Source organism: Actinomadura hibisca NBRC 15177, from assembly GCF_001552635.1.
Classification (GTDB): domain Bacteria; phylum Actinomycetota; class Actinomycetes; order Streptosporangiales; family Streptosporangiaceae; genus Spirillospora; species Spirillospora hibisca.
In genome coordinates this window covers 1-221,765 of sequence record NZ_BCRO01000027.1, presented here as the reverse complement: position 1 = coordinate 221,765, position 221,765 = coordinate 1, and the positions used below count along the sequence as shown (strand labels likewise).

Sequence of the window (221,765 nt, the reverse complement as noted above, 5' to 3'; positions counted from 1 at the left end):
CATCACGTCGTAGACGCGTGCCGCGGTCGGAACACCGGTGGGAATCTGCGGGGAGGACTCGGCCATGTGCACCTCAAGGCTCAGGGAGGTTTTACCGTCCGCATCGTAGCTTCACAGAGCCGCTCAAAACGCGAAAAACCCTTACGCCACAGGGCTTTTGGTGAAACAGAGACCTACGTCAGAGCGAAGGCCGGGGCGACGTCCACCAGGCCACGGCTCGCGCCCCACAGGCGTCCGCGAGGAGGTCGGCGCGGTCTGCCGCACAGGCCGAAGACGCACGGGCCCCACAACCGGCCTCCCGAGACGTCCAGATCGAGAACGGCCGACCCGCGCCTCTGCGCCGCCATCGTCGACCGCCTCACCTTCAGCGGCACCATCATCGAGACCGGCACCGACTCCTACCGGCTCGCCCAGATCCGAGCCCGGGAGCACGCTACCGGCTGACCTCACCACAGCTCACCCAAGGGGGCACGGACGAAAGTCGTAGCCCTACGGTGGCGAAACGACCCCGGAGCTGGCGGGCTCCGGGGTCTTTGTCGTTGTGGAGGTCAGTCTTCTGTGACTGCTGGGACCGAGGGGAAAGGCGCCAGGAGGGCGCCTCGGCCCTTGGGTCTGGTTTGTGGTGGTGTTTCAGCGTCGTGAGCGCCGGTGGTTCAGGCTGCGGGGCGGGTGATGTGCCCGGTCGATCCGACGTCACCAGTCGGTGATCACGCCCAGGCGGGATCACGGCCGGTCAGGCCGAGGATGCGGTCCAAGGTGGGTGCGTCGGCGGGCACCGTGACCCGCGGTCCGTACATGCCCATCTCCCGTCCCTGCTCCACGCTGGCGAACACCGTGTCGTGCAGATGCGTCAGCAGGCCGGTGGGTAGTTCCAGTCGCTGCCCGGTCGCGACTGCCAGGTCCCAGGCGTGCATGGCCAGCTCGCCGGTGATCATGTCGCCCAGGACGGGCGCGGGCAGCGTCTGCGGCGTGCCCATGCTCGTCTCGCCCTCCCAGGCGCTCGGTGGCGCCCACGACGAGGTGATGTCGTCCAGCAGCGCGAGCAGGCGGCCGCGCCAGTCGCCGGCCGCCAGGTCCACATCGGACTCGGCAGCCGCCGGCTGCGGAACGGACTCCTTGCGGCCGCCGCCGGCGAGTGACGGGCCCCAGAACAGGAGGTGGTTGACCAGTGCCCGCACGTCGTACTCCGTGCACGGAGTCTTGTTGGCGAGCTGGTCGTCGTTGATGGTGCGGGCGACCGCGGCCATGGCCTCGGCAGCGTTGGACAGATGTGACATGGCAGCGACGCTAGGTGGTCCGCGCCGGAGGGGTATTGGACAAAGGCGACATATGCTTTGCCGTGTGGAGCGGGACGTTCGTGAGCTGCGTGGTGGGTGGACCAGGTATCAGCGCCACACGTTCCACGACCCGTCGCCAGCGCTCGCGCCGTGGGTGGAGCGGTACTGGGAGGCTCGCTGGGACTACGCCGAGCCCTACCGGCAGAAGATCGTGCCGTACCCGAACGTGCACCTGTCGTTCGGCGGCGGCCGTGCGGACGTCAACGGCGTGTGCAGCGGCTACCAGATCAAGGTCCTCGAGGGCCGCGACCACGTCTTCGGCGTCGCGTTCCGGCCCGGCTGCTTCCGCCTGTTCCTCGACGCCTCCGTCTCGACGATCACCGACCGCGTCGTCCCGGCGACCGAGGTGTTCGGCCCGGACCTGCCCACGACGCTCGACGTGCCGACCGTGGACGCGTTCCTGCTGGAACACCTGCCGGACGACGATCCCCGGGTGAGCCAGGCGGTGGCCGCGGTCGAGCTGATCGCCAAGGACAGGACCGTGACCAGGGTCGAACACCTCGCCGGCGAGCTCGGGCTGAGCATGCGGGGGCTGCAACGGCTGTTCGCTGAGTACGTCGGCATCGGGCCCAAGTGGGTGATCCGCCGCTACCGCCTGCACGAGGTGACCGCACGCATGGCCGTCGGCGGGGCGATCGACTGGGCCGCGCTGGCAGCCGACCTCGGCTACGCCGACCAGGGCCACTTCATCCGCGACTTCAAAGGCATGTTCGGCGAGCAACCGACCTGGTACGCACAGCGGTATTAGTCCGACTCCCCGGATTCGACGTCCCGGCGAGGGAACAGGAGCCTCCGATGTACGAGGGCGCCGGGCCAGCAACCGCGTTCAGATCGGCCCAGGCGGGGTCTCGCGCAGGTCGGTGGAATCCGGCGGACCGAAGACTTCACGTTGCCGCTGATCAAAGAGTTTCCTCAGTACCCCCAAGGGCGGGACCGCACCGCGGCCCGCCCTTCACCTATCCATCGCCACGTCACCGTCGCTGAATCTCATCAACATCACCGCCCCCGCAGACCCCTGACCGTCGCTCAAGCCGACGCACAAACGTTCCTGCTTCTCGCGGCCGCAACCAGTCTGACGGGTGTTCATCCGGTGTCCTCCGAGCTGGGTTAGAGCTGGCGGGAGCGAGGGGCGGCTGGGCGGGTGGCGCCGACGTATTGGCGTTCGCGGTAGGCGTTGCCGGTGAACTGGGCGATGCGGACGACGTCGCCGGTCTGTGGGGCGTGGAGCATGCGGCCGCCGCCCAGGTAGAGGGCGACGTGGTGGATGCCTGCGGGGTTGCGCGGGTTGTGGGAGAAGAACAGCAGGTCGCCGGGCTGGAGTTGGGCGCGTGGGATGTGCGGGCCGTCGTCGTACTGGTCGGCGGCGACGCGGTCGATGCGGACGCCCGCTTGCGCCCAGGCGTATTGGGTCAGGCCCGAGCAGTCGAAGCCTTTGATGTGGGCGCCGTGGGCGATGCCGTAGCTGGGACCGGACGGGCGACCGCCACCCCAGGAGTAGGGCGTGCCGCGCCAGCGCAGTGCGGCCCGGATGGCGAGCGCGCCGCGTCCGCTCGCTTGGACGACGGGTGTGGGAGCGGCGTAGCGGGCGGCTTGGGCCAGGACTTTGCGGACGTACCAGTCGGCGTGGTTGTAGTGCCAGATCGCCCGGTAGAGCTGCTTGCCGCCTTTGCCCGCACCGTTGGCGCACAGGTAGCGGGCGGCACCGTGGATGGCGTCGGCGGGGTGGTAACGGTCGGCGCGGCCGTCACGGTTGGCGTCGGCACCGTAGGACGCCCAGGTGGCGGCGATGAACTGCATCGGGCCGCCGGCTCCGGCGCTGTTCTGGCCCGAGTGCACGCCGGGCAGTTGGGAGCGGCCGTGATCGGTCTCCACGTTGCCGATCGCCGCCAGCACGCTCCACGACAGGCCAGGGCAGGTCTGTGCGGCGTCCTGGTACCAGCGCAGATAGGTGGACGGGATGTCGCGAAGGGCGTAGGCCGTTGGTGCGTCGCCGGTTGAGGAACCGGGCAGCGCGGGGTTCTGGCTGCTGGTCGCCACGGCGATCAGCACTAGGGGCAAGGTCAGGGTGGCGGCGCTCAGGCAGGCGGCGGCTTTCAGCACACCGCCCGCCGTGGGTCGGGGTGGTTACTCCTGGTCGGTCGGCTGGTCGGTTTGGCCGGCGGCGGTGCGGGCGCGGCGTTGGGCTTGGTAGCCCGCGCCCTTGGTGGGCTGGTCGGACTGGTCATCGGCAGGTGTCCCCATGTGGCGGTGGGGCTGCCGCAGCGTCTCGCGCACCGCTTCCCAGGAGTAGCGGAAGTCCTTGCCGGTCTTGAGCGCCGGGAGTTCTCCGGCGTTGGCCATCCGGCGCACCGTCTGGGGCGACAGTCCCAGCTTGGCCGCCACTTCGGCGGTGGTGAGCACGTCGGGATCGCGGCCGGGCTGCTCGGACATCGTGCTGACTCCTGGAGTCGGGTTCATGGTCGCCTCTCAGTGTGCTGGACGGACGCTGCGGAAGCACGTTCTTCGCTGACTTGACGTTCTGTGAATCTGTTTGACGCTACTTGCGCTCTGTAATGATGCCACGTACGGTGACGACTACACCACCTAGAGGCAAGAAATCGGGGGTAGTGAGTTGCTTTCAGTACGCAAGCCGTCCGTGACCGCCGCCGTCCGGACCGTTCCGGATCGGGAGGCGTTCGAACGGGGTCTCGTCATCGTGGGCGCGCACGCAGGAGCCGGAGCCAGCACGCTGACCTCCCTGGTCGGCCGAGACCGCAACATCCCCGTCTGGAACATGGGGACGATCGACCGACTGGTGGAGGGCTCCTTGCCTCCGGTCCAGGCGCGAGGACGGCCGGTCGTGGTCGTCGCCCGGAACACCGTGATGGCCGCGCAGCACGCCATCCGCGCCGTCACCGCCCTGGACGCCGCCAGCGGTCCGCGCATCGCCGCGCTGGTGATCGTCAGCGACGGGGCCGGGCGTGAACCGCGCGACGCCACCACCCGGTTCGCGCTTCTCCAGGACCGCGTCGGCGGCCTGGTCCGGCTGCCGTTCATCAACGCGCTGCGCCTGGTGAACAGCCCGGACGAAGTCGAGATCCCCGCAAGAACGCGTGAGGCGATCGGCCAGGTCTGGGACCTGGCCTTCCCCCAGAGCCGCTACTGATCCTTTCCGGAGGTGCCATGCCGTTCAACGCCACCCTGACCGTGCTCAGCCGCCTGGGGCTGCTGGATATGCCGCACATGCCGTGGCTGGTCCCCCGAGAACGCGTGCCGGTCACAGCCCCCTCAACGACCCCGACGGCCAAGGTCCCCAATCCGCCGCCCGTCGCCCCACCGGGTTTGCAGGCGAAGACGGACCTGCTCATCTCCTGGGGCAAGTGGGGCGTCATGATCTGCGGCTTCGCAGGGCTCCTGTACTGCTGCGGGCAGATGGCCATCGGACGCAAGAACCGCTCCGCCCTCGCCGCCGACGGCGCCACCGGCATCCCCTGGGCGCTCGGCGGCCTGAGCCTGAGCGCGGCGCTGGCCCCGATCGTGGAGGTGTTCTTCGCGTGAAGAGTCTGCGCAACCGGCGGAGGCTGGTGTTCGCCGTCGTGGTCGTCATCGGTGGCGGCTGGCTCGCCTACACCGCGATTCCAGATCGTTTCGGTGAGCCTGCGGCATCGGGCTCGACCTCAGCTTCAAAGCCAGCTCTGCAGAGCAGTCCACCCACGACGTTGAAGGGCTTGAGCTGGCAGGACTTCCACGGCATCCAGCTCCCGCACGCGCCCGACGACGGACCTCGGCTGCTACGGAACGACCTGGCCGAAGGGTTCACCCGCACGCCACGCGGCGCTCTGCTCGCGGCGGTCCACATCGTCGTCCGGGCCAACGCGCAGTGGGGGCCGAAGGTGTTCGAGCCCACCATCGCCCACCAGGTCACCGGCCCCGACGCCAAGGCGCTGCTGAAGCTGGTCGGCGAGACCTACAACGACCAGCAGGAGCGGGCGCGTCTCTCCTATGGCGCGCCACTCGGACGCGGTCACGTGGTGATCGAGGGTTTCCGCTGGTTGGGCTACACGCCGGAGGCAGCGAGCTTGGATCTGGTGTCAGCCGGGCCCGGCGAAAGCGATGTGACCGTGCGCGCCGCCACGCGGATACAGGTGCAGTGGCACGACGGCGACTGGCGCGTGCTGGCCCCCATCGACGGCACCTGGGGCGGCTCGGCGGCACCGATCAAATCGCCGGACGGCTACACCGCCCTCCAAGGAGGTTCTTGATGCGGCCTCCTCCCTGTACGGCAGTGCTGGACCCCCAATGCGTCCAGACCGTCGACAACAACGACGAGGATCATCCCTTCGGTCCGCCGTTGCCCGACTTCGCCGCCGAGGTCGGCGGTGGCGTGCTGGACGACATGGCCAAGGCGTTCCAGTCGGCGGTCGGCTGGTTGGTGTCCAACACCGCCTCCTGGTGGGTGAAGACGCCCTCGCCCGATCTGGAGAACGAGCCGGTCGTCGGCTACCTGCAGGCCCTGACCCAGCCGCTGACGATCGCGACGGCGATGGTCGCCCTGCTGGTCGTCTGCGCGAAGATCGCGCTGACCCGCAAGGGGAACCCGCTGATCGACGCCACCGGCGGCCTGGCCATCCTGGCGGCGGTGACCGCGATCGGCGCGATCCTGCCCACCAAGCTGTTGCAGTGGGGGGACGAGTGGGTCGGCTGGGTGCTGACGGCCTCCTCGCAGGGCAACTTCGCCGCCCGGATGACCACGATCGTCACGCTGCCCGGCACCGTGCCCACCGCGCTGGTCGTCATCCTGTGCCTGGTGGCGCTGTTCCTCGGCATCATCCAGGCGCTGTTGTTGCTGTTCCGGGGCGCGGCACTGGTGATCCTGGCCGGGCTGCTGCCGCTGGCGGCCGCCGGAATGATCACTCCGGCGACCCAGCCCTGGTTCAAGCGCGTTGCGGGCTGGATGCTCGCGCTGATCTTCTACAAACCAGCGGCGGCCGCGGTGTACGCGACCGCGTTCACGCTGGTCGGCGACGGCAAGAACCTGCACTCGGTACTGATGGGCTTCGCGATGATGCTGATCAGCCTCATCGCCTTCCCGGTGTTGCTGAAGTTCTTCACCTGGACCACCGGCGGCGGTGAGTCGGGCGGCGGCGGAGGCTTTCTCGGCGCGGTGCTGGGCGGCGCCACCGCCATGGGGACCTTGCGCCCCTATGGCACCTTCTCCGGCGCGGATCAGAGCACCTCGGCCGGCGAGCACGCCTCCTTCATGCGCCAGCAGATCGACCAGCCTCCGGAAAAGCCGACCGACAGAGGCGATCAACAGCCGACACCGGACGGGGCAACGGAGAAGGGCCAGTCCCCCGATCAGCCCGTTGCTCCCGCCGACAAGGGCAACCCCGCCACCACCCAGCAGCCCGACCTGACAACGACCGCCCCCGAGCAACACGGCGGCGGCCAAAGCAGCCCGAACGGCCAAGCCCACCAAGGGGATCAAGCCTGGTCGCCCGCCGCCGAACCGAGCAGCGAACCGGTCGGACCGCTGACCGCCGAGACCTGGAGCAAGGAGCGCCGCAGAGGCCGCGACACGATCCGCTGGCTGGGAAATCCCGTCGAGTCCCCCGGAGCGCCCTCCGGTGCCGATCTCGGAGGTGACGGCGGTGAAGCATGAGGTCCGCACCTATGGCGGCTGGCGACGCCAGCACGGCATCGGCCTGCTGGGCATGGACACCACGGCCACCTTCGCGGCACTCGGTACAGCGATGGCGCTGGTGTTGACCGCCGCTCTCGTTCCCGGCGCGCTGCTCTACCTCGCGCCGCCCGCGCTGATCGGCGGCGGGCTGTGCCTGGTCCGGGTGGGCGGCGTCTCGCTGGCACGGCTCGGTCTGGCGCGCTGGCGCTGGTGGTGGGGTGTCAGGCGCGGCCACACCCGTTACCGGGCCGGTGTCGTGGTGGATCATCCGCGCGCGTTCCAGCTTCCGGGTGTGCTGGCGCCGTTGACGCTGCTCAGCGCTGAGGACGGTTACGGCGGCCGGTACGGAATCGTGTGGGATCGCCGCAGCGGGCTGCTGACCGCGACGTTGCGCGTCGTCCCGGCGTCGACCTGGCTGGCCGACCGCGGCGACGCCGACGCATGGGTGGCGTCCTGGGGAGGCTGGCTCGCCACGTTGGGGCGGCTGCCGTCCGTCCGCTGGGTCACCGTGACGGTGGAGACCGCGCCCGAGCCCGGTTCGACGCTCGCCGACGCCGTGGGCAAGTCCGTTGTGCCGACCGCGCCGGTTCCGGCTCGCGCCATCATGAACGAGCTGGTCAAGGCGGCGCCTGCGGCCGCCGCCGACGTCGACACCCGCGTCTCGGTCACCTTCGATCCCAAGGCGTCGACATCTTCCCCCAAGGACTTGGCCGAAGCGGTCGGTGAACTCGGTCGCTTGCTAGACGGGCTGGCGTCGGCGCTGGGCGGCTGCGGCGTCACCGTGCTGGGCCGCGCCACCGCCGCCGAGATCGCAGGCGTCGTCCGCACCGCCTTCGATCCTGACGCGCGCGGAGAGGTGAACCGGCTGCTGGCCAAGCCCAACGCGGAGGAGATCCTCGGCTGGTGCGATGCCGGGCCAGTCCACGCCCGCGAGCACTCCGACCGCTATGAGCACGACGGTGGTGTCTCGGTGAGCTGGGCCTGGCACGAGCCGCCACGTCAGAACGTGCGCTCTGACGTCCTGGCCCGCCTTGTCGCACCCGGCCCCTATCCCAAGCGCATCACCTTGCAGTACCGGGCGCTGCCCGCGTCGGTGGCGAGCCGGACGTTGCAGGCGGAGGTGAACGCCGCCGCGTTCCGCGCGCAGTTCCGGCGGCGGACCGGCCGCGACGAGACCGCGCGCGACAGTTGGGACGCCGCCCGCGCCCGCCAGGCCGCCGCCGAAGAAGCGATGGGTGCGGGCGTGTGCCTCGTCTCCCTGTACGCGACCGTCACCGCCACCGACGCCGAACATCTCCCGCGTGCGGTCGCCCAGGTCGAGGCGTCCGCCGAAGCCTCCAAGATCCGGCTGCGCCGCCTGTGGGGCGGCCAGGCCGCCGGTTTCGCCACCACGCTGCCGTGCGGAATCTGCCCGTCTGAACTGTCCCGCCGCTTCCCGCACTGACCTCGGAGGTTCTTCGTTGCCTGCAAGTCACCCGCCGGACTCGGTCGAAGCCGCGGCCATGGCCGAGCCGATCGCTCCTGCCTGGGGATGGCGCTCGCCCTGGGGTGGGCGCGCCGCTCATATCGAGCCCGCGCCTGAGTACCAGGGCACCACCAGCCAGGTCTGCGGCCTGTACCCGTTCACCGCCGGTTCCGGCACGCCGACGGTGGGGACGCCGGTCGGCCGCCACCAGCTCTGGAACGAGGTCGTCTGCCTCGATCCCCTAGCCTGGATGCGCGCCGGCCTGGTCACCAACCCGGGGATGTTCGTGCTCGGTCAGCCCGGCACCGGCAAGTCCACCCTGGTCAAGCGGCTGGTGACCGGCGCGGTCGCGACCGGTACCACCCCGATCGTGCTGGGCGACACCAAGCCCGACTACACGATGCTGGTCGAGCACCTGGGCGGCCAGGTCATCCGGGTCGGCCGCGGCTGCGACCGTCTCAACCCGCTGGACGCCGGACCGCTCGCGGCCGCGCTGCGCCGGCTGACCGGCGCGGACGCCGAGACGTTGCGCTGGGAGGTGCGCTCTCGGCGGCTCTCCCTGCTGATGGCGTTGGCCACCCTGGTCCGCGAGGCCCGCATCACCAACGCCGAGGAGGTCGTGCTCGGCCGCGCCATCGACCTGCTGGACGACCGCCTGGACGGCGAGCCGACCGTCGTGGACGTCCTGCGAATCGTCGAAGACGGCCCGGACGAACTGCGGTCGGCGGCCCGCACCGACTCCGCCGACTCCTACCGGAGCCAGACCCGCGAGCTGGTCTTCACCCTCGACCTGCTGATCTCCGGATCGCTGGCCGGGGTGTTCGACGCGCCGACCACCCGCCCGATCGACCTGGACGCCCCGGCGATCAGCGTGGACATCTCCCGCGTGCGCGCCGCCGGCGACAAGCTGCTCACCGCGGCGATGTTGTGCACCTGGGCGTACGCGTTCGGGATGATCGACGCCGCCACCGCCCTGGCCGACCTCGGAGCCGGTCCCCGCCGCTCCCACCTCGGCGTGATGGACGAGCTGTGGCGCGCCCTGCGCGGCGCGCCGGGCCTGGTCGAGCACGCCGACGCCCTCACCCGCCTCAACCGGGCCAAGGGCATGGCCTCCATCATGATCACCCACTCGCTCGCCGACCTCGACGCGCTACCCACCGAAGAGGACCGCGCCAAGGCCAAGGGCTTCGCCGACCAATCGGCGATCACCGTGCTGGCCGGGCTGCCGCCGCGCGAACTGGCCCGCGTCCACGAGATCACCCCGCTCACCGGACCCGAGCAGCAACTCGTCACCTCCTGGTCGGCCCCCGACTCCTGGCAACCCGACGCCCGCCACCCCGGACGCGGCAAGTACCTGATCAAGACCGGCGAACGCCTCGGCATCCCCGTCGAGCTGTCACTGGTCGGAGCCGAGGCCGAGCTGTACGACACCGACCAGGCCATCCGGGGCGGCGCATGACCCGTGCGCTGGGGCCTCGCCCTTCGATCTGGGACTCCCATGCCGCCGGCGGGTGGATGGTGCTCGTCGGCTGCTGGGCGCCGTTCGGCGCGCTCTGGGTCGTCTGGGCCGCCGCCAAGTGCGCCGCCATGATGACAGGCGGACGCGTCATGAGGTTCGGCGTCGATTTCGCGGTCACCGCCGTCCGCCGCCGAACCGACGAACTATGGCCCGGAACGCCGACGCCTCTGGTACTGCTGCTCCTCGGCGCTTTCATCTTCACTACAACCGCATTGACCTGGAAGATTTGGCGGCACATCGCCAACCGCCGTCCAGCGCCCGATGACCCGATCGCCGCATTGGCCGACAACCCCGGCCTGACCGCGCTCAAGCCCGACGCCGCAGCCAAGAAGGCCGTCGCACTGCGCCGCTCCCTCAGCGGCACCACTCCGGCGCGGCTTTCCCCGGACGAGGTCGGCCTGGTGCTCGGCGAGGAGATGCTCCCCGGCAAAAGCAGCGGCGCAACGTTGTTCACCTCGTGGGAGGACACCGTGGTGGCGTTCATGGCACCACGCTCCGGCAAGACCACCACCCAGAGCATCCCGCACGTGCTGTCGGCGCCCGGTCCGGTCATCGCCACCAGCAACAAGGCCGACCTGTGGTCGGCCATCGCCACCGTCCGCGCCGAACGCACCCGCGGCAAGATCTGGCTGTTCGACCCCCAGCACATCACCTACCAACTCCAGGACTGGTGGTGCGACCTGCTCTCCGGTCTGAACACCGTCGAAGAGGCACACCGCCTGGCCGGACATTTCGTCCTCACCGTCGCCGACGACCAGAAGAAAGATCTGTGGGGACCGGCCGCCCAAGACCTCCTCTGCGCGCTGTTCCTGGCCGCCGCCACCTCCGGCCGCACCCTGCACCACGTCGCGCAATGGCTGGACGAACCCGCCGTCCCCACCCCCATCGAACTGCTGCACACCGCCGGGTTCCAGCTCATGGCGTCCTCGCTCAAAGGCACCCAGAACGGCGCGGTCGAGACCCGCGACGGCATCTACCAGACCGCCCGCACCGCCACCAAAGCCCTCCGCGACCAGGAAATCCTCGCCTGGGTCACCCCGCACGACGATCTGCCGGTTTTCGCTCCCGACGACTTCGCCGCCTCCTGCGACACCCTCTACCTACTGTCGAAGTCACTGTCGGCGGCGGCCCCGCTGATCGCCGCGCTCACCGACCTCACGATGCGCGCCGCCGAACGCCGCGCCGAACAGTCCGGCGGCCGCCTGGACCCGCCCCTGGTAGTCGCCCTGGACGAGGCCGCCAACATCTGCCGCATCGCCGACCTGCCCCAGCTCTACTCCCACCTCGGATCACGCGGCATCATTCCGGTGACCATCCTGCAGTCCTACGAGCAGGGCGTCACCGTCTGGGGCGAGCCCGGCATGGCCGCCCTGTGGGGCGCGGCCACCCGCAAACTCATCGGCGCAGGCATCGACTCCCCACGCCTCACCAAAGACCTGGCCACCCTGACCGGCCAACACGACGTCCCCGTCCGCTCCATCACCTACAGCGACGGCCGCGCTTCCCAGCAGATCTCCCTGCGCCGCCAAGAAATCCTCGAAGCGGCAGACATCCGTGCCCTGCCCACCGGCACCGCCCTCCTGCTGGCCACGGGCACCAAACCCGCGCTGATCCGGCTGCGCCCCTGGTACACCGGTCCCCACGCCAACCCGATCAACCAGGCCATCCAAACGGCCGACACCGCCATCGCCGCAGCCGCCCGCCGCCACTACAGCACCGAAAGCCCCGTCGACCTGAGCAAGGAGCCGCCCCTGCACTGACCAGCTCCACCAGCCAGTAACACCCACCGCACGGAAGGAAGCACCCGCCCATGAAGCAACACATCACGGAGACCGCGTGGCCACGACCCAAGAGAAGCCCCAGCCCACCGACAACGACGTAGCCGACCCTCCCCAGCCGCTCTTCCCCGACCTCGAAACCTGGGTGACGAACCACTTCGTCCCCATGTACCGGCGCACCCTCGGCGGCGAGTTCCGCTGGTGCGCGCGATGGTGGGAGCACTCCGAAGCGATCTCGCGCCTCACCGCCCTCTGGTACGCCTGGGAGGCCATGCGGATCCAGGGAGCCACCGGCATGGCCCTGTGGTACCGCGACCACCTGGACCACCAACTCCCCGTCCTGCTCGGTGCGCGAGGTCCCTTCTACCAGTGCACCGAGAGCGAGCACCTCGACCCGCACCAGGCCGCCCTCATCCCAGCCCCGCCCGGCTGGTGGGCCACCCCCGAGGAGCCGGAGCGGTGACCAACCCCGACCACGACCCGACCAAGTCCGCCGAGATCGCGCTGGACGCGTACGAACAGCGCGCGATCGGCCTCCAAACGATCACCTATCGCGGCAGCCCGATGCTGGCCGGCATGCTCATCCGGTCACTGCTGGCCGACCTGGCGGCCTACGCCGAGCATGCAGGCATCGACCTGGACGTCAACACCCTCCGCGAGGTGGCCAGGTACCAGCAGCGGCCGTCCTCCGCCCGCACTTACCCGATCAACGCCGAAGTGCAGGTGCGGACGGACGTAACCGGAACCGGACCGGTCACGGCGATGCGCGGCAAACGCGGTTACGTCTCGGCGATCCGCCCCGTCGGCAGCAGCAGCGTCGAATGCACCGTGCGCTTTCCCGGCGTCCCTGCTGGCGAATTCCTCCTCGCTCCTTCTGACCTGTTTCCGGCTCAGCCGCGCTTCCCCCACATCACCACTCAGGCAGGCATCGTCACCGGTGCGGCTGAGGCGGAGAAGGCCCTGGTAGCCGTCGGTGCCCGCGTCCTGCATGCGCAGCGGACCGGAAAGGAGATCTCCCCCGACGACGCGCTCGGGCAACAGCAGCTCGCCGAAGCGTTGGCCGCCTGGACCGGCACCAGTCCCAGGCGCGTGCTGTTCGGCCTCGCGCGCGAGATCGCCCAGGCCGCGTTCGCGACCGGTTCTACCTCTGACCATGCGGCGCAGGTCGCGGCCAAGGACTTCCCGCCTACGCCCAACATCGACGCCCCACAGCCCGAACGACGCACCAACAGCCCTGGCCAGCGCAATTCCCCTCGCGCCACCCATCGCCCCTGACCTCACCGGAGAACCTCATGCCTGACCACGGTTCCAAGGCCGTCCAGGGTGCCGACCTGGCGTCCAGCGCGCTGGACGCCTACCTAGCCCGCTTCGGACAGACCTACGGCTTGACCGGCCTCGACGCCTCGGCCGCCAAGGACGTGCTGCTGTCCGGCCTCCTCGCCGATCTCATGCGTTACAGCCGCCTGAATAGCCTGAACTTCGAGAAATGCCTGCACGAGGCGACGGTCTACTACGACAGCGACCGCGCCGAACAACTCAACGTCGGCACCGCCGCCCGGCTCACTGGCGTCGCCGCAGACCAAGCCCGTGAAGCCGAACTCCCGCTCGTCGGAACGGTCACCGAAGTCTCCAGCGCCCAGTCCGGTGAGCCCTCCTACAAGATCCGCTGTCCCTGCGACGCCCGTGGCCACTGGTTCACCGCCGACGAGGTCATACCCGCGCGCTCGTTCCCTCCCGTCCGCACCTACCAGGGGATCGTGGTCGATCCTCTGCAAGCGGAGGAGACGTTGATCCAGGCGGTGGCCCGCATCGGCCTGGCCGACAGCCACGACGACCACCCCCGGTACGAGGACTGCGAGGACTACCGCCTCCTCAGCGAGACTCTCGCCGACTGGTGCGGTCTGAGCACCGAACGTCTCGGCGCCCTGCTGCTGCCCCAGTGCACCACCGCCGTGAGCGAGCTCATCGAAGCGGACGCCAGGCACACAGGGCCGGACGCGGCGCGACTCGCCGCACGGGACTTTCCCGGCCGTGCCGGCACCGGCATCGACGCCACCGAACCGCCGCCCCGTCCCGCCCCATCCCCGTCGCTCCGCTCGAACGGCATCCATCCCTGAGGAGGCTCCGTGTCCGTCCCGCTGATCCGCCGCGCCATCGCCTCGCTATTGCCAGAGCAGGAGCTGCCCCAGCGCCTGGCCGCCTCCTACTACGCCCTGGAGCTCATCGAGAACACGATCCAGGAGCTGGCGTTCCTCGACCCGCTCGATCCTCCGCCCCGCTGGGCCGCCGCCCAAGAACACGCCGCCCGTGCTCGTGGCGCGCTCGCGGAAGCCCACTCGATCCGCTGGCCGCTCACGACGCCACCACCGACCGTCGCGTTCGCGGTCAACGACATCGCCACCGTGACCGACCTGCTCATCGAGTTGGCCGAGGACCTGCTGACGTTCCTGCTCGAAGCCGCCGAGCAGGCCGACCGCTGCGACGACGAGGCGTGTTGCCTGCGCGCCGCCCTCCACGGCAACGACCTCACCGCGGCCCTGCACTCTTCGCGGAACGCCCGACCCACCGACGCCCCATCCTGACCGACGCCAACTTACAGCCAGTAACAAGAAACTCATCAACAGTAATTGACGAAGTTCATCTCGCCAGGCACTCTCGAACTGCCAGCAACTTCAGTGGATCAAAACAGCTGAGGATGCTTTAGATACTCAACCCTGCCATGCCCTCTGGAGTCCCCATGCGCGACCACCTCACCTTCGTCACCAAGCAGCTCACCGCCGCCGACTCCCTGCCCGCCCTGCTCACCGCCACGTTCGCCGGCCTGGAGACGGCCGAGCGCGCCACCACCCTGCTCACCGAGATCGCCCCCGAGGAGTACCACGCCACCTACTCCACCGCCCTGGCCCAGGCCACCGCCGGCTGGTGGGCGCTCACCGAGGCGCCGGCACTGATCTGGCCTTCCAACAACAGGCCGGTCGCCGACTCCGAGCACCGTGAACTCGCCCAGGCCATCGCCCAGCTCGCCGGCGGTGTGGCCCAGTCGCTGCTGGGCGCCGCCAAGGTCACCGGGGCCGCCGACCACGCCGCCTGCCTGCAGGCGGCGCACCACGCGGGCCGCGTCCACCACATCCTGCGGTAAGGCGGCCCATGACCGACAGCGACGCCAACGCCCAGCGCATCACCGACGCGAGCCGCGCGCTCAGCGCCTACGAGGAAAGCACGTTCGACTCCCCTTCCGCCCTGCCCAGCGACCCGATCTACACCCAAGCCCTGATGGCGGCCATGCTCTGCGACCTAGAGCACTACGCGACCGCGCACGGCGTCGACTTCGTCGAAGCGGTGTCGGCCGGACGCGAGACCTACGCCGACGAGATTGCCGCGCAGAAGCAGTACGAGATCGGCGACGAGGTGCAGTTCCGTCTCCAGCCCCGCCTGCGCGGCACCGTCATCGACACCAGCCACGCTCCCAACGGCGACCAGACCTACCTGGTCAAAGTGTCCGGCCTGCCCTACATCCGCGAAGAACCCGCCGTGGCCCTGGACAACGCGCCACCGTTCCCACCGACTCCGACGGGACCGCTCACCATCACCCGCGCCGACCAGGCCGAGCAGGTGCTGGTCGACCAGGCCGCGCGCCTGCGCGGTCCGCACACCGACGCCGACCGCCGCACCTACGAACTGCTGCTGGACGCCTTGGCCGACTGGAGCGGCACCACCACCCACGAACTGCTCACCGACCTCGCACCCCGCATCAGGCAAACGACGTCCCGCCCGTCCGCCACCTCCGCCGAACTGGCCTCACACGACTTCCCCACCGACATCACCGATGGCGTCCCGCCAGCCGAAACTCTCCGTCCCAGGCAAACCCCACCCTCATCACCCACCAACGGCGACCGCCGCACGGCCTGACCAAAGGAGAAGGACATGAGCTACACCCCTGCCGAGCAGGCCATCACCTTGCTGATGAACACCCGCCGCGCGATGAACGAGGCGAAGGCGATCATCACCGCCCACATCGACCGGGACCCCGACGGCTTCCTGAAATGGAGCGCCGCCGAGAACGAGGTCGTCGAGCTCCTGGCCTCGCTGGAGCGCGCCCCGGCACTCGAACTCGCACCTCCCCAGCCCCCGGTTCGCATCTCCGACCTCACCGCCCGTACCGCGCCGGAGTTCCTTCTCAAGGCGGCCGACGCCGCCCTGGCGAACCTGCTCAAGGCCGCCGAGCGGGCCGAAGGTCCGGCCGACATGGTCGCCTGCCTGCGAGCGTCGCTGCACGCGGGCCGGCTCCTGCACATCCTCCGGTAGCCGCCATGGTCACCTTCGGAGACATGATCGAGGTAGCCGACGGACACCTGGCCGAAGTCCGCCGGACACTCAACCACCCGACCACCACCGCCCAGGCCCGCCACCCCGCGACAACCTACGAACTGGCCCGCTTCACCCACGTCCTCATCCGCTACACCGACCAGATAGCCGCGGGCTTCGGCACGCCCTACGAGCACGACACCGGCATCCAAGACGCCGCGCGCCGAGCAGGCGCACTCCTCCGCCAAGCGCAAGAACTTCTCGGACCACCAGGCTGGAACGAGACCGACGGCCCTCAACTCGCCAAGCACCTGCGCGGAACGTCCCTGGCCCTGGGATGCGGCCTGGACCTGCTCGACACCCACATCACCAAAACACCGGACCAAGGACAGGTCCTGTCGGCCAACGCCGCCGTCATCGCGGCGACCGACACCGCCCGCTCCCTACTGCACACCCTCAGCCAACACGCCGCAGCAGCAGGACACGTGGCCTTACGCGCCGGACCAGAAGCACACACGGCCGGAAGTCCCCTGCTCAATGCCGCCCTGCTGACCAGCGTGTTCGGTCACGAGCATCCATCCGGCGTCACCGCCATCCCGTTCCGGCACGCACCCGAACGTCTCCCGCCCTCCCACAACGAAGAACGCTCCCAACTCTTGGCGGGAATCGAGCTCAGCCTCCAGCGACTGAACGCCGACACCACTCCCAGCTCCGTCGCGACTTGGCGCTACGTCGCCCGCGCCGCCGCCATCGCCTCCGACATCAACTGCCGTCTCCTCAATCAGCTCAGCCGACGAGCCGAAGAGCTCGAAACCAAGACGACCGCCGAGGCACTGCTCGCGACGAAAAGAGCCATGGGCCACAACGCGAACAAATGGAGAGCGGTGGCCCGCAAACTGCACGATCTCACCGATCAGCACAGCCTGCCCGTGGCGGGCTCCGCCCTGGACGCGGGCGACCTCGTACTACGCCTGGGGCGGCTCACCTTCACCGATCCCGCCTGGCGCCCCCACCACACGGCGACCACCCGACTCACCCCACCCGAACAGATCGCCCCCGGCCCCTCCGACATCAGAACCGTGGCACTGACCGCCCTGAAAGTCACCGACACCTGCAAAGAGATCGCCCGACGCCACCACGCCGCCACCACTGATCTAGCAACGCTCGCCGACCGAACGAGGGGACCAGACAGCCGGCCCGCGATCCCCGAACTGAACCAGTTGTACGAAAACCTTCAAGCCGCAGGCGAAAGAACGCTCACCGAACTCGGCGAAGCCATCCAGCACATGGCCCCCGGCCCACCTGAGCAAGCCGCGGACCTGGCCCTCGTCCAACAGCGCCTCACCGCGACCCGCGCCCTGGCCACCCCACAGCCGACCCCAGCCGCGCTAGCCAGCTCCAGCTTCCCCACCCCGATCACCAAAGCCATCACCCCCGTCCCCACTAAAGAAGGGACCACCAATCAGCCCCCAAGATCCGCCGCCCCGAAGGGACGCTCCCCCAGATGACATCCACCGGAGGCCGCCATCAACACCCGTAAGAGCCTCGGAATGTCCGCCGAGCTCCGCCGCGACCTTGACGAACTCACCGAGATCCACACGAACATGCGCTGGCTGGAGTTCAGCCACGAAATCGCCCCCGCCCCACGCGACGCGAACGACTACCAGATGCTCGTGAAAGACCTCACCACCCTCGTCGACCGCCTGTCATCCCGCCTGACCAGCACAACTTCCAGCACCCCCACGCCAGCTCTGGACTTCCCGACCCCCATCAACCAGGCCCTCGACCAAACCCCGGACAGACCCCAACAGCCGTCCCCGGACGACCGTCCGTTCCGCCTCATCACCTGAACAAGCACACAGGACTGGCTCCAGCACGAGAACCGCGCTGGAGCCGATCCACGCGGGCAAACACAGCGATCAGTGTCCATTCCAGACGAAGGCTTCCTAAGCGCAGCACGGTGATCCACACGATGAAAAAGTTCATCTGAATAGTGATGGTCAAGCTCGTTCGCGCAAGAGGACAACAGCGCTGACGTACTGGTGGTCATTGGCGAGCCCACCGTTGCGGCTGGCTTGCGTCCATGCGTCGCCCTGGCGGTCGGAGCGGGGCTAGGCGAGGTCGAAACCAGCGCAGGTCAGCGGCAGTGAGGAATGGCGCCGCGCGGGCCGAACAGCGGTGGGCTCCGGACATTACTTCGAATCGACCGTCACACTCCGCGCACCGGCAGCCGATGACACATTGATCCATAACACTTGTTTAGGGCACCCGAAATTCTCACCTCGACTTTCACCCTCGAACATAGGATCGACGTTCAGGCCGCTCTCAGGTTTACCTGACTGACGACTTTTCTCAGTTTGCACTGATCATCAGGATGCAAAGGTTCCTTTGCCCTGACTCGTCTGGAGTTGCACGAGAAGTCCAATTAGCTGCTGGCAACGGAGATCATCTCCCCGCCCATGCAGGGCGGACACCCCCTGCCAGAGGAGAAAAGTGCAGCTCAACCAGGTCATGCGAAGCGTGCTCATCACCACCGTCGGTACCGGAAGCGCCCTCGCGCTGTTGGCCGGCGCCGCCAGCGCTTCGCCCGCGCCGAGTGTCCAGGAGCAGATCGACGTCCAGCTCCGCAACTATCCCGGCGGTGTCCAGACCGCTCCCAACGAGGTCTCCTACCGGGGAGGCCAGGTGGTGGTCACCATCCCGGCCAACGCGACGGCGGGCGTGGCCGCCGACCCCTGCGCGGCCAACGCCTACTGCTTCTACGACGGCCGGGATTTCACCGGCCGCAAGCTCACCTTCCGCGACTGCGGCGGGACGCAGTACCTGACCAACTACGGGTTCGGCGACAAGACCTCGTCCTGGCAGAACAAGTCCCTGCACGCCGTGTACGTGTACGACAACGCCACCACTCCGCCGACGCACATGTGGACCGAGGAGAGCGGGGCGGCCACGGCGGTCGTCAGCACCGCGCACTACAACAAGGCCGACTCCTTCTTCACTCGGTGCGGCTGATACGCGGTGAGGACTCCCCAGATGCGAAAACTCATCGCCGCCTTCGGCCTGGCCCTCGCGCTCGGTGCGACCGGTGCCCCGGCGGCCACCGCAGCACCCACGCCCCCGGCCAACCCCTCGCCCTCCGCGTCCACGCCTGCGACCTCGCCGGTCAGCCACTCGCCCTCCGTCACGCCGTCCTCGACCCCGCAGCCCAGTAGTTCGTCCCGCGCCGAGGTGCCGGTGTCGCCGGGCCCCTCGCGGCCGTCCAAGCGTCTGGCGCCGACCAAGCGCCAGGAACTGAAGCGGCTCCTGGAGCAGCGGTCGGGGGCGGACTGCGAGATCCCAGAGAACATCAGCGGCAACATCGTCGGATGCTTCCGCGACGCTCCCTATGAGCGGGTGGCATCCCGGGCACCGGGCGCCACGATGCCCAACTGCCCGGCTCCGGAAGCCTCCGACGCTATTCACTGGACGCGGACGTACTCCTGTTCGCACGTGAAGAAGATCGGCACCTTCGCCCAGGTGCAGCCGACGAAGTTCCTGGGGACGGCGTCCTCGAACTACGCGTGGGAAGAGTGGCTGGACCCCAAGTCGGCCCGCGCATGGAAGCGGACCGTCTACTACCAGAACCTCTACGTCACCGGGGAACTGGTTCCCGACCTCCTCACCACGACGCTCTCGATCGGCTGCACCACCGGCGGCTGCGGAACTCCGGCGCCGGTGACCTTCGCCGCCAAGAAGGGCATTGTCCAGACGCACACGCACTTCATGGAATCGCCCGGGTCCGGAGTCGCCTACCCCAACCCGCAGACCAAGATCGAGATCGCTTATCCCGGCGCCAAGATCACCGGACTGGACAAGTACCTCGGCCCGCCCACCGGAGTCCGCTGCGACAGCCTCACCGACGTCACCCGCTCCAAGAAGCCGGGCTGCGTCTACCACTGGTACACGCCGGTCTACGAGGTCGACTACAACGGGCCCATGCCGACCATCGCCCAGAACATCCTGTTCGGCCAGCTCGGGCTACGTAGCCACGCCGGCTTTCCCGGCAACAGCACCACGCCGGGCGGACAGCCCCTGGTGCGCGGCCCGGCGAGGTACACCTACAAGGGTGTGGACAAGGAGTTCAGCAGGTGGAGTCGTGAAGTCTCCTGTCCCGGCAGTCTCATCAAGCCGCCGGGACAGAGCTGCGACGAATACCCCTTCGCGTCGACCTGGAACGGTGCCCACTGGGTGGGAGCGGACGAGTGGACCTGCCGGTTCGTCCCCATCCCCGAACAGGACTACCAGGCGATCGACATTCAGGACTTCACCGACAACAACCGAGTGTGGCGCAACCCCGACGGCAAGACCGTCGAAACCACCGGGGCCGGTCTGCAAGGCTCATTCTGGGTGGCGGTGAAGAACGCTCCCAGCACCCCGCCGTCCTTCAATCAGTGCCAAAAGCATATGTAACCTCACCATGACTGCCAGCCGCCCCACCGTTCCAGGTCGGGCGGCTGGCCCATATCCCCGAGCGATACGGAGCCACCATGACCCCCCAACTCCTCGACAGCCACACTGAAATCGCCACCACCGGCCACGGCATGTTCGGCTTCTACGACGAAGAAGGCACCTACCCCGAACCTCCACCCCGGCACGGCGACGAGTGGCACACCACTTCCAGCGGTGCCGTCCACATCTACCCGGCATGCCAGCACACCGCGCCCGTCATCCGCTTCGAACACTGGGACCGGCTACCGCCGCATGACGTCTACGACAAACTCGACCTTCCCGAAGTCGCAGCCACACTCCCATTTGAAATCAACGGAGAAGGATCCCTGGGTTTGATGGCGGTGGCCGCCGGAGCCGATCCCGGCGTGTTCGAAATCCCTCCAGGCCGCTACCACCTCCAACTGCTCGGATACCGGCGCTCGCTCGCAGTCGCCAAGGAACACGACCTCCAAGCGCGCAACGCCGACGATGAGGAATGGGAGCAGGCCCAAGGCATCGAACTGTACGTCGCCCGCTTCTGGTCGGCCCCAGCAGAACCCATCACCGAGCCGCAGACGCCCACCGACACCGCAACCGACCGGCACATCGACATCGTCCACGCCTGGGCAAGAAACCAAGGCATCCCCATCGACGACAACACCAACGACGCATGGGAGGCGGCACACGCGACCGACATCCGGGCCTGGTACGAAGGCCAGGGAATCCCGATCAACGAGTTCGGCCGCATCCCCGGGCACATGGTTGACAAGTACGTGACGGAGGTATACCTAGCCGGGGGACAGGAATGAGCGGCGACCTCAATGGCCGGTCAACGGCTGCCATGGCAGCGCCAACGTCACCGCGATGAAGTACCTGCCCACTGCCCATCTCAGCCGATTTGTCCTAAAGGCTGTCCCGTAACGGTGGACGATTTTGGTCGTTGATCTTGGCGTGGAGCAGGTGATCAGGGCCGATCAGGATGAGTGGGTGCCGGTGTTCACCGGCCTGTCGGTGCGGCAGTTCCGTCGCCTGGTGCGGATCGTGGCAGGTCGGGGTGGTGAGCAGACCGGGACCGGGCGGCGGTGGAGTCTGCCGCTGGCCGACCGGGTGCTGCTGATCGCGGTGTACTACCGCACCAACCTCACGCTGCGGCAGGTCGCGCTGCTGTTCGGAGTGTCCAAGTCCGCTGCGCACCGCGTCGTCGACCACCTAGCGCCGCTGCTCGCACTGGCGCCGGTCACCCGCCGGCACAGCCCCGACACGGTACTGATCGTGGACGGCACGCTGGTTCCCGTCCACGATCGGACGGTCACCGCCTCGTCCAAGAACTACCGGTACTCGGTGAACATGCAGGTGGTCATCGACGCCAACACCCGGCTGGTGGTACCGGTCGGACGTCTGGTGCCGGGCAACCACAATGACTGCACCGCCTTCCGCGATTCAGGTGCCGATGCCGCGTGCCGGGGTGCGTACGTGATGGCCGACGGCGGCTACCAAGGAAACCGGCAGGTCATCATGCCCTACCGGCGGCCCCGCGACGGCAGCGAACTGCCGACCTGGAAACATGAACTCAACACCGTTCACAAACGGGTGCGCGCCCGCGTCGAGCACGCCTTCGCGCACATGAAGTGGTGGAACACCCTGCGCAACTGCCGTCGTAAACGCGACGGCGTCCACCATGCCACCCGCGGCATCGCCCTCATGCGCATCCTGACGATGGCCGGCTGACCCCAACCTGGAGCGGCAGGTCACCGACAGCACGCCCAGCCCACCTTCTCCATCATTACGGGACATCCCTTAGCCACTCAGCAATTCGGCTGTTCGGAGAACGCCGATAGCCGTTGCAATAAGCTCCACGACCACGGCCAGGGTAACGGCCTGGACCACGAGGTCAGTCCAGAGGACGTCGCGATCATCGGACCGAAACAGGGACCAGATCTTGATGACGGAGAACACCACCAGACCGACACCGGCGAGCAGCGCTCCCGCCCCCCAGAGGACATCCGACAAATCGTCTCCTGCTGCGCCGCCGACACCTGAGTCACCACCCATGATGATCGTCTTTCGGAGCCGGGACAAGGATTCCTGAAAGAGTTGGAGCAGAAGACCACTAAGGACCGCCTCACAGGACGCACAGAGAGATATACCCTACAGAAAACGCATTCTGTCTATAGCACCTCTTCTTTGGGTGCCCTAGTGCAGCAGGCCGTCGGCTACGGGGCGGAGGCAAGAGCACGGGACTCGGAAACTGGACCAGGTGCTGGACCGGTTGGACTGGAGGCTGCTGGAACTCCTGCAGGTTGACTTCCGCGCCAACTACGTCGCGCTGGCTACTCGAATCGGCCTATCCCGAGCGGCCACCCGTGCGCGGTGGCGCTGTTGCGGACCGGCGCGGTTTGCGCTCTGGTGATCTCTGGCCCGATCTGCATCGGACTGCCAGCACGCGCAGTGTTCGTGACCACCACCTCCGCTGGCCGCGCTGGTGGTTCAGAGCCTGGCGGACTCCCCGCCCTTCCCCCCAGCCCGGGGCTGCCCGCACATCCCCCGCCGACGTACTTCTGCTCATGAGGCCACCGTGGAGATCGCCATGAGCAGTGCCACCCTTGGCCGACGCCCCGCTTTGTAGGAAGTGATCCATCTGACTCTCGAGCAGAGTCACCTGGCGGCCATGGACGGTCAGGCCGACATCGACGACGAGGCACTGCCAGTAAATTCGAGAGCCGAGCCGCCTATTCCCGCAAGGGCTGTCCCTTTCGGGAAGGTGTCACTATGATCAAAAGGTATTCTCTGTTCTGGGAGTGCTCATGGCTTGGCGGATCAAGGTCACTCTTACGGCTCTCGCTGTGGTACTCGGCGGTGTGACTGCAGGATGCGGGGGTGAGCGCTCCTTCGCTGAGGACCCAAAAAAGCCGGGCCCTCCAGCCGGTTTTTGCAGTGGCTTCGCAGACGTCCAATCCTTGACCGTCGAAAGAAGTTCACCCGCTAGACAGCGAAAGTTCATCTTCCCTTCCACTGCAACGGGGGGAGATGTCGGGACCATCAAAGCCCTGGCTGCCATAATCTGCTCGCTGCCCGTCGTGAAGGAGGCCCCACGCTCCTGCCCGATTGACTATGGGATTCAATATCTTCTTCATTTTCGGACCAAAGATAGAGGTGTATTTAAGGTCGAAATCGACGGAGGTGGATGCCAGGATGTCTTGAGCAGCGGAGTGGTGCGCACGGCCATTGCATCGGCGGATTTCTGGCCAGCGCTCGGAAGGGCGATAGGCATCCAGCGCGCCGACGTAAGGGTTTTTATGGGGACACAATAGAGAACTCTCTGGAGCCTGGGCCGGAACTGGCCACTTTCGGACACCGCTGGGGATCTTGACAATACAGGAACATGATTCATATTGTCCCTTCCGTCATCGCCAGTAAGGAGGCTGTCAGATGGTGTTTATGAAAGTACGCAGGGTGGGCATGACGGCCGGGGTGAGCTCTTTGTTTGCGAGCATGCTGGTTCCGCCGGCATCCGCTGAAGTCCACACCTGGATCTCATCGATCAACAATCCCGGCTGCGCCCTGGGAACCAGTGTCAAGGCCCCTCGCAATGACCTCATATCCGCGAGCGACACCCCCGAAAAGCTACGCGAAGAGGGAGTTCATCTCTCGAAAGAGGCCATCAGGCTGATGGCCTCAAAGAAGCCGCGTTGGCTCCGATCGATCCAGTGTTCCCAAGGCCCCAAGCGCGAACTGCCCACGCTAAAGCCCTCTCGCCAGCACACCGAGGGCGCCCTCGCCGATATGTCAACCAACTGGGCGGGGTACAAGGCCGAGGGAGGCAAGCAGTATACCGACGTATCCGCCCGCTGGAAGGTTCCGGCGGTAACGCTGCAAAACCAGAACGGCATGTCAGCGATCTGGCCTGGGATTGGAACTGGTATAGCGAGCGACGACCCCTTGATCCAAGCTGGAACAACCCAGGAGGGCACGTACTCCTCCGGCAAAATGAGTTACAAGTACCGCTTTTGGTACGAGGCAGTACCCTACGACCCGGCCATGGTGTTCGTGAATCTTGCGGTTAAGCCCGGGGACGAGGTCTACGTCGCGATCTCCCGAACGACCACCTACGCCTACTTCACGATATACAACCTAACCGCCAATGTGGCCACCAACATTCAGCGCAACTTCAATCAAACGATTCCCGAGACGAGCGGCGTCGTGGAGTGGGTGAACGAACGCGTCCGATGGTCAAATCGCAAGCTTTCGCTACAGCCCAAGTACAGCATCATGCATATGACGAACGCAACCGCCTCATATCTGAATACGGACGGCGTATTTCACGATCCAGCGTCTCCAATTGCCCTAAATGCCCAACCCGTAACCATGACGGGATGTGACCTGAAGACCATCCTGGCGACAGCGGGGCCACTTTACGTGGAGGGCGAACCATACGCAGGACTCGATACAACCTGGAAGGGATACGGGAAAGAAGAGGTGTGCCAGTAGGACTTTGCTGGGTGGTGTCGTAGGGCAGCTAGATGGCCGGGGGGACGCTGACCACCGCGCCGGTGACCGTACCAGCGACCTTCCGCCCTCCCGCCCACCGTCCGCGCGGCGGAAAATTCACCATGAAGCTCACCATCACCACGCGCTCAGTCCCCACACTGACCACGACCTTCACCCTGCCGGTCGTCGCGCCGCCGCCCCGCCCCAAGCCCGAACGCCCTGTCAAACCGGCCCTGCGCCTCTCTTCCAGGAACCTCTGCAGGTGCGCGAGGATGAGCCTGGCGAGGTGGATGGGCTGGAGTTTGGACGGCGGGCGGACAAAGTGGGCCGAATCCCGTCACAGTAGGCGCATGGGAAGGTCTTCACAGCGGGCTGCGGGCGGTCATCGGCTCTGGATGCAGGGCGGAGCCAGTGTGAAGGGGGCCAGGCCGGTGCGGCGGCTGGCCGCCGACATCACCGGCCACGCCGCCCGGCGCGGCCTGGAGTGGGCGGGGTGGGAGTTCGCCACCGGCACGGCGGTGCCCGGCGACTGCGAGGGAATGTCGGCGCGGTCGCCGGTGGAGGTGGAGGTCGCCGGCGCCAGGTTCGGGTGGCAGGACCGGCAGACCGGCGCGGTGCGGGCCGCGGTGGTGCTGCGCGAGGTGGTGACGCCCCGCAAAGGATGGCACGGCGAGCAGCTCAGGTGTGCGTGGGCGCTGGTCGCCGAGGCCGACCAGCCGTGGACCCATCAGGCTCCGTGCCCGTCATGGGCGCTGGGGCTGGCCGGGGTCCGGCTCCCCGACAAGCGCTCACCGATACCCGATGCGCCAGGGCTGCCGCCCGGCGATGAGACGCTGGACCACCAGCCGCCTCCGGTGGCGGTCCTGGCCCTGGAGACCTACCCGCCCCAGCAGGTGGACCAGATGCTGGCGCGCATCACCGACCCCGCCCGGGACGAGGGCCTGCTGGTGGTCACCATCGACCGCGGTTTCGAGGGCGCGTCTGTGATGAACGGGGCGACATGGCCGGGGCTCATCACGATGCTGCTGCTGACCGAGGAAGGCCGCCAGATCCTCAGCAACCGCCTGCCTGAGCGTCAGGTACCCGCCGGCGGCGGCCGCTGGTACTCCCCCGCCGTCGACCGGCCCGACGACCAGATCCTGGGGCCCGGCCAGGTAGTACGCGACAGTGTGTGCCACCGCCTGACCGACCAGGTCCTCACCGCACGGTCCAGAACCGCCCCGGCGGGGTTGGCCGCCGACGCCGCGGTACTGCTGACCGACCCCGCCGCGCCACTCCCCGCCGCCTGCGCTCCTCCCCCGCCCGACCCCGACACGGTAATCAACGACCTGGCCCGGCAACTGGCCCAGGCCCGCGACGGCCGCGCCACCGCTGAGGCCCACGCCGCAGACCTGGGCGCCGAGCTGGACAAGGCCACCGCGCTGCTGCGCGACCGCGAACAGGAGCTCCAGCAACTGGCCGCTCGGCTGCAGGAACAGCACGCGGCCACCGACGCCTACGCCGCCGCGGCGGCCGCGGCCGAGGAGGAACGCGACCTGGCGGTGCGCCACCGCGGCATCGCCGAACTGCGCCTGGCCCACGCCCACTCTGCCAACCGCCCCGCCGACCGCCCCGCCGACCGCCCCGCAGGTCGACCCGCCCGGCCCGAAGACCCCGAGCTGCAGGACCCCGGTCTGCAGGACCTCCAAGCGCCGGACGACTTCGCCACCCTCCTCCAGGAGGCCGCCGACCGGTTTCCCCTGCTGGTGTTCGACGCCCTGGAGATCTAGGCCGCCACCGCCCTGGACGCGCACCCTCTCGCGGCGGCCTGGCGCCGCAAGACCATGGACGCCCTGGCCACGCTGCACGCCTACGCCCAAGCGCAGCGGAACGGCCGCGCTGCCGGGGACCTGCGGACCTTAGTGCGCACCGGCGGGCCGGGCGTCCTGATCAGCGCCAGCATCCTGGCCTCGGGCGAGCACGAGGGCGTGCAGGCCGGCGAGCGGTTCCGCCGGGCGCGGACCTTCCCCGTCCGGCCCGCGACCCGCCCTTCCGGGAGGGCGTTCTTCGGCGCCCACATCCGGCTCGGCTCAGGCCAACCCCCCCGCACCCCGCCTGCACCTGCTCGACGACACCGCCCGCACCGGCGTCATCTACATCGGATACATCGGCGCGCACCTGCCCAACAAGCGCACCAACTGACCCGAGCCGATAGCCCGAGCGGGTGCTTCGATGCCGGTCGCCAGTGTCGCTGGTGGTGACCGGATTCCGTGGTGGAAGCGAGAAGCCGCTGCGCCTAGCGGCCCTGGCGGCGAGGCTGTACCCCCGCCCGCCCACCACGTGAGAAGCCCGCCGCAGATGCGCCGGGACCACCATCCCCGTCGGGCGTGCGGCCTCGCCCGCCCCGCTCCCGAGCCGTGCGCCGACGCCTGGAGCGATGTGCGCGACCGGCCACGGGTCCCGCTGCGGGTGTGGAGCCCCGGGCAGGGCTGGCAGGTGACCGCCTGGGTGCACGACCGGCAGAGCGCGGTGGTGCTGGCCGCAGACCTGCAGATCGGCGTGCCCTGCTCGCACTGGCCATGGGGCGATGCCCACAACGCCGACCGGGTCCGGGTGGATGTGTTCCCCGGCTACTCGGCCGCCGAGTGCTACGCCGCCCCGGACGCCTGGTGAAGCAAGCTGTACCACCCCGACCAGCAGCCCGACCGCGACGCGGCGACCGCCGACCGCGCCCGGCGGGCCCGCACCACCTCCAGCCGGCGCGGGCAATGCCACAGGGCCAGCGAGCTGGTGTGGAGCTGGGACCTGTGCCAGAACTGCTACCAGGCGTCGCAGTTCGACCCGCCCGAGACCAAGTTCTGGCCCGACCCGCCCGAGACCGACCGCGACCCCGACCTGGACGACGACCAGACCGAGGTGCGGAAGTCGACGCTGCACGGAGAGTAAGATCATGATCCGGCCTCAGACCGCCGACACCACCGCCGTCCGCGCGATGATTAAGCCCTACCGCGCCGAACGCGCCGCCGGCACCCCCAACGAGAGGCGCGCGGCCGCGCTGGCGGTCGAACAGCTGCGCGCCATGGTCGCCGCCGCGGGCGGCCCGGTGCGCCCCGGCTCCCCGCGGCCGGTGCCGCGCTCGGGCGCGCTGGTGCTGCGCGACCGGGTAATGCTGGTGCTGGGCTGGGCGATGATGGCCCGCCGCTTCGAGCTGGCCGCGCTCGACCTGCCGGATGTGCGCGAGGTCGCGCACGGCTTGGAGGTCACCGTGCGCACCTCCAAGACCGACCCGCTCGCCCAGGGCCGCATCGCGGCCATCCCCTACGGACCGGACCCCACCACCTGCCCGGTCCGCCTCACCCTGGCCTGGATCGCGCTGCTGGCCGAGCACCAGATCACCGCCGGGCCGCTGCTGCGCCGCATCGACCGGCACGGCCGCATCGCCGGAACCCCCGACGTCGTGCTGTCGGGCAGCGGCCCGGCCGACGGGCGGCTGACCGGCCGCAGCATCGGCGCCCTCGTCACCGGCGCCGTCCGCCGCGCGGGCCTGGACGCCGAGGCGGTCAGCGGGCACTCGCTGCGCGCCGGCGGCGCCACCGGCGGCAACCTGGTGGCCATCGGCCGCCACGGCGGCTGGGCCGACAGCTCGACCGCCGTACTCCGCTACATCCGCGACGTCGACCGGTGGAAGACGAACCCCCTGCACGGGGCGGGGCTGTAGAACCCGCTCACACCGCCTGCGGCGGCAACCGCAACCCCGCCGGCGGCGCCGACGGATCCACCCCGCCGAAGGACAGCGGCATTGACCAGTCGCGAGGTGCCGAGAGATCGACCGTGCCGCCGGAGAAGGCCGCGTCATAGAAGCTGACTATGCCACCGTCGAAGACCACGCCAGAGAAGTCGAAGTTGCAACTGGGCAGCCGTTGCTCACGGTCGCTGGGCAGCCAACACGTGCCGAAGCGCGGCGATCCCGTCGTGCCAGGGCCGATCCTCTGGCGACTCGGCCCACAACTCTTTCACCTGGGAGTCGGGCGCCACGATGCGATCCAGTGCCCTGACAGCCAGCAGCGCCAGCTCGTGAGGCAGCGGAGGCAAAGGTTTCTCCGGACCGTAGATCGAGTCGGTTGGCGATCCGCCCGGAAGCTGGGCTGCGATCACAGCGGCCGCGGCGACTGCCGGATCGGCCAAATGGCTGCTGGTGTTGTTGCCCGGCGCCACCACCGTCTCCAGAACCTGGGTGATCACCTCAACGTGCTGCCCAGCGGGAAGCGTGTCCAGTGTCCCGGCAAAGTCTGCGGCATGATCGTTATCGAAGGCTCCGGGGCCCCAGGTACCCATCTGATGCTCGCCTCCTGAGATCCGTTCGCGACTGCAAGCAAGCTGCCAGGATCATCCCAGATGGACGCAAGACACATACAGCATGCCCTGGGAATTTCAGATCCCAGCTCCCTGAGAATGTACTGCTCCCAACCGGGTATTCCGCAGCCGGTGTAGCGGCCCACTCTATCCTTAGGTCGAGTGGCTTAATAGCAGTACAGGTGTGCGGCACGGAGGCAGGCAGCCCGCCACTGTCGAGATGAGGCAGATCCTCCTCCAGCAGACAGGTCCCGAAATCTGTCGGCGAGACACACCAGTCGCGCCAGGCAAAAGGCCAGTGTCTCCAGGTGGGTGAATGGCGCGATGATCGGCAAACGCCGAGGAAATGGCATAGCCTTCATCGCGTTCTTCGCCCGGCCAGTCATAGAATTGCTCCTAGAGCAGCCGTCCCGCCTAGGGCGCACTGCTGCGCCTAGTGAGCCGTGACTCGGATGCTCCTGTCATCCCCTGTCTCCTTTCTCAAACAGCCTTTTTCCTTGCTGCCGCCCGGTCACAGCCGGATACGGGCTAGTGAACATCCACCGGTTCACCCGGTTATTCAACAACCTGAGCACTAGAGAGCGGCTACCTGATGTCGCCATGGCCGCTTTCTGAAGGGCCCTGTCACCTAGAAATCGGAACGATTTCTACCACTTCGCCCCTTTTGCAAGAAGCAACGATGACACGTTCCATTGATTTTGATTGACAGGCGCGAATCGGTGGGGCATGGTCGATCCCAGTGACTTTAGTTGATGAGTGAGGCTCTCGTCAGCTACTCAAACCGGGGAGGCCGCATGGGCACAACGAGACCGCTGACCGGTGCCGTCGCGCGCGTTGAGCAGCGTCGACGCCAGGAGTCCCTGCTTCGGCTCCGCTGGGAGCTGGCACGCATCGGGATGCGCGTCTACCTGCGCAAGCCGCGCAACGGCCGGTGGAAGTTGACCGTCCGCGTCCCCGGCTGGACCGAGACCGTCCTGTGCGCCGGGGCCGAGGACACCTACGCCTACGTCACCACGCACGGTCGTCTGCTCGGTCCGGTCAGCGACGTCCGGCGCATCGCCCAGGTCCTGTCCTGGATGGTCGAAAGGAGGCGACGGTGAACCCCGGCGCCTATCGACCTGCAAGTCCTGAAGACGCCGCGTTACTTGCGCCGGGGCCGAAGCGGGAACTGCAGATGACGGTGGTCAAGGCCGTCGCGGGTGTGCTGGCCCCGCTGATCGTGGCGCTCGCCGCACTGGGCGGCATCGGATCGTTCGCGACGGTGCGGGCCATGGCGCAGCCGTGGTTCGGGGAGCTGGCCTGGATCGTGCCGATCGGCATGGACGTCGGCGTCCTGGTCCTGCTGGCCTGGGACCTGCTGATGGAGTACCTCGATCTCCCATGGCCGGTGCTGCGCTGGGTGGCGTGGGCCTATATCGCCGGCACGGTGGTGGTGAACGTCGTTGCGGCGGGTGGGGACCTGGCGGGCAGCGTGCTGCACGCGGCGATGCCCGTCTTGTTCGTCACCGTCATGGAAGGCGTGCGGCACCTGATCCGGCGGCATGTCGGTCTGGCGACCGGCACCCGGCTGGAGCGCATTCCGGCAGCGCGCTGGATGCTCGCGCCGATCTCCACCGCCTTGCTGTGGCGCCGCATGGTCCTGTGGCACATCACCACCTACCGCCAAGGTCTGGAACTGGAGCAACGGCATCTGCTCGCCGTCGCCCGGCTCCAGCAGCAGTACGGGCGGCTGGCCTGGCGGTGGCGCGCTCCGCTGGTGGAACGGCTCGCGTTGCAGCGCCTTCCGGCCGAAGCGGCCACTATCGCCCTGCCTGCGGGCAGCGGTGATGAGCACCCTGATCACTGTTTGCCTGAGTGGCTGGACAAGGACTTGCTCGACGCCGCTCAGCACGTGCTGGCGGAAGCGCGCAGGCAGGGCGTCCGGCTCAACCGGACCGACTTCGGCGGGCGGCTGCGCGAACGCGGGTTCAGCATCGCCAACGAACGGCTCGCCGAGCTGCGGACGATCGCGGAGACCAAGCCGCTGCGCGAACTGGTGCAGCGTGATCCCGGACGCTCCGTCGCCCGCAAGGAGGTGGAGGAGTGACCGGTACGAGCGGCCAAGTCCAGCAGCTCGTCGCTCTCCAGGAGGCCGAGCTGGTCCGGCTGGCCAGGGAAGATCTGCCTTGGGTCCACTGGCTGGATGCAGCGGCCCGCTATGGAAGGTATGGGTTCGGCAACACCTTGCTCATCCGCGCTCAGCTCCCCGAAGCCACCGATGTGCGTTCCTTCGGGAGCTGGAAGGCGGCGGGGCGCCGAGTCCGCAAGGACGAGACCGCGCTCAAGGCCGTCGTGAAGAACGAGATGCGCTCGCTCTTCGACATCAGCCAGACCGAGGGCTCACCCCTCCACCAGGCACAGCGGTGTTCCCCGACGGAGGCGTGGGAGGCGCTTCGCGACGCCGCCAAAGCCTTGAACCTGTACGTGGATCGCGATACTCGCTGGCGCTACACCGGCCGCCCCGACCGTGTGATCAGCGTCGACTCTGAACTCCGCGACGCCGAAGCCGCTCGGATCCTGGCTCACCAGCTCGCGCACGTGCTGCGACGGGGCGACCGGATGGACCGGGCCGCTGATCTGGTCGGTTGCCATGGCCAGCGACGTGTTGAGGCCGACTCGGTGGCTTATCTGCTGTTGAGCCATCTGACCGGTGCCCCACCTGAGATCGAGTTCCCCCGAATGACCGTCTGGGCCGGGACCGATGCTCGGGCACGGCCCGTCGCCTCGATCCGCATGGCCTGTGATCGGCTGCTCCGGACCGCGTCGCAGGTGCGACGACGTCTGCCGGACCGGCCTGTCTCCGTCGCGTCGTCTCCCTCGGCGCCACGGGCGGTGGCGCCTTCACCCCGTGGTGCTTCGGAGGTGTCCCGAGAAGAACTGTTCGCGATCAACGCTGCCGCGCACACCTTCTACCGCGATCTGCTGCGGAGCGACGACGCGCACCACTACCTGAAGGCGCGCGGCTTCCCCCTCGCTGTCCAGGAAAAGTGGCAGATCGGCTACTCGCCGCCGCAGACGCCCAGCCCGCTGGTCGCGTACCTGCGCACCCTTCGGCATTCCGACCAGGCCATCGTCGCGTCCGGACTGGTGGTGCGCACCCACGACGGGCGGTTGCGCGACAGGTTCCGCAACCGGATCACCTTCGCCATCCGTGACGCCGAGGGACTGGTCCGCGGCTTCATCGGCAGACGCTACAAGGGCTCTCTGGGGCCGAAGTACCTCAACAGTCCCGACAGCGCCCTGTTCCACAAGGGCGAACTGCTGCTCGGGCTGCACGAGACGCGTTCCCGGCTCGCCGTCGGCGCCCGCCCGGTCATCGTCGAAGGACCGCTGGACGCCATCGCGATCAACACAGCCTCGACCGGCCATGCGGCGGTCGCACTGTGCGGGACGGCGCTCACCACCGCGCACGTCCAGGCGCTCGCGGCGGTCGGCGATCTCGACAGGAGCGGGGTGGTGCTGGCCCTGGACGGAGACAAGGCGGGACGGTCGGCCACGACGACCGCCTGGCCGCTGCTCGCGCAGGTCAAAGGGCCTACCGGAGCGTTACTTCTTCCCGAAGGCCAAGACCCCGCCGACATCCTGCGTTACCAAGGGTGCATGGCCGTATGCGATTCGCTACAGTCCGAGGTCGCCTTGGCGGACGTGGTCGTCGATGCCGCCATCGAGCGGTTCGGAAGCGATCTCAAGACCACCGAACACCGGTTGGCGGCCGCCCGTGCCGCCGTCTCCCAAGCGGTCCTGGCCCCCGCGGACCAAGCCGCCCAGCAGGCGGCCCGCATCGTCGCACGGACCGGCGTCCCTCCAGCGGTCATCACCGACCTGCTCGTCTCGGCCGTCAGCCCGGAAGCTCCCCCGCCCGCACGGTTAGCAGCCGACGGCTTCCCGGGACCGCCGCTCAGCGGTTCGTCCTCGCCGGCCGACTCCCCTTCCCCGCCGTCACGTGGATCGGGGAAGCCCCGCTCCTTGTGACCCCCTCGCTTTGGAGGCTCCGATCACTGCCAATCACCCCGACCCAATCGCCGAAGGGTTCAATGCGAGCGGGCAACGACTCGTCCAGCTCCTGTACGTCGCCGCCGTAGTGCAACAGAAGGTGGCGCAACAGATCACCCGCAAGCAGGCCGCCAAAGAAGCCCAGGCCAGGGAGCAAGAGGAGCTGGCCGACCGGGAACTCAAGGCGTTGCTGGACGAAGCCCGCGCCAAATGGACACCCGCGCATGATCGCAAATGGTTGAAACAGGCGGACCTGCTCCAGGTCGGCGAAGCGTGGGCGGCTGCGATTCCCTACGCCGGCCAGCGACCCGATGCCGCCTCGGCCGTCCACAAGTGCGAAGAACGACTGCGAAATCTGCATCCCTACGCCATGCGCCACTACGACCAAGCCCGTGCCGAAGGACACGGTCCGCTGGAAGCCATGCGGGAGGCCGCCCCCTTCTTCGCGCGTGATCCCCGCACGCACGAGGGAGCCTCGGCAGCCAAACCCACGCTTTCCGAGGGAACCGGGCTTCGCTGGGCGGCCGCTGAACACGGACCGGGCCGCGCCGAGTTCGAGCAGGCCCGGCAGGAGCGGCGGGCCGGTCAGATCATCCAGCGGTTGCAGGAGGACCTGCGCTCCAATGGCTGCAACGAGATGGACGCCGTCGAGCTGCGTACCGTCCTAGGCGCCGCTACGAACCTGCCCGAGCACGTCATCACCGCAGCCGTTCAGCCTTACGCCGGGCCTGGACCAACCGCCGTACACACGCCCACCGGTTCCCGGAGCCCCGCTGACGTCTCAGCCGATGGCTTCCCATTCGATGCCCGCCAGGTCCTGCGCATGAACGCTGGCCAGCCATTCGAACAGCCGCGCCAGCACAGGCAGGAGCCGACGATCGACCGCGACCGACACCTCGACCTGTGAGGACCTCGCTCATGGACATGAGAAGCCCTCTCTTCTGGCTGATGCTGCTGGCGATCCTGGCCACGGCGTACGCCGGCCCCACCTTCGTCGCGATCTGCCGCCAGGTGGACGGCATCGGCATCGTGATCATCATCAGCATCTGGGCCATGCTGACCCTGGTCGCGCTTCCCCTTGCCTGGTGGATGGCCTTCACACTTCCACGTCGAAGGCCCTCCCTCCCGCACCCTAGACCCCGAGACGCCCCATACCGGTACCCGCCGCATCCCGGCTGGCGCGACGACCCACACAGTGGACGTCGGTGAAGGGAGCTCGCTCTTGATCACTCAACGGCCCCAGCCCACCGGTCTGTTGCTCCCGTCCGCCGTCGTGGTGTTGATGGTTCTGCTCCCACAACCCGCCGCTGGCGAAGCTCGTGCGCAGACGGTTGTCTCCTGCGCCGAACTCGGGCCGGTAGCCAGCCAGTACGTCAACGGGCCGAAGCTCTGCCGGGACGCCCGGCAAGAGGCGCTGAACAGCCTGAAAAGCGGTAGGAAGCCCAACTGGTCCGAGGTGTTGCGCGGCTCGCTCCGCACCCGCGCCAAGTCTGCTCGGAGAACACCAGCGTGGTCCCAGCGGAAGAGCCAGAAACGCGGTTCTTTCCGAAAGCGAGTCGTCACGTCTCGCCCGCCAGCCAAGCGGCAGACCAAAGCACCCCGCGCCGCTGCACCTACCTCCAACGAACGTCCAGCACGAACGAGGCCGAGACCGACGCCACCTGCGACCAGCGCGCCGCCAGCATCTCCCAAAGCCGCTACTTCTGCCACACCCACCTGGAGCGCCATTCCTCAAGTGCCTCGCCACGCGACCAGTTCCGACGGTCCTCCGGTTTCCGGCTTCTTCCGCCTGGCGCTGCTGCTGCCCACGCTGTTCGGAATCAGCTACATCATCCGACGAGCCCGCCGTCGTATTCCTCATGAATCATCACCGGCAGCACCAGCGTTGGTGCCGTCACTTCAACCGGACCCGTTCGCGTGGCCTCGGCTCGCCTTCACCGGATCCGGCGGCTCCGCGGCCGTTCGTGCGCTCGTTCTGGCCATACTGACCGAACGCTCCGGCGAGCCGACTGAGATCGTCATCCAGCGCCCTGACGCCGAAGAGCTGCTCGGTATCGGCCCGGAAGACCTCGTTAACGAGCAGGTTCCCGGCCTGACCTTGGTGGAGGACTTCTCCAACGCCGTCAACCGCCTGCGGTTGCCGGGCCCTCGGCGGATCTGCCTCTCCTGCCGTGATGACGTTGGTCTGCTGAACGATGTCCTCGCCCAGCAACCCGGCCGGGCAGCCGTGATCAGCTTCTCGCCCTGGCGCTATGAGAGTGCCGAAGTCGATTCGAGTGGTGCGGTCACCGCTGTGTCCCTTCCTGAACTTCTTGCCTACCTGCCCGAAACGATGGCACTCCTGGACCGAGCAGAGTGCTTCGGTCGTCTGATGGAGCTGCCTACCGTCGCCAAATCCGAGGCCGATTGCTCTCCTTGAGGGACCGTCCATCAGCCCGTCACGGAGAAACAACCGGGCCAGTGTGCTCTAGAGATCCAAGCGTCCATCCTTGACGCCCGCCATGATGAGCGTCCAAGTGGAGTGTGAAAGGACCAGCGCGCCGCCGTCCGGGTTCTTCGAGTCGCGCACGCCCACCGTCCCAGGAAGCGGCGCGACCTCAACGCATCCCTGCCCGGCGTCGCTGCGGACGCTCTTGCGCCATGCCGCACGCTGGTAGGCCATGTGAGCCATTCAGTCCGTCCTTAGTAAGCCTCTGCGAGCTCTGCGAGCATATCCAGCGATTCATCCGGGCTTAGGGCTTCGGCTCTCAGGTGGTTGAACGCCGTCGCATAGATGTGCACCTGCGAGGGGTCCTCGATGTACAGGGCGCTGGTCATGGTCTCGATGTAGACGATGTCGGGCACGTGCAACTCGGGAAGTTGCAGGATCGAGAAGGTGCCCGCCCCGGCGGGGTGCGCGCCGAGCCCATGCGGCAGAACCTGCAACGTCACGCTGGGCGACTCTGCCAGCTCCATCAGATGAGCGAGTTGCGCCTTCATCACCGTCGGACCGCCCACGACGCGACGCAGGCAGTTCTCGTCGATCACCGAGCAGATCCGCAGGGACGGTTCCCGCTTGGCCAAGGCCGCCTTCCGCGCCATCCGCACCTCGACCCTGTTGTCGATCTCAGCCGGAGGCGAGAACCGCATGAGCGCCGACCTGATCACCTCGCGGGCGTACTCCTCGGTCTGCAGCAGGCCGTGCAGCACGACCGCGCTGTAACCGCGCAGCAAGGTCGCGGCGGACTCCAGCTCAAGGTAGGCCGCGTAGTCGGTATGGATCTGGTCCGCATAGGCATCCCACCATCCACGCTGCCGGGCGTTCCGCGCCAACGAGGTCAGGCTCTCGCGCCGTCTCTCGGGAACCTCGTAGAGATCGAGGAGACGGACGAGGTCAGCGGCCTTGAGGCCGATGCGCGCGGTCTCGATCCGACTCAGCTTGGCCTTGCTCCACCCGAGGCTCCCGCTGGCCTGGTCAAGGTTGAAACTCGCCAGTTCCCGCAGGTGGCGCAGCTCCGCCGCCAGTCGGCGCTGTCTGATCGTCGGCGGACGCTCAGCCATCGTTCGCCCTCCCCAAGTCGATGTCGTCCTCATGGTCGCGCACCACACGCTTGAGCATCCCCAGAATCGACCATGCAACATTTTAAGCAACGTTGCAGTTTTGGTTGCATGGCACGTCCATCGATAGGACACTTCGTGGTGATGGAGCTACTCCATGTGAAGACCGATCCCCCGACATCAAGCAGGGCTCCTCAAGGAGGCGATGATGATCAACGGAAAGCCCGCAGACCTTCCCTTTGGTGGAAGTTGTACCTGGCAGCTCCCACCCGATGGCTGCTGTAGCTCCTACGCCCGGACCGTGCTGGCCTCGACGATGAAGTCCCTCGCCCTCTCCGAGGAGGCGATCGACGACGGCGCTCTGGCTGTCAGCGAGCTGGTCACCAACGCCTTCCTGCACGCCGGGGTGCCCGCGCGTTTCGAGCCGATCCGCGTGCCCGAGCTGTGGTTGTGGGCGCGGACCCATCCCCGCAAGGAGCTGGTGGTCACGGTCTTCGACACCCATCGCGACAAGCTCCCCCGACTCGGAACCGGAGATCTGCTGGACAGCCATGGCAAGGGCTTGGGCATCGTCGCCGCGCTGTCCTCGGCTTGGGGCTGCCACCCTTCGCGCTCCCAGCTCGGCGAACCACCGATCCCGGGCAAGGCGACCTGGTTCGCGTTGCCGTTGCCACCCTCGTGGCCCTGCTCTGGTCGTTCCCTTCACTCAGTGGTCGCCGCGCAACGGCTCTTGATGCTCTTGGCGGTGCGCGGCTTCGAGGGCAAACGCCACAGCGACCTCACCGGCACATCGGTTGTCATGGCCGGCGGCCTGAAAGTTCACATCGACCAGGACGCGTTCGCCTGGCACAACGACGACGGCACGCCGTGCCGCCACCCGCTGCTCGACCTTCAAGAGACGGCCGAGCACATCATCTGCTCCTTGGAAGCGGCCGGCATGGCACGTTCCTGAAGCAGACGGACGCCGCGAGCAATCGCAGAGCGTCAACACCCATCCGCTGACCGCTTGGGAGACCAGCACCATGTCCGGTCATTGTGTCCCTGACGTTCGCCAGTCCCTCGCTCATGACGACCTGCAGCCCGCTGTGCAGGTGCGGTCCCCCAGTGTCGCGTCCCGCCCACAGCCTCCGACCCCTTGGGCTCAGAAAGAACCGGACCCCGAGCACGTACTCGCCGAACTCCGCAAGCGCTTCCCCAACGCCATGATGTGGTGGGGCGAGTTCACCGGCTCCTATTGGAGCCTGGCCTGCACAAGCGCTGGTGATCGTCTTCTCGAAGCCGCCACCGCGGAGCAGTTCGCCCAACAGCTCACCCGGCTCCACGCTCCCGAATCAGTAACCAACCTGGCACCAGTCCCACAGGCCGCGTCTGACGACCCGGTCACGCAACTGGCCATCGCGGCGACCACTCCGATCCACGTCACTCCTGCTCAGCCCGGCCACTACCCGCCCGGCGCCATTGATGTCCGAGGCGATCGTCATGCCGACGCGCCCTGGGCACTGCACGTACCAGCCCTGCCCGTCAACACGGCTCGAGACCGGTCATAACCAGCCGTAACCAGGCTGCGTTCTAGCTGAATCCGCCGGTCAGTCCTGATAGCCCGCTGCGGCTGGTGCCTGGACCGCCATCCCCCACCAGGCCTCGGCCACCCGCGCCGCCGCCTCGGCCTGCGCGACCGCAGGCTCCCCCCACCCCAGCACCTGCGGCGCCAGCGCCAGCGACGTCATCAACCGTCGGTAGACGCGCCCCCCATCAGGATCAGGAGCCCGCTCCTCAAACGACCCGATCACCCCCACCATCCGCACCTGCGCATACGGAGCACGACCAGGCCGGTACACCTGCTGATACCCCAGGTAGACCGCCTCGGTGACCACGACCTGGTTCTCCTCGAACGCCTCCCGGACCAACGTCCGCACCAGATCACCCCCGTCCACCGGCTCAGGCTTGCCACCCGGCAGGTTGAACACCCCGCCATCATCTTGGACCAGCACCCGCGCCGTACGCCGACACAGCAGATACCCATACACCTGCGTGACCGGCAGGCCGTCCGGCACCGGCGCCTCATGCCAGAAGTAACGCACACCCTCCATCCCCATCGGGCCGACGGTAGCGGTCCGCCCCGGCTCGCACCCGCAAACCCGCAACCTGCGGCCCTGTAAGCGTCGCGAACATCGGTACGCGGCCAGAGTCTCGCGCGACGCTCCTGGTTGACGCCGACAACGAAACGGCCTACCGCGCGTACACCCGTTGGGGTTGGGCGAAGAGGAGCCAGCTACAACCGAGCTGGCCAGGCGCTCCACTATTCGACGTGCTCATCCTGCCCCTCCCGTTGCCCCGCCCTTCCTGAAGCCTTCGTCATCCTCAGGTTGGACGCAGGGCTTGCTTTTCAGGCGCTGATCATGAAGACGATGTCTGCATGACCGATCAGGGGATGGACCAAGCAGACCGCCGCGTGCTCTACCTCGTCTGCTGCGGCTCGCCGGTGGCGAAGTACGTGCACACCATGGTCGAGCTGGCCCAGGCAGACGGGTGGACCGTGTGCGTGATGACCACTCCATATGGCCGGCGGTTCGTAGACGTCCCGAAACTGGAGACGCTGACCGGGTTCCCCGTGCGCAGCGACTACAAGCAGCCCGACGAGCCAGATGTCCTGCCCTTGCCCTCGGCCTTCGTCGTCGCACCCGCCACGGTCAACACCGTGAACAAGTGGGCCGCCGGGATCTGTGACAACGTTGCGCTCGGTTACCTCGTCGAGGGCTACGGGCTGGGCATCCCCACCATCGTGGCCCCTTACAGCAATCGCGCCCACACCGCCCACCCCACGTTCCAGGAGAGCTTGCAGCGCCTTCGCGCATGGGGAGTCACCGTTCTGTGGGATGGTGACTCGGCAGCCGATCACGCTCCCCGAGAAGGCAACGCCGAACTCTTTCCCTGGCACCTGGTCCTAGCAGCTCTCCGTGATTGCTTCAGAGTCTCCGACACTTGATCGAGTAGCCGCATCAAGCGCTACTGCCCGCCGCGCCTACGCCTCCCAGCCGACCGCCATCACCGGCTTTCTCGTTCATCGCCGCCAACCTGGCTTCGACACCAGTGTGGTCGAAAAGGAGTCCCCGCCATGCGTGACCTCATCTTGACCTCACACACCGGAGAGCACGCCCATCGCATCGCTCCCGCTGTACTAGACCTCTACAACGAGGTCTATGACGTCCCGCCCTACCAGAGCGACCCCTTCTTTTCTCCGGAGATCGCTGCCATCCGGCTGGACAAGGCGTTGGGCATGAAGGGCTTCCAGGTCATCACCGCCCACCACGGCCAAGAACTCGCGGGATTCGTCTACGGCGTCACGCTGCTGGCCGATGCTCCCTGGTGGGACAGCCTCCAAGTCGACGCCGACCTCCGCGCCCGCGTGGACGAAGAAGAGATCGCGTGGCTCCGCGAGCTGGCCGTACGCGCACCATGGCGATCAGCAGGCATCGGCCGCGCTCTCCACGATCGTTTCGTCAGCGACCGCACCACCGTCTACAACCAACCCTGGACGGCGTTGACGTGCATCATCGATAACGAACCAGCTCATTCGGCCTATCGGAAATGGGGCTACCAGATCATCGGGAAGATCAAGCACGCCCCTGAATCTCCGGTATACGACGCCATGCTCCTCCCGCCATCGGCAGCCACTCGCCTCTAACCAATTCCGGCTCTCGGCTTCCAAATCGGGATGGGCGATGGAGCGCTCATTTATGAACAGACTCCCGGAATGCCGCACTTGTCGACCAGGAGCCCATCAGCGGACCGCTGCTGCGATGTGCGCTATGACCTTGCCGAGACACCGCGGGAAGCGCGTGGTCGGCGACCGCGCAGGACGGTCAGCGGGTCCACCAGCGTCGCGCTCGTTGCCCCCAGCGCAGTGGTGTGGGTGCGGGTGGCAGGGCGTAGCGCAGTAGGCGTGCGTGAGCTGTGGTTCCGTTGTCGCGCAGTTCTGTTCCGACTGCGATCCAGTCGCGGCGGCAGGTCGTCCAGTCGAGCATGACCGCCGCTACGGCCAGCAGCGTGGAAAGAGCCGCCAGACCAAGAGCAGGAAGGGCGGGGGCCACGGCCCGGAACATCATCAACCCGACGATGAACACCAGATAGGCCGCGTTGAGCGCCCATAGCCCCATCACCGCCAGTTGCCGGCGACGCCTGCGCCGTACCCAGTCGAGCAGGGTGAAGCCCTCGGCACGATCGAGCAGACGCTGCCCGGTCTGGGCCAGCAGACGAGCCTGACGGAGCGCATGGGCGTGCTGGTCGTGGGTCAAAGGCGTCGCCGAAGTGATCGCCAGCACGGCCCGCATCCGGTGCCGCGCGCAGGACAGGCCATCACTGGAGCCGCCGACCGTTTTCACCAGTTTGCTGCCGCTCCAGGCGATCAGCAGCATTCCTGCCGCGATGTAGACAGTGCCGGAAGCGCTCTGCAGCAGCGGGCTGGACTGGTCGGTCACGATGTTGACGCCGATCCCGGCCACGATCGCGGCGAGGGCCGACACCATCGGCGCGTAGAAGATCGCCACGGCTACATCAGGCGGGTGCTCGCTGACCTGTCGGCTCCACCGCCGCATGGGGGTCCTCACGATGCACCGCAAGGCCGCCCGCACGAAGTACGACAGCGACCCCAGACCGACGGCTGCGAACCCGAATTCCAGAGCAGTGGCGATGGGGATTGATTGAACACTGGTCATCAGATGTTGGACGCCGTCCTGGAAGGACAGGTTCTTCCGAGCCCATCCTGTACCGCCGGCACGACACAGGTCCGGGCTGGCCCGGGTTGATCAGGTGGCGGGCAGGTAGAGGGTGTGGTGGTCGAGGCGGGCTTGGCGGGCGGCCGGGATGCGGCGTGCGGTGTGGTCGGGGAAGCGTGCGGTGGCGGTGTCCCAGGTCAGGAACGCGTATTCGTCGAGTTCGTCGTACTGGAGGGTGATCTGGGAGGGGTCGGTGATGGTGCCACCGTCGAACAGGAAGTTCATCATCGGACGGTTCCGGTCACCGGCAGGCGGAGCCCAGTCCACTACCAGCAGCGTGTGCAAGGTGATGCGCAGCCCGGTCTCTTCGGCTGCTTCCCGGGCCGCGCACAGGTGCGGGGGCTCGCCGTCTTCGGCGATGCCGCCGGGGAAGGCCCAGTAGGGACGGTAGTTGGGTTTGACCAGCAGGACCCGGTCGGCGGGGTCGGTGAACAACACGCTGGCGGAGATGTGCACGGCCGGCATCTGGGCGTACCACTGCGCGGGCGGCACGTAGTGGTCGGAGGTCACGGTTGCACGCTACTCCGGTCGGTGCTGTTGACGTTCCAGGAACGCGGCGACCAGGGGGGTGGTGCGGTGGCGGCGCAGGGCATCGGCCAGCAGCCTCAGGCGGCCGGTGACGCGCTGGGACTGGAGGGGCCCAGCGAGGGCGCAGGCGTGTTCACCCAGGTGGACGGCTTGGTCGAGGTTTCCGACGTGGGCGTGTGCGGTGGCCAGCAGGGCGGTGTGCAAGGCACGGGTGCGCTGGTTGGTGGCGGGGGCGTCGAGGGCTTGGTCGGCGTAGGCCAGTGCGAGGTCTGAGCGGCCGAGTTGGACCAGGGAACGCATGCCGGTGCCGGCCAGATGGGCGTGGGTGAAGTAGGACACCCACACCGGTCCTGTGCGGTCGGCGCGTTCGAGTGCGGTGCGGGCACGGTTGTAGCTGGAGGTGAAGGCGTTCAGGTCTCCGGTCAGGGCGTAGGCGTTGGCTTCGGTGGCCAGTAGCCGTGCTGCGACCAGGGGGTGGGGACGGCGGCCTGCGGCGCTGACTGCGGCGCGTGCGAGACGGACGGCCTCATTGGCCATTTCCAGGTAGATCGCCTGGGTGGCGAGGTTGGCCAGGATGTGAGCGCCCAGGGTCTGGTCTCCGGCGGCCTTGGCCAGCCGCAACGCTTGTATCCATGCCCGTTGCGCTGTCCCATGCTCACCGTTGTCGTAGCCGCCGAACGCCAGGCGCGCGGTGAGGTCAGCGGAGAGCTGAAGCAGGTCGCGTCCGACGGCGGCGGTATAGGTGCCGCGCAGCAGGGGCGCGACTTGGGTGGTGAGGAACAGCGACAGGTAGGGGCGGCTGTAGTCGCCGCCGTAGCGGCGGTCCATGGCGTCGAACTCCTGGCCGCGGGCGTGGACGGCGGCGATGTGGGAGGCCTCGACGCGTGGTCCGCCGCGATGGGCCAGAGCAGTGTCGTGGGGGTCGAAGGCATAGCGCCAGCCTGCTTCGGCGACGGCGGCTCGCACGAACGGTTCGGACTGGCCGCGATCAGTGGTCTGGTGGATGCTGTGCCACAGGCGGGTAGCGGTCCTGATGGCCGCCGGTACGGTCGCGGGGAATGCCAGGGCACCGTCGCCAGGATCGAGTTGGTCAAAGCCCAGTTCGTCCAGGTGCACCGGGCGGTGCAGCTGGGCGCTGAATATCTCGACCAGCAGTTCGGGTGCGGGTTGTTCGGGGCAGCGACCGCGCAGCCACCAGTACACGCTGGAGCTGTCGTAGCGCAGCTTCAGGCCGTCTCGTCGCCGTCCGCCTTCGTTCACCAGTCGGGCCAGCGCAGCGTGGCGGCGCCCGAATGACGCCTCGGTGATCAGTGCTTGAAGGCGGGTGTTGGTGACCGGCTTGGACACGTTCACCATCCTTGGCGCACGGCCGGTCCCGGGAGACGGACCGGTGTTTCTACCGTAGCCGCGTTCGGCCGCAGACACCGGAAACGCGCAACATCGCGCAAGGCCGGATCCACCGCGCAAGCACGCACCCGGACACGCAACTCCCTAGCGGGCGCGGGCTCGCGCAGTATGGCGGTGGCCACCTACCGGCTGCTTCTTCGGGAGGCTCTCAATGCTTCACGGTGTGATGGGTCAGCATCGGCGCGACAAGCCGACCGACGATCCGCTGAACGCATCGGCTGCGGGGACGGTGGGCCGTCTGGAGCCCCGTTCGCCGACGACCCGATCCAGGCCTTGGGACAGCTGAGGCTGGAGCTGGGGCAGCAGACCCCCACGGTGTTCGCCCGGCTGGTCCTGTATCACGCGCCCGCCGGCGGCCCGGCGCTGCTGGTCGGGACGGCGGGGCGAAGTATCACCGTCTTCGATCCGCTTGCCGACGGGGACCTGCCCGGTTTCCGGTGGGGTCAGTGGGGAGCACCGATCGCGCTGGCCCCGACGCCGCAGACGGCCGCGGTCATCGTGGTGGCCGACCTGGCGGCGGACCGCCTCGCGCGGCCGACCGGCGCGGGAGGCCACTGATAGCTGGGGGCGGTCGGCTGGAGAGCACCGTTGCCACCATCGCTTCGCCCGCCTGCACCACCTCGATCGAAAGGACCCTGGCTCATGCTCGACAGCCTGCGCCACGCCGACCAGCTGGCTCGCGACTGGAAGATCAACTCCGAGGACATCCTACTGATCGCCCTCAACAGCTGCGGTGCCCGGTCGTCGCTGGGCAAGCCGCGGATGCGGTTCCGGTTGCGGCTGGACTCCCGGCCCGACCAGCCGCTCTACCTGATCCTGTCGCTGGGCAACCGGCAGTCGCCGTTCGAGGTCGACCAGCACCAGCTACGACTGAACGGCGTCCAGGTCGGCACCGTCGAGGGGATCGAGGACGACGACGCGGTGCTGGGGTACTGGCGGGGCGGTCGCCGGGTCCTGACCTTGAACTCCAACACCCGCTCCCAGTGCACGGGGTGTGTGTTTTGTCCCAACACCTTGGAGGATGCCTCCGACCCGCGGCTGAGGGCTCCGGACCTGCACGCCTACTTCTCGACGCTGGCCTGCGAGTCCGGACTACCTGACCTGGGCGGGGTCGAGGCGGTGACGGTGTGCACCGGGTGCTTCTTGTACGAAGACCTGGCCTTGGAGCACCTGCGTCTGGTGCGGGAGGCGATGAGCGCCAACGACTGCAACGGCACCTTGCAGTTCCTGTCCAGCGTCTTGACCACCCCGCAGGGGCTGGATGCCGCGGCGGCGATCGGGCCGTTCCATCTCACGCTGACCGCCGAGTGCTTCACCCGCCGGGATCTGGTCCTCAAGGAGTCCAAGGCCCGGCTCACCCCGCCGCAGATGATCGCCACGCTGGCCGCGGCCAAGGACCGCGGCATCGCCACCAACTTCACCTACATCGTCGGGATGGACGACGCCAACGCCTCGATCGAGGGCCTGGCCGCGTTCGTCCCGGTCACCACCGCCTTCCCCGGCTTTCAGATCTACCAGGCCCACACCCCGCTGATGGAGCTGCAGCGTGCCACAGGCTCGGACCAGATCCAGTGGCATCTGGCGATGCGCACGCGGATCGAGGAGTTGTTCGCCGACACCGGACTGCGCCCGGCCTGGTTCCGTAACTACCGCAGCCTGTGGTGCTTCACCTTCGCGGGCCAGGAGCTGGAAGGACCGTGGATCTGATGAGCATGACCACCCCACACCGCCCTGACCACCGCACCGAGGATCGCCCCGGCCAGCGTCCCGGCCCTGACCGGGGTGGTCGGCGGCTGTCTGGTGGGGACGGGCCGACGGTGATCCACACTGTCCGTGCCCACCGGCTGGTGCCGCAGCCGCCCGGCCTGCCCTCCGGCCTGCCCGCTGAGGTGGCGGCGTGTGCGGTGGCCCCGGCCGGGTCCGCCTGGCCTGAACACCGGACTCGGTTCGTGGTGGAGGTGGCCGCCGGTGGCGGATCGGGCTGGCACGGTCCGGTCAGCGACCCGATCCTGGCGTTGATCGGCGATGTCCACGCCGACGGGCTGATCGGCCATGACGCGCTCTTCCCGCGTGGCCTCACCTACCGGCGGCGTGCCGGTCGGCATCTGTCGGGTTCGCACGCGGCGATGGCGGCCGCCGCACTGGAGCTGGCGTGCTGGGACCTGGCCTCCCGTGTCACCGGCGTCGCGGTGAGCGGCCTGCTGGGCGGCACGGTCCGCGCGCACGTCCCCGCCTACGCCTCGGCGCTGGGTCTGGACCCCACCGGTGCCGGCGCGGCCGAGGCCGCACAGTGGATCGTCGGTGCGGGGTTTTGGGGACAGAAGTGGCCCCTGCCCAAGACGCTGCTGGCCCAAGGGCTCCCAGCGATCACCAGATGCCTGGAGCGGTTGCGCGCCGCCGTGCCCGAGTCCCGCGTGATGGTGGACGCACACCGCCAGGTCCGCGCCGACCAGCTCCCCGCGCTTGTGGCGGTGCTGTCGGAGCTGGACATCACCTGGCTGGAGGAACCCGCCCTCGCGCCCGGCCCACCCGGCTGTCCGGGGTCTGCGTTCCATCGCACGGTGGCGGTGGCCGGTGGCGAGCACGCCGTCGAGGGGACCGATCAGATTCGCCTGCTCACCAGCGGCGAGGTGGTGGTGTGGCAGCCCGACCCGTCGTGGATCGGCTTGTCGCGGGCGCTGTTCACCACCGACCTGGCGACCGGGGTGGGGGCGGCGACCTTCCCGCACGGCGGACACCTGCCCGCCGCGCTACACCTGGCCGCCGCGTGCTGCCGCGACATGATCCCCGCCGTCGAGTACCACCTGACCCTGGAACCGCTGCGCCAGGCGATCCTGACCGACCCGATCATCCCCGACCAGGGGGTGCTGGCGGTCCGGGCCGACCCCGGCCTGGCTGACTACCGGCTGTCGGCCGGCGCGCCGGTCGTCCTGGCCCAGGCAGCTGCGCGATGAACGCGCGGGCGACCGGCGACTCGATCGCGGCACAGCTGGCGGGGGTCCGAGGGGTGTGCTTCGATCTGGGCGGCACCCTGGTGCCGCTGGACGGCGGCGAGGCGACCACCGCCACGCTCGCTGAGGCTCTCGGCCTCACCCTGGAGGACGCGCGGGCGTGGACGATGAGCGCCCCCAAACGCCGCCGCGTCCACCCGCGTGAGCTGGCCGCCCAGATCTGCGCCGCCCACCACCAGCCCCAGGCCATCGCCGAGGTCGAGCAGATCCTGACACGCGCCCAGCAGTACGCCTGCGACCCTGCCCTGTTCGGCGACGTCGAGCCGACCCTGCGCCTGCTGCGGGCGCGCGGCTACCGGCTGCTGGCGCTGTCCAACGCGTTGGGCTCCAGTGCCCCTGACCGGCCGCCGCCCTTCTACCGGCTGCTGGATGCGGTGCTGGTCTCCTACGACATCGGGTACTGCAAACCCGAACCGCAAGCCTTCGCGGCGCTCCAGCAGGCATCGGGCCTCCCCGGCCCGGCCCTGCTGCACGTGGGGGACTCTGTGCACGCTGACGCCGACGGCGCCCGCGCCGCCGGACTGCACGCGCTCCTGCTCACCCGGCCCCTCGTCCCGCCGCGCACCGGCATCGGCGTCCCGCAGATCCGGGCGCTGACCGATCTGCTGCCGCTGCTGCCCGCCCTGACCTGACCTGCTGTTGGATCTCTTTCGTGAACCTCTGCATGGAGGCCCTCGCCCATGGACCCGACCCACGCCACCGACCCTCAGATCGCGTACGCGCTGGCCCCCTCGGTCCCGCTGGTGGACCCCTCCACCCTGCCGGTGCGCACGTGGTGCCTGGGGTCCAGGGAGGACCCGGTCACCGGCCTGGTCGCCTTCCCTGACTTCCACGCCTACCTGCCCGCCCACCTGATCGCCGCGCTGCGCGAGGGCCGACCGGTCGGGTTGACGATCGGTGACGTTGACGACCTGAAAAAGCACGTGGAGGCCGTCGGCAACGATCCCGCCCACTACGGTCACCTGGCCGGAAACAAGGTCATCGCCGCCTTCGGCGGAGTCGTCCGCGTCTGGTTCGCAGACCAGAACTGGCAGCGCGCCGTCGCCGCGACGTTCGGCGGCGACGAGGTCGTCATCGCCGCCGCGATCACCGACCCCGCGTCGTTCATCGCCGCGATCGCCGACCTGCGCGACCGCCTGGGCGCCACCCTGCCCGTGCGGGTGTCGTTCGCGGTCGTGACCATCGGCCCCGGCCAGTTGCCCACCCCGCCCCCCGGCAGCCGCGACGGCGGGGCCCACGACTTCGCCGACCAACTGTTGGCCGCCCTCGACAAGTCGCTGTTCGCGCACAAACGACTGCGCCGCAGTCGTGGCGGACCCGGCGGCATCCTGTCGCTGGCCTACCCGCACGGGCAGCCCTGCCGCCGAGCGCTTCCCCGCCTTCCCGCCGACGGCGGCGACCCGGTGCACCTCACCGCCCGGCCCACCACCATCAACGGCCAGCCGGTCCTGCTCCTGCCCATGGCCGGACCCACCGGTCACCGCGGCCGCCGCGCCCGCCTCACCATCCCCACCACCGGCACCACCGCTGACACCGCCGCTGGCACCACCGTCACCTGCACCGTCATCTCCATCGACGGCCAGGCCGCCATCCCCACCCCATCCGACCTGCCCGGCCTGCTCGTGGGCGACCTGCCGGTGACCTTGGCGATGCCCCGGCCGCGTTCAGTCGCCGCCCTCCCCACCGATCTACGCCAGGCTCTGGCGGCCGAGCAACTGGACTGGGGACGTGTGCCTGCCCACGAGCAGAACCAGCTCCTGCACATGATCCGGGAGTCGGCCACCCCCCAGATCCGCGCAGCCAGGATCGCCGACGTCCTGGCCGCCGTCGGCCACCGGCAACTCCCGCCCGCATGACCTCGGCTCCCGTAACCCGCGCGGACGCGGGCGCGACGGCATGGCAGCACGCCGTCCACGCCGCCGCCGCAGTCCCCGACCGGCCGATCCAGGCGCTGTACCAGACCCTGAACTACCTGTGCGCCGCCCAGCTGTACCTGGCCGCCAACGTGCGCGGAGAACGCCCCTTACAGCCCGCCGACCTCAAGGACACCCCGCGCGGCCACTGGGGCGTGTGCCCGCCGGTCAACTGGATCCTGGCCCACCTGACCCCGATCATCGCCCGCACCCCGCACCCATCGGCGATCACCGTCGTACACGGCGCCGGGCACGCGGGCCCGGCCGTCTTCGCTCACGGCTACCTCACCCAGACCCTTCCCCTGCGCCACCGGTGCTGGACCGTCCACGGGCTGCGCGAGCTGGTCACCGGCTTTCCGCACACCGGCCTGCTCGGCGGCGAGATCACCCCGCTGGCCGGTGCGGTCTACACCGGCGGGCAGCTCGGGCCCGCCCTGGCCGTCGCCCAGGGCATGGCCCTGGACGACTCCGGCCACCTGATCGTCCCGCTCATCGGTGACGGCGAATGCGAGACCGGCGCGACCGCCGCCGCCTGGACCGCGCGGCGAGCGCTGATCGGAACCGGCCGCCACGGCAGCGTTCTGCCGGTGGTCCTGCTCAACGGGCAGCGGATGGGCGGTCCGTCGCTGCTGGCCCAGATGACCCCCGACCAGATCCACGCCTACTTCGACGGCCTGGGGTATGAACCTCTGCTGCACCACGGCGACGACATCACCTCCTTCCGTGCCCTGCTCGCCACCGCCGTCGCCCGGCTACGGCCGCTCGACGCCCCCGACCGGCAGCCGCTGATCGTGCTGACCCTGCCCAAGGGCGCCACCGGTCCCGCCACGGCGATCGGCACTCCCGCCGTGCACAAGACCCCGCTCCCCGACCCCCACGACCGCGACTTTCCCGCCTTGGCCCGCTGGCTCGCCTCCTACCACCCCACCCGCCTGCTCGCCTCTGACGGCTCCCCCACCGACCTGGTCCGCCAAGCACTGCCCACGCGCCCCCGGCCACCGCGCCGGCACCCCGCGCCCCCACCCACCGCCGCATCTGCCGCAGCCACACCCGGCACAACGTCCGGTGCGACGCTCGGCGTGGTGCTGGCCGACCGCGCCCACCGGGACGGTTTTCGGCTCTTCTCACCCGACGAACTGGCTTCCAACCGGATCGACCCCGGCCCCGGCCCACACCAGTGGATCATCGAGATCCTGAACGAGGAGATCTGCCACGCCTGGCTGCAGGGCTACACCGAGACCGGCCGCGACGCCGTCCTGGCCACCTACGAGGCGTTCGCGCCGATCAACACCAGCGTGCTGGCCCAGCACCTCAAGCACCGGCGTCTGGCCCCACCCGGGCTGCCCTCGATCAACTACCTGATCACCTCACTGGGCTGGCACAACACCTACACCCACCAAAACCCCGGCCTGGCCTCCCACCTGATCGACCTACGCGACCCGGCCGTCCACGTCTATACCCCCGCCGACGCCCACCGCGCCGCCGCCACCCTCACCGCCATGATCGACAGCCGTGACCAGGCCAACGTCCTCATCACCAGCAAGCACCCCCTGCCGCAGCACCCCGACTCCACCCTCGACCATGAGCTGGCCGCCGGGATCGCGCTGTGGCCCCACCTCAGCACCAGCGCCTCGCAGATCGTGCTCGCCTCCGCCGGTGACATCGCCGCCCGCGAACTCACCGCCGCCGCCCGCACCCTGGCCGACCAGGGCACCGGGGTGCGCTACCTGCACATCCACGACCTGACCGTCCTGGACCCCGGCGTCCCGCACGGCCTGTCCCCCACCGCCTACCAGGACCTGTTCGGCAGCGGCCTGCCCGTCCTGGTCACCACCATCACCCGGCCCAGCCCCGTCCAGACACTGCTGGCCGCCCGCCACGATGCCGACCGCGCCCACGTCATCGGGTTCACCGACCCCCCACGGCCCCTCACCCACCCCGCCCTGCTCCAGCACACCGGGATGCGCGCCGACCTGCTCACCGACCTCGCCCACCACATGATCGAGGAAGTGCGGCCATGACCGCCCCACCAGCAACGACCGGCCCCGCCCGCCACGACGCCGACCACGACTTCGACCTGGACCGCGACGGTCTGCAGATCATCCGCGGCGCTCTGCTCCCCGGCCAGCGCGCCACCATGCTGCAGGCCGCCCACAGGCTGCTGGCCAGCCCACTCACCCAAGGGCGCGACCGCGGCCCCGGCGGCAACGACGGCTTCCGCGGCGTCCTGGACCTGGACGAGGCCTTCGAGCCGCTGCTGGACAACCCCGCCGTCCTCGCACCCATCGCCCACGTCCTGGGAGCCAACCTGTGGGTGCTGTCCAGCCACCTCATCGCCCTGCCCTCCCACACCGACCCCGCCACCCGCACCGTCCGCACCCCCGACCGGCCCGGCTGGCACCGCGACATGTACGGCGTCACCGCCGACCTGGGCCACACCAACACGCCCCGCATGGCGATCAAGGCCGCCTACTACCTGACCGGCACCGGGCCCGACACCGGCGTCACCATGTTCCTGCCCGGCAGCCACCACGCCGCCGTCCCACCGGTCATCGCTCCCGGCCAGATCGACCCGCCCGGCGCGATCACCCCGCGTCTGGCCGACGACGACGCCGTCCTGTTCGAGAACCGCACCTGGCACGCCGGCGGCCTCAACACCAGCGGGCGGCCCCGCATCGCCGTCATGATCCAATACGGGTTCCGGTGGCTGGCCCGCGTTGATGACCCGCCCCTCCGTCTCACTCCCGACCGCGCCAACCTCACTCCTGTGCAACGCCAGCTCCTGGGCACCCCTGACCGCGCCGCCGACGGATCCCTGGCCCTGGGCAGCGGATCAGCCGCCCTGGCCGCCTGGCTCACCAAACACCCGCCCACCAACCGGTGAGTCCACCACGCTCCCGCCCCCGGACACGAGAAGCTGGACCCCATGCCCCACACGCCGAGCGAGCTGTTCGTCTCCACAGCCCCCTACTACCGGTACCGGCCCGGATACTCCCCGGAACTGTTCGAGTATCTGCGTGAACGGTTCCACCTCGACGGCACCAAGCAGATCCTGGACCTGGGCACTGGCCCCGGCGTCCTGGCCCTCCCCCTGTCCCGGTACGCCGCCACCATCATCGCCGTGGACCCCGAACCCGGCATGCTCGACCAGGGCCGCGCCTTGGCCGCCCAGCAGCAGATCAACAACATCGACTGGCGGCTCGGCGACTCCACCACCCTGCGCGACCTCAACCTCAGCCCTGTCGACCTGGCGGTCATGGGGGCCGCCTTCCACTGGATGGACCGCGACCAAACCCTCGCCGACCTCGACGAACTCGTTGCACCCGACGGGGCCTTGGTCCTGGTCTCCGGCGGCGTCCCCGGCTCCGTCCAACCCCCCACCTGGCTGGATGCGATCACCCAGGTGCGGACCCGCTACCTCGGCGAGCAACGCCGCGCCGGCTCAGGCACCTACACTCATCCCAAGGAACTCCACCAGGACGTCCTAGCCCGATCGGCGTTCTCCCACCTGGAAACCGTCTGCTGGGATCGAACCGTCACCTACACCCTCGACCAGCTCATCGGCCTGCAATTCAGCTACTCCTACTCTTCACCCGCCCAACTCGGCCCCGCCAAGGACGCCTTCAAGACCGACCTGCGCGCCGCCCTCACCCACGCCGAACCCGGCGGCCAGTTCGACGAAGTGGTCCGCACCGAAGCGATCATCGCCACGCGCCCGTGACCACCTCCGCCATAACAGTCCGACCAGTGGGGCGTGGTCGTTCCTGCCCGACCATGCCGTCCGCTGGTTCGACCTGCCGAGCCCCTTCCCGCTCACGCCCCGGCCACCTTCCAAGCCACCGACCTGGACGCCCTATGTATCGGCGACTACCTTGTCGATACGCGCTTGACCTGCCGTCCAGTTGACACGCTGCACAGGTGAACCCCTCGCCCTTGCGCCATGCCGCCCGCGCCCTGCCTTTGGACCCCCGCGGCCGCATCCTGCTGGTCCACATCGCCGAGGCGGACGGCTTCTGGGCAACCCCTGGAGGATCCCTGGAAGACGGCGAAGACCACCACACCGCCCTGCGCCGCGAACTCGCCGAGGAACTCGGCCTCAGGCCCGATGCGTTCCAGATCGGCGATCTGATCGCCACACGCAGCAGCGACCACCTGGTGGCCCAACAACCAGTGCGCCAAGTCGAGCACTACTACCTGGTTCGACTAACGAGCATGTCCTTCGACACCGGCGATGCCACCCAACCCGACAACATCGTTGGTTATCGCTGGTGGACAACGGCTGAGCTGCGCCACACCGATGAGGTTGTCTACCCCCACGGTCTCGCCGAACTCCTAGCCGAGTTGGCCAACACCAACGACTGGGGCGCTGCGCGAACTCTGCACTGAGCCCCCTGAGCACCGGGCCGACTGCGGCAGGCTTGTCTCGGTGTTGGGCTCATCGAGCGTGGCCCCAGTAAGAGCGGCGCGAAGGGCAGGAACGCTGCTGTGCAGTGTGACCGCCGTCGACGACCGCGCACAGCGCGGGTTGTAGCTCATGTCCTCGGGAGCCTGCCGTTCGACTTCGAGCAGGTGCAGAAGGACGCCGTGGTCGTCACGCCGTTGTTCGCAGCCGCGCGCCAACTCCAGGCGGAACGAGGCGCGGCGTTCCACCGAGGAGCAGCGGGTGATGGCGATCTCGTCGGCCAGGCGCAGCGCTTCGGCGGTCTCACCCGCCTCCATCTCGACGGCCATGGCATGCAGGGCGACGTTGGTGGGGCCGAAGACCGTCCAGAACACATTGCCCTCCCCCGCTTCCTCGCTGGCGAGGAGGGCCTTCTGCTGTAGGCGTTCGCGGGCCGTCCAGACCTCTTTCTTGCGAACCGCGGCGATGGCCGCCATCAGCCACAACGCCCCTTGCAGGGCAACGCGCGGAGCGGCGGCGAGGGTATCGCGGACGTAATCGAGTTCCTTGACCGCATGGATGGCGACCTCTTCAGCGGCATCGGCCTCGTTGGTGGACAGCAGGAGCCGCCCGACGTTCCACTGGGCCGCGGCGACGCGGAGCGGGTCGTCGGCGTCCTCGGCGGCGCGCCGCCCTCGCTCGGCGGCGGCCCAGATCGCGCTGGCTCAAGGGGCGACCGTGCACGTGTTCACGCGCGCTCCCCAGGCGCGGCGGCTCGCGCTCGACCTGGGGGGCCGCGTCCGCGGGCGACTCTTTCGACCCCGCGCCCGAGCCGCTGGACTCGGCGATCGTGTTCGCGCCCGCCGGGGAGCTGGTCCCGGCCGCGCTGGAGCGGCTGGACCGCAGCGGCACCCTGGCGATCGCGGGCATCCACCTTAGCGACGTGCCACCGCTGGACTACCAGCGGCACCTGTTCCAGGAGCGGCAGGTGCGCTCGGTCACCGCCAACACGCGGGCCGACGGCGAGGAGTTCCTGCGGCTGGCCGGACGGCTGCCGCTGCGGGTCTGGACGGTGCCGTACGCGCTGGACGACGCCGACCGCGCGCTGCGCGACCTGGCGGACGACCATGTCAACGGGGCCGCGGTGCTGTTGTGCAGCTGAACTCCGTCTGACTGCGTCGTCTCCTGAGGTCGGTTCCGCGAAGCCCACGAACGGGCGCTGCTGCGGGAGGCCTCCGAGAGGGAACCCCTGGAAAAGATATTCTCAATGTGAGTACAACGTTAGGTTTTTCGGTACCATGACCGTCATGACGCGATCACTGCGCGACGAGGAAGCCCTGCTGAGCATGGCTTTCTCGCTGCATTCCAGCCCCGGCGCGTACGCCCTGCTCCTGGGCGCGGGAGTGTCGGCCCCGAGCGGGATCCCCACCGCGTGGGGGGTCCTGATCGACCTGATCACCCGCCTGGCCGAGGTGCAGGGCGACAGCCCCGACGATCCCGTCCGATGGTACGAGGACCGCTACGACGAGCCGCCTCGGTACGAGACGCTGCTGGAAAAGCTCGCCCCCACACCGCTGGAGCGCCAGCGGTTGTTGAAGGACTACTTCGAGCCCTCGGCCGAAGACGTGGAAGCAGGCCGCAAGCAGCCGACCGTCGCGCACCGGGCAATCGCGCGGCTCGTCCGGACGGGCACGGTCAAAGTGATCGTGACGTTGAACTTCGACCGCCTGGTCGAACAGGCGCTGCGGGCCGAGGGCATCGAGCCGACCGTGATCGCCTCACCCGCCGACGTGGCGGGCATGGCGCCGCTGCACACGCTGGAGTGCTGCGTGGTGCACCTGCACGGCGACTACCTCAACCCCACCTCCATGCTCAACACCACCGACGAGCTCGCGACCTACGCCCCCGGCACGCTGAAGCTGCTGGAGCGTATCCTGGAGGACTACGGACTGATCATCGCCGGCTGGTCGTCGGTCTACGATCCCGCGCTGCGCGGGGCCGTCGCCGTCCACTACTCCGGCCGGCTCACCCTGGCGTGGATGGAACCCGGCCCGGTGACCCACCAGGCCGCGGAACTGCGAACCTTGAAGAAGGGCGTGCTGGTCTCAGCCGACGCCGACACCGGATTCGGCCAGCTCGTCGACGCCGTGGACGCGCTGCGCACCCGCAAGGCGCGACACCCGCTGACCCTGTCGATCGCGGTTGAGACCGCCAAGCGCGAACTGTCCGGAGGCCGCGTCGCCATCGGCCTGCATGACACGGTGCGCAAAGAGTTCACCCGCTTGCACGAGCACGCCGACTTCCGCCTGCCCGACTACCACTCGAACGTGACCGACGGTGACTACGAGGCGATCCTTGCTCGCGTCGAGGAAGCGAGCACGATCTGCTGTGGTCTGGTGGCGACCCTGGCGTACTGGGGCGATGAGAACACCGGCGCCTGGTGGCTCGACGAGCTGGAGCGTTTCGCCACCCCGACCCGCGGAAGCGGGCTCACCCGGCTGCTGAGGGTGAGAACGCTCGCCGGTACCGCCCTGCTGTACTCGGCCGGGACCGCCGCCGTCGCCGCACAGCGCTACAGCCTGCTGAGGCAGATGCTTTTCGCTAGCCGGATCAACCCGCACCATGGCCGACGCGAGTCGCTCGTCGCTGTGCTGCGGTCCGACGAGGCCTATCCGGAATCCCCCTCTGATCCCTCCCGCCTGTACCAGTTCCTCGAACCGGTTCTCCGCGAAGCGCTCGCGATGGGCACCGACCCGTTTGACGAGGCGTGGCAGCGCTTCGAACTGATCAAACTCGCCCTTGCGGTAATGACCGATCCGGAATTCGACGAGATCTACCGCTCGTTGCCGACAGGACCCAACAGCAAGCCAGAGGTCGCGGGACTGGCCCGCCGAGTCCACTCTGGCCGTATCCACGTCCTGACCAAGGACTACCGCTTGGACGAGGCTTACCGGAGTCCGATCGCCGAACGCCTCGCCGATGACCTCGAAGCCGAACAAGCCGCCCACCCCCTGGTCAGGGGCGGACTCGCCCAGGATCCCCACGCTCTGGCCACGGCTCTGCGCGCCGTGAGCCGCGCTTTGGGAACCGAAGGCAGAGAGCTCGCCTGGAAGCGCGTGTTGGGCCGTGCGGGCATCATCCCGAGCGAGATGTGGCTCGACAGCGGCAAGACCCCCGACGAACTCTCATCGCATCGCCCGTAGGGGCCTGCCGCGGAATGTCTCCTGCTCAGGACGGCTGCTCGGTTCGGCGGCGCAGCGCCCAGCGGCGCAGCTCGTCGGTGCCCCAGACGATGACGGGGAAGGTCGCGATGAGCAGCAGCACGTCGGCGGGCAGCGCCGCGGTGCCGAACAGCTTCTGGACCGGCGGCACGTAGACGAGCACGGCGGTGAAGACCAGCTCGAACGCGATGCCCGCCAGCAGCAGCGGATTGCTGAACAGACCGGTCCGCCGCAGGGAGGCGCGGTCGGTGCGGGCGGCCAGCGCGGTGCCGACCTGGTACATCACGATCCCGGCGAAGGTCGCGGTGGTCGCGACCAGGTAGGCGTGGTGCAGCGGGTCGCCCGGCCCGGTCGGGTCGCCGGGGTGCCAGCCGGCCCGCCACAGCACGTAGAAGAACGCGGCCATGACGAGCGCGCCGGAGACCAGCCCCATGTATCCCCACGCCCGCACCAGCATGTCCCGGGAGATGATGCCCTGCGAGGCGCGCCGCGGCGGTCTGGACATCGCGCCCGGTTCGGCCGGCTCGCGGCCCAGCGCCAGCGCCGGGAGGGTCTCGGTGCCCAGGTCGATGGCCAGGATCTGCATCACGGTGAGCGGCAGCGGCACCAAGCCACCGCTGAGCGCGAACACCAGGAACGGGACGATCTCCGGCACGGCGTGCGCGAAGATGTAGACGATGAACTTGCGCACGTTGTCGTAGACCCGGCGGCCGGACTCGACGGCGGTGACGATGGTGGCGAAGTCGTCGTCGGTGAGGACCATCGTCGCGGCCTCCCGCGCGACGTCGGTCCCCGACCGGCCCATGGCGACGCCGATGTGGGCGCGGTGCAGGGCCGGGGCGTCGCTGACGCCGTCGCCCGTCATCGCCACGATCTGGCCCCGGGCGCGCAGCGCGTCGGCGATGCGGAGCTTGGTCTCGGGCGCCGAGCGGGCGAAGACGATCTCGGTGTCCTCGGCGAGCAGCTCGTCGAGCTGGTGATCCTGGATCGTCTCGGCGTCGGGCACCACGCGCAGCCGCGGCCGCCCGATGCCGACCTCGCGCGCCACCGCGGCGGCGGTGTCGCCGTTGTCGCCGGTCACCACGTGCACGCGGATCCCGGCGGTGTGGCAGCGGCGCACCGCGTCGGCGACCTCGGGGCGCGGCGGGTCGTACAGGCCCACCAGGCCGAGCAGCCGCAGCGCCCGCTCGGCGTCCTCGCGCCGGACCGGGACGCCGGACAGGTCCGGACGGCGATCGTCAGGACCCGCAGGTCCCGCCGCGCCATGGCGGCCACCGCCTCCCGCGCTTCGCGGAACAGGGCGCGCCGCCGCCCGTCCCGCTCGGCCGCGTCCAGCGGGGCGCCGAGGCCTGCGGCCCCCTCGACCAGCGCCGTCTCGGTGGGGTCGCCCTGCGGAGCACCGTCGTCGCCGATCGTCACGGTCATGCACTCGGCCATGGCGCGGGCGAGCGGCACCGTCCCCGGGCCCGGCTCGTGCCCACCCCCGGGGTCCAGAACGCTTGCAGGCGCAGCCAGGCCTAGCCGCCTGCTTGGAGAAGAGCGATCGAGTCATTGAGCGACCGGGCGATGAACGGCTCGGAAGGAAAGGCGGGGCTGCGGGCGGGGCGTGGGTGTCGGTTGGAACCGTGGGGCCAGAAGCCAAGGAAAAGGACGGTGAGGTCGAGGCCGGACCAGTACTCGATGGTCTGGCTGATCACGTCGGTGTCGTTGCCTGGCACAGCGAACCACACGGTCGTCGGCGCGCTCTGACCTGCGCGGAGGTTGTCCGCTTTGGCTTCAAGGTGTTCGATCGTCTCTTCCAGGGTCGGAAAAACCTGGAGACGGTCGGCGAATGCACTGAACGCGATGCTGCTGGACTGGCCGCAGAAGATGCGGTCCAGGTCGTGGCGGGTGGCGACGACGTCGGGTAGGCGTTCGTCGGCGATGAGCGCTTCGAGGAACGCCTCGCGCAACCAGTCGTTGGCGAACGTGCCCACGATGCCGCTGTGCACCGGACGCGCGATGTCACGCAGAAGCCGTTGTCCGGTCGGGCTGGAGAGGGCGGAGTCCGTTGGGGTGTCGGAACCGGTGCGCCTGTGGCCGGCAGTGGTGAGTCCGTGCGGCGGGTTGATCATCGTGACTCCTCGCGTTGCTCGATCACTGAGCCTCATGGAACACGAAAGCCCAGGTCAGCGACACTGATCGAAATCGCCAAGACGAAAAGTGGTCGAGCTGGGCCGGGAGGAGAGTGCAGCGTGGTCTATACGAGAACGCCTGCGGGAGCGGGTGTTCCGCAGGGACGCCACCTAACGCGGGAGGTCATGACGAGTTCTCATCACTGACGACGAGTGATCGCCGCTTTGCCCCCGAGCACGCTGACGGCGCAAGGCGTGGTGGGAAGTTCCCGTGATCTTGAAAGCCTTGTTACTCTCCGCTGTGTTCAATGACGTTCTGTTGTCACAACGTGCAGCGGAGGCGAAGATCGAAGAGACGGCCCGGCGGCTGCTGGAAGGCGTCGTCCCCGACGAACTGCTCAAATCCTACGCTCGGCTGCTGGCCGAGGACGGATGCCCGCACGAGGACGCACCCGATCTCCTCGGCGGACCGGAACCCATCGAAGCACTGACCGCCTGCGGCATGGCTCATGTCCGTCCGGACGGGCCGGCGATGCCACCGCGGCTGATCCCGGCCCCGCCGGACCTGGCCCTGCAGGGCGTCCTGTCCGAGATGGCGCGGCATCTGATCGCCGACCAGGAGCGCCTCCTCACTGGATATCGCCGTCTGTCCGAGGCGTCGCGCACGCCGCCTTCGGCCACCAGCGGATCGGCGGACCGGCTGGTCCAGGTCGTCACGGACCGGGATGAGATCAGTCGCCTGTCCTACGCCCTGATCAACGCCGCCCGGCACGACTGGCTCACGCTCGACAACTACGTCCTGGAGACACCGGTCGAGGAATCGACCGGCTTCGCGCCGCTGCCCGCCTTCGAAGGCCAGGTCCGCTGTCGCGCCATCTACGAGAACAAGTGCGCCGAGCACCCCGTGGGCGCCCGGACGATCGAGGCAGCTGTCGCCAGCGGTGAGCAGGCTCGGCTGTTGCCGCGCGTCGGCATGAAGATGAAGCTCGCCGACGAGGCGGTCGCGCTGATCCCACTGACCCCGACCGGCATGTCGGGTGCACTGCTGCTGCGGTCGCCGGTCATCGTCGCGGCGTTGCGCGAGTACTTCGAGCTGTTGTGGGAGCGGGCGGTCCCCTTCGGCGAGGAGAAGGCCGCAGGACCGTTGAACGCTCAGCAGAAGACGATCCTGCAACTGCTCGTGCGCGGCCTGGACGACGAGGGCATCGCCCGTCGCCTGAGGCTGAGCGTCACCACCGTGCGTCGGCACATCACCGCCATCCGCGAAGAACTCGGCGTGGAGACCCGCTTCGCCGCCGGAGCGGCCGCGGTGCGCCGTGGCTGGATCGACTAGAACCGAAAGGCAACCCCGGATGCCCCAGCCTCAGTATCTGGACTTCGTTCCACGGCAGCGCTTCCAATCCGCCTTGGCGCTCGCACCGGACGGCACTCTGGTGGCCTACTCCAGCAACGCCGACGGGAACTACGACCTGTGGGTATCCCCGCTCGACGGGGGTCGGCCGTGTAAGGTCGCCGGACTCGCCGGACGTTCCGTACGGCAGATCGCCTGGTCGCCCGACGCCAAGGAACTGGTGTTCACCGCCGACCGCGAGGGCGACGAGCAGTACCGGCTCTACCGCGTCGGGCTCGACGGCGGCGAGCCCGTCGACATCAGTACCGGGCCGGAGTGCCAGCGGGTGTTGGCGCCTGTGCCTTTCGACGCGACGGGTCGGTATCTGGCCTACGCCGCCAACGACCGCGACCCCGCCGTCCAAGACCTCCTCGTTCGTGACCTGGCCGATCAGGAGGAGCGGCGCATCGTTCCGCCGGACGGGGTGGTGTTCGAGCCGGCAGGGGTCTCGCCGAACGGGAAGTGGCTGCTGGCCGCAGGATTCCGGTCCAACACCGACATCGCGGCCTATCTCATCGACCTCGCCGACCCCGGCTCCATACCCGTCTGCGTCACCGAGCGCCATAGCGAGGGCGTTTTCGACCCCGGCTCCTGGAAGGCCGACTCGACCGGCTTCTACCTCCTGACAGATCTGTGGAGCGAGTTCACCGCCGCCGCCCATTACTCCTTGACCGACGATGACCTCCAGCCCGTCGCTCAGCACGACTGGGACATCGAGCTCCTGGACGTCGGTGGCGAGACCCTGGCATGGACGGTCAACCAAGCCGGACGCTCGGTGCTCCACCTGCGTCATCACGGCGTCTCCTTCGTTCATCCCGGTGTGCCGCCCGGTGTCGTCACCGCGCTGGAGATGGCGGCCGACGGCCGGACGGCGGTGATGCTGATCGACGCGGCCACCCGTCCCGCCGAGATCGCCGTTCTCGACCTGAACGGCGGATTCCGTTACCTGACGGACACCCGTCCGCCCGCCCTGCGCACCGTGACCCCTGTCGAGCCCGAAATGGTCGCCTATCCCGCATCGGGAGGCCGGGAGGTGCATGCTCTGCTGTACCGGCCCGCCACGCCCGGCCCGCACCCCGTCCTGCTCTCGATCCACGGCGGCCCCGAGGCCCAAGAACGTCCTGGTTACACGCGCTCCGGCCTCTATCAGCATCTGCTCGACCAGGGCGTGGCGATCTTCGCACCCAACATCGCCGGCTCCACCGGGTACGGCAGCGCCCACCAGAAGCTCATCTACCGCAACTGGGGCGGCATCGACCTCGACGACCTCGAACACGCGGTCCGTTACCTGGCCGAGGTGCCCGGCATCGACGTCAGCCGCATTGCGACCATGGGCGCCTCCTACGGCGGATTCGCCGCACTGTCCTGCTTGGCCAGGCTGCCAGGGCCTTGGGCGGCCGGAGTCTCCATCTGCGGCCCCACCAACCTGGTCACCCTCGCTCAGGCGTCCCCGCCCACCTGGAAGACCTTCGTGGCCACGGTCCTGGGTGACCCCGACACCGACGCGGAGAGCCTGCTGCGGCGTTCTCCGGTCACCTATGCCGACGCCATCACCGCGCCGCTGTTCGTCCTGCAAGGAGCCCGCGATCCCCGGGTGCCGCAAGCCGAATCCGACCAGCTCGTCACCCGGTTGCGCGAACGTGGCGTCGAAGTCCGCTACGACGTCTTCCCCGACGAAGGCCACGGGTTCGCCATCCGGGAGAACGAGCTGCGCGCCTACAGCGAGATCGCCCGCTTCCTCATCGAACACCTCAAGGAGCCCGCACGGTGACGTCGATGCGCGCACGGGCCGCTTCGCCGACAGCCCGCCTGGTCAAAAACCCCGCCGTCAGCCCGCTGTTCGTTGCGCGCCTGTTCTCCTCGGCAGGAGTGGGCTTCGGGCAGGTCGCCCTGCTGTGGGGCGTCAAAGGGCTGGGCTACAGCCCCGGGGCGATCTCGATCGTGCTGGCTTGCAAAGCGGCACCGGCGCTGCTCATCCTCGCCGGCGGCATCATCGGTGATCGCTTCAAGCGGCATCATGTCCTCGCGGCCGCAGAGATCCTCGCGTGCCTCACGTGGTCGGCACTGGGCATCTGCTTCCTGGTCGGTAACGCGCCGCTGCCCCTGTTGTGCGCGCTGGCGCTGCTGTCAGGGATCGCCACGGCGCTGTTCCTGCCGACCATCCGCAGCGTCATCGCCGACCTGCTGGACGACGGTGACCGGCAGACGGGCAACGCACTGATCAGCAAGGCGGACTCGGCGGGGCTTCTGATCGGCCTCTCCTCGTCCGGACTGGTGATCACGCTGGTCGGCCCTGGCTGGGCCGCAGGCGCCAAAGGACTCCTCTGCGCGATCAGCGCACTGCTGATCACCCGCCTCAGGACCGAACGGCGGCAAAGCGGCCGGTCCAGAGCGTTCGCCGACCTGCGGACCGGCTGGCGGCACTTCACCGGGCACCGCTGGGTCTGGGTGATGACCTTGCAGTTCACCGTTGTGATCATCGCGGTGGCCTGCTTTACCGAGATCATCGGTCCGCTGCATCTGTCCCGGCGCAACGGCGGAGCCGGAGCGTGGGGGATCATCGCCGCTTGCGAGGCCCTCGGCGCGCTGATCGGTGCCTTCGCCGGCGCTCGCTGGAAACCCCGGCGTCCCGTCCTGGTGGCAACGATGCTGCCGGCCTCGGCCGCGATCCCGATGGTGTTCCTGGGAGGTGGCGCACGGTGGGAACTCGTCGCAGCGGCCATGCTGATCCCCGGCATGTGCCAGGCGGTCTATTACGTCTTCTGGACGACCGAACTACAGAAGACCTTTCCAGGGGAGGCGCTCGCGCGGGTGAACAGTTGGGGCATCGTCGGCAGTTTTTCGCTGACTCCCATCGCGTTGCTGCTCGCTGGGCCCATGGTGGAGACGATCGGGACTCGGGCGGCTGCGTTCGGCGTCGGGGCCGGGGTGGTGGCTGCTACCGCGTTGGCGCTGTCGGTCGTGGCTTCCAGCCAGCCTGCGCTCAGAACAGGCGTCGAAAGCCCGGTGAAGCTTGTCGGCTCCCTCTGACCTGTCAAAGGCAGAGGGTATTCATGCGGCTGCCCATATGGCAGAGTATGGAGCGCAAACATTGTCATACAGCCTCAAAGCTTGTATGAGGCGCAGAGGGAGAGGAGCGCACATGATCCTTGCCGATCTCTGCCCTGGAGGCCGTGTTCATGGACGAAAGCCACTCTGCTCGCACTGGTGAGCGCCCTGACGAACGGACCGAACAGTTCGCGTCCGACCTGCGCGAGCAGGCCGAGAACCTGAACTACGCAACCCTTGGCCCGCACGGCCTGACGAAGCCACAGACCGTCCACGTGGTCTTGGGCAGCCTGTCGGAAGCCGCCTACGGCCTGGGCAAGACGCTCGACCAGATGGGCGAGTTCCTAGAAGAGGAACTGGAGGCCGAACGTCTGGTCAGCGGCGACGAGGACGGCCCCGAGCTGGGCGTGTCCCAGGCGCGGGACGAACTGGCCGAAGCCGTCGACCACGCCCAAGAGCTGAGCAACGCCTTGGAACGGGCGCGGCATGCGATCGGACTGCTGTCCACCCGCGAGCCTTCACCTGCCAACCCGGCCGAACGGCGAGGCCAGTCGGCCGTCGCCGACGCCACCCCCGCCGCCCTGGCCCACGCGGACGCACCCATGCCCATCGGCAAACTGCTGCCCTCGGCGGAGCCCTTATCAACACCGCCTACACGAGCACTCGGCGCGTCACGCCCTCTGAAGCCCACGCTGTAGCGGGACGGCCATGGAGGCGCTGCCGTTGGATCGCAAGATCTCCAGCCGTCCCCGCTGGCGCGGAGCAAGTAATGCTGTATCTGTCAGATACAGCTCAGCGGACCGAGCGCGGTCCGTTCATGGCGCTGTGCTCCTCATCCCGGTTGACGGGACGAGGAGCACAGCGAAGGCGCGATGCCGATGAGCGGGCAGGGCCACCGACGGCGACGGCAGAAGGGGCAGCGGCGCGACCGTAGCGTGCGGTTGTCGCTGACCGTCGACGAGCACGCGGCGATTCGCACGGCGGCGGACCGGCTCGGCATGGCGGTCAGCGCCTACGCCAGTGAGGTCGTGGTCGCCGCTGCCACCCAGGCCGAGCCGCCGCAGTGGTCGCCGTGGCGCGAGCTGATGGGCGAAGTGATCCGGGCCGCCGGACAGAGCCGCCACATTGGCGCCAACCTCGACCAGGCGGTCAAGGCTCTGCAGGCAGGCGGCCACCCCACCCGCGCGTTGGAGGAGTACGCGCGCGTCGCGGCGTACAGCACCCGCAACCTGGACGAGCTGGCCGAGCAGATCCGGAGCAGGCTCCGGTGATCGCCAAAGTACGCCGGGGAAAGCGCGTGCAAGGGCTGCTCCATTACCTGTACGGACTGGGACGCTTCAACGAGCACCACAATCCGCACATCATCGCGGGGTTCGACGCTCCCGCCGCCCTGGAGCCCAGCCTGCGCGCGGACGGCCACCGCGACTTGACTCGCCTGAGCGCACTGCTCACCCAACCCTTGGCCCTGCTAGGCGACCACAACCACCAGCGCCCGGTGTGGCACGTGCCGATTCGCGCTGCCCCTGAGGACCCGGTCCTGTCCGACGAACAGTGGGCGCAGATCGCAGCCGTGGTCATGGACCGGGCCGGCCTGGCCCCGGACGGCGATCCGGATGCGGTCCGTTGGATCGCCATCCGGCACGCCGACGACCACGTCCACCTCGTGGCAACCCTGGCCCGCCAGGACGGCGCTCGGCCCGAGGTATGGAACGACGCCTACCGTCTCCGTGCCGCCTGCCGCGCCATCGAGCAGCGGTACGGGCTGCGGTCCACGGCCTCGGCTGACCGGACCGCAGCACGTCGCCCCAAACGCGGCGAGACCGAGAAGGCCGCCCGGCACGGACACGATGAACCGCCGAGAACCAGACTGCGCCGCCACGTGCAGACCGCCGCCGCCGGAGCGCGGACCGAGGCCGAATTCTTCGCGCGCCTAGAGGACGAAGACGTCCTGGTCCACCGGCGATTCAGCCACTACGACCCCGGACAGATCACCGGCTACGCGGTCGCGCTGCCAGACGACCGGACCAAGGCGGGCCAACCAGTCTGGTTCGGCGGCGGCAAACTCGCCGCCGACCTGACCCTTCCCCGGCTTCGCCACCGCTGGTCGTCCACTGCCGGTCCGGTGTCCGGACGAGATCTGTCAGAGCGGACCATCCGCGCCTACCTGCGGACAACGGTCCGGCAAGCCACGGACCGCTCCCAGACCGCCGACTCGTTCTTCGCACAGTTGGAGCAAGCGGGTGTGCTGATCTGGCTTCGTCACAGCATTCGTGAACCTTCCCGCGTGACCGGCTACGCCGTGACCGTGCCCGACCACTACGACCCGGACGGCGGTCCGCGCTGGTACGGCGGAGCCAAGCTCGCCGCGGACCTGTCCTGGGAAGCACTGTCGCATCGCTGGCGCACCGGGCAGGTCCCGCCGGGCGAGACCGAACTGACGGCGGAGGAGCGCCGATCGATCTACGAAGACGTGGCGAAGGCCGCCGCGTTGGCCACCGCCGAGATACGCCGCCACACCGTCACCGCCCCGCACACCGCCCGGGACGCATGCTGGGCCGCCGCCGACACCCTGCGCTCAGCCGCCTACGCCACCGGCAACCGGCACCTGCACCAGGCTGCGAACGCCTACGACCGCGCCGCCCGCGCCCCCTACGGCCGGACTCCAAGACCTACTACCGCTGGACACCGGCTACGCACCGCCGCCCGCCTGCTCGCCGCCACCAGCAACAGCAAGGACACCGCCCTTCAGGTCTTCACCACCCTGGTCGTCGGCCTGATGACTCTCATCGACGCGATCGCCGACCTGAACCACACCCAGCACCGCTCTGCCCAAGAACAAGCAGCCCGCTCAGCTGCCACCCACCTGGCCCATGCATCGCCAGAACACACAATGCCGCCGTGGGTCCCTGACCAGTCAGCAGCGCCCCGACCAACCAGCCTGGCAATGGCTGATTTCCCTTACCCCTGGACTCCCCCGGTCCAGCCTGGCACGCCAGCTACCAAAGTCCGCAAGAAAAAGGGTTCCCAAAGGAAGGGTCCGACGCTATAGCCCGGCGTTACGGACAAGCCGTATACCGACGCTCGCCTACACGGCAGCCATCTTCAACGAGTGCAGCTTCCCTCTAGGGACAGCCTCCCCGGGCCTCTGTGCTTGGGTTGTTTGGTAGCAGAGTTGGTTCTGTTGACAGTGCAGGCAGGCGAGGCCCCGCGGTGGGGGCGCGGCAACTGGAGCGGACACTCCGTGCGCCGCGGCGGCTCACCCCACAGGCGTGGGGAGCACAGCCACGGCTACGCCGAGTGCAGGTTGACGGGCTTCAGTCCCGAAGCCATTTGCGCCATTGAGTCTCGTGGTCGCCGGCAAGTTTGGCTGAGTTGATGCGGCGGATCCAGTCAGGGGTGACGTACAGGGACTGGGAACCTTTGACGATTGGCGGTAGACGGGTCGGCTTGCATCCCTTGAACCGGAGGGCGCTGACGTCGCCGAGCTTGGGCCACTGCCGCTCGGGTTGCGGAACGAGGTCCGGATCTTGTCGCCGCTGGTCCCATAGTTCCACGGCTGCGACTGCGGTGGCGTGGGCGACACCGTGGGCGGTCTCCATGAGGCCGTTCATCGTGACTGAAGCGTCTTCGAGGAGGAAGGTCTTAGCCAACAGGCCGTCTCGGGCGATGGCTTCAGCATCGGTGTAGCCGGGAACGCGTGAGAGGGGACGGACGAATAGGTTGGGGTTCTTTTTGTCTTCGAAGTGGACTGTGAGGCGGCGTGCTGGAAACGCACGATTCGGCCACGGAATCAGGTGCTCTCGCGCCCAGAGAGCGAGGGCTTGGTGCCGGTGCATGCTCACCTCGAGCAGGTTCTTCTCGAGGGAGTCGTGAGGCTGAACAAGTAGTCGCCGATGAGGATACGACGCGGGGGGTCAAGTGCCTGCCACCACACGATGCCTTCGCTACTGGGGGCCAAGTCCTGCATCATCTGCGCTTGGAGGCCGGATAGCGCCATGACAACAGGTCGGATGTCATCGAGGTAGCGGGACATGGCACCTATGGTCGCGAAGTCGGAGGCGGGGACGCCTCCGGTTTTCTACAGCCGCGCGAGAAGCTCCTGCTTCTTGGCTTCGAACTCTTCGAGGGTGAGGACGCCGGCGTCGCGAAGTTCGCCGAGCTGTTTGAGGAGAGCCATGGTCTGGTCGGCGGTGTAGGCCGGCTGAGGTTGGACAGGTGTGCCAGCGAGCGCAGGCTGTACGGCCGGAGCGGGGGCAGGATAGGCGGGTGCCGGAGGCATACCTGGGGCGGCGGGCTGCATGCCGAAGGCGGGGCTGGTCTGCTCGTACCGGTGGACGTTGAGCTGCTGCTGTTCGGCGATCTGCCGTTGGTGCGCCGCGGCCCGAACATGGTGGACGGTCTGGTTGATGAGGTCGCGCACCATGACGGGATCGGGTACCGAGTCGAACACCGCGGTCTCTTGTGCGCCGTTCTGGCGGATGATGTGGACCAGGACGTTGCCGACCTTGCGGGTCTTCTGCACCAGGGTCTGGGAGATGTCGACGTCCTGGACGTTGATGAGGGGTACCTGTTCTTGGCGGGTGCCGCCGATGCCTCCCGTCTCGAAGTACAGGTAGTGAGTGGTGAGCCTGTACTTGAGGGTGAAGCGGCCGCCGGTGGCGCGGGCAGTGACGTTCTGGGTTTCGCCTTCCCAGATGGTCTGCTCGTGGCCGGAGTGAAGCGTCAACAGGGCCTCGTGGGTGGTCGTGCCGCGGGTGTGCCGGGCGTGCGGGGTGAGACTGTTGGACGCGGTTGAACATGGCTGCGTTGGCTTCGTGTCCGTGTGCGGCCACTGTCTGAGAAGTCCTGCGGTGGGGGCGGGGATCTGCTCGCGCGCTTCTTCGGCGCGTGTGGGCCAGTCGGATACTGGCTCACCCCCACGGGCGTGGAGAGCACCGCAACCCGTGGGACCTGTCGAAGGTCCGCACCGGCTAACTCTCACGGGAGTGGGGACGTCGGCATAATTCGTTCCTGCCAGCAGTGCGCCTGCCTGGGGGTCCCACAGGTGGGTGATCTCTGTGGCCCGGTCGCTGGTGATACCGGGTGTCGAGGGATCGAGGGTCTGCTGGATGGTGGTGAGCATGAGCTTGAGGAGTCGGAACTCCTCGCGAAGCGCCAGGCGCGCCTGGCGTTCGGGGCTCGTCGATGCGTGCAGCGAGAAGGCGAGGGGACGGTGATGGGTCTTGAACAGGTCGGCGATGTCGTAGACGAACGCGAGCTGGGTGCCGCTGTGGATGAAGCCGAGTGCCGGTGAGCAGCCGAGGGCGAGGATCGCGGCGTGGCCCCTCAGGACGGCGCGGTGGCCGGGGACCTGGACCGACCAGCCATGCCGACACAACAGCAACGACACCCCGGGCAGGGTGTAGTCGACTCCGAACAGCCGCTGGATCAGCATGGCGACCCGGCCCAGCGTCCACCGCTGGTCATCACCGTATCCGTGCGCGGTCCAACTCGGCCTCCAGCACCGCGAACGCCGCCGCGGCGCCAGGCCTGGCGCCACTTCTCCGCCTGCCGCAACCCCACCCGCAACTCGGTGGCGACCTGGGCGCTGGGCCGGCCCTGGGCGAACCACCGGGCGGCCTGCAACCGAACCTGTTCCCCTGTCACGATCAGCGGCGGTCATCCCACCGCCTTGGGGATATCGGGCCATGCCACCGGCATACGCCCCCACCGGCGACCCGCTCACTCACCCAACCGCCATCATCGATTAATCCTGGTCAGCCATAGCCGCCGTCCTCGCGGCAGCGCCTCGATGGCCAGCAGCGCGCACCGGACCGCTGCCGCGCACCAGGGCGAGAACTCGCGCTAATGCCGCTCATGGACACAGCGGGTGTTGACCGTCGCCTCCACCAACAACAGGGCCCGCGCGGCGTCGCTGACCATGTGATCGACCTCGATGTGCACCTCTGCGGCAGTTGGATCTCACGGTGGCCGTCGGGCAGGGGCGGCAGCGGGACGCCGCCGAATTGCAGGACGCGAAGATTGGGAGACGCCTATCAGATGCGGGCGGGCTTCGGTGCGACACAACTGAGCGCTGTTTGCGAGTCGGATGCGGCCAGGTCTGAAGGGCGGCCTATTTCGCCGGTGGGCGCAGCCTTCGGGCCTCGTCCGGGACCACGGCGGGATGGCCGTGGAGCACATGCGCAAGGATCTCCGCGCCGCGTACGACCCGGGGGCCGGGCCGGTTGAAGTAGGCGGGGCCGTCGAGGACCCACACCTGGTCGTCGCGTACGGCAGGGAGATCTGCCCAACCCGGTAGGGCGGTCAGTGCGGACTGATCGGACTCGGTCCTCTCAGGTGTGAACCCGCACGGTATGACCGCGATGACGTCGGGTTCGGAGGCACGGAGCCTCTCCCAGGTCATCGGGCTGGTGTGCTCGCCTGCTTCGGCGAGGAGAGGGAGCCCGCCCGCGATCTGGATCTGTTCGGGCACCCAGTGGCCGGCGGGCCACAATGGGTCCAGCCACTCGATCGCGGCCACCCTGGGCCGTCTTCCAGCAGGCATGGCGGCCTCCACCTTCGCCAGCCTGGCGCGCAGATCCTCGACGGTTCGGGTGGCGGCCTGCGGGGCGTCGAGTGCCTCGCCGAGACGCGAGACGCACGACAGGACGTCGGTGAGCGTGCGCGGCTCCATGCTGATCACCCGGGGTGCCGCGTCCAGGACGCGCACCGCCTGCGAGACGCCGGAGTAGGAGACGGCGCAGACATCGCACAGGTCTTGGGTGAGGACGACGTCGGGGGCGAGCTCAGCCAGCAGTTCGGTGTCCAGGCCGTACAGCGACGAGCCTCGATGAGAGGCTCCACCGACGGCGTCGGATATCTCCCTGCTGCTCATCCGGTCGGTGGGCAGCGCCGCCGATGTCACCACGGGCACGTCGGCCACCACCTCCGGCGGCCAGTCGCATTCGTGGGTGCGTCCCACCAGGTGCTCTGCCAGACCGAGTGCGGCCACGATGTCGGTTGCGGCCGGTAGCAGCGACACGATGCGCATACGCACCACCGTACTCGGCCGTTTTCAGTCGAGCCCTGACTGATGCCCCCAGATGCCGGCGACCAGGCGGATGTAGTGGTCGGTGGTCGGCAGGTCGAGTCCTGGTTCGGCGCCGAGCATCGTCAGGCTCATCCGTGCGTGCTCCTGCGCGATCTGGGTGAGCCCGTACGCCCCTTGAGAGGAGTACCAGTTGGAGACACCGCTGCACATCTGCAGCAACGCGAGCCTGGCCACCGAGGGGTTGGTCAGGTGGAAGGCACCGGAAACCCGGCCTTCTTCGAGGACCGAACGCCAGAGGTGCTCGTATTCGTCGCGCTGCGCGACGATCGGGCTTCGGTGTTCAGGCGACAGGGAGCGCAGTTCGGTGTCGACCACGAGCGTTTCCGCCTGCCGTAGCGCGTGGGTCACGACGTGGGTCTGCACCAGGCCGTTCAGTGCGGCCACCGGAGACGGCGCTTCGTCCACGATCTGCCGAGCCGCGCGGACCAGCCGGTCCAGGCTCGTCCGCATGAGCTCGACGAGAAGATCTTCCTTGGTGCCCATGTAGTGGTAGAGCGTCGCGGACGAGAGCCCGGCGGCGTCGGCCAGTTCACGGATGCCGGTCCCGTGGAAGCCCTTGGCCGCGAACAGGGCGACGGCGGCGGCACGGACCCGTTCGTCGGTCGACGAAGCCCGGCTCACCGGCTGCTCCAGCGGTAGCGGGTCCAACCGCCGACAGGTTCGGCGCCGAGGCTGCGGTAGAAGCGTTCGGCGCCGTCGTTGCCGTGCGCGACGTCCCATTCGAGGCGGCCTTCGGTCAGCTCCCGCAGGGTGGCCAGCAGTTCGCGGCCCAGACCGTACCTTCGGTACTCGGGCTTGATGTACAGATCCTCCAGCCAGATGCCGGAGCGGGTCTCCCAGGAGGAGAACGTCGGGTACCACAGCGCGATCCCGGCGACCGTTCCGTGGGCGTCGGGCGGCACGGCGATGTGTCCCCGGACGACCGGAGCGTCGCCGAACAGGGCGTCGTAGGTCTCCCGCAGCCGCAGTCGCATCCTGTCGGCGGCGCCTTCGTGGGCGGCGTGGTCCAGCAGGAGCACGCAGATCTCGTCGAAGTCGGCGGGTTCGGCGGGTCGTACGGGCATTCAGTTCTCCTGGAGCCGTCCGCCGACCATGGTGGCCAGCACCTCGATGCCGGCGATGTCCCCGGTGGCGGTGGGGTCGGCGGACAGCACGGTCAGGTCGGCGAGCTTGCCGGGGGTGATGCTGCCCTTGCGATCCTCCTCGAACGCGGCGTAGGCCGAGCCGAGGGTGTAGGCGTGCAGTGCCTCCAGCGGTGTGACCGCCTCGTGCGGGGCGAACGGTGCGCCGCTTGCGGTCCGGCGGTCGACCATGGCCTGGATGCCCAAGAGCGGGGCGCCGTGCACGACGGGCCGATCGGAGCTGGCCGGGACGGTGAGTCCGGCGTCCAGGAAGGAGCGGTGCCGGTAGCACCAGGGGACGCGGTCTTCGCCGAGCGCGGTGCGCATGCCGTCGCCGACCTGGTCGACGAAGGTGTGCTGGGGCACCGGGATCACGTCCAGCCCGGCGAGCCGGGCGATCTGGTCGGGGCGGGTCACGCCGCAATGTTCGATCCGGTGCCTCGGGTCGGCGCGGGGAAAGCGGGTCTGTGCCTCGGCGAAGGCGTCCAGGACCAGATCGATGGCGCGGTCGCCGATGGCGTGCGCGGCCACCTGCCAGCCCGCCGCGTGCACGGCGACGATGCGTTCGCGCAGTTCCTCGGCGGGTTGCTGGAAGTAGCCGCGATTGCCGGGCTGGTCGGTGAAGTCGTCGTGCAGGGCGGCGGTCCGTCCGATGAGCGAGCCGTCGGCGAAGACCTTCACCGCGCCCAGGCGCAACCGGTCGTCCCCGAACCCTGTCCGCAGTCCCAGGTCGAGTCCCATCGCTCCTGGCACGCCGGAAAGGGGGTGGACCGTGTCGCCGGTGACCATCAGGCGTACGCGCACGTCAAGGGCACCGGAGTCGAGGGCGTCCTGGTAGACGGCGCCCTCGGTCGGCGAATGGCCGATCCAGCCCAACCCGACGCCGGCCTCGGTGCAGGAGGTGACGCCTTCGGCGCGGTAGCACCGGCTCGCGGCGGCGATGGCCTGGACAAGCTGCTCGCGCGGCAACGGAAAGCGCAGGTCGCGGACGAGTCGCTGGGCTGTCTCCTCCACCAGGCCGCTGCCGGGGTCGACCTTCCCGCCCGCCGGTATCTGGTCTCCGATCTCGCGCAGCAGCCGTCCGTTCACCACTGACATGTGGGCGGAGGTGTGCCGGAGCCAGACCCGGTGGTCCGGAGCCACAGCGTCCAGACGCACGCGGCGGGGATGTCCGCCGAGCTTGTTCTGGTCGTAGCCCGAGCCGATGATCCAGGTGCCGGGTGCCTGGCTGCGGGCACGTTCGGCGACCGCGTCGTAGACCTGGTCCAGGGTGTGGACCGGCGGGGTGGACAGGTCCAGTTCGGTCAGCGACAAGCCGAACATGATCATGTGGTTGTGGGCGTCGTCGAAGCCGGGCACGACGGTCGCCCCGCCCAGGTCGACGGTCTCGGCGGCGGAGACGCCGTCCAGGTCGGCGTCCAGGGCCACGATCCGGCCGTGGTGGACGCCGATGCGGCTGGCCGACGGGCGGACGGGGTCGACGGTGACGGCGGTCAGGTTCGTCAGGATGGTGTCGATGCGCATCAGGTGAGGTGCCTTTCCGCCAGGGCGCGGAACCACGGACTCCACGGTTCGGCGCCTGAGTCGCCGACCTTGACGATGGTGCGGCGTCCGGTCGCGTACACCGGTGCCCCGGCCGGGTCGGCGCAGCGGAAGCGGTGTGCGGCGCTGGTGGCGCCGATCCTGTCGAGCCACAACTCGACCCGCATCGGCCCCGGCGCGACGATCGGGGCGTGGAACTCGATCTCGAAGGCGCGCACGGCGTACCGCAGGTCCTCGTGCCGGTCCTCCAACTGCCGCCAGCCCATGCCCTCGGCCTCGTTCCAGGCCGACAGGGCGCGTTCGACGTGGACGGCGAAGCGGCTGTTGTGCAGCATGCCGTTGGGGTCCATCTCGTCGAAGAAGACGGGGCTGTCCCAGGCGAAATGGGCCTTGCCCGCGCTCATCGCGCCGCCCGGTCGTAGGCTCCGGCGGTGTGACGTGGCAGTCGGCCCTTGGCCACGCGCTCCGAGGCCGTCATCGGCAGCTCGTCCCGCAACTCCCAGTAGCGGGGGACCTTGAAGTAGGCCAGCCGCTCGGCGCAGTAGGCGGCCAGCTCGGCGGCCGAAACCGTTCCGTCCGTGGCGGCATACGCCTTGGCCTCCTCACCGCGCAGCTCGTCCGGCACCGGCACCAGCGCCGCGGCACGGACGGCGGGATGTCCCAGCAGGACCTCCTCGACCTCGGCGGCCGAGATGTTCTCGCCGCTGCGCCGGATCATGTCCTTCAGCCGCCCCGTGTGGTAGACGCGCCCCTGCTCGTCCATCCGGCCCAGGTCACCGGTGTGGAACCAGCCGTTGCGGAACGCCCGCGCGGTCGCCTCCGCATGATCGAGGTAGCCGTCCATGAGGCCGATCCCGCGCAGGACGATCTCGCCGACGGTGCCGCGCTCGACCAAGTCGCCGGCCTCGTCGACGATGCGTACGTCACGGTGCGCCAGCGGGCGCCCGATGCAGCCGGTCCCGACGGTTTCGTCGTGGTCGCCCGGACCGACGCGCAGGTCGGCTCCGGTCTCGGTCATGCCGAACGCCTCGTACCAGGGCACACCCCAGCGTTCCTCCAGATCCCGGTGGATCGTCACGGGGATCGCTGAGCACTGGACGGCACGCACCGCGTGGTCGCGGTCGCGGGGGTCGGGCGGCATCCGCAGCAGCAGGGTCGGCATCAGGCCCAGACAGTAGAAGTAGGTCACGCCGTACTGACGGATCTTCGCCCAGAACCCGGCGGGATGGAAACGGTCCAACACCACCAGATGAGCGCCGGAGCGCAGCGCGGCCAGGACGTTCCACTGCGGGTCGACGTAGGAGAACGGCTGGCAGGTGAGCATGACGTCGCTCTCGCCCAAGTGGGGGAAGTCGCTCACCATGCTGTCGGCCAGGGCCGTCCAGTAGCGATGCGGCAGCAGGCAGCCCTTGGGCAGGCCGGTAGTGCCGGAGGTGTACTGGATGTTGAGCAGGTCTTCGGGGTGGCTCCGGTCCAGCAGCACTTCCGCCTCAGGAGCCCGGTCCTCCAGATAGTTCACCCTGACGCCGAGCCTGTCGGCCAGATCGTTGTACGCGCGGGTGGTGACCAGCAGCCCGGCCCCCGAATCGGCCAGCACATGGCCCGCGTCGTGCGAGCGGTAGTTGAGGTTGAGCGGGACCAAGACGGCGCCGAGGCGGGCCAGTGCCAACCACAACAACGGGAAGTCCGGCACGTTGGGCAGCATCACCGCCACCCGGTCTCCCCGATGCACACCCAGTCCCGCCAGCGTTCGGGCCGTCGCGGCGCTGCGGTCGGCGATCTGCCCGAACGTGAGCGAGTCCCCGGTCTGATCGAAGGTCCACGCCATCCGGTCCGGCCAGCGCTCGGCGGCCCGCCGCACCAGCGCGGCCACATCCGTGGTCGTCATCGGTCGCGCCACTCCCGCACGGCCCGGTCCGCCTCGCCGGAATGCTCGGTGAGTTCGGCGTCGGCGACCTCGCGGGCGAAGGCGTCCTCGACGGTGCCGTCCACTCCCCGATCGACGGCGTGCTTGGCCAGGGCGAGAGCATAGGGCGGCTTGGCGGCCAGGTCGGCGGCCAGCTTCAACGCGACGCGCTCGTGCTCGCCGTCCGGGACCACCCGGGCGATCAGGCCCATCGAGGCGGCTCGCTCGGCGTCGAAGTGTTCGCCGAGCAGGATCAGCTCCTTGGCCTTGAGCGGGCCGACGGCGGCGGTCAGCAACCGCGAGATCCCACCCGTCACACTGAGCCCGATCCCGGCCTCGGGGAACCCGAACCGGGCGTTCTCGGCGGCCACCACCAGATCGCAACCCAGCGCGAACTCGCACCCCGCCCCCAAGGCGTACCCGTGCACCGCCGCGATCACGGGGAACGGGGCGCGCCGGATCTCCCGAGTCACCTCCTGGATGCGCTCCAGGCGGCTCCGGCTCTCCGACGCGTTCAGGACCGGGGTCTCGGCCTTCAGGTCATGCCCCGAGCAGAACGACCTTCCGCGTCCGGCCAGCACCGCGACCCGCACACCTTCGGCCCGCGCCCGGACCAACGCCTGGATGAGTCCTTCCACGAGCTCGGGCACCACCGCGTTGAGCCGATGGGGACGATCGAGATGGATCCGTGCGATGCCATCCTCGACGGCGAACTCGACCACGTCCGTCATCGAACCTCCTCGCGGCTCCGAGACCTGAGTTCCGATCGATCGATCGATCGATCGGGACGTTACGGGTGTCCCGCATTCGCCGTCAATGGCCTGGTTCGGGGGAGCAGGAAACGAAGGCACGCACAATCGGGAAACTCTCATCCCAGCCGTCCCCGTCAGCTTCAGGCCCCGCAGGGCAAGGGGTTACACTCCTGACGCGGACGGTTCGCCCTGCGTCCTTTCCAGATGCAGAGCGTCGTAAGAGGGAACCCGGTGGGAATCCGGGACTGCCCCGCAGCGGTATGTGGGAACGACCGCCGTCACCGAGCACTGGGCCCGCCGGGGCCTGGGAAGCGACGGCCAGTAGGACGCGCCCGACCAGGCGCGGTGCCCGCGAGTCCGAAGACCTGCCTCCGCCCGCGCGCCGACCGGTGCGCGGTGGTCCGCGGCCTCGTGGGAGGGCCAGGACGGGTGGCCGGCCCCGCTGCCGTCGTGCCCGCTTTCCTCCTGCCCGGCCGCTGATGGCAAGGCGAGGGAAAGCTGCCATGACGACGACGATTCTGGGCTACCCGCGGATCGGGGCCCGGCGCGAGCTGAAGTTCGCCACCGAGGACTACTGGGCGGGCCGCACCGACGCCGCCGCTCTCGACGAGATCGCGGCGCGGCTGCGCGCGGAGGTCTGGACCGGGCTGCGCGACGCCGGGCTCGGCACGATCCCGTCGAACACCTTCTCCCTGTACGACCAGGTCCTCGACACGACCGTTCTGGTCGACGCGGTGTCCGACCGGTACCGGCACCTGGAGGGCCTCGACCGGTACTTCGCGATGGCCCGCGGCGTGCAGGACCTGCCCGCGCTGGAGATGACCAAGTGGTTCGACACCAACTACCACTACATCGTGCCCGAACTGGGGCCCGACACCCGGTTCGGCCTGGTGGACGGCGCCAAGCCCATCGCGGAGTACCTGGAGGCCAAGGGCCTGGGGATCGAGACCCGGCCGGTGCTGGTCGGGCCGTTCACCTACCTCCTGCTCGCCAAGGCCGCCCCGGACGCGCCCGACGGGTTCCGGCCGCTCGACCTGCTGGACCGGCTCGTCGACGTCTACGCCGAACTGCTGGGACGGCTGGCCGAGGCCGGCACCGGGTGGGTACAGCTCGACGAGCCCGTCGTCACCGGTGATCTCGACGACGAGGAGATCGGCGCGCTCTCGGCCGCCTACCGGCGGCTGGGCGCGCTCTCGCGGCGGCCGGAGATCCTGCTGGCCACCTACTTCGGCACCGTCTCGGCCGAGGCGCTGACGGGGCTGGCCGGCACCGGCATCGAGGCGATCTCGCTGGACCTGGTCACCGGGCCCGGCAACGCCGACGTGGCGGCCGGCGTCCCGGAGCTGGCGGGCAAGACCCTGGTCGCCGGAGTGATCGACGGTCGGAACGTGTGGAAGGCCGACCGGGCGCGGGCCGGGCAGGCGTACGCGACGCTGCTCGGCACGGCCGCGCGGGTGGAGCTGAGCACCTCCTGCTCGCTGCTGCACGTGCCGGTGGACCTGGACTCCGAGACCTCGCTGGACCCGCGGGTGCGCGAGCGCCTGGCGTTCGCGCGCCAGAAGGTCGCCGAGCTCGTAGCCCTCGACGCGGAACTGGCCGCCGGGACCCCGGAGGCGGCGCAGTCTGCCGCCGGCGGCACGGAGGACGCGCTCTGGCGCGGAGACGACAGCCGTCGCACCGACCGCGCCGTCCGGTTCGCCGCGCAGCGGGCCAAGCTCGGCCTGCCGGACCTGGCGACGACCACGATCGGGTCGTTCCCGCAGACGGCGGAGATCCGCAAGGCCCGCGCCGACCACAAGGCGGGCCGGATCGACGACGCCGGCTATGCCGCGGCGATGCGCGCCGAGATCGCCCACGTGATCCGGCTGCAGGAGGAGCTGGCCCTGGACGTCCTGGTGCACGGCGAGCCCGAGCGCAACGACATGGTCCAGTACTTCGCCGAGCAGCTCGACGGGTACGCCGCCACCGAGCACGGCTGGGTGCAGTCCTACGGCACCCGCTGCGTGCGCCCGCCGATCCTGCACGGCGACGTGACGCGGCCCGCGCCCATGACCGTCGAATGGACGACCTACGCCCAGTCCCTCACCGGCAAGCCGGTCAAGGGCATGCTGACGGGCCCGGTCACGATGCTGGCCTGGTCCTTCGTCCGCGACGACCAGCCCCTGCCCCGGACGGCGCACCAGGTCGCGCTCGCGCTCCGCGAGGAGATCGCCGACCTGGAGGCCGCCGGGATCGGGATCATCCAGGTGGACGAGCCCGCGCTGCGCGAGCTGCTGCCGCCGCGCCGCGCCGACCACGACGCCTACCTGGCGTGGGCGGTCGGCGCGTTCCGGCTCGCCACCTCGGGCGTCGCCGACACCACCCAGATCCACACGCACATGTGCTACTCGGAGTTCGGCGAGATCATCGGGGCGATCGGCGCGCTGGACGCCGACGTCACCAGCGTCGAGGCCGCCCGCTCCCACATGGAGCTGGTCACCGACCTGCACGACGCCGGGTACGCCAACGGCATCGGCCCCGGCGTCTACGACATCCACTCCCCGCGCGTCCCCACCGTCGAGGAGATGGAGGCCAACCTGCGCCGCGCCTTGAAGGTCGTGCCCGCCGACCGGCTCTGGGTCAACCCCGACTGCGGCCTGAAGACCCGCGGCTACCCCGAGACGAAGGCGGCCCTGTCCAACCTGGTCACCGCCGCCCAGAACGTCCGCGCCACCCCCTGACCACGGTGGCCGTCCTCGCCCGCCCGGCGGGGACGGCCCAGGGTTGGTCCACCAGGCACAACCGGGCGGATTTCGGCGCAGACCCCGTGAAGGGACGGCAGGGATGAGCAAACCCCGACCACACCCGACGGTCGTCGTCAACGGGGAACCGAGAGTGGCGTTGCCGGAGAAGGACCTCGAACGACTCGAAGGCATCGCCCGGCAGTACGGGGCACAGGCCAACCGCGTGCGCGCCCTCAAACACGACCTGGCCACGGCGCGATCATTGCTGACCGACCTGCGAATGCTCATCAACGCCTCACCCGACTGCGGCCACACCGCTACAACCGAAGCCTGCCTGCGATGCGCCCTGTTCGTTCTCCTCACGCGTGAAGCCGGCACCCTCGAACCCGGCCGCACGACCGTTCCCCCACCCAAGGCGCATGCCGAGGCACGTTCGAAGAACCGCTCTCAACGGTCGAGAAGAGCAAAGCGGAGAGACGGGGCGGCAACGGAGGTCCAAGTGGCCTCAGATATCTCAGAACCCAGCCTCACACTCAGCATCCAGGGAGCGACTGACTGCCTGGGGATCCCCGAATCGACTCTGCGGACCTGGGACCGGAGATACGACCTGGGGGCGAGCCATCGCACCGACGGTGGCCACCGCCGGTACACCTGGACGGACCTCCGGCGACTCGCTCACATGCAGAAGCTGATCAGTCAGGGCTTCCCCACAGGTGAGGCGGCAAGAGCCGTTCTGGGAACGAATCGGCCACAGGCGCCTCGTGCGTAACAGAACGACCTGTCGTCGATGCCGCTCAGGCCACACTGCGCCGTCTCGTCTTTCACATTACGCAAGACCGCTCACATCAGTCGCAGCTTGCGACACACTCGTAGGTGCTGGGTTCAGCATGCGGGGACGACGGCCATAACGCCTGCCCGGTGCCGATCCATCAAGGGTGGAGCATCTTGCAAGGGAACTGATGGACAACAAGGCCATCTCGCACTGATGTGCGCTCATGTTCCGTGAAGCGCAGGGAAGATCCGGCCGACGGGCGGTCGCGGCGGTCTGCGCGCCTGGAATGCCTTTCCAAGGGAGAGTCCGTTGACCGTCACGACGACGACCGATCGGGAGCTGGCCATCCACGAGGCGGCCGTAAGGATCGCCACGGATCCCGGCACAGGGCAACGGGCCGCCGTCCTGCTGGCGGAGATGATCCGGGACGAAACCGCCGACCAGGGCGTGCGCTCGTTCGCCGACTCGACCGCACTCGCCCACCGGGAACGCCTACTGAGCGACGGAACCGCCGCGTTCGTCGCCGAGCACGCCGACACCCTGAACGCTCTGATCGATGAGACCGCTGACGGCCGGTTCGAGTACTTCGGGCTGCGCACCGTCTACGACCGGTACCTGCTGCGCCACCCCAGCACCCGCCGCGTGGTGGAGCGCCCGCAGTACTTCCTGCTGCGCGTCGCGGTCGGCCTGTCCGACACCGTCGAGGACGCCGAACATCTCTACGGACTGATGGCCCGGCTGGAGTACCTGCCGTCCTCGTCGACGCTGCTCAACTCCGGCACCCGACACGCCCAGCTGTCGTCGTGCTTTGTGTTGAACTCGCCGGAGGACGAGCTGGAGTCGATCTACGAGCGGTACGCGCAGGTCGCGCGCTTCAGCAAGTACGCCGGGGGCATCGGCGTCTCGTGGAGCCGCATCCGGTCGCGCGGCTCCAGGGTGGCGGGCATCGACGGCCACTCCCAGGGCATCGTGCCGTGGCTGCGGGTGCTGGACTCGACGATCACCGCGGTCGACCAGGGCGGGCGGCGCAAGGGCGCGGCGTGCGTGTACCTGGAGCCGTGGCACGCCGACGTCGAGGAGTTCCTGGAGCTGCGCGACAACACCGGCGAGGAGGCGCGGCGCGCGCACAACCTGAACCTCGCCAACTGGGTGCCCGACGAGTTCATGCGCCGCGTCGAGGCCGACGCCGACTGGTCGCTGTTCGACCCCAAGGAGGTCCCCGAGCTGGTGGACCTGTGGGGCGACGACTTCGACGCCGCCTACCGCAAGGCCGAGGCCGAGGGACGCTACGTCCGCCAGATCTCGGCGCGCCGCCTGTTCGGCCGGATGATGCGCACTTTGGCGGAGACCGGCAACGGCTGGATGACGTTCAAGGACGCCGCCAACCGCGCCTGCAACCAGACCGCCGAGCCCGGCAACGTCGTCCGGCTCGCGAACCTGTGCACCGAGATCGTCCAGACGACGGGAGAGCGGGGAACGGCGGCGTGCCAGCTCGGTTCGGTCAACCTGGCCCAGCACGTCACCGCCGAGGGCGTCGACTTCGCCCGGCTGCGCCGGACGGTCGCCATGGCCGTCCGTTTCCTGGACCGCACCATCGACCGGGCTCTCCACCCCACCCCGGAGGCCGAGCAGACCAACCGCGACTGGCGGCCGGTCGGGCTGGGCGTGATGGGCCTGGCCGACGTGTTCTTCAAGCTGCGGCTGCCGTTCGACTCGGCCGAGGCCAAGGCGCTGTCCACGCGCATCGCCGAGGAGATCGCGCTCGCGGCGTACGGGGCGTCCGCCGACCTGGCCGCCGAGCACGGTCCGCACCCGGCCTACGGGCGAACCCGCACCGCGCGCGGAGAGTTGCATCCCGACCACTTCGGGCAGGGCACCGGCCCCCACTGGGACGTCCTGCGCGCTCGCATCGCCCGGAGCGGCCTGCGCAACTCCCTGCTCGTCGCCATCGCGCCGACCGCCACGATCGCCTCCATCGCAGGCTGCTATGCGAGCACCGAGCCGCAGGTGTCCAACCTGTTCAAACGCGAGACGTTGTCGGGCGAGTTCCTCCAGATCAACAACTACCTGGTCGCCGACCTCAAGCGCATGGGGTTGTGGAACGCCGCCACGCGCGAGGCGATCAAGCGCGCCGACGGCTCCGTCCAGGACCTGTCCGGCTTCGACGAAGATCTGAAGGCGCTCTACCGCACCGCATGGGAGATCCCGCAGAAGGCGCTGATCGACCTGGCCGCCGCCCGCGCCCCCTTCGTCGACCAGTCCCAGGCCCTCAGCCTCTACATGACCACCCCGACCATCGGCAGGCTTTCCTCGATGTACGCCTACGCCTGGCGGTCCGGACTCAAGACCACCTACTACCTGCGGTCACGCCCCGCCACCCGCATCATGCAGACCACAGTTCCCGAATAGCCCCACTCACCGATTCACGTCACCGAGACCATCGGATGCGCCGGTTACCGTGCTCTTGTGACAGAGACACCGATAGCCGTCAAGTTATAGAGCGGGGCACGCGAGCTCACCGTCTCCTCGCGGCTCAGCGAAACCGTTCGTTCTCCAGTCAGGCGGGTCAGGGATGCCCCCAAGCCGCGCGGTCCGTTTCGGTTGCCTCGTCGCCGCAGGCTCGGGTGAACGGAATTCACCGTCCACCGTTCTGGACCTCCTCGGCGGTTGCAGGGGCGTCCGCCGAGGAGGTCCAGGCTCAGCCGCGTTGGAAGTTCGGCTCGCGCTTGTCCAGGAAGGCCGCCATGCCTTCCTTCTGGTCGGCGGTGGCGAAGGTGGCGTGGAACAGGCGTCGCTCGAAGCGGACGCCTTCGGCGAGGGTGGTCTCGAAGGCCCGGTTGACGGCCTCCTTGACCATCATGGCCGCCGGGCCCGGCATCGCGGCGATGGCCGCGGCGGTGTCCAGCGCGATGGTGCGCAGATCGGCCGCGGGCACGACGCGCGACACCAGTCCGGCGCGCTCGGCCTCGGTGGCGTCCATGGTTCGGCCGGTCAGGCACAGGTCCATCGCCTTGGCCTTGCCGACGGCGCGGGTGAGGCGCTGGGAGCCGCCGATGCCGGGGATGACCCCGAGTTTGATCTCGGGCTGGCCGAAGCGCGCGGTGTCGGCGGCGACAAGCACGTCGCACAGCATCGCCAGCTCGCAGCCGCCGCCCAGCGCGTGTCCGGCGACGGCCGCCAGGGTGGGGGTGCGCAGGTCGCCCAGCCGGTCCCAGGCGCCGAACCAGTCAGCCAGGTACACGTCGGGGTATTGCTGGGGCTGCATCTCCCTGATGTCGGCTCCGGCTGCGAAGGCGCGGTCGGAGCCGGTGATGACGACGCAGCCGGTGCCGGGGTCGAGGTCGAACGCGGTGGCGGCGTCGATCAGCTCCTCCATCAGCTGCAGGTTCAGGGCGTTCAGGGCCTTGGGCCGGTCCAGGGTGATGACCGCCACCCGGCCGTGCCGTTCGGTCTTGATGGTCTGGTAGTCGCTCACGTCGTCTCCTTCGTGGTGCGGGACAGGGAGCCGGGTCCGGCGGGTGGGTGGGGGCGGGACCGTTTCCGGACGTCCTCGACGATGCTGGAGAAGTCCCGCTCGGCGTTCGGTCCTTCGGCGAGGGCGGCGTAGAGGGCGGCCGCGTGCGCGCCCAGCGTTCCGTTCACGCCGGTGTCGGCCAGGGCGTTGGCGGCTATCCGCAGGTCCTTGGCCATGAGCGCGGTGGCGAAACCAGGGCGGTAGTCGTTGTTGGCGGGGCTGCCAGGGACCGGGCCGGGGACCGGGCAGTTGCCGGTGAGCGCCCAGCACCGTCCGGAGGCGGCCGAGGCGACGTCGAACAGCGCCTGGTGGCTCAGCCCGAGGCGCTCGCCGAGCACGAACGCCTCGCTGACTGCGATCATGGAGGCGCCCAGGATCATGTTGTTGCAGATCTTGGCGGTCTGGCCAGCGCCCTCAGGTCCGCAGTGCACGATCCGGTGTCCCATCGCCGCCAGTAGCGGCTCGGCGCGGGCGAAGGCGTCGGGGGAGCCGCCGGCCATGAAGGTGAGCGCTGCGGCGCGGGCTCCGGCGACCCCGCCGGAGACCGGGGCGTCCAGGCTGGTGAAGCCCGCTTCACCAGCGGCCCGGTGCACGGCGCGGGCGTCGGCGACGTCGATGGTGGAGCAGTCGATGAGCAGGGTGCCGGGGGCGGCTGTGACCAGGACGCCGCTATCTCCCCGGTAGCAGTCCAGCACGTGCCGCCCGGCGGGGAGCATGGTGATGACGGCTTCGGCGCGTGCCACGGCCTCGGCGAGCGTGCCGGTGACGCGCACTCCCGCTTCGGTGGCCTCCTGGCACGCCTCCGGGGCGAGGTCGAAGCCGTGGACGGTGTGTCCGGCGCGGACCAGGGCGGTGGCCATCGGGCCGCCCATGTTGCCCAGTCCGACAACGGCGACGGTGGTCATCGTCGGCCTCCCGCTGTTGCCAGGCCCAGTTCGCGGTCGCCGAGCGGGGCGAAGAAGCGCTCCACCGCCTCGTCGGTCACCTCGGCGAGCGTCGGCGGCGTCCAGCGCGGTGCGTGGTCCTTGTCGACGATCTGGGCGCGGATGCCCTCGACCAGGTCCGGCGAGGTGAGGGCTGCCAGCGACACGCGGTATTCCTGGTCCAGGACCGCCTCCAGCGTGCCGAGCCCGCGGGCCCGCCGCAGCGCGCGCAGGGTCACCTTGAGGGCGGTCGGCGACCGTTCCCCGATCAGGGCCGCCGCCTTGGCCGCGGCCTCGTCGCCCGCGCGCAGCCGCTCCAGGATCTCCTCAACCGTGGGGGCGGCGTAGGCGGCGTCGATCCAGGAGCGGTGGGCCGCCAGCTCGCCTTCGGGCACAGATCCGGCGTGGCGGGCGACGGCGTCGCCGACGCCGGTCCCGGCGGCGAGGTCGGCGACGAGGGCGGGCAGCCGGCCGGAGGGGACGAAGTGGTCGGCGAACCCGCACAGCAGTGCGTCCCGGGCCGTCATGCGCGTCCCGGTGAGCGCCAGGTGCGTGCCCAGTTCGCCGGGGGCGGAGGCCAGCAGGTGGGTACCGCCGACGTCGGGGACGAAGCCGATGCCGGTCTCGGGCATCGCGACCGCCGACCGCTCGGTGACGATCCGGACGCCGCCGTGCGCCGAGACGCCCACGCCGCCGCCCATCACGACCCCGTCCATGAGCGCGACGTAGGGCTTGGGGTAGCGCGCGATGAAGGAGTTGAGCAGGTATTCGTCGCGCCAGAACGCGGCGCTGGCGTCGCCGCCGGACTTGGCGTCCTCGTAGATGGCGCGGATGTCGCCGCCGGCGCACAGTCCTCGCTGGCCCGCGCCGTCGATGAGCACCGCCTGCACCGTGTCGTCGGCGGCCCACTCCCGCAGCGAGGCGTGGATCTGCCGGCACATCTGGTGGGTGAGGGCGTTGAGCGCGCGCGGCCGGTTCAGTGTGATGCGGCCCAGCGTCCCCTGGACGCGCAGCAGCACCGGTGCTTCGGTCTCGAAGGCGGCGGGGGCCGTCATCGGACCGTCCCCATCAGCTCGCGTGCGACGATCACGTTCATGATCTCGTTGGTCCCTTCCAGGATGCGGTGCACCCGCAGGTCGCGGACGATCTTCTCGATGCCGTACTCGGTGAGGTAGCCGTAGCCGCCGTGCAACTGGAGCGCACGGTCGGCGACGCTGTGCCCGGTGTCGGTGGCGAACCGCTTGGCCATCGCGCACATCTGCGGGGCTCGCGGGTCGCCCGCGTCCAGCGCCGCGGCGGCCCGCCACACCAGGGAGCGGGCGGCCTCCAGTTCGATGGCCATGTCCGCCAGCCGGAACTGCAGGGCTTGGGCGTCCAGCAACCGGTGGCCGAATGCCGTGCGGTCGGCCAGGTAGGCGGTGGCGGCCTCCAGCGCCGCCTGCGCTCCGCCCAGCGAGCAGGCCGCGATGCCGAGGCGTCCGCCGTTCAGACCGTGCATCGCGACGCGGAACCCGTCGCCCTCGGCGCCGATGCGGCGGTCGGCGGGCAGCCGGACCCCGTCCAGCAGCACCTGCCGTGTGGGCTGGGCGTTCCAGCCCATCTTCGTCTCCTCGGCGCCGAAGGACAGTCCGGGATCGGAGCGCTCCACGATGAACGCCGAGATCCCGCCCGGCCCGTCCGCTCCGGTGCGGGCCATGACCAGGTACAGTCCGGCGGCGCCGGCCCCGGAGATGAACTGTTTGACGCCGGTCACGAGGTAGTCGTCGCCGTCGCGCACAGCGCGGGTCAGCAACGCGGCGGCGTCCGAGCCCGCCGACGGTTCGGTCAGGCAGTAGGAGGCCGGGTCGGCCATCGTGCACAATCCGGGCAGCCAACGGGCGCGCTGGGCGCCGTCGCCGAAGCGGTCGACCATCCAGGCGACCATGTTGTGGATGGACAGATAGGCGGCGACGGACGGGCAGCCGGTGGCCAGCGCCTCGAACACCAGCACGCCGTCCAGCCGTGACAGTCCGGAGCCGCCTGCCTCCTCGGCCACGTAGACGCCGCCCAAGCCCATCGCGGCGGCCTCACGCAACGTGTCCAGGGGGAAGTGCTTGGCCTGGTCCCAGGCGACGGCGTGCGGGGCGAGCCGTTCGCGGGCGAAGTCGCGTGCCGCCTGGGCCAGGGCCTGTTGTTCGTCGGTGAGGGCCGGTGCGCCGACGGCCGTGCCGGCGGTCACCGGTGCACCGGCATCGTGAACGACGCGCCCTCCCCCACCCCGCGAGCGGCTGGGGCCGGCCAGCGCGAGGTGACGGTCTTGGTCCGGGTGCAGAACCGGATCGAGTCGGTGCCGTACTGGCCCAGGTCGCCGAACGCCGAGCGCTTCCAGCCGCCGAAGGTGTGGTGGGCGGCGGGCACGGGGATGGGCACGTTGACCCCGACCATGCCGGTGACGACGCGGCGGGCGAAGTCGCGGGCGGTCGCCCCGTCCCGCGTGAAGATCGACACACCGTTGCCGTACTCGTGCTCGCCGGGCAGCCGCAGCGCCGTGGCGTAGTCGGGGGCCCGCACCACCGACAGCACGGGCCCGAAGATCTCTTCACGGTAGATCCGCATGTCGGGGGTGACCCGGTCGAACAGGCACGCCCCCAGGAAGAAGCCGTCCGGACGGCCGGGCACCGTCAGGTCCCGTCCGTCCACGACCAGGTCCGCACCCTCGGCGACGCCCAGGTCGAGGTAGTCGCGGACCCGGCTGACCGCGTCGGCCGACACCAGCGGACCGAAGTCGACGTCGGGGTCGTCTCCGGCGCCCACGGTCAGCTTCCCGATGCGTTCGGCGAGCTTGGCCACCAGGGCGTCGGCGGTGTCGTCGCCGACCGGCACGGCGACCGACACGGCCATGCAGCGTTCTCCGGCCGAGCCGTAGCCCGCGCCGACCAGGGCGTCGGCGGCCTGGTCGAGGTCGGCGTCGGGCATGACGACCAGGTGGTTCTTGGCCCCGCCGAAGCACTGGGCCCGCTTGCCGCCCGCGGTGGCGCGCGCGTACACCCGCTCGGCGACGTCGGTGGAGCCGACGAAGCCGACCGCCTGGACGCGCGGGTCGTCCAGGATCGTCTCGACGGTCTCCCGGTCGCCGTGCACGACGTTGAACACACCTGGCGGCAGTCCCGCCGCCAGGAGCAGCTCGGCCAGCCGAACGGGCACCGACGGATCGCGCTCGGACGGTTTGAGCACGAAGGCGTTGCCGCAGGCGATCGCGGGGGCGGCCTGCCACAGCGGGATCATGGCGGGGAAGTTGAAGGGCGTGATCCCGGCGATCACACCGAGCGGGGCGCGCATCGAGTGCACGTCGACCCCGGACGCGACGCTGTCGGAGAACTCTCCCTTGAGCAGGTGCGGGATGCCGATGGCGAACTCCACGACCTCCAGGCCGCGTTGCAGGTCCCCGTGAGCGTCGGCGACGGTCTTGCCGTGCTCGGCCGACAGCAGCCGCGCCAATGGTTCGCGTTCTGCCTCCATGAGCTGGAGGAAGCGGGACAGGACACGGGCGCGGCTCTGCGGGCTTCGCTCGGCCCACTTCTGCTGGGCGCGGACGGCGTCGGAGATCGCGGCCTCGGTCTCGGCGCGGCCTGCCAACGGCACCCGCGCCTGGACAGCGCCGGTGGAGGGGTCGTGGACATCCCCGAACCGCCCGGACATTCCTGGGACGTTCCGGCCGCCGATGAAATGGGTGACTTCTCGAACTCTCATGACCTCTGTCTCCGAAATAAAAGCCCTATCAGGGCATGACGGAATGCGGCGGCACAAGAAATGCACAGCCGTTTCCAGCATTGATCAGGTCAGCGGATCACGCGTTTCGGAACGCGCCCGGACAGACCTGGGTCAGCCACTTCCGGGTGGGTGAGGGCATGCGGCGGCCTCGCTCATGGTTCGGCATCTCCATCCTCGTGGACTGCACGGACATCCTTGCGGCCGGTATCCTGACTCCCGGATCACCGCACGTCCGGCGGCCTTCCCGGCTTTCACCAGTGGCCTTTCATCGCCGGACGCACTTTCCGGTCACAGTGGCGGGACCGTGCCGGACTCACACCGGCTTCCCTGCACCGCAAGCGTTGTTCACGACTCTATACTTTGACGTCCAAGTAAGTCCACAGCCGATACTCGGCAAATACCTCGGACCGGTGGCCACGTGATCGTGACCACCGGTCCGGAGCGTTTCGCGGAATTGCCGTAACGAGACGACCGATCCGCCGGGACGCCCGTCCCCCCGGTGCCCGCCGGACGCCCGGCGTCAGGAGCCCAGCGAGGCCAGGCGGGCGGTGGGGCCGGGGACGTGCCGCTCATCGGGCCCCGCATAGGCGCTGAGCGGGCGGATCAGGGAGTTGGCGGTGAGCTGCTCGGTGATGTGGGCGGTCCAGCCCGTGATGCGCGCCATGACGAAGATCGGGGTGAAGGTGGGAATGTCGAAGCCCATCAGGTGGTAGGCGGGGCCGGTCGGGTAGTCCAGGTTGGGATGGATGCCCTTGCGCTCGATCATGGCGTCGCGCAGCGCGTCGTACAGGGCCATGAGCCGGTCGGCGTCGTGGTGGGCGGCCAGGTCGCGCAGCGCGGTCTCCATGGTGGGGACGCGGGAGTCGCCGCGCTTGTAGACGCGGTGCCCGAAGCCCATGATCTTCCGCTTGGACGCAAGGGCTTCGTCGAGCCATCCGGCGGCGCGGGCCGGGTCCTCGATCTCGGTGAGCATGTGCATCACGGCCTCGTTGGCGCCACCGTGCAGGGGGCCCTTCAGCGCGCCGATCGCGGCGGTGACCGCGCTGTACAGGTCCGACAGCGTCGAGGTGACCACGCGTGCGGTGAAGGTGGAGGCGTTGAAGCTGTGCTCGGCGTACAGGATCAGCGAGACCTCGAAGGCCCGCACGACCTCGGGGGCGGGTACCGCGCCGAAGGTCATGTGGAAGAAGTTGGCGGCGTAGCCGAGGCCCGGGTCGGGGGCGATGGGCGGCAGCCCGCGGCGGCGGCGCTGGTCCAGGGCCACCACGGCGGGCAGCTTGGCCAGCAGATCCAGCGAGGCGCGGGCGTTGGCGTCCGGGTCGTCCTCGGCGGGGTCCTCCGAGCCCAGGTGGCTGACGGCGGTGCGCAGCACGTCCATCGGATGGCAGCTCTGCGGGATCTTCGCCAGCACGTCCTGGGTGGAGCGCGACAGGTCGCGGCGGGCGCGCTCGGCGGCCTGGAACTCGCGCAGGCGCCCGGCGTCGGGCAGCTCGCCGTGCCACAGCAGGTGGGCGACCTCCTCGAAGGAGCAGGACGCGGCCAGTTCCTGAACGGGGTACCCGCGGTAGGTGAGCGAGTTGCTGTCGGGGTTCACCATGGAGATCGCGGTGGTGTCGGCGACGACGCCCGCCAGTCCCTTGCTGATCGTCTGCGTGGTCACGGCTGCTCCCGGTACTGGTGGCTGAAGACGGTGGTGTCGAACTTGGCGTAGTCGGCGTAGCCGAGCAGGTCGTACAGCTCGGCGCGGGTCTGCATGTCGCTGACGAGGGCGGCCTGGGTGCCGTCGGCGGTGATCGTCTCCAGGGCGCGGGTGACGGCGCCCATCGCCAGCCGCAGCAGCGTCACCGGGTAGATGACGGCGTTGACGCCGATGTCGCGCAGGGTGCCGGCGGTGAGCAGCGTGGACTTGCCGAACTCGGTCATGTTGGCCAGCAGCGGCACGTCCACCGCTTCGCGTAGGGCCGCGAACTCGGCGGCGTTGGCCAGCGCCTCGGGAAAGATCATGTCGGCTCCGGCGTCGACCAGGGCCTTGGCCCGGTCGATGGCCGCGCCCAGTCCGTCGGTGCCGCGCACGTCGGTACGGGCGCAGACGACGAAGCCGGGGTCACGGCGGGCGTCGGCCGCGGCGCGGACGCGGCGCACCGCCTCGGGCAGGCCGACGACGGACTTGCCGTCCAGGTGGCCGCAGCGCTTGGGGTTGACCTGGTCTTCGATGTGGCAGCCCGCGATCCCCGCGTCCTCCAGGATCTGGACGGTGCGGGCGGTGTTGAGGGGTTCACCGAAGCCGGTGTCGGCGTCCACCAGGGTCGGCAGGTCGGTGGCGCGAGCGATGGCCTGGGCGCGGCCGGCGACCTCGGTGAGCGTGGTCAGCCCGATGTCGGGCAGTCCCAGGTCGGCCGCGACGACCGCGCCGGAGACGTAGACACCTTCGAAGCCCGCGCGGGCGATCGCCATCGCGGTCAGCGGGCTGAACGCGCCGGGCATCCGCACCAGATCCCCCGAAGCCAGGCCAGCGCGCAGGGCTCGTCGCTTGTCGGCGGCGGGGACCGCGGAGTGCAGCATCAGAAGATCCCTTCGGTGGCCGGCGTCCCGTCCGAGCCCGTGTCCACGTTCAGCCCGGCCACTTCGGCGGGCTTGAGGTCGGGCAGGCGTTCGGCCAGCTCGCGGAAGCGCCGCTGCTCGGCTTCCGGCACCGTGCCCTCGGCGAGGGCGGCGAACTTGGCCAGGTACTGGTCGCGGCCGAACGGGCGGGCCCCGGCCGGGTGGGCGTCGGCGACGGCCTTGTCCGCCTCGACGGTCGTGCCGTCGGCCAGTTCCACCACCACGCGCCCGCCGAACTCCGGCTCGGCCGCGTGGTAGGCGGCCGTCCAGCGCGGGTCCTCGACCGTGCTGACCTTGCGCCACAGGGCGACGGTCCCAGGGCGGACGGCACGTTCGGGCCGGTAGGAGTCCACGTGGTGCCAGCGGCCGTCCTCCAGGGCGACGGCGAAGATGTAGGGCAGCGAGTGGTCGAGGGTCTCGCGGCTGGCCGCCGGGTCGTACTTCTGCGGGTCGTTCGCGCCCGAACCGATCACGTGGTGGGTGTGGTGGCTGGTGTGGATCGTGACCCGCTCGACCCGCGACAGATCGCCGATCCGCTCACGCAGGTCGCGGGCCAGGTCGATGAGGGCCTGGGCCTGGTACTCGGCCGAGTGCTCCTTGGTGTAGGTGCGCAGGATGCCCCGGCACTGCTCACCCGGCTCGGGGAGCGGCACGCGGTACTCGGCGTCGGGACCGCCCAGCAGCCAGGCGATCACGCCGTCCTCGCCCTCGTAGATCGGCGACGGCGCGCCCTGCCCGCGCATCGCCCGGTCCACCGCCTCGATCGCCGCCTTCCCGGCGAACGCGGGCGCGTACGCCTTCCAGGAGGAGATCTCACCCTTGCGGGACTGCCGGGTCGCGGTGGTGGTGTGCAGGGCCTGCCCGATCGCCTGGTAGATCACCTCGACCGGCGACCCCAGCAGCGCCCCGATCCCGGCCGCCGCCGACGGCCCCAGGTGCGCGATGTGGTCGATCTTGTGCTCGTGCAGGCAGACGCCGGTCACCAGCGCGACCTGGATCTCGTAGGCGACCGCGATCGCACGAGTCACCGCCGCGCCGTCCAGCCCCAAGTGCTGGGCCACCGCCAGGATCGGCGGGATGTTGTCGCCGGGGTGGGAGTAGTCGGCGGCCAGGAAGGTGTCGTGAAAGTCCAGTTCACGCACTGCCACGCCGTTCGCCCAGGCCGCCCACTCCGGCGACACCCGGTCGCCCGTGCCGAAGACGGCCGCGCCGCGCTCGGGCGCCCGGTGCCGCAGCGCCTGGTCGCGGGCGGCGACCACCGGGGGACGGTCCAGCGACGCCACGGCCACCGCCGCGTTGTCCAGGACGCGGTTGACGACCATGGCCGTCACCTCGTCCTCGGGGACCGGGGCCCGTGCGGCGATCTCGGCCAGTTTCCAGGCCAACTGCTTCTCGCGCGACAGGCGGGCGCTGCTGGGGTGGACCTTCACGACATGCTCGATCATCACGTTCCTTTGTTCTCAGCGGTGATCCCAGCTTCACCGCAACGCAGAACAGCAGGCCAGCCCCTGAATCTGCGAAGTTCTGCCAACTTCCGGGGGCGGTCTGCGAATCTTGCGAAGCTGGTTTTGGCAGGTCACGGATACGCTGGTCGGCATGAGCAAGATCTTCGTCGGGCCCCGCCTGCGCGCGTTGCGCGCCGACCGCGGCATCAGCCAGGTGAGCCTGGCGGAGATGCTGGAGATCTCTCCCAGCTACCTCAACCAGATCGAGCACAACCAGCGTCCGCTGACCGTTCCGGTGCTGCTGCGGCTCACCGAGTTGTTCGGGCTCGATCCGGAGTTCTTCTCACCCGAGGACGGCACCCGGCTCGTCGCCGACCTGCGCGAGGCGCTCCCCCGCGCCTCGGCCACCGAGATCGCCGACCTGGCGGCCATGTCACCGAAGATCGCCCATGCGGTCGTCGACCTCCACCGCCGCCAGCAGCGGTCCGCCGAGCACGCGGCGGTGTTGGCCGGAGCCCACCAGAGCGCTCCCGCGCCCTACGAAATGGTGCGCGACTTCTTCTACGACCGCCACAACTACATCGACGCCCTCGACCGTGCGGCCGAAGACCTCAACGGGGGCCACGACCCCGCCGCCACCGCCGAGGAACGCCTGGCCCTACACGGCGTGCGGGTGACGACCTCCAGCGGGGCCCGGCGACACTACGATCCGCAGACCAAGATCCTGTCAGTCTCACCCGAGCTCAGCGACGCCCAGCGGACCTTCCAGCTCGCCACCCAGATCGCGCTGCTCGAACACGCCGACCTGCTCGCCGAACTCATCGACACCGCGACGTTCACCGACGAGCACGCCCGCGCCCTCACCCGGATCGGGCTGGCCAACTACTTCGCGGGCGCGTTCCTGCTGCCCTACCGTCCCTTCAGGGAGGCCGCCGAACGGGCCCGCTACGACCTTGAAGCGCTGGGCACCCGCTTCGACGTCAGCTTCGAAACGGTCTGCCATCGGCTCAGCACCCTGCAACGCCCCAGGGCCCGGGGCGTCCCGTTCTCCTTCGTCCGGGTCGACCGGGCCGGCAACATCTCCAAACGCCAGTCCGCCACCGGCTTCCACTTCACCCGTGCGGGCGGCTCATGCCCGCTGTGGGCGGTCTACGAGGCGTTCTCCACCCTCGGCGACCTGCACACCCAGGTCGCCGAGATGCCCGACGGCCGCCGCTACTTCTGGGTCGCACGGACCATCCGCCACCGGCCCCGCCGCCATGGGAAACCTGGCCGGGTGTTCTCGATCGGCCTGGGCTGCGAACTGCGCCACGCCCACCGCCTCGTCTATACCGACGGCCTCGACCTCACCCGTCCCGCGACGACCCCGATCGGCCTGGGCTGCAAGGTCTGCGAACGTACCGACTGCGCCCAGCGGGCCTTCCCGCCCACCGGCGGAAACCTGCACGTCGACCCGCACCTCAGCACCCTGACTCCCTACTCCCCCACCTGACCGTCGAGCCGGAGTCGCGCGCACCACGGCTGTGGTGCGCGCGAGTGCGCGTCGAGCACGCCCACTTCGAGGTCGTCGTGCGCTTACTGCCCGGTCACCCAGCAACCATCGTGAACGACACCATCCCGAGAAAGGCATCAACGCACGCGCTGACGGTGCGGCCAGCGTCCCGTGGGTCGCTGTCAACGCTCTGGTGGCCCGGCCAGGGTGAAGATCGACAGCGGGAGCGGCGGGTAGAGCTCGCGGGGCAGGGACGCGCCTTCGCGCCAGCCCAGGTGGCGGTAGAGATCGGCGGCCGGGGTCCGGGGCGAGGTGATGAGCCAGGCGGCGGGCCAGCCGGTGACCGCGTCCGTCAGCAGGCGGCGGCCATGGCCGTGGCCTCGGGCGTCGGGGCGGACGAACAGTTCGGCGACCTCGAACGCGCCCCGGGTGAGGGCGGCGGCACCGCCGGTCCCGAGCACGCGGACGATCGCGTCGTAGATCTGGTTGGCGGGCAGGTCGGCGGGACTGGGCCAGCCGTAGCAGAGGCCCGCCAGGCCGCCGCCGGGGTCGAAGGCGACGTGCGCGGTGAAGCCGGGCCGGTCCAGCGAGGCGTCCAGCGAGGCGGGGTAGTCGGCGAGTTGGGCGGGGGTCTCGTTCCAGGGCGGCCGGCTGTAGCAGGCGTTGTAGAGGTCGATGATCTGAGGGGCGAGCGGGCGGGCGGCCCGGCCGTCCAGGAGCGCGTGCCCGGGCCGCGGCGTCATCGGCCGGCGTCAGGGGCTAGGCGAGGGCGGCCCGGGCGAGCGGAGCCGAGGGATCGGCGGACAGGTCGAAGCCCACGGGCGCGGCGCCGGAGGCGGCCAGCAGGTCGCCGACGGCGGCGATCATGGCGCCGTTGTCGGTGCATAGGCGGGGCGGCGGGACGCGCAGGGTGATGCCCGCGGCGGCGCAACGTTCGGCGGCCACCTCGCGGAGCCTGCGGTTGGCGGCCACGCCGCCGACGATGACCAGGGTCGTCACCGAGTGCTCCCGGCACGCCGCGACCGCCTTACGGGTGAGGACGTCAACGACGGCCTCCTGGAAGGAAGCGGCGATGTCGGGGACCGCCGCGACGCCTTCCCGGCCGACGTGGCGGGCCACCGCGCTCTTGAGCCCGGAGAAGGAGAAGTCGGAACTGCCCGGCATCGCGCGCGGGAAGGCGATCGCGGTGGGGTCGCCGTCTCGGGCGGCCCGGTCGATCGCCGGGCCGCCCGGGTAGGGCAGGCCGAGAATCCGGGCGACCTTGTCGAACGCCTCCCCGGCCGCGTCGTCGCGGGTGTCGCCCAGATGGACGATCGGGTCGCGCGCCAGGTCGCCCAGCAGCCGCCCGTCGGCGACGATCCCGACCCCGGTCTCGTCGCACGAGGTCTCGATCCCCAGTACCACCGCCACCCGCACACCTCAATCGCAACTAACTCGCAGTTGCGAAGTATATGCAATAAGACGTCCCCGGGTGCTCCCTGTGAGTAGCGTTGTGTTTCCGAATGAACACGCAGGAGGTGTCGTGGACAGCGAGCATGCCCGGCTGACCCGTGAACTACTGGAAGGCACGCAGTGGGTGGAACGGACGCGCTCCTTCGCCCGAACCCTGCGTTCCGCCCCGCATACCACAGGCGGATTGCTGATGGTGGGCACCCCCGTCTACGAGCCCTGGCATCTGACGGCGCACCTAGACGATGAGGCCCGCCTGGCGGGTGTGCCGGAACTATCGCCCACGTTGGTGCGTCATGAGGTTCCTAAGGGAGCGCCGGCCCATCTGGCCTACGATCTACGCCGGCTGGAGGAGGCGGGACGGGGCGAAACGGTGCTGGTGGTGGCGCAAGGGCGGGCCGGAGAGCAGGTGCTGGAGCGGGTGAACGATGCGCGTCGTTGTGGCGCGGTGGTGCTGGCGATGGAGAACGGCGACCGGGAGCTACGGAGCCTGGCGCACGAGGCCATCACCATCGCCGACGCTCCGCAGGCACTGTGGCCGCGGTCGGCGCTACGGCCCGATGGACTGGTGGTCCCCGGCGAGCAGGCGTTCGAGACCGCCCAGCACCTGGTCAGCCTCGCCGCTGGAGAGACCTCGTCTCTGGTGGGTTCGCGCCGGGGCTTCCGTGACCGGCTGGCCCGCTGGCTGGACACCGTCAGCGGACCGGTCGAGATCGCCTGACCCGTTCCCGCCCTGGCCAGTCGGCCCTGCCCTGGCCCCAGGGCCGACCTGCGCCGCCCCTTGGCCGATGTGCCCTGCCGGTCATGAAGGAGCCGGTGCCGCCCGGACTGCCGCCGGTCGCGCGCGACACGATGGTGCCGCTCTATCCCGAGATCGCCGGTGTCTTCGAGTAGATCTCCCTCTACGGCTACGGCGAGGAGACCTCCGCGGCGCTCTCAAAGGGCTCGACCACCCTGGACCAGGCCATCGACGTCTCACGGGCCCAGAGTGAGATCTCGCTGCCGGACCCGACCGTCCAAGCGATCTTCCACGAGGGCGCGCCAGTACGCGAGAAGGCCGGTTCGTCGCTGTCATGCTGGGCGGTCAGGGTGGCAGAAGCCCCGACACCATCCAGGGCAGACGGCTCACCGATACCGAAGCGGCTCTGCACCGTCTGGCAGATCAGCTATCGGGCACTGCCGACCGAAGCCGGGCACCGGCCGACTCATCCGATACTTCAGCGGGGTCGATGCCTGGCTCGCCGAGCCGTTCAGACAGCGACACGGCCCCTGCGTCACCGCAGGAGCGGCACCCGGCAGAATGAAAAGCGGCGCCCGCCGGATCCCGGGGACCGTGTTCTGAGCATGATCCGGATCCGGTGGGCGCCGCGGTCTCATGGGCGCCTCTGACAAGTGCGCCGGACGTGGGCCTCAGGCGCCCTTGGCGGCGTTGAGGCGGGCGGTGACGTCGTTCCAGTTCACCAGGTCCCACAGCTTCTCGACGTAGTCGGGACGCACGTTGCGGTACTGCAGGTAGTAGGCGTGCTCCCAGGCGTCGAACACCAGCAGCGGCGTCGAGCCCATGCCGACGTTGCCGTGGTGGTCGTACACCTGCTCAACGATCAGCCGCTGCCCCAGCGGCTCCCAGCCCAGCACGCCCCAGCCCGACCCCTGCACGGTGGCGGTCGCCGTGGTGAGCTGCTTCTTGAACGCCTCGAACGAGCCGAAGTGTTCATCGAGCAGCGAGCCCAGCTCACCGTCGGGACGGTCCCCACCGTCCGGGGACAGGTTGTCCCAGAAGATGGTGTGCAGAACGTGACCTGACAGGTTGAACGCCAGGGTCTTCTCCAGGCCGACCAGGCCGCCGAACTGCTCCTTGTCGCGCGCCTCGGCGAGCTTCTCCAGCGTGTCGTTGGCGCCCTTGACGTAGGCCGCGTGGTGCTTGGAGTGGTGCAGCTCCAGGATCTCGCCGGTGATCGCCGGCTCCAGCGCCGCGTAGTCATAGGGCAGGTCAGGCAGTGAGTACGTCATAGAACCCACTATTGCAAATAATTCGCAGTTACATCAACAATGCACCCATGTCTCTCTCAGACCCGGATCGCGCCGCCCCCGGGCAGCGGCTCGCCTGGGCCGCTGCCCGGCTGCGCGCGGCGGGGCACCGCGACACCCGCCCCCGTCGTCAGATCCTTCACGTCCTCACGCACGCCGAGGGGCACCTGACCGTTGAAGGGATCCACCACCAAGCCGCTGCAGCAGGCCCACTGGACACATCCACGGTGTACCGGACGCTGACCATCTTCGAACGGATCGGCCTGGTGCATACCGTCCTCATCGGCGGACGCGTCACCTACGGATTGGCCGACCACCCACACGCTCACGCGATCTGCGACACCTGCGCCCGCGTCACCGCACTACGCAGCACGGCATGGGGCCACCTGGCCGCCCTGGCCCACGGCGAGGCCAACGGCTTCACCAGCAGCGGCATCATCGTGCGCGGCCAATGTGACGCCTGCCTGACCGGCGCTGGAGAGGCAACCGACCAGGACTGAGGGTGCCACCACGTCGCTCCTTCCCCAGCACCCGGCAGCCCGCGCCAGCGTTATACCGACCTGCCGCCCACGTCGCCGCCATAACGCTGCCCCTGGAACACGATGCCCGCACACACGACTCGGCTATCGACATCACTAGTGCGGCACAGATGCAGAATCCTCCAGTACGTAACGCATGAATCGCTGAAACCCGCCGTGCTCTACCGTCTTGTACGCCACCATCGCCAACGCTGCGGTCCGCGCACCGAACCGGCTGCCCCTGAAGGGTCCCTGACAGCAGCCGCACCTGCTTGGGCGCCGTCTGAAGACGGCGATGCGCTCGGGCGTGAAGGGCCTCGGCAGGGGGACGCCGTCCCTGGGGGTTCCCCCTGCACCCGCCAACCCTCCAACCGCCCCCTAGACGAGTAGTTCCAAAGTCTGGGCTCGGAAACAAGGCGAGGGTGTCCAAGATCAGTTTGTGACGACCGACCTGAACACCCTCGTGACAGCACTGTACGTGAAGATCGACGACGAGTTGGGAGGACACCGTTGCCTGGGCCGGCCGCCGAAGCTGACCGATCCCGAACTACTGTGCCTGGCCGTCGCTCAAGCGCTGCTGGGCTGCACCTCCGAGGCCCGATAGCTGCGGTTCGTCGGCTCTCGACTGGCGGGCATGTTCCCGTATCTGCCGCAGCGTCCCGGCTACAACAAGCGACTGCGGTCGGCGTTGCCGCTGGTCAAACGGGTCATCCGGATGCTGGCAGCCGACACCGACTTCTGGCTGGACAACGTGTGGATCGCCGACTCGACCCCGGTGGAGTGCGGCCGGTCCCGTCCCACCGTCCAGCGATCGGAGCTGGCCGGCTGGGCCGGCTACGGCTACTGCGCCTCGCATTCGAGGTTCTTTTGGGGACTGCGGCTGTATCTGGTGTGCACCCCGGTCGGGATGCCGATCATGTGGGCGCTGGCCAACCCCAAGCTGGACGAGCGAGAAGTGCTGGCGGCGATGCTGGACGTCGATTCCGGGGTGGTCGCCGACCGGGCGGACCTGCTGCTGATCGCCGACAAGGGCTTCAAAGCGCGCTGGTTCGAGACCGACCTGGCCGAACGCGGCATCAAGCTGCTGCGGCCCTCGATGCGAGGCGAACAACGACGGCCCGGAGAACACCTCCTCAAGCCCGTACGGCAGCTGATCGAGTCGGTCAACGACACCCTCAAAGGCCAACTCGACCTGGAACAGCACCAAGGCCGGACCTTCGAGGGCGTCGCCATCCGAGTTGCCCAGCGCATCCTGGCGATGGCGGCCGCGATCTGGCACAACCACCACACCGCCCAACCCACCACCCGATCACTGATCGCATTCGATCACTGATCACTTCGGAACTACTCGTCTAGGCTCGCTTGCCTAGACTCCCCTTGGTCTTCGGAGGGGGTGAATGGTGAAGCGTGGCGCTCTGGTGGAACTGGTCGCGTTAGTGCCTGCGCCCCGGCAGCCGGACTTTGGGGATTTGAGCTGGGATCAGGTGTTCCAGGTGCTCGGGCACGGCCTGCCCGCCGACTACATCGCCTTCGCCGAGGTGTACGGGCGGGTGTGCTTCAACGACGAACTCGCCGTGGACGATCTGCGCCGGCTCAGCCCCGAGCAGCTACGGCAGAACCGGCTGCACACCAACGTGCTGCGGATCGGGGACACCGCCTGCGGAACCTATATGGCCTGGCTCACCGAGGGACACCCGGACTACTGGCCTGTCACCGACAGCGAGTTCGCCAGCCATCTCGACGGGCCCGACACCGAACTGAGACCCTGGGCGCACGTCCCGCTGACCCGTTTCCTGCTGGAGAAGTTCACCACCGACAAGTACTGGTTTGAACAGCCGCCCACCACGTTCACGCCCGCCGAGATCTGGCAGAGAGCCCACCCGATGGGCGACGCCGCCGACAACCCTTTCCTGTGACCCTCGCGGGCCGCGCCCGCAAGGGGACTGACCGGCTGGGCGTGGTCAGCAGCCGTTGAGCACCCCGGCCAGCGCAGTCTTCTCCGCGGGGTCGACTTTCAGGCCGTAGCGGTATTTCACATCCACCCACGAGCGGGCGTACATGCAGCGGAAGCCGGCCAGCGGCGGCCACTACTCACCTGGGTCTTTGTCGCCTTTTGACTGGTTGACGTTGTCGGTCACCGCCCACAGCTGGCTCGACGTCCGATCGTTGGCGAACTGCTGCCGGCGCGCGGTGGTCCAGGCGCTGGCGCCCGATCGCCATGGTTGTACGCGCCTGATTTGGCCCTACCCGGCGAACTATCGGTGGCCCCATCCTGTAGCCGAGTGGTTACTGTTCAGCGAGTTCTGGCTCCACCTGCAAGGTTGCGGTGAGACGCGCGTTGTGCCTAGTGGCTCCAGGAGGTGAGCGTGGCGCGCGATCGCAAGGTGGAGCTGTTCGCGGCGATCCGTCGGGACGCGCGGTTGAACGGCATGTCGGTGTGAGCGTTGGCCAGGAAGTATCAGGTGCATCGCCGCACGGTGCGTGAGGCGCTGGAGTCGGCTTGGCCCGCGCAGCGCAAGAAGCCCCCGCCTCGCGAATCGCGGCTGGACACGTTCAAGCCGATGATCGACCACATGCTGTTGGTTGGACCTGAAGGCCCCACGCAAGCAGCAGCACACGGTGCGTCGGATCTTCAACCGGCTGGTCGTGGAGCACGAGATGGAGGGCGTCTCCTACTCCACGGTCTGCAACCACGTCGCTTGGCGACGTCCGCAGATCATGGCCGAGGCGGGGCGGGCCGCGCCGCCAGCGGTTCCGATCGACCAGATCCATCGGCCTGGTGTTGAAGCCGAGGTCGACTTCGGCGAGGTCTGGATCAAACTGGCCGGAACGATGACCAAGTGCTGCCTGTTCGTGCTGCGGTTGTCGTATTCGGGCAAGGCGGTGCATCGCGTCACGGCCTCCTGCCGGGCAGGAGGCGTTCTTCGAGGGACACGCGCACGCTTTCAGGGGCGTGGGTGGAGTGCCGACCGGCAAGGTGCGCTACGACAACCTATGGGCTGCGGTCGCCAAGGTCAGCCGGGGTTCGCGGACCCGGGTGGAGAGCGACCGGTGGGTGGCCTTTCGCTCGCACTACGGCATCGAGGCGTTCTACTGCCTACCCGGCAAGGAGGGAGCCCACGAGAAGGGCGGGGTGGAGGGCGAGACCGGCCGGGTGTTCCATCCCCGGGTCAATCGCCGGTCCCAGGTCTGCGTCCGAATGAACTACCACTCGGTGCCGACCCGGTTGATCGGCCGCCAGGTCCGGGTCTTGCTGGGCACCGATGAACTGGTGGTCTTCGACGGCCGCACCGAGGTCGCCCGCCACGAGCGCCTGGTGGCCCGCAACCAGGTCCGGCTGGAGCTGGACCACTACCTGGAGATCCTGCTGCGCAAGCCCGGCGCGCTGCCCGGATCGACCGCGCTGGAGCAGGCCCGCCAGGCGGGCAAGTTCACCCCCGTTCACGACGCCTGGTGGGCGGCGGTCCGCAAGAAGCACGGCGACACCAAAGGCACCCGCGCGCTGATCGAGGTGCTCATGCTGCACCGCAGCATGGCCCACGAGCACGTCGTTGCGGGCATCGCCACCGCGTTGCAGGCCGGTGCCCTCTCCGCCGACGTCGTCGCCGTTGAAGCGCGCAAGATCGCCCAGGCCGACCAGCCCGCCGAGCCGGCCGCTCACGCCGACAGATCCCGGCCGGTCGGCCGCCCCGGTGCGATTCCTGATGAGGTCGCCCTGCTGACCGAGCGGCGACTTTCCACGCTGCCGGTCGACACCCGGCCACCGCCCTCGATCGCGGCCTATGACGAACTGCTGCGCCTGCGACCCCCACCCGCCGCCGACGCCGCCATCGACCAAGCCTGCCGGATGCTGCGCCTGCCCACCCTGCGCAGCCAGTTCGCCGCCATCGTGGCGGCGCTGGCGAACGGCACACCCGAGGCGGCCCGCGACCTGCTGTCGGCTAGCACAGTGACGCAGCCGTGGGGGGACCACGTCGCGGCCTGCCTGCAAGTGCTGTGCAGCGATCCAAACCGTCCTGCGCGCCCCCGCGCGACCACAGCCATGATCCACCAGTTCCAAACCAGCCGGCCCATCACCGGATATGCAGTCTTCCGTGCCCATCGGGTCCCGCGCGGAGTGCGGCGGTCGGTGCGCCCCGTGTCCCGCCTCGGGTCGACTTGGTCCTGCTGTGAGGGATGAGGCTGTCTTGGGGAGGGGACGATCCGGAACTCCCACGACCAAGTGTGCCTGCCCTGGCCGACAGCGAAGTTGATCCGAATGGAGGACGGCGTCGGCGCCAGGCCGGGGCGGTGACCCGCGTCCGCGACACGCCCAGACGTCGAGGAAACGACTCCTGGAAGGAGTTCACCCCATCGCCAGCGCGGGCGCGGCCTGGCCGGCGGGCGTGGCGAGCGCCCGGACGAGGTCGTCGCGGTACCAGGCGTACTCGTCCAGGCCGTCGAACGCGTCGGGCACGGTACCCCGCACCGTCCTGGACAGGTGCGTGATCGCCGAGTCGCGAAGGCTGCGGTGCTGGACGTACCGCGCCAGGCCGAGGTCCGCGGCATGGGCCAGAACGACCTCGGCGTGCCGGTCACGGTGCTCTTCGGTGAAGTCCGCGGCGCCGTACCACCCCGAGTAGAACTTCGTGTACGGCCCGCCCGGTAGCGCGACGGTACGACCCGGTCCCTGTTCGTGGACGACGCGTTCGTGGACGAACCATGACGGGGACTGGGTGATGTCGGTCATGTGCCTCTCGTCGGCACCGAGCTTGCGCATCGCCTGCCGGGCGGCATCCGACCCGAGTATCCCAGCGGCGGTGTCGGCATCTAGCCAGTGCACTCCGACCCGGTCATAGCCGGTCGGCTGCTCCGCTCCGGCGCCCTACAGATCGTCGTGGATCAGGCGTGCGGAAGATTTAGAGGAATATTCTCATTTTGGAAGCCGAAGAAAGCCATGGCCGGCCCGATCCCGCCTCAGTCGATCCGTAGGAGGGCGAGCGCCATGTGCTGGAGTTCGCCTGCGAGCTCGCCGTCGTCCGCCGACGTCACCCCGAGCCTGCCGAACAACAGACGCTGGTCGAGGAGACCGACCATCAGGGTGAAACCGAGGTCGATCGAACGTTCCGGGTCGGGTGCCCCGATCCGGGCGCGGTGCACGAGCATCGTCTCGGCGTACCGGGCGGCCGCGAGCCGGAAGACCTCCTGCCGGTGGGCGCGGAAGTCGTCGTCCACGCAGGCCTGCGCCGCAGTGGCTCGGTAGACCGGGCCCATCTCCCGGTAGGCCCGCAGCAGCAGCCGCACGAACGTGTCGACAGTCTCCGCGGGCGTGGCGCCCGGCGGCACGGTCCACCCGTCGATGGTCGCAAGCACTCGCGCCTCGGCCCGTTCCCGCAGGCAGCGCAGGACCGCGTACTTGTCGTCGAAGCGCGCGTAGAACGACCCGACTGTCCGGCCGGCTCCCTCGATGATCTCCATGACGCCGATGTCGTGGAAGCTCCTAGTCCGCAGCAACCGCTCGGCGGAGTCCAGGAACCGGTCCATGGTCTCGGTGCTGCGCGCCTGTCGCGCCCGGCGGACGTCCTGCCCCACGGCCCTCCCTGGAACGGCGAGCCACCTCGCATCGATCACTCGATTTAGAAGGGAATTCCAAATCGAAGCTTAGGCATCACCGACAACAGCGTCAACGCCGACCGGCCGCCGGTCCTCCCCACCCACATGCAGTGACGATCCTCCCGTCCGCGCCGTCCTGGCTACGCGGAGCCGTCCTGGTCTCGTAGATCGGCGAGCGCTTGCCGAATCGCCCGAAGTGCGGGATGCGCAGGGACGACCGTCGTCAGCAGGATGCGCAGCCCGCGTTCGTAAAGGGCCACCGCGCCTGGCCGATCGCCTGCCTTCCTGCGCAGCAGCGCCAGATTGTTCAGAGTGCCGGCGAGCTCTGGATGATGCGGGCCGAGCGCCTTCTCCTTGATTCGCAAACTCCGCTGGAAAAGTGGTTCGGCGTCGCCCGCCCGTCCTTGTCTGTAGACGATCGCGGCAAGATTGTGCAGCGCGATCGCGACCTGGTAGTGGTCGTCGCCATAGTGGACCGAAAGCGCCGTGAGAGCTTGCCGCATGAGCTCCTCGGCCTCCTCCAGCCGCCCGAGCTCCATCAGGATCGGCGCCAGGGCGGCCCGTTCGGCGGCCACGTCGATGTGGTCGGTCCCGAGCACCCGCTCACGGATGGCCAAGGCCCTGCGCGCCGGCCGTTCGGCCTCATGGAAGTCCCGGCGGGCATGCGCCAGGCCACCGAGATTGTGATAGACCGTCGCGACGTCGCAGTGGTCGGGGCCGAGAGCGCGTTGGAGGAGCGACAGAGCCCGCAGGTACAGGTCGCGGGCTTCGGTGAACTTGCCGAAGTACTTGTAGGTCACCGCCAGCTCGTTGCAGGTCGACACGAGCTCCGCTTCCAACGCGGGATTCGGGCCGGTGACCCGCAACTCTCGATCTATCGCTCCCAGCACTCGTCGCAGCACGATCTCGGCCGCTTCGTACGCGCCGCGGACCCGGTACAGGTTGCCGAGGCGGACCTCGGCGGCGCGGCCGATCCCCGGCGCGTCGGGGGCCGCCGAGTTCGCGGCGAGCCGGACCGCCTCGGTGAAGGCGTGTTCGGCCCTCTCCAGGTTCTCGCTGTCGAACAGCAGCAGGCCCTGAACGTACTGGATCCGCGCGCGGGCCAGCGGCGTCGCGTCCGACCCGCCGGCCAGCGCGCCGTTCGCCAAGGTCAGGGCCTGCCGGATCTCCCCACGCTCGCGGGCCGCCAGGCACTCGCCCGTCACCCGCTCCACCCGCGACGTGGCACCGGCAACGCGACGGGAACCGGCCATCTGTCCCTCTCCTGTCCTCGCTCCTGGCGCAGAGTGCCCTATCGACGACCACCTTGGTGAGGGTCTCCGCCGCCTCTACACGCTTACGGGCGCAACCCCAGGTGCAATCGGTTCAGTTGTCCCTGCCGTCTGCGCACCTGGCTCCGTGCAACGGCCGTAACACGCCCCCCGCTATTCCAGAAGGAAAGTCTCGCTGTGGTTTCCTGAGATGATTCCTCGGACAGCGCCGGGCGTACTCCATCCGCTGTTGTTTTCGAACGGGTCCAGCGATTCAACGACCGAACCGCTAGCGGTCGTGATGTTGACGCGCGACGCTACGTTGCTGATCGCCGAATGTGCCTCGAACGGGAGGCTGGTCGGCACCGAGGTCGGAGTGAACTGCACACTGGTCCCGGCATAGCCTGGCGCAGAGTAAACGCAGACTTTTCCCGTCGCGCAAGTGGTGGCGAGCGCGGGGGTGGTGGTGGAACCGGCGACCAGCAGCGAAGCGGCGACACCCGGCACGACCAGCCGTCGTCCAGAGAACATGAATTTCTCCCTTACCTGGCGGCTTGCATATCGGCGAGACGGACTTTCGGCTCGCCCCTGGTGATATGCGAGGCTCTTCCCATTAGTAGGCGCCCTCATCGCGTTGTGCGCTATGGGGGTTGACCCCCAACATGCTCCCCTAGGTTTCCCGTGACAGCTCAGCGGATGTGGAGGTCCGCGCCCCATGGGAGCGGATCAGGTCTCTGGTCATGCGGCGATAGTCCCTCGTGGTCCGCGTTGCGACCGAGCAGGCCTTCCCCGGCAGCCGTCAGATGCGTGTCACCCCGTGGGAGCCGAGGGCTAAGGCGATGCCCCCCGACGAGCCGCCGTGGTGCTGGCCGCCACGACGACCGCGCTGCTGGCGTCCGCCGTCACCGCCGACGCGTCGAGTCTCACCCCGCTCAAGGGCGGCACGACCACGGTGATGACCGGCCCCGGCATCGCGACGACGCTGCCGAAGAACCGGCTGTTCGCCTACGCCGTCACGCCCGGTAGGACAGGCGTCACCAACAACCAGGACCTGGCCCTGACGTTCGCGTTCCCGGTCATCGGCGGCAAGGTCGGCATCAAGCCCCTGGCCGAACAGGTCAGGCACAAGGGCTCGACCGCGTTCGTCAACCTGGCCAACGCCATCGGTGAGGACGGCGGTGGCGTCCACTGCTTCACGCAGCAGCTTCCGAAGGTCGTCTGACGCGTGTGGACGCGTCAGGCGGGCGTTCTTTCCCTGCGGCGAGGACGAGGAGTCGTCGGGCGGTGGGTCAGGACGTACTCGGTGAGGAGGTTCGGGACCCAGCACAGGAGCGGGACCAGCAGGTAGGCGCGGTCGAAGGCTTCGGCGTCGGCGGTTCCGGTGGCGATCTGGGCCGGGATCAGTGGGGCCATCACCAGTCCGGCCGCGCCCGACACGATGATCGCGGCCAGGGTCGTGCGGCCCACCGCGCGGTGCAGGCGTGGAGAGCGGGCGCGCAGCCGGGCGGCGAAGTGGAGCGGTGACAGCAGCAGCGCCAGCGCGCCGCCGCCGATGTGGACGTAGAGCACGGCACGCAACCAGGCGGCCTGGTCGGCGTCGGTGGCCGCCACGGAGTTCTCGTCGGAGACGAGGTCGCCCAGCGAGGCCGTCAGGTACGGCAGGGGCGCGAACACCGCGATGGCCGGCGCGCTCAGCACCAGCCACCACCACCATGCAGCGATGCGTCGACCGCTGCGGCTCACTGTGACCGTCATGGGTTCACCGTAGGAGCCGGGCGTGCGAATGCGCCTCGCTCCCCGGAGCGATCACCGATGTCCCTCTTTCCGTGGAAACTACATCAACTGGTCTGACCACTTGACGTGTTGATGAGTCGATGGCCAGGATATGCGCATGAGCGACTTTCAGCCGGTGCAGCGTTCCTCGGTGTCGGTGGCGGTCTTCGAGCAGATCGCGGCGCGCATCGTGGACGGGACGCTGCCCGCTGACGCGGCGCTGCCCTCCGAGCGCGTGCTGACCGAGGAGTTCGGGGTGAACCGGCAGGCGCTGCGCGAGGCGTTGCAACGGCTCGACCAGCTCGGACTCGTAGAGATCCGGCACGGCGGGGCCACCCGGGTGCGCGACTTCCGGACGGCGTCCGGACTCGATCTGCTGCCCCGGCTCTTCCTCGGGGCGGACGGCTCCCTGGACGCCGTCGTCGTGCGGTCGGTGATGGAGATGCGGACCACGATCGGCGCCGACGCCGCCGCGCACGCCGCGCGGCGCGCTCCGGCGGAGGTCGTGCGCGGACTGCGCGGCCTGCTGGCGGAACTGGACGAGGGGCCTGACGACGTCGGGCGGATGGCCGAGCTGGACGTGGCGTTCTGGGACCTGGTCGTGGAGGGGTCCGGCAACGTCTGTTACCGGCTGTCGCTCAACGTCCTGCGGCGGTCCTACCGCCAGGTGGCCTCGCTGGTGGACCTGCTGATGCTCGGGGAACGCCGCGACCTGGCGGCACACCGGGAGCTGGTGGCGGGGATCGAGACGGGCGACCCGGAGCGCGCACGCGCGGCCGCGGTCGCGTTGCTGGAGCAGGGCCACACGGCGGTGCTGGCCCACCTTTCCGAGGAGTGATCATGGCCCCCCGAAACGACGACACCGCCTGGCTCCGGCCGGGACTCACCCTGGCCGGAGCGGCGCGGGAGTTCTTCCGGCATCCGAGCCCGAAGGTGCTGGTGCCCGCAGCGGCGGCGGCGGTGGCCGCGCGAGTGGCGATGGGCCGGTGGGGCCGGGCCGACGCCATCGTCCCGGCCGTGGTGGTGGGCCTGGAGCCGTTCGTCGAGTGGCTCGTCCACGTGAACGTGCTGCACTGGCGGCCGAAGACGGTCGGCGGCAGGCGGGTCGACCCGTTGCTGTCGCGCAAGCATCGCGAGCACCACCGCGACCCGCGCGACGCCGAGCTGGTGTTCATCCCGATGCCCGTCGTCCGCGGCGCGATCGGCGGCCTGGTGGTGGTGAACGCCCTGGCGTTGCGCTCTCCTCGGCGGATCATGACCGGTCTGGCGACGTCGCTCACGCTGCTCGCGGGCTACGAGTGGACCCACTTCCTGATCCACTCGTCCTACCGGCCCAAGCACGCCCCGTACCGGATCGCCTGGCGCAGCCACCGGCTGCACCACTACCGCAACGAGCGCTACTGGTTCGGCGTCGTCACCCCCGTCTCCGACCAGGTGCTGGGCACCTACCCGGCCAAGGACGAGGTTCCGGCGTCGCCGACCGCCAAGACCCTGGGCGTCGAGGACCACCGGGCGGCCTGAGGGTGAGCCACGTCATGGGATCGCGCTGTCACAACGGAGCGCGTGCCGGCACCTAGTGCGCGTCTACCTCCACCACGGTGAGGAACGCTCACGGAAACCCGTCTCGACCTGACGGCCAACCCGCTCGGCGCGAAGATCAGCAAGCGGATCCACAGCGTCGCCCTGGCCATCCAGGAGTCGTCGCTCTCCCCGACCGTGCAGGACCTGGTGATGCTGCGCGCCAACGGCCGCGATGCGGCGGGTCGTCGGCCTGCTGCGCGACGGCGACGCCGCCGGGTGGCTGCCGGAGGTGACCGGCGCCGTGTACCGCGTGGTCCGCGAGGCGCTGACGAACGGGCGGCGGCACGCGCCCGGAGCCCGGTCCGTCGTCGTGGTCGGGCGGGACGGCCACGGCGTCACCGTCGAGGTCACCGACGATGGCCCGGTTCCCGTCCGGTCCCACCAGCGCGGCGGGTTCGGGCTGGTCGGCATGCGCGAACGCGTGGAGACGCTCGGTGGCTCGCCGCGCGCCGGGCCCCGTCCGACGGCGCGGGGCTGCACCAACCAGGAGATCGCCTCGGAGCTGTTCATCTCGTTGAGCACCGTCAAGGGACACGTCGCGGCCGTCCAGGCCAAGCTGGGCGTGCGCAAGCGGGTCGGGATCGCGGCGTGGGCCTGGGAGAATGGTTCGCCGACACGCGGTGACGCGGCGCGGGACCGGCCGAAAGCACGGTCGCCGTCGGCCGGAACGGCGCTTTGGGCCGGTGCCCCGGGAAGCGCGCCGGTTTCCAGGATGGGAACATGCCGAATGAGGAGTTCCCACCAGTCCTGGACGCGGTGGGGTTGATGAAGTGATACGGGCGTCGGGTGGCGCTGGACGGGGTCGATCTGACCTTTCCGGCCAGGCGCGTGGTGGGCCTGGCCGGGCCGAACGGCGCGGGCAAGTCGACGTTGCTGCATCTGGCCTGCGGGCTGCTGGAGCCGACGTCGGGCGCGTTGCGGATGCTGGGATCGCGCCCGCCTTCCTGGCCTGCACGCTGGGAGCCGTCGTCGGCCTGCTGATCCGCTGGACGCTGCCCGCGATGGCGCTCACCAGCGTGGTCTTCCTGGTGATCCAGTTCGCGGTGTCGAACGTGGTGCGGCCACACCTGATGCCGCCCGAGCGGACGAGCCTGCCGATGACCGCGCAGGCCGTCAACGAGGCCGGGAACCTCGGCGGCATCACCGGCGCGCCCTCGATCGGCGGGCTGCGCGTGCCCGGCCAGCCCGACGCGTGGATCAGCGAGACCAGCCCGCTGCGCGTCCGGGACGGGCGGACGCTCGACGGGACCGCGTTCGACCGGTGCCTGAACGCACCGCCGAAGACCAGCGCGGGCGGCACGTTCGGCGACACGGCCGTGCGCCTGGGCGGACTCGGCCTGCACGTCGACGTCAAGTAGCAGCCGCGCAAGCGCTACTGGCCGTTCCAGCTGGCCGGGACCAGGCTTTATCTGCTGGTCGGCGCAGTCCTAATCGCCTTCGCGCTGCGCCGCGTGCGACGCGTCTGATCCGGCTCAGGACTCGGCGCGCCGGTCGAGGCCGAGGGTGGCGATGAGGTCCTTGTGGAGTTCGGACCAGATGCGGTGGCAGGAGTTGACGTCGATGCCATCCACTCGTGCGTGGTCTCCGGCCCGGGCGCGTGTCAGGGCCTCGGTGAAACGGACGTCGTATTCGCTGAACCGGGTCAGGACGCTGGTGAGCCGGGCGGCGAGCGGCTTCAGCGCGTGGTCGATGTCGGCGAGTTCGTTCAGGACGGCGGCGTCCCAGGCGGGTCGGCGTGGTCGTTGACGGCTGGCCGGTCGGTGGCGGTCGGATGGAGTTGCCAGTGGGTGCAGGCTAGGCGGAGATGGGCGTTGGGCGGGAGGAAGACGCGGTGGACCTCGCGGGCCTCGTCGGTGCCGCCGACGGCGGTGAGCTCGGCGGCCAGCCGACGCTCGTTCTCGACCTTGCCACGTTCGGTCAGCGACCAGCCTGCCGTCTCGGCGGAGGTGTGCGGTACCCAGCCGCGCGCCTCGGCGTCGTACAGCGTCTCCCGTGTCGCGGTCGCGTCGAGCCCAAAGCGGCGCGCGAGCACCGGCGTGTCCGCGAACCCGGTGACGCGCACGGCGTGCAGGACCAGCAGGTCGTGCGCGGAGTCCCGGGTCATGAGTCGGCGTCCTGTCAGGTGGTCAGGCGGGTGTGGTGCTGCTGGCAGGCCTGCGGGGAGTTGAAGCCCATCGCGTCGGCCATCTGCGCCCAGGTCGGTCCCGCGCTCCGGGCCGTGAACAGCAGCGCGGACTCCAGGCCCTCGACCTCGCCCCGGGCGGCGGGCAGCAGGGCCAGCGCGCTCAGGACGTCGTCGGCGGCCAGGTCGGCGCCGCGCCAGACGGCGAACTGCACGAGGTCGACGGCCGAGGACGGGACGGGCGCGGGCCGCCAGGGCCGAGGTTCGAGCGCGTCCGCGCCCAGCCGCCCGAGCCGTTCGCGGGCATCCTGCACACGGCGGGCCTGAGCGAGGTCGGCGTCCTGGTTGCGTGACATGGGGGTTCCAAAATGTTGTCAGCGAAACGTTGGAGGCGGACGATGCTGATACCGCTGGCGGCGGCCGTCACCGAGACATGCGGCGGCAAGGCGGCCGCGCTCGGCGCGTTGCTGCGCGCAGGCCTGCCGGTCCCCGACGGCGTGGTGGTGCCGTTCACCACCACCGCCGAGGACCTGGAAGGCGCGCTCGACGAACTTGGCGACTCACCTGTGGCAGTGAGATCGTCGGCAACGGGCGAGGACACGGCACAGACGTCGGCAGCGGGCCAGTACGAGAGCTTCCTCGGAGTGCGGGGAGCCGGCGAGATCGCTAAGGCCGTCCACGCCTGCCGGGCCTCACTGTTCTCACCCCGCGCCGTCGCCTACCGCGCCGACCGGCCGTCGGCGGATCCCGCGATGGCCGTCATCATCCAGCGCCACGTGGACGCCGAGGTGTCCGGAGTGATGTTCACGACCGCCGCCTCGAACGGCGCGACCGAGATCGAGGCGTCGTGGGGCTTAGGCCCCAGCGTTGTCGAAGGCAGGATCACCCCCGACGCCTATCGAGTGGCCGGGGACGGAACGATCACACGCTCCGTAGCCGACAAGCAAACCCGCCTGGACCGGAGAGGCGCGCGACTCATCACCAGCGAGGTACCCGCGCCAGCCCGGGCCCAGCCGACGCTCGACGATCCGACCGCCGCGCAACTGGCGGCGCTGGGCGGACAGGCCGCCGCCGTACTCGGCGGCCCACAAGACATCGAGTGGGCGCTCTCCGACGGCCACCTCTGGCTCCTCCAGGCGCGTCCGATCACCGCCGCGCTACCGTCACGACCTTCCGACGCCGTCCCGGCCGCCGCGCTCACCGGAACGCCAGGCAGCCACGGGACCGCGACCGGCACCGCACGCATCGTCCGTGGCCCCGGCGACTTCACGCGCGTGCGGCCCGGCGACATCCTCATCTGTCCGTTCACCGACCCGGCCTGGACGCCGCTGCTCCGCATCGTCGCCGGTGTCGTCACCGAAACGGGAGGCGTGCTCTCGCACGCCGCGATCGTCGCCCGCGAACAAGCCATTCCCGCCGTCCTGGGCGTCCCCAACGCGACGAACAGACTCCACGACGGCGCGATCATCACCCTCGACGGCGCAATGGGCACCGTCACCCGATGGTAGCGGTGTGGCAGCGCGGGGCATATTCAGAGCTTCTCCTACACAATGTGGCCGGTGGTCGCGTCAAGGCACGCCCGGCCGACCGTGCCCACCTGCACATAGTCGCCGCTGAGGGAGCAACCGAGGGCAACATTGCACACCACTGCGCCGGCTCCGGGCTTGGGTTCTAGGAGGCGATGCAACACCTCAGTTTGTGAGGGGTTGTATTGGGGTTCGAGATTCGTGGGGTGCGGTCGCCGCAGGGGCCGGTGAAGTGGGCTACTGAGCGGGCGGCATACTTCGAGCTCATGCGGCAGGGCCACAGCAACGAGGCCGCGTGCCGATCGTCGGGGTCAACCCGAAGTCGCCGGGCAAGGCTCAAAGCCCGGAAAGCCCGAATACTCGGCGGTGAGTGGTCATGTCCAGACACCGGGCGCTGGGCGACCTTGGTGGCGTAGCCGCCCAAGGGAGCGATCATGAGCGGTCCGGACATCCTCTCCGCCGAGTACGACGCCGATCCCTACCCCTTCTACTCGACGATGCGGGAGTCGTTCTCCCTGTACCGGCATGAGCAGACCGGTTTCTACATGGTCAGCAGGTACGAGGACGTCGCCTACGCCCTGACCAGCGATCCGTTCACGACCAGGCACTACGACTGGCAGATCGAGCCGGTCGCGGGCGCCAGGACCATCGGACAGATGGACGGCGCGGAGCACGCCCACAACCGCAGGATGATCGGGACGCCGATGCGCGGCCGGGCCCTCCAGGACCGCGTCGTTCCCCGGATCGAACGCACCTGCAGGGAACTGATCGACGGGTTCAGGACCAGAGGGACCGTCGAGCTCATGGCGGAATTCGCCGCTCACGTGCCTATCAGCACGATTGTTGCGATCATGGACCTTCCGCAGCGGGACCTGGACAGGTTCCGGGTCTGGTACCGCGCCTTCCTCGACCACATGGGCAACTTCGGGAACGATCCGGCGGTCGAGAGCGCGGGCCGTGCGGCGCGGGCCGCAATGACCGAGTACCTGCGGCCGGTCATCCGCGAACGGCGTGCGCGCCCGGGAGCGGACCTCATCTCCGCCATGTGCGCCGTGCAGCCCGACGGAGGCCTGCTGTCGGACCAGCAGATCCAGGCGAACTGCGCGATCCTCTTCGCCGGCAGCAGCGACACCACCATGTCCGCGATCGCCAACACCATACGGAGCCTGCTGGAGAACCCGCGCTACCTGGAACTCGCGCGCCGGGACCGGACCCTCATCGACCGGATGCACCACGAGGCCATCCGCCTCCGTCCGCCGACCCACCTGACGCTCCGCTACACCGAGGAGGAGGCCGAGGTGAGCGGTGGCGTGATCCCGGCGGGGTCCACGGTCGCCTGCGTGGTCGCGGCCGCCAACCGGGACCCCGCCAGGTTCCTCGATCCCGACACCTACGACCCGTTCCGGGCCGAGAGCGACCCGGCCAGACAGTTCACCTCGGGCTCCAGCATCGTCACGTTTGGCAAAGGCCGCCATTTCTGCCTGGGCGCCCTGGTCGTGCAGAACACCATCACCATCGCCGTCGGCCAGCTCCTGGACGCCATGCACGACATCCGGCTGGTGGGCGGAGTCACCCTGACCGAGAGCGGCGTCTTCACGCGCGCCCTGACGAGTTTCCCCCTGGAGTTCACCCCGGCCTGAACGTCTTCGACGCGAGGGGAGAGCAGTGGACAACCTCGAGATCGCCCGCGCCTACTACCGGGCCTGGACCGAGCGCGCCGGCGACATGTCCGGTGTGGCGCTCGCCGACGACTTCACTTTCACCGGACCGGTCATCGCCTACCAGAGCGCCGAGGACTACCGGCACATGGCCCGGGACGTGGGTCCCTCCTGCACGGTCCGCGTCCGGCACCAGTTCGCCGCGGACGCCCTGGTGTGCACGTTCGTCGACTGGGACATGCCCGGCGTCGCCTCAACGGTCCGGTCGGTGGAGCTCCTCGTGATCGAGGGGGACCGGATCGTGTCCAGCGAGCTCATCTACGACGGCGAACCGGTGCGGCGGGTCTGGCAGCCGAACTGACGACGCGAACCCTTGGAGACTGGTATCGGCATGACAGCAGCATATGAGCCCGCCGCGCTGACGGACCGCGCCCGGCGGTGGCGATGGAGCGACCACCTGCATCTGAGCAGCCGGTTCGCCGAGCTGGGCGACAGGATGTGCGAAGCAGCCGCGGTGCGGCCGGGCGAGCGCGTGGTCGACGTCTCCGCCGGAGTCGGGAACGTCGCCCTGGCCGCGGCCCGCAGATTCGCCTCGGTCACAGCCGTCGACGACGTTCCCGACCTCCTGGACCTGCTGTCCGCGCGAGCCGAGGCGGAAGCGCTCGTGGTCGACACCCGCACGGCCTCGCCACAGCTGCTTCCGTTCCCCGACGCGTCCTTCGACGCGGGGATCATCGCGTGCGGCCGGGTGTTCAACGTCGGCTATGAGGCCGCCTTCACCGAACTCCGTCGGATCGTCCGTTCCGGCGGGAGGTGCGTCCTGCTCCTGTGGACGCACAGCGGTGTGGTCCGGCGCCTGTTCGAGGCCATCCAGTCGTACCTTCCAGGATCGACCGGGCTGGCGATCCCCACGCTCCCCGATGCCGAGGCCGAGGTGCGCAGGATCCTCTCCCCGTGCGCCGACCTGCAGATCCGAACGCGGGACTTTCCGGTCGTGGTGCCGTCGCCGCAGGTCTGGGCGCGGATGTTCAGCGTCTGCTACGGCCTGGAGGCCGCGCTGACAAGAGCGTCGCGGGAGACGGAGATCGCCGGTCTGCGCGACGACCTGACCGCCGTGTTCCACGACTTCTCCGCGGACCACGGCGACTCCGCGGTGATCACTTACGAGTACGTCCAGGTCGTGGCCACCAGATGAGGAGTGCTTCTGTGACGGGTCCTGACATCTTGTCCGCCGAGTACGACGCCGATCCCTACCCGCACTACGAGACGATGCGAACGTCGTTCCCGGTCTACGTGCACGAGAGCACCGGGTTCTACGTGCTCAGCCGCTACCGGGACGTCGTGCGCGCGTTGCAGGATCCGCCGTTCACCAACGAGTGCTACACGTGGCAGATCGAGCCGGTGATGGGCGACCGGACCCTCGTGCAGATGGACGGGCGCGAGCACGCCGACAACCGCAAGATGCTCGGCGGGCCGCTGCGCGGCGGCGACTACCGGGACCGCGTCGTCCCGAGCGTCGAACTCGCCTGCGCCGAGCTCGTCGACGGCTTCCGGCGCCGTGGCCGGGTCGAGCTCATGAGCGAGTTCGCCACCTGGCTCCCGATCAACGTCATGGCGAGCCTGCTGGGCCTGCCCGCCCAGGACCGGCCGAGGTTCCAGGGCTGGTACATGGCGATCATCGCTCACATGGTCAACTTCGGCGGCGACCCCGAGGTCGAGGCCGCCGGCCAGGCCGCGCGCCGGGACATGACCCTCTTCCTGGGGCCCATGATCGAGGAACGCCGGGCCAGGCCGGGACAGGACATCCTGTCAGCGCTGTGCACCGCGCGGTTCGCCGGCGGTCCGCTGACCGACCAGCAGATCCAGGCGCACTGCGCCGCGCTCATCACGGCGGGTGGGGACACCACCGTGTCGGGCATCGCCAACACGGTCAAACACCTGCTGCTCAACCCCGAACACCTGCGCGCCGTCCGCGCCGACCGCGAGCTGATCGACCGCATGCACATCGAGGCGGGCCGGTTGAACCCTCCCGCTCATCTCATCATGCGCTACGCCGCCGAGAACGCCGACCTGGGCGACCATCGCATACCCGCCGGGTCGACGGTCGCCTGCATGATCGGCTCCGCCAACAGGGACCCGGCCCGGTTCACCGCTCCCGACACCTTCGACCCCCACCGGCCGGAGGTAGACCCCGCCCGCGACTTCACCCCGGCGGGATCGGTCGTGACGTTCGGGCGGGGCCGGCATTTCTGCCTGGGCGCCGCCCTGGCCCGCACCACGGTGAACGTCGCCGTCAACCAGCTTCTCGACGCCCTGCCGGGCATGCGGCTGGAGGCTGACGCCTCCCTGCGGGAATCGGGGATCTTCACTCGCAAACTCGTCAGCCTGCCCATCAGGTTCGACGTGGCGACCACTGAACCTCCAACGGAAAGGCACAGCGCGTGAACGAGGAATTCGCAGCGAAGACCGCGTTCGTCACCGGTGCGGGCTCCGGCATAGGAGCGGCCTGCGCGCGAGGTCTGGCCGCCAGGGGCGCCTACTCGATCCTGGCGGATCTCGACCTGGAGTCAGCCGAGTCCGTGGCCGACGAGATCCGCGCGGCGGGCGGAAAGGCGCACGCCCTCCGCCTCGACGTGCGCGTCCCGGACCAGGTCGAGAGCGCGCTCGAACGAATCGGAGACGAGAATGGCGCCCTCCACATCGCGGTGAACAGCGCCGGTGTCATCGGCCCGATGGATGTCCTGGCCGACACTCCCCTCCAGGGGTTCGAAGACGTCATGGCGACCAACGCGGGCGGCGTGTTCGCCTGCATGCGGGCCCAGATCCCGCAGCTGGTCGCCAACGGCGGGGGCGTCATCATCAACATCGCCTCGGTCGCCGGCGTCACCGGATTCCCGGGCCTTTCCGCCTACACCGCCTCTAAGCACGCCGTCATCGGACTCACCCGTGCGGCCGCGGCCGAGTACGGTTCCGCGGGTGTGCGCGTGGTGGCCATCGCTCCTGGAATCGTGGACACACCGATGCTCGCCGACGTGCCGGACGAGGCCGTCCAGGCCTCGATCGCACCGCAGCCCGTGCACCGGCTCGGCCGCCCCGAGGAGGTCGCGTCCCTGGTCTGCTACCTGGCCTCCGAGGCCGCTGGATTCATCACCGGAAGCGTCCACGCGATCGACGGCGGATACCTCTGCAAATGACGACGGTCGGAAGTCGAACAGGGCCGCGCCGGGCGGGCTGGTCGCGTCGATGATAATGATCAGGGTCGGTGGCGGGACAGGTCAGCGGCAGATCGCGTAGGCCTGGCTGCCTCGGGGGCAGAACGAGGCGGCGAAGTGGTCGGTCTGGAAGGTGGGGACTTCGGTTGCGGACTGGAGATCCAGACCGAATTCGGTGAAGGCCAGGAATGACTCCAGCGTCCACTGGTCCTGGCGGTGGCCGCGGCGACGTCATGTCCTCACTGGCGGACGCGTCATCGGCCCGGGCCGCGAGCAGGAGTCGGAAGCGCCATACCGGCACTTTTTCCGGCCACCGACCGGAAGATCCCCTCCGCGTTCCCAAGAAATCTTCACGTGATCAGGATATTGGCCGGATTACGTCACCTTTGGCAAAGGCGACGATCCGCCATCCCAGCGGCATCCCCTGGCGCGACCAGGCCAGGAACGCCCGGCGGCTCGTCCGACCGGCGTCCCGGAACGGAGATGATCAATCTCGACGGCAATACCACACAAGACTCCAGGAGCGCGCTATTCGGATCTTCATGGCCCCTGGTCCCGCTGGATACCTTCGGACGGTCCGGCAAAAGACCAAGGAGGTCAGGTGCGTACGGCTCTGGTGAAATCGGCTCTCGTCCTCGGGGCCACGTCCACGCTCGTCCCGGTCGCGGCCCAGGCGTCTCTGGCGGCCACGCCGACCAGCTCCTCGCGAGCGCTGTCGCCGGTCTGCGGCACGGAGACGAAATTCAAATCCATCAACACGAGCTTCATTCTCTGCGTCGAGCAGAACGGGTCGAAGGCCCGTGCCGTCATCCACTATCTCAACACCTCCGACAAGTCCCAGCTGTTCAGGCCCGTGCTGCTCCGCGTCTGGAACGGCCAGAAAGCAGAGGACGTGCCCTGCCTGAATCCCGACTTCGCTCCTTACTGGCTCGTGCCGGCCAGCCAGAACGGAGGGTGCGAGAGCGACTGGGTCTTCGTGGGGGCCTCCTCCTCGTACGCGACCACCATCGTCAAGGACGTGCGGTCGGAGAGCGAAAGGTCCTCGACCACCCCCTGGCCCTGGTGACACTTCGCGAACCGCGGGCCCTCAACCGGACAGGAACGAGATGCGCATTCACATCAGAAGAACCCTCACCGTCCTCTCACTGAGCGCCGCGAGCGTTTTCGGCCTCCAGACCGCCTCACACGCCGCATCGCTGAAAACAGCCGACGGCACGATCGAGTGCACCTCGCACGGAAGCTACTACGACACGGGAAACCTGACGGGCTGGCGCGCTCACGCCTACAACTGCAGCAACAAGACGAACTCGTATTTCGCGGTCAGGATCGTGACCGTTTGCAGTGGCATGCCGCCGTTCTACGCGGCCGGTCTGACCTACTACGGAAAGTGGGTGGGGTTCGGGCCCTACATGAAGAACCAGACCCTCGGGCAGGCACCGGTCGAGTCGGTCTGGGGCTGTTCCTTCGGGGTCTACTCGATCTCCCTCCAGCGGACCTGAGCGAGGCTCGCGAACGTGACGCCCGGCCTCACCGCGGATCGGCGGGAGTCGTGCCGCAGGTGCGGCCGAGGGCCGTCCCCCTGACGAGCCATCTCATCCAGCGCAGACCGCTGCCGATCGCGGCGGGCGCTCCGCGCTGCCCGGACGCCGCCGCCACGGCGAGCCGGCGGGCCGCCAGAAGCAGGCAGCGCGTGAACGTCGCGACGAACCTCGGAGTGGAGGTGTTCTCCGTGCCGAGGAAACCCATCATCCTTTCGCGTTCGGTGGGAGAGGTCCGCCAGAGGTGGTAGACCGAGACGCTGACGGCGTCCGAGACGGGGTCCCGCTGGGAGAGGATCTCGTAGAGCGACACGCCGAGCAGTTCGGGTACGCGGGTCCGCGCGGCACGGTCCCGCCGGTACTCCTCAAGGTCGTGCGTGCGCGCGAGGGTCTCGGCGTCGGTCAGCGCCAGCGTCAGTCCCACGGCCGTCAGCGGATGGACGTAACCGGCCGCGTCACCGACCAGGACCATCGAGCCGCGCCCGTGGGAGCATCGCCGGCGGACTCCCACCGAGGCCCAGCGGAGGTCTCCGTCCCTCAGTGCCCGGAGTACGGGTGAGCGCAGGTCGGCGGGCAGCCGGTCGCAGTACTCCGGCCACAGCGGGTCGAGGGATCTCCCGTGGCGATGACGCGGGACGTCCAGGACCACGCGGACCGTCTCCGGCGCCACCCGGTACAGCAGGATCGGGCCCGGTCCGCCCAGCACCACGTGACCGCGTCCCTCGAAGGGGAGGGAGACGTGGTCGATCAGCAGGCCGGCGGCGTGGCCGAGCCTCCTGTCGTCGTCGGGCAGCTCCAGCGCGCGCCTGACCACCGAGGGCCTGCCTTCGGCTCCGACGATCAGACGGCCTCGGGCGTCGATCGTCTGACCGGTCGCGTAGTCGACGTAGCGCACCAGGTCGTCGCGCACGGCCGTGACCCGGCTGCCGGTCCGGAGCGTCACGCCGGGTTCGGCCGAAAGGCGCGCGCGCATCGCGCCGACGAGGACGCGGTGCTCGAAGCCGAGGGCCGTTCCCGCGCCCGGGTAGGGAAGCTCGATCGGCGCGGACCGGTCGTGAGGATAGATCACGAAGCCGGTGCCCCGTGCGTGCGCGTCCTCGGGCAGCTCGACGCCCCAGCGGGCCAGTGCCGCGGCCCCCGCCGGATGGAGCCACTCCCCCGCGAAGGCTCGGGCCGGGCCCGGTCCCGCTTCCAGGACCAGGACCTCGGCTCCGTTCCGGCCGAAGGCCAGCGCCACGGCGCAACCCGCGGGTCCGCCGCCGACGACGATGACGTCGTAGCCGTCCTTCCGTACCACCGGTCTCCCTAGGACTTGCGCCGATAGGCGGTCAGTTCCACGACCTCCGCCCGGGTGAGCGAGGACCTGCCGTCGTCCAGCGCGCGGAGCGTTCCGTGCGCGAGGGCCAGCGGGACCCGGCAGAATTCCCGGATCGGTCCGGGGTTCAGGCGGCTGAGGTAGATGTCCCCGAGGGCGAGGTGGCGGCCGGCGTAGGAGCGCATGTCCACGTAGTCCCAGCCGCGCGGGTAGAAGTCGACGCCTCGCTCCAGGTCGTCGGCACGGTTCACGAGCATGTTGACGCTCTGCAGGCCGCGGCCGAAGCCGATCGCGTGGACGGTCGAGGTGAGGGTCGCGTCGTGCCAGGCCCAGAGATTGGAGAGCAGGAGGCCGACGGCGCCGGCGACCGAGAAGGTGTAGGCGTCCAGGTCGGATTCGGTCTCGATCGTGTGCGCGGAGGCGGTCCAGTCCGCCATGCGGTACGCCATGCCCGAGGTCGCCTCCCAGATGTGCGGAGCGACCGCGGCCGGCGCCAGCGCCGCCCATTCGGCGATGCGCCGCGTCACCTCGGGCCCCGGCGCGAGCATGGCGGTGTCGAACTCGACCGTGGCCCGCCCCAGCGCCCCCTGGAGGGTCCGGGCGATGTGGAGCAGGACCCGTGTCCTGTCGTGCGGCTCGAACGCGAGGCCGTCCTCGACCTCGTCGATGGCGCGCATCATCAGATACGCCGACGTCACGGTCTCCCGGAGGCCGTCGGGAAGCTGGGAGATGGGAATGGAGAACGTTCTGCTGGTTTCGCGCAGGACGCGGTCCGCGTCGGCTGTGACCGGCATCGGGTTCACCTTTCGGCCGTGGCCTGTTCGTTGTGGATCCGCGCGTAGCGGGCCAGTGCGAGAGCGGGGAAGACGTCCTTGTACAGCCGGTAGTCGATGACGCCGGCGCGATTGACGGCACCGGCCGGTGACTGGCGGGGCCAGGCGCCGGACTCGTTTTGAAGGGACGCCAGGAAACGGATTCCGCTTCGGACCGAGGGATGATGCGCGCCTTCGATGCTCATGAGGCTGAGGAGTGCCCAGGCGGTCATCGTCGCCTGGCTGTCAGGGTGCTCCAGGTAGGTTTCGGCGACGCCGCTGCGGATGTCCTCTCCCCAACCGCCATCGGTCTTCTGCTTGTCCACGAGCCAGGCGGCGAGGCGTCGCAGCGTCGGATCGGCCCCGGAGACTCCCGCGGCGTGGAACGCCTCGGCGACGAAGAACGCGGCGTAGGTGTAGTTCACCCCCCAGAATCCGCGGAAGCTCCCGTCGGGCTGCTGGCGTGAGCGCAGCAGCCCCAGCCCGGCCGTGATCGCGCGGTCGGTCCGCGGGTCGTCGCCGACGCCGAGGGAGCGGAGGCGGCCCAGCGCCGTGACGCACGATCCGGTGCACTCGGTGTAGGACCTCTCGGCCATGCAGTCCGCGTACATCTCCGACGGGTTGAGCCGTTCGATCCATCCCGGCGCGCGCCGCGCCTCGAACGCCCCGAAGCCGCCGTCCTTGTTCTGGCGGGCGAGGATGAAGGAGACGGCCTGTTCCATCCGGCGGGCGTCGATGGGATGCGTGATCCCTCCGGTGACCTCCGCGTGGGCGGCGATCGCCGACAGCGCCTCGGCGGTGCAGTCCGACACCGGCCAGCGGTCCGCGCCCTCGGTGAACGACCAGCCGCCGAGGACGGCGTCCCGGTGACGTCCGGACGCCGGCGTCAGCTCCGTCGTGATCTGTGCGGAGGCGAGCCAGGCCAGGGCCTTGTCGACGCGGGGATCGGTGGCGCGTCCGGCGTCGATCAGGGCACGGCACACGAAGGCGGTGTCCCAACTGGCCGAGCGGGTGCTGACGACGCGGAGGCCCTGGTCGTCCTCCCAGCGCCAGTAGTCGCCGCCGTCCAGCGAGCGTTCCAGCAGTTCCGCGTCGGCGCCGGAGGCGTGCAGGACGAGGGTGGTCAGCAGGCCGAAGAGCGGCGACAGGGTCTTGCCGTCCGACGCGGTGAGCTCGTCGGTGAGCCAGCGGCGGCAGCGTTCGCGTGCGGCATGGCGAAGGGCCTTCACGTGGACGGTCTCGTAGATCCTGGAACCGGCCGCGACCGCTCTGCGGAGGAATCCCGGCCTGTCGATCACTTCCGCCTCCCGGAGCGTGCCGCGGTGCCGGCGGAAGTCGATCTGGTCGTACGGCCTGAGGTAGAGCTCGGCCCGCAGGTCGGCGCCGAGCCGGCCCAGGTCCACCGCGAACCTCTCGCCGTAGAGGTAGGCCATCCCGAGGTACATGTACCGGACGTGCGGGAAGAAGCGGAGCGGATGGGCAGGAAAGGCGGTCGGCGCCAGGACCGGTTCCGGCGGGATCGGGTTCATGCCGCGGTAGTCGTAGAGGCCGAGCAGGGCCAGCCAGAACTTTCCCCAGCTCGGGATGGACAGCGCCCCCTCGTCCTGGGACCGGATCCACGCGCGGCAGGCGGCGACCGTGGGATGTTCGGCGTCGGCTCCCAGCAGCCTCAGCGCGACGTAGGCCAGTGTCGTGGTGAACAGCGAGCCGGGGCCTTCCCGGTGCATCGGCCACGACCCGTCCGGAAGCCGCTGGGAGAGAAGGTACCGGAGCACACCGGCCTGGTCGTCGGAGGGAAGCGGCCAGCGTCCCACGATCCGCCGCGTCATGACGTACTGGGACAGGAGCATGGTGTTGGTCTCGATCTCCCCCTCCCAGTGGCCGTCCGCGTGCTGGAGGTCGAACAGCCTGCGGATCGCGCGGTCCAGGGATGTGGCGATCATGTCTTCCATGGGTCTCCGTTCCGTCCGGGCTCGCGGGCCCACCCGATCGTCGGGGGGACGCCGGGACCGGGACCAGATCCACACAGCGGCGGAGACGACCGGGCCACTGCGAACCGCTGACGCGGCGCGGCGGGATCGGCTCACGCCGATGGACGGACCAGCGGAAGGCGGGTGACGCCGACGAGGCCGGCGGGCCATCGCGCGGTGGGTGTGGCGTGGTCGGCGAGGCGGTAGTCGGGGATGTGCCGGTGCCAGACCTCCATGACCGTCTGCATCTCGAGCCTGGCGAGGTGGACGCCCAGGCAGTAGTGGGGTCCGCTGCCGAAGGCGAGGTGCGGCTGTTCGCGCCCGAGGTCGACGGAGTCGGGGTCGGGGTGTTCGGCGCCGTCACGGTTGGCCGTCGCCAGGATCACGTGGACCGGGCACCCGGCGGGCACGGCGGCGCCCGCGATCTCCGTGTCCCGGACCGCGACGCGCGGCAGGGTCAGCACGGGCCCGTCGACGCGCAGCAGTTCCTCGACGGCGGCGGGGACGATCGCGGGATCGGCGACGATCCGCCGCCGCAGGTCCGGCCGGGTGGCCAGGATCGCGAAGGCGTTGGCCAAGGCGGAGGTCACGGTGTCCAGGCCGGCGAGCACGAACTGGAAGCACAGACCGAGCAGTTCGCGGTCGGTCAGCGCGTCGGCGCTCCGGTCGCCGATGAGCCGGCCGAGCAGGTCGGGACGTGGCGGACCGGACCGGCGGACCCGGATGTGCTCGACCAGGTAGCCGGTCAGCTCGGCGGCGGCGTTCGCGGTCCGCTCGTCGGGGGCCTCGGTACCGCGGGTGCTGGTCGCGGTGAGGATGGCGTCCTTCCAGGCGATGAGCCGGTCGCGGTGCTCCGGCGGCAGCCCGAACATGGTCAGGAAGACCTGTGCGGGCAGCGGGACCGCGACCTCGGCGACGAAGTCGCAGGAGCCTGCGTCGGCGACCCGTCCGACCAGCTGTTCGGCGAGGTCGCGCACCTCGTCCCGCATGGCCTGGACGCTGCGCCGGCTGAAGTGCGGCTGGAGCAGGCGGCGGTAGCGGGTGTGCTCGGGCGGGTCGAACGCGATCGGCAGCATCGGGACGGCGCTGCCCGCGCCCTCGAAGGCGCGTTCAGAGGAGAACAGGCCGGGGTCGCGCAGCACGTGCTCGGCCCACTGGCGGGAGGTGACCGCCAGGCTGCCGTCGATGCCGGTGACCTCTCCCCGGTCCCTGATCCGGGCGTAGGCCGCGTCGCGGTCGTGGCCGATGGGCAGTTCACTGATCGAGAGGTCCTCGTCCATTCCGACTCCCGTCGTCGCCGAGCCGTCCGGGTCCAGACTGGGCCGCACGGGCGCGCGGGGCATTGGGGTCCGGCACCGGAACCAGCCCCAACGTCTGGGCCGGACACCCCCTAGAGTCCGCCGGACGAGCGGCGCGAAGTGGTCCGCACGAACGGTCTCCTTAGTGGCACTCGGGTGATCGGTTCGATGGCTCTTACGTTCCTTCGTGACCACCGGCTCCCCACGGTGAGACACCCCACCTGAGCGGAGCCGGACCGTCCACCGAGAGGAATCGGACATGGGTCGCGGTCGGAACGCGCTGCTCCGAGCCCCGTTCGTCGGGGCGCTGGTGACGGCGATCATGGCGACCCTGCTGGCGGCCCTGCCGGCGCCGGCGTGGGCCGATCCTCCGACGGCGCCCGCGCCGCCGCACGCCGTCCAGCTCCCACCGGATCCGATCAAGGCGGGGGACCGGGTGGGCTATCTCAACAGCACCTCCGGTGTGGGACCGTCGGGTGACTACACGCGCACGGTGCCGCTGGAGGTGCCCATGGGACGCGCGGGAATGCAGCCGTCGCTGTCCCTGCGCTACTCCAGCGGCGCGGGCGACGGCCCGTTCGGCACCGGATGGTCGCTGTCGGGCCTGTCGGCGGTCACGCGCTGCGCCGAGACGCTGGCCACCGAGGGAACGGTCGCCGGAGTCCGGTTCACCAACAAGGACCGGTTCTGCCTCGACGGGCAGAAGCTCGTGGCGGTGTCGGGCGGCTACGGCGAGTCGGGCACGGAGTACCGGACCGAGACCGACACCGTGCTCAAGATCGTCCAGGAGGGGCTCAAGCCGGAGGGGCCCGGCGTGTTCAAGGTCCACAGCCGCGACGGCAGGGTCAGCGAGTACCTGGCGTGGAGCGCCCCGCGCACCACCTCGACCCTCGACTACTGGGCGGCGAGCGACGACCCCCAGACCAAGACCGCTCCCGCGGGCGCGCCGAGAGTGGTCTGGCTGCTGACGAAGGTGCGAGACCGCTCGGGCAACGAGGTTCGCTACGAGTACCAGTCGGTCGGCGGGCAGGAGGACTTCGAGGTCCTGCCCCACCGGGTCAAGTACACCTTCGGCCCGGCCGGCGGGTTCGCCGAGGCGCGCCGCTTCGTGGAGTTCGAGACCGAAGCGCGGCCCGACCCGACCCACCGCTGGCAGAACGGCGTCCGGTTCGCCTCCACCCGGCGCGTCAAGGCGATCAAGATGTTCGCGCCCAACCCCGGCAGCACCCAGCTGGCCTGGCAGTACGACCTGGACTACAAGAAGAGCGCGACCAGCGGCCGGAGCCTGCTGGCCAAGGTCGCCAGGTGCGCGATGGGCTCCTGCCTGTGGGCCAAGGAGTTCGACTGGTCGCAGCCACCGGCCGCCCCGTCCTTCAAGGCGATGAACGTGAGCCATATCAAGGTCGACAGCGGGCTGCCCGCCCCCGCCGGCTGGCCGGAGGCTCCGCTCGTCCCGGCGATGCACGTCGCCGACCTCGACGGCGACGGCCGCGACGACATGTTCTACTACCGGGGCGGATGGGACAAGGTCGGACAGGAACCCAACAACCGCGCCTTCGTCCGCTTCTCGGCGTCCGGAGCGCCGCTCGGCCTGCTCCGCGACGACGTGTGGAAGGCCACGGCGCCGGCCGAGCCCCGCTGGCCGTCGAACATCTCGGTGTCGCTGGCCCGCCCCGTCGACTACGACAACGACGGCAAGTCCGAGGTCTGGGCGCCCGTCCAGTGGTACGACGACGACGGCGACCTGGTCACCCACCACCGTTTCGAGCTGCTGAAGTGGGACAGCGTCGCCGACAGGTTCGTGCGCACCGGCATCGTCGGAAAAGAGTGCGCCGGAGTGGAGAAGGTCTCCTCCGGAGCCACCCCGTGCGTCCCCTCGGACTGGGCCGACCTCAACGGCGACGGGCGGCCCGACCTGATCCAGGGCTCCCAGGCGAAAGGCATCCTGGAGGCCGGGTGGAACACCGACTTCGACTACGGCTCCTACGAGATCCGTATGAACGAAGGCTCCAGCGCGCCGTTCTCCCCGCTCGGTCCCACGATCGGCTCCACGGTCGCCGCGGGCTGTTCGACCCGGATCACCGATCTCAACGGGGACGGCCGCGCCGAGCTGCTGACCGGTGAGCGCAAGGTGGTCGAGGCCGACCTGAAGTGCGTCGAGTCCGGCTGGAGCATGGGCCTGGACCCGGGCGCGGCCACGGCGACCGCCACCCCGCAGCGCGTCGCGGCGGGCAGCTCGGAGAACCGGTTCCTGACGGCCAACCAGTTCCTGCCCGCGGTGAAGTCGGGCGACTTCAACGGCGACGGCCTGGAGGACACGGTCTTCGGCCAGGACGGTCACATCGCCTGGAACACCGGCAACGGGACGCGCCACCAGTCCGGTTCCGGCGTCGGTGAGTGCCTCAAGAACTGCCGGCTCGCCGACATGAACGGTGACGGCCGGACCGACATCGTGAAGTTCGGCGCCACGGCGGGCGACGGCACCAGCATCTGGGTCCACCTGTCCAAGGGCGACGGCACGTTCACCGAAGTCAAGATCGACGGCGGTGACCACCTGAACGTGCCGGGCTTCGGCCGCACCATGTCGGGCGTCGGCGACTTCAACGGCGACGGCCGCAAGGACCTGGTGACCGTCACCGCGACGGGCCAGCTCAGGGTCTTCGAGCAAAAGGCCGAGCTCGCCGACCTGCTCACCGGCGTGCGCGACCAGGAGACGGCCTGGCCGCGCGAGGAGGTCGAGTACTCGACCTCCTGGGAGGCCGACCCGTCGGCCAAGCCCGTCCACCTGTGCGGCTATCCGCTCACGTGCCTGCGCAAGGGACTCACGGTCGTCCGCAAGACCACCTCGCGCGCGCACTTCGTCAACCCCGCGGTCCTGTCGGCGGGCGCCCGCGTCACCCACTACTCCTACGACGATCCCGTCGCCGACCTGCGCGGCCGGGGTTTCCTGGGGTTCGCCAAGGTCGTGGCCTGGGATCCCGACCAGGCGACCGAGACCGTGACGGCCTACAGCCACCGGTCCACCACCGCGAACGGCAAGTACCACCCGCACACCGCCGTGCCCGCGTCGGTGACCGTCAAGACGCCGATCCTCACCCAGGCGCAACTGGAGGCCAAACCGGTCACGGCCACCGCGCGGATCAGCAGGTCGGTCGTCCACGAGACCGAGGTGCGCCAGTCCAACAACGGCTCCACCTACATGGTGCTGCCGAAGAAGTCCTACACCAAGGAGTGGGAACAGCAGGTCAACCTCACCTGGAACGACGCCTTCTCCGCGCAGAACACCCTCGACGAGCACGTCTGGAACGTGGCCGAGCCCGCCAACGCGTCGCGCCGGACCGACCTGCACGTCACCTACGACGCGTTCGGCAACGTCGCCTCGCGCTACAGCGCGGTCGAGGGCGGCGTGAAGGAGTGGACCAACCTCGCCTACGAGAACCGGACCGCCGACTGGCTCATCGGCCTGCCGGTCACGCAGACGGTGACCAGGGCCGAGCCCGACAACGATCCGGGCCCGGTCACGCGCCGGGTCGACCACTCCTACAACGCGGCGGGCCTGCTGGAGACGACGGAGTTCGAGCGGACCAACCCCGACCTGAGACAGCGCCGCGCCGTCACCTACGGCTATGACACCCTCGGCGTCCTGACCACGGTCACCGACGCCGCTCCCGAAACCCAGCTCCAGCGTCGGCACATCGAGTACACGCCCCTGTACCCCCAGGCGCCCGACGAGCGGATCTTCGCCTCCCAGGTCTGGACCGAACGCGACGCCGCCTACGTGCCCTCCACCTGGACGGCGGTCCATCCCGCCTACGGCGTGCCGGTGGTGGGCATGGACGTCAACGGCGTCCAGGACGTCGCCACCTACGACGGCTTCGGCCGCGTCACCAGCATGCAACGGCAGGGTGACCAGAAGAAGAGCTTCGAGTACACCGGCCGCGCCGACGCCTTCGGCGGCGCCAACGGCCTCGAGGTCATCCTGACCGCCGGGTCGGCGGAGGGCCGCGTGACCAGCGACGGCCTCGGCAACGTCCTGTCCAGCAGGCTGCCCGGCTCCGGCGGAGGCGCGGTGACCACCAGGGCGACCTACGACCGGCTCGGCCGGGTGAGGTCGCGCACCAGGCCCGACGGCGTGCAGGGCCAGCTCGTCTACTCCTACGACACCCTGAACCGGCCCCTGCAGATCAAGCTGCCGGGCGGCGGCGACGTCACCGCCCAGTACTCCATGTTCGAGAAGAGGATCTGGGACCCGCTGGGCAACGAGTCCCGCCTGACCACCGACAAGAACGGCCGCGTGACCAGCAGGGTCGACGTGCTGAAGCGGCCGGGCCAGCCCGACCAGCCGCTCACCACCGGATACCAATGGGAACCGTTCGACCTGCTGGACAAGGTGACCACACCACAGGGGTCGGTCACCGACTACACCTACGACAGGCTGGGCCGCCCCGTCGGCGAGAACCACCCGGATCGGGGCGCCACGACCGTGGAGTACGACGGCCTCGGACAGACCGTCAAGAGGACGCGGGGACCGCTGGCCGAGATCTTCGCCTACGACGACATCGGCCGTCTCACCAGCAGCAAGGCGGCGGGAGCGACCTCCGTCTTCACCTGGGACACCGCCGCCAACGGCAAGGGACAGCTGGCCTCGGCCCAAGGACCCGACGGGCTGGCCACCGGCTACCGGTACGACTCGCTGGGACGGCGGACCGGACAGGACCTGAGCGAGGGCCAGAACACCCACAGCGTCGACTACGGCTACGACGCCGACGGGCGGGTCAAGACCGTCGCCTACCCGCAGGTCCCCGGCCGTGCGCGCTTCACCGCCGAGTTCACCAGGAACGCGTGGCAGCAGGTGAGCAAGGTCGCCGACGTGTCCGACCCGCAGAACCCGACGCCGCTCCTGGAGATCACCGGCCGCAACGCCGACATGGCCGTCACCGACGCGACCCTGGCCGGCGGCATCGACCTCCACAACACCTACGACGGGCCCACCGGCCTGCTCACCGGCCAGAAGGCCAGCAGGAACGGCGCGGACCTGTCGGAGACCGACTACACCTTCTGGGACAACGGCCTGGTCAGGTCGCGGACGACCGACGACGGCGAGACCCTGCGCAAGGAGACCTTCGACTACGACTCCCTCGGCAGGCTCACGACCTGGAACCTGGGCGCGGGCGAACCCGGCGGCCCCGCACCGGCCCCCGTTCCCACCACCTACGCCTACAGCGCCGACGGCAACCTCACCGGCGTCAGCCGCGCTGGGAACCCGGTCGAGCACCGCACCTACGGCAAGGCCGACGGCGGCCAGCCGCACACCCTCACCAGGATCACCGCGTTGCCGTCGCACGCCACCACCGACTACGGCTACGACCAGCAGGGCCGCAACACCAGCCGGACCGGCGCGGTCGCCCGCACCATCGACTTCACCTCCTTCGACCTGCCGAAGACCGTCACCCTGGGAAGCAACACCTGGACCGTCCTGCACGACGCGCTCGGCCGCCGCGGTAAGAAGTCCAGACCCGGCGCCAGCACCCTGTACGTCGGAAACCTGTACGAGAAGCGCGTCAACGGCTCCAAGACCGAACACGTCTTCAAGGTCGCCGGTTCGCAGATCGTCTTCGACGAGCAGGCCAAGACCACCAAGGTCCTGCACTCCCTGACCGACGCGCTCGGCAGCACCGGCCAGGTCGTCAGCGCCGACGGCAGCGTCGACAAACGCCACTACTACGATCCGTTCGGCCAGCGCGTCAACGCCGACGGCGGCGCCTTCACCGGCGGCGTCGGCGCCGTCCACAACGGCTTCACCGGCCACGAGCACGACGACGACCTGGGCCTCATCAACATGAGAGGCCGCAGCTACGACCCCGCCATGAAACGGTTCCTCAGCGCGGACCCGGTCGTCTCAGAGCTCAACGGCCAGAACTGGAACGCCTACAGCTACGTCAACAACAGCCCGCTCAACTCCACCGACCCCAGCGGCTTCAACCCCGACCCCTGCGCCGATCCCGGCGCGGGCTGCATCGACGTGATCGCCGTCAGTCCCCCGCGCGAGGGCCAGCCCAGCGTGGCCTACTGGGTCAACCAGGTCGTCAACGGCAGCCCGTGGGGCGGGCCGATCGGGCCGGGTCACTCCGACGCCGACGGCGCCGTCGGGCCCTCGTTCTGCCAGGTCGGCTGCCACCTCGGCAACAACGCCTACTCGGGCCGGGTGATGGCGAGCATGGGCGACGACTACGGCCGGGAGTTCGTCGACGTCCTGGCGCACGACATCATCGTCCCGCTCGTGTGCGGCTTCCAGTGCGGCGCAGCCAACGCCCCGCAGAACGAGGACCAGGCGCGCAACGCCGAGAAGTCGCTCAGCGACACCCAGCACCTGGTCAACGCGATCGCCATCGGGTTCACCTGGGCGCCCTTCCCGAAGGTCAGGATGGCGCCGGTCGGATCCGCCGACGACCTGCTGGGCCTCGCCGGCGCCTACCGCAGCCCCACCGCCCGGGCGACGGGAGCGGACGTGGTGGCCGACACCGCGGCGCAAAGGGTCCTGCCGAACGGGAAGACCATCTGGGTCGTCCCCGGCGGCACCGGAAAGGCCTTCGCCGGACACGGCTTCGATCCGAGCTTCACGTTCCAGGTTCCCAAGGGCACCAGCGTGACGTCGCCGCGCGCCGGAGCCAGGATCTCCGACGATGTCGGCCGGGCGCTGGAGCGGGGTGACCACGGCTACCTCACCGAGGTCCTGGAACACGGCGGACCCCACGCCGACCAACTGGAGGGAATGGCAACGCATCTGGAGGACAGCTACATGCCGGACTACATCCTCATCCCACCGGACCATCAGCTGATCATCATGGCCGACTCTGTCACGGTCGACTCGCCGACCCCGCTGTCCTGGTTGATCCAGGAGGGCACCGGCAACCACGTGTGGGCGGCTTGTACGGCAGGCAAGACCTGCAAGCCATAGTCCCACCGCGAACGGGAGACGCCGCCACGAACCACCGTGGCGGTGTCCGCCGTTCCGGCGTCGGAACCCGCCGTGCCGCCGTTGTCACCAGGGAATCTGGTAGTCGGCGGGTTTGGCGAACGACTCCAGCAGCGCCCGCTCCGGAGTCAGGCGCAGAGCGAGGTCGCGGAGCCGGGAGGTCACCGGGCCGTCCATCGCGGCCAGTCTGCCCGTCGTGGTAGGGACGGGCGTCGGGCATGAGACGGGAACGCACCGTCGAGTGGACGCCGTCGGCCCCGATCAGGACGTCGCCTTCGACGGCGCCGCCGTCGGCGAACAGGACGCGGACGCGGTCGTGGTGCTCGACGACGTCCACCACCGGCGCGCCGAGCCGAAGGCCGTCGTCGCCCAGCCGCCTGACCAGCACGTCCGAGACGTGGTGACGGTGCAGGCACACCGTCGGCAGGCCGTACCGGGCCACCAGCTCCCGCAGGGACACGCTCGCCAGGGTGCGCCCGGAGGCGGTGCGGAACTCCGACCGCTCGAACGTCCCGGCTCGCGCCAGCAGGTCCTCCAACATGCCGTACCGCTGGAAGAGCCTGAGCGCGTTGGCCCACAGCGTGATCCCGGCCCCGGCCGGGCGGACCCGCGGATACCGCTCGTACACGGTCGCGTCCAGACCGGCCTCACGCAACGCGACGGCGCAGAACAGTCCGCCTATGCCCCCGCCGACGACGATGGCTCTCACTGGACCGCTCCTGGCGGGGAAGGCGCTCGGCGGGAAACCGGCGAGGCTGGGACGGAAGCAGGCGCTCGACGGGGTTCACGGCGGGTCTCCGCGCCCGGGACCGGTGACGAGCCGGACCTCCTCCCGCAGCGTCCTGGTGTACCCGGCGACCAGGAGCCGTTCGGGGATCGTGGTGTGGTCGAGCAGCAGGTCGCGCAGGTGCTGCCACGGCCGGTTCGGCGAGTGGAAGGCGCGTCCCAGCCGCCGGGCGAACGCCGCCGTGCGCGCGGTGCGGGCGGCGCGCTGCCGCTCGTAGGCCGCCAGTCCGGCGCGTACCTGGACCGGGTCGGACAGGTCGCGTCCGGTCAGTTGCGCGGCCAGGTGGTAGCCGTCCTCGATCGCCATGCCCGCGCCGTAGGCCGCGTACGGCGAGGTGGCGTGCGCGGCGTCGCCGAGCAGGGTGACCCGGCCCGCCGACCAGGTGCGCAGCCGGGGCCGGTCCACCACCTCGCGGCGCAGGATGCGGTCGGGACGGGTGGCGGCCACCAGCGCGGGCAGCGGGTCGGTCCAGGCCGTCAGCCTGCGGGACAGGTGTCGTGTGGCGTCGCCGGAGAACGGCACCCCCTTCGGCCAGGGTTCCAGCACCCACCACTGCCAGTACGGGCGGCCCCGGTGCAGGATCGGCGTCCAGCTCGCCTGCGTGTCGCGGTCGTGGCAGATCCGGCCCACCTCACGGTTGGGACCCTCCAGCTCGCAGTAGCCCTGCCAGCAGACGAAGCCGTGGTAGTCGATCCGGCCCGGCCCGTGCAGGACGCGGCGGACCGTCGAGCCGATCCCGTCGGCTCCGACCAGGACGTCGGCGGTCACCTGGCCGCCGTCGGAGAAGCGCGCCCGGACCCGCTCGCCGTCCTGCTCCAGGCCGACGCACCGGCGCCCGGTCCGCAGGATCCCGGCGGGCAGCGCGGCGGCCATGCGCTCGTACAGGTCGGGGCGCAACATCCCGAAGAACGCCGAGCCGACGTCCCGCTCGATGTCGGGCAAGGCGGGGAAGGCGGCCCGGGGACGGCCGTCGTGGCGGCAGAACGCCAGCCGCGCGGGCGCGCCCAGACCCTCGACGTCCACGCCGAGGCGGCGCAGCACCAGCATCGGCGGCGCCGACAGGCTGAGGCCCGAACCGGCCGCGCCGGTGGTGGACCGGCCCTCCGACAGCGACACCCGGACGCCCGCCCGGTGCAGCGCCAGCGCGGCGCTCATCCCGCCGGGACCGGCACCGATGATCGCGACACTGGCCATGACCGCCTCCCGCTCCCGAACGAATTAGAGGATTTTTCTAACTATTCGGGTAGCTGGAGGCTAGGCCCCGTCACGCGCGGCGTCAACGGTCATGGGTGAGCGCCAGGAGATGTACGGCGATCCTGGAGATGTCGACGGCGGATTCCCCCGTCGGTCGAGTCTGCGCCGCCGTCGCTGACCCGGTCTCCGGCCGGCAGGATTCAGGAAGCGGCCAGGCGGGCGAGTTCGGCGGTGTCCCAGTAGTAGGGACGCAACTCGGTCACCCTTCCGTCGCGGACGCGCCAGACCTCGGCCAGCGGCATCTCCACGGGATCGGCCGACGTCCCGATCCGCCCGCGCAGCCGCAGCAGCGCCACCACGTGCTCCCCGCTGGACGTGATCAGGTCGAAGGACACCTCGTAGTCCTGCCAGGTCGCGAAGAGCGCCGCCACCACCTCCGTCCAGCCCTGGTGTCCCCGGAACACTCCTCCGTAGGGCATCGAGGGCGCCTCGTGGATCTCGACGCCGGGGTCCAGGAGCGCGTGGACCGCGGCCTCGTCGCCACGCCGGACCGCGTCGTAGACCGACAGCACGACCTCCTCGGCCGGAGATCGGGGCGTCCAGAAATCCTGTGTCACCTTGGCCTCCCAACTCCCGGCCCGCGAAGCCGGCCGGGTCCACGCGCCACACCGGTCACGCTCATCGTGGCAGCGGGCCCGGCGGTGGGGAGGACCGCTCACCGCACGGTCAGGCGGCTGAGTGGCCTGCTCCCCCCGACCACGGACGCCGACGTCGCGGCGTCCGGGCCGAACCAGTGCCGCCCGAAGATCGGCCGGGAGTGGATCGCGGGGTCGCGCGATCCGCCTCCTAGATTCGGTGCAGCCTCTCGTCGGTGACCAGCGTGCCCCCAACAGTGGAGACCCTCATGCGACCCGCAGGACCAGACCCCGCCCGGGCATCCGACCCACCGCCGGAATGGACGCTGGTGCGGATGAGCGCGGGCGCCTGGATCAACCAGGCCCTGCACGCCGTCGCCAGGTTCGGCGTCGCCGACCTGCTCGGCCACGGCCCCGCCAGCGCCGACGACCTGGCCGCGCGGTTGGACGTCCAGCCCCGCCCGCTGTACCGCCTGCTGAGAGCGCTGGCCGGGCTGGGAGTCTTCCATCAGGAACCCGACGGTCGCTTCGCCCTCACCCCGCTCGGCGCTCCGCTGCGGACCGACGCGCCCAACTCGGTCCGCCACACGCTGCTGATGCTGGGCGGCGAGCAGTACCGCGCGTGGGCGTCCTTCCAGGACGCGATCCGCCTCGGCGGCACCGCCTTCGCCCACCATCACGGCGTCGGGGTGTTCGAGTACTACCGGGACCGGCCCGAGGAGTCCGCCATCTTCAACGCGGCCATGCGGGAGCTGTCGCGCGACGAGGATCCGATCATCAGCCACACCCACGACTTCGCCCGGGCCACCAGGGTCATGGACGTGGGCGGCGGCACCGGCGGACTCCTGTCGCGGCTGCTGGCCGACCACGCGCACCTGTCCGGCGTCCTGTTCGACCAGCCCGCGACGGTCGGGCTCGCGCGGGACCGCGGCGAGCTCCCGGTGGACCGGTGCGTCCTCGTCGGCGGGGACTTCCGCGACACCGTGCCCCGGGGAGCCGACCTCATCGTGGTCAAGAACACGCTGCACAACTGGGCCGACGACGACGTGGTCGCCATCCTGCGCAACTGCCGCGCCGCCCTGCCCGCGGGCGGGGAGCTGCTGGTCTGCGAGCGCACCATCGGCGAGCCCAACCAGCCCTCGTTCGCCCACCTGCTGGACCTGCACATGATGGCGACGCCCGGCGGTCAGGTCCGCACGGTCGGCGAGCACGCCGCCCTGCTCCGGGAGGCGGGTCTCCTGCTCACCGGGCACGTCCCCACGGCGGCCATCGACATCATGACCGCCAGCCCGGCCTGACCCGGAGTGGACCGGTCGTGGTGCAGGCGGACTGGACCTTTCCCGGCGCGGCGGACGGACGTGACGATGGCTGGGCGGTCGGGTGACCGCGCCAGCAGACGCCGCCCCGCTGAGGCGTCTGCTGGCCGGAAGGGCGCGGCCTCCGCTTCAGAGCCCCCCGAAGCGGAGGCCGCGCCCGATCCGGACCCTCCGTCCGGCCGTTCCCTGCCCAGGCCGGACCGCTCATCACCGCTAGCCGGTCCGTACTGGTCATGGCGGTCTCCGGCGGCCGGGAGGAGTTTCGGAGGTGGCGGGCCGCACGTCCCGCTCCGACCTACGAAGAGAGGGATGAGCATGATCGCTCGTCACCGGAACGCGCGTCGCCTCCTCACCACGATCGTCACGGGAACGGGGCTGGCCGCGCTGTCCCTGTTCGCCGTCACCCCCGCCAGCGCGACCCCGTCGTGCGCGTCGGGCAAGGTGTGCCTGTTCAGCGGGAGCAGCTACACCGGGACCCAGCACGACGTCACGCCGACCGGTTCCTACACATCGCTGCCGTTCGCCCCGGGTTCCGGGATCAACAACTCCACCAGCAGGGTCGGCCTGTTCGACGTCGACTACGCCGTCATCGTGACCTGGGACGCGCCCGGCCAGTCCGGCCAGTGCGGAAGCTGCCGGTCGGCGGTGTCCACTCCGGCGGCCTACCTCAAGACCGTGAGCTAGCCGCTTTGGGGGGAGGCCGGCTCACTCCGTCACCGGTGCGCCTGCGAGAAGGCGCACCGGTGACGGTCCTCTGTCTGGACGACGCGGGTCAGTAGGTGGTGAGGGTGTAGGTGACCTCGCAGCCGCCGTCGCCGTTGGACGCCTGATGCATCTGGTGCGTGCCGCTGCTCTTGCCGGCGGGGACGGCGATCGTCTGGGTGACGGTGCAGACCGGGTCGTTGGCGCTGAGAACGTCGTAGTCCTCGACCCGCACCTGAACCTTGATCTGCGACCCGGCCTTGGCTGCCAGGACGATCTCGTTGGCCGCGGTCGACCAGCCGGTGTACTGGCCCGATCCCACCGGCGTGCGCATCGGGACGTCCTTGAACGGGTAGTGGAAGTCCTCCTCCACACCCTTCATGCAGGCGAGGTCGGCCGGAGCCAGATCGGTCCATCCGGAGCCGACGGTGGGGTTGCACGTCGGCTGCCCGATCCCTCCCCACTTCCCGAACTCCCGCGCGGCGCTGGCCAGCGAGGTCCCCGCGAAGAGCTGACCGTACACCGCCATCGAGTCGCAGTCACCCTCGCCACAGTCGTCCACCCCGATCGGTTGGTACGTCACGAAGCCGACCCTGACGGTCGTGGTGCCCGCCGCGGCAGCCTGCGCCGGACCGCCGGTCGCCGCCAGGAGCGGGCAGGCCAGGAGCGCCGCCATCAGGCCCGTCCACCGGCCGCTGTTGTTCCCTCTCATGTGTCATCTCCCTCGTGTGGTCGTGAGGATCACTGTCGGCCGCCAGGGCTCGTCGCAGAAGTTCCACTTGCGGGTCATCCGCAGCGATCCGGTATCCGGGCGACGGGACCGGTGACGGTGGCCGGGAGGTGACGGCGGCCGGGACGGGCGCTAGGCTCCGGACCCGTCGAGCAGCGGGCCCAGCTGGTCGCGTCGCGAGATCCCGAGCTTGCGATAGGCGTTGGACAGGTGGACCTCGACCGTCTTGGTGGTCACGAAGAGGCGCTGCGCGACCTCCCGGTTGCTGAAGCCCTCAGCGGCCAGGGTGGCCGCGCGCAGCTCGCTGGGAGTCAGCGACTTCACGCCGGTGACGGCGGTCCTGCGCGGCCGTGCGCCGATGGCGTGCAGCTGGGTGCGCGCGGACTCCACCAGGCGGGCCGCCCCGCACTGCGCGGCCAGGTCCAGGCCCGCCGTCAGGTGGGGGCGGCTTCGCTGCCGGTCGTTGCGGCGGCGCAGCACCGCGCCCAGGTCGATCTCCGTCTTGGCCAGCTCCAGCCGCGCCGAGGCCGGCAGGAGCGTCTGGCGGGCCTCCACGAGCAGGTCCAGGGCCTCCTCGCCGCTCCTGAGCGAGGCCACCACGCGCAGGGCCCGGCCGATGGCGAAGGGGCCGCCCCAGCGCCGCGCCAGCTCCAACTCCTCCAGGGCGAGGTCCAGCGCCTCCTGCGTCCGGTCCAGCATGCGCAGGCTGTGGGCGGCCTCGGTGCGCCACGGGGCCAGCGTGGGGTTGAGGTTGCCGTGGTCGTCGCACCGCTCTCCCGCCGCCAGCGCGAACGTGAGCGCTCTGGCGTGGTCGTCCTCGGCGCGCAGCGCCATCGAGGTGGCGATGAGGTGGTAGTCGAACACTCCGTTCTGCGGCAGCGGGTCGGGCAGTCGCACCCGCGCCAGCATCGCCCTGGCCTCCTCGGCCCTGCCCTGCTCCAGCAGCGTCTCCGCGTGCAGACCGGCGATGACCGGCATCGTCACCGTCAGCGGCAGCACCCTGGACAGCCGCTGGGAGGCCAGCAGGTCCTCCTCGGCCGCCGCCAGCTCGCCGCGCCGCAGCCGGGTCATGCCCCGGTACATGTGGGTGACCACCAGGGTCATCCCGACGCCGTGGTCCTGCGCCTCCTGGTGGAGGGAGTCGTACAGGTCGGCGCCCTGGGCCAGGTCGTGGAGCGCGATGGAGAAGTAGGCGCCCAGCGCGGCCGCCCCGTTGCGCGCGGCCGCGCGCAGCTCGGGGCTGTTCAGCGCCCGGTGGGCGTAGGTGATGGCCGACGGCCGGGCGCCGTAGCAGTCCACGCAGGCGATCATGGCGTCCAGCATGGCCGCGCGCAGGGTGCCGGTGGCGGGCAGGGCGCGCAGCCGTTCGGTCCGCTGGAGCAGGCCGGTCCAGCCGACGGCGACGAACGGCACGTCCAGCAGGATGGCCTCAAGACCGCGGCGCAGGTCGTCCTCGTCGTCGGGGAGTTCCTCGATGCTCCGCGTCAGCAGGGCGACGGCCTCGTCGACCTGCCGCTCCCAGAGCATCCCGAACCCCATCGACAGCACCAGTTCGGCCCGGACGCGCGGGTCGTCGGTCAGCGACATGGCGGCCCTCATGTGCTCGATCGCCGAGGGCAGGTGGAACTGCACGGCGGCGCGTGCGGCCGCCGACAGCAGTTCGAGCCGCTCCTGGTCGGACATGGGGGCGGTGAGGGCGTGGCGCAGGTAGGTGTGCGCGGCCTCGGGCGCGCCGCGCTCCAGCGCCTGGTCGGCCGCGTGCCGCAGGATGGTGCCGTGGGTCTGGTGGCGGGCGGGCAGGTGCAGCAGGTGCGCGGCGACCTCCTCGGCCCGCGCCCGGTTGTCGGCCAGCGCGTGCGCGGCCACCGAGTGGGCCGCGATGCGCCGGCTGCGGTCCATCGCCTCGTACACGCCGGCGGCCATCAGCGGATGGACGAAGTCGAAGTGCGGCTCGAAGGCGTCGTCGGTCGCGGGCTGCAGGATCCGCACCCGGTGCAGGGAGGCGAGCGCCGCGACGACGTCCTCGGGGTCCAGGCCCGTCAGCTTGGAGATCTCCACGACGTGCGCGTGGCGGCCCAGGACGGCCACGGCCTCGGCGACCTCGGTGTGGTCGGAGGGCAGGCGGCCCAGTTCGACCGACACGCGCCGGGCGACCGCGCGGGTGCCGATGGCGACCACCTGTGAGGTGTTGTCGGTCACCGGCTCCACCCCCTCGGTGGCCAGGCCCCGGGCCAGCTCGCTCAGCAGCAGCGGGTTGCCCGCCGTCGCGCAGTGGCAGGCGTCGGTGAAGCCGGGGTCGGGGTCGCGCTCGAAGGCGTGGGCCAGCACGGTGACGGCGGCGGCGGCGCTGAGCGGGCCCGGCTCCAGGACCGTGCAGCTGGGGTCGCCGATGATGGTGTCCAGCAGCTTCACCGCCGCCCGCTGTTCGGCGGGACGCATGGCGCCGACCACCAGCAGGTTGAGGTCCTCCAGGCGGGGCTGGAGAAAGGCCAGGAGCCGCAGCGACGCCTCGTCGGCCCAGTGCAGGTCGTCCACGAGCAGGACCAGCGGTCCGTCCTGGCAGATGTTGGAGGTGAGCCAGAACAGGCTGTGCAGCAGGGAGAAGTCACCGCTGGGCGATCCGGCTCCCGCGACGCCCACGACACCGGCCGAGTCGCGGGCCGCGCCCGACAGCCAGGTCTCCCGCTGGTCGGGAGCGCTCACCATCAGCAGGTGTTCGAACAGCTGCCGCACGACGCTGAAGGCGTAGTCGCGTTCGAGCTGGGTGCACCGGGCGCTCAGGACCCGCAGCCCCGACTCGGTGGCCAGCCGCCGTGCCTGGCCGAGCAGCAGGGTCTTGCCGACGCCAGCGCTGCCGCTGACGATAAGGAACCCGCTCCCCCCGTCCGCACCGGCCGCGACGGCGGCCCGCAGTGCCTCCAGTTCCGTTTCACGTTCCAGAACGAGCTCGTGCGGCACAGAAACAAATCTGCATCTCGGCCAACAGCGTGTCAAGCGGACATCATTCCGCCAAAGGTCGTATCCGCGGCGAAACTCCTGGTCCACCCGGCCACTTCGACCGGCAGAAAGCCGCTGACCGGAACTGTCGCCACGGTCCGGCGGTTCCCATGCTGACGGTCAGCGCCCCGCGTCCCCGAGCACCGAGCATGAGGGAGGACCAGCCGTGACCGGACCCGACTTCCTGTCCGCCGCCTACGCCGAGGACCCCTACGCCCACTACGCCACGATGCGCGCCCACCACCCCCTCTACGTGCACCCGGCGACCGGCTACCACGTCGTCAGCCGCCACGTCGACGTCGTGCGGGCGCTCAAGGGTCCGCCCTTCACCAACGAGTGCTACGCGTGGCAGGCCGAGCCGGTCATGGGCGGCCGGACGATCGTGCAGATGGACGGCGCGGAGCACGCGGGCTACCGGCGGCTGCTGGGAACTCCGCTGCGCGGGCCTGACCACCACGAACGCGTCGTCCCCGAGATCGCCCGCATCTCCACCCAGCTGATCGACGGTTTCCGGCGGGACGGCCGGGTGGACCTGATGGACCGGTACGCCAGGTGGCTGCCGATCAACCTGATGGCCGCCCTGCTCGACCTGCCCGAGCGGGACCGGCCACGGTTCCAGGGCTGGTACCACGCGCTCATCGCCTTCATGTCCAACCTCGCCGCCGACCCCGACGTGGCCGCCGCCGGGCTGGCCGCCCGCGCCGACATGACCGCGTTCCTGCGTCCTCTCATCGCGCGGCGGCGCGCCGCCCCCGGCGACGACGTCCTCTCGGCGCTGTGCACGGCCCGCTTCGACGGCCGGCCGCTGACCGAGGAGCAGATCCAGGCGCACTGCTCGACGCTGGTCTCCGCCGGCGGCGACACCACCGTGTCGGGCATCGCCAACACGGTGGCGCAGCTGCTGCTGCACCCCGAGCACCTGGACGCCGTCCGCGACGACCCTGGCCTGGTCGACCGGATGCACATCGAGGCGATCCGGCTGCGTCCGCCCGCCCATCTGATCCTGCGGTACGCCGCCGAGGACGTCGAGTTGTCGGGCGGCGTCGTCCCGGCGGGGGCCACGGTCGCCTGCATGATCGGCGCCGCCAACCGCGACCCCGACCGGTTCACGCGGCCGGACGCCTTCGACCCCTACCGCGCCGAACTGGACCCCGCCCAGGCGTTCACTCCCGGGGGCGCCACCGTCACCTTCGGCCGGGGCCGGCACTTCTGTCTGGGCGCCAACCTGGCGCGGACCACCGTCGCCGTCGCCATCGGCCAGCTGCTCCGGGAGCTGCCCGACCTGCGGCTGGCCGACGGCGCGGAACTGCGGGAGGTCGGGTTCGTCACCCGCAGGCTCGCCGCCCTGGACCTCGCGTTCACCCCTGCCGCCGGGACCGACGGCACGGACCTGGCCTAGCGGCGCATCCGCACGTGCAGGCGCTCCGGGCCGCGCAGGATCATCGCGCTGGGCCGCCAGACGATCGGCCGGGTCACCGCCACCGTCCGCACGCCGTGGTCGGCCATCGCCTCGAACGCCGCGAGCGCCTCCGCCCGGGCCAGCGCGGCTCCCAGGCAGAAGTGGACGCCCTGGCCGAACGCCAGGTTCGCCATGCCGCGCCCCAGCACCATCCGGTCGGCCTCCTCGACGTGCCGCGGATCCCGGAGCGCCGACGCGAGGAAGATCTGCACCATCGCCCCCGCCGGCAGCTCGGCCGAGCCGACGCGCACCTGCTGGGAGGTGACGCGCAGGGTGCTCATCGCCGGGGAGTGCAGCCGCAGCGCCTCCTCGACGAAGTCCGGCAGCTTCGCGCGGTCCCGCCGCGCCGTCTCCCAGGGGTCGGGCCGGTGCGCCAGCCACGCCACGGTGTTGCCCAGCAGGCTCGCGGTCGTCTCGGTCCCCGCGATCACCAGGGTGACCAGGAAGTCCACCAGCTCCTGCGGCGTCAGGCCGTGGTGGTCCATGCCCTCCTGGACGATGTTGCTGACGATGCCGCCGTCGGGTTCGGCGCGCACCCGGTCGAGCGTGCCGGTCACGGTGTCGATGATCTCCTGGATCTCCGCGAGCAGGCGCCGCTGGGTCCGGTGGTCGTCCTCGGCCACGACGGTGGCCTGGAGGATCGTGCCGCTCCACCCCTGGAGCCGCCCGGCCAGCCCGCGGTCCAGGCCCAGCAGGTGGCAGATCACCGTCGCCGTCACCGGCACGGCGAACTCGCCCATGAACTCCACGTCCCGGTCGGCCGACAGCACGTGCGCGTGGTCGGCCACGATCCTGCGGATCTCGGGCGTCAGCCGCCGCACCGCGTCCCGCGTGAAGTGCGCGCCGGCCAGGCGCCGCAGGCGCGTGTGGTCGGGCGGGTCCAGGACGACCAGGCTGCCGAAGGGGTTGCGCGGCAGCCAGGCCGGGGTGTGCAGGCTGGCCTGGCGGAACAGGTCGGGCCGGGTCAGCGCGAACACGACGTCCTCGTGCCTGGTGAGCAGCCAGAACCCGGTGGCGCCGTCCCGGACCACGCCCTGTTCCCGCAGCCGGGCCAGTGCCGGGAAGGGGTCGGCGTGGTGGGCCTGGTCGGTCAGGTCCTCGCCGGTGTGCGCGGCGTCGGCCATGTCGGTCTCCTGGGATGCGCTTGCGCGAGGGATTCGCGACGGCGGCCGGGCAGCCCCCGGACCTCGATCGTGCCGACGCCGCGAGTCCCGTTCCAGGACCACTGCGTTCCCCGTCACCGGCCTTTGTGGATCTGGGCGGCGGACGCGGCGTCGCCGAGGATGGCGGCGGGGCGTCGGCGGATGCCGACGCCCCGCCGCCGGGCGGCCCTGGCCGCCTCCGTCGCGACAGGGGAGACGACCACGTGAGTCCTCGCACGACAACGGCCTACGCGGCCGGGTTCGTCGGCTGCGCCGCGATGGGGTACGCGGTCCACGTCCTGCTGTCGTCGACGGGGTGCGTCGGTTCCTGCGGCGACGCCGAACGGCACGTGGCCCTCGTCCCCACCGGCCTGTTCCTGGCCATCGCCGCGGCGTTCTTCGGAGCCCGGCTGGTCTTTCCGGGGATCTTCCTGTTCCTCGGCGTCGGAGCGGTGACGGTCACCGGCCAGGGCGTGGCCCCGGTCCTGCTGGGCGCGTCCCTGCTGGCGGTCGGCCTGCTGATCGTGGCCGTCGGTCTGCTCTCCGGCCGGGCCGCGCGGCGCGCGGCGCGACGCCGGAGCGTCCTGGCGTCCGAGGGTTCGGGCGCGGTGGCGACCGTGCTGGGGGTCCAGGACACCGGCGTGCGGGTCAACGGCAGGCGGCGGGTGGTGTTGCGGGTGCGGATCGAACCGGTCGACGGTCATCCCGCGTTCGAGGCCGACAAGACCCTGCTGACGCGGCCCGACGCGCCGTTCCGGCCCGGCCAGCGGCACCCGGCGCTCTACTTCCCCGACCGGCCCGAGGAGTTCGGCCTGGTCACCGGCGTCGGTGACCGTTCCGCCCTGCCCGCGGGCCTGCGTCAGGCCGTCGACCGCCTCGACCGCGAAGGTGAGGCTCCCCGGTGATCGGCGGCGACGGCCCGCACGGCCTTACCGCGGTTCGAAGCGCGCCTGGAAGAACCGCAGCGAGGCGGGCTCGTACACCATGCGCAACCCGGTGATCTGCTTGCGGTCCTGGTAGAGGTCGATGCAGCTCTGGGCCACGTAGTCCATGTGCAGGTTCGAGTAGACGCGGCGCGGGATCGTCAGGCGGACGGTCTCCAGTTGCGGGCGTCGGTTCTCTCCCGACCCGTGGTCGCGTCCGGCGCTGACGCGTCCTCGTTCCATCGCGCGGACGCCGCTGTCGGTGTACAGCGCGGCGGCCAGGCTCTGGGCCCGGAACGCCTCGGGCCTCAGGTGGGCCAGGAAACGGTCGGCGTCGACGAACACCGCGTGCCCGCCGACGGGCGTGACGATCGGGACTCCCGCGTCGGCCAGCTGCCGTCCCAGGTAGTGCACCTGCCCGACCCTGCTGGCGATGTAGGCGTCGTCGACCATCTCGTAGATGCCCCGGGCCACCGCCTCCATGTCCCGGCCCGCCATCCCGCCGTAGGTGTGCAGGCCCTCGAAGACCACCACCATCTCCTTGGCGGCCGCGAAGAACTCCTCGTTGTCGGTGGCCAGGAAGCCTCCGATGTTGACCAGGTTGTCCTTCTTGGAGGACATCGTGCAACCCTCGCCCAGCGCCATCATCTTCTTCAGGATGGTGCGCACGGTGACGTTCTGGTAGCCGGGCTCGCGCTGCTGGATGAGGTAGGCGTTCTCCACGGCGCGGGTCGCGTCGAAGATGATGGGAATGCCGTGCGGTTCGGCCCAGCGCGCGACCTGTTCGACGTTGGCCATCGACATCGGCTGCCCCCCGGCCATGTTGACGGCGGGGGCCAGGGAGATGTAGGCGATGGACTCCGGGCCGTTGGCGTCGGCCAGGCGTTGCAGCTTGGCGATGTCGACGTTGCCCTTGAACGGGTCGTCGCTGGTGGGGTCGTGGGCTGAGTCCACGATGCAGTCCACGAACCGTCCCCCGGCCCGCTCCACGTGCTCGCGGGTGGTGGTGAAGTACATGTTCATGGGAACGAACTGGCCCGGCTTGATCCTGAGCTGGGAGGTGATGTGCTCGGCGGCCCGACCCTGGTGGGTGGGCACCAGGTGCCGGAAGCCGTAGACCTCCCGCACCGCCCGCTGGAGGTGGTAGAAATTGCGCGCTCCGGCGTAGGACTCGTCGCCCAGCATCATCCCCGCCCACTGCCGGTCGCTCATGGCGTTGGTCCCGGAGTCGGTGAGCAGGTCGATGTAGACGTCCTCACTGCGCAGCAGGAAGGTGTTGTACCCGGCCTGGGCGATCGCCCGCAGCCGGTCGGCGTGGCTCTTGAGCCTGATCGGCTCCACCATCTTGATCTTGTAGGGTTCGGCGGTCACTCTGTTCGGCACGGTCATCACTCGCTCGGTCGGAGTCGGCTGGCGGGGACACGGGCGTCGGCGGCGCACGGCGGCGCGGGGCCGGTCGCGGCGGGGCCGACGTCCTCGTGACCGACGACCACTGTCCCTCCGCAGCGGGTCGGGCCGACATGACCACTTACGTGCCGGTAATCTCCGCGAGCGGATCAGAAGGTCCCCCCAGGGCCGGACTCAGGCCAGGTCGAGCCAGGACCCCTCGGCGGCCGGCGCGTGCGGCGTGAAGGTGGCGGGCATCGAGACGTAGCCGTTGGCCGCCGCGATCGAGGGGTAGCGCCGGGCCTCCGCCTCCCGCACGCGGTAGTCGGGCATCCGCGTCAGCACCTCCCGCAGCACGGTCGCGAACACCACCCGCGCCAGGTGCGCGCCCACGCAGCGGTGGATCCCGGCGCCGAGGGCCAGGTGACGGTTGGGCGAGCGGGCCAGGTCGAGGTGGCCGGGGTCGGGGAAGACGGCGGGGTCGCGATTGGCGGCGGCGAACGACAGCATGACCCGCTCTCCCGCGCCGATCCGCTGGCCGCCGAGCACGACGTCGCGCGTGGCGGTGCGGGCGAGCATCTGCACCGGCGCGAAGAAGCGCAGGAACTCGTCGGTCGCGGCCGTCAGCAGGCCGGGGTCGGCGGCCAGGCGACGCCGCTGGTCGGGATGGCGGTGCAGCCAGTGCAGGGCGTTGGCCAGCAGCGAGGTCGTGGTGTCGACGCCGCCGGCCAGCACGGTGGTGCACATGCCGGTCAGCCGCTCGGCGTCGAGCGGCTCGCCCTCCACCCGCGCGGCGACCAGATGGGAGATCAGGTCGTCGGCGGGCCTGCGCCGCCGCTCCTGGATGCTCTGCTGGACCGCCTGGACGATGTCGCCCATGCCCCGCGCGGCCACGTCGAACTCCTCGGTGCCCGGCGTGGTGTAGGTCATCTGGTGGATCGTGGCCGCGAAGCGCTCCCAGTCGGCCAGCGGGATGCCCAGCAGCTTCATCGTCACGACGGCGGGCACCGGCGTGGCCAGGTCGAGGACCAGGTCCATGCGTCCGGCCCGGCTGACCCGGTCCAGGCAGGCGGCCGTCACCCGGCGCGTGTAGGGCTCCCACCGCCGGGCCGCCTCGGGCGACAGGCGCGGGTTGAGCAGGCGCCGGTAGTGGAAGAACTCCGGCGGGTCCAGCTCGATGGGGATCGAGCGGCGGGGAAAGGCGGGGATCATGATGCCCTGGTAGCCGCCGGGCGCGCCGGTGAGGTCGTGGGCCGAGGAGAACGCGGCGTCGTCGCGGATCGCCTCGACGAGCGGGGCGTGCCCCGAGACCAGCCAGAAACCGCCGTGCCGTTCGGTCCAGGCGACCGGGCACCCGGCGGCGTTGCGCTCGCTGATCTCCTGCCAGCCGTCGCGGTACTCGCGGGAGTGGTGGTCGAAGTCGACGACCGGACGTGCGGCGTCTGGGTTCGGGTGCGTCATCTCGGCTCCTCGCTCGGACCGCGGTGTCACGGTGCCACGGTGCCACGGTGAGCCCATGCAGCCAGGCACGCCCGGTCCCGGCCAGTCCCACTGAGCCGCCAACCTCACGCGGCAGTGGCCCGGGCGGCGTCCGGCGCCGCGGCGGCGATCGCCGCCGCGGTCCTTTCCCCCGTTCCTCCCGCGCACGCCGCCGACCCCGTCGACTACAAGATCGAGTGGATGTCGCAGAGCGACGGCGGATGCGTGGTCCGGCACACCCTCAAGAAGGTCGGCGTCGTCTTCTGAGACAGCGGGCCCCGAACGGGCGGACCGGTCGGTTTCGTCGTTAAGTGGCCCTTCATCGTCCAGCCGGACCACCCGAGCATGAGCGGACAGGATCCAGACTCCGACGAGCGAGGGGTGGCGGGCCCATGCGTTCCTCCCCGGTGGACGCCCGGTCGAGCGTCGTCACCGGGCGCGACACCTGGCGCCCGGTGCTGTTCGACCCGGCCGACCCCGCCGACCGGCGGTGCCTGGAGCGGCTCGAACGCGCCGGCGCCATCCTGTGCAGGTACGACACCCTCCCGCAGCAGATCCGGCAGCTGGCCCGCAGCCGCCACCCTCGGCACGCCCGGGACGAGGTCCGGCTCGACCGGCTCGCCGAGGAGATCCTGGTCGGCCTGCCGCCCGACCGGTACGGCAGGTGGGTCTGGTATCCCTGGTCGGCCCGGCTGGTGCGGCTGCTGCCCGAGGCCGAGTTCCGGGAGCTGCGCGCCGACCGCAACCGGAACAAGATCACGCAGGTGGAGCAGGCGGTCCTGGCCACCAAGCGCATCGGTGTCGTCGGCCTGTCGGCCGGGAACGCGGCGGCCCTCACCCTGGCCCAGGAGGGGGTGGGCCGCGCCTTCCGGATCGCCGACTTCGACCTGGTCGAGCTCTCCAACACCAACCGCCTGCGCGCGGCCGTCCACGACCTCGACCTGCCCAAGACGGTGCTCACCGCCCGCCAGATGTTCGAGCTCGACCCCTACCTCGACGTCCAGGTCCTTCCCGAGGGCGTCGACCCGCGCTCGGTCGAGGACTTCGTGCGGGGCGACGGCGGCCTGGACCTGGTGGTCGAGGAGTGCGACGACCTCCACCTGAAGGTGGTCGTCCGGGAGGAGGCCCGCCGCGCCCGGGTCCCGGTGCTGATGGAGACCAACGACCGCGGGATGCTCGACGTCGAGCGCTTCGATCTCGAACCCGACCGGCCCGTCTTCCACGGCCTGCTCGGCGGCGTCGACGCCCGGGATCTGCGGGGCCTGTCCACCCGCGACAAAGTGCCCTACGTCCTGGCGCTGCTGGACGCGGGGCGGATCAGCGACCGGATGGCCGCCTCCCTGCCCGAGATCGACCACACGCTGTCGTCGTGGCCGCAGCTGGCGTCGGGAGCGATGCTGGGCGGTGCGGTGGCCACCGAGGCCGCCCGGCGGATCCTGCTGGGTGAGGCCGTCCCATCCGGCCGGATCTACGTCGATCCACTGGCCGACCTGGACGGTGACCGGTTCCTGTACCGTCGGCCGGTCCCGCCGCCCGCGCCGGCGGCGGTCGCGCCCGGCGTCCCGGCGGCGCCCGCCGTGCCCTCGCAGCCGCCGCCATCGCCGGCGGGCCCGATCACCACGGACATGGTGCGGTGGGTGGTCGCGATGGGTGCGCTGGCGCCCTCCCCGCACAACGCCCAGCCCTGGCGGTTCGTCTGGCGCGCCGCCAGCGCGCTGATCGAGTGCAGGCACGACGCGAGCCGCGACCTTCCCACGCTGGACTTCGAGCACGGCGCGACGTGGGCCACCTTCGGCGCGGTGACGGAGAACCTGCGGATCGCCGCCGCCGAGCTCGGGCTGCGCACGCGCGTGCTGACCTGGCCCGATCCCGGCGACCCCGACCTGGTGTGCACCGTGCACCTGACGCCGGGCGCGGCGTCGGCCGGCCACCCGCTGGCCGCCTGGCTGACACGCCGGGTCACCAACCGGCGGCGGGACGCCCGGCGGCCGGTCGACGCCGCGACCCTGGAGGCGCTGACCGCCACCTGCACCTCGCTGGGAGCGCGGCTGCAACTGTGCGTCTCCGACGGCGACGTAGCCCGGTTGGCCCGGCTGATCGGCGCGGCCGACCGCGTCGGGACGCTGAACCCGGCCATCCACCGCGAGACGATGCCCGGACTGCGCTGGACGCCGGCCGAGGCCGAGGCGCTGCCGCACGGCATCGACGTGGCCACGATGGAGCTCAGTCCCGCCGAACTCGCCGGGCTGCGTCTGGTCTCCCAGAGCAGGGTGGTCCGGCTGCTGGCGCGCACCGGCGGCGGGGCGGCGCTGGAGGAGGTGGCCCGCGACCAGGCGGCCGCCGCCTCGGCGATCGGGCTCGTCAGCGTGCCCGGGCTCTCGCGCGACAGCTTCTTCCTCGGCGGCCGGGCGCTGCAGCGGCTGTGGCTGGAGGCCTCGGCGCGCGGGTTGTTCCTGCAACCGATGACCAACCTGCCGTACCTGCTGGCCCGCCTGGAGCGCGGCGCGGGCGCCGGTTTCTCGGCGGCCGAACGGCAGGAGCTGCACGCGCTGGGCCGCGACTACCGGCGGCTGTTCCCACCCGAGGCCAACCACGCGCAGGTGGTGCTGTTCCGGTTGGGGATCGCCGGGCCGCCGACGGCCAGATCGCTGCGGATGCCGCTCGACCAGGTCCTCCGGCTCGGGTGAGCGCCGGTCAGGCGGCGCCGCGCCACGACGACGCCGTCCGCGTCATGAGGCGCAGGACCTGGTCCAGGCGGTCGGGAGCCAGGTGCCCGTAGCCGAGTACGAGCCGGTCCTCGCGATCGGCCCCGCCGACCGCGCAGTCCTTCATCAGCGGCACCACCACACCCCGTCCTCGCAGCCGGTGGACGTAGTCCTCGGCGGAGACGGCCGACGGCAGGCGGATGACGACGTGGTCACCGGCGGCGTCCCCCGTGACCTCGGCTCCCGGCAGGTGACGGCCGAAGGCACGGCGGATGAGTTCGCGGCTGTGCGCGTGCTGGCGGGCCAGGCGCCTGACGTGACGCAGGACGGTTCCCTCGCGCAGGAGCTGGGCCATCGCCGCCTGCATCAGCACCGGCGGCGGACCGGCCTGGCGTTCCAGGCGCAGGCGCAGGTCCCGGGCCAGGTCCCGTCCGGTGACGACGTAGGAGAGCCGCACCAGCGGCGCCACGACCGCGTCGAAGGAACCGGTGTAGGCCACCTGGCCCGGCGCGCCCGTGGCCAGCATGGTGGGCGGCGGCGGTTCCTGCCGGCAGAACTCGTAGCCGGAGTCGTCCTCCACGACCAGCGCGCCGCTGTCACGCGCCCAGTCGACGATCGCGGTGCGCCGTGCCGTGGACAGCACCGCACCGGTCGGGAACTGGTGGCCCGCCGAGACCACGGCGAGGGCCGCCCCGTCCGGCAGCGTCTGGGGAACCAGTCCCAGCGCGTCCACGGGACACCGGTCCAGGAACGTGCCGTGCCCGGTGAGGGCGTCACGGATCGCCGCCGAGCAGGGGTCCTCGACGACCACGCCGTCGCCCGGGCGGACCAGCGAACCGGCCAGCAGCCCGACGGTGTGGGCCACCGAGGTGGTGATCACGATCTGGTCCGCGGCGCACGCGACGCCGCGCCACTGCCGCAGGTGCCCGGCGACCGCCGTCCGCAGCTCCAGGCTGCCGTGCGCGGAGGTGTCCCAGGCGGTGTCGAGGTGGTGGCTGGCCTGCCGCCACGCGGCACGCCACGCCTCCACCGGGAACGACCGGTAGCCGGTCTGTCCCGGTGTCAGGTCCGCCAGCACGGGGTGGAGCCGGGATGTCCGGCCCTGAGGTGGCGAGGACGGTCCAGCAGAGGCGGCGGCGCCCGTCCGCTGCCGTCGGGCGACGAAGGTGCCCGAGCCGGGCCGGGCCTCCAGCCACCCCGACGACAGGAGCGCGTCGAACGCCGAGACCACCACCGAACGGGAGACCCCGAGCGCCCGGGCCAGGTTCCGGGTCGAGGGCAGCCGGTCCCCCGGCGCCAGGGCCCGGCCCAGGATCGCGGCACGCACCTGGCCGACGAGCTGGTCGTGGAGCGATGCCGGGTCGTCCCGGCGCAGGTGGAGCGGGATGTGCAGGGGTTGCGAGTAGCGCATGACGACGCCGCCTTCGGCACGCGGCCCCGGGACCGGACCCGAGGTCTCCTGGGAATGACACGGCCAAGGATGGCTGCGCGGAGCGGGCACGGGCATTGCGGTCGCCCACCGGTACGTCCCCTAAGAATTTCCCGCCCCCACCCTGAGAATAGGCGGGACCGATCAGCTCCCAGCGGCGGAGAAGAGGGCGATGGTGGCGGGCAGGATCTCCTCCAGATGGCCCGCCGGACTGTAGTTGAGGTAGATGAGTTCGACTCTGCGGGTCGGCGGGAAGTGGCCCTCCAGGCAGGGCACCACGTGCTGGAAGGCGTGCCCGGCGGCGAACGAGGGCCGCAGGGCGAGCTCGCGGAAGCTGATGCTGGTCTCCAGCATCGGGCCGAAGCGCTCGACGGCGTGTGCGCGGGCGAGCCGCACCAGCAGACCGGCGAGGAGACCGCCGCGCCGGTCCGGATGGACCCAGAGCCCGCCGAAGTGGCAGGTGTCGCCGCTCAGGTCCGCCCGCAGCAGCAGGCGCGGCCCCTCCTGCCCGGTGAGCGCGGCGGGCAGCGGATCGAACCACAGGCGCATCGACTCCAGGAGCCACCGCAGGTCCACGTTCCTGAACACGCGTGCCGCCACGCATCCCACGGTCAGGCCGGTGGCGTCCCGGACCTCGATCCAGAAGGACTCGTTCCCCGCGGCCGGGCCGCACTTCGGGTCGAAGGTGGGGTTCACGCCGTCGGCGCACGGAGCGGTGTCCATGTGCCGCGCCCACAGCGCCATGTCGTGCCGGATCCCGACCGTCAGCTCCTGACGTCGGCACCACGCACGGCCGACCTCGTGAAAACGACGCAGATCCCGGAGCTGTCCCTGAGTGAGCAGTGGTTGACGATGAATCGTGCCCTGAGCGTTCATGAGGCGCCTCGTTTCTCGAACGTCCTCATTGCAGGCCCGTGCCGCGCGAGCCGACAACGACCGCTCAGCGTCCGGGTGGGACGGACCACAAACCGTCCCGGCCGCCCCGCGGCCCGCGCTGACTGGCCTCCCGCAGCTCGTCGCTGAGTGGCCCTTCGCGGCCCCGCTCACCCGGCTGAACGATGAAAGCCGTTGTCCGTCACTCCGCCTGGGGGCCTCATGCCGCTCGACCTGTCGCTGAAGCCGTGTTCCGTCGAGACGGCCGCGCTGGACCCGCTGGACGCCGACACGGTGCTGCGCGACCTGCCGCGCATGAACGCCACCGACGATCTGACGGCCCTGGTCGACGCCCTGGACACCCTCACCCGCCGGGCGCGGCGGGTGGCGACGCACCTCAGGCGGACCGAGTGCGTCGCCGCGACGCGCGACCTGGGCATGCTCCTCGGGTCGATCCGGCGGCTGGGCACCCAGCCGGTGTCGGCCGTCCCCGAGGTCGGCGACGTCCTGCTGGAGCTGGCGCGGCGCACTCGGGCGGTTCCCCGCGACACCATCTCGCACTACGGGGCGTGCAACCCGCGCGGCTCCCGCCAGCGCATGTACCTGGGCGGCACGGCCGAAGCGGCGATGATCGAGTCCGTCCGCGTCTCCGAGCAGGCCGTCCACCAGGCCATCGACCACCTGTGGCGGCTGGAGCAGGCCGACGTCGCCGATCCGGAGTTCGCGCGCCGGTGCGCGGCCGTGGCCACCCTGCTGGACGTGCCCGTCCTGGCGATCGACCTCATCCGGGACGACGTGCCGCCCCAGTTCTTCGCCCAGCGGATGCGGCCGTTCTTCGAGGCGGTGCGGATCGGCGGAACCGACTACCTGGGGCCGGCGCCCGCGCAGATCCCCTTCTTCGTGCTGGACACCCTGCTGTGGGGCGCCGAGCGCGGCGATCCCGACCACGCCCGGCTCCAGGACGAGATGCCGCTGTACAACAGCGTCGAGATCCGCGCGTTGCACGGCGGGCTGGCGGGCGGCAGGCCGCTGGTCCCCAGGGTCGTGACCGCGCTGGCCGAGCACCGGGCGCCGGGGCTCGACTCGCCGGTGCAGACGAGCGCGCGGGCGCTGGCCGAGGTGCTGAGGAAGCTGGTGGTCTTCCGCGGGCGGCATCTCAGCTACGCCCGGCGCGGGCACGACCGGCGGATCCGCGTCCTCGACCACGGCAGCGCCGGTCACACCGTCGACCTGCTGAAGGTGGTGCTGGCCCACACCCGCGACCACCAGCACCTGCTCCAGCAGGCGATGGCCGGGCGGCCGTGCGGCGGCTGAGGACCGGGCCGACCGGCGCGGACGTCCCCGCTCCGTCGCTCAATGGCTAGGGCGATCTTTGGGGTCGGCTCCCCATGTCCTCCCCAGTGGCCCGGCGGCGATGCTGATGCCAGTGCACGCTGGGCGAAGGGGACGACATGGCAAGCACGCTGGCGGCGGAGCCGGGCACCGGGGGCGGGCTCAAGTCCGTGTTGTGCGCGATGGAGCTGCTGACCTGTTTCACCGCGCAGGAGGAACTGGGGGTCACCGAGCTGGCCCGCAGGCTGGGGGTGTCCAAGAGCACCGCCCACCGGTTGCTGTCGACACTGCGGGCCCGTGGTTTCGTCGAGCAGGACCCCGAGTCGGCCAACTACCGGCTGGGGTTGCGGATCATCGAGCTGGGCTACGCGGCCGTCAACCGGGTCCGCATCCGGCAGACGGCCCTGCCGATGCTGGAACACCTGCGGCAGGCGACCGCGTGCACAGTGCACCTGGCCGTTCCCGACGGGCCGGACGTGGTCTACCTCGAACGGCTGGTGCCCGCGCGGCAGCTGCCCGACTTCGCCGACATCGAGCGGCGCATCCCCGCCCACCGCACCAGTTCGGGCAAGGTCATGGCCGCCTTCAACCCGTCCCTGGCCCGGCAGGCCGGGCAGGTGGCACGGGCGGCCGAGCCCGCGGGCGCCGGGACGGCCGGGGCCTTCGACCGGTCGCTGGCCGAGGCGCGGGCGCGCGGCACCGCGGTCACCGACGACGTGGTCAGCATGGGGTTCACCTCGGTGGCGGCGGCGCTGCGGGACGGCGCGGGGGTGGCCAGGGCCGCGATCTCGGTCGTCGGTCCGCAGCGGGAGATGGCCGCCCACCTGGACCGGCTGTCCCGGTTGGTCGGCTCGGCGGCGGTCAGGCTGGAACGTTCGTTGTGCCTGTGAGAGCGGGTGCCGGTGAGCGCGGGCGCGGGCGGGCCCCGGCGACAGCTTAATGATCATGCGATGACCGGGCGGGCTCACGTGGCCCTGGACAGGATCGTGACCCGTCCGGCGTCGGCGTCGACCTGGAGGAGGTCGCCCGTGGCGATCGTGCGGGTGGCCGTGCCCACCCCCACCACGCAGGCGACCCCGTACTCGCGGCTGACGATGGCCGCGTGGCTGAGCGCGCCGCCCATGTCGCTGACACAGGCGGCGATCTTTCCGAAGGCCGGGGTCCAGTTGGGGCTGGTCGACTCGCACACCAGGATCTCACCGGGCCGGATGGCGTGCAGGTCGTCGGCGTCGTACAGGACCCTGGCCCGGCCGGTGGCGCTGCCCGGCGCGGCGGCCAGGCCCGACAGCCGGACGGGCGCGGCCGTGGCGCTGACGGCCTGAAGGTAGCGGTCGCGGACACCGAAGATCTCCAGCAGGACCGGGTCGTGGACCTGGTCGGGGACGGTTCCCAGGAGCGCGGGCATGGTGGGCCGGCGGCCCAGCCACCGCTGGAAGTACTCCCGCCGTGCCTCGACCCGTCCGGCCAGGTCCCGCCAGGCCGTGCGGCCGACGACCAGGCCGGCCAGTTCCGGGCCGAACAGGTAGAGCGGGTCGTCGGGCCGGTCGGTGGCCAGTGTCCTGCCGATCGCCAGGCACACCGTCCGCATGGGCAGCGCGACCCTCAGGTCGATCCAGAAGTTGTGCTCGTCGTTCCACCAGGCGAAGTTGGCCTGGTGGCAGGACGCCAGGGCCTCGTCGAACAGGCGGCGTCGGGAGGTGGACAGCGACCCGCGGGCCTGGTCGACCGCCTCGTCGCGCTGCCGGGCCGACCGCCGCTGGGCCGCGGTCAGGTCGAAGCCGCCGGGGCGCTGCAGGAAGGTCTTCACGGTGCCCAGGACCGGGGTGGGGTCCTCGCGCCAGCTCGGCAGGTTGACGTCGGCGGTGCCCTCGGTCCGGTGCCCCCACTGTCGCAGGAAGTCCGCCAGGCGTCCCAGCCAGGCGCGTCCCGGCGGCCCGGCGCGGTCCAGGGCGGCGGCCAGTCCTGCGGCGGGGGTCCGGGCGAACAGGGACTCCAGCCCGGCCTGTCGGGCCAGGGCGGCCAGCGTCCACAGGTCGCGGTCGGTCCGCAGGATGCGGTTGTCGAACCCCTGGAGGTAGGTGGCCGTACGGGCCGGGTCGAGTCCCAGGTCCCGGCACAGTTCCTGGAAGTTCAGGTAGTGGACGAGCAGCGGGTACATCACCTGGAAGTGGAGGTCCCACGCCCGCCGGTGCAGCGCACGGGCCCGCGCGAGTTCGGCCGCGAGCCGCCGCAGCGGAAGGCCGGCGGTCTCGGCCGTCTCGAACGACGCCGAGGAGCGTTCCAGCTCGGCCGTCATGGCGGCCCAGCGGCTCTCGAAGGCAGCCGCGAAGGAGGCGGCGGCGCGGGCCGTCCGCCGGGACCCCGCGCCGCCGTCGGCCACGGGGCCGGTTCCCACCTCGCCGAAGTACAGGTGGGTGCCCACGCTGCGGTGCGCGAAGCCGCCCGCGGCGGCCGGGCCCAGCGCGACGGCGGCCTTCTGCGCCGCGCGGGAGAAGTCCTCGGCCAGGGTCAGGCCCAGGGGCGTCAGGCCCCGCGGCCAGTGGAAGTCCAGCAGCCAGGACCGCCCGTGGTCGACGTCGGTCATGGGCCGCAGCGGGTCGGGCGCCCGGCTCGCGGGCCGGTGCGGCTGGCCCGGATAGGGCTGGGGGAACGACGGGGAGGCGAGGGCGTGGGGCACAGGGTCACCCTGACGTGCTCCCGGCGCGGCGGGCAGGGCCGCAATCCGCCGGAAGCCGGCGCTGAACGGTCCGCTCCCGCCGCCGGATGGGACGGTCGGCTCAGGCCGAGCCGCGCCGTCGCCCGGTGTCGGGCGCCCTGCTCGGCTCCCGGCCCATCTGCGTGAGGGTGCGCACGATCTGGTGCAGGCCGCGCTTGAGCGTCACCTCGTCCAGGTGGCCGTAGCCGATGACGATGCGGTCGGGCCGCCGCGCGGGCCCGGGGGCGTCGCCGGTCTCGACGAGGACGCCCTGGGCGCGGAGACGGTCGGCGACCTCGCGGGCCGGCAGGTGGCCGAGCCGCAGGGTCGCCTCCAGGCCGCCGAATCCGGTCTCGGCCAGCTGGTCCGGGGGGAGCGTGGCCAGCGCGCGCCGGACGATCCGGCGGCGGGCCTGGCCGAGGGTCGTCATCCGGCGCAGGTAGCGGGCGAGATGGTCCTCGCCGAGCAGGGTCGCGGCGACCCGCTGGACGACCGGGGAGGGATCGAGACGGCCGCCGCACACGGCCCGGGTGATGGCGGGGACCAGCTCCGGCGGGGCGACGACGTAGCCCAGGTCGAGAGCGGGCGCGAGGATGTCGGTGAAGGAGCCGAGGAAGACGGTCGGCCGGTGTTCCGCCGACGCGGCCAGCGGCAGCGACGGCGATGACGACGCCATGAACGGGTCGCGTTCCAGCTCCACCAGCGTCAGGCCCTCGGTCGCGGCCCAGTCGAGCAGGGTCTCCCTGCGGCGGGCGGAGAGCCGGGCCTGCGGGTGTGCCTGCACCGGGCGCACCACGGCCATGCGCACGCGCGGGCACATCCGGGGCACCAGGACGCCCTCGGCGTCGACCGGCAACGGCATGACGTCCACGGCCCGGGCCGCCAGCAGGCGGCGCAGGTCGCCCGGACCGGGCTGCTGGAAGGCGACGCTCTCCCCCGGGCCCGCACCGATCTGGCAGAGCGCGTCCAGGGCGGCCACCCGGCCCGAAGTGACGACGATCTGGTCGGCGCCGCACTTCAGACCGTGCTGCTTGCGCAGGTGGGCGGCCAGAGCCGCGCGCAGTTCGGGGTCGCCCTGCGGGGACCGCGACGCGGGGCCGGGCACGCGGTGGACGGCCCGGCGCCACGCCGACCGCCACACCGCGGCGGGAAACCCGTGCCCGCCCGCGCCCAGCGGCCGCAGGTCGATCGGGGTCGCGGACGGTCGCACGCCCGGCGACTCACTCCGTCGCGGCTGTCGCTGCGGGCAGTGCACGAAGTTCCCCGAGCCCGAGCGGGCCTCGACCAGGCCCTCGGCGTACAGCTCGTGGTAGACGTGCAGCGCGACCGAACGCGACACGCCGAGTTCGGCGGCCAGCGTCCGGGTCGAGGGGATCCGGTCGCCGTGGGCCAGCACGCCGTCGCGGATCGCCGCCCGCAACTGGCGGCTGATCTGGGCGTGCAGAGGCGTGGCCGCCCGCCTGTCGAGATGGATGACGATGTTGAGTGGTTCGCTGAAGCGCACTGCCTGCCTCCTGTTCGGCGCTGTCGCTCCGCACGTTAGGAAGGCCCGTGGCGCGAACGGCGAAACGTTCCGGGGTGCGGAACGGCACGGATCAGCACAGAACGGCGACGACCGCGCCGGAAAGGCCACTCAGCTCGGCGACCACGCGCGAAGCGGCGATGGCGGCGGCGTGCGCCCGGCCGCACATTCAGGAGGTGATCGCACCATCCACCCCGTCACAGGGAGCAGCAATGCCGAACCGCAAGAAGCTCATCCTCGCCGGACTGGGCACCGCCCTTCTCACCGTGGCCGTGCACGTCCTTCCCGCTCAGGCGTCCTCCGCCACGACGACCGGCCAGACCGTCGCCTCCGGGCAGCCCTCCGGCGGTGGCGGCGGCATCATCAGCGGCAACCACAACGAGACGCTGCTCACGAGCTGACGGCAGGACCGTCTCGTCCCTGCCGTGGGCCCGTCCCGACGGGTCAGGGTCACCTCGAAGTGGCACGGCGACATCCGCTGCTGTGCGGACCTGGATCGGTGCGCGGTCACGCCGGACGATCAGATGATCTCGTCCGGTCACCGTCCGCGCACGATCCGTCCAGGAGTCGCCTGCCATGGAACCCTCCTCTCCGACACCGCTGTTCAGCCCGGAGTTCTTCACCGATCCCCACGCGACGTTCACCTGGCTTCGCCGTCACTCCCCCGTCCACGCCTTCCGGTTCCCCTACGGGGACGTGCCGATGTGGGCGGTGACGCGTTACCAGGACGTGCGGGATCTGTTGTCGGACTCCCGCTTCAGCTGCGCCTACTCCTCGGCGAGCCCCGAGTTCCAGGCGGCCGGTCTGGGCATCGGACGCGGCACCGAGCTGGAGGAGGCCCTGGCCCTGTCGGACCCGCCCCGGCACACCCGCCTGCGCAGGCTCACCGCCAAGATGTTCACTTCACGCCAGATGGAGCCCTGGCGGGGCATCGTCGAGCGTACGGCCGACCGTCTGATCGACGAGCTGCGCGAGCGGGACGAGGCCGACCTGGTCGCCGACTACGCGGCCCTGGTCCCGTGCGACGTCATCAGCGCGATCCTCGGCATCCCGTTCGAGCGCCGCCGGTTCGTCCTCGACCTGACCATGACGATCTTCTCGGCCGACCCCTCGGTCGCCGCGCGGGCGCCCGAGGCGTCGGCCGCGCTCATCGACTACGCCCGGCAGCTGCTGACCGACAAGCGCCGCCGCCCCGGCCAGGACGTCACCTCCGAGCTGATCGCCGCCCGCCAGGACGGGGAACGCCTCACCGAGACCGAGCTGATCGCCATGGTCACCTCCTTCGTGATCGGCGGCTTCGACACCACGCAGAACCTCATCGCCAACGCGGTTCTGGCCCTGCTCGACCACCCCGACCAGCGGCGTCTCGTGCTGGCGGTGCCCGACCTGCCCGCCGGGGCCGTCGAGGAGTTCATCCGTTACGAGGGCGCGTTCCTGACCGCGCTGTGGCGGTTCCCCGGCGAGGACCTGGAGTTCGCCGGGACGCCGCTGCCCGCCGGAGCGCCGGTGTTCCCCGTGGTCGCGGCGGGCAACCGCGACCCCGACCGGTTCTCCCACCCCGACCGGCTGGACCTCACCCGCACCGACGTCCGGCACGTCGGCTTCGGCCACGGGCTGCACCTGTGCCTGGGCGCGGCGCTGGCCCGGCTGGAGGGGCAGGTGGCCGTGCCCCGGCTGGTCCGGGCCTTCCCGGAGATGACCCTGGCCGTGCCCCGCGCCGAACTGACCCACCGCGCCAGCTTCCTGGTGCGCGCGCTGACGAGCCTGCCGGTCCGCCTCGGCGGGTGAGCCGCCGCCGACTCTCGGCGTCCTGACCGGGCGACCCGCCGGGTGACGGACCCACCCGTCACACCGACCACTCCAAGCAGATTCCTTTCCATGAATGGTCATCGTGGCATTCGCCGAAAATCGGAAAAATCGATATCGGCATCACCACCTGACAGCAAGGGGGAATTCTCGTGATCGCCAATCGAAAGGCGCGCACCGGCGCCGCGGCGGCCGCAACGCTGATCGCGTTGAGCGCGTTGAGCGTGACCACCGCGGCCCCGGCGATGGCCGGCACCCTCGCGACGCCGAGCGGCACCTTCTCCTGTCCCTACTACGCGCACAAGACGTTCGAGAGCAATGGCTTCCGCGCAAGCGCCAGCCAATGTTCACGCGTCCTGGACTACGGTGGTTACACGAAGGCCCGGCTGGCCGTCTCGTGCACGTTCGGATTCACCTACCGCACCGACTACACGAAGATGGAGCCCAACAAGTTCTACAGCTTCGTCTCACCGAAGATGACCGAGTCCGGCTGCTTCTTCGGGGTGAGCTCGTACTGGCTCGAGGAGGCGTGACCTCCGTCACCGAAAGGCCGCGGGCCCTCGCGGCCTGACCGCGCACCGACCACGGATCCGGCCGTCACCGAAAGGTGCGGCCGGATCCGGCTTTCGACGGTTCCCCGCTACGGGGTGGTCGCCACCGTGACGCCCAGGTGTGCCTCGATGCTGGAGATCTTCTCCGCGTAGACCGTGTCGCCGCTGAGGGTTCCGCCGACCACCATGCCTCGGATCACCGCGCCGTCACCGGCGGACGCGGAGTAGACGGGACCGCCGGAGTCCCCGACCGTCCCGATGACCTGTCCCGGCTTGTTCGCCACGATGAGGCCGGTCGTCCAGCCACCGCCCTGGAAGAGCACGCCGTCGAGACTGACCACCTTCCCGTTGCACTTCGCCTTGCTCAGCCTGCCGCTAGTGCAGATGAGGCTGTTGAGGCCGGGATCGCCTTTGCCGGTCACCGTTCGCGAGATGGGTGCGCCGGGGTCGGTGTAGATCCGGTTGGCGTAGGCGCCACCCGACATGATGGCGATCATGTCGTAGTCGGGATATCCGCTCTCCCCCTGCGTGACTCCGAAGAACTGCAGACCGGACGCCAACCCCGCGCCGTTGTCGAAACAGTGACCCGCCGACACCGATCCTCTGCCTCCGCCGGGGAAGACCACCGAGAAACCGGAGGTGCAGACCGTGCTCTCGGCCTGAACCGCGGCGCCGCCCCAGTGCGGGCTGGCGTCGCCGGCGCGGCCCGACTGCCTGAGCCGGCCGCCCCGTAGTCGCAGCGGTAGATCGATCTTGATGTCCACCCTGGCCCCGTGCCGCCGCCTGAGCGCGTCCGCGACCTCACGGTCGGCTGGCCCGAAGGAGACCACGAGCTTCGAGCCGTCCGCCGCGGGATGGAAGGCGAAGGTCGCCTCGCGCGCCTTCGGATGCCAGCGCAGACCCTTGATCGTCTCAAACGCCTCCCGGGTCTCGACGGTGGAGAAGCAGAGGCGCCCCGACTTCGGGGAGGGAACGCAGGGGTTCAAGTCGCGCGACGTCTCCGCCAGGGCGGAACCCCCCTGGCCCGCGACCAGCGCCGCTCCGAGGACGAACCGAGCCGTCCGTTTTGGTAGCCGCAATGAAATCAGCCCCTTCAGCAGGACTTCCATGAATGCAGGGCCACCGTATTAACCAGGAACGAGAATCACACATATCCGCTCACCCCCAAAAACGACGCCGAAGCGGCCTCCACTATGGGAAGGCAAAGGTTCGGACACACGCGGGACCGACCCCTGGATTTGTTGAGGGCCGCACAACACAGAGAAGGTGTCACATCGGCCGGGGAGGGCTTATTAATTCTAACGCATCTCGATAGAATCACCTTCGCCGCGACGTCATCGGGAGTGGACAGTGGAAGTGAACGAGTACGGATATCAGGTTCTCCACGGGGCGGCAGGTGACGTGCCGGGCGTCGTGGACGAGGTACGCAGCGGATTCCGCGCGGGCCTCGCCTGGGGAGCGCCGGTGCTCGCCGTCCAGCTCGTCGCGGTGGCCTTCCTTCTCTCCGCTGGAGGATCGGCCGCCTTCCTCGGTGCGATGCTCGGCGTCACCGCGCTCGTCACGCTCGGACTGGTCGTCCTCTGGCTGAGAGCACGCGTCAGGGAACACCGCATACTGCGCACCTGCTCCTGGCAGGTCTGGCCCTGCCGGATCGACCAGGTACGGGTGGTCTCGGGCGAAGGCACGCGCGCCAACGGCCGCAGGTGGAGCAGTGACACACGCGTCATCCTGCTCAAGCCCGACGGACAGGCCCATTGCTCGTTCCCCGCGCCAGGTCCCGGCGTCGGCACAGAGGTGTGGTTCGCCGGGGACATGGGAGGCGACGGCATCCTCGCCGTACCCGGCGGACGGCCGTGGCGCCATGTCTCGCGAAACCGGCGCTGAGAAGACGAGTTGCGGCAGAGCAGGCCGACCGACGGCGTGGGCCCGTCTGCGTGCCCGTCATGGCGGTCAAGCGAACGCGCCGAGGTAGGAGTGTGCCTTGGCCGGGTCGAAGAACCAGTTCTCCAGATCGGCTGGTCGAAGGCGTTGGCGAACCGATCCGCGATCTCCTGGTGCGCGCCGGCAGCATCCAGCGGGCGAAGGACGTGCTCGGGAGGCGGCGCCAGCATGGCGTCGGACCACTTCGTGGTCGGTTCGACGGTGGGCCGGAGGGCCTCGTAGACCGTCCGCATCCAGGTCCGGTCGAAGATCCCGTCTCCGTGCGCGGCTGGATCGCGGCGCCCGGCCACGGCCTGCTGCTCAAGGCCGTCGACGAGTCCAAGCCACGCGGCCTGGTGTTCTTCGCCGGTCGGGACGAAGCCAAATCAGTTCCCACCGTCCTGCCGACGCTGGCGGTCACCTACACATCGACGTCGTAGCGAGCCGATCAGTGCCGGGGGCTTCACAGCGGAGCAGGGGGGTGGTCACGCCGTGTTCTGGTCCGTGGTGGGTCTGGAGTGTCAGGCTGCCATTTTGTGTGTGCCTGCCGCCGAGCCCTTCGACTTCAGCGCCATGATGAATGCCAGCACCTTCGCCACCGCTCCGTACAGTTCCGGTGGGATCTCCTGGCCTATCTCGCAGCCCGCGTGCAGCGAGCGGGCCAGCGGGATGTCCTGCACCATTGGTACGCGGTGTTCGGCTGCTGCTTCGCGGATCTTGGCGGCTATCCGGTCGGCTCCCTTCGCCACTACTCGTGGGGCGCCTCGGGATGGGTCGTAGCGTAGGGCTACGGCTACGTGGGTCGGGTTGACCACTACCACGTCGGCCGTTGGTACCTCCGCCATCATCCTGTTGCGGCTCATCTGGGCTTGGCGGGCTCGGATCTGGCCCTTGACGTGTGGGTCGCCCTCGCTCCGCTTGTGTTCCTCTTTTACTTCCTGCTTCGTCATGCGCAGTTGCTTGCCCGTGCGGCGGCGTGCCATCGCGTAGTCGCCTGCGGCCAGCAGCAGGCCCGCTGCGCCGCCCCAGCGCATCAGGGAGACGGCCGCCTGGCCCGCGGTCGTCAGGACGGATGCGATCGGCAATGATCCGGCCGCCATCAGCTGGGGCACCAGGTCCCGCAGCGACAGGTAGGCGACCGCGCCGAGCACGGCGGTTTTCAGCAGGGCCTTCACCAGTTCCCACAGGGCGTGCCCGCCGACCATGCGCTTCAGGCCCGTGGCGGGGTTCAGTCGCTTGAACTTCGGCATCAGCAGTTTGCTGGCTGGTTTCAGGCTGCCCTGCGCGGCTGCTGCGGCCAGGACGATCAGGATTGTGACGGCGGCCAGTGGGGCGAATGCCAGCGCTCCTGCCTGGGCTCCGCTGCCCAGCAGTTTCAGTGCTAGCGCCGGGTCGGGGTTGGCGGCCACCTCGTCGATCTGCTGGAAGACGCCCGCGGCCGCGTCGGCGGTGTTGCGCAGCGTCATGGGCACCACGAAGCTCGCCACCAGCACGATCCCCCAGGCCGCGAAGTCCGGGCTCTGGGCGTGGTTGCCCTCCTTGCGCGCCTGCTGCTTCTTGCGCGCCGTGGGCTGCTCGGTCTTCTCGCCGCTCATCCGTGGGCCGCCTTGAGCATCAGGCGGACGGCGTGGTCGACGGTGCCGTCCAGGACGCCGGGCAGCACGGCGACGGCGGTGCCCGCGAGCACCAGGGTCAGCAGGATCTTGACGGGGAAGCCGAGCGCGAAGACGTTGAGGGCGGGCGCGGCGCGGCTGAGCAGGCCGAGCGCGACGTCGGCGCAGAACAGCACGGCGATGATGGGCCCGGCGATCTGGAGGGCGGCGACGAACATGTGGGCGATGCCTCCGGTCAGCAGCTCGCTGAGCGTCTCCAGCGACAGCGTGCCCTGGATCGGCAGCAGCTCGTAGGAGGAGGTGAAGCCGCGGATCACCATCTGGTAGCCGCCGCTGACCAGCAGGAGGGTGGTGGCGAGCATGTGGTAGAAGCGGCCGAACACCGAGTTGGTGGACTGCGACATCGGGTCGAAGGCGGCGGCCAGGGAGAAGCCGCCGAGCAGGTCCAGCAGGTCGCCGGCGGCCTGGATCGCCGCGAACACCAGCGAGGTGAGGAAGCCGAGGGCGACGCCCGCGACGACCTGCTCGACGGCGGCGGTGAGCACCGCGCCGGTGGTCAGGTCGGGCACCTGCCCGGACAACTTCGGGGTGAGCGGCAGCGCGATCGCGACCGACAGCAGGGCCTTGACGGGCGCGGGAATCGCCTTGGAGCTGAACGGGGGGCAGATCATCAGCCAGGCGGCCGCCCGGATCGAGCCGAGCAGCACGGCGAGCAGCGCCGGGGCCGACAGGGCCGTCACGGGCTCACCCCCCGCCGACGAGCTGGGGGATCTTGGCCATCAGCTCGGTGGTGAAGCTCATCAGCTGGTGCAACATCCAGTTGCCGCTGAGCAGCAGGGCGCCGCCGACGGCGATCACCTTCGGGACGAAGGCGAGGGTGGCCTCCTGGATCTGGGTGACCGACTGGAACAGCGAGATCAGGAAGCCGACCAGCAGGGCGGTCAGCAGGACCGGCGCCGCGAGCTTGGCGGCCATCGTCATCGCCTGGAGCGCGATGTGCAGAACCTCGGTGTCGCTCATGGCGGGCCTCTCAGTGGTTGCTGGCGATCAGTGCGGTGATGATGAGGCCCCAGCCGTTGACCATGACGAACAGCAGCAGCTTGAACGGCAGCGCGACGGTGACGGGTGGCAGCATCATCATGCCCAGGGACATCAGGACGGCCGAGACGACCAGGTCAATGATCAGGAAGGGGATGAAGATGACGAAGCCGATGATGAACGCCGATCTCAGCTCCGACAGCACGAAGGCGGGCACGAGCGTGGTCATCGGCACCGCCTCGGCGTTGGCGGGCTTGGGCCGGTCGGCGACCTTGGTGAACAGCGCCAGGTCGTCCTTGCGGGTGTGCTTCTCCAGGTACTCGCGGATCGGCGGGGTGCCCGCCGCCACGGCCTGGGAGATGCTCTTGTCGCCCTTGAGGTAGGGCTGCACGGCGTCGTCGTTGACCTGGGAGACGACCGGGCTCATCAGGAACAGCGAGATGAACAGCGCGAGCCCGGCCAGCACCTGGTTCGGCGGGACGCTGGTCAGCCCGAGGGCGTTGCGGGTCAGGCTGAGCACCACGAAGATCTTGGTGAAGCCGGTGCACAGCAGCAGGATGGCGGGCGCGACCGACAGGACCGTCAGGCCGAGCAGGATGATGATCGACTGGCTGGGCTTGCCGTTGACGCCGTTGATGTCGACGGTCACGCGGCCGTTCGTGCCGGTGCCCTGGGGGCCGCTCGGGCCCTGCGGGCCGCTCGGGGTGGAGCGCGGGGTCGGGCGCGCGGTCGTGCCCGGGGTCGTGGGGCTCGGCGTGGGCGTCGGGGCAGCCGCGATGGTGGCGGTCTCGGGAGTGGCGGCCATGGCGGGGCCGCCGAGCAGCAGGGCGCCGCCGAGGCCGAGGCCGGTGAGCAGCAGGACGAGGAAACGCTTGGTCACTTGCGGGCCGTCCTCTCGCGCAGGACGTCCAGCGCCGCCGTCCAGGTGCGGGGTGACAGCGCCGATCCGGCGAGCGGGGACGCGGTCGACTCGTCGAGGCCGGACAGGTCGTCGTCCAGGGGACGGTCCGCGCCGTCGGCGTCCAGCGCGACGGGCTCGCGCTGCTCGGCGCCCTCGCGGGCCCGCTCGACGGTCGCGGGGTCGGTCTCGGCCAGCAGCGTGATCTGGGCGTCGGTGACGCCGAGCACCAGGGCCCGGTCCGCCACCCGCACGACCGCGACCGACGTGCCGCGGGTGAGCTGCTGGCGGGCCAGCACCGCGACGGTGTCGCCGCCGCGGCCGGCGAGCGGCCGGCGCGCGACCTTGGCCAGCAGCCACATCAGGACCAGGACCACCGCCAGCGACAGCGTGATCCGCAGGATCGTCTCGATCATCGGGTGGGCTCCTACTGGGGGGAGACGATCTCGGTGACGCGGATGCCGAAGTTCTCGTCGATGACCACGACCTCGCCGCGGGCGATGAGGCGGCCGTTGACCAGCAGGTCGGCGGGGCTGCCCGCGGCGCGGTCGAGTTCGACCACCGCGCCGGGCGCCAGCGACAGCAGCTCGCGGACGGTCATGCGGGTGCGGCCGAGCTCGGCGGTCACCTCCATCTCGACCTCGTGCAGCAGGTCGAAGCGGGCGGCGGCGCCGCCGGGGTCGGCGGGGGCCTGGGCGCCCGCGGGGGCCGGCCACGGCGTGACGACGAGCGCGAGCAGCGCGCGGACCTCCTCGCCCTCCAGCAGCGGCACGTACAGCGCTTCGCCGCGGGCGGCGAGCGCGCCGAGCCCGACCTCGGGGTCGGCGGTCTGGCCGGGGTCCACCACGACGGGGCCGAGCGTCTTGGCCGCGGCCTCCAGCGCGCCCTGGAGGGCCTGGGCGGGGTCGAGCTCGCCGAGCGGGCTCTGCCGCAGGGCGTCGACGAGGTCCTGGCCGACGACCACGGCGACCTCGCCGGTCACCGCGCCGGAGAAGCGGGCGCAGACGGCCTGCCCGGCGGGGGTGCTCGCGGGCCGCTCGGCGGTCACCTGGCCGAGGCGCAGCGGGGCGCCGATCGGCAGGGTGGTGAGGGTGGCCTGCGCGGCGGCGCGGGCGAGGTCGGCGCGGGCGGTCTGGTTCAGCGTGGTCATCGCTGGCTGTCCCTTTCGTGGTGCGGCGTGGGCACGACAAGGCAGGCGAGGCGGGGGCCGTGGCTGCCCGGCACGGCGTGCGCGAAGGTGATGTCGGCGGCGGTGACCGCCAGCGGCGCGGACACCGCGTGGCCGAGCGGCACGACGTCGCCGGGCCGCAGCTCGACGATCTGCTCGGATCGCATGCGGACCGGCCCGAAGCGCACGGCGACCTCGATGGGGGCCGCGCCGAGGGCGGTGGCGACGTTGCGCTGGGCCTCGTCGCGGGCCTGGCGCTGGGCGGGGGTGACGGCGACGTCGCCGTCGTCGCCCTGGAGCTTGGGGAAGATGGAGGCGAACGGCAGGCAGATCGTCGCCAGGCACTCCTCGGCGCCGATCCGCATCTCGAAGGAGGCGACGATCACCGCGTCGGCGGCCGAGCACGCCTGCACGAACTGCGGGTTGTACTCGATCGCCCCGAGCCGTGGCCGCACCGCGACCAGGGACTCCAGCGCGTAGCGCAGCTCGTCCAGCCCGCGGGTGAGCTGCTCGCGCAGCAGCGGGGTCTCGATGTCGGTCAGCGGCCGCTCGGGCTGCGGCCCGCCGGGCCCGCCGAGCAGGTGGTCGATGGTCGCCATCGCCGTGGGCAGCGAGAACTCCATGATCGCGGTGCCGGGCAGCGGGTCCAGGGTGACGGTGGCGAGCACGGTCGGGCTGGACAGCGCCGAGATGTACTCGTCGTAGGTCTGCTGCTGGATGGACACCAGCGACACCTGGGCCACCACGCGCAGCGTGGAGGTCAGCAGCGTCGCGTACTGCCGGGCGAAGGTCTCGTAGGCGATCTGGAGCGTGCGGATGTGCTCGCGCGACAGCTTGATCGGGCGGCGGAAGTCGTAGAGCTGCGGCTCGGATGACTTGGCTCGGCGCGAGGTCCGTCCCACCAGGCGCGGAGCCGCTGAAGACGTTGACTGGCTCACGCGCTCTCCGATCGGCGGGGAGAGTGCGGGCCTGAGTAAAAGCCGGAATCGGGCATGCCCGAAGTACCGACGGCCGCCGGTCCGGCCGCCGGGCGGGGTGCCCGCCCAGCGGCCGAACGGCGTTCGGTTCACCGGAGGTGGAAGATCACTGCATCACGAACTCGGTGAAGTACAGGTCCATGACCTCCTCGGCCCCGTCGGCGTTGTAGGCCTTCTTGACCTTCTTCAGCAGGTCCTCCTTGAGCTGCTGGCGGGCCTTGTCGGCGGTCAGCTCGGTCATGGTCCGGTTGCTGAAGGCGTCCACGGCCAGGTCCTGGGCCCGGCTGCCCTCCGGCGGCTCATGGGCCTCGGCGGTCGCCTGGAGCGCCAGCTTCAGTTTCAGGTAGTGCCCGTCCTGGAGGTTGATGGTGATCGACTCCAGCGCCACGACGGCCCCGGGCTTGGGCTCGGCCTTCTTCTCCTCACCGCCGGAGAACAGCAGGAGGTAGACGGCCGCCGCCACGACGAGCAGCCCGACGGCCCCGCCGATGATGATCAGCTTCTTTTTCTTCCTGAACCTGCCGCCGCCCTCGGCGGCCTTGTCGGCGTCCGGGGCGGCCGACAGTTTGGCGGTCGCGGCCATGGTGTCCTCTCCTGATCCTGTGGTCCGGCCTCAGCCGGTGGGCAGCTGGCCCGCCGCCGAGGGCAGCAGGGTCCGGGTCTCGGCGGGCAGCCGGGACTTCACGACGATCTCCACGCGGCGGTTCAGCTCCATCGCCTGGTCGTCGCCGTAGGGGTGCAGCGGCTTCTGGTCGGCGTATCCGGTGGCGGTCAGCCGCCGCGCGGCTATCCCGTCGCCCGCCAGTCGCCGCACCACGGTGGAGGCGCGGGCGGTCGACAGCTCCCAGTTGGAGGGGTAGGGGCCCGAGACCACCGGCAGCCGGTTGGTGTGCCCGTCCACCTCGACGCCGTTGGGCAGCGGTCTCAGCTCCGGCGCGATGGTGTCGACGATCCGCTGCCCGGCGGGCAGCAGCACGGCCTGGTTGTTGGCGAACACCACCGAATCGGTGACGACGGTCACCACCAGCCCGCGCTCGTCGATGCGGAACCGCACCTTGTTGGCGGCGTCCTGGCGGGCCAGCGACGCCTGGAGCCGCTTCTTGATCTTGTCGAACTCGTCCACCTCGCGTTTGGCGTCGCGCTGCCCGGCCGACGCGCGGGCCCGCTCAGCGGCGGCCACCGCCTGCTTGGCCGCCTCCTTGGTCTTGGCGTCCTGCGGCTGGCCGACGGTGACGTCGGCCGGGGAGGTGTCGGAGCCGCCCGCCTCGCCCGCCAGGGCCTTGCCCTGGGCGTCGAAGGCCACCGACTCCTGCCCGAACGCCATCGCCAGGCTGGCGCGCAGCTTCTCGAACTTGGTCTGGTCGACCTGGCTCATGGCGAACAGCACGATGAACAGCGCCATCAGCACCGTCAGCATGTCGGCGTAGGTGACCAGCCAGCGTTCGTGGTTCTCGTGCTCCTCCTCGTGGCCGTCCCGGCGGCGGCCGCGCCCTCTGGCCTGGCTCATCAGGCGGCCTTCTCCGCGGCCTTCCCGGGCGGCAGCAGGCTCTTCAGCTTGCGCGACACCAGGCGCGGGTTGGTGCCCGCCTGGATGCTGGCCACGCCCTCGATCGCCAGCTCCATCTGGGCGCACTCCAGCTCGCTGAGGCGCTTCAGCCGGCTGCCGATGGGCAGCCAGATCACGTTGGCGCTCAGCACGCCCCACAACGTCGCGACGAACGCGCCGCCGATCATGTGGCCGAGCTGCTCGGGCTTGTCGAGGTTCTCCAGCACGTGCACCAGGCTGATGACGGTGCCGATGATGCCGATCGTCGGGGCGTAGCCGCCCATGTCGGCGAAGATCTTGGCGCCGGACTTGTCGGCCCGGCGCTTGGCGTCGACCTCGGCCTCCAGGATCTCGCGCAGCTCCTCGGGGTCGGTGCCGTCGATGGCCAGCTCCAGGCCGCGGCGCAGGAAGGGGTCCTCGACCGTCTTGATCGCGTCCTCCAGCGCCAGCAGGCCCTCGCGGCGGGCGCGCTCGGCCAGCTTGACGATGGCGTCGACCAGCTCGGTGCCGGCCACGGGCTTGGCGGTGAAGGCCCGCACGATCTGCTTGAAGATGCCGAGGGTGTCGCCGAGCACGCCGCCGGCCATGGCCGCGCCGAGCGTCCCGAAGATCACCAGCACCATGGCGGGGATCAGCAGGATGGAGGTCGGGTTGCCGCCCTCCAGGATCATCGCCAGGATGATCGCGCCGAGGGAGATGACGATGCCGCCGATGGTGGCGAGGTCCATCAGCGCTCCCTGGGGGCGAGCCGGACCACGCGGCCCGGATCGGCGGGGCGCTGGGCGCCGGAGGAGATGAGCACCTCGGCGTCGGCGAGCAGCTCGGCGCGGTAGCGGCGCAGCAGGGCGACGAACTCGGCCAGGGACTCCTCGACGAGGTACTTGGTGCCGTCCACCAGCGTGATCACGGTGTCGGGCGTCTCGTCGGCACGCTCGACCAGGTCCGGGTTCAACGCGAACGCCGGCCCGTTGAGGCGGGTCAGAAGTATCACCGGGTTCCATCCTTGGAGTCGGTCGGCAGCATCGGCCGCCCGCCGCGCGGGAGACCGTCGCACCATCCATCGGCCGCCGCCGCGCCCGCCTGAGGCTCTTGCGGGGAGGAAGCCGCCGGAACCCGGTGAAAGGCGGCTACTCAGGCGTCATGGTCGCGGTCCAGTTCGGTCCGGTGGTCGGTGAACTCGTCGTCGGTGGTGGTGACGCGCTGGTCCAGGACGGCTCGGGCGAGCCCGGTGAGGGACTGGTCGTGCAGGTAGGCGTAGGCGCGGAGCCGCACCAGGGCGTCGGCGGCCTCGACGTCCAGATGGGCGACGAGGATCCCGGCGGCCTGGTGCACCACGGCGGGGTACCCGTGCGGCGGCCGGTCGGCGGGCAGCGCGGCCAGCGCCGCCGGAGCGGGGTGGGTGCGGAAGGCCACGCGGGCGGCGATCGCGGCGAACGCTCCGGCGTCGGCCAGCTGGCCGGCCGAGAACGGCCCCGGCCGGTGGTAGTAGAAGTCGAGGGCGCCGATGCGGACGCCCGCCACCTGGAGCGGGAAGGCGAACATCGCGCGCACGCCAGCCGCGAGCACGGGCGGGACGAAGCCGGCCCACCGGTCGCGGACGGCGGCCAGGTCGGGGACCACGACCGGGGCCAGGTCGGTGTCGGCCTGGGTGCGGGGGCCCTCCCCGCTGGCGAGCTGGTTCTCCTCGATCAGCATCACGACGGGATCGGAGGCGCAGGCCCGCTCGCGTATCTGCGGGCCGACCACCAGCGTGACCCCGTACCCGTCGGCTCCCAGGACCGGCACCGCCGCCTGGCACACCTGCTGCACCGACACCGGCCGATCGTTCGCGGACGCGTGTGCGGTCACCAGCCGCCACGCCTGCTCCTGCCTGTCCATCCCCCCAGCCCACGAGCAGTTGGCGCCGTCCCCGGCGCGCCACCCGGCGGTAGGGGACGGGACGGAGCCCGGTGCGCGGACCGGAAGGCTTAGGTTAGGGAGAGACTCTCAATCAGTGGGTGGTCCCGCGATGGTCAGCCAGCGCCAGGAGCGCGTGTGGAGGTTGATCGCCGACAGCGCGCAGGTTCGCGGCGAACCGATGTCGGTGGTCGACGTGTGCGTGGTGTGCATGCGGGTGCTCGCGGCCGACGGCGTCGGGGTGTCACTGCTGGACGACGGGCGGCTGGAGCCGGTGCAGGCCCGGGGCGAGCTGGGCCGCGAGCTGCTGGAGGCCGAGCTGACCAGTGGTGACGGGCCGTGCGTGGAGGCGGCGCTGGTCGGCGGCCCGGTGCTGGCCGCCGATCTGGGCGACGCCGAGTCGGAGCGGCGCTGGCCGCTGTTCACCGCCGCCGCGCACGCCGGCAATGTCGCCGCGGCGTTCGCGTTCCCCCTGCTGACCGGGACCGCCAGGATCGGGGTGCTGGTGGCCTGCCGGGACAGCCCGGGACCGCTGGACGCCGCCCAGTACCGCGACGCGCTGCTGCTGGCCGACGCGGCGGTGACGCTGCTGCTCGACCAGCCGGCCACCGTCCGCGTCCACTCCGGCGGGGACGTCTCCAACGGCGCGGAGTGGGGCGAGGAGGTGATGGCGGCCGACTGGCTGGCGCTGGGCGCCGAGGTGCACCAGGCGGCGGGGATGGTGTCGGTGCAGCTCAAGTGCACGGTGGAGCAGGCGCTGGCGCGGCTTCGCGCCTACGCCTTCGCCCACGATGTCCCGGTGACCCGGGTCGCGGCGCGGGTGGTGGCGCGCACCCTGCGCTTCGACCCCGACACGACCCCGAGGTAGTGAATCATGGCCCTCCGCGGGCGAAAGGTAGGGTTTCGACCATGAGCACCGTCTCGATACCGGGACCGGAGCAGCGGGTGACGGCGGCGCGGGTGGCGACCGACCTGGCCCAGGCCGTCATCAACGGCTCCCCCGAGGCCGGCCCCCTCAACCAGGCTCCCGACTCCTGAACGCGGAGGTGCCCGGCGCTCAGCCGAGCAGTCCGCGCAGCAGCTCCTCGCGGGCCCGGCGGACGTCGTCCCGACCGGTCGGGTGCCACGTGCAGGCGACGCTGAGCACGCCGATCCGCCCGGTCTCCCTGATCCGGTCCACCGCCGCGACCACCTGGGCGGCCGACGGGCCGCCCAGCGACGGCATCAGCAGGCCGGGCAGCTCGCCGGGGTCGGCCACGTCGACGTCCACGTGCACGATCAGCGGCCCCTCCGGCAGCGACGCGTACGCCACGTCCGCCACGTGGCCGCGCCGGATCATGCTGGTCCGCAGGTACCGCTCCTCCGGCGGGTCGAGGTCGCGGGCGTCCACCAGGACGGTCCGGTCCTCGGTCACCGGCTCCACGCCGAGCGGCTCCGCCAGCAGTCCGGGGTGCGCGCCCAGGAGCAGCCGCAACGACAGGCCGCCCAGGTAGCCGGAGGTCGTCGTTTCGAGGGTGTGCACGTCGCCGTGCGCGTCGAACCATATGACGCCGGGACGCAACCCGGCCCGCTGCGCCCCCGCCAGCACGCCCATCGCGACGAGGCAGTCCCCCGACAGCACGGCCACCGGCCCGCCCTCGCCGAGGGCCGCGGCGACCTCGTCCGCCACGGCGTCGTCGAGCGCGGCCAGCCGCTGCCAGATGTCGCCTTCGGGCAACTCCGGCTCCAGGACCCGCACGTCGCCGGTGGACGGGAGCGGAACGCACCCGTCGATCAGCCGTTTGTCCTGGTGATAGGGCACAACGAGCACCGCCATCCCACCAATCTACTCCGGTGCGCGCCGCCCCACCCGCACCGCTACGCCCGACCCGCCCGGCGGAGATGGCGCGCGGCCGTCTCGGGCAGCACGTCGTTGATGAACGCGCCCGCGCCCGACTCGCTAGCCGCCAGGTATTTCAGCTTGTTCTCGGCCCGGCGGGGCGTGAAGATCCGCACCGAGAGGTGCGCCAGCTCGGCGTCCGGGCCCGCCGGGGCCTGCTGGAGGTGGGCCACGTACGGCGCGGGGGCGTCGAAGAGGTGGTCGAAGCGGCGCAGGACGTCGCGGTAGAGGACCATCAGCTCGGCGCGCTCGTCCGGCTGGAGGTCGGGCAGGCCGGTCGCGTGCCGGTGCGGGTAGATGTGCACCTCGTACGGCCAGCGCGCCGCCTCAGGGACGAACGCGACGAACCGGTCGGTCCGCGCGACGACGCGTTCGGCGGCGCTCTCCGCCGCCACGACGGCGCAGAACAGGCAGCCGCCCCGCTCCGCCCGGTAGGACCGCGCCATGTCCAGCGCGCGGGCGACGCGCGCCGGAACGAACGGGTAGGCGTAGATCTGCCCGTGCGGGTGTTGCAGGGTCGCGCCGATCTCGTCGCCCCGGTTCTCGAACACGAAGACGTACTCGACGCCGGGCAGCTCGGCGAGCTTCCGGGTCCGGTGCGTCCACGCCCGCGCGAGCGTCTCCAGCCTGCGTTCCGGCAGGTGGGAGAAGGACGAGCCGTGGTCGTCGGTGAAGCACACGACCTCGCAGCGGCCCCCGGCAGGCGGGCCGCCGAGCGAGGGGAAGCGGTTCTCGAAGGTCACCACGTGGTAGCCGGACGCCGGGATCTCGCCGTGCCGTCCGGGCGCGGACGGGCACAGCGGGCACTCGTCCCGGCCGGGCAGGTGGGTCCGGGACTGCCGGTGGGCCGCCATGGTCACCCAGTCGCCGCTGATCGGGTCGTAGCGGACCTCGGAGCGCATGTCCCGGGCGGGCAGGACACGCTGGTCGGGGGCCGAGCGGTCGTGGCCCGGCCCGTCGTCGAAGTAGATGAGTTCGCGCCCGTCGGCCAGCGGGACGGCCGTGCTGTGCGCGTCGAGGACGTCGTCCCCGGTTCCGGGAGCCGTCATGTCAGCCGCTGCACCCGGCTCAGGTAGCGCTGCACGACGACCACGACGGCGAGGAACGCGCCGCTGACGACCTGCTGGTAGGCGGAGGTCAGGCTGCCGATCTGGTTGATGACGTTCTGGATCGTGCCGAGCAGCAGGACGCCCGCGAGCGTGCCCGACAACGAGCCCGCCCCGCCGGTGAGCAGGGTGCCGCCGATGACCACGCCCGCGATGACGTCCAGCTCCATCCCGACGCCCAGGATCGTGACGCCCGAGGACAGCCGGGCGGCGTTCAGCGCGCCCGCCAGCCCCGCCAGCAGCCCGGTCAGCAGGTAGACCGTGATCTTCGTGCGGGCCACCGGGACGCCCATGAGGCGGGCGGAGTCCTCGCTGCCGCCGATGGCGAAGGTGTTCTGGCCGAAGCGGGAACGTTGCAGCAGCAGCGCGCCGAGCCCGAACAGCACCAGGGCGACGTAGACGGGGTAGGCCAGGCCGAGGAACTCGCCCTGCCCGAACTCGGCGAACGTCGAGCTCTTGACCAGGTAGGTGTTGGAGCCCTCGTCCGAGACCGCCAGCATCAGCCCGCGCGCCCCGAGCAGGCCCGCGAGCGTGACGATGAACGGGGCCATCCCGGTCCGGGCGATGAGCCAGCCCTGAGCCAGTCCGATGGTTCCGCAAACCGCGAGCGGCAGGGCGAGCGCGGCCAGCCAGCCGTACTGGGACGCCCAGGCGGCGAGCACGCCGCCGAGCGCGAACTGCGAGCCCACCGACAGGTCGATGCCCCCGGTGATGATCACGAAGGTCATGCCGACGGCGAGGATCGCCACGAACGAGGAGCTGACCGCGAGGTTGGCGAGGTTGCCGCCGGAGGCGAAGCCGTCGAAGGCGAGCGAGGCGACCGCCACGACGAGCATGAGCACGATCGCCGCGCCGTGCTGCTGGAGCAGGTGCCCGGCACGCTCGGCGCGGGAGGCGCCCGGCGGGGACGCCGCCTCCCCGATCGGCGCGGGGACGGTGGTCAGCGATGTCATCGGGTCGTCCTCTCCCGGGCTGCGTAGACGGCGACGAGGATGATGGCGGCCTGCGCCATCTGGTTCCAGGACGAGGGCAGGTCGTGCTTGGTCAGGGTAGAGGTCAGCAGTTGCATCAGCAGCGCGCCCATCACGGTGCCCGCCACCCGCACGCGCCCGCCCGTCAGCGGCGTGCCGCCCACCACCACGGCGGTGATGGCCGACAGCTCCATGAACAGGCCGAGCGAGGTGGGGTCGGCGGCCTGGAGGCGCGCGGTGGCCAGCACGCCCGCGACGGCGGCCAGCACGCCGGACAGCGCGTAGACCGTCACCAGGACGCGCCGCACCGGCAGGCCCGACAGCTCGGCGGCGCGGCGGTTGCCGCCGATCGCCACCAGGCGGCGGCCGAAGGTGGTGCGCCGCATCAGGAACCCGACCACGGCGACGACCACGGCGGCCACGAGCACCACGTAGGGCACGCCGAGGACCGCGTCGCTGCCGAGCGACAGCAGGGCCGGGTCGCGGAACTCCTTGAGCTGCGGCACCAGGACGTTGGCCAGGCCGCGCAGCCCGACCAGCAGCGCCAGCGTCGCCACGATCGGCTGCACGCCCACGAAGGCGACCAGCGACCCGCCGACGACGCCGCTGAACGCGCCCGCCACCAGCGCCATCAGCAACGCCGGGGCTACGCCGTACCCCAGGTAGAGCACCGACACGGCCGCGGCGAGCGACATCACCGAGCCGACGGACAGGTCCACGCCCTCGGTGCCGATCACCAGCGCCATGCCGAGCGAGACGATCACGATCGGCGCGACCTGCACCAGTTGCGTGCGGAAGTTGCCGACCTCCAGGAAGTGCGGCGTGAACAGGGCGTTGAACAGCAGCAGCAGGGCCACCGCGAGGTACACGCCGTAGTCCTGGAGCCAGGCCAGCGCGCGGCTCCGGTCGAGCGCGGGCCGGGCGGGGGCCGCGGTCGCTTGCGACATATCAGTCCTCTCCCGGTGACGGGGCGTCCTCGGCGGGGCGGGCCGGGCCCTCCCCCGCTCCGGGTCCGGCGGCGGGCTCGGTGGTGGGCGGCGTGGCGGGCGCGGTGGCGATGGCGGCCATCACGCCCTGCTCGGTGACCTGGTCGCCGGTCAGCTCGCCCGCGACCGCGCCGTCGCGCAGCACGACCACGCGGTCGGAGCCCTCGACCAGCTCCTCCAGGTCGGAGGAGATCAGCAGCACGCCGAGGCCCTCCTGCGCCAGCTCGTCGATCAGCGTCTGTACCTCGGCCTTCGCGCCGACGTCGATGCCGCGCGTCGGCTCGTCCAGCAGCAGCACCTTGGGGCCGGTCGCGAGCCAGCGGGCCAGCAGCACCTTCTGCTGGTTGCCGCCCGACAGCTCGCCGACCCGCTGCTGCACCGAGGACGCCTTGATGCGCAGCCGCGTCATGAACGTCTCGACGATCCGGTCGATGCGGGCCTCGGAGACGAGCCCGGCCCGCGACAGGGCGGGCAGGGCCGCGAGCGCGATGTTGTCGCGGATCGACAACGTCGGGACGATGCCCTCGGCCTTGCGGTCCTCGGGCAGCAGCGCCACCCCGGCCCGGGTCGAGCGGGCGGTGGTGGGGCGGCGCAGCTCGGTCCCGGCGATGACGACGGTGCCGCCGTCGGTGGGCAGCGCCCCGGCGATGGCCTTGGCGGTCTCGCTGCGGCCCGAGCCGAGCAGGCCGCCGAGGCCGACGACCTCGCCGGGCCGCACGGTCACCGACACGCCGTGGAGCTGGTGGCGGCGGGTCAGGCCGCGCGCCTCCAGCACCGGCGCGTCGTCGGCGCGTTCGTGGTCGCCGGAGAACTTGGTGAGGCCGTGCGCGCGGACCTCCGCCGCGTCCCGGCCGAGCATGAGGGAGACCAGCCGCAGCCGGTCCAGGTCGGCGAGCGCGCCGGTGTGCACGAGCCTGCCGTCGCGCAGGACGGTCACGCGGTCGCAGACGCGGAACAGCTCGTCCATGCGGTGGCTGACGTAGACGACCGCGATGCCCTGCGCGCGCAGCCGGTCGATCACGCCGAACAGCGTCTCGACCTCGCGGGGCTCCAGCGAGCTGGTGGGTTCGTCCATGACGACGACGCGGGCGTCCACCGACACCGCGCGGGCCAGCGCCACCATCTGCTGGGTGCCGACGCCGAACGAGCGCAGCGGGCGGCGCACGTCGACGCGCACGCCGTAGGGTTCGAGCAGCTCGGCGGCGCGGCGGTGCAGCGCGCGCATGTCGAGCAGGCCGAGCCTGGTGCGCGGCTCCCGCCCGAGGAGCAGGTTGCGGGCCACGCTCATCAGGGGGACGAGCCCGATCTCCTGGTGGATGGCCTGGACGCCCGCGTTCTGGGCGTCCATGGGGCCGGAGAAGGCGGCCGGTTCGCCGCACACGCGCAGGCTGCCCGCGTCGGGCCGGTAGACGCCGGTGAGCACCTTCAGCAGGGTCGACTTGCCCGCGCCGTTCTCCCCCACCAGGGCGTGCGCCTCGCCGGGGCGCAGGTCGAAGGAGACGTCGTCGAGCGCGAGGACGCCGGGGAACCGCTTCACGATGCCGGTGGCCTCGATGAGCGGCTCGTCCGGGACGGCGGGATCGGATGGGGACACGGCCACTCCAGGCGGGGGACTCCGCATCGGCGGGCGGCCCGGGAGGTGGGGGCCGCCCGCCGGTGCGGAGAGGTGACGGGGTCGGGGGCCGGACGTGGGTCCGGCCGGGCGGGGTCTAGTACGCGCCCGCCAGCGACTCCTTGGCGTTGGCGGAGTCGTACTCGCGGTCGCTGATGATGACCTTCTCCGGGATGCCCTCGCCGTCGAGGAACTTCTGCAACGTCTGGAAGGCCAGCGGGCCGAAGCGCGGGTTCGACTCGATCACCGCGTGGATCCAGCCGTCCACGATGCCCTGCACGGCGGCGCGGGTGCCGTCCACCGACACGATCTTGACGTCGCCCGCCTTCTTGCCCGCGCCCTTCAGCGCGGTCACCGCGCCGAGGGCCATCTCGTCGTTCTCGGCGTAGATGGCGTCGATGTCGGGGTGGCTCTGCACGAGCTGCTCGGTGACCTGCTGGCCCTTCTCGCGGGCGAACTCGCCGGTCTGCTCGAAGGTGACCTGGATGCCGGGGGCCTTGGCCTGGATCTGCTGCTTGAAGCCCTGGGTGCGCTCGGTGGTGACGTTGTTGCCGGCCGCGCCGAGCAGGATCGCGACCTTGCCCTTGCCGTCCAGCGCCTTGATCATCTGGTCGGCGGCGCGCTTGCCCTGCTCCACGAAGTCCGAGCCGATGAAGGTCAGGTAGTCCTGGCACGGGGTGCCGTTGATCTTGCGGTCCACGGTGACGATCGGGATCTTCTTGGCCGCGGCCTGGCGCAGCACCGGCTCCCAGCCGTCGGAGTTCAGCGGCGCGATCACCAGCGCCTTCGCGCCCTGCGCGATGAGCTGCTGCACGTCGCTGATCTGCTTGCTGAACTGGGACTGGGCGTTGGTGGCGCGCAGCTTGGAGATGCCGATCTTGCCCGCCTCGGCCTTGATCGAGCCGGTCTCGGCGATGCGGAACGGGTTGGCCTCCTTCTCCGACTGCGAGAAGCCGACCACCGCGCTCTTGAGGTCGAACTTCTCGCCCCCGAACTTGTCGAGCGAGCAGGTCGGGCCCGCCGCGGCGGTGGACTGCACGGCCTGCTGCCCCTGGCCGCCCTGATCCTTGCCGGCGTCGCCGCCGTCCTCGGACTTGGCACAGCCGGACACGGCGAGCAGCGCGACGGACGAGGCGGCCAGCACGGCCCTCAGGCGAGCGCCGCGACGCGGGGGCTTGACCATGGTCGGGTCCTTTCACGAACCGGGGTGGGTGCCCGCAATTCAGCCATCGGCGCTCGCTTTCTGTCAATATCGATCAGATAACGACAGAACCGATGGCCTCAGCCGGTCGGGCGGTCACGACGCGCACGCCCCGGTCCGCCAGCGCGGCCACCTCCGGGCAGCCGTCGGGGACGTCGGTCACCAGCGCCGCCATCGCCTCGGGTGGCACCGTCGGGTGGACGGCCTCCACGCCGACCTTCGTGGCGTCGGCGAGCACGACGACCTCGGTGGCCACCGCCGCCAGCGCCCGGTCGACCACCGCGACGTCCATGTTCGGCGTGGACAGCCCGCGTTCGGCGGTCAGCCCGTTGCCCGACAGGAACGCGGCGCGCACCCGCAGGCCCGCCAGCGACTGCTCGGCGGCGGCGCCGACCAGCGCGAGGATCGATCCGCGCAGCACGCCCCCGGTCATCACCACCTCCACGCCGGAGGCGGCGGCGAGCGTCTGCGCGACCGGGAGCGAGTTGGTCACGACGGTCAGCCGCCGCCGCACGACCAGGTGCGCGGCCAGCCGCTCGGTGGTGGTGCCGGGGCCGAGGACGATCGCGTCGCCGTCCTCCACCAGGCGGGCCGCCGCAGCCGCGATGGCGTCCTTGGCTTCGGCCGCCACCTGCGTCTTCTGCTGGTAGGAGGCTTCGCGGGCCAGGGTGGCGGGCAGGCGGACGCCGCCGCGCGTCCGCTCCAGCAGCCCTTCGGCCGCGAGCAGGCGCACGTCCCGCCGGAGAGTCGCTTCCGAGCCGCCGACCGTCGCGGCCAGCTCGCGCAGCGCCACCCACCCCTTCCCGCGTACGGCCTCCAGGATGTGCCGCCTGCGCGCGGCGGGGAAACCCGCACCGGCCATGGGAGCCTCCGGTTCGCTAGTGACAGATCTTGAGCGATTCTGTCAGAATCCTGCCGCGCAGCTTCGGGCCCCCTGCGGCCCGGGGCACCACCCCCGAGGAGTCCCGTGTCCATCACCGACCGCTTCGCCACCCTGTACGGGCGCTCGCCGGACACCGCCTGGCGGGCTCCGGGCCGGGTGAACCTGATCGGCGAGCACACCGACTACAACGACGGCCTGGTCCTCCCCTTCGCGACGGGCATGGGCGTCACGGTGGCGGCCGCCCGGCGCGACGACGGCGTGCTGGAACTGGCGTCGCGGCAGGCCGGGGCCGGTGTCGTGTCCGCGCGCACGGCCGATCTCGCGCCCGGGTCGGTCACCGGCTGGGCGGCCTATCCGGCGGGCGTGGCCTGGGCGCTGCGCGAGCACGGCGTGGGCGGGGCCAGCGTGCTGGTGGACGCCGACCTGCCGCAGGGCGCCGGGCTCTCGTCGTCGGCGGCGCTGGAATGCGCCACCGCGCTCGCGCTGTGCGAGCTGCACGGCGTCACGATCGACCGCCGGGACCTGGCGGGGATCTGCCAGGCGGCCGAGAACCGGTTCGTGGGCGTGCCGTGCGGGATCATGGACCAGTCGGCGTCCCTGCTCTGCACGGCGGGGCACGCGCTGCTGCTGGACTGCCGCACCGGCGGGTCCGAGCACGTCCCGCTGCCGCTCGGCGGCCTGGCCGCGCTGGTCGTGGACACCCGCGCCCCGCACGCGCTGACCGGCGCGGACTACGGCGACCGCCGGGCCGAGTGCGAGCGCGCGGCCGCGCTGCTGGGTGTGCCCGCGCTCCGCGACGTCGATGATCTCGACGGGGCGCTGCGGGCCCTGCCGGACGCCATGTTGCGGCGGCGCGTCCGGCACGTCGTCACCGAGAACGGCCGCGTGGAGCGGGCCGTGGAGCTGCTGCGGGCGACGGCGCGGCCGGGCAAGGAGCTGGGGGCCGTCCTCACCGGGTCACACACCTCTCTGCGCGACGACTACGAGGTCTCCTGGCCGCAGGCGGATGTCGCCGTGACCGCCGCGCTCCAGGCGGGCGCGCACGGCGGCCGGATGGTGGGCGGCGGCTTCGGCGGCTCGGTCCTGCTGCTCGCGGACACCGGAAGGACCGCCGAGGTGATCACGGCGGTGACGAAGTCCTTCGCCGAGCGCGGATGGCAGGCTCCCCACGTGCACACCGCCGTCCCGTCCGCCGGGGCGTCCCGGCTGCTCTGAGCCGGTGTCAGTCGGCGGGCGCGACGCGGACGTCCACGCCCATGGTCTGGAAGGGGGCCAGCTGTTGCGGCGGGGTGTGGGAGTCGGTGATCAGGTGGGTGATCTGGTCGGCGGGCACGGTCTGGCACATGGTGTCCACGCCGACCTTGGTGTGGTCCACCAGCGCGACCACCTCGCGGGCGGCGCGGGCGAGGGCCCGGTCGACCCCGGCCACCAGCATGTTGGGCGTGGACAGGCCCCGCTCGGCGCTCAGCCCGTTGCCGGAGATGAACGCCCGCCGCACCCGCAGGCCCGCGAGCGTCTGCTCGGCGGCCCCGCCCACCAGCGCGTGGATCGACCCGCGCAACGACCCGCCGGTCATCACCACCTCCACGCCCCGCGCCTGCGCGAGCATCTGCGCCACCAGCAGCGAGTTGGTCACGACCGTCAGCGAGCCGCAGCCCAGCAGCTCCCGCGCCAGCGCCCGCGTGGTGGTGCCCGCGCCGATCACGATGGCGTCGCCCTCGTCCACCAGCTCCGCCGCCAGCCGCGCGATCGCCGCCTTCTCGGCCGAGGCGACCTTGGCCTTGTCGCGGTAGGACGGCTCCCACGACAACCCGCCGGGTGCCATGGCCCCGCCGTGCCGCCGGTCCAGCAGGCCCTCGGCCTCCAGCGCCCGGATGTCGCGCCGGACCGTGGCCTCCGACGCCTGCAACACCGCCGACAACTCGCGCAGCGACACCGCGCCGTTGGCCCGCACCAGCTCCAGCAACCGCTGGCGGCGCTCAGCCGCGAACCCAGGACGACCCGCCATACCAACCCACCCCAGCGCCGTGACCCCCGAACCCCGCCGATGATGCCAGACCCGGCGGCCGTGGAGATCAATAACGGCGACGAGCGTGCCGGTGTCCGGATCGGTCCGCTTGTTGACCTGGCGAAGCCTTCTGCCGGGGCCGCCGCCGTCAGCAGGCTGGACGCATGAGCACAGCGCTGATCGTCATCGACGTCCAGGAGTCCTTCAAGATGTTGCCCGACTGGGAGCACGTGTCCCAGCCGAATATCGTTTGGCAGGTCAATCGGCTGGTCGAGTCGGCACGGGAACGGGGGCAGCAGGTGATCTGGATCCTCGGCTCGCGTCCCGGCGCGGGCACGGTGTTCGACCCGGCGCGCGGGTACGTCCGGCTGATGGAGGGGCTGCACCCGCGCCAGGACGAGCCGATCCTGACCAAGACCGCGCACAACGCCTTCACCACCACCAACCTCCACCAGCGCCTCACCGCCAAGGGCGTCCGCAAGCTGACCATCTGCGGCATCCGGACGGAGCAGTGCTGCGAGACCACCACCCGGCTCGCCTCCGACCTGGGCTTCGAGGTCGACTTCGCCATCGACGCCACCGCGACCAGCCCCATCCCCCGCCCCGACGCGCCGGAGGACCTCTCCTACGCCGAACTCCTGGACGACCCGGACACGCTCAGCTCGGAGGACATCATCACCCGCACCCATTACGCCCTGGCCGGACGGTTCGCCTCGATCAGGACCGTCGACGAGCTGACCGGCGTCTAGGAGCCCCATGACGCGCGTGGCCTTCCTGCTCGTCCCCCGGGTGCACCTGCTCGAACTGGCGGGCCCGGCCCAGGTCTTCACCGCCGCCGACGACCTGGGGTACCCGCACGCCCTCCACTACGTGTCCGAGGAGCGGCAGGTGGCCACCGTGCAGGGGTTGCCCGTCAGCGCGGAGCTCACCTGGCCCGAGCTGGACGCCGACGACCTGATCGTCGTGCCCGGCTGGCGCGGCCCCGCCCGGATCCCGGGCGACGGCACCCTCCGCCGCCTGCGCGACCACCACGCGGGCGGCGGGACGGTCGTCGGCGTGTGCGCGGGCGCGGACGCGCTGGGCCGGGCCGGGCTGCTCGACGGGCGGCGCTGCACCACCCTGCACACCGTCCAGGACGAGCTGGCGCGGCTGTATCCCGAGGCCCGCGTGCAGCGCGACGTCCTCTACGTCGAGGACGACCGGGTCGTCACCTCGGCCGGGGTCGCCAGCGGCCTCGACGTGGCCCTGCACCTGGTCAACAAGCGGCACGGCCCCTACGCGGCGGGCCAGGTGGCGCGCGCCATGGTCGTCCACGCCCGGCGCAGCGGCTCCGAGGACCAGGTCAGCGTGCTGCTGCGGCGCAGGTCCCACACCGACGAGACGGTGCACCGCCTCCAGGACCTGATCGAGTCGCGCTTCACCGAGCCGCTGCCGCTCCGCGCGCTCGCCGCCACGGCGCAGTGCAGCGAGCGGACCGTGACGCGGCTGTTCCGGCAGGCGACCGGCCTCACGCCGCTGGGCTACCAGACGGCGCTGCGCATGGAGCAGGCCGCGCACCTCCTCGACCAGGGCGCGACGATGGAGGCCGCCGCACACGAGGTGGGCTTCCAGGACGCCCGGACGCTCCGCCGCCTGCGCGCCCGCGCCCGCGACCGCGCGGACTGAGCGCGGCGCGATCAGCCCTCGGCGAGCTTGGCCAGGTGGCCCAGCGAGTCGCTGAGATGCTCGGGGCCGAACGGCGGGAACCGGATCTCCTCCCGGACGGGCGGCGGCACCGCCGACCAGTCGTAGGTGAGCGTGACCTCGGTCCGGGACAGCCCGAGCGGCACGAGGTCGTAGCGCCAGGTCCAGCCGCCGAACCGCAGCTCACCGTCCGCCGTCTCGTCCCCGGGCGACCAACCGATGGCGCGCGGCGGGTCGAGCACCTGGACCCTGTTGGCCACCCGGTAGTCACCGTCGGGATGGTCGGCGTGGTACATGTCCATCCGGAAGATCTGCCCCACCTCGGTCAGCGGCGCGGGATCGACGGGCTCGCGGACCCAGCCCGTGCCGTCGATCGAGGCATGGGCCGTCGGGTCCGCCAGCACGGCGAACACCCGCGCGGCGGGCGCGGCGACGGTCAGGGTGGCGGTCAGGGTGGCGGTCATGGTCTCGTCCACGGCGGGCACGCTCCTCGGCACCTCGTCTCGTCCCTCCCGCAGGCGCGGAAGGACCCTTCAAGATGCAGACGAAGCGGGACACCGGAACTCATCGGCCGCGCATGGAGAGAAGTTTCCCGGCCGCCGTGAAATCAGGACCGCCGCCGACATCTATCAAGTGACGGCGCGGCCGTGCTGATGGGAGACAGCGGTTGAACGACGACGATGAGGCGTTCGCCCGGATGTTCCGGGAGCATTACCAGGCGGTGCTGCGCTACGCGTGGCGTCGTGCGGGCCCCGCCGAGGCGGCCGACGTGGCCGCCGAGACGTTTCGGATCGCCTGGGAGAGACGGGACCGGCTCCCCTCCGATGATCCGCTGCCGTGGTTGTACGCCACGGCGCGCAACGTCGTGTCGAACCTGGTCCGCAAGGACCGGCGCCGCGACGGCCTGCGCGACGTGCTCGCCGACGAGCTGGCCCGGCACGGCGGCCAGGACGACCATGCCGCCGCCGTCGCGGCCCGGCAGGCGGCGATCGAGGCGCTGAACGCGCTGGGCGAGCGAGACCGGGAGCTGGTGCTCCTGGTGTGCTGGGAGGGCCTGGACCTGCGGCAGGCCGCCGAGGCGGCGGGATGCTCGCACGCGGCGGCCGCGATGCGGCTGCACCGGGCGCGCAAACGACTCCGGCACGCGCTGGCCGACGACCTCCACGCCGCCTCCACCGCCTTCCAGGAAGGTCTTGCATGAGCAACGACGTCGAACATCTGCGCACCCTGCTGGCCGACCACGACCCGGCCCGCGACGTGCGCGCCGACGACGCGCAGGTGGAACAGGCGCTGCGGGCCGTCACCGCCGCCCCGGATCCGCGCGGGCGCGCCGTCCGGACGACCTGGCGACGCCGCCTGCTGGTCGGCGTCCCCGTCACCATCGTGGCGACGGCCGCCGTCACGGGCCTCACCCTGGTGCGGCCGGACGGCGACGGCCCCGCCAGGGTCGGCACGGCCCAGGCGCTGGCCTTCACTGAACGCGGCGACCATCTGGAGGTCCGTGTCCTGGACCCCGACGCCGACCCGCAGACCTACCGGAAGCAGTTCGCCGCGCACCGCCTGAACGTCGAGCTGAGGGTGGCGCCGGTCTCGCCGAGCCTGGTCGGCAAGATGCTCGCCTACGACGAGAGGACCACGGCCCGGCCGCGCGTCACCCCGCTGGAAGGCGACCGCACCTGCGGCGAGATCAGCTGCTATCCCGGCGTGCGCATCCCGAGCGGCCTGCGCAATCGCGTCGACCTGCTGTTCGGCCGGGCCGCCAAGCCCGGCGAACGGTACGAGATCGGCGGTGACGCGGCCGCCGCCGGTGAACCACTCGCCGGGGTGGCGCTGAAGGGCAGGAAGGTCGGCGAGGTGCGGCGGCTGGCCGGGCAGCGCGGCGTCACGATCGTGAAGTACCGCCGGACGCCGTCCGACTGCGGTACGGGCGACAGGTGCGACCCCCAGCCTCAGGAACGGCCTCTGGAATCCGGCCAGGTGCCCGACTCCTGGTACGTGCACGGCGCGCTGACCGGCAGGAGCCGGACCGAGGTGTCCCTCGACGTCGCCTCCAGGCGCACTCCCGACGAGTAAGGACTCTTAGGAGGCGAGGGCGTCGCCCTTGGCGTCCGGTGTTCTGGGTGGGCGGTTCGAGCGGAGCCTGCGCAGGGTCCGGCGGGCGGCGTGTTCGCCCGACAGCAGGGCTCCGTAGGTGCTGGAGGGGCCGAAGTAGTCGCCCGCGAGCTGGACGGTGGGGTCGGCGTGCTCCAGGTGGGCGTTCAGCTCGCGCAGGGCGGCGTAGCCGCCCGGGGGACGGACGACCAGCGCGGGGTCGCGGCGGTTGACGTGGCTGGTGAGAACGGTGCCGTCGATGCCGGGGAAGATGCGGGCAACGGCGGTCAGGGTGCGCTCGGTGACGGCGTCGTCGTCCAGGTCCCACCAGCGGTGCGCGCTGTCCTTGCGGAGGTGGGCGGTGATCAGGCCGCGGCCGGGGGCGACGCGTCCGGCGATCTTGTTGTGGTGGAGTTCCAGCCCGGCCAGGTCGGGGTTGGTGCCGCGGGCCGTGAACAGGATGGGCGCGGTCTGGGGCGGCGGGTGCCGGAGGCCGAAGGAGACCACCAGGCCCCGGGAGTACGGGATGGCCGACAGGAGCCGCGCGACGGGCCGGGACAGGCCGGGGACCAGTCCGGGGACGTGCGGGGCGGGCACCGCGACGATCGCGGCGGCGGCATGGCGGGTGTGCTCGGTGCCGTCGGCGTCGGTCCAGGTGACGCTGACGCCGTCGCCGTCGTGCCGGACGGCGCTGACGGCGGCCCCCAGCCGCACGGGCAGCCGGTCGGCCAGGGTGCGGGTGAGCAGCCCGACGCCGTGCGGGCTGTTGAAGTGCGGGACCAGGAGCTTGGCGGCGTAGAAGAACATGTCGGCGGCGGCCAGCTCGTCGGGCGAGCCGAGGACGATGCCGCCGCCGAACAGGGGCTCGCAGACCTGCTCCAGCAGCTCCGGGGTGAGGTGGCGGCGCGCGTACTCGGTGACGCTGGAGCGGTCGAGGACGGTGTTGCGGTCCATGGTCCGCCAGTCCAGGCGGTGCCGCTGCGCGATCAGGGTGGGCACGAGCCGGGCCAGGGCCAGCTTGGAGCGCGGGCCGAGCAGGCCGCTGCGCAGCAGGTCGTCGGGGCGGTGGGCGCGCAGGTGGTGGACGCGGCCGTCGCGCAGGAAGGCGCAGGTCGTGTTGGCGGGGCCGAACTGCTGCTGGAGGCCCAGCTCGGTGATCAGGTCGAGCATGCGGGTGTAGTTGGTGCCCAGGATGCTCGCGCCGAGTTCGATGCGGAACCCGTCGTGGTCGAGGGTGGCCATGCGGCCGCCGGGCCAGCGCTCCTTCTCCAGGACCTCCACGGATACACCGGCCTGGCTCAGCCGCCAGGCGGCCGTCAGCCCGGCGATGCCCGCGCCCACCACCAGCACGGCGGGCGAGGAGTCCGGCGGCTCAGTCGTCGGGACGGGACGGGGGCGGGGTATCTGCGGCATGGCGGGGGCTCCCGGAGCGGGTGTCGTGGCGGCGGTAGGCGGTGATGGCGGCGGCGCAGCCGTCGACCCATCCGGCGATGGCGGCCAGCAGGTGCGGGTCGCACCAGGTCGCGGCGGTGCGCAAGCGGTCGTGGAGGGCGTCGAAGCGGTGCTTGTGGGCCGCCAGCAGGACCACGGCGGCGCGGTGCGCGGCCGGGACGGGCAGGCCGTAGTGGTGGGCCAGCACGGTGACGAGGTTGACCGGATCGTGGTGGCGCTGGTCGTGGTCCCAGCCGATCAGGTCGTTGACCAGGCCGCCGATGAGATGGGCGAGGTCGGCCAGCTCCAGCAGGTGCGGGGGCAGGCCGCCGAGGTTCCTGGGGAAGTCCAGGCGGTGCAGGTGCAGGGCGTGGCCGCCGGAGGTGGCGATCCGGTCGTGCAGGTAGTCGGTCAGCGGCGGGACCTGCCCGTCGGCGCGCCAGGGGGCCTCGCGCGCGCAGGCCGCCAGGTAGGCGGCCAGGTGGTCGGACAGCTCGGGCAGCAACCATGCGCCGCCGCAGCCGATGATCTGCTCGCGCAGGTCGGCCAGGGCGGTCAGCAGGGCGTCGTCCTCGGGGGCGGGGCCGCCGCGCAGGACGTTCTCGGGTGCCCGGCTGCGGTAGGTGCCCAGGAGGCGTGCGTTCTCGGCCACTTGGTCGTCGAAGACGAACACCCATGCCAGGTAGCGGGCGGTCAGCGTCGCGATGGGCAGGGACGCCTCGGACATGCAGGACCCGACGATGTGTCCGACGCCGCGACGGGCCAGGCCGCCGCCCGTGGTGCCGCTGGAGTCCAGGGCGTGCGCCGCGGCCCAGGCGTGGACGTCGGCCTCGATGTCGGCGGTGCGCGGGTGGCGGCGGGCGGGTGGGAACAGCGACGCCAGGTGGTCCAGCACGAACGCGTCGGAAGGCATCGTGGTCACCGCCCGAACCGGCGCTCGCGCCGGGCGTAGGTCTCCAACGCCTCGTCCATGTCCTGCTGCGAGAAGTCGGGCCACAGCCGGTCGGTGAAGTACAGCTCGGCCCGCGCGCTGTGCCACAGCAGGAAGCCCGACAGCCGGTACTCGCCGGAGGTCCGGATGATCAGGTCGCAGGGCGTCTCGCCACGTGCGGCCAGCGCGTCCTCCACGGCCTCGGGGGTGGGCGGCCGACCGCGCGCCAGCAGGTCGGCGACGGCGGACAGGATCTGGTGGCGGCCGTCGTAGCCGACCGCCAGGTTCACCGTCATGTCCTGCGCGTCCTGCGTCTGGTGCATCGCCTGGTCGAGGGCGGTGGACAGCGCGTGGCCGTTCAGCGGGGTCAGGTCGCCCAGCACTCTCAGCCGCCAGCGGCCTATGGCGGCGACGGCGTCGGCCAGCTCGCCGATCACGGCGAGCATGTCGTCCACCTCACCGGCGCGGGCCAGGTTGTCCAGCGACAGCGCCCAGACCGTGACCGCCCGCACCCCGGCCTGCTCGGCCCAGCTCAGCACCTGGGTCGTGCGGGCCGCGCCGCGCCGGTGCGCCTCGATGACCGGGACGCCGGCCTGCCGGGCCCAGCGGCGGTTGCCGTCGGGGATGATGCCGAGGTGCGCGGGGATCTGCGCGGCGCGGGGTCCGGCCGTCGCTGTCACGGGCGTCCTCCGGGGAGGGCCGGCGCGCCGTCGTAGCGGGGCGGGTTGATGACGGCGCGGGGTGCGTCGGGACGTGCGCGGTCCGGCGGCGGGAAGCGGCAGGCCAGGTGGGCCAGGGCTTGCAGGGCGAAGATGTCGGTCAGCAGCGGGACGTTGAACACCAGCGGTCGGGGCCCGATCGAGTCGGGCGCGGACGGCAGGGTGCCGTTGGGCTGCTGGAGGCTCAGCAGGTACTGCGCGGCGGCCGTCGCGGGCTGCGGGCCGTCCTGCGCGCACACGGTGATGAGGCCGTAGGCGGTGCTGAGCGGGTCGCTGGGGTCGCCTTCCTGCTGGCCCCAGCCGCCGTCGGCGTTCTGGGCGTCCAGGGCCAGCCGCACGGCCCGTTCCACCATGCGCCCCGCGCCGGGCACCCGGGGGAGGCCGGGACGGGTGGCCACCAGCACGACGCGGAACACCGTGTGCCAACGGCTGGCGCTCCAGTCGGGCGGGAACGAGCCGTCGGCCTGCTGCTGGCCGACCAGGAACCGCAGGCCCGTGCGGAGGGCTTCCACGTGGCGGTGGGGTTGCGGAGTCAGCGCGTCCAGGGCCGCCGCCGTCATGCTCGCCTCGGAGGGGGCGCCGGACACGTAGGTGGGGTAGCCGCCGTCGGTTCCGCGCACCCGGGCGAGCGTCTGCCAGCCCAGCTCGACCACCCGCGAGGGGGCCGTCACGCCGCAAGTCTGGAGGAACTGCAACGCCACGGCGGTGTCGTCGACGTCGGTGACGGCGGCGTGATCGGTGAACGACCAGCCGCCGTCGAGCAGCTGGCGTCGCGCCAGGTGCCCGCCCACGCGCCGCAACAACACCTGCGGGGCCCCGGCGGCGGCCAGCGCGACCCCGCCGGTGGCGGTGCACCAGGTGTCCACGTCGGTGACGAACGGCAGGCCGCCGTCGTGTCGCTGGTGCTCCAGCACGCGCGCGGTGCCGGTGGCGACGAGCTGCTCCAGGCCGCGGAACTCCTCCCAACCGGTGAGGCGGCGCAGGGCGTGCAGCACCCACAGGTGGATCAGGACGTTGCCCTCCCAGGTGCGCGGGCCGCGCTGGGTGGCCGTCAGGCGCGCGACGTCGCCCGGCTCGACCAGGTCCCGGCGGCCCGCCGCCACGGCCAGCACGACCTTGACGGCCGTCACCTGCACGGCGGCCCAGGGGTGCAGCCCTTTCAGCGCGAACGCGGCGCGTTCCGGCCGGTACTCCCCCACTGGCCGGGCGTCGCCGGTCAGAACGATCATCAGGGCTTGCAGGAACGTGCGCTTGCGCGCCTCGGTGAACGACGGTGCCCGCTCCAGCGTCCGTTGCAGCAGCGTTTTGGGCAGCTCGGCGTCGCCGCCGAGCACGGCGGCCACCATCACCTGCTCCAGGGCGTCGCCGCCGTTCCAGCGTCCGCGCAGGTAGTGCTCCAGGCGTTCCCGGGCCTGGCCGGTGTCGGCGTCGGCCCCGTCCAGCAGCTTCCATGCCAGCGCCGATTCCAGGACGCGGCTGCGGCACCGGTCGCGGATCGCGCCCTCCGGCCCCACCCGTGCCGTCAGACGCGCACGCAGGCGCGCCACCCCTTCATCCAGTCCCTCAGGCCGGTACGAACCCGGCCACTGCGCACGCGCGCCACCACCCGTGAGCCACATCGAAGCCCCCCTTCCAGCGAATGAACCTCCCGCCCCACCCCCCTTTTCCCTTACAAACAGTGGCCATTTGTGGACTGAAAGCTACTTCTCGGTGGCGTCATGGAGAGGCCGACCCCGGCTCCGGCGGCGTAACGGCATCAGCAACACCATCGAGACCACCGCGACGGCCACGACGACGATCAGCGACACCGACAAGCCCGCCATGAACGCGTCTTGGACGGCCGCCGCCAGCGACCCGCGAGAGCTTCCTCCCTGCGCGGCGGCTTGCAGTCCGGCGGCCGGGGAACGGCGGACGGCCTCGGCGACGGCGGGCGGGAGCGCGTCGAGATCGGCCGGGAGGGCGGCGCGGTAGCGGTCGGCGAACACCGAGCCCGTCAGCGCGATCCCGACGGCCGACCCCACCTCGCGGGTGGTGTCGTTCAGCGCCGACGCCACGCCCTGCTCCCCCGGTCCCAGAGCCGACACGATCGTGTCCGTGCTCGTCATGCCGCTCACGCCCGCACCAAGCCCGGCCACCAGCAGCCCGAACAGGAAGGGCGGATACCCCGACGACGCGTCCAGCGCGGCGATCTGCACCATCCCCGCGATCACCAGCGCGAGCCCGCCGCCGATCACCCAGCGCGTCCCGACGCGGGCGGCCAGCCAGGGGGCCAGCAACGACGCGGGCAACATCAGCGCACCGATCGGCAACAACGCCACCGCGCTCTTCAACGGGCTGTAGCCCAGCACCAGCTGGAGGTACTGCAAGCCCACGAACAGGAACCCGTACACGGTCATGAACAGCACCAGCACGGCCCCGACCCCGGCGCGGAACATCGGGACGCCGAACAGCCGGGGATCCAGCAACGGCCTGCCGCCGCGCAGCCCGAGGACGACGTAGGCGGTCCCGGCCGTCACCGTCACCAGCAGCGCCGCGACCGTCGCGGGCCGGGTCCAGCCTCGGTCGTTGCCCTCGATGATGGCGAACACCAGCGCGCCGATCGCCACCGCCGTGGTGAGCGCGCCCGTCCCGTCGAAGCGCTGGGGCCGCCGGTCGCGCGTCTCCGGCGCGAGCAGCAGCGCGGCGGGCGCCGCGACCGCCGCGACGACCGCGCTGGACACGAACACCGACCGCCACGACCACCACCACAACAACAACCCCGCGCCCAGCAGCCCCAGCACCGCCGCCGCCGACGCGACCCCGGCCCAGACCGCCACGCCCCGGGCCCGCCGCTCCTCGGGGAAGGCACCGGTGATCGTGGACAGCGTGCCCGGCATCATCATCGCCGCCCCGACCCCCATCACCACGCGGCAGGCGATCAGCGCGCCCGGCGTGCTCGTCGCGGCCCCGGCCAGGGACGCCGCACCGAACAGGACGGTGCCCGCCACCAGGACCCGGCGGCGGCCCAGCCGGTCCCCCACCGCGCCGAACGGGAGCACGAGCGCGGCCAGCGTCGCGGTGTAACCGTCGGCGATCCACGTCAGCTCGGTGTTGGACGCCGACAGGCCGACCGCCAGGGCGGGCAGCGACAGGTTCAGCGCCGACACCGACGCCACCACCAGGACCAGCACCAGGCACATCGCCGTCAGCAGCCCGCCCGCACCGGCCCGGCCCAGATCCGGCCGCCCGTCCCTGACCTCGGTCACGCCCACCCCCAGACCCCGCCACCGTAGGAGAGCGGGACCGGGATCACGTATGGCCCGAGCGCCACAGCCACCCCGCGCGGAAGCCAGGACGGCGCGGGCTACAGGGCGGTGAAGGCCAGGCCGCGCCTTTTCAGCGTCGGGACGACGGTGCGCAGCGCGGCGACGGTCTGGGAGCGGTCGCCGCCGCCGTCGTGGCACAGGATGATGTCCCCGGCCTTGCTCTGGAGCATGGAGCGGCGGATGGAGCGGGCGCCCGGCTTCTTCCAGTCGGACGGGTCGATGGACCAGTCCACCGGCAACATGCCGTGGTCGCCCATGATGGTGTAGGCGCGCTTGGACCAGCCGCCGCCGGGCGCGCGGAACAGCGCGGGCAGCACGCCGGTGATGTCGGCGATCTCCTTCTGCGCGTCGACGATCTCGGTGCGCAGCCGCTTGGGCGACAGGGAGTCGAACGGCAGCGGGTGGGTGCGGCTGTGGTTGCTCACCTGGTGGCCCGCGTCCGCTACCCGGCGGGCCAGCTTGGGGTATTCGCGCGCCATCTCCGAGATCATGAAGAACGACGCCTTGACCTGGTGCTCGGCGAGCAGGTCGAGGATCTGCGGGGTCCAGTCGGGGTCCGGGCCGTCGTCGATGGTGAGGGCGAGCGCGGTGACCGGCGGCGCGGGGGCGATCTCCGGCAGGTGGCGCAGCGGTTGCACCGTCGCGGTGAGCTTCTCGGGCGTCCACGGCGCGGGCCGGACGACGGGGACCGGCTTGGGCGTCGGGGTGGGGCTGGGACTGGCCGACGGCGTCGGGGGCGGGACCGGGGTCGGCCGCCGGGACTGGGCGACGGCGGACGGCGAGTGCCGCACGTCGTCCGCGCCGAGCGCGACCAGCCCGACCGCGCCCATGAGCCACAGTGCCTTACGGCGGGTCGGCCCGCTCGTCCCCACGTCCACCACGGGGGTTACGTTAGCGATCTTTCAGACGATTTACAGCTTTCCTGAAGGTAACGGTTCAAGATAGTCAAGAAGCCGCGAAAGTGGACAAGTGCGGCTCGGCCTGGCGGACCGCCTACGACCGGCCGCCTTCGTCCTCGCCCTCCACCTCCAGCGCTCCCCGCGCCAGACCGATGAACTCGACGTACGCCGCCCGGAAGTCCCGGTAGGCGGCGTCGTAGGCGTCCCGCGCCTCGGGCGCGTCGGTGCCGATGAGCTCCCTGAGCAGCGCCTGCACGCGCCGCGCCAGATCCCGCACGCGGTCGGCGGCGTCGGAGACCTCGGCGGGACCGTCGAGCCGGACCTCGTGCATCGCCTGGTTCATGTCCGCGATGGAGGGGCCGACGCGCTCGCACATCCGCGCCAGGAGCCGGTCCTTGTCCGCGCGGCCGTCCGCCGCCTCGACGTCCTCGATCTCCCACGTGATCGCGCTGAACGCGTGCACGCGGTCCATCATCGCCCGGTAGGCGGCCCGGCGCCGCTCGCGCTGCTCGCGGAGGGCCTGCGCCCGCTCGGTCGTCCGGGCCTGGGCGAGCGCCGCGCGCAGGGTCGCCCGCGAGGTGAGATAGCTGGCCCCGAGAGCGGTCAGCGCGGTGAGGACGCCGACCCACAGTCCGCTGTTCGCCATGATCGGGGATTCTGTCAGCCGGGCGGCCACCGAGATCGACAAAAGCCCCCAAGAGCCCACATCCGGTCACGCGCGAGCTTCCGGCGTCGGGGGCTAGACGAGGGCGGCCCGGGTGAGCGGGGCCGACGGGTCGGCGGACAGGTCGAAGCCCACGGGTGTGGCGCCGGAGGCGGCCAGCAGATCACCGACGGCGGCGATCATGGCGCCGTTGTCGGTGCACAGGCGGGGCGGCGGGACGCGCAGGGTGATGCCCGCGGCGGCGCAACGTTCGGCGGCCACCTCGCGGAGCCTGCGGTTGGCGGCCACGCCGCCGACGATGACCAGGGTCGTCACCGAGTGCTCCCGGCACGCGGCGACCGCCTTACGGGTGAGGACGTCGACGACGGCCTCCTGGAAGGAAGCGGCGATGTCGGGGACCGCCGCGACGCCTTCCCGGCCGACGTGGCGGGCCACCGCGCTCTTGAGCCCGGAGAAGGAGAAGTCCGAACTGCCCGGCATCGCGCGCGGGAAGGCGATCGCGGTGGGATCGCCGTCCCTGGCGGCCCGGTCGATCGCCGGGCCGCCCGGGTAGGGCAGGCCGAGAATCCGGGCGACCTTGTCGAACGCCTCCCCGGCGGCGTCGTCGCGCGTGTCGCCCAGATGGACGATCGGGTCACGCGCCAGGTCGCCCAGCAGCAACAACGAGGTGTGGCCGCCGGACACGATCAGCGCGACCGACCGTTCGGGAAGCGGGCCGTGTTCCAGGGTGTCGGCGGCCACGTGCCCGGCCGCGTGGTGCACCCCGTACAGCGGCAGGTCCCAGGACAGCGCGTACGCCTTGGCGGCCGCCACGCCGGTCTGCAACGCGGTGGCCAGGCCGGGCCCGGCGGTGACCGCGATCGCGTCGATGTCGCCGGGAGCCACCTGGGCCTCGGCGAAGGCGGCTTTCACGCACGGGGCCAGGTACTCCAGATGGGCGCGGGCGGCGATCTCGGGCACCACGCCGCCGAACCGGGCGTGCTCGTCCATCGACGAGGCCAGCGCCGCGCCCAGCAGCCGCCCGTCGGCGACGATCCCGACGCCGGTCTCGTCGCACGAGGTCTCGATCCCCAGCACCACCGCCACCGGCACACTCCCTATCGCAATAGAATCGCAGTTGCGAACTCTATGCAATAACACGCGAGGGGCGGAGATCGGATGCGGACGGCAGAGGTCAAGCGGCGGTTCCTGGCGCACTTCGAGGCGGCGGGCCACACGGCCGTGGCCAGCGCCCCGCTGCCCGCGGACGACCCGACGCTGCTGTTCGTGAACGCGGGCATGGTGCCGTTCAAGCCCTACCTGCTGGGGCAGGAGACCCCGCCCTACCCGCGGGCCGCCAGCGTGCAGAAGTGCGTCCGCACCCTGGACATCGACGAGGTCGGCAAGACCACCCGGCACGGCACGTTCTTCCAGATGAACGGCAACTTCTCCTTCGGCGACTACTTCAAGGAGCAGGCGATCCGGCTCGCCTGGGACCTGACCGTGAAGCCGCAGGCCGACGGCGGCTACGGCCTGGACCCCGACCGGATCTGGGCCACGGTCTACCTGGACGACGACGAGGCCCACGCGTTGTGGCGCGACGAGATCGGGCTGCCCGAAGAGCGGATCGTGCGGCGCGGCAAGGCCGACAACTTCTGGTCGATGGGCGTGCCCGGCCCGTGCGGGCCCTGCTCGGAGCTGTACTACGACCGGGGCCCCGCCTACGGGCGCGAGGGCGGGCCCGAGGTGGACGAGGACCGGTACCTGGAGTTCTGGAACCTGGTGTTCATGCAGTACGAGCGGGGTGCGGGCACCGGCAAGGAGGACTACCCGATCCTGGGCGAGCTGCCGTCCCGCAACATCGACACCGGCATGGGCCTGGAGCGCATGGCGGCGCTGCTACAAGGCGTCGACAACCTGTACGAGGTGGACGAGACCCGCCCGATCCTCGACCGCGCCGCCGCCCTCACCGGCAAGCGCTATGGCGAGCGGTCCGGACCGTCGGCCGCCGAGAGCCACCCCGACGACGTGCGGCTGCGCGTGGTGGCCGACCACGTCCGCACCGCGCTGATGCTGATCGGCGACGGCGTCACCCCCGGCAACGAGGGGCGCGGTTACGTGCTGCGACGCATCCTGCGCCGCGCGATCCGCGCCGTCCGCCTCCTCGGCTACCAGGACCCCGCCCTGCCCGAGCTGCTGCCGGTCGCCCGCGACTGCATGGCGCCCTCCTACCCGGAGCTGGCCGCCGACTTCGACCGGATCTCCGCCTACGCCTACGGCGAGGAGGACGCCTTCCGCGCCACCCTGCACCAGGGCAGCACGCTGCTGGACCAGGAGATCGGCCGCACCGAGCGGAAGTTGCCCGCGTCCACGGCGTTCCGGCTGCACGACACCTACGGGTTCCCCATCGACCTGACCGTCGAGATCGCCGCCGAGAACGGGCTGGCCGTCGACGTGGACGGGTTCCGCGAGCTGATGGCCGAGCAGAAGCGCCGCGCCCGCGACGACGCGCGGGCCAAGAAGGGCGGGCACGCCGACACCGCTGTATACCGCACGCTGCTGGACGCCCACGGCACCACCGACTGGCAGGCGTACACGACGCTCACGACCGACTCCACCGTCCTGGCGGTGCTGCGCGACGGAGGGCCCGTCACGGCGGCCGGTCAGGGCCAGATCGTGACGGTCGTGCTGGACCGCACGCCGTTCTATGCCGAGTCCGGCGGCCAGGAAAGCGACGCGGGCATGCTCACCGGGCCGAGCCTGTCGGCTGAGGTCCTGGACGTGCAGCGGCCGGTCAAGGGGCTGGTCGTGCACCAGGTGCGGGTGCTGGACGGCGAGATCGCGCCGGGGCTGCCGGTGCGCGCGGCCGTCGATCCGCAGTGGCGCGCCGGGGCGCGGCAGGCGCACTCGGGCACCCACGTGCTGCACGCCGCGCTGCGCACCACGCTGGGCCCGGCCGCCTTGCAGTCCGGCTCCTACAACCGGCCGGGCCACCTGCGGCTGGACTTCTCCTGGCGCGGGGGGTTGTCGCCCGAGACCCGCAGCGAGGTCGAGGACGTCGCGAACGTGGCGATCGACCGGGACCTGCCTGTCGAGGTCCGCTACATGCCCTTGCCCGAGGCGCGCCGGATCGGGGCGCTGGCCCTGTTCGGCGAGACCTACGACGAGACGGTGCGGGTGGTGGAGATCGGCGGCGAGTGGTCACGCGAACTGTGTGGAGGCACCCACGTGGCCTCGTCGGCGCAGATCGGCGGGCTCACCGTCACCGGCGAGTCGTCGGTGGGCTCCGGCCAGCGGCGCATCGAAGCCGTGACCGGTCTGGAGTCCCACCGCTACCTGGCTCGCGAACGCGACCTGGTCTCCCAGATCGCCGACCAGCTCACCGCGCCACGCGCCGAGGTAGCCGACCGAGTAACGACACTGATTCACCAACTCAAGAACAGCGAACGCGAGACGTCCCGTCTACGCGACCAACTACTGACCTTCCAAGCAACTCAAATCGCCGCGTCGGCCACGGACCACGCCGGAGTGGCACTCGCGGTAGCCCACACCGACGACAACCCCCGCCAACTGGCCGACCACGTGACCAAGGCCCTCCCCGCCGACCGCCCGTCCGTGATCGCCGCACTAGCCCCGTCAGCCCTAGTGATCACGACCAACCAGGCCGCCCGCGACCGCGGCTTGTCCGCCGCCCACCTGATCAAAACCATCCTGAACGGCCGAGGCGGCGGCAACCCCCAGACGGCGCAAGGCCCCCGCCCCACCGACCCCGAATCCGCCCTAGAACACCTGGCCACCGAACTGACCAACCAGGCGAACTGACCCTGTGCTCTGCGGCGGTGTTCGGAACGTGGTCGGCCGCCCGTGGGTCGAGAAGGCCCCGGGCTCGTCTCTGCGAGTGCGCTCCATCACCGGGTTTCCGCAGCGCTCGGCAGCAGTTCGGCCAGCCAACTCTGAACGATCACACCGGAGTCGCGCATTTCGGCCAGGTCCACCGTGCCGCCCTGGTGGACGACCTGGGCGGCACGCACGCGGGAGTAGCCGTGCGCAGGCCAGTACCCTGCCGCCACCAGCAGTTCGCGCAGGGGCTGAGGAACCCGGGCCCCGCCCACGGCGGTGAGGCGGCACAGGTGCACGGCGGCCACGGCACGATGCTCCTGAACCTGGCCGGCCAGGCGGCCGGGAGCCGCCCGCAGTGGCAGGGACGACAGGTTGGCGATCACCAGGCCCGAGCCGTCGCCGTCCAGCAGAACGACGGTCTCGGGGACGGTCCCGACCTCCAGCATGTCCCGGCGGGCGGCCGAGAAGAGGGTGTCCATGCGCTGATCCAAGCGCCCGGTGGTCAGCATGGCCCAGCCCCCACGGCGGCCAGCACGCGGGTGATGCGGCGGGTGGCCAGGGCCTTGTCCGCGATCGGGGCGACCGGCTGGCCCCAGGGCCACATGTAGTGCTCGCCCTGGACGTGGATGCGCTCGACCATCTGCGGCGCGGCGGGGTTCCGCACCGTCAAAACCGGACCGGTGCCGGTCTCAGCCAGCTCGGTGCGGAAGTGCCCTTGCTCCAGGTCATAGGCCAGCTCGGCGAGGTGGGCTTCCTGCTGCGTCGCGTCCATGGGGCGCGACCGTACGCAACCCGTGACGGATTGAGTTCACAGCTGTGAACCGAGAAGAAAAATCTCAGTGCGGGATGCTGAGTCGGGCCGCGAGTCCACGCAGCTCCCGCCCCTGGCTGGAGACCCTCGCCTGCTCCAGCATGACCGCGACGATCTCGCGAATCTTGCCGTCGTTGCGGAAGCGCTGAGGGGCGACCCTCTCACTCCGGCGTAGCCACTCGATCGCCTCGGACCTGCGCGATGCGTCCCGTGCCAGACCCCGGCCGACGTCGGCGAAGAAGCAAGCCTTTCTTCCAAGCCGCCCGTCCAGCTTGGATTCCTCCACCCGCGAGGCCAGGTCGAGCACCTGCCTGGCCGGTACCCCCGACTCCACCGCGATCGACACGCGCCAGATCCCCACGTTCGTGGCGGAGAACCCCTGCCAGTTGGCGTCCAGGTCGTCGGGGAGGCGACGAGCCAGTTCCTCGGCGGCGTCCAGGAACTCTTCCGCGCCCTGCACGTCGTAGGTGGCGGCTCGGGCCAAGGCGGCGTTGAGGAGCAGCATCCCGAGCGTCTCGGGGCCGTCAGGTCCCTGCGAGGCATGCGGCTCGACGCGGTCCACCGCCTTGCAGGCCAGCATCGCCACCCGGTTCAGATCGGTGACCGAGGGGCGGTTCATGGAGAAGGCGGCCTTGCCCTGGCTGATCGGATCGTCCAGCCGTGCCGCCGCCTCGGTCGCACGCATGGCCGCCATCGCTCCCAGATCCAGGTACCCCAGTGACCTGGCCATTCCGGCGGCGGCCATGTACGCCTCGACCAGCCCGTCCAGCGCGGCGACCTCGGCCCGCTCGTCGACGGGCTGGGCGACATGCAGGTGCAGCTCGTCCAGGACGGCGGGCAGCAGTTCCCCGACCCTGCGGAAGTCGTAACGGCGACGGGGCGGCTCGATCTGATGAGCCATGGTCGCCACCAGCTCATCCACGCTCCTGGCGCGCTCCACTACGGGGTCGGTGTGCCAGGCGTTGGTGGTCACCGCGAGCCGCAGGGCGGGGACGTAGGCGTGCGGGGCCGACTGCTCGACGTCGGACGACAGGTGCGGCCCGCCGCACAAGTCGATCTCCGACACCTGGAGGGCCCTGGCCAGAGCAGCGATGTGACTGCGCCGATCCAACGATCGCTGCCCTCGCTCGGCCATCGACAAGAAACTCTTGGACAGCCCTGACAGCCCCGCCAGCTCGTTGAGAGTCAGGCGGCGCCAGCGGCGCAGCACCTTCAGGCGTGCTCCGATAGTGGCGGGATCCCACGCATCCTGATCAAGCATCAGTCCGTGCCCTCCGGTGAGTCGCACTCCCAGAGTAGGCACGACCTGATGTCGTTCGTCAGGAAGATTACGCGCACGTTCGCGGCGAGGTTAGGACCCGTCTTTGAGGTAGGCGGGCGGGATGGCGTCGACCACTCGCTGGCTGATGATCGTCCATGAGGTCGCGACGGTGCCCTCCTTCCTGTCGGCGCCGTACCGCTTCTTCCCTCCGCGCAGCAGCGTCTCCTGGAACTCCTTGCTTCCTTCGGGTTGGAACGAGCGGTCGTTGTCGGCGACGCTACGACCGCCGATGAGGCGGAACGTCCTGGGCTCGAACAGCAGCTCCGCCCGCAGGCCGAGCCAGGTCTGTCCGACCACGATGTGCTGCCGGGTGGACCGGACGACCTTCACGCCGGGGAGCGTCCCGATCGCCTTGAACATCGCCGCCTGCGCGGCGGGCGTCAGCCTGGAACTCCTGAGGACCTCCTGGGCCTGGCCGTAGGCCCGCACGTCGGCCGGGACGTACTTGACCGCGCTGCTCCTGTAGAGCCAGTCGCGCATGGTCTTCGCGTCGTTCGGCAGGTCGCGGCGGTAGAACGGCTGGTTCTTGCAGTCGGCGGGCGTCTTGGACGGAACGGGCCGCTGGACGGCCTCGCACCGCCAGAAGCGCTCGCCTGCTTCGATCTTCAGTCCGATGCGCGAGCCGTTCACCGAGTACCAGGTCTGTTCGCGGACCAGGCCGCCGGGCAGGTAGTCGCCCCGCGCCTCGCTCTCGGTGTGGACGTACTGGTCGGGGCGCGGCTCGGCGACCTTTCCCGCGGCCTCGGCGGCGCGGTCGAGGATCTGGGTGGCGCTCATCGGCACGACCTGGACGGGACCGGCGTCCTGGCCGCCGTCCGGTACGGCGACCAGGGCGGCGGCCACACCGCCGACCAGCGCCGTCGCGGCGAGGCCGCCGAACGCCAGGCGGCGGACCGGGAGGCGGCGGGAGGCGGTCATCTCGGTCAGGAGCGCGGCGCGCCAGGCCGCCTGGCGGTCGGCGGGCATGTCCTGCCGCGCCGGAGGCTGCAGGTCGATCATGGTGTCTCCTCCGTGTAGAGCGCCGTCCTTCGCGGTCCGTCCGTACGGGCCGGTTCCAGGTGCTGCTTGAGGCGCTTGCGGGCCCGTGCCAGCCGCGACCGCACGGTGCCGATCGGGACGCCGAGCGCCACGGCCGCCTCGGCGTACCCGAGCCCCTCCCAGACGCAGAGGGCGAGCACTTCCTGATCGCCGCGCGGCAGTTTCCTGATGGAGTCGAGGACCTCCCGCATCTCGTGTTCGGCCTCCAGGCGGGAGGCGGCGGTCGCGGCATCGTTGGGGGGCGTCGGCCTGGCCCGGACGCGCGCCAGGGCGGCGCGGTGCCGGCGCAGGCTGCGGCGGTGGTTGTGGAGGGTGTTGGTGGCGACCCCGTAGAGCCAGGGCAGCAGCGAATCCCCGCTCAGCCGCACGTGGGAGCGGCGGCGCCAGGTCTCCATGAAGACCATGGCGGTGAGGTCCTCGGCCACCGACCAGTCCGCCGTTCGGCGGAAGCAGTAGTTGTAGACCGTGCGCGAGTGCCGGTCGAAGAGCTCGCCGAAGGCGCGCTCGTCGCCGTCTCGGGCACGGCTCCACAAGTCCGCGTCCGCGAGGGGTTGGTAGGTCATGGCCTACTAGTGTCCGCAGCGCCGTTCCGGTTCCCCGATCATTCAGGATCCGTTCGGCGACGGAGGCGGAGGCGGCCAGGACGGAGCCTCCGGGCTTGCGTGGATGCGGGCGCGCCGTCCTGGGAGGGACGGCGCGCCCGCAGGTTTTCGAGGCGTACGGATCAGGTGGTCATCAGTTCGACCGGCATGTTGCCACGGGTGGCGTTGGAGTACGGGCACACCTGGTGGGTGGCCTCGATGAGTTCGTGCTTGACCTCGGCTGACAGGGTGTCGGGCAGTTCCACCCGCAGGGTCGCGTCGAGCTGGAAGCCACCGGCGCCGTTCGGGCCGAGGCCGACCTCCGCCGTGACGGACAGGCCCGTGGTGTCGATCCGCTTCCGCTGCGCCACCAACTGCATCGAGGTGGCGAAGCAGGCGGCGTAACCCGCCGCGAAGAGCTGCTCCGGGTTGGTGCCGTCCCCGGTGCCGCCGAGTTCCTTCTGCCGGGCCAGCCGGAGGTCCAGCCGCCCGTCCGGGGTGAACGCGCGCCCGTCGCGTCCGGTGGCGGTGGCGATCGCCGTGTACTGCCGCATGTGCGTTGCCTCCCAAGTAGACAGACAGGTCTGTTCTGTTGCCTGCCGCACAACCTAGACAGACTTGTCTGGTAGCGTCAAGGGGTGAGTACCGACCCCTTGACGCGGCCCCGGCGGGGCGATGCCGGGATCCGGATCCTCCAGACCGCTTCGCGGCTGTTCTACGCCGAGGGCGTGCACACGGTGGGCGTCGATCGGATCATCGCCGAGACCGGCGTGGCGAAGGCGACCTTCTACCATCACTTCCCGGCCAAGGACGACCTCGTCCTCGCCTACGTCGCCGAGCAGAGCCGGGCGCAGCGCGGCATCGCCGCGGGCGCCGAGGCCGTGCCGCCCCGCGAGGCGATCCTCACCGCCTTCGAGCGCATGTGCACGTTCGGCGCCGACCCCGCCTACCGCGGCTGCCCGTTCATCAACGCCGCCGCGGAGTTCCACGACCCCGCGCACCCGGTGCGCCGCGCCGTCGCCGAGCACCGCGACTGGTGCCGCCGCCTCTTCCGCGACCTGCTCGCCGCCGACGGCCATCCCGACCCCGAGCGCGCCGCCGGCGCTCTCCTGCTGCTCAAGGACGGCCTCGGCGTCGGCTTCGATCTGGACGACCCGGCCGCCGTCGGCGACGCCGTTCGCGCGGCGGTGCACGCGGTCCTGGACGCTCCGGCCCGCGACGGCGCGAGATGACGACACCGGGGAGCGGTCCTCCAGGCCGAGAATGACGCGCGGACCGGGCGCGTCCGGCACACCGGGAACAAACGTCAATTACGGGTTGACGCCTGGAAAGCGTCAACCTACGGTTGACGCATGAGTCCACTCAACATCAGCCTCGCCGACCTGATCGCCCGTCTCGACGAGGAACTCCCCGGCGCCGACGGCCTGGCCCGCATCAGCGAGGCGCAACTCCGCAACCAGACCCTGTCCGACCTCGGCGACCAGCTCGTCGACCACTACGTCGGCAAGGCCAGGCAGTCCGGCGCGTCGTGGAGCGAGATCGGCGACGCCATCGGCGTCTCCAAGCAGGCCGCTCAGCAGCGCCACACGCGCGGCCCGTTCGAGCGGTTCACCGACCTGAACCGGCACGGCATCGTGCTGGCGCAGGAGGCCGCCCGGACGCACAAGCACGACTCCATCGGCACCGAGCACCTCCTGCTCGGCCTGCTCGGCGAACCGCGGGGCCTGGCCTACGAGGTGCTGGTGGCGAAGGCCGGGTCCGAGCAACGCGTCCGCGACGCGATCGAGGGGGCGCTGCCGCCGGCCGGGCAGAAGGCGCAGCGCGGCCACATCGCGTTCCGGCCGGAGAGCAAGGGGGTCATCGAGCAGGCGTCCCGCGCGGCGGCCGACCTCGGCCACGACCAGGTCGGCACGGAGCACATGTTGCTGGGCCTGATCCGCACCGAGCAGAGCCCGGCCGCGCGGATCCTGCGTGACCTCGGCTTCACGCCGGACGAGCTGCACGAGACGGTCCGGGCCGAGGTCGCCCGGCGCGACGAGCGGTAACGAACGATCAGCCGCCGCCCCCGACCGACACGTCGGTCCGGAGGGCGGCGGCGAGCAGGGCCAGCGCGGCGCGGCAGCCGTGCTCGCCCGCGTCGCCCGCGCTCTGGTGCGCGGCGACGGCGGTCGCCCCCTCGATCAGCATGAGCCACTGCCGCCCCAGGGTGGGCGGGTCGTCGACGCCCGCGTGCTCGGCGATGCCGGTCAGCAGCTCCAGGTAACCGTCCAGGTGGCGGGTGGTGATGGCCCGCACCATCTCGTCGTAGTGCTGGGCGGCCGCGTTCAGCATGGCGCAGCCGCGGAAGAACGGGTCGTCGTACCACTCCTGGAGGGCGCCGAACACCGCGGCGAGCTGCCTGCCGGGGTCGGACCCGGCCCCGGCGGCGGCCTCCGACAACCAGCCGAGGAACCGCTCGCTGCGCGTCTCCAGCACGACGCGGACCAGCCCGTCCTTGGTGCCGAAGTGCCGGTAGAGCGTCTCCTTGGAGATGCCGATCCGGGTGCACAACCCGGCGACGCCGATGCCGTCGATGCCGCGCTCGTACAGCACCGGGGTGGCCGCATCGATGATGGCGGCGCGGGTACGGGCCGGGTCGATCGTCGAGCCTTTGGGGACGGGCATGGCAGCGATGGTACCGCCCGGTTCGATCACCTGCTACTGTCCTTGATCGTACCGATCGGTTCGATCTTGGAGTCGTGATGCCCGTCCTCCGCACGCGTCCGGGAGCCGGGCAGTCCGTGCGGCTGGCCCTGGGCACGGCCTCGGCGCTGGGACTGGCCCGCTTCGCCTACGGGCTGCTCCTCCCGGCCATGCGCGAGGACCTGCACTGGAGCCTGACCGAGGCCGGTGGCATGGGGACGGCCAACGGGCTCGGCTACCTCCTGGGCGCGCTGCTGACGGCCGTCGTCGTCCGCCGCTGGGGCACCGCCGCCGCCTTCCGCGCGGGGATGGCGCTGACCGCCGTCGCGCTGGCCGCCACCGCCGCGAGCGACGCCTACGCGGCGCTGCTGGCCGCGCGGGTCGTCGCCGGGGTGACGGGAGCGGTCGTGTTCATCACCGGCGGGGTGATCGCCTCGCGGATCGCCGCCCGCGCCGGATCCGCCCTGCCCATCACGGTGTACTTCGCGGGCACGGGGCTGGGGATCGTGGTCAGCGGCGCGACCATCCCGGCCTTGGACGCGCACTGGCGTCTGGGCTGGGGCGTCCTGGCCGTCGCCGCCGTGCTGGCGACCGCGGCGAGCTGGACGGCGGCGGGCACGGACGAGGACACGCACGACGCGACGCCCGGCCGTGCCCGGGTGCGCGCCCTGTGGCGACCGGCTCTCGCCTACCTCCTCTTCGCCGCCGGTTACATCACCTACATCACGTTCCTGTCGGCCTACCTGGCCGACCAGAACGCCTCGCTCGGGCAGGTGGCGCTCACCTGGACGGTGCTGGGCCTGGCGGTCGTCGCCGCGCCCGTCCTGTGGAGCCGCCCGATCGCCCGCTGGCCCCGGACGCGCGCGCTGGCGACCGCGCTCGCCGTCCTGGGCGGCGGATCGGCACTGGCGCTGGTGGCGCCCGCGCCCCCCGTCATCCTGCTGTCGGCGCTGGTCTACGGGGCGACGTTCATGGCCGTCCCGGCCGCCGTCACCGCCCTGGTCAAGAACCGCACCGCCCCCGCCGACTGGACCGCCACCCTGGCGGCCTTCACCACGGTCTTCGCCGCCGGGCAGACGGCCGGGCCGTGGATCGCCGGCGTGGTCGCCGACCACACCTCCACCAAGGCCACGCTCGCGTGGACCGCCATCCTGTGCGCCGCGGCGGCCCTGGTCGTCACCGGACACCGACCCGACAAGAACAGGAGCAACGACGATGGCGACGTTCGTACTCGTCCCCGGGATGTGCCACGGCGGCTGGTGCTTTGACGAGCTCGCCCGCGAACTGCGCGCCCGGGGGCACACCGCCCACCCGCTGACGCTGACCGGGCTCAGCGAACGCAGCCACCTGCTGCCCGGCGCGGTGAACCTCGACACCCACATCGAGGACGTCACCGCCCTGCTGGAGGCCGAGAAGATCCGCGACGCGGTGCTGGTCGGGCACAGCTACGGCGGCATGGTGATCACCGGCGCCGCCGACCGCGCGCCCGACCGCGTCGCCGGGCTGGTGTACCTGGACGCCATGGTGCCCGAGCACGGCGACTCGTGCTGGACGCTCGTCACCGAGCAGGAGCGGCGCTGGTACGCGGACGTCGTGGACAGCGGCTTCGCGGCGCGCCCGCTGCCGTTCTTCGACCCGCGCGCCACCCCCCATCCCGTCGCCTCGCTGATGCAGCCGATCCGGCTGGGCGACGGCCTGGCGCACGTTCGGCGCAGGGTGTACGTGTACGCGAAGGGGTGGGACGGCCCGTCCCCGTTCACCCCTGTCTACGAGCGGCTGCGCGAGGACTCCGACTGGACGACGCACGCCCTGGCCAGCGGCCACAACCTGATGCGCGACGCTCCCCGGGACCTGGCCGAGATCCTGCTGGAGACCGCCCGCTCCTGAACTCCTCCGCCAAATGCAACCAACCCAACAGGAATAGGGGGAAATAACCGGGGGTTGTGCCGGTCATGAACCTAGGAGTCGCCCTCATCCCCTCGGCCTCCGGCAACGCGGTCGACGACGCGGTCACCGCGGCGCGCCAGGCCGCCGACGCCGGTCTGCGCTCGGCCTGGATCGGCCAGCGGTTCGACCACGACGCGATCGCGCTCGCCGGGATCGTCGGCAGGGAGGTCCCCGGCCTGCGGGTCGGCACCTCCGCCGTGCCGATCTTCGCGCGCCACCCGCTCCTGGTGTCGAGCCAGGCGCAGACGAGCCAGGCCGCCGCGCACGGCCGGTTCCAGCTCGGCGTGGGACTCGGCGCCAAGGACCTGGTCGAGTCCACGTTCGGCGTGCCGTACGAACGTCCGATCACGCGGCTGCGCGAGTTCCTCACCGCGCTCCGCACGCTGCTGGAGACCGGCGCCGCCGACTTCCGCGGCGAGACGCTGACCGCGGCCCCGCCGATGCCCGCCGCCGTCCCCGGCGCCGAAGAGCCGCTGCCGGTGCTCGTCGCCGCGATGGCCCCGCAGGCGCTGCGCGTCACGGGCGAGCTGGCTGACGGCACGCTGCCGTTCCTGGCCGGTCCGCGCACGCTCGGCGAGGAGATCGTCCCGCGGCTCACGGCCGCCGCCGAGCAGGCGGGCCGCCCGGCTCCCCGCGTCATCGCCCTGGTGGCGGGCGTGGTGACCGCCGACGTCGAGGCGGCCCGCGCGGCGGCGGCCAAGGCGACCGCCTTCTACGACCGGATCCCGTCCTACCAGCGCGTGATCGCCCTGGAGGGCGCCGAACGCGCCGCCGACCTGGTGGTCACCGGCGACGAGGAACACGTGGCCGAGGAGGTGCGGCGCTACTTCGACGCCGGGGCGACCGAGGTCGTCTTCAGCCAGACGAACCTGACCAACGACGCCGACCGCCTCCGCACCTGGCGCCTGCTGGGCGACCTGGCCCGCTCCTGACGATCAGCAAGAGCCGCTGACACAGTCAGGACGTCATACCGGAGCCGAATCTCACTTCCCACGCCTTCTCGACGGGCGGCTCCAGTAGAAAAGAGACTCTAACCACTTGGAAGAGATCTCTTTGCTGCCATGCAGAGCAATCGACCACAGCCTGGTTCCTGATGCCCCACAGACGAGAAGCCACGACCCGAGACAGATTCATCAGGACAAGCCCCCAGCTGAGGCGGCCGTTGCCTCCCCCTCCCCCCACTGACCGAAATGTCCAAGTCTCAACAAGTGCTCACAAAACGTGTTACTCGCTGGTAGAACCCCAGGTCAGCCAGCCTGCTCCCCGCGCACGCGGGGATGGTCCCGGCTCCTGGAGGGCGCGCCACGCGGCGTCGAGCTGCTCCCCGCGCACGCGGGGATGGTCCCGTTGCCGGGCGGGCCCTGGACGGGCTGTCCCGCTGCTCCCCGCGCACGCGGGGATGGTCCCCGACACCGAAGGTCCCCCAGCGGAGGACGGGTCTGCTCCCCGCGCACGCGGGGATGGTCCCCAGCGATGACGACCCCCATGTGCCCCTCATGCCTGCTCCCCGCGCACGCGGGGATGGTCCCAGGACGCGCTGGACATCGCCCGCGCTTTCCAACTGCTCCCCGCGCACGCGGGGATGGTCCCTGAGCGAAGTCATGCCAGCGGTCGCAGACGGTCTGCTCCCCGCGCACGCGGGGATGGTCCCACCGTGCTGGCGGCCGGGTCCGGGCCGCTGGTCTGCTCCCCGCGCACGCGGGGATGGTCCCGGAGCGCTGGGACCCGTGCGGCAGCTCACCGGCTGCTCCCCGCGCACGCGGGGATGGTCCCCCGTCGGCGGCGGAGGCGGCGGGGGCGGGGTTCTGCTCCCCGCGCACGCGGGGATGGTCCCGCGCCTTGCGTGAGGGTGAGGGTGGCGACGTGCTGCTCCCCGCGCACGCGGGGATGGTCCCAGCGTGCGGCCCGCGATCGAGTTCGGCCGACTCTGCTCCCCGCGCACGCGGGGATGGTCCCGTCAATGCCGCGATCGAACAGCTCATGGATCTCTGCTCCCCGCGCACGCGGGGATGGTCCCCATGGCTTTCTCCTTCGGTAGAGGGGTCAGGCCTGCTCCCCGCGCACGCGGGGATGGTCCCATCTACGTTGAGGACGTTGAGCAGGTCAACCGCTGCTCCCCGCGCACGCGGGGATGGTCCCGGGTTGCGCCGCTGGGCGCTCGCGCACCGCGTCTGCTCCCCGCGCACGCGGGGATGGTCCCTTGTGGCTACTGGCGGTACCGCCCGGAGGGGGATGCTCCCCGGGCACGCAGATGCACCTAGCGTTGTGTCCCTTGGACTGCTGCTGGCCCAGCCCCGCCCAGTCTCAACCTGTTACGAGTTCTAAGGGTGGCGCATTGTGTCAGGGGGTGGGGATTCGGGCTTGGGCGGGAGGGTGGTCGGGGCGTTGGAGTTGGGTCGGTTCTGGTAGGGCGGGCCAGTAGTGCTCGGTGAACAGGCGCGCCACCAGCTCGCCCCGGCTGGTGACGCTGACCTTCGTGAAGACCGCCTTCAGGTGGTCGCGGACCGTGTGCGGGGAGATGAACAGCGTCGCGGCGATCTCGGCGGTGGCCATGCCGCGTGCGACGAGCTGGGTGATCTGGAGTTCCCGCGACGTCAGGCCGTACGCCTCGGCGATCAGGACCGCCAGGTCGGAGGGCGCCGCCGGTTCGAGGATGAGGGCCACCGGGCCGGGCCCGCCGCCGGGGCCCGTGAGGGACGAGGCGTGGCAGGCCAGCCAGCGGCCCTCGGTCGTCCGGATGCGCACTCGGGCGGTGCCGTGGTCGCGGCCGCCGGTGACGGCGCGGGCCTGGAGGGCCGTGCCGATCACCCAGATGGGCAGCTCCAGCCCGAGGGGCGACGGGAAGGACGGCCCCGCCGGTAGCGACGCGAGGTGATGCCGGGCCTCGGCGTTGATGGAGGTGGCCTCGCCGGACGCGTCGAAGAGGATCAGGCCGGGCGCGGGCGGGTCGGCGCGGGACGCGGACCCGATCGGCAGCGTGAACCCGCGCAGCCGTGCCGCCAGCGGGCCGGACAGCGCGGCGAGCAGCGCGATCTCGTCCGCGTCGAACTCGCCGGTGGTGCGGAACAGGCTCACCAGGCCCCAGGGCCGGTCGCCGATCCGCAGGACGGCGCGCAGCTCGTCGTGCACGCCCTGGCCGAGCAGCAGGCGCCGGAAGCGGGCGCTGCGGGCGGGCAGTCCGCCGGTGGCCGCGCGCAGTCCGGCCGCCGGTACGGGCGCGCGGGCCAGCTCGCGGAACGGGACGACGTTCTCCTCCAGCAGCTCGCTCTCCCAGTAGGCGGCGCAGCCCTCACCGCCGCCCATGTTCTCCACCAGCATCGGCGCCGTGATCAGTCCCGTCTCGGGGTCGGCCGCCGTCCACACCGCCGAGTCGAACGGCATCAGGCGGCGCAGCCCGGATGACACTCGGCCGAACAGATCGAACGCGTCGGCGGCCCGTTCGGCGGCCGACAACACCGGCCGACGTGGATCAGTCATGTCCGTTCCTCCGGTGGCCAGCCTGGCTGTTCCCGCGCATGGCTCCAACCCCCCGTTTGAGGGGGTTGTTCCGGTCCGATCCCCCGCACGCGCGGGATGGGGCTCGCTCGCGGGGTCGGCGAAGGTCGAGGCACCGCCTACGGAGAGGGAGAACATGGACATCGCGATCGTCGGAGGGGGCGCGGCCGCCGTCGGGCTGCTGGACGCACTGGCCGCCGGGGACGGGGCCGGGACGATCCGCGTCTTCGAGCCGTCACCGCAGTTGTGGCGGGGACGGCCCTACGGCCCGGACCTCGATTCGGTGCTGGTGAACGTGCCGCCCGCCCTCATGTCGATCCGGCACGGCGACTTCGGCCACTACGCCGCCTGGCTCGGCGAACGCGGCTCCGAGCACCTTGACCCGCTCCTGGGCAAACCGCTGGTTCCGCGCGCGCTCTACGGCGACTACCTGGCCTTCACCGCCGAGAAGGCCATGGCAGTTCTGAGCGAGCGGGGATGGCTCGTCGAGATCGTGGCCGCCCACGTGACCGAGGTCGTTCGGTCGCAGGACGGTCTTCTGGTCCGCACCCAGGACGCGCAAGAACACCGGGCCACGCATGTGGCGCTGTGCGTGGGCGGGGGCACTCCCCCGGATCTGTACGGTCTCGCCGGGCAGCCCGGGTTCGTGGTCGATCCCTATCCGCTGGCCGACACGCTCGACCGTGTTGCCACGGGGAACGATGTGACGATCATTGGCAGCGGCCTGACCGCCGTTGACGTCGTCGTGTCGCTCGCCGCGCGTGGGCATCGGGGGCGGATCGCGCTCCTGTCACGCAGCGGGGTGCTGCCGCATGTCTGGCAGCGTCCGGTCGATCGGCGTCCCGAGCATGTGACCGTGGAACGGGTCGCGGCGCTGCACCAGGCGCAGGGGAACGTCACGCTCGACGATCTGATCGGACTACTGCGCGCGGAGCTGGCCGACGCGGGCGAGGACTTCGCCGAGTTCACGGCCGAGTTGTTCAGCACCGCGACGGAGGACCCGGTGCAACGGCTTCGGCGGCAGATCGCGGCCATCGACGATCCCCGGATCGGACGCCGCGTGCTCCAGCAGACGGCCCACACCGTCGGCCCGTACGCCTGGCGGCTGCTGTCCGAATCCGACCGTGCCCGGCTACGGCGGCACCTCCGCACGGCCGTCAGCGTGGTCTCGCCGATGGTGCCGGTGAACGCGTCCGTCCTGATGCGGCTGCTGGACGCGGGCCAGCTCGTCATCGAGCGCGTGGACGGACGATTCGCGGCGTCGGAGATCGTCATCAACGCCGTGAACCCGTCGCCGCAAGCGGTCCCGACGGCGGCGCAGCCGCTGGTCAGGTCCCTGGTGGACGCCGGTCTGGCCACGCTCCACCCGTCCGGCGGCCTGGTCCCCGCCGACCCGCGCGTGCACGTGATCGGGGACCTGACCGGCGGCGGCTCGTTCGTCACGTCGAGCATTCCCGGCGTCGCCGCCCAGGCGTCCCGCACCGCCCAGGCGCTTCGGACCGGGAGAACCGGATGAAGAGCCGGAAATGAGTTACGATCATCCCGTTCCGGCCGGGTAAGTCCGGCCGAGCACAATTTCATACCGCTCCTGGAACGGGGGAAGCCGGTCGAAAACCGGCGCTGACCCGCAACCGTGGACGGCGGCCCCGCCGCCGTGAGCCGGAATGCCCGCCCCGGAGCGCGCACGACTCTCATCTGTCGAGGTCTACAGGGTGAGTCCGGACCGGCCGGGTCCGTGCTCGCCCCCTGCCCGCTTCGCGCGGCCGGGGGCGTCGTCGTTCCTGGGCGGCCTCCGGTACATGCTCCGCAGGCCGCTCTCACTAGGAGCGAAGCATGCGCAGAACCGTGCTGCTCGCCGTCGTCACGGGTGTGGCGGCGGCGACGCTGGTCGCGCCCCCGGCGTCGGCCGCGCCGCAGCCCACCGCCGCCCGCAAGGGCACCGCCGGGCACTGCCCGGACCGCAACGGTGTCACCGTCGCGGTGGACTACCAGGAGCTGGGCGGCGAGCCCGAGGTCCGGTGCGCGCCGGGCGAGCAGGCGACCGGTATCGACGCGCTGGAGAACGCCGGGTTCGTCATCACCGGCACCGACCGCTGGGGCAAGCACTTCGTGTGCCGCATCAACGGCAAGCCCGGCGCGGAGACGGAACCGTGCGTCGACACTCCCCCGGCCAGCGCCTACTGGTCGTACTGGCACGCCTCCAACGGCGGCCAGTGGGAGTACAGCAACCAGGGCGCGGGCTACTACAAGCCGCCGCTGGGCAGCTACGAGGGCTGGTCGTTCTCCAAGGACAAGGGGATCGAGGACAACCCCAAGCCGCGCGTGACGCCGTTGCGCCCCGGCACGCCCACGATCCCGCCGGTCGAGCAGACCAAGCCGCTGCCGGAGAAGGCCGCCGCCGTCGCGTCCACCAGGTGGCTGGCCGGGCAGCTCGACGCCGACGGCGGCATGCCCGGCTTCAACGGCACCGACTGGGGCCTGACGATCGACGCGCTGCTGGCGATGAAGGCGTCCCGCACCCAGCCTCAGCAGGTCAAGAAGACGACCGCGCTGCTGTCCAAGCGCGTCGCCAGCTACATCACCTACGACGACTGGGGCCAGGAGGGCGTGCGCGTCGCGGGCGCGACCGCCAAGATGCTCGTCGCCGCTCAGGCGGGCGGCGCGAACCCGCGCAAGTTCGGCGGCTGGGACCTGCGCGCCACGACCCTGTCCCTGATGGCCCGCAGCGGCCGTGACAAGGGCCGGTTCAAGGACCAGGGCACCCAGATCGACAACAGCAACACCTTCGGGCAGTCGTTCGGCGTCATCGGGCTCGCGCGCAGCGGCGGCGTTCCCGCCGAGGCCGTGGACTTCCTGATCCGCCAGCAGTGCAAGGCGGGCGGGTTCCGGCTGTCGCCCGACCAGTTCGGCGGCGGCACCCCGACCGCCAAATGCGACGACGACCCGCAGGCCGTGCTCGACCCCGACTCCACCGCGATGGCCGTGCAGGCGCTGCTGACGGGCAAGCCCTCGATCAAGGCCCGACTGGCGGCGCTCAAGGGCGCGGCGTGGCTGGCCAAGATCCAGCGCAAGGACGGGTCGTTCGGCGGCTCCGGCCCGACCGAGGCGTCCAACACCAACAGCACGGGGCTGGCGGGCCAGGCCCTGCGCGCGTCGGGTCTGGTCTGGCAGGCCGCCAAGGCGTCGGACTACGTGCGCAGGCTCCAGCTCACCAAGCGCAACGCGGGTGAGGCCACCGACCACCTGGGCGCGATCGCCTACAACACCGACGCGCTGCGGGAGGCCCAGCTGAACGGCATCCCTGAGAACCAGCTCGACCAGTGGCGACGCGCGACGCCGCAGGCCGTGCTGGTGGCGACGCACACCCCGCTCGGCAAGTTGTGACGTGCGGCGGGCGCGGCCGGGTGACGGCCGCGCCCGCCTCACTCACCGAAGGTCGGCTTGCGTCCGTAGGAGGCCCGTCGCGCGGCCCGGCGCAGCGTCGCCAGCACGGCCGGTCCCAGCACGAGGATCGCGACGGTGTTGGTGATGGCGCGGCCGGTGTCCCAGCCCGCCGTCGAGGTCAGCAGCGTGAACACCGCGAAGCGGTGCAGGTTCTCCAGGACCGGATCGCCGGGCACGTAGGAGATGTGGCCGTCGTGGTAGGGCACCTCCGCGCCGGTGATGAACGGCCAGAACCACAGGTTCATCAGGAACCCGAACACGTACGCCACCACGATCCCGTACGCCACCAGCATCGCGATCTCCGCCTTGCCGGTGACGCGGCGCGGCAGCAGCCCCGCGCCCATGCCGATCCACGCCGAGCACATCATCTGGAACGGCAACCACGGCCCGACCCCGGCGGTCAGCAGCGCCGACGCGAACAGCGACGTGCAGCCCAGCACGAACCCGAAGCCCGCGCCGAACACCCGCCCCGACAGCACGAGCATGAAGAACACCGTCTCGATGCCCGCCGTGCCCGCGCCCAGCGGCCGCAGCGCCGCGTTGACCGCCGACAGCACCCCCAGCATGGCCAGCGCCTTGGAGTCCATGCCGCCCTCGGACAACTCGGCGAGCACCACGATGATCAGGATCGGCAGGATGCCGATGAACACGAACGGCGCGTCCGGGCCGTGCTGCATGCTCTGCGGCTCGACGCGGACCAGCAGCGGCCACACGAACATCATCAGCCCGGCGGCCGACGCCAGCGCCAGCACGACCGCCGAGCGCGGCCCGATCCGGACGGCCTGGTCGGCGCGGCCCCAGGTGCGTTTCCGCACCGTCGCGAGTTCCTGCGCCGTGCTCATCGGACCGCCTCCGGCAGCGCGGCGCGGACGTCGGCGACGGTCAGCCACTCCGGGCCGAGGATCTTGGCGACCTGGGGCGCGAACGCCGGGGACGCGCCCAGCACGTCGGCGGCCGGGCCGTCGGAGACGATCTCGCCTTCGGCCATGACGACGACCCGGTCCGCGACGGCCGCCGCGAACTCCACGTCGTGCGTCGCGATCACGACGGCGCGGCCCCCGGCGGCCAGCTCGGCGACCGTGCGGGCCAGCGCTTCCTTCGCGCCGTAGTCCAGGCCGCGCGTGGGCTCGTCCAGCAGCATCACCGGCGGCGACGCCGTGAGCTGCACCGCTAGCACCAGCGCCAAGCGTTGCCCCTCCGACAGGTCGCGGGGATGGGCGCGGGCGTCGATGCCGGGGGCGAGCCGGTCCAGCAGGGCGCGGCAGGAGCCGGGTTCGGCCGACGACTCGCGGTCGGCGGCCTCGCACTCGTCGGCGACCCGCTCCAGGTAGAGCAGGTCCCCGGCGTTCTGCGGGACCAGGCCGACCAGGCGGCGGGCCTTGGCGCTGGACAGGTCGCGGGGGTCCTTCCCGGCGACCGCGACCGTGCCGCCCTGGCGCGGCCCCGATCCCTGCAACGCCCACAGCAGCGACGACTTGCCCGAGCCGTTGCGGCCCATCAGCGTCAGCACCCGGCCGCCGTGCAGGTCCAGATCGACGCCGCGCACCGCGACGGTGGAGCCGTAGCGGACGACGACGCCGGTGCCGGTCAGCGCCGGTGGATCGACGGTTTCGGCGGTGGAAGGCGGCGGCGCGGACTCCGCCAGCGCGGCGCGCAGCGGCGCGGCGCGGCGGCGGGCGTCGCGCACCGACAGCGGCAGCGGGTCCCACCCGGCCAGGCGGCCGAGCGCGACGATCGGCGGCCCGATCGGCATGTCCCGCAACACGTCCGGCGGCGCGCCGTCGAGGACGCTGCCGTCGCCGGGCACGTAGAACATCCGGTCGGCGAACGGCACGACGCGCTCCATGCGGTGCTCGGCCATCAGCACGGTGGTGCCGAGGTCCTGCACCAGCCGGGCGAGCGTGGCCAGCACGTCCTCGGCGGCGGTCGGGTCCAGCGCCGAGGTGGGCTCGTCCAGCACCAGCACCTGGGGGTGGGTGGTCAGCACCGACCCGATCGCCACGCGCTGCTGCTGCCCGCCCGACAGGGTCCGCAACGCGCGGCGGCGCAGGTCGGCGATGCCGAGCAGGTCGAGGGTCTCCTCGACGCGGCGGCGCATCACCGGCGGCCTCAGGCCGAGCTGCTCCATGCCGTAGGCCAACTCCTCCTCGACGGTGTCGGTGACGAACCCGGCCAGCGGGTCCTGGCCGACGACGCCGACCAGGTGGGCGAACTCGCGCGGCGGCCGGTCGGCGGTGCTGACGCCGTCCACCGCGACCGTGCCCTCCAGGTGCCCGCCGGTGAAGTGCGGGACCAGGCCGTTGAGGGTGCCGAGCAGGGTGGACTTGCCCGCGCCGGTGCGGCCGGTCACCAGGACGAGTTCGCCCTCCCCGACCGTCAGCGACACGTCGGCCAGCACGGGCGTGTCGTGCCCGTGGTACCAGAAGGAGACGTCGGCCAGCTCGATCATGCGGTCACTTTCTCGGCGGCGTCGGCGACGTCGGCGTTGTCGGTCGGCTCGGGAGGCGGGGTCAGGAAGGCGGGCAGCACGCCGAGCAGCACCCCGGCCAGCGGGGGCCACGACAGCAGCGGCCACGACAGCGCCGTCAGGGACGGGTTGAGGTTGGTCGGGTCCACGCCGGAGGTCAGGAACAGCGCCGCCGCGACGGCGACGCCGCTGGCCGCGACGACCAGCTCGGCGGCCCGCCACCGGTCGGGCCGGTACCGGGTGCGGCGCACCCGCCGCCCGGCCAGCCGGAACCCGGCCAGCGCGACCGCCAGCCCGGCCAGCAGCACCGGCAGCGCCAGGAAGCGCGGGGTGGAGCCGTCGAGGGTGGCGTAGATCCCCACGCACACCCCGCCCAGCCCGACGATCATCAGCAGGCCGGTGGTGAACCGGGCGCGCGGCCGCGCCGTCCCGGACCGGCCGTAGCCGCGCGAGTCCATCGACGCGGCCAGCCGCAACGACCGGTCGAGCGCGTCCTCCAGCACCGGGATGACGATCGTGCGCAGCGCGTGGAACCGGCGGCCCCCGGTCCCGCCGCGCAACTTGCGGGCCTGGCGGACGCGCAACACGCTCTCGGCGAGCTGCGGGAACACCGACAGCGCCACCGTCACGGCCGTGCCGATCTCGTACAGCGCGGGCGGCATCGCCTTGAGCAGCCGCTTGGGGTTGGCCAGCGCGTTGCCCGCGCCCAGGCAGATCACCATGGTGGCGAGCCGCAGCCCGTCGTACAGCCCGCCGAGCAGCGACTCGGCCGACACGTCGCCGAACAGCCGGATGCCCGCCGCCCAGGCGGGCAGCGGGATCTCCGGCAGCCGCAACACGATCGTCGAGCCCTCGGCCCCGCCGAAGACGAGCCGGAAGCCGACGCGCAGCGCCACGATCGTCGCGCCGAGCACCAGGTAGATCCGGAACGCCATCGCCCAGGGGGCCTCGCCGCGCCGCACGACCACGACGTGGCAGACCACCGCGACGATCGTCAGCAGCAACCAGGGGTTGGTGGTGCGGCTGGCCGCCACCGCCAGGCCCAGCGTCCACACCCACCACGCGCCGGGGTGCAGGTCGCGGGGCAGGAAGTAGGCGGCGGCCCGCGCCCGTGGTGAACCCGCTCCCATCAGGCGCGCCTCGCGCGGCGTCGGCGCAGCGCGGCCACGGTGGTGCCCGCCGCCAGCAGCACGACGGCGCCGGCGGCGACCCATGGGGCGAGGTCGCTGGCACCGGACTGCTCGCGGACGACGTCGTTGACGTCGCGGGCGTTCTCGCCGCCGGTGAAGGCGACGTTGCGGGACGGGTCGTCGGCGGCCTGCTGCGCGCCCGCGTTGCGGGGGCGGGGCGGGGGCAGCGCGCCGGGGCGCTGGACGGGGCCGTCGCTCGGCTGGGTGGCGGGGTCGGTCGTCGAGCCTTGGCCGCCGTTGCCGGTCCCGTTGCCCGAGCCGTTGTTCGAGCCGCCGTCTGTGCCCGAGCCGCCGTCCGTCCCGGAGCCGTTGTCGCCGCCGGAACCGGTTCCGCCGTTGCCACCGCCGGAGCCGGGCTGCCTGGCGTTGGGGTCGTTGGTGGTGGGCTTCGGCTCGGCGCGGGCATTGCAGGCCCTCCCGCCGGTGCCGGGGCGCACCGCCGCGATGCGCGGCCGGGGGTTGCTGTCGGCGGTGGCGTTCAGCGAGAACGACCAGCCCTCGAACCCGCCGGGGACGAAGTCGCGGTTCTTCACGCCCCACTGGCTGTAGTTCCAGGCGCAGTTGTTGCCCGCGTGCCAGTACGACCAGTACCCGGCGGCGGGCGGGGTGTCCACGCACGCCTCGCGGTACCCCTCGTTCCCCTTCACCGGGATCTTCTCGACGGCCGACGGCCGGTTCTCGATCCGGCAGATGAACGCCTCGCCCCAGCGCTGCACGCCCGCGATCTGGAACCCCGCGCCCTTGAGCGCGTCCAGGCCGGTGCCCCGGGTGCCCTGCGGGTTGCAGCGCACGATCGTGGTGCCGCCGAGCTGCTGGAAGTCCACGACGACCGTGACGCCGGTGTCGGTCTTGCAGTAGCCGGGGTGCCCCTTGGAGTGGTCGATGGCCGCCGCGCCGGGGGCCGCCGCGGCGGCGGCCACCAGGACCGCCGCCGTCAGCGCGAGCGTTCGTGCCGTGCGGGTCCGGCCGCTCACTGGACCGTCAGGGTCGCGGTCGAGGTGACCGTCCCGCCGGTCCCGGTCGCCGTGATCGTGTAGGTGTAGGTGCCCTTGGCGGTCGGCTTGACGGTCTTGCTGCCGCCGGGGACCGCGAGCGCCCCCGACCACGCGCCGCCGCCGGTGGCCGGGGCGACCTTGGACGCCGACAGGGCGGTGGCGCTGCGGGAGGTCCAGGTCAGCGAGGTGCTCTGGCCCAGCTTGATCTTGCGGTCGAGGTCGTTGACCGACAGGCTCACCGTCGGCTTGCCCGCCTGGACCGCCGGGTTGCGGGGCGTGACGCCGGGGACCGGGTTGGTGGAGGCGGTCTTGTTCAGGGAGAACGACCAGCCCTCGAAACCGCCGGGCACGACGTTGCGGTTGAGCGCGCCGTAGTTGCTGTAGGTCCAGGTGGTGCCGGACCCGTCGGCGTGCCAGTACGACCAGTAGGCCGCCCCGGGCGGGGTGACGATGCACGCCTCCTTGTAGTTGGGGTTGGCGGCGACCGGGATCGCCTCGGTGGCCGACGGGCGGCCGTTCAGGCGGCAGACGAAGGCGAGACCCCACTGCGCGACGCCCGCGACGGCGATCCCGGCGTCCTGGAGGGCCTGGATGCCGGTGCGCTGGGCGCCCGGGGTCGGGTTGGGCGAGCAGCGGGTGAGGGTCGGCGCGGCCGTGCCGCCGTTGCCGTCCAGCTCCTGGAAGTCGACGACGACGGTGACGCCGGTGAGCGCGTCCGCGCCGGTGCAGATGCCGTTGTAGCCCCCGGCGCGGGGGGCGGGCGCGGGCGCGGGCGGGGCCGCCTGGGCGGCGGGGGCGGTGAGCGTGCCGGTGGCCAGGGCGGCCAGGCCGAGAACAGCGGTGACGGACCGTCGCATCAGGGGTTCCCCTTGGGAGTGGTCGTGTCGGAGGGCCCGACGGGTGAGGTGGTGCCGGGCGGGGTGCCGCCCGGTGGGACGGGACCCGGCAGGGTGGTGCCGGGTGAGACGGGGCCGGGCGGAACGGGGCCGGGCGGAACGGAGCCGGGCGGAACGGAGCCGGGCGGGACAGGTCCCGGCGGCACCGGCCCAGGCGGGACGGGGCCGGGCGGCCGGGGCCGCTCCGGCCTCCCCCGGCTGCTCAGCAGCCAGACGAGGACGGCGAGGAGCACGACCGACACCAGCGCGCCCCCGACGACGATCACCCAGAACCACGCGCCCCGGCCGTCGTCCCGCGCGGCGGCCCGGGTGCGGGCGTCGCCGCGCAGCACCATCGTCACCGGGGACGACGGCGCGCTCGTCCAGGACCGCCCCGCGACGCCGGGAGCGGCGGCGATGCTGGTCGGCACGTCGCCGCCGGTGCCCGGCGGCCTGGCCATCCCGCCGTCGGAGCGCAGCAGCGCGCCCAGCGCGCGGGCGGTGCCGGTGGTGTCCTGGCCGGAGACCTGCCTGCCCTCGGCCAGGCTCGCGGTGAGCAGGACGTCCACCGCGCCGTTCGCGCCGCGCACCACGCCCTCGTCGCCGGACCTGGCGTTGAGCGCGGCGATGGCCTTGTCCAGCGCGGTGATGCGCCGCCGTGACCATCCGGCCGGAACGCCGTTGACGCGGGCCACGGCCTGCACCGCGTTCACGCCGGACGTATTTCCGGCGGCGGCGTCGCTAGTCGTGGGCGTCGTGCGCGGTTGGGCGTTCACGGCGGCCAGCGCCGTGGCCGTCGCCGTCAGGTCCCCGCGCGCGCACGAGGTGGAGCCGAGTTCGGCGGGGAAGGTGCCGTCGGCGCACTGGCTCTTGAGCAGGACGTCCAGGGAGGACGCCGACTCGCCGGGGGCCGAACCCGCCGTCGTCGCCAGGACCGCCCACGCGTGCCGCCGTACGGACTTGTCGGCGTCGCCGTAGGAGCCCTTGTCGGCGAAGCGGCCCGCCTCGTTGCGCAGACCCGCCAGGTCGTCGCGCAGCTTGGTGACGGTGGTGGCGATGTCCTTGGGCGCGGCCGGTTCCGGTTGCAGGAACCTGGCGATGATCTGGAGCTTGGCCAGGGGCTCGGCGTAGGCGGCCGGTTCGCGCTCGTAGGGCTGGCCGTAGGCGTAGGACTTGACGGAGTCGGGCTCCAGCAGGAACCGCGAGGCGCGGGTGACGGCGACCGGCTGCTCTCCCAGCGCCCGCAGGGCCAGCACCAGGTCGGCGGTGGCGGCGTAGTCGACGTAGGTCTTGCCGCTCTCGGCGACCTCGACGTGGTCGCCGTCCACCAGCTTCCCGGCCAGGTAGGAGCCGAGGCGGGCGGCGGGGGTGCTGGTCGTGGTCGGCTGAGCCTGGCTCTGCGGCGGGTCGACCACGGTCCTGGGCTGCTGGGAGTTGGGCGGGGGCGCCTTGTCCCCGGCCCGGTCGCTGGGCGGTTTGACGGCGGCGGGCGGGGCCTTGTCGGTGCCCTGGCGGGGTCGGGGCGGCGGCCGGTGGGTCCTGGAGGGGTCAGGCGTCGGCGCGCCGGTTTCGGTAGGGCGGGGCTTCGGTCCATCGGTCGCGGTCGGACGGGGCGTCGGCGGGGTGGTGACGCCGCCGGTGGGCGACGGGCTCGGGCCGGGGCCCGGGTCTCCCCCGCCGGGGATCTTCCCCTTCACCAGGTCGTAGAAGCCGACCTGGGAGAGCCCGAGGGACGCCTGCGCGCCCGCCCGGACCCAGGTGTCGAGCCCGCCGATGCCGCCGCTGCGGGCGTCCTGGTACTGCTGCGGGTTGTAGGCGATCGCGCCGATGTGGTCGGCGAGCGCGTTCCCCGAGTCCTCGCCCGAGGTCGCCTGCGCGGACTTCAGGTAGGCCGTGCCCTTGTCCACCTGCTCCTCGGCCCCGCCCGCGTCGGCGAGCGCCTGGACGATCAGGCCGGTGCTGTTGGTGTTGGGGGCCTCGGTGCTGACGCCGCCGCCCCAGCCGCCGCCCGCGTCCTGGTGGGCCTTGAGCCAGGCGACGGCCTTGGCGATCGGCTCGTCCAGGCCGTCGGCCCCGGCCCCGCGGGCGGCCAGCAGCGCCGACAGGGCGAGGCCGGTGGCGTCGCCGTCGGGCGCGGACTGGTCGTGGGCCTTGCCCTCGTCGCAGGTGGAGACCTTGTTGCCATTGGGGGTGACGTGGTCGCCGGTCTCGGTGGTGGGGACGTAGCCGAAGAAGATCCGGAAGTACCCCTCCGAGCACTGCTGGGTCACCAGCTTGTCGATGGCCGGACGGTCGTTCTCCCCCGCCCCGGCGAGGCCGATGACGCCCAGCGCCTGCCCGAAGACGTTGGCGTTGTTGCTGACCGAGGAGGCCAGGTCGGGGTTCTTGGAGTAGTCGCTGATCCGCCCCTTGTCGGGCCCGGACCGCATGATCGCGCCCTTGGTCTCGGCGACCATGTCGTAGCCGCCGAAGTCGCGCGGATCGTGCCCGGACACCTGCGCGGCGACCAGGACCTTCGCGGCCGCGCCGCCGACGATGACGGCGTCGTAGCCCTGGCCGGGCACCAGCCCGTCCCAGGTGAAGTAGTCGCTGGCGTGCCCGCCCTCGTCCAGGTAGCGGGCGACGGGGGCGGCGAGCGCGCCGTCGCCCGAGGCGTGCAGCGCGAACAGCGTGTCGATCATCAGCCCGTGGTCGGGCAGCGCGCCGCCCATCGGGTTCTCCAGCGTGCCCTCGGCGGAGAGCTGCCGGGCGAGCCACTGGGAGCTGGCCCGAGCGGCGGTGCGGTCGGCGGCCGTGGCGGTCCCGGCGAGGCCGGGCACGGCGGGTACCGCGACGAGGCCGGCCATGACGGCCAGCACGGCGGCCAGCGGCCGGCGCCTGTGTGAGGTGCGTTTCACGCCCTTGTCCTTTGCACTGCGCAGGAGAGGACGGCACGCACCGGCACCGGACGGTCCACCCCTGCATCTCGCGACAGTGGTCTGACATGAGAGCCGCCCGCGGAATGGACCCGACTCGCCACCTCGCGGTGGCCTACGGTTGCGCGACAGTGCCGGACTTCGACCGGCTTCCTTCCGCGGGGGCGAGAACTATGGAGTTGTGATCAAACAGGCGGAGCATAACATTCCACGCACTCCGCGACGAGAAGCGAAGTTCGCACGGTCCGGTCAGCCGGCGGCCTGGACGAGGTAGAGCGCGGCCAGTGCGGTGGCCAGCAGCCCGAGAACGAGCCGCAGCGCCGTTTCGGGAAGCCGGGGTTGCAGGCGCGCGCCCAGGTAACCGCCGATGAGGCCGCCGAGACCGCAGGCCAGGCCGATCGACCAGAGCGGCGCGATGGGGCCGGAGGCGGTGAAGGAGAGGACCGCGTACGTGCCCGCTCCGACCACCGACGTGAGGAAGGTGGAGGCCAGCGCCGCAGGGGCGACCTGGGCGACGGGCATTCCCCGGCCGACCAGGATGGGCCCGAGGATGGAGCCGCCGCCGATGCCGTAGACGCCTCCGACGGTGCCCGCCGCCAGCGCGAGCACGCTGACGAAGCGCCCGGACGGCGGACGGTGCCGGGGCCGCGACGGGCGCAGGGTGCGGGCGCACAACCACAACCCCAGCGGCAGCAGGAACAACCCGACCAGGACGCGGAAGACCGTGGGGCTGGGGAGGGCGAAGACGCGGATGAGCGCCCCGGCGACGACGCCGGGCAGGGCCCCGGCGACCAGCAGCCGGGTCAGCGGGCCGGCGAGCGTCCCCTGCCGGTGGTGGCGGGCCAGGGCCCCGGGACCGGCCACGACGTTGAACAGCAGGTTGGTGGGGGTGACGGCGGGACTGGGGACGTCCAGCACGCTGAGCTGCACCGGCAGCAGGAACACCGCGCCCGAGACCCCGACCGGGGCGGTCACCACCGCGATCAGCGCTCCGGCGGCGAACCCGAGCAGTTCCGCCTGCCCCGTCACGCCCGCCGCCCCGACATCGCCCACCCCGGCATCGACCGCGCTGACATCAGCACAGCATGCCCTACCGGCTCGAACGGGTGACGGCCGAGGTCGGCGGGCCGCTCGCCCGCGCGCATGCCTGATCCTCTGGCACAAAAGTGCGTTTGGCGTGGAGGCCAGGGTGACGCAGGCGTATCGTCGCCATGGAGGGAGTGACATCGAGCCGCAAGGAACCGACGCTCGGCGATTCCCCCCTCCGGGCGGGGAAGACGTGGTCAACAGATGCCGGTGAACAGGGACCGGGCGGCTGTCGTGGCGGCGGCCATCGCCGCGCAGGCGCGCTCGGCAGGCGAGCCGGTCGCGCTGGTGCACGTGTGCCGGGCGGCGGTGGAACTGCTGTCGGCGGCCGCCACCGGAGTGCTGATGCTCAGCGACTACTCAGGAGCCTACGAGCCCGTCCAGGTCCACGGCCTGCTGGGCGAGAAGCTCACCGAGCTCCAGGTGACCTACGGCGAGGGCCCCGGCGTGACGGCGCTGGCCCAGGACCGGCCGGTCCTGGTGCCCGACCTGGCCGCCGGGGGCACCGGGCGTCGCTGGCCGATGCTGGTGCCGGCGGCGCTCCAGCTCGGGGCGCGTGCGGCGTTCGCGTTCCCGCTGCTGGCCGGACGGCTGGCGGTGGGCACCCTGGAGATCTGGCGCGAGACCCCCGGCTGGCTGAGCGACGAGCAGGCCGCCGACGCCCTGCTGCTGGCCGACGCGGCCCTGACACAACTGCTGGCCCAACTGCACGCGCCGCAGCAGCACCTCGCCCTGCCCCCGTACGCCGACGGGCCGGAGGCGTTCATGGACCGCTGGCCGCAGGTCCACCAGGCCACCGGCATGGTCTCGGTCCAATTGGGCACGAACCTGACGACGGCGTTCCTGCGGCTGCGCGCCCACGCCTTCGCGCACGGCACGGCCAACGGCCACAGCCTGCGCCAGGCGGCCGAAGCGGTGGTGGACGGGCGGCTGAGCTTCGCCTCCGACCCTGATCCGCCACCCGGAGCGCGCCCCGGTCCGGGACCCGGCGGCACCGCTCCGGACCTGTGACCGCGCCGCCCGACCTCGTCAGCCGAACCCCCAGCCCCCAGACCGACCCGAGGAAGTGAACGGCCATGTTGGAGCAACGGATCGCTCAGGCGTTCGTTGAGCTCGCCGACACCCTGGTGGCCGGGTTCGACGCCATCGACCTGCTGCACACCCTGACCGAGCGCTGCGCCGACCTGCTGGAGATCGAGGCCGCCGGGATCCTGCTGGCCGACCAGCGCGGCGGCCTGCACGCCATGGCCGCCACCGACCAGCGGGTCCAGTTGCTGGAGCTGCTGCAACGGCAGGAGCACGACGGCCCCTGCCTGGACGTCTACCGCACCGGGCGGCCGGTCGCCTGCACCGATCTGGCCACCGACCGGCGCTGGCCGGCGTTCGCCGCCGCCGCCCGCGCCTGCGGATTCTCCGCCGTCTACGGCCTGCCGCTGCGGCTGCGCGACCAGACCATCGGCGCGATGAACCTGCTCAGCACCACCCCCGGCGGTCTCTCCGCCGAAGCGGTGGCCATCGCCCAGGCGCTGGCGGACGTGGCCACCATCTCGGTGCTGACCGAACGTGTCCTGCAGCAGCAGACCACCATCACCGAGCAGCTCCAGGGCGCGCTGAACAGCCGTGTCCTGATCGAGCAGGCGAAGGGCGTCCTGGCCGCCCACCACCGCCTCACCGTCGCCGACGCCTTCGTCCTGCTGCGCGCCTTCGCCCGCAGCAGGAACCGCAACCTCACCGAGGTCGCCACCGCCGTCATCGACCGCGCTCCCGACATCGCCGAGCTGCTGTCCCCCGGTGCGTCCCCCGGGCAGACCACCCAGCGCTGACGCCGGAACACCGTCCCCTCGCCGCGGTCTGCGGCTTCCCGACCGGTCAGGCCGGGTGGCCCGCGGGGGCGCGGTCGCCGAGGGCGATCAGGTGGCGCACCAGGTCGGTGAGCACGTGCTTGGCGGAGTCGCGGTCGCGGGCGTCGCACAGCAGCACCGGCGTCTGCGGGCTGAGGTCGAGGGCGTCGGCGACCTCCTCCTCGGTGTAGTCGTAGCCGTCGTCGAACTGGTTGACCGCGACCAGGAACGGCAGGCCCCGGCTCTCGAAGTAGTCCACGGCGGGGAAGCAGTCGCCGAGGCGGCGGGTGTCGGCGAGCACGATCGCGCCGAGCGCGCCCTGCGACAGCTCGTCCCACATGAACCAGAAGCGGTCCTGGCCGGGCGTGCCGAACAGGTAGAGCACCAGGCCGGAGCGGACGGTGATGCGGCCGAAGTCCATCGCGACCGTGGTGGTGGTCTTGTCGGCCACGCCGCTGGTGTCGTCTACCCCGACGCCGCGCTCGCTCAGCACCTCCTCGGTGCGCAGCGGGCGGATCTCGCTGACCGAGCCGACGAAGGTCGTCTTGCCGGCGCCGAAGCCGCCCGCGACAAGGATCTTGACGGCCAGGGGCAGCGGCTCGGCGGCCTCAGAGCGCCTGGAGTCCATGGAGCATCTCCCTGAGCAGGTTCTGGGTGACGGCCTGGGGACGTTCCTCAGGCCGCCGGACGGCGATGTGGCCGCGGGACAGCAGGTCGCCCAGCAGCACCCGCACCACCACCAGCGGCAGGCCGAGCCGGGCGGAGATCTCGGCGACCGACTGCGGGCTGCGGCACAGGTCGAGGATCGCCAGGTGCTCGGGACCGATCTCGGGCGTGGCGGCGGGCCGGTCCACCGCCACGATGATCGCGATCATCTCGAAGCCCTCGCCGCTGGTGGCGGGCCGGGCGCGGCCGCGCGTCAGCGCGTAGGCGCGGACCAGGGGGCCGGCCTCCTCGTCGAGCCACCGGTCGCCGCTCATGTCCGCTCGTCGGGTTCGGCGGCCTCGGCGCGGCCGCGCCGGGTGCCGCGCTGGATCGCCGACATCATGGACCGCAGCTGCTCGGGCGTGCGCTCCTCGCGCGGGGCGGCCTGCTCGGCGGCGGGGACGGGGCGCTCGGCGTCGGGCCGCAGCTGCGGCGCCATGTTGGCCTGCCGGACGCGCCGGGGCAGGTCGGGCCGGGGCCGCCCGCTGCGCCGGGTGGCGGCGGGC

Annotated in this window: 212 protein-coding genes, 4 pseudogenes, 1 CRISPR repeat array and 2 riboswitches; of the genes and pseudogenes, 107 read left to right on the top strand and 109 right to left on the bottom strand. The window is 70.9% G+C overall.

Annotated features, from left to right (window positions below):
• Positions 1 to 707: 707 nt before the first annotated feature.
• Positions 708 to 1,277 carry a TIGR03086 family metal-binding protein gene (locus AH6_RS14535; protein WP_083982826.1) on the bottom strand — a complete coding sequence of 190 codons (570 nt, stop codon included), beginning with the start codon at positions 1,275 to 1,277 and terminating at the stop codon, positions 708 to 710.
• 64 nt (positions 1,278 to 1,341) lie between these two features.
• On the opposite strand from AH6_RS14535, the gene AH6_RS14530 reads away from it, so the two are divergent.
• On the top strand, positions 1,342 to 2,085 hold the full coding sequence (locus AH6_RS14530; protein ID WP_218005821.1) for a helix-turn-helix domain-containing protein: 744 nt from the start codon (positions 1,342 to 1,344) through the stop codon (positions 2,083 to 2,085).
• 359 nt (positions 2,086 to 2,444) lie between these two features.
• Here AH6_RS14530 and AH6_RS45890 read toward each other — a convergent pair whose 3' ends face one another.
• On the bottom strand, positions 2,445 to 3,437 hold the full coding sequence (locus tag AH6_RS45890) for a C40 family peptidase (RefSeq protein WP_067479559.1): 993 nt from the start codon (positions 3,435 to 3,437) through the stop codon (positions 2,445 to 2,447).
• A gap of 24 nt (positions 3,438 to 3,461) precedes the next feature.
• Complete coding sequence (locus AH6_RS14520; protein WP_067479557.1) at positions 3,462 to 3,767, bottom strand: helix-turn-helix domain-containing protein; 306 nt, start codon at positions 3,765 to 3,767, stop codon at positions 3,462 to 3,464.
• Between the two features lie 205 nt (positions 3,768 to 3,972).
• On the opposite strand from AH6_RS14520, the gene AH6_RS14515 reads away from it, so the two are divergent.
• The 20 genes from AH6_RS14515 (at position 3,973) to AH6_RS14415 (ending at position 22,261) form a co-directional block, all read left to right on the top strand.
• Entirely contained in the window at positions 3,973 to 4,482 is a 510-nt protein-coding gene (locus AH6_RS14515; protein ID WP_067479555.1) for a hypothetical protein, read from the top strand.
• A gap of 17 nt (positions 4,483 to 4,499) precedes the next feature.
• Complete coding sequence (locus AH6_RS14510) at positions 4,500 to 4,874, top strand: hypothetical protein (protein ID WP_218005820.1); 375 nt, start codon at positions 4,500 to 4,502, stop codon at positions 4,872 to 4,874.
• On the top strand, positions 4,871 to 5,578 hold the full coding sequence (locus tag AH6_RS14505; protein WP_157431476.1) for a DUF8175 domain-containg protein: 708 nt from the start codon (positions 4,871 to 4,873) through the stop codon (positions 5,576 to 5,578). The genes AH6_RS14510 and AH6_RS14505 overlap by 4 nt, the downstream gene beginning before the upstream one ends.
• Positions 5,578 to 6,978, top strand: a complete 1,401-nt coding sequence (locus AH6_RS14500; protein ID WP_157431475.1) for a TrbL/VirB6 family protein — start codon at positions 5,578 to 5,580, stop codon at positions 6,976 to 6,978. Before AH6_RS14505 ends, AH6_RS14500 begins: the two co-directional genes overlap by 1 nt.
• The gene (locus AH6_RS14495) at positions 6,968 to 8,443 is read left to right on the top strand and encodes an SCO6880 family protein (protein ID WP_218005819.1); all 1,476 of its coding nucleotides are present in this window, start codon (positions 6,968 to 6,970) and stop codon (positions 8,441 to 8,443) included. The genes AH6_RS14500 and AH6_RS14495 overlap by 11 nt, the downstream gene beginning before the upstream one ends.
• A gap of 58 nt (positions 8,444 to 8,501) precedes the next feature.
• A complete protein-coding gene (locus AH6_RS14490) occupies positions 8,502 to 9,923 on the top strand; it encodes a putative type IV secretion/conjugal transfer ATPase (protein ID WP_067479549.1) in 1,422 nt (473 codons plus the stop codon).
• Positions 9,924 to 9,979: 56 nt separating this feature from the next.
• Positions 9,980 to 11,743 (top strand): type IV secretory system conjugative DNA transfer family protein, encoded by a 1,764-nt coding sequence (locus AH6_RS14485; RefSeq protein ID WP_067479547.1) that lies wholly within the window; start codon positions 9,980 to 9,982, stop codon positions 11,741 to 11,743.
• Between the two features lie 76 nt (positions 11,744 to 11,819).
• The gene (locus AH6_RS14480) at positions 11,820 to 12,224 is read left to right on the top strand and encodes a DUF4913 domain-containing protein (RefSeq protein ID WP_067479545.1); all 405 of its coding nucleotides are present in this window, start codon (positions 11,820 to 11,822) and stop codon (positions 12,222 to 12,224) included.
• Positions 12,221 to 13,036, top strand: coding sequence for a hypothetical protein (locus AH6_RS14475; RefSeq protein WP_067479543.1), 816 nt, complete (start codon positions 12,221 to 12,223; stop codon positions 13,034 to 13,036). The genes AH6_RS14480 and AH6_RS14475 overlap by 4 nt, the downstream gene beginning before the upstream one ends.
• A 17-nt stretch (positions 13,037 to 13,053) precedes the next feature.
• The gene (locus AH6_RS14470; protein ID WP_067479541.1) at positions 13,054 to 13,878 is read left to right on the top strand and encodes a hypothetical protein; all 825 of its coding nucleotides are present in this window, start codon (positions 13,054 to 13,056) and stop codon (positions 13,876 to 13,878) included.
• Positions 13,879 to 13,887: 9 nt separating this feature from the next.
• Positions 13,888 to 14,343 carry a hypothetical protein gene (locus AH6_RS14465; RefSeq protein WP_067479539.1) on the top strand — a complete coding sequence of 152 codons (456 nt, stop codon included), beginning with the start codon at positions 13,888 to 13,890 and terminating at the stop codon, positions 14,341 to 14,343.
• A gap of 155 nt (positions 14,344 to 14,498) precedes the next feature.
• Positions 14,499 to 14,900 (top strand): hypothetical protein, encoded by a 402-nt coding sequence (locus AH6_RS14460; RefSeq protein ID WP_067479537.1) that lies wholly within the window; start codon positions 14,499 to 14,501, stop codon positions 14,898 to 14,900.
• 8 nt (positions 14,901 to 14,908) lie between these two features.
• A complete protein-coding gene (locus tag AH6_RS14455) occupies positions 14,909 to 15,670 on the top strand; it encodes a hypothetical protein (RefSeq protein ID WP_067479535.1) in 762 nt (253 codons plus the stop codon).
• 15 nt (positions 15,671 to 15,685) lie between these two features.
• Entirely contained in the window at positions 15,686 to 16,066 is a 381-nt protein-coding gene (locus AH6_RS14450; RefSeq protein ID WP_067479533.1) for a hypothetical protein, read from the top strand.
• Positions 16,067 to 16,089: 23 nt separating this feature from the next.
• Positions 16,090 to 17,574, top strand: a complete 1,485-nt coding sequence (locus AH6_RS43730) for a hypothetical protein (RefSeq protein ID WP_157431474.1) — start codon at positions 16,090 to 16,092, stop codon at positions 17,572 to 17,574.
• Between the two features lie 42 nt (positions 17,575 to 17,616).
• Positions 17,617 to 17,916 carry a hypothetical protein gene (locus tag AH6_RS14440; RefSeq protein WP_067479529.1) on the top strand — a complete coding sequence of 100 codons (300 nt, stop codon included), beginning with the start codon at positions 17,617 to 17,619 and terminating at the stop codon, positions 17,914 to 17,916.
• Positions 17,917 to 18,559: 643 nt separating this feature from the next.
• Positions 18,560 to 19,078, top strand: a complete 519-nt coding sequence (locus tag AH6_RS14435; RefSeq protein ID WP_067479527.1) for a peptidase inhibitor family I36 protein — start codon at positions 18,560 to 18,562, stop codon at positions 19,076 to 19,078.
• A gap of 21 nt (positions 19,079 to 19,099) precedes the next feature.
• The gene (locus AH6_RS14425) at positions 19,100 to 20,515 is read left to right on the top strand and encodes a NucA/NucB deoxyribonuclease domain-containing protein (RefSeq protein ID WP_157431473.1); all 1,416 of its coding nucleotides are present in this window, start codon (positions 19,100 to 19,102) and stop codon (positions 20,513 to 20,515) included.
• Between the two features lie 77 nt (positions 20,516 to 20,592).
• Positions 20,593 to 21,342, top strand: a complete 750-nt coding sequence (locus tag AH6_RS14420) for a hypothetical protein (protein WP_067479521.1) — start codon at positions 20,593 to 20,595, stop codon at positions 21,340 to 21,342.
• Positions 21,343 to 21,484: 142 nt separating this feature from the next.
• Entirely contained in the window at positions 21,485 to 22,261 is a 777-nt protein-coding gene (locus AH6_RS14415; RefSeq protein WP_083982814.1) for a transposase, read from the top strand.
• Positions 22,262 to 22,330: 69 nt separating this feature from the next.
• Here the strand turns inward: AH6_RS14415 and AH6_RS14410 are convergent, their stop codons facing one another.
• On the bottom strand, positions 22,331 to 22,585 hold the full coding sequence (locus tag AH6_RS14410) for a hypothetical protein (RefSeq protein WP_157431472.1): 255 nt from the start codon (positions 22,583 to 22,585) through the stop codon (positions 22,331 to 22,333).
• A gap of 205 nt (positions 22,586 to 22,790) precedes the next feature.
• On the opposite strand from AH6_RS14410, the gene AH6_RS47085 reads away from it, so the two are divergent.
• The 6 genes from AH6_RS47085 to AH6_RS14390 all read left to right on the top strand — a co-directional run bounded on the left by AH6_RS47085 (position 22,791) and on the right by AH6_RS14390 (position 28,718).
• Positions 22,791 to 22,943, top strand: coding sequence for an AsnC family transcriptional regulator (locus AH6_RS47085; protein WP_169807856.1), 153 nt, complete (start codon positions 22,791 to 22,793; stop codon positions 22,941 to 22,943).
• Between the two features lie 1,019 nt (positions 22,944 to 23,962).
• Entirely contained in the window at positions 23,963 to 25,021 is a 1,059-nt protein-coding gene (locus AH6_RS42435) for a G1 family glutamic endopeptidase (RefSeq protein ID WP_083982810.1), read from the top strand.
• Positions 25,022 to 25,434: 413 nt separating this feature from the next.
• A complete protein-coding gene (locus tag AH6_RS14400) occupies positions 25,435 to 26,790 on the top strand; it encodes a hypothetical protein (protein ID WP_067479515.1) in 1,356 nt (451 codons plus the stop codon).
• A 568-nt stretch (positions 26,791 to 27,358) separates the two neighbouring features.
• Positions 27,359 to 27,673, top strand: coding sequence for a hypothetical protein (locus AH6_RS14395; protein ID WP_157431471.1), 315 nt, complete (start codon positions 27,359 to 27,361; stop codon positions 27,671 to 27,673).
• A gap of 117 nt (positions 27,674 to 27,790) precedes the next feature.
• The gene (locus tag AH6_RS43725; protein ID WP_157431470.1) at positions 27,791 to 27,946 is read left to right on the top strand and encodes a hypothetical protein; all 156 of its coding nucleotides are present in this window, start codon (positions 27,791 to 27,793) and stop codon (positions 27,944 to 27,946) included.
• Between the two features lie 4 nt (positions 27,947 to 27,950).
• Positions 27,951 to 28,718: a site-specific integrase gene (locus AH6_RS14390; RefSeq protein WP_218005818.1), complete on the top strand. Its 768-nt coding sequence runs from the start codon at positions 27,951 to 27,953 to the stop codon at positions 28,716 to 28,718.
• 7 nt (positions 28,719 to 28,725) lie between these two features.
• On the opposite strand, the gene AH6_RS43720 is transcribed toward AH6_RS14390, so the two are convergent.
• Together AH6_RS43720 and AH6_RS14385 are read right to left on the bottom strand one after the other, a co-directional pair.
• Positions 28,726 to 28,887: a hypothetical protein gene (locus AH6_RS43720; protein ID WP_157431469.1), complete on the bottom strand. Its 162-nt coding sequence runs from the start codon at positions 28,885 to 28,887 to the stop codon at positions 28,726 to 28,728.
• Between the two features lie 37 nt (positions 28,888 to 28,924).
• Positions 28,925 to 29,335 carry a DUF4259 domain-containing protein gene (locus tag AH6_RS14385; RefSeq protein WP_067479510.1) on the bottom strand — a complete coding sequence of 137 codons (411 nt, stop codon included), beginning with the start codon at positions 29,333 to 29,335 and terminating at the stop codon, positions 28,925 to 28,927.
• A gap of 812 nt (positions 29,336 to 30,147) precedes the next feature.
• Here AH6_RS14385 and AH6_RS14380 point away from each other — a divergent pair.
• From AH6_RS14380 to AH6_RS14355, 6 genes are all read left to right on the top strand, one after another.
• Positions 30,148 to 30,453: a hypothetical protein gene (locus tag AH6_RS14380; protein WP_157431468.1), complete on the top strand. Its 306-nt coding sequence runs from the start codon at positions 30,148 to 30,150 to the stop codon at positions 30,451 to 30,453.
• On the top strand, positions 30,450 to 31,439 hold the full coding sequence (locus tag AH6_RS14375) for a DUF2637 domain-containing protein (protein WP_157431467.1): 990 nt from the start codon (positions 30,450 to 30,452) through the stop codon (positions 31,437 to 31,439). Before AH6_RS14380 ends, AH6_RS14375 begins: the two co-directional genes overlap by 4 nt.
• A complete protein-coding gene (locus AH6_RS14370) occupies positions 31,436 to 33,364 on the top strand; it encodes a toprim domain-containing protein (protein ID WP_067479505.1) in 1,929 nt (642 codons plus the stop codon). Before AH6_RS14375 ends, AH6_RS14370 begins: the two co-directional genes overlap by 4 nt.
• Positions 33,365 to 33,374: 10 nt before the next feature.
• A complete protein-coding gene (locus AH6_RS43715) occupies positions 33,375 to 34,292 on the top strand; it encodes a hypothetical protein (protein ID WP_067479503.1) in 918 nt (305 codons plus the stop codon).
• 41 nt (positions 34,293 to 34,333) lie between these two features.
• Positions 34,334 to 34,594 carry a hypothetical protein gene (locus tag AH6_RS14360; protein ID WP_157431466.1) on the top strand — a complete coding sequence of 87 codons (261 nt, stop codon included), beginning with the start codon at positions 34,334 to 34,336 and terminating at the stop codon, positions 34,592 to 34,594.
• Between the two features lie 526 nt (positions 34,595 to 35,120).
• Positions 35,121 to 35,804 (top strand): hypothetical protein, encoded by a 684-nt coding sequence (locus tag AH6_RS14355; protein ID WP_157431465.1) that lies wholly within the window; start codon positions 35,121 to 35,123, stop codon positions 35,802 to 35,804.
• 48 nt (positions 35,805 to 35,852) lie between these two features.
• Here AH6_RS14355 and AH6_RS14350 read toward each other — a convergent pair whose 3' ends face one another.
• Both AH6_RS14350 and AH6_RS14345 read right to left on the bottom strand, forming a co-directional pair.
• On the bottom strand, positions 35,853 to 36,047 hold the full coding sequence (locus AH6_RS14350) for a DUF397 domain-containing protein (RefSeq protein WP_307190386.1): 195 nt from the start codon (positions 36,045 to 36,047) through the stop codon (positions 35,853 to 35,855).
• A 20-nt stretch (positions 36,048 to 36,067) separates the two neighbouring features.
• Complete coding sequence (locus AH6_RS14345) at positions 36,068 to 36,925, bottom strand: helix-turn-helix domain-containing protein (protein WP_067479495.1); 858 nt, start codon at positions 36,923 to 36,925, stop codon at positions 36,068 to 36,070.
• A 298-nt stretch (positions 36,926 to 37,223) separates the two neighbouring features.
• Here AH6_RS14345 and AH6_RS14340 point away from each other — a divergent pair, with 298 nt between their 5' ends.
• Complete coding sequence (locus tag AH6_RS14340) at positions 37,224 to 37,874, top strand: ATP-binding protein (protein WP_067479493.1); 651 nt, start codon at positions 37,224 to 37,226, stop codon at positions 37,872 to 37,874.
• Positions 37,875 to 38,508: 634 nt separating this feature from the next.
• Here AH6_RS14340 and AH6_RS14335 read toward each other — a convergent pair.
• Positions 38,509 to 39,018 carry an NUDIX hydrolase gene (locus AH6_RS14335; protein WP_169807855.1) on the bottom strand — a complete coding sequence of 170 codons (510 nt, stop codon included), beginning with the start codon at positions 39,016 to 39,018 and terminating at the stop codon, positions 38,509 to 38,511.
• Positions 39,019 to 39,338: 320 nt separating this feature from the next.
• Between AH6_RS14335 and AH6_RS14330 the strand changes: the two genes are divergently transcribed.
• Together AH6_RS14330 and AH6_RS14325 are read left to right on the top strand one after the other, a co-directional pair.
• Positions 39,339 to 39,908, top strand: a complete 570-nt coding sequence (locus AH6_RS14330) for a flavoprotein (RefSeq protein WP_067479490.1) — start codon at positions 39,339 to 39,341, stop codon at positions 39,906 to 39,908.
• A 129-nt stretch (positions 39,909 to 40,037) separates the two neighbouring features.
• Entirely contained in the window at positions 40,038 to 40,607 is a 570-nt protein-coding gene (locus AH6_RS14325) for a GNAT family N-acetyltransferase (protein ID WP_067479488.1), read from the top strand.
• 178 nt (positions 40,608 to 40,785) lie between these two features.
• Here AH6_RS14325 and AH6_RS14320 read toward each other — a convergent pair whose 3' ends face one another.
• The 3 genes from AH6_RS14320 to AH6_RS14310 form a co-directional block, all read right to left on the bottom strand.
• Positions 40,786 to 41,469 (bottom strand): hypothetical protein, encoded by a 684-nt coding sequence (locus AH6_RS14320; protein WP_157431464.1) that lies wholly within the window; start codon positions 41,467 to 41,469, stop codon positions 40,786 to 40,788.
• Positions 41,470 to 41,727: 258 nt separating this feature from the next.
• Positions 41,728 to 42,207, bottom strand: a complete 480-nt coding sequence (locus AH6_RS14315; RefSeq protein WP_218005817.1) for an NUDIX domain-containing protein — start codon at positions 42,205 to 42,207, stop codon at positions 41,728 to 41,730.
• 9 nt (positions 42,208 to 42,216) lie between these two features.
• Positions 42,217 to 43,572 (bottom strand): NsdA family TPR-like regulatory protein, encoded by a 1,356-nt coding sequence (locus AH6_RS14310; protein ID WP_157431463.1) that lies wholly within the window; start codon positions 43,570 to 43,572, stop codon positions 42,217 to 42,219.
• A gap of 333 nt (positions 43,573 to 43,905) precedes the next feature.
• Between AH6_RS14310 and AH6_RS14305 the strand changes: the two genes are divergently transcribed.
• From AH6_RS14305 to AH6_RS42420, 9 genes are all read left to right on the top strand, one after another.
• Positions 43,906 to 44,190, top strand: coding sequence for a hypothetical protein (locus AH6_RS14305; protein WP_067479482.1), 285 nt, complete (start codon positions 43,906 to 43,908; stop codon positions 44,188 to 44,190).
• Between the two features lie 84 nt (positions 44,191 to 44,274).
• Positions 44,275 to 45,339: a radical SAM family protein gene (locus tag AH6_RS14300; protein WP_067479479.1), complete on the top strand. Its 1,065-nt coding sequence runs from the start codon at positions 44,275 to 44,277 to the stop codon at positions 45,337 to 45,339.
• Positions 45,340 to 45,449: 110 nt separating this feature from the next.
• Positions 45,450 to 46,586 (top strand): enolase C-terminal domain-like protein, encoded by a 1,137-nt coding sequence (locus AH6_RS14295; RefSeq protein ID WP_218005816.1) that lies wholly within the window; start codon positions 45,450 to 45,452, stop codon positions 46,584 to 46,586.
• Positions 46,583 to 47,275 (top strand): HAD family hydrolase, encoded by a 693-nt coding sequence (locus AH6_RS14290; RefSeq protein WP_067479476.1) that lies wholly within the window; start codon positions 46,583 to 46,585, stop codon positions 47,273 to 47,275. Before AH6_RS14295 ends, AH6_RS14290 begins: the two co-directional genes overlap by 4 nt.
• A 48-nt stretch (positions 47,276 to 47,323) precedes the next feature.
• Positions 47,324 to 48,499: a nucleotidyl cyclase domain-containing protein gene (locus tag AH6_RS14285; protein ID WP_067479474.1), complete on the top strand. Its 1,176-nt coding sequence runs from the start codon at positions 47,324 to 47,326 to the stop codon at positions 48,497 to 48,499.
• A complete protein-coding gene (locus AH6_RS14280; protein WP_067479472.1) occupies positions 48,496 to 50,577 on the top strand; it encodes a phosphoketolase family protein in 2,082 nt (693 codons plus the stop codon). Before AH6_RS14285 ends, AH6_RS14280 begins: the two co-directional genes overlap by 4 nt.
• Entirely contained in the window at positions 50,574 to 51,440 is an 867-nt protein-coding gene (locus tag AH6_RS14275) for a phytanoyl-CoA dioxygenase family protein (RefSeq protein ID WP_083982804.1), read from the top strand. The genes AH6_RS14280 and AH6_RS14275 overlap by 4 nt, the downstream gene beginning before the upstream one ends.
• Before the next feature lie 42 nt (positions 51,441 to 51,482).
• Entirely contained in the window at positions 51,483 to 52,277 is a 795-nt protein-coding gene (locus AH6_RS14270) for a class I SAM-dependent methyltransferase (protein ID WP_067479470.1), read from the top strand.
• A 197-nt stretch (positions 52,278 to 52,474) separates the two neighbouring features.
• A complete protein-coding gene (locus AH6_RS42420; RefSeq protein ID WP_083982802.1) occupies positions 52,475 to 52,942 on the top strand; it encodes an NUDIX hydrolase in 468 nt (155 codons plus the stop codon).
• Here AH6_RS42420 and AH6_RS14260 read toward each other — a convergent pair.
• Entirely contained in the window at positions 52,889 to 53,434 is a 546-nt protein-coding gene (locus tag AH6_RS14260) for a hypothetical protein (RefSeq protein WP_067479465.1), read from the bottom strand. The genes AH6_RS42420 and AH6_RS14260 overlap by 54 nt on opposite strands.
• A gap of 353 nt (positions 53,435 to 53,787) precedes the next feature.
• On the opposite strand from AH6_RS14260, the gene AH6_RS14255 reads away from it, so the two are divergent.
• Together AH6_RS14255 and AH6_RS14250 are read left to right on the top strand one after the other, a co-directional pair.
• Complete coding sequence (locus AH6_RS14255; protein ID WP_373861774.1) at positions 53,788 to 54,099, top strand: hypothetical protein; 312 nt, start codon at positions 53,788 to 53,790, stop codon at positions 54,097 to 54,099.
• 145 nt (positions 54,100 to 54,244) lie between these two features.
• Positions 54,245 to 56,140, top strand: a complete 1,896-nt coding sequence (locus AH6_RS14250; RefSeq protein ID WP_169807854.1) for an SIR2 family protein — start codon at positions 54,245 to 54,247, stop codon at positions 56,138 to 56,140.
• A gap of 25 nt (positions 56,141 to 56,165) precedes the next feature.
• On the opposite strand, the gene AH6_RS14245 is transcribed toward AH6_RS14250, so the two are convergent.
• The 3 genes from AH6_RS14245 to AH6_RS14235 form a co-directional block, all read right to left on the bottom strand.
• Entirely contained in the window at positions 56,166 to 57,320 is a 1,155-nt protein-coding gene (locus AH6_RS14245) for an HAD-IC family P-type ATPase (protein ID WP_067479461.1), read from the bottom strand.
• Positions 57,236 to 57,583, bottom strand: coding sequence for a hypothetical protein (locus AH6_RS45315; RefSeq protein ID WP_218005815.1), 348 nt, complete (start codon positions 57,581 to 57,583; stop codon positions 57,236 to 57,238). Before AH6_RS45315 ends, AH6_RS14245 begins: the two co-directional genes overlap by 85 nt.
• Positions 57,584 to 57,675: 92 nt before the next feature.
• Complete coding sequence (locus AH6_RS14235; RefSeq protein ID WP_067479457.1) at positions 57,676 to 58,272, bottom strand: hypothetical protein; 597 nt, start codon at positions 58,270 to 58,272, stop codon at positions 57,676 to 57,678.
• Positions 58,273 to 58,543: 271 nt separating this feature from the next.
• Between AH6_RS14235 and AH6_RS14225 the strand changes: the two genes are divergently transcribed.
• The 6 genes from AH6_RS14225 to AH6_RS14200 all read left to right on the top strand — a co-directional run bounded on the left by AH6_RS14225 (position 58,544) and on the right by AH6_RS14200 (position 65,759).
• Positions 58,544 to 59,605: a helix-turn-helix transcriptional regulator gene (locus AH6_RS14225; RefSeq protein WP_157431462.1), complete on the top strand. Its 1,062-nt coding sequence runs from the start codon at positions 58,544 to 58,546 to the stop codon at positions 59,603 to 59,605.
• Positions 59,606 to 59,843: 238 nt separating this feature from the next.
• Positions 59,844 to 61,433 (top strand): S9 family peptidase, encoded by a 1,590-nt coding sequence (locus AH6_RS14220; protein ID WP_218005814.1) that lies wholly within the window; start codon positions 59,844 to 59,846, stop codon positions 61,431 to 61,433.
• Between the two features lie 5 nt (positions 61,434 to 61,438).
• Positions 61,439 to 62,692, top strand: a complete 1,254-nt coding sequence (locus AH6_RS14215; RefSeq protein WP_245679305.1) for an MFS transporter — start codon at positions 61,439 to 61,441, stop codon at positions 62,690 to 62,692.
• A 119-nt stretch (positions 62,693 to 62,811) separates the two neighbouring features.
• On the top strand, positions 62,812 to 63,408 hold the full coding sequence (locus tag AH6_RS14210; protein WP_067479447.1) for a hypothetical protein: 597 nt from the start codon (positions 62,812 to 62,814) through the stop codon (positions 63,406 to 63,408).
• A 180-nt stretch (positions 63,409 to 63,588) separates the two neighbouring features.
• Positions 63,589 to 63,981: a hypothetical protein gene (locus AH6_RS14205; RefSeq protein WP_157431461.1), complete on the top strand. Its 393-nt coding sequence runs from the start codon at positions 63,589 to 63,591 to the stop codon at positions 63,979 to 63,981.
• Complete coding sequence (locus tag AH6_RS14200) at positions 63,978 to 65,759, top strand: relaxase/mobilization nuclease domain-containing protein (protein ID WP_157431460.1); 1,782 nt, start codon at positions 63,978 to 63,980, stop codon at positions 65,757 to 65,759. Before AH6_RS14205 ends, AH6_RS14200 begins: the two co-directional genes overlap by 4 nt.
• Before the next feature lie 265 nt (positions 65,760 to 66,024).
• Here AH6_RS14200 and AH6_RS43710 read toward each other — a convergent pair whose 3' ends face one another.
• From AH6_RS43710 to AH6_RS14155, 10 genes are all read right to left on the bottom strand, one after another.
• Positions 66,025 to 66,552, bottom strand: coding sequence for a hypothetical protein (locus tag AH6_RS43710; protein WP_157431459.1), 528 nt, complete (start codon positions 66,550 to 66,552; stop codon positions 66,025 to 66,027).
• Between the two features lie 236 nt (positions 66,553 to 66,788).
• Positions 66,789 to 68,237, bottom strand: a complete 1,449-nt coding sequence (locus AH6_RS45310; protein ID WP_373861775.1) for a winged helix-turn-helix domain-containing protein — start codon at positions 68,235 to 68,237, stop codon at positions 66,789 to 66,791.
• The gene (locus tag AH6_RS47080) at positions 68,138 to 68,356 is read right to left on the bottom strand and encodes a helix-turn-helix domain-containing protein (RefSeq protein WP_218005813.1); all 219 of its coding nucleotides are present in this window, start codon (positions 68,354 to 68,356) and stop codon (positions 68,138 to 68,140) included. Before AH6_RS47080 ends, AH6_RS45310 begins: the two co-directional genes overlap by 100 nt.
• A gap of 466 nt (positions 68,357 to 68,822) precedes the next feature.
• A complete protein-coding gene (locus AH6_RS14185; protein ID WP_067479437.1) occupies positions 68,823 to 69,740 on the bottom strand; it encodes a cobalamin-binding protein in 918 nt (305 codons plus the stop codon).
• 24 nt (positions 69,741 to 69,764) lie between these two features.
• Positions 69,765 to 70,421, bottom strand: coding sequence for a TetR/AcrR family transcriptional regulator (locus AH6_RS14180; protein ID WP_067479435.1), 657 nt, complete (start codon positions 70,419 to 70,421; stop codon positions 69,765 to 69,767).
• Positions 70,418 to 70,864 (bottom strand): GNAT family N-acetyltransferase, encoded by a 447-nt coding sequence (locus tag AH6_RS14175; protein ID WP_067479433.1) that lies wholly within the window; start codon positions 70,862 to 70,864, stop codon positions 70,418 to 70,420. The genes AH6_RS14180 and AH6_RS14175 overlap by 4 nt, the downstream gene beginning before the upstream one ends.
• A complete protein-coding gene (locus AH6_RS14170) occupies positions 70,865 to 72,445 on the bottom strand; it encodes an amidohydrolase (protein ID WP_067479431.1) in 1,581 nt (526 codons plus the stop codon).
• Complete coding sequence (locus AH6_RS14165; protein WP_067479429.1) at positions 72,445 to 72,867, bottom strand: acyl-CoA thioesterase; 423 nt, start codon at positions 72,865 to 72,867, stop codon at positions 72,445 to 72,447. The genes AH6_RS14170 and AH6_RS14165 overlap by 1 nt, the downstream gene beginning before the upstream one ends.
• On the bottom strand, positions 72,864 to 74,351 hold the full coding sequence (locus AH6_RS14160) for an AMP-binding protein (RefSeq protein WP_067479427.1): 1,488 nt from the start codon (positions 74,349 to 74,351) through the stop codon (positions 72,864 to 72,866). Before AH6_RS14160 ends, AH6_RS14165 begins: the two co-directional genes overlap by 4 nt.
• Entirely contained in the window at positions 74,348 to 75,100 is a 753-nt protein-coding gene (locus tag AH6_RS14155; protein ID WP_067479425.1) for an enoyl-CoA hydratase/isomerase family protein, read from the bottom strand. Before AH6_RS14155 ends, AH6_RS14160 begins: the two co-directional genes overlap by 4 nt.
• Positions 75,101 to 75,283: 183 nt before the next feature.
• Positions 75,284 to 75,508, top strand: a riboswitch (cobalamin riboswitch).
• A 116-nt stretch (positions 75,509 to 75,624) separates the two neighbouring features.
• On the opposite strand from AH6_RS14155, the gene metE reads away from it, so the two are divergent.
• The 3 genes from metE (at position 75,625) to AH6_RS14145 (ending at position 81,025) form a co-directional block, all read left to right on the top strand.
• Positions 75,625 to 77,841 carry a 5-methyltetrahydropteroyltriglutamate--homocysteine S-methyltransferase gene (metE, locus tag AH6_RS14150; RefSeq protein WP_067479423.1) on the top strand — a complete coding sequence of 739 codons (2,217 nt, stop codon included), beginning with the start codon at positions 75,625 to 75,627 and terminating at the stop codon, positions 77,839 to 77,841.
• 103 nt (positions 77,842 to 77,944) lie between these two features.
• Positions 77,945 to 78,613, top strand: coding sequence for a MerR family transcriptional regulator (locus AH6_RS47075; RefSeq protein WP_083982789.1), 669 nt, complete (start codon positions 77,945 to 77,947; stop codon positions 78,611 to 78,613).
• Between the two features lie 312 nt (positions 78,614 to 78,925).
• Positions 78,926 to 81,025 (top strand): ribonucleoside-diphosphate reductase subunit alpha, encoded by a 2,100-nt coding sequence (locus tag AH6_RS14145; protein ID WP_245679304.1) that lies wholly within the window; start codon positions 78,926 to 78,928, stop codon positions 81,023 to 81,025.
• A gap of 289 nt (positions 81,026 to 81,314) precedes the next feature.
• On the opposite strand, the gene AH6_RS14140 is transcribed toward AH6_RS14145, so the two are convergent.
• The 8 genes from AH6_RS14140 to AH6_RS14105 all read right to left on the bottom strand — a co-directional run bounded on the left by AH6_RS14140 (position 81,315) and on the right by AH6_RS14105 (position 90,849).
• Positions 81,315 to 82,091, bottom strand: coding sequence for an enoyl-CoA hydratase (locus AH6_RS14140; RefSeq protein ID WP_067479421.1), 777 nt, complete (start codon positions 82,089 to 82,091; stop codon positions 81,315 to 81,317).
• Entirely contained in the window at positions 82,088 to 83,035 is a 948-nt protein-coding gene (mmsB, locus tag AH6_RS14135) for a 3-hydroxyisobutyrate dehydrogenase (RefSeq protein WP_067479419.1), read from the bottom strand. The genes AH6_RS14140 and mmsB overlap by 4 nt, the downstream gene beginning before the upstream one ends.
• A complete protein-coding gene (locus tag AH6_RS14130; RefSeq protein ID WP_067479417.1) occupies positions 83,032 to 84,108 on the bottom strand; it encodes an enoyl-CoA hydratase/isomerase family protein in 1,077 nt (358 codons plus the stop codon). Before AH6_RS14130 ends, mmsB begins: the two co-directional genes overlap by 4 nt.
• A complete protein-coding gene (locus AH6_RS14125) occupies positions 84,105 to 85,271 on the bottom strand; it encodes an acyl-CoA dehydrogenase family protein (RefSeq protein ID WP_067479415.1) in 1,167 nt (388 codons plus the stop codon). Before AH6_RS14125 ends, AH6_RS14130 begins: the two co-directional genes overlap by 4 nt.
• Entirely contained in the window at positions 85,268 to 86,782 is a 1,515-nt protein-coding gene (locus AH6_RS14120) for a CoA-acylating methylmalonate-semialdehyde dehydrogenase (RefSeq protein WP_067479409.1), read from the bottom strand. Before AH6_RS14120 ends, AH6_RS14125 begins: the two co-directional genes overlap by 4 nt.
• A 203-nt stretch (positions 86,783 to 86,985) precedes the next feature.
• Positions 86,986 to 87,155, bottom strand: a riboswitch (cobalamin riboswitch).
• A gap of 168 nt (positions 87,156 to 87,323) precedes the next feature.
• Positions 87,324 to 88,463 carry a bifunctional 2-methylcitrate synthase/citrate synthase gene (locus tag AH6_RS14115; RefSeq protein WP_067479407.1) on the bottom strand — a complete coding sequence of 380 codons (1,140 nt, stop codon included), beginning with the start codon at positions 88,461 to 88,463 and terminating at the stop codon, positions 87,324 to 87,326.
• Positions 88,460 to 89,365 carry a methylisocitrate lyase gene (prpB, locus tag AH6_RS14110; protein WP_067479405.1) on the bottom strand — a complete coding sequence of 302 codons (906 nt, stop codon included), beginning with the start codon at positions 89,363 to 89,365 and terminating at the stop codon, positions 88,460 to 88,462. The genes AH6_RS14115 and prpB overlap by 4 nt, the downstream gene beginning before the upstream one ends.
• Positions 89,365 to 90,849, bottom strand: coding sequence for an MmgE/PrpD family protein (locus tag AH6_RS14105; RefSeq protein ID WP_067479403.1), 1,485 nt, complete (start codon positions 90,847 to 90,849; stop codon positions 89,365 to 89,367). Before AH6_RS14105 ends, prpB begins: the two co-directional genes overlap by 1 nt.
• Positions 90,850 to 91,000: 151 nt before the next feature.
• On the opposite strand from AH6_RS14105, the gene AH6_RS14100 reads away from it, so the two are divergent.
• On the top strand, positions 91,001 to 92,341 hold the full coding sequence (locus AH6_RS14100) for a short-chain fatty acyl-CoA regulator family protein (RefSeq protein WP_067479401.1): 1,341 nt from the start codon (positions 91,001 to 91,003) through the stop codon (positions 92,339 to 92,341).
• A gap of 182 nt (positions 92,342 to 92,523) precedes the next feature.
• On the opposite strand, the gene AH6_RS14095 is transcribed toward AH6_RS14100, so the two are convergent.
• Both AH6_RS14095 and AH6_RS14090 read right to left on the bottom strand, forming a co-directional pair.
• Entirely contained in the window at positions 92,524 to 93,084 is a 561-nt protein-coding gene (locus AH6_RS14095) for a GNAT family N-acetyltransferase (protein ID WP_067479399.1), read from the bottom strand.
• A gap of 16 nt (positions 93,085 to 93,100) precedes the next feature.
• Positions 93,101 to 93,682: pseudogene (locus AH6_RS14090) on the bottom strand (tRNA (adenosine(37)-N6)-threonylcarbamoyltransferase complex transferase subunit TsaD); the annotation flags it as partial.
• A 181-nt stretch (positions 93,683 to 93,863) separates the two neighbouring features.
• On the opposite strand from AH6_RS14090, the gene AH6_RS14085 reads away from it, so the two are divergent.
• Positions 93,864 to 94,511, top strand: coding sequence for a hypothetical protein (locus AH6_RS14085; RefSeq protein WP_067479397.1), 648 nt, complete (start codon positions 93,864 to 93,866; stop codon positions 94,509 to 94,511).
• Positions 94,512 to 95,200: 689 nt separating this feature from the next.
• Here the strand turns inward: AH6_RS14085 and AH6_RS14075 are convergent.
• Positions 95,201 to 95,800 (bottom strand): superoxide dismutase, encoded by a 600-nt coding sequence (locus tag AH6_RS14075; protein ID WP_067479393.1) that lies wholly within the window; start codon positions 95,798 to 95,800, stop codon positions 95,201 to 95,203.
• A gap of 47 nt (positions 95,801 to 95,847) precedes the next feature.
• Here AH6_RS14075 and AH6_RS42405 point away from each other — a divergent pair, with 47 nt between their 5' ends.
• The 4 genes and pseudogenes from AH6_RS42405 to istA form a co-directional block, all read left to right on the top strand.
• The gene (locus AH6_RS42405; RefSeq protein ID WP_083982785.1) at positions 95,848 to 96,318 is read left to right on the top strand and encodes a Fur family transcriptional regulator; all 471 of its coding nucleotides are present in this window, start codon (positions 95,848 to 95,850) and stop codon (positions 96,316 to 96,318) included.
• Between the two features lie 457 nt (positions 96,319 to 96,775).
• Positions 96,776 to 97,669: pseudogene (locus tag AH6_RS14065) on the top strand (IS982 family transposase).
• 136 nt (positions 97,670 to 97,805) lie between these two features.
• The gene (locus AH6_RS14060; RefSeq protein WP_157431458.1) at positions 97,806 to 98,252 is read left to right on the top strand and encodes a hypothetical protein; all 447 of its coding nucleotides are present in this window, start codon (positions 97,806 to 97,808) and stop codon (positions 98,250 to 98,252) included.
• A gap of 513 nt (positions 98,253 to 98,765) precedes the next feature.
• Positions 98,766 to 100,147 (top strand): annotated as a pseudogene (gene istA / locus AH6_RS42395) (IS21 family transposase); the annotation flags it as partial.
• 534 nt (positions 100,148 to 100,681) lie between these two features.
• Here the strand turns inward: istA and AH6_RS14050 are convergent.
• The 4 genes from AH6_RS14050 to AH6_RS42390 all read right to left on the bottom strand — a co-directional run bounded on the left by AH6_RS14050 (position 100,682) and on the right by AH6_RS42390 (position 103,709).
• Positions 100,682 to 101,065 carry an EthD domain-containing protein gene (locus tag AH6_RS14050; protein ID WP_157431457.1) on the bottom strand — a complete coding sequence of 128 codons (384 nt, stop codon included), beginning with the start codon at positions 101,063 to 101,065 and terminating at the stop codon, positions 100,682 to 100,684.
• A 227-nt stretch (positions 101,066 to 101,292) separates the two neighbouring features.
• Positions 101,293 to 101,907 carry a TetR/AcrR family transcriptional regulator gene (locus AH6_RS14045; RefSeq protein ID WP_067479383.1) on the bottom strand — a complete coding sequence of 205 codons (615 nt, stop codon included), beginning with the start codon at positions 101,905 to 101,907 and terminating at the stop codon, positions 101,293 to 101,295.
• 161 nt (positions 101,908 to 102,068) lie between these two features.
• Complete coding sequence (locus tag AH6_RS14040) at positions 102,069 to 103,181, bottom strand: tetratricopeptide repeat protein (protein WP_067479380.1); 1,113 nt, start codon at positions 103,179 to 103,181, stop codon at positions 102,069 to 102,071.
• 171 nt (positions 103,182 to 103,352) lie between these two features.
• The gene (locus AH6_RS42390) at positions 103,353 to 103,709 is read right to left on the bottom strand and encodes a peptidase inhibitor family I36 protein (RefSeq protein ID WP_169807851.1); all 357 of its coding nucleotides are present in this window, start codon (positions 103,707 to 103,709) and stop codon (positions 103,353 to 103,355) included.
• 328 nt (positions 103,710 to 104,037) lie between these two features.
• On the opposite strand from AH6_RS42390, the gene AH6_RS14035 reads away from it, so the two are divergent.
• Positions 104,038 to 104,400, top strand: a complete 363-nt coding sequence (locus AH6_RS14035; RefSeq protein WP_067479378.1) for a hypothetical protein — start codon at positions 104,038 to 104,040, stop codon at positions 104,398 to 104,400.
• A 14-nt stretch (positions 104,401 to 104,414) separates the two neighbouring features.
• Here the strand turns inward: AH6_RS14035 and AH6_RS14030 are convergent, their stop codons facing one another.
• Positions 104,415 to 104,933 carry a DUF2306 domain-containing protein gene (locus AH6_RS14030; RefSeq protein WP_067479376.1) on the bottom strand — a complete coding sequence of 173 codons (519 nt, stop codon included), beginning with the start codon at positions 104,931 to 104,933 and terminating at the stop codon, positions 104,415 to 104,417.
• Between the two features lie 136 nt (positions 104,934 to 105,069).
• On the opposite strand from AH6_RS14030, the gene AH6_RS14025 reads away from it, so the two are divergent.
• The 5 genes from AH6_RS14025 (at position 105,070) to AH6_RS14005 (ending at position 107,890) form a co-directional block, all read left to right on the top strand.
• Positions 105,070 to 105,789, top strand: a complete 720-nt coding sequence (locus AH6_RS14025; RefSeq protein WP_067479374.1) for a FadR/GntR family transcriptional regulator — start codon at positions 105,070 to 105,072, stop codon at positions 105,787 to 105,789.
• A gap of 2 nt (positions 105,790 to 105,791) precedes the next feature.
• Positions 105,792 to 106,472, top strand: a complete 681-nt coding sequence (locus AH6_RS14020) for a sterol desaturase family protein (protein WP_067479372.1) — start codon at positions 105,792 to 105,794, stop codon at positions 106,470 to 106,472.
• A gap of 232 nt (positions 106,473 to 106,704) precedes the next feature.
• On the top strand, positions 106,705 to 107,298 hold the full coding sequence (locus AH6_RS45885; RefSeq protein WP_067479370.1) for a helix-turn-helix transcriptional regulator: 594 nt from the start codon (positions 106,705 to 106,707) through the stop codon (positions 107,296 to 107,298).
• Between the two features lie 20 nt (positions 107,299 to 107,318).
• Positions 107,319 to 107,513, top strand: a complete 195-nt coding sequence (locus AH6_RS46610) for an ATP-binding cassette domain-containing protein (protein WP_067479368.1) — start codon at positions 107,319 to 107,321, stop codon at positions 107,511 to 107,513.
• Between the two features lie 20 nt (positions 107,514 to 107,533).
• Complete coding sequence (locus AH6_RS14005; protein ID WP_067479366.1) at positions 107,534 to 107,890, top strand: hypothetical protein; 357 nt, start codon at positions 107,534 to 107,536, stop codon at positions 107,888 to 107,890.
• Positions 107,891 to 108,237: 347 nt separating this feature from the next.
• Here AH6_RS14005 and AH6_RS45875 read toward each other — a convergent pair whose 3' ends face one another.
• Positions 108,238 to 108,636, bottom strand: a complete 399-nt coding sequence (locus AH6_RS45875; protein ID WP_245679303.1) for a hypothetical protein — start codon at positions 108,634 to 108,636, stop codon at positions 108,238 to 108,240.
• Positions 108,637 to 108,650: 14 nt separating this feature from the next.
• Positions 108,651 to 109,010, bottom strand: a complete 360-nt coding sequence (locus tag AH6_RS13995) for a DNA-binding protein (RefSeq protein WP_067479364.1) — start codon at positions 109,008 to 109,010, stop codon at positions 108,651 to 108,653.
• A gap of 42 nt (positions 109,011 to 109,052) precedes the next feature.
• Here AH6_RS13995 and AH6_RS13990 point away from each other — a divergent pair, with 42 nt between their 5' ends.
• From AH6_RS13990 to AH6_RS13955, 8 genes are all read left to right on the top strand, one after another.
• The gene (locus tag AH6_RS13990) at positions 109,053 to 110,162 is read left to right on the top strand and encodes a PEP/pyruvate-binding domain-containing protein (protein ID WP_067479362.1); all 1,110 of its coding nucleotides are present in this window, start codon (positions 109,053 to 109,055) and stop codon (positions 110,160 to 110,162) included.
• Positions 110,163 to 110,614: 452 nt separating this feature from the next.
• Positions 110,615 to 111,820, top strand: a complete 1,206-nt coding sequence (locus AH6_RS13985) for a cytochrome P450 (RefSeq protein ID WP_067479360.1) — start codon at positions 110,615 to 110,617, stop codon at positions 111,818 to 111,820.
• A 25-nt stretch (positions 111,821 to 111,845) separates the two neighbouring features.
• Positions 111,846 to 112,199, top strand: coding sequence for a nuclear transport factor 2 family protein (locus AH6_RS13980; protein ID WP_067479358.1), 354 nt, complete (start codon positions 111,846 to 111,848; stop codon positions 112,197 to 112,199).
• A 30-nt stretch (positions 112,200 to 112,229) separates the two neighbouring features.
• Positions 112,230 to 113,033, top strand: coding sequence for a class I SAM-dependent methyltransferase (locus AH6_RS13975; RefSeq protein ID WP_083982781.1), 804 nt, complete (start codon positions 112,230 to 112,232; stop codon positions 113,031 to 113,033).
• Positions 113,034 to 113,044: 11 nt separating this feature from the next.
• Entirely contained in the window at positions 113,045 to 114,283 is a 1,239-nt protein-coding gene (locus tag AH6_RS13970) for a cytochrome P450 (RefSeq protein ID WP_157431456.1), read from the top strand.
• A complete protein-coding gene (locus tag AH6_RS13965) occupies positions 114,280 to 115,032 on the top strand; it encodes an SDR family NAD(P)-dependent oxidoreductase (RefSeq protein ID WP_067479352.1) in 753 nt (250 codons plus the stop codon). Before AH6_RS13970 ends, AH6_RS13965 begins: the two co-directional genes overlap by 4 nt.
• Positions 115,033 to 115,651: 619 nt before the next feature.
• On the top strand, positions 115,652 to 116,116 hold the full coding sequence (locus tag AH6_RS13960) for a hypothetical protein (RefSeq protein ID WP_067479350.1): 465 nt from the start codon (positions 115,652 to 115,654) through the stop codon (positions 116,114 to 116,116).
• 40 nt (positions 116,117 to 116,156) lie between these two features.
• Positions 116,157 to 116,549: a hypothetical protein gene (locus AH6_RS13955; RefSeq protein WP_067479348.1), complete on the top strand. Its 393-nt coding sequence runs from the start codon at positions 116,157 to 116,159 to the stop codon at positions 116,547 to 116,549.
• 28 nt (positions 116,550 to 116,577) lie between these two features.
• Here AH6_RS13955 and AH6_RS13950 read toward each other — a convergent pair whose 3' ends face one another.
• The 4 genes from AH6_RS13950 to AH6_RS13935 all read right to left on the bottom strand — a co-directional run bounded on the left by AH6_RS13950 (position 116,578) and on the right by AH6_RS13935 (position 121,965).
• On the bottom strand, positions 116,578 to 117,885 hold the full coding sequence (locus AH6_RS13950; protein ID WP_067479346.1) for an FAD-dependent oxidoreductase: 1,308 nt from the start codon (positions 117,883 to 117,885) through the stop codon (positions 116,578 to 116,580).
• Between the two features lie 8 nt (positions 117,886 to 117,893).
• Positions 117,894 to 118,697 (bottom strand): squalene/phytoene synthase family protein, encoded by an 804-nt coding sequence (locus AH6_RS13945; RefSeq protein ID WP_067479344.1) that lies wholly within the window; start codon positions 118,695 to 118,697, stop codon positions 117,894 to 117,896.
• A 5-nt stretch (positions 118,698 to 118,702) separates the two neighbouring features.
• Positions 118,703 to 120,667 carry a squalene/oxidosqualene cyclase gene (locus AH6_RS13940; protein ID WP_067479342.1) on the bottom strand — a complete coding sequence of 655 codons (1,965 nt, stop codon included), beginning with the start codon at positions 120,665 to 120,667 and terminating at the stop codon, positions 118,703 to 118,705.
• Positions 120,668 to 120,798: 131 nt separating this feature from the next.
• Positions 120,799 to 121,965, bottom strand: coding sequence for a cytochrome P450 (locus AH6_RS13935; RefSeq protein WP_067479340.1), 1,167 nt, complete (start codon positions 121,963 to 121,965; stop codon positions 120,799 to 120,801).
• 277 nt (positions 121,966 to 122,242) lie between these two features.
• On the opposite strand from AH6_RS13935, the gene AH6_RS13930 reads away from it, so the two are divergent.
• Positions 122,243 to 128,941 carry an FG-GAP-like repeat-containing protein gene (locus AH6_RS13930; protein WP_067479338.1) on the top strand — a complete coding sequence of 2,233 codons (6,699 nt, stop codon included), beginning with the start codon at positions 122,243 to 122,245 and terminating at the stop codon, positions 128,939 to 128,941.
• 250 nt (positions 128,942 to 129,191) lie between these two features.
• Here the strand turns inward: AH6_RS13930 and AH6_RS47070 are convergent.
• From AH6_RS47070 to AH6_RS44670, 3 genes and pseudogenes are all read right to left on the bottom strand, one after another.
• Positions 129,192 to 129,668 (bottom strand): annotated as a pseudogene (locus AH6_RS47070) (FAD-dependent oxidoreductase); the annotation flags it as partial.
• Positions 129,669 to 129,743: 75 nt separating this feature from the next.
• Entirely contained in the window at positions 129,744 to 130,940 is a 1,197-nt protein-coding gene (locus AH6_RS13925) for an FAD-dependent oxidoreductase (RefSeq protein ID WP_067479336.1), read from the bottom strand.
• 200 nt (positions 130,941 to 131,140) lie between these two features.
• The gene (locus AH6_RS44670; protein WP_169807850.1) at positions 131,141 to 131,557 is read right to left on the bottom strand and encodes a nuclear transport factor 2 family protein; all 417 of its coding nucleotides are present in this window, start codon (positions 131,555 to 131,557) and stop codon (positions 131,141 to 131,143) included.
• A gap of 353 nt (positions 131,558 to 131,910) precedes the next feature.
• On the opposite strand from AH6_RS44670, the gene AH6_RS13915 reads away from it, so the two are divergent.
• Positions 131,911 to 132,873: a methyltransferase gene (locus tag AH6_RS13915; RefSeq protein ID WP_169807849.1), complete on the top strand. Its 963-nt coding sequence runs from the start codon at positions 131,911 to 131,913 to the stop codon at positions 132,871 to 132,873.
• Positions 132,874 to 133,206: 333 nt separating this feature from the next.
• Positions 133,207 to 133,575: a peptidase inhibitor family I36 protein gene (locus AH6_RS13910; RefSeq protein WP_067479330.1), complete on the top strand. Its 369-nt coding sequence runs from the start codon at positions 133,207 to 133,209 to the stop codon at positions 133,573 to 133,575.
• Positions 133,576 to 133,663: 88 nt separating this feature from the next.
• On the opposite strand, the gene AH6_RS13905 is transcribed toward AH6_RS13910, so the two are convergent.
• On the bottom strand, positions 133,664 to 134,305 hold the full coding sequence (locus tag AH6_RS13905) for a hypothetical protein (protein ID WP_157431454.1): 642 nt from the start codon (positions 134,303 to 134,305) through the stop codon (positions 133,664 to 133,666).
• Between the two features lie 150 nt (positions 134,306 to 134,455).
• Positions 134,456 to 137,281: an ATP-binding protein gene (locus AH6_RS13900; RefSeq protein WP_067479326.1), complete on the bottom strand. Its 2,826-nt coding sequence runs from the start codon at positions 137,279 to 137,281 to the stop codon at positions 134,456 to 134,458.
• A gap of 205 nt (positions 137,282 to 137,486) precedes the next feature.
• On the opposite strand from AH6_RS13900, the gene AH6_RS13895 reads away from it, so the two are divergent.
• Positions 137,487 to 138,719, top strand: a complete 1,233-nt coding sequence (locus AH6_RS13895) for a cytochrome P450 (RefSeq protein WP_067479325.1) — start codon at positions 137,487 to 137,489, stop codon at positions 138,717 to 138,719.
• Here the strand turns inward: AH6_RS13895 and AH6_RS13890 are convergent.
• Positions 138,716 to 139,903 (bottom strand): cytochrome P450, encoded by a 1,188-nt coding sequence (locus tag AH6_RS13890; protein ID WP_067479323.1) that lies wholly within the window; start codon positions 139,901 to 139,903, stop codon positions 138,716 to 138,718. The two genes, AH6_RS13895 and AH6_RS13890, sit on opposite strands and share 4 nt — an antisense overlap.
• Positions 139,904 to 140,016: 113 nt before the next feature.
• Positions 140,017 to 140,145, bottom strand: a complete 129-nt coding sequence (locus AH6_RS46605; protein ID WP_281180229.1) for a hypothetical protein — start codon at positions 140,143 to 140,145, stop codon at positions 140,017 to 140,019.
• Here AH6_RS46605 and AH6_RS13885 point away from each other — a divergent pair, their 5' ends adjacent.
• Positions 140,146 to 140,826: a hypothetical protein gene (locus AH6_RS13885; RefSeq protein WP_067479321.1), complete on the top strand. Its 681-nt coding sequence runs from the start codon at positions 140,146 to 140,148 to the stop codon at positions 140,824 to 140,826.
• Between the two features lie 24 nt (positions 140,827 to 140,850).
• Here AH6_RS13885 and AH6_RS13880 read toward each other — a convergent pair whose 3' ends face one another.
• Together AH6_RS13880 and AH6_RS13875 are read right to left on the bottom strand one after the other, a co-directional pair.
• The gene (locus tag AH6_RS13880) at positions 140,851 to 142,215 is read right to left on the bottom strand and encodes a tyrosine phenol-lyase (RefSeq protein WP_218005812.1); all 1,365 of its coding nucleotides are present in this window, start codon (positions 142,213 to 142,215) and stop codon (positions 140,851 to 140,853) included.
• Positions 142,216 to 142,425: 210 nt separating this feature from the next.
• Entirely contained in the window at positions 142,426 to 143,691 is a 1,266-nt protein-coding gene (locus AH6_RS13875; protein WP_067479317.1) for a cytochrome P450, read from the bottom strand.
• 114 nt (positions 143,692 to 143,805) lie between these two features.
• Between AH6_RS13875 and AH6_RS43700 the strand changes: the two genes are divergently transcribed.
• Positions 143,806 to 143,976 (top strand): hypothetical protein, encoded by a 171-nt coding sequence (locus AH6_RS43700; RefSeq protein ID WP_157431452.1) that lies wholly within the window; start codon positions 143,806 to 143,808, stop codon positions 143,974 to 143,976.
• Positions 143,977 to 144,101: 125 nt separating this feature from the next.
• On the top strand, positions 144,102 to 146,396 hold the full coding sequence (locus AH6_RS13870) for an Rv1355c family protein (protein ID WP_067479315.1): 2,295 nt from the start codon (positions 144,102 to 144,104) through the stop codon (positions 146,394 to 146,396).
• 7 nt (positions 146,397 to 146,403) lie between these two features.
• Here the strand turns inward: AH6_RS13870 and pdxR are convergent, their stop codons facing one another.
• Together pdxR and AH6_RS13860 are read right to left on the bottom strand one after the other, a co-directional pair.
• Complete coding sequence (gene pdxR, locus AH6_RS13865) at positions 146,404 to 147,825, bottom strand: MocR-like pyridoxine biosynthesis transcription factor PdxR (protein ID WP_067479313.1); 1,422 nt, start codon at positions 147,823 to 147,825, stop codon at positions 146,404 to 146,406.
• A gap of 162 nt (positions 147,826 to 147,987) precedes the next feature.
• A complete protein-coding gene (locus tag AH6_RS13860) occupies positions 147,988 to 148,566 on the bottom strand; it encodes a hypothetical protein (RefSeq protein ID WP_169807848.1) in 579 nt (192 codons plus the stop codon).
• A gap of 372 nt (positions 148,567 to 148,938) precedes the next feature.
• On the opposite strand from AH6_RS13860, the gene AH6_RS13855 reads away from it, so the two are divergent.
• Entirely contained in the window at positions 148,939 to 150,030 is a 1,092-nt protein-coding gene (locus AH6_RS13855) for a monodechloroaminopyrrolnitrin synthase PrnB family protein (RefSeq protein WP_083982771.1), read from the top strand.
• 137 nt (positions 150,031 to 150,167) lie between these two features.
• On the top strand, positions 150,168 to 150,938 hold the full coding sequence (locus AH6_RS13850) for an IclR family transcriptional regulator (RefSeq protein ID WP_083982769.1): 771 nt from the start codon (positions 150,168 to 150,170) through the stop codon (positions 150,936 to 150,938).
• A 74-nt stretch (positions 150,939 to 151,012) separates the two neighbouring features.
• Here the strand turns inward: AH6_RS13850 and AH6_RS13845 are convergent, their stop codons facing one another.
• Together AH6_RS13845 and AH6_RS13840 are read right to left on the bottom strand one after the other, a co-directional pair.
• A complete protein-coding gene (locus AH6_RS13845) occupies positions 151,013 to 152,725 on the bottom strand; it encodes a PEP-utilizing enzyme (RefSeq protein WP_083982767.1) in 1,713 nt (570 codons plus the stop codon).
• A 100-nt stretch (positions 152,726 to 152,825) separates the two neighbouring features.
• Complete coding sequence (locus tag AH6_RS13840) at positions 152,826 to 154,247, bottom strand: aminotransferase-like domain-containing protein (RefSeq protein ID WP_067479307.1); 1,422 nt, start codon at positions 154,245 to 154,247, stop codon at positions 152,826 to 152,828.
• A 230-nt stretch (positions 154,248 to 154,477) separates the two neighbouring features.
• On the opposite strand from AH6_RS13840, the gene AH6_RS13835 reads away from it, so the two are divergent.
• The 3 genes from AH6_RS13835 to AH6_RS13825 all read left to right on the top strand — a co-directional run bounded on the left by AH6_RS13835 (position 154,478) and on the right by AH6_RS13825 (position 156,604).
• Entirely contained in the window at positions 154,478 to 154,666 is a 189-nt protein-coding gene (locus tag AH6_RS13835; protein WP_067479305.1) for a hypothetical protein, read from the top strand.
• A 175-nt stretch (positions 154,667 to 154,841) separates the two neighbouring features.
• Complete coding sequence (locus AH6_RS13830; RefSeq protein WP_067479303.1) at positions 154,842 to 156,053, top strand: cytochrome P450 family protein; 1,212 nt, start codon at positions 154,842 to 154,844, stop codon at positions 156,051 to 156,053.
• A 170-nt stretch (positions 156,054 to 156,223) separates the two neighbouring features.
• On the top strand, positions 156,224 to 156,604 hold the full coding sequence (locus AH6_RS13825) for a hypothetical protein (protein WP_067479301.1): 381 nt from the start codon (positions 156,224 to 156,226) through the stop codon (positions 156,602 to 156,604).
• A 107-nt stretch (positions 156,605 to 156,711) separates the two neighbouring features.
• On the opposite strand, the gene AH6_RS13820 is transcribed toward AH6_RS13825, so the two are convergent.
• Positions 156,712 to 157,731 carry a chymotrypsin family serine protease gene (locus AH6_RS13820; protein ID WP_157431450.1) on the bottom strand — a complete coding sequence of 340 codons (1,020 nt, stop codon included), beginning with the start codon at positions 157,729 to 157,731 and terminating at the stop codon, positions 156,712 to 156,714.
• Positions 157,732 to 157,972: 241 nt separating this feature from the next.
• On the opposite strand from AH6_RS13820, the gene AH6_RS13815 reads away from it, so the two are divergent.
• Entirely contained in the window at positions 157,973 to 158,506 is a 534-nt protein-coding gene (locus tag AH6_RS13815; RefSeq protein WP_067479297.1) for a hypothetical protein, read from the top strand.
• 317 nt (positions 158,507 to 158,823) lie between these two features.
• Entirely contained in the window at positions 158,824 to 158,982 is a 159-nt protein-coding gene (locus AH6_RS43695) for a hypothetical protein (RefSeq protein WP_157431449.1), read from the top strand.
• Positions 158,983 to 159,063: 81 nt separating this feature from the next.
• Here AH6_RS43695 and AH6_RS13810 read toward each other — a convergent pair whose 3' ends face one another.
• The 12 genes from AH6_RS13810 to AH6_RS13755 all read right to left on the bottom strand — a co-directional run bounded on the left by AH6_RS13810 (position 159,064) and on the right by AH6_RS13755 (position 167,660).
• Complete coding sequence (locus tag AH6_RS13810; protein ID WP_067479295.1) at positions 159,064 to 160,137, bottom strand: EscU/YscU/HrcU family type III secretion system export apparatus switch protein; 1,074 nt, start codon at positions 160,135 to 160,137, stop codon at positions 159,064 to 159,066.
• Positions 160,134 to 160,895, bottom strand: coding sequence for a flagellar biosynthetic protein FliR (gene fliR / locus AH6_RS13805; RefSeq protein ID WP_067479294.1), 762 nt, complete (start codon positions 160,893 to 160,895; stop codon positions 160,134 to 160,136). The genes AH6_RS13810 and fliR overlap by 4 nt, the downstream gene beginning before the upstream one ends.
• A gap of 4 nt (positions 160,896 to 160,899) precedes the next feature.
• On the bottom strand, positions 160,900 to 161,175 hold the full coding sequence (gene fliQ, locus AH6_RS13800) for a flagellar biosynthesis protein FliQ (protein ID WP_067479291.1): 276 nt from the start codon (positions 161,173 to 161,175) through the stop codon (positions 160,900 to 160,902).
• A 10-nt stretch (positions 161,176 to 161,185) separates the two neighbouring features.
• Positions 161,186 to 162,073 (bottom strand): flagellar type III secretion system pore protein FliP, encoded by an 888-nt coding sequence (fliP, locus tag AH6_RS13795; protein ID WP_067479289.1) that lies wholly within the window; start codon positions 162,071 to 162,073, stop codon positions 161,186 to 161,188.
• A complete protein-coding gene (gene fliO, locus AH6_RS13790; RefSeq protein WP_067479287.1) occupies positions 162,070 to 162,507 on the bottom strand; it encodes a flagellar biosynthetic protein FliO in 438 nt (145 codons plus the stop codon). Before fliO ends, fliP begins: the two co-directional genes overlap by 4 nt.
• An 11-nt stretch (positions 162,508 to 162,518) precedes the next feature.
• Positions 162,519 to 163,241 carry a flagellar motor switch protein FliN gene (gene fliN, locus AH6_RS13785; RefSeq protein WP_067479285.1) on the bottom strand — a complete coding sequence of 241 codons (723 nt, stop codon included), beginning with the start codon at positions 163,239 to 163,241 and terminating at the stop codon, positions 162,519 to 162,521.
• On the bottom strand, positions 163,238 to 164,197 hold the full coding sequence (locus AH6_RS13780; RefSeq protein WP_083982763.1) for a flagellar motor switch protein FliM: 960 nt from the start codon (positions 164,195 to 164,197) through the stop codon (positions 163,238 to 163,240). The genes fliN and AH6_RS13780 overlap by 4 nt, the downstream gene beginning before the upstream one ends.
• Before the next feature lie 145 nt (positions 164,198 to 164,342).
• Positions 164,343 to 164,819, bottom strand: a complete 477-nt coding sequence (locus tag AH6_RS13775) for a flagellar basal body-associated FliL family protein (protein ID WP_067479283.1) — start codon at positions 164,817 to 164,819, stop codon at positions 164,343 to 164,345.
• 30 nt (positions 164,820 to 164,849) lie between these two features.
• Entirely contained in the window at positions 164,850 to 165,743 is an 894-nt protein-coding gene (locus tag AH6_RS13770) for a flagellar motor protein MotB (protein WP_067479281.1), read from the bottom strand.
• Positions 165,743 to 166,510: a motility protein A gene (locus AH6_RS13765; protein ID WP_067479279.1), complete on the bottom strand. Its 768-nt coding sequence runs from the start codon at positions 166,508 to 166,510 to the stop codon at positions 165,743 to 165,745. Before AH6_RS13765 ends, AH6_RS13770 begins: the two co-directional genes overlap by 1 nt.
• A complete protein-coding gene (locus AH6_RS13760) occupies positions 166,510 to 166,773 on the bottom strand; it encodes a flagellar FlbD family protein (RefSeq protein WP_067479277.1) in 264 nt (87 codons plus the stop codon). The genes AH6_RS13765 and AH6_RS13760 overlap by 1 nt, the downstream gene beginning before the upstream one ends.
• Before the next feature lie 140 nt (positions 166,774 to 166,913).
• Positions 166,914 to 167,660 (bottom strand): GAF and ANTAR domain-containing protein, encoded by a 747-nt coding sequence (locus tag AH6_RS13755; RefSeq protein WP_067479275.1) that lies wholly within the window; start codon positions 167,658 to 167,660, stop codon positions 166,914 to 166,916.
• A gap of 115 nt (positions 167,661 to 167,775) precedes the next feature.
• On the opposite strand from AH6_RS13755, the gene AH6_RS13750 reads away from it, so the two are divergent.
• Both AH6_RS13750 and AH6_RS46600 read left to right on the top strand, forming a co-directional pair.
• Positions 167,776 to 168,546, top strand: coding sequence for a GAF and ANTAR domain-containing protein (locus AH6_RS13750; protein ID WP_157431448.1), 771 nt, complete (start codon positions 167,776 to 167,778; stop codon positions 168,544 to 168,546).
• Between the two features lie 41 nt (positions 168,547 to 168,587).
• On the top strand, positions 168,588 to 168,716 hold the full coding sequence (locus tag AH6_RS46600) for a hypothetical protein (protein ID WP_281180228.1): 129 nt from the start codon (positions 168,588 to 168,590) through the stop codon (positions 168,714 to 168,716).
• A gap of 19 nt (positions 168,717 to 168,735) precedes the next feature.
• On the opposite strand, the gene AH6_RS13745 is transcribed toward AH6_RS46600, so the two are convergent.
• The 7 genes from AH6_RS13745 to AH6_RS13715 form a co-directional block, all read right to left on the bottom strand.
• Entirely contained in the window at positions 168,736 to 169,494 is a 759-nt protein-coding gene (locus AH6_RS13745) for an arginase family protein (protein ID WP_067479272.1), read from the bottom strand.
• A gap of 41 nt (positions 169,495 to 169,535) precedes the next feature.
• A complete protein-coding gene (gene galT, locus AH6_RS13740; RefSeq protein ID WP_067479270.1) occupies positions 169,536 to 170,606 on the bottom strand; it encodes a galactose-1-phosphate uridylyltransferase in 1,071 nt (356 codons plus the stop codon).
• Complete coding sequence (locus AH6_RS13735; protein ID WP_067479267.1) at positions 170,603 to 171,616, bottom strand: ABC transporter permease; 1,014 nt, start codon at positions 171,614 to 171,616, stop codon at positions 170,603 to 170,605. The genes galT and AH6_RS13735 overlap by 4 nt, the downstream gene beginning before the upstream one ends.
• Positions 171,613 to 172,581 carry an ABC transporter permease gene (locus tag AH6_RS13730; RefSeq protein ID WP_067479265.1) on the bottom strand — a complete coding sequence of 323 codons (969 nt, stop codon included), beginning with the start codon at positions 172,579 to 172,581 and terminating at the stop codon, positions 171,613 to 171,615. Before AH6_RS13730 ends, AH6_RS13735 begins: the two co-directional genes overlap by 4 nt.
• Before the next feature lies 1 nt (position 172,582).
• A complete protein-coding gene (locus AH6_RS13725; protein ID WP_245679302.1) occupies positions 172,583 to 174,214 on the bottom strand; it encodes a sugar ABC transporter ATP-binding protein in 1,632 nt (543 codons plus the stop codon).
• Positions 174,215 to 174,329: 115 nt separating this feature from the next.
• The gene (locus AH6_RS13720) at positions 174,330 to 175,415 is read right to left on the bottom strand and encodes an ABC transporter substrate-binding protein (RefSeq protein ID WP_067479263.1); all 1,086 of its coding nucleotides are present in this window, start codon (positions 175,413 to 175,415) and stop codon (positions 174,330 to 174,332) included.
• A 73-nt stretch (positions 175,416 to 175,488) separates the two neighbouring features.
• Positions 175,489 to 176,295, bottom strand: a complete 807-nt coding sequence (locus AH6_RS13715; RefSeq protein ID WP_067479260.1) for a DeoR/GlpR family DNA-binding transcription regulator — start codon at positions 176,293 to 176,295, stop codon at positions 175,489 to 175,491.
• Positions 176,296 to 176,400: 105 nt separating this feature from the next.
• On the opposite strand from AH6_RS13715, the gene galK reads away from it, so the two are divergent.
• The gene (gene galK / locus AH6_RS13710; RefSeq protein ID WP_067479258.1) at positions 176,401 to 177,531 is read left to right on the top strand and encodes a galactokinase; all 1,131 of its coding nucleotides are present in this window, start codon (positions 176,401 to 176,403) and stop codon (positions 177,529 to 177,531) included.
• 7 nt (positions 177,532 to 177,538) lie between these two features.
• On the opposite strand, the gene AH6_RS13705 is transcribed toward galK, so the two are convergent.
• The gene (locus AH6_RS13705; protein ID WP_083982759.1) at positions 177,539 to 178,324 is read right to left on the bottom strand and encodes a DeoR/GlpR family DNA-binding transcription regulator; all 786 of its coding nucleotides are present in this window, start codon (positions 178,322 to 178,324) and stop codon (positions 177,539 to 177,541) included.
• A 164-nt stretch (positions 178,325 to 178,488) separates the two neighbouring features.
• Between AH6_RS13705 and AH6_RS13700 the strand changes: the two genes are divergently transcribed.
• Both AH6_RS13700 and AH6_RS13695 read left to right on the top strand, forming a co-directional pair.
• Positions 178,489 to 179,073, top strand: a complete 585-nt coding sequence (locus AH6_RS13700; protein WP_067479256.1) for an isochorismatase family protein — start codon at positions 178,489 to 178,491, stop codon at positions 179,071 to 179,073.
• A gap of 7 nt (positions 179,074 to 179,080) precedes the next feature.
• Positions 179,081 to 179,989, top strand: coding sequence for a GlxA family transcriptional regulator (locus tag AH6_RS13695; protein WP_067479253.1), 909 nt, complete (start codon positions 179,081 to 179,083; stop codon positions 179,987 to 179,989).
• Positions 179,990 to 180,000: 11 nt separating this feature from the next.
• On the opposite strand, the gene AH6_RS13690 is transcribed toward AH6_RS13695, so the two are convergent.
• On the bottom strand, positions 180,001 to 180,483 hold the full coding sequence (locus AH6_RS13690; protein WP_218005811.1) for an SRPBCC family protein: 483 nt from the start codon (positions 180,481 to 180,483) through the stop codon (positions 180,001 to 180,003).
• Positions 180,484 to 180,674: 191 nt separating this feature from the next.
• Between AH6_RS13690 and AH6_RS13685 the strand changes: the two genes are divergently transcribed.
• Entirely contained in the window at positions 180,675 to 181,208 is a 534-nt protein-coding gene (locus AH6_RS13685) for an RNA polymerase sigma factor (protein ID WP_067479251.1), read from the top strand.
• A complete protein-coding gene (locus tag AH6_RS13680; protein WP_067479249.1) occupies positions 181,205 to 182,080 on the top strand; it encodes a hypothetical protein in 876 nt (291 codons plus the stop codon). The genes AH6_RS13685 and AH6_RS13680 overlap by 4 nt, the downstream gene beginning before the upstream one ends.
• A 6-nt stretch (positions 182,081 to 182,086) precedes the next feature.
• Here the strand turns inward: AH6_RS13680 and AH6_RS13675 are convergent, their stop codons facing one another.
• From AH6_RS13675 to tsaD, 8 genes are all read right to left on the bottom strand, one after another.
• Entirely contained in the window at positions 182,087 to 183,511 is a 1,425-nt protein-coding gene (locus AH6_RS13675) for a protoporphyrinogen/coproporphyrinogen oxidase (RefSeq protein WP_083982757.1), read from the bottom strand.
• Entirely contained in the window at positions 183,471 to 184,442 is a 972-nt protein-coding gene (locus tag AH6_RS13670) for a terpene synthase family protein (protein WP_157431447.1), read from the bottom strand. The genes AH6_RS13675 and AH6_RS13670 overlap by 41 nt, the downstream gene beginning before the upstream one ends.
• 5 nt (positions 184,443 to 184,447) lie before the next feature.
• On the bottom strand, positions 184,448 to 185,140 hold the full coding sequence (gene uppS / locus AH6_RS45305; RefSeq protein WP_067479243.1) for a polyprenyl diphosphate synthase: 693 nt from the start codon (positions 185,138 to 185,140) through the stop codon (positions 184,448 to 184,450).
• Positions 185,137 to 186,726, bottom strand: a complete 1,590-nt coding sequence (locus AH6_RS45300; protein WP_067479241.1) for a prenyltransferase/squalene oxidase repeat-containing protein — start codon at positions 186,724 to 186,726, stop codon at positions 185,137 to 185,139. Before AH6_RS45300 ends, uppS begins: the two co-directional genes overlap by 4 nt.
• Positions 186,727 to 186,879: 153 nt before the next feature.
• Complete coding sequence (locus AH6_RS13655; protein ID WP_218005810.1) at positions 186,880 to 188,424, bottom strand: MFS transporter; 1,545 nt, start codon at positions 188,422 to 188,424, stop codon at positions 186,880 to 186,882.
• Positions 188,425 to 188,522: 98 nt separating this feature from the next.
• Entirely contained in the window at positions 188,523 to 189,365 is an 843-nt protein-coding gene (locus AH6_RS13650; protein WP_245679301.1) for a polysaccharide deacetylase family protein, read from the bottom strand.
• A gap of 112 nt (positions 189,366 to 189,477) precedes the next feature.
• Positions 189,478 to 190,029 (bottom strand): hypothetical protein, encoded by a 552-nt coding sequence (locus tag AH6_RS13645; protein ID WP_067479572.1) that lies wholly within the window; start codon positions 190,027 to 190,029, stop codon positions 189,478 to 189,480.
• Positions 190,030 to 190,122: 93 nt separating this feature from the next.
• A complete protein-coding gene (tsaD, locus tag AH6_RS13640; RefSeq protein WP_067479570.1) occupies positions 190,123 to 191,148 on the bottom strand; it encodes a tRNA (adenosine(37)-N6)-threonylcarbamoyltransferase complex transferase subunit TsaD in 1,026 nt (341 codons plus the stop codon).
• 57 nt (positions 191,149 to 191,205) lie between these two features.
• On the opposite strand from tsaD, the gene alaS reads away from it, so the two are divergent.
• Positions 191,206 to 193,848, top strand: a complete 2,643-nt coding sequence (gene alaS, locus AH6_RS13635) for an alanine--tRNA ligase (protein WP_067479235.1) — start codon at positions 191,206 to 191,208, stop codon at positions 193,846 to 193,848.
• 86 nt (positions 193,849 to 193,934) lie between these two features.
• Here alaS and AH6_RS13630 read toward each other — a convergent pair whose 3' ends face one another.
• From AH6_RS13630 to AH6_RS13605, 6 genes are all read right to left on the bottom strand, one after another.
• On the bottom strand, positions 193,935 to 194,345 hold the full coding sequence (locus AH6_RS13630; protein WP_067479233.1) for a hypothetical protein: 411 nt from the start codon (positions 194,343 to 194,345) through the stop codon (positions 193,935 to 193,937).
• A 23-nt stretch (positions 194,346 to 194,368) separates the two neighbouring features.
• The gene (locus AH6_RS13625; RefSeq protein WP_067479231.1) at positions 194,369 to 194,638 is read right to left on the bottom strand and encodes a hypothetical protein; all 270 of its coding nucleotides are present in this window, start codon (positions 194,636 to 194,638) and stop codon (positions 194,369 to 194,371) included.
• 64 nt (positions 194,639 to 194,702) lie between these two features.
• Positions 194,703 to 195,938, bottom strand: coding sequence for a helix-turn-helix domain-containing protein (locus tag AH6_RS13620; RefSeq protein ID WP_067479229.1), 1,236 nt, complete (start codon positions 195,936 to 195,938; stop codon positions 194,703 to 194,705).
• Positions 195,939 to 196,028: 90 nt separating this feature from the next.
• Entirely contained in the window at positions 196,029 to 196,997 is a 969-nt protein-coding gene (locus AH6_RS13615) for a CU044_5270 family protein (protein WP_067479227.1), read from the bottom strand.
• Positions 196,994 to 197,599 (bottom strand): RNA polymerase sigma factor, encoded by a 606-nt coding sequence (locus tag AH6_RS13610; protein WP_067479225.1) that lies wholly within the window; start codon positions 197,597 to 197,599, stop codon positions 196,994 to 196,996. The genes AH6_RS13615 and AH6_RS13610 overlap by 4 nt, the downstream gene beginning before the upstream one ends.
• A 161-nt stretch (positions 197,600 to 197,760) precedes the next feature.
• On the bottom strand, positions 197,761 to 198,171 hold the full coding sequence (locus AH6_RS13605) for an organic hydroperoxide resistance protein (protein ID WP_067479223.1): 411 nt from the start codon (positions 198,169 to 198,171) through the stop codon (positions 197,761 to 197,763).
• Between the two features lie 84 nt (positions 198,172 to 198,255).
• On the opposite strand from AH6_RS13605, the gene AH6_RS13600 reads away from it, so the two are divergent.
• Complete coding sequence (locus AH6_RS13600) at positions 198,256 to 198,849, top strand: TetR/AcrR family transcriptional regulator (protein ID WP_218005809.1); 594 nt, start codon at positions 198,256 to 198,258, stop codon at positions 198,847 to 198,849.
• A gap of 120 nt (positions 198,850 to 198,969) precedes the next feature.
• On the top strand, positions 198,970 to 199,662 hold the full coding sequence (locus AH6_RS13595) for a Clp protease N-terminal domain-containing protein (RefSeq protein ID WP_067479219.1): 693 nt from the start codon (positions 198,970 to 198,972) through the stop codon (positions 199,660 to 199,662).
• Positions 199,663 to 199,669: 7 nt separating this feature from the next.
• Here AH6_RS13595 and AH6_RS13590 read toward each other — a convergent pair whose 3' ends face one another.
• The gene (locus tag AH6_RS13590) at positions 199,670 to 200,281 is read right to left on the bottom strand and encodes a TetR/AcrR family transcriptional regulator (RefSeq protein ID WP_067479569.1); all 612 of its coding nucleotides are present in this window, start codon (positions 200,279 to 200,281) and stop codon (positions 199,670 to 199,672) included.
• A gap of 77 nt (positions 200,282 to 200,358) precedes the next feature.
• Here AH6_RS13590 and AH6_RS44660 point away from each other — a divergent pair, with 77 nt between their 5' ends.
• The 3 genes from AH6_RS44660 (at position 200,359) to AH6_RS13575 (ending at position 203,178) form a co-directional block, all read left to right on the top strand.
• Positions 200,359 to 201,567: a YbfB/YjiJ family MFS transporter gene (locus AH6_RS44660; protein ID WP_169807847.1), complete on the top strand. Its 1,209-nt coding sequence runs from the start codon at positions 200,359 to 200,361 to the stop codon at positions 201,565 to 201,567.
• Entirely contained in the window at positions 201,515 to 202,186 is a 672-nt protein-coding gene (locus AH6_RS44655) for an alpha/beta fold hydrolase (protein WP_067479217.1), read from the top strand. Before AH6_RS44660 ends, AH6_RS44655 begins: the two co-directional genes overlap by 53 nt.
• Positions 202,187 to 202,251: 65 nt before the next feature.
• Entirely contained in the window at positions 202,252 to 203,178 is a 927-nt protein-coding gene (locus tag AH6_RS13575; protein WP_067479215.1) for a TIGR03564 family F420-dependent LLM class oxidoreductase, read from the top strand.
• 324 nt (positions 203,179 to 203,502) lie between these two features.
• Positions 203,503 to 204,446: a CRISPR direct-repeat array (repeat unit 29 nt; unit sequence CTGCTCCCCGCGCACGCGGGGATGGTCCC).
• 140 nt (positions 204,447 to 204,586) lie between these two features.
• On the opposite strand, the gene AH6_RS13570 is transcribed toward AH6_RS13575, so the two are convergent.
• Positions 204,587 to 205,723 carry a helix-turn-helix domain-containing protein gene (locus AH6_RS13570; RefSeq protein WP_067479213.1) on the bottom strand — a complete coding sequence of 379 codons (1,137 nt, stop codon included), beginning with the start codon at positions 205,721 to 205,723 and terminating at the stop codon, positions 204,587 to 204,589.
• A 154-nt stretch (positions 205,724 to 205,877) separates the two neighbouring features.
• On the opposite strand from AH6_RS13570, the gene AH6_RS13565 reads away from it, so the two are divergent.
• Complete coding sequence (locus tag AH6_RS13565) at positions 205,878 to 207,257, top strand: FAD/NAD(P)-binding protein (protein ID WP_067479211.1); 1,380 nt, start codon at positions 205,878 to 205,880, stop codon at positions 207,255 to 207,257.
• 317 nt (positions 207,258 to 207,574) lie between these two features.
• Positions 207,575 to 209,125 carry an SCO2322-related protein gene (locus AH6_RS43690; protein ID WP_067479209.1) on the top strand — a complete coding sequence of 517 codons (1,551 nt, stop codon included), beginning with the start codon at positions 207,575 to 207,577 and terminating at the stop codon, positions 209,123 to 209,125.
• Positions 209,126 to 209,163: 38 nt separating this feature from the next.
• Here AH6_RS43690 and AH6_RS13555 read toward each other — a convergent pair whose 3' ends face one another.
• From AH6_RS13555 to AH6_RS13525, 7 genes are all read right to left on the bottom strand, one after another.
• A complete protein-coding gene (locus AH6_RS13555) occupies positions 209,164 to 210,027 on the bottom strand; it encodes an ECF transporter S component family protein (protein ID WP_067479207.1) in 864 nt (287 codons plus the stop codon).
• Entirely contained in the window at positions 210,024 to 211,634 is a 1,611-nt protein-coding gene (locus AH6_RS13550; RefSeq protein ID WP_067479204.1) for an ABC transporter ATP-binding protein, read from the bottom strand. The genes AH6_RS13555 and AH6_RS13550 overlap by 4 nt, the downstream gene beginning before the upstream one ends.
• Entirely contained in the window at positions 211,631 to 212,782 is a 1,152-nt protein-coding gene (locus AH6_RS13545) for an energy-coupling factor transporter transmembrane component T family protein (protein ID WP_067479202.1), read from the bottom strand. Before AH6_RS13545 ends, AH6_RS13550 begins: the two co-directional genes overlap by 4 nt.
• Positions 212,782 to 213,816, bottom strand: coding sequence for an ABC transporter substrate-binding protein (locus AH6_RS13540; protein WP_218005808.1), 1,035 nt, complete (start codon positions 213,814 to 213,816; stop codon positions 212,782 to 212,784). The genes AH6_RS13545 and AH6_RS13540 overlap by 1 nt, the downstream gene beginning before the upstream one ends.
• The gene (locus AH6_RS13535; RefSeq protein ID WP_218005807.1) at positions 213,813 to 214,694 is read right to left on the bottom strand and encodes a hypothetical protein; all 882 of its coding nucleotides are present in this window, start codon (positions 214,692 to 214,694) and stop codon (positions 213,813 to 213,815) included. Before AH6_RS13535 ends, AH6_RS13540 begins: the two co-directional genes overlap by 4 nt.
• Positions 214,694 to 217,609, bottom strand: a complete 2,916-nt coding sequence (locus tag AH6_RS46595) for an RAD23 family protein (RefSeq protein WP_067479200.1) — start codon at positions 217,607 to 217,609, stop codon at positions 214,694 to 214,696. Before AH6_RS46595 ends, AH6_RS13535 begins: the two co-directional genes overlap by 1 nt.
• Positions 217,610 to 217,876: 267 nt before the next feature.
• Positions 217,877 to 218,680, bottom strand: coding sequence for a TSUP family transporter (locus tag AH6_RS13525; protein ID WP_245679300.1), 804 nt, complete (start codon positions 218,678 to 218,680; stop codon positions 217,877 to 217,879).
• Positions 218,681 to 218,917: 237 nt separating this feature from the next.
• On the opposite strand from AH6_RS13525, the gene AH6_RS13520 reads away from it, so the two are divergent.
• Positions 218,918 to 219,724 (top strand): GAF and ANTAR domain-containing protein, encoded by an 807-nt coding sequence (locus AH6_RS13520; protein ID WP_067479197.1) that lies wholly within the window; start codon positions 218,918 to 218,920, stop codon positions 219,722 to 219,724.
• 65 nt (positions 219,725 to 219,789) lie between these two features.
• A complete protein-coding gene (locus AH6_RS13515) occupies positions 219,790 to 220,536 on the top strand; it encodes a GAF and ANTAR domain-containing protein (protein ID WP_067479195.1) in 747 nt (248 codons plus the stop codon).
• 46 nt (positions 220,537 to 220,582) lie between these two features.
• On the opposite strand, the gene AH6_RS13510 is transcribed toward AH6_RS13515, so the two are convergent.
• The 3 genes from AH6_RS13510 to AH6_RS44650 form a co-directional block, all read right to left on the bottom strand.
• The gene (locus AH6_RS13510) at positions 220,583 to 221,182 is read right to left on the bottom strand and encodes a GTP-binding protein (RefSeq protein ID WP_067479193.1); all 600 of its coding nucleotides are present in this window, start codon (positions 221,180 to 221,182) and stop codon (positions 220,583 to 220,585) included.
• Positions 221,163 to 221,534 (bottom strand): DUF742 domain-containing protein, encoded by a 372-nt coding sequence (locus AH6_RS13505; protein WP_067479191.1) that lies wholly within the window; start codon positions 221,532 to 221,534, stop codon positions 221,163 to 221,165. Before AH6_RS13505 ends, AH6_RS13510 begins: the two co-directional genes overlap by 20 nt.
• Positions 221,531 to 221,765 (bottom strand): hypothetical protein (locus AH6_RS44650; protein WP_169807846.1); only part of this gene is annotated, 235 nt, incomplete at its 5' end. The genes AH6_RS44650 and AH6_RS13505, both read right to left, overlap by 4 nt.

Excerpts from the sequence above, each read along its gene's own strand:
- AH6_RS14535 (WP_083982826.1), bottom strand. The coding sequence starts at position 1,277 with ATGTCACATCTGTCCAACGCTGCCGAGGCCATGGCCGCGGTCGCCCGC.
- AH6_RS14520 (WP_067479557.1), bottom strand. The coding sequence starts at position 3,767 with ATGTCCGAGCAGCCCGGCCGCGATCCCGACGTGCTCACCACCGCCGAA.
- AH6_RS14510 (WP_218005820.1), top strand. The coding sequence starts at position 4,500 with ATGCCGTTCAACGCCACCCTGACCGTGCTCAGCCGCCTGGGGCTGCTG.
- AH6_RS14500 (WP_157431475.1), top strand. The coding sequence starts at position 5,578 with ATGCGGCCTCCTCCCTGTACGGCAGTGCTGGACCCCCAATGCGTCCAG.
- AH6_RS14490 (WP_067479549.1), top strand. The coding sequence starts at position 8,502 with ATGGCCGAGCCGATCGCTCCTGCCTGGGGATGGCGCTCGCCCTGGGGT.
- AH6_RS14485 (WP_067479547.1), top strand. The coding sequence starts at position 9,980 with ATGGTGCTCGTCGGCTGCTGGGCGCCGTTCGGCGCGCTCTGGGTCGTC.
- AH6_RS14470 (WP_067479541.1), top strand. The coding sequence starts at position 13,054 with ATGCCTGACCACGGTTCCAAGGCCGTCCAGGGTGCCGACCTGGCGTCC.
- AH6_RS14460 (WP_067479537.1), top strand. The coding sequence starts at position 14,499 with ATGCGCGACCACCTCACCTTCGTCACCAAGCAGCTCACCGCCGCCGAC.
- AH6_RS14455 (WP_067479535.1), top strand. The coding sequence starts at position 14,909 with ATGACCGACAGCGACGCCAACGCCCAGCGCATCACCGACGCGAGCCGC.
- AH6_RS14450 (WP_067479533.1), top strand. The coding sequence starts at position 15,686 with ATGAGCTACACCCCTGCCGAGCAGGCCATCACCTTGCTGATGAACACC.
- AH6_RS43730 (WP_157431474.1), top strand. The coding sequence starts at position 16,090 with ATGATCGAGGTAGCCGACGGACACCTGGCCGAAGTCCGCCGGACACTC.
- AH6_RS14440 (WP_067479529.1), top strand. The coding sequence starts at position 17,617 with ATGTCCGCCGAGCTCCGCCGCGACCTTGACGAACTCACCGAGATCCAC.
- AH6_RS14425 (WP_157431473.1), top strand. The coding sequence starts at position 19,100 with ATGCGAAAACTCATCGCCGCCTTCGGCCTGGCCCTCGCGCTCGGTGCG.
- AH6_RS14420 (WP_067479521.1), top strand. The coding sequence starts at position 20,593 with ATGACCCCCCAACTCCTCGACAGCCACACTGAAATCGCCACCACCGGC.
- AH6_RS14410 (WP_157431472.1), bottom strand. The coding sequence starts at position 22,585 with ATGGGTGGTGACTCAGGTGTCGGCGGCGCAGCAGGAGACGATTTGTCG.
- AH6_RS42435 (WP_083982810.1), top strand. The coding sequence starts at position 23,963 with ATGGTGTTTATGAAAGTACGCAGGGTGGGCATGACGGCCGGGGTGAGC.
- AH6_RS14395 (WP_157431471.1), top strand. The coding sequence starts at position 27,359 with ATGCGCCGGGACCACCATCCCCGTCGGGCGTGCGGCCTCGCCCGCCCC.
- AH6_RS14390 (WP_218005818.1), top strand. The coding sequence starts at position 27,951 with ATGATCCGGCCTCAGACCGCCGACACCACCGCCGTCCGCGCGATGATT.
- AH6_RS14385 (WP_067479510.1), bottom strand. The coding sequence starts at position 29,335 with ATGGGTACCTGGGGCCCCGGAGCCTTCGATAACGATCATGCCGCAGAC.
- AH6_RS14380 (WP_157431468.1), top strand. The coding sequence starts at position 30,148 with ATGGGCACAACGAGACCGCTGACCGGTGCCGTCGCGCGCGTTGAGCAG.
- AH6_RS14360 (WP_157431466.1), top strand. The coding sequence starts at position 34,334 with ATGCTGCTGGCGATCCTGGCCACGGCGTACGCCGGCCCCACCTTCGTC.
- AH6_RS14350 (WP_307190386.1), bottom strand. The coding sequence starts at position 36,047 with ATGGCCTACCAGCGTGCGGCATGGCGCAAGAGCGTCCGCAGCGACGCC.
- AH6_RS14345 (WP_067479495.1), bottom strand. The coding sequence starts at position 36,925 with ATGGCTGAGCGTCCGCCGACGATCAGACAGCGCCGACTGGCGGCGGAG.
- AH6_RS14335 (WP_169807855.1), bottom strand. The coding sequence starts at position 39,018 with ATGGGGATGGAGGGTGTGCGTTACTTCTGGCATGAGGCGCCGGTGCCG.
- AH6_RS14330 (WP_067479490.1), top strand. The coding sequence starts at position 39,339 with ATGACCGATCAGGGGATGGACCAAGCAGACCGCCGCGTGCTCTACCTC.
- AH6_RS14325 (WP_067479488.1), top strand. The coding sequence starts at position 40,038 with ATGCGTGACCTCATCTTGACCTCACACACCGGAGAGCACGCCCATCGC.
- AH6_RS14300 (WP_067479479.1), top strand. The coding sequence starts at position 44,275 with ATGCTCGACAGCCTGCGCCACGCCGACCAGCTGGCTCGCGACTGGAAG.
- AH6_RS14290 (WP_067479476.1), top strand. The coding sequence starts at position 46,583 with ATGAACGCGCGGGCGACCGGCGACTCGATCGCGGCACAGCTGGCGGGG.
- AH6_RS14285 (WP_067479474.1), top strand. The coding sequence starts at position 47,324 with ATGGACCCGACCCACGCCACCGACCCTCAGATCGCGTACGCGCTGGCC.
- AH6_RS14280 (WP_067479472.1), top strand. The coding sequence starts at position 48,496 with ATGACCTCGGCTCCCGTAACCCGCGCGGACGCGGGCGCGACGGCATGG.
- AH6_RS14275 (WP_083982804.1), top strand. The coding sequence starts at position 50,574 with ATGACCGCCCCACCAGCAACGACCGGCCCCGCCCGCCACGACGCCGAC.
- AH6_RS14270 (WP_067479470.1), top strand. The coding sequence starts at position 51,483 with ATGCCCCACACGCCGAGCGAGCTGTTCGTCTCCACAGCCCCCTACTAC.
- AH6_RS14260 (WP_067479465.1), bottom strand. The coding sequence starts at position 53,434 with ATGGCGGCCATCGCCGCGGTTCGCAAGAAAGAGGTCTGGACGGCCCGC.
- AH6_RS14250 (WP_169807854.1), top strand. The coding sequence starts at position 54,245 with ATGACGCGATCACTGCGCGACGAGGAAGCCCTGCTGAGCATGGCTTTC.
- AH6_RS45315 (WP_218005815.1), bottom strand. The coding sequence starts at position 57,583 with ATGACCGTGACGATCGGCGACGACGGTGCTCCGCAGGGCGACCCCACC.
- AH6_RS14235 (WP_067479457.1), bottom strand. The coding sequence starts at position 58,272 with ATGATCAACCCGCCGCACGGACTCACCACTGCCGGCCACAGGCGCACC.
- AH6_RS14215 (WP_245679305.1), top strand. The coding sequence starts at position 61,439 with ATGCGCGCACGGGCCGCTTCGCCGACAGCCCGCCTGGTCAAAAACCCC.
- AH6_RS14205 (WP_157431461.1), top strand. The coding sequence starts at position 63,589 with ATGAGCGGGCAGGGCCACCGACGGCGACGGCAGAAGGGGCAGCGGCGC.
- AH6_RS14185 (WP_067479437.1), bottom strand. The coding sequence starts at position 69,740 with ATGCGCATCGTGTCGCTGCTACCGGCCGCAACCGACATCGTGGCCGCA.
- AH6_RS14175 (WP_067479433.1), bottom strand. The coding sequence starts at position 70,864 with ATGCCCGTACGACCCGCCGAACCCGCCGACTTCGACGAGATCTGCGTG.
- AH6_RS14170 (WP_067479431.1), bottom strand. The coding sequence starts at position 72,445 with ATGCGCATCGACACCATCCTGACGAACCTGACCGCCGTCACCGTCGAC.
- AH6_RS14165 (WP_067479429.1), bottom strand. The coding sequence starts at position 72,867 with ATGAGCGCGGGCAAGGCCCATTTCGCCTGGGACAGCCCCGTCTTCTTC.
- AH6_RS14160 (WP_067479427.1), bottom strand. The coding sequence starts at position 74,351 with ATGACGACCACGGATGTGGCCGCGCTGGTGCGGCGGGCCGCCGAGCGC.
- AH6_RS14155 (WP_067479425.1), bottom strand. The coding sequence starts at position 75,100 with ATGACGGACGTGGTCGAGTTCGCCGTCGAGGATGGCATCGCACGGATC.
- metE (WP_067479423.1), top strand. The coding sequence starts at position 75,625 with ATGACGACGACGATTCTGGGCTACCCGCGGATCGGGGCCCGGCGCGAG.
- AH6_RS47075 (WP_083982789.1), top strand. The coding sequence starts at position 77,945 with ATGAGCAAACCCCGACCACACCCGACGGTCGTCGTCAACGGGGAACCG.
- mmsB (WP_067479419.1), bottom strand. The coding sequence starts at position 83,035 with ATGACCACCGTCGCCGTTGTCGGACTGGGCAACATGGGCGGCCCGATG.
- AH6_RS14130 (WP_067479417.1), bottom strand. The coding sequence starts at position 84,108 with ATGACGGCCCCCGCCGCCTTCGAGACCGAAGCACCGGTGCTGCTGCGC.
- AH6_RS14120 (WP_067479409.1), bottom strand. The coding sequence starts at position 86,782 with ATGAGAGTTCGAGAAGTCACCCATTTCATCGGCGGCCGGAACGTCCCA.
- prpB (WP_067479405.1), bottom strand. The coding sequence starts at position 89,365 with ATGCTGCACTCCGCGGTCCCCGCCGCCGACAAGCGACGAGCCCTGCGC.
- AH6_RS14105 (WP_067479403.1), bottom strand. The coding sequence starts at position 90,849 with ATGATCGAGCATGTCGTGAAGGTCCACCCCAGCAGCGCCCGCCTGTCG.
- AH6_RS14100 (WP_067479401.1), top strand. The coding sequence starts at position 91,001 with ATGAGCAAGATCTTCGTCGGGCCCCGCCTGCGCGCGTTGCGCGCCGAC.
- AH6_RS14095 (WP_067479399.1), bottom strand. The coding sequence starts at position 93,084 with ATGACGCCGCGGCCCGGGCACGCGCTCCTGGACGGCCGGGCCGCCCGC.
- AH6_RS14075 (WP_067479393.1), bottom strand. The coding sequence starts at position 95,800 with ATGACGTACTCACTGCCTGACCTGCCCTATGACTACGCGGCGCTGGAG.
- AH6_RS42405 (WP_083982785.1), top strand. The coding sequence starts at position 95,848 with ATGTCTCTCTCAGACCCGGATCGCGCCGCCCCCGGGCAGCGGCTCGCC.
- AH6_RS14050 (WP_157431457.1), bottom strand. The coding sequence starts at position 101,065 with ATGACCGACATCACCCAGTCCCCGTCATGGTTCGTCCACGAACGCGTC.
- AH6_RS14040 (WP_067479380.1), bottom strand. The coding sequence starts at position 103,181 with ATGGCCGGTTCCCGTCGCGTTGCCGGTGCCACGTCGCGGGTGGAGCGG.
- AH6_RS42390 (WP_169807851.1), bottom strand. The coding sequence starts at position 103,709 with ATGTTCTCTGGACGACGGCTGGTCGTGCCGGGTGTCGCCGCTTCGCTG.
- AH6_RS14030 (WP_067479376.1), bottom strand. The coding sequence starts at position 104,933 with ATGACGGTCACAGTGAGCCGCAGCGGTCGACGCATCGCTGCATGGTGG.
- AH6_RS14025 (WP_067479374.1), top strand. The coding sequence starts at position 105,070 with ATGAGCGACTTTCAGCCGGTGCAGCGTTCCTCGGTGTCGGTGGCGGTC.
- AH6_RS14020 (WP_067479372.1), top strand. The coding sequence starts at position 105,792 with ATGGCCCCCCGAAACGACGACACCGCCTGGCTCCGGCCGGGACTCACC.
- AH6_RS45885 (WP_067479370.1), top strand. The coding sequence starts at position 106,705 with ATGCGGCGGGTCGTCGGCCTGCTGCGCGACGGCGACGCCGCCGGGTGG.
- AH6_RS14005 (WP_067479366.1), top strand. The coding sequence starts at position 107,534 with ATGGCGCTCACCAGCGTGGTCTTCCTGGTGATCCAGTTCGCGGTGTCG.
- AH6_RS45875 (WP_245679303.1), bottom strand. The coding sequence starts at position 108,636 with ATGACCCGGGACTCCGCGCACGACCTGCTGGTCCTGCACGCCGTGCGC.
- AH6_RS13995 (WP_067479364.1), bottom strand. The coding sequence starts at position 109,010 with ATGTCACGCAACCAGGACGCCGACCTCGCTCAGGCCCGCCGTGTGCAG.
- AH6_RS13990 (WP_067479362.1), top strand. The coding sequence starts at position 109,053 with ATGCTGATACCGCTGGCGGCGGCCGTCACCGAGACATGCGGCGGCAAG.
- AH6_RS13985 (WP_067479360.1), top strand. The coding sequence starts at position 110,615 with ATGAGCGGTCCGGACATCCTCTCCGCCGAGTACGACGCCGATCCCTAC.
- AH6_RS13975 (WP_083982781.1), top strand. The coding sequence starts at position 112,230 with ATGACAGCAGCATATGAGCCCGCCGCGCTGACGGACCGCGCCCGGCGG.
- AH6_RS13955 (WP_067479348.1), top strand. The coding sequence starts at position 116,157 with ATGCGCATTCACATCAGAAGAACCCTCACCGTCCTCTCACTGAGCGCC.
- AH6_RS13945 (WP_067479344.1), bottom strand. The coding sequence starts at position 118,697 with ATGCCGGTCACAGCCGACGCGGACCGCGTCCTGCGCGAAACCAGCAGA.
- AH6_RS13940 (WP_067479342.1), bottom strand. The coding sequence starts at position 120,667 with ATGGAAGACATGATCGCCACATCCCTGGACCGCGCGATCCGCAGGCTG.
- AH6_RS13935 (WP_067479340.1), bottom strand. The coding sequence starts at position 121,965 with ATGGACGAGGACCTCTCGATCAGTGAACTGCCCATCGGCCACGACCGC.
- AH6_RS13930 (WP_067479338.1), top strand. The coding sequence starts at position 122,243 with ATGGGTCGCGGTCGGAACGCGCTGCTCCGAGCCCCGTTCGTCGGGGCG.
- AH6_RS13925 (WP_067479336.1), bottom strand. The coding sequence starts at position 130,940 with ATGGCCAGTGTCGCGATCATCGGTGCCGGTCCCGGCGGGATGAGCGCC.
- AH6_RS13915 (WP_169807849.1), top strand. The coding sequence starts at position 131,911 with ATGAGCGCGGGCGCCTGGATCAACCAGGCCCTGCACGCCGTCGCCAGG.
- AH6_RS13910 (WP_067479330.1), top strand. The coding sequence starts at position 133,207 with ATGATCGCTCGTCACCGGAACGCGCGTCGCCTCCTCACCACGATCGTC.
- AH6_RS13905 (WP_157431454.1), bottom strand. The coding sequence starts at position 134,305 with ATGAGAGGGAACAACAGCGGCCGGTGGACGGGCCTGATGGCGGCGCTC.
- AH6_RS13890 (WP_067479323.1), bottom strand. The coding sequence starts at position 139,903 with ATGGCCGACGCCGCGCACACCGGCGAGGACCTGACCGACCAGGCCCAC.
- AH6_RS13875 (WP_067479317.1), bottom strand. The coding sequence starts at position 143,691 with ATGACGCACCCGAACCCAGACGCCGCACGTCCGGTCGTCGACTTCGAC.
- AH6_RS13870 (WP_067479315.1), top strand. The coding sequence starts at position 144,102 with ATGCGTTCCTCCCCGGTGGACGCCCGGTCGAGCGTCGTCACCGGGCGC.
- pdxR (WP_067479313.1), bottom strand. The coding sequence starts at position 147,825 with ATGCGCTACTCGCAACCCCTGCACATCCCGCTCCACCTGCGCCGGGAC.
- AH6_RS13860 (WP_169807848.1), bottom strand. The coding sequence starts at position 148,566 with ATGGACACCGCTCCGTGCGCCGACGGCGTGAACCCCACCTTCGACCCG.
- AH6_RS13855 (WP_083982771.1), top strand. The coding sequence starts at position 148,939 with ATGCCGCTCGACCTGTCGCTGAAGCCGTGTTCCGTCGAGACGGCCGCG.
- AH6_RS13850 (WP_083982769.1), top strand. The coding sequence starts at position 150,168 with ATGGCAAGCACGCTGGCGGCGGAGCCGGGCACCGGGGGCGGGCTCAAG.
- AH6_RS13835 (WP_067479305.1), top strand. The coding sequence starts at position 154,478 with ATGCCGAACCGCAAGAAGCTCATCCTCGCCGGACTGGGCACCGCCCTT.
- AH6_RS13830 (WP_067479303.1), top strand. The coding sequence starts at position 154,842 with ATGGAACCCTCCTCTCCGACACCGCTGTTCAGCCCGGAGTTCTTCACC.
- AH6_RS13820 (WP_157431450.1), bottom strand. The coding sequence starts at position 157,731 with ATGGAAGTCCTGCTGAAGGGGCTGATTTCATTGCGGCTACCAAAACGG.
- AH6_RS13810 (WP_067479295.1), bottom strand. The coding sequence starts at position 160,137 with ATGAGCGGCGAGAAGACCGAGCAGCCCACGGCGCGCAAGAAGCAGCAG.
- fliQ (WP_067479291.1), bottom strand. The coding sequence starts at position 161,175 with ATGAGCGACACCGAGGTTCTGCACATCGCGCTCCAGGCGATGACGATG.
- fliO (WP_067479287.1), bottom strand. The coding sequence starts at position 162,507 with ATGATCGAGACGATCCTGCGGATCACGCTGTCGCTGGCGGTGGTCCTG.
- fliN (WP_067479285.1), bottom strand. The coding sequence starts at position 163,241 with ATGACCACGCTGAACCAGACCGCCCGCGCCGACCTCGCCCGCGCCGCC.
- AH6_RS13775 (WP_067479283.1), bottom strand. The coding sequence starts at position 164,819 with ATGGCCGCGACCGCCAAACTGTCGGCCGCCCCGGACGCCGACAAGGCC.
- AH6_RS13770 (WP_067479281.1), bottom strand. The coding sequence starts at position 165,743 with ATGAGCCAGGCCAGAGGGCGCGGCCGCCGCCGGGACGGCCACGAGGAG.
- AH6_RS13765 (WP_067479279.1), bottom strand. The coding sequence starts at position 166,510 with ATGGACCTCGCCACCATCGGCGGCATCGTCATCTCCCTCGGCGCGATC.
- AH6_RS13755 (WP_067479275.1), bottom strand. The coding sequence starts at position 167,660 with ATGGACAGGCAGGAGCAGGCGTGGCGGCTGGTGACCGCACACGCGTCC.
- AH6_RS46600 (WP_281180228.1), top strand. The coding sequence starts at position 168,588 with ATGAGCACCGTCTCGATACCGGGACCGGAGCAGCGGGTGACGGCGGCG.
- AH6_RS13745 (WP_067479272.1), bottom strand. The coding sequence starts at position 169,494 with ATGGCGGTGCTCGTTGTGCCCTATCACCAGGACAAACGGCTGATCGAC.
- galT (WP_067479270.1), bottom strand. The coding sequence starts at position 170,606 with ATGACGGCTCCCGGAACCGGGGACGACGTCCTCGACGCGCACAGCACG.
- AH6_RS13735 (WP_067479267.1), bottom strand. The coding sequence starts at position 171,616 with ATGACATCGCTGACCACCGTCCCCGCGCCGATCGGGGAGGCGGCGTCC.
- AH6_RS13730 (WP_067479265.1), bottom strand. The coding sequence starts at position 172,581 with ATGTCGCAAGCGACCGCGGCCCCCGCCCGGCCCGCGCTCGACCGGAGC.
- AH6_RS13720 (WP_067479263.1), bottom strand. The coding sequence starts at position 175,415 with ATGGTCAAGCCCCCGCGTCGCGGCGCTCGCCTGAGGGCCGTGCTGGCC.
- AH6_RS13715 (WP_067479260.1), bottom strand. The coding sequence starts at position 176,295 with ATGGCCGGTGCGGGTTTCCCCGCCGCGCGCAGGCGGCACATCCTGGAG.
- AH6_RS13705 (WP_083982759.1), bottom strand. The coding sequence starts at position 178,324 with ATGGCGGGTCGTCCTGGGTTCGCGGCTGAGCGCCGCCAGCGGTTGCTG.
- AH6_RS13700 (WP_067479256.1), top strand. The coding sequence starts at position 178,489 with ATGAGCACAGCGCTGATCGTCATCGACGTCCAGGAGTCCTTCAAGATG.
- AH6_RS13695 (WP_067479253.1), top strand. The coding sequence starts at position 179,081 with ATGACGCGCGTGGCCTTCCTGCTCGTCCCCCGGGTGCACCTGCTCGAA.
- AH6_RS13680 (WP_067479249.1), top strand. The coding sequence starts at position 181,205 with ATGAGCAACGACGTCGAACATCTGCGCACCCTGCTGGCCGACCACGAC.
- AH6_RS13675 (WP_083982757.1), bottom strand. The coding sequence starts at position 183,511 with ATGCCGCAGATACCCCGCCCCCGTCCCGTCCCGACGACTGAGCCGCCG.
- AH6_RS13670 (WP_157431447.1), bottom strand. The coding sequence starts at position 184,442 with ATGCCTTCCGACGCGTTCGTGCTGGACCACCTGGCGTCGCTGTTCCCA.
- AH6_RS13645 (WP_067479572.1), bottom strand. The coding sequence starts at position 190,029 with ATGGCGAACAGCGGACTGTGGGTCGGCGTCCTCACCGCGCTGACCGCT.
- alaS (WP_067479235.1), top strand. The coding sequence starts at position 191,206 with ATGCGGACGGCAGAGGTCAAGCGGCGGTTCCTGGCGCACTTCGAGGCG.
- AH6_RS13630 (WP_067479233.1), bottom strand. The coding sequence starts at position 194,345 with ATGGACACCCTCTTCTCGGCCGCCCGCCGGGACATGCTGGAGGTCGGG.
- AH6_RS13625 (WP_067479231.1), bottom strand. The coding sequence starts at position 194,638 with ATGGACGCGACGCAGCAGGAAGCCCACCTCGCCGAGCTGGCCTATGAC.
- AH6_RS13620 (WP_067479229.1), bottom strand. The coding sequence starts at position 195,938 with ATGCTTGATCAGGATGCGTGGGATCCCGCCACTATCGGAGCACGCCTG.
- AH6_RS13615 (WP_067479227.1), bottom strand. The coding sequence starts at position 196,997 with ATGATCGACCTGCAGCCTCCGGCGCGGCAGGACATGCCCGCCGACCGC.
- AH6_RS13610 (WP_067479225.1), bottom strand. The coding sequence starts at position 197,599 with ATGACCTACCAACCCCTCGCGGACGCGGACTTGTGGAGCCGTGCCCGA.
- AH6_RS13605 (WP_067479223.1), bottom strand. The coding sequence starts at position 198,171 with ATGCGGCAGTACACGGCGATCGCCACCGCCACCGGACGCGACGGGCGC.
- AH6_RS13595 (WP_067479219.1), top strand. The coding sequence starts at position 198,970 with ATGAGTCCACTCAACATCAGCCTCGCCGACCTGATCGCCCGTCTCGAC.
- AH6_RS13590 (WP_067479569.1), bottom strand. The coding sequence starts at position 200,281 with ATGCCCGTCCCCAAAGGCTCGACGATCGACCCGGCCCGTACCCGCGCC.
- AH6_RS44660 (WP_169807847.1), top strand. The coding sequence starts at position 200,359 with ATGCCCGTCCTCCGCACGCGTCCGGGAGCCGGGCAGTCCGTGCGGCTG.
- AH6_RS44655 (WP_067479217.1), top strand. The coding sequence starts at position 201,515 with ATGGCGACGTTCGTACTCGTCCCCGGGATGTGCCACGGCGGCTGGTGC.
- AH6_RS13575 (WP_067479215.1), top strand. The coding sequence starts at position 202,252 with ATGAACCTAGGAGTCGCCCTCATCCCCTCGGCCTCCGGCAACGCGGTC.
- AH6_RS13570 (WP_067479213.1), bottom strand. The coding sequence starts at position 205,723 with ATGACTGATCCACGTCGGCCGGTGTTGTCGGCCGCCGAACGGGCCGCC.
- AH6_RS13565 (WP_067479211.1), top strand. The coding sequence starts at position 205,878 with ATGGACATCGCGATCGTCGGAGGGGGCGCGGCCGCCGTCGGGCTGCTG.
- AH6_RS43690 (WP_067479209.1), top strand. The coding sequence starts at position 207,575 with ATGCGCAGAACCGTGCTGCTCGCCGTCGTCACGGGTGTGGCGGCGGCG.
- AH6_RS13555 (WP_067479207.1), bottom strand. The coding sequence starts at position 210,027 with ATGAGCACGGCGCAGGAACTCGCGACGGTGCGGAAACGCACCTGGGGC.
- AH6_RS13550 (WP_067479204.1), bottom strand. The coding sequence starts at position 211,634 with ATGATCGAGCTGGCCGACGTCTCCTTCTGGTACCACGGGCACGACACG.
- AH6_RS13545 (WP_067479202.1), bottom strand. The coding sequence starts at position 212,782 with ATGGGAGCGGGTTCACCACGGGCGCGGGCCGCCGCCTACTTCCTGCCC.
- AH6_RS13535 (WP_218005807.1), bottom strand. The coding sequence starts at position 214,694 with ATGCGACGGTCCGTCACCGCTGTTCTCGGCCTGGCCGCCCTGGCCACC.
- AH6_RS13520 (WP_067479197.1), top strand. The coding sequence starts at position 218,918 with ATGCCGGTGAACAGGGACCGGGCGGCTGTCGTGGCGGCGGCCATCGCC.
- AH6_RS13515 (WP_067479195.1), top strand. The coding sequence starts at position 219,790 with ATGTTGGAGCAACGGATCGCTCAGGCGTTCGTTGAGCTCGCCGACACC.
- AH6_RS13510 (WP_067479193.1), bottom strand. The coding sequence starts at position 221,182 with ATGGACTCCAGGCGCTCTGAGGCCGCCGAGCCGCTGCCCCTGGCCGTC.
- AH6_RS13505 (WP_067479191.1), bottom strand. The coding sequence starts at position 221,534 with ATGAGCGGCGACCGGTGGCTCGACGAGGAGGCCGGCCCCCTGGTCCGC.